The organism is Mycobacteroides saopaulense, assembly GCF_001456355.1.
In the GTDB taxonomy this organism is placed as follows: domain Bacteria; phylum Actinomycetota; class Actinomycetes; order Mycobacteriales; family Mycobacteriaceae; genus Mycobacterium; species Mycobacterium saopaulense.
Map to the genome: position 1 here is coordinate 3175319 of NZ_CP010271.1, position 229265 is coordinate 3404583.

Below are 229265 nucleotides of genomic sequence, written 5' to 3' on the forward strand. Positions count from 1 at the left end.
GATGTCCACGATGCTGTACTCGATGCCCTGCTTGTCGAGGGCCTTGTACGTCGCGTTGCACTGTACGCAGGCGGGCTTGGTGTAGACGGTGATGCTCATGCGTAGCTCCTCAGCGAATCGATCGTAGACATCTCAACAAAGTTTTCAGCAGCCCAGCACCCGGGAAAATTCCACGCCGCCCGTGGTGGCTGAGCGCCGGGATCTACCAGAAGATCTGGCGAAAATCCGGGCCGGGCGGCCCGGAGTGGTTCCCGGCCTTTCGGTGTTCCAGACACTACACCTAGTGTCCGACAATCGGAACCCATACAAGATGTTCTGAACAACATTCGTGAAATTCCCTGGTCGTGAGACCTGACATCCTTGAAATTCCGGCGTGTCGTTATCACGGCGTGTTCGGGCCTGCGGTGATGGCTGGAACATATGGGGTGTCTACCACCGGGCACCGACACCGGCTAGCAGACCGTCTACCGTCGGGCAAACGTTTTCGCCCGGCGAGTCTGTGGAAACTGTGAAGTTCTGTGGACGAATCTGGGGACAGATCCGGATCTAGCGGAAGAGTCCCACGTTGTCGGCCACCCACTGCGCGAAAGTGGTACCCGGGTACCCGGTCAGTTCAAGCACCAAGGTGTTCGCCGGCTGCTCGAATTCAGGATCGGTCAACGTGTCGATGTACCACTGGGCCCGGTCCCCCATCGTCGGCCGCAGCTCACGCACGGCCGCCTCGGCCGAACTGATCACGTAGCGCACATCGACACCGGCCACCTCGGCGATGGTCTGTACCAGCTGCCGCCGCGTCACCGCTTCCGGGCCGGTGATCGGATACTTCTTATCTAAGTGCTCGTCCCCCGCATGCAGGACGGCCGCGGCCACCCTTGCGATGTCATCCATCGCGATCGGCGACTGGGCTACCTGGCGCTCGGGCTCGTGCACCGCACCGGTGCGTTTGATCTGTTCGACCCACATGGCGTAGTTCTCCATGAACTCTCCGGGGCCGAGCTGAGTCCACCCCAGACCGCTGTTTTCGACGGCGCTCGCCTGTTCGGCCCACCACGACGCATCCCCCGTCAGCGCCACCACATGGCGCACCCCGGCGGCGCGCGCCATCTCCAGCACCGCCGCAGCCGTGGACGACAGCGGCGCCAGGTACATCCGCTCGACACCGTCGAACGCACCCTCAAGACCCTCGGGCTTGCCGAGGTATCCGACGATGGGCGTCACCCCGGCCGGCAGCGCCGCCTTGTCCGGCGAGGTGGTCAAGGCCCGAATATCACTGACACCCAAACGAACCAGATGGTCGACGACCTTCCGGCCGATGTTTCCGGTAGCGCCAGTGACGAGGACGGTCATGCCCGGCACGGTACCGGGCATGACCGACGATCAGTCGCTACGAATTAGCTGCCGGAAGCTGAAACCAATGCGTCCAGTGTCTTGGTCAGCTCAGCGACCGTCTCGGCATGCTCACGCGGGTGCTTGCCGTCGAAGGCCGAGGAAGGCACAGCAAGTTTGACGTCCTCGAGCACGTTGGCGGTCGCGATCCCGGCAGCCTTACGGGTCTCGTCGATCGCCCAGATGCCGCCGTAGCGGCCCGCCGAGGTCCCGATCACGACAGTCGGCTTGCCCTTGAACACGCTGGAGCCAAAGGGCCGCGACAGCCAATCGATCGCATTCTTGAGCGAGCTGGAAATGGTGCCGTTGTTCTCCGGGCTGACCAGCAGCACCGCGTCGGCATCGGCGACGGCCGCGCGCAGGGCTTCGGCGGCAGCCGGCGCACCGTCGCCGTCGATGTCCTCGTTGTAGTGCGGAAGATCGGCCAGCCCCTCGTAGATACGCACGCTCACGCCGTCCGGCGTGTTCTCCGCGGCCGCCTCCACGAGCTGGCGATTGAGCGATGCCTTGCGCAGGCTTCCGACGATCGCCAGCACGTTCTTCTCTGCCACTTCCTCGGCCATGGGGAACACCTTTCATCAGAGCGGCACGTTTGTCGCACCTACATCCTGCTTCTTTGTCACGTTCTACAATACGGACTGTGGTCCGTTTGATTCCCTGCGGCTATCATCAAGCTGTTATGCCTGGTCAAGAAATCCCCCTGCTTTCTGTCGACCTTGCGCAGAATCCGGTCCGCGAACGGGCCATTGCCACCCGCAACCGTGCCCTACTCCTGGACGCCGCCCGTCAGCTTCTCGACGAGGTGGGCCCGGACGGGATGTCGATGGATGCGGTCGCCAATGCCGCCGGCGTGGGCAAGGGGACGCTCTTTCGCCGTTTCGGCAGCCGCACTGGACTGCTGCTCGCGCTCCTTGACCACGAAGAGCACATCGAGCAAGAAGCGTTCATGTTCGGGCCACCGCCGCTGGGCCCCGACGCGCCGCCACTGACCCGGCTCATCGCGTTCGGACGAGCCCGGCTCGCCTTCCTGGAACGCCATCTCGACCTTGCCCGCGCCACCACCGCCGATGCCGATGCCTGGCACAAGGCACCGCCGACCATGCTGGTCCGCGCGCACATCCGGTCACTGCTGACCCAACTCGAATGCACCGGCGACCTGGACGCGCAGACCCACGCCCTGATGTCGATCATCGAGCCCGGATACGTGCACTTCGCCACCGTCTCCAACGGCCAGTCGGTGACTCAGCTCGGCGACGCGTGGGACGACCTGGTGTGCAAGCTGTGCGCACGCTGACCGCGCGTTCTACAGTCGGGCAATGAGCAGCCTTCGCGAAGAGATCCGGTCAGCCCTCGACGTCTCCCCCACGATCGATCCGGCCGACGAGGTATCGCGAAGAGTCGGATTCCTCAAGGACTATCTAAGAGCCAGCGGGACAAAGGGATTCGTACTGGGGATCTCCGGCGGACAGGACAGCGCCCTGACCGGGCGGCTATGCCAGCTGGCCGCGCAGGAGTCACGACTGGAAGGGATCGAGGCCGAGTTCATCGCGGTGCGCCTGCCCTATGGCGTTCAGGCCGACGAGGACGATGCCCAAGTGGCCCTTAGGTTTATCGACCCCGACCGCACCATCGTCATCAATATCAAGGATGCCTCCGATGCCGCGACCCAAGCGGTCGCCGACGCACTCGGCGAGACGCCCACGGATTTCGTGCGGGGCAACGTCAAGGCCCGGGAGCGGATGGTGGTCCAGTACGCGGCCGCGGGCCAGCACCGGCTGTTGGTTGTCGGCACCGATCACGCCGCCGAGGCGGTCACAGGGTTCTTCACCAAGTTCGGCGACGGCGGGGTCGACGTGACCCCACTCACGGGACTCACCAAACGTCAAGGTGCACAAATACTTTCCCACCTGGGCGCCCCGGAGAGCATCTCACGCAAGGTGCCCACGGCCGATCTGGAGGACCACCGCCCCGCACTGCCAGACGAGGTCGCCCTGGGCGTCACCTACGCGCAGATCGACGATTACCTGGAAGGCAAGGCCGTCACCGTCGAGGCTGCCGACCGCATCGAACAGTGGTACCTGCGGACCCGGCACAAGCGGGCCCTGCCGGTCACCCCGTTCGACGGCTGGTGGCGCTAGGAATCCGTCGACTGCGAATTCGAGCCCGACTTCTGAAATCCGGGCCGCAGCGCGTTCGTGAACGCATGATTGGCCAGGCGCATTGCGACGCTATAGGGCCACCACAGCGTGCGTTTGAACAGATACAGCGCACGGATATCGACCCCGGTGTAGACGAGGTATCGGTTGCGGCTGATGCCATGCAGGATTCGCTCGGCCACCTTCTCCGGTGAGGTGGCGTGCCCGACGAATCGGTTCACCCACTTACTGACGTCAGGGTTGTCGCGATCCACCCCGGCGATGTCGACGGTGCGTACCAGCGGCGTGTTGACCGCACCGGGAACCACCACGGTGACGCCGATCTTGTAGCGGGCCAGATCGAAGCGCAGTACCTCCGACACGCCCCGCAGGCCGTACTTGCTGGCGCTGTAGGCGGCATGCCACGGCAGGGCCACCAGGCCGGCCGCCGAGGAGACGTTCACGATCTGGCCGCCGTTACGGGCCTTGATCATCGCGGGCACAAAGCTCTCGATGACGTGGATGGGCCCCATCAGGTTGATATCGACCACTGAACGCCACTGCTGGTGGCTCAGCCTGTCGACAGACCCCCACACGGATATGCCCGCGATGTTGAGCAGGACGTCCATGCTCGGATGCGTCGTCAGGATGTCGGCCGCGAAGGCGGACACCGACTCGTAGTCGGAGATATCGAGCGCCCGGTAGGCGCTGACCTTTCCTCCGGCGGCCTTGATCTCCTCGACGACGGACTCAAGCCCGTCGGCGGCGCGATCGGTCAAAAACAGCTCGGCACCCTCGCGCCCCAGAAGCAGCGCGGTGGCCCGTCCGATACCGCTGGCGGCTCCCGTGACGAAGCAGCGCTTACCGGTGAATTCGTACGCCATCACTGAACCGTACCGGCCGTCATCCGGGAATTTATGCGCGGTCCAATAGCAAACGGTACCTTCGAAAGATGCCAATAGATAGCATGCAATCTCGCCGCCGGTGGTTACCTTGGGCAACTACAGTTGCAGTAGCACTCATGGCAGCGGTGGCGTGCTCGGGCGGCTCGCACTCCCGCACTGAGGCAACCCAGGAAGGCGGCTACCCGGCCACCGCGGCGCCCACGTACACCCAGCTCCCGGCGGCACCGCTGCGCGACTCGATACAGCAGCAGGCCCCTCGGCACGGGCCGCCGACCGAGTCCAAACGGGACATCGTCAAGACCGGAACCATGACGATCTCCGTCCCCAACCCCTCGGAGGCTGCCGACAAGGCGGCAGGGCTCGCCGAGTCGGCCAACGGCAGGGTGGAGAGCCGCTCCGAGGACGCCGGATCCGGATCCGGCCGTGCACGCACATCGATCGTGCTGCGAATCCCGGCCGCCAAGCTCGACGGCGTGCTGCGCGATCTCAAGGAACTGGGCAAGGTCAAATCCGCCGACACCAACAGCGATGACGTGACCTCGCAGCGGGTGGACCTGGATGCCAGGATCGCGGCGCTACAGACCTCCGTCGACCGGCTGCTCGGGATCATGCGCGATTCCAAGGACACCGATGCCTTGATCAAGGCCGAAAGCGAACTGTCCAAGCGCCAGGCCGATCTGGACAGTCTGCGCGCGCAACGCAACCAGCTCGGCGATCAGATCGCCTACAGCTCGGTCACCGTCACGTTCCTAGCCGACGAGGTTGGCCTCCCGCCGACACCGCCCAAGTACCAGGGGTTCCTCGGGCAGATCGAGCGCGGCTGGGATGGACTCGTGGCCGCTGCAAACAGCGTGCTGCTGCTGTTCGGACTGCTACTGCCCTGGCTCGGCGCGTTGGCTGTTCTCGGCGCAGCGGGCTACGGCATCCGACGCACGGTGCTGCAGCGCCGATCCGACACGACGCCGTCAGCGCCCCAAAAGGCTGACACGCCATAGCGTTTCGACGGTTGCCAGCGCCCGGGCGGGATCGGTGTCGCGTCCGACGAAGGAGCTGTCGCCTGACACGGTGGACGCGGTAAGTGCCACCAGGGACCGCACCAACGCGGGCAGATCGTCCGAAATGGGTTGCGCGCCGCGTTCGTTGACCTCGATCTCGGCGATCTTGAGAATCTTGCCGATGACGACGTCGGTGAGGTCGTCGAGCAGCCCGGCGATGGTCGGATCGGTGATCCGCGCCTCTTGGCATGCCTTCATGAGCGGGTCGTTGTGCGCGAACGACGCGGCCGCACTACCCACCATGCGGTTGGCGAACTGCTCGGGGGTCTCGTCTTCGCCGCGCGGAGCGAAGTAGTGGGTGAGCTCGTCGAGTTCCGCGAATGCGTCGCCGACCATTTGCGCGAGCACCGAATACTTGCTGTCGAAGTAGAAGTAGAACCCCGACCTGCCGACCCCTGCTCGCTCACTGATCGCGCTGACCGAGAGGTCGGCGAAGCTGTGGTTTTCCGCGATCAGCTCGGCGACAGCCGTCATGATCGCGTCCCGCTGACGATCGCCGCGGGTCTGCGTGCCACTGCGCGCTGGACTGACCACTTGCACAGTTTGCACCGAAACACCGTATGAACAGAACTTGACACCCGTCAAGTCCTGTGGCGAAGATGAGCTAGAGCACATTGACGTGCTTGCCGCGAGCGAAGGAGCGACGCCCCATGGCGACGATCAACAGCACCGATTACCTCATCGACCAGGCCAAACGCCGCCTCCCCACGATGAACACCCTTCCGGGGTTGGGATACGTCGAGAATTACCTCAACAACCGCGAATGGCCGATGGCCGAACTGGCGACGCCACCGGCAGGCAGCGGTCTGAAGCCGGTGATGGGTGACCAGGGGCTGCCGATGCTCGGGCACATGGTCGAGATGTTCCGCGGGGGCATCGACTGGGTGCTCAACATGTACCAGGAGCGCGGTCCGGTCAGCTGGACCCAAACGCCTATCGGCAAGATCGTCGCGGCACTGGGCCCCGACGCCACCCAGGCGGTATTCAGCAATGCCAACAAGGACTTCTCCCAGCAAGGCTGGGTTCCCGTCATCGGTCCCTTCTTCAGCCGCGGGCTGATGCTGCTGGACTTCCAGGAGCACCGCGAGCACCGGCTGATCATGCAGCAGGCGTTCCTGCGCAGCCGGCTGGCGGGCTACGTGGAGCAGATCGACTCGGTGGCCAGCGAGATCGTCGCCGAGTGGCCGACCAACGACAGCCGGTTCCTCTTCTACCCGGCTATCAAGGAACTGACCCTGGACGTCGCCTCGGTGGTGTTCATGGGTAATGAGCCCCATGCCCAGCACGACCGGCTAGACAAGGTCAACAAGGCATTCGTCGCGACCACCCGCGCCGGTGGCGCCATCTTCCGGTTCGGCTTGCCTCCCTTCAAGTGGTGGCAGGGATTGCAGGGACGCAAGCTCCTGGAGGAATACTTCATCGAGCGGGTCGGCATTGCCCGCCAAAAGGATTCGGGTGCCGACATGCTGACGGCGCTATGCCACGCCGAGACCGACGAGGGTGACGCCTTCTCCGACACCGACATCGTCAACCACATGATCTTCTTGATGATGGCCGCCCATGACACCACCACGTCGACCACGACGACGATGGCCTACTACCTGGCCGCCAATCCCGAATGGCAAGAACGGGTTCGGGAGGAGTCGGACCGTCTTGGCGACGGCCCGCTGGACATCGACTCGTTGGAGAAGCTGGAAAGCCTCGACCTGGTGATGAACGAGGCATTGCGCCTCGTGACCCCACTGCCCTTCAACATCCGCTCAACGGTGCGCGATACCGATCTTCTCGGATTCCATATCCCGGCCAACACCATGATCAACATCTGGCCGGGCATGAACCACCGCCTGCCCGAATTGTGGACCGACCCGGAGAAGTTCGATCCGGACCGCTTCTCCGAACCACGCAACGAGCACAAGCGTCACCGGTATGCGTTCTCGCCCTTCGGCGGGGGTGCGCACAAGTGCATCGGCATGGTGTTCGGCCAGCTGGAGATCAAAGCCGTCATGCACCGTCTGCTGCGGCGTTACCGGTTCGAGCTGGCCCACCCCAATTACCAGGCCAAGTGGGACTACGCCGGTATGCCGCTGCCAATCGACGGCATGCCAATCGTCCTGCGCCCCTTGCACTGAGCGGAGGCGTCAGCAGGCCAGCCGATTGGCGCAGGCGGTGACCGCCTTGAGCGATGACCTGGTGGCGTCCCGGGCGCGGCCCATCGCCCAGGCGGTGCCCATGCCATTGGTGCCGCACACGAAGGTGACCGTCTGATCGCCGTCGTGCATCTGATGGAAGCGCAGCGTTTCCATCCGTATCCCCCGCTCGGACAGCATGGCGGTCAGCGCCGCCATCGGCCCACAGGCACTGACCGTTGACGATTCGATGCGCTCACCGATCGCCAGTGTCGCCTGATAAGTGCCGTTGGCCTCGGACCACTGACCCAGTCTCAGCGCGCCCGTGCTGCGCTCGTAGGTCTGGCAGAACGAGGCCCAGGACATGTCGCGAGCTTCTTCGCGCAGTCCACGCGGCAGCGGGACACCGAAGCGATCCGCGAACAGGTCGTTGCGCGGGGAGATTGTTGTCGAGGAGTGCATGTGCCGGTCTTTCATCCGAATGGGAAGGTGACCGACAGGTAGTAGCTTCGACCCACAGCGAGGGGTCGGTCTGGATCAGACCCCGCTGCGGGTTGCTACTACGAGTTGACCGGAGAAGTACAGCACGAGAAGCAACAGTAGACGCGGCGTCTGATTAGCGCAAATACTTTCCCAGGACCAGCATCGACCGTTCCGGATCGGGGTCGGGCGGATCGTCGACAAGGGCATGCAGGCGCTCGGTGATGGTGTCGCCGTCCAGGTGCGTGCCGATGAGCACAAGACTGGCCCCCGCCGCGAGGTTCACCCCCTTGACCGTCTTCTCGACGCTGATGTGGTCCCCCACGGTGTGCACGGCCAGTGTCTTGTCGCCGAGCCGCACCACGCCCTTGATGCGGTACACGCCCGCGGGCTGACTGTCGAGGAACTCCACGAGCCGTCGCGGATGCAGTGAGCGTTCCGTGCTGAACTCCACCGTTTCGTAGTGGTGGTGGGCGTGGTGCTCGTGATTGTGGTCCTCGCGGATGAGGTCTTCCAGGGAGAGCTGACCGAACGTCTCGGGGCGCTCCTTCTTGTCGAACAGCAGCCGCGGGTCGACGTCGGCCCCGGTGGTCTCCACGATGGAGGCACGGGGGTTGCGCTCCTTGACCACGGCACGCAGGTGGGTGCGGTCTCCCGCGTCGGCCAGGTCAATCTTGTTGAGAACCACCAGATCTGCCAGGGCCAGGTGCTGGGCGATCTCGGGGTGCCGGGCCGCGACGTCTTCGTACTGGGCGGTGTCGACGACGGTGACCAGTCCCCCGTAACCGATCCGGCGGTCGTCGGCCGTCGCCGCCAGCACCATGCGCACCAGGGGCAGTGGCTCGGCCAGCCCGCTGGCTTCGATCACGATCGCGTCGATGTCCCGGCCGGCCAGAGCGGTCAGCATGCCGGCCAGCTCGTCGTCATCGGCGGTGCAGCACAGACATCCATTGGACATGGTCATGGTCGAATCGACTTGACCGGCGACCAGCATGGCGTCGATATTGATGGCGCCGAAGTCGTTGACCACCACGCCGATTCGCACACCCAAGGTGTTGCGCAGCAGGTTGTTCAGCAGCGTGGTCTTACCCGCGCCCAGGAACCCGGAGACGATCGTGACCGGTATCAAGCGATCTTCTCGACACTTCTCTGCACGGTGCCAGTGTAGGCAAGGTTGGCGACTAGTTGACGGTGGAGATGATGCCGCCGTTGACGAAGATGGTCTGCGCGGTGGTCCACCCCGATTCGGGAAGAACCAGCAGCCGGGCCACGGGCAGGATGTCGTCGCCGCGCCCGATCTTGCCGTTGATGCTCATCGACTCCAGCCAGGCGATGTTGTCATCGGATTCGGCCGGGTAGAAGAAGCTCGTCTGCAGCGGTCCGGGTGCTATGCAGTTGACGGTGATCCCGCGCCCACCAACCTCTTTGGCCAGTGCCTTGGTGAAATGCTCGACGGGGGCCTTGGATCCGGCGTAGGCACTGTAGGTAGGTGCCAGCGCACCGACCATCGTGGTGACGAAGCTCAGGATCCGGCCGTCGTCGGCCATGCGGCGTGCCGCCTCGCGCATCATGAAGAACACCGTCTTGGCATTGGTGTTGAAAACCCCGTCGTACTCCTCCTCGGTGATGTCCGCCAAGGGTTTGCGCACGATCATTCCCGCGGTGTTGATCAGGATGTCCCACCGGCCGAATGCCTCGAAGGCAGCGTCGGCGAGCTTGGTGCAGTTCTCCGGAATCGTGAGGTCGGCCTGGAAGCTGACCGCCTCGCCACCGGACTCCTGAATCTGGCGAACGACCTGCGCGGCCTGCTCTGCCTTGTGGTTACTTCGGTAATGCACCACGATGCGGGCGCCATCGTGAGCCAGCGTCTGCGCAAGTGCCGCACCCATATTCGCCGAAGCCCCGGTGATCACCGCCACCTTGCCCGCCAACGGCCGCTCCTGCGGCCGATAGGGCTGAACCGGATCGATTGTCCCCGGGATGTCGACCATATCCACTCCTCAATAGAAGTCAGCCGACGTTGCTCGGCAAGCCTCAACGCTACGAGGTCCGCCTAGCCACGGCCAACAAAAGATTGTTGACAGCTAACAAGCGCGCCTTGTGAATCTGCGCGGCCCGGGAATGCCCGACCTCCCGTCGAAGTTGTCGGTCGTGGACTCACGAAAGGAACACCATGCCCCAGAAAGTCGTCATCGCAGGTGGTCACGGGCAGATCGCCGCACATCTGATCCGACTACTCGCGGGGCGCGGCGATACTGCTATCGCGCTGATCCGCAATCCCGACCACGCAGCCGATGTCCGGGCGTGGGGCGGGCAACCACTGATCCTGGACCTGGAATCGGCCGACGTGGGATCGGTCGCCGATGCCCTCGCCGGGGCCGATGCCGCAGTATTTGCCGCGGGCGCCGGGCCCGGCAGCGGCCCGGCACGCAAGGACACCGTGGACCGTGCCGCGGCGGTTCTGCTGGCCGAGGCCGCCGAACAGGCGCAGGTGCGCCGGTTCATCCAGATCAGCGCCTTCGGCGCCGGCGAGCCCGCGCCGACCACAGGTGACGAGTCCTGGATCGCCTACGTGATCGCGAAGACGGCCGCCGAGGAAGATCTGCGCACCCGCGACAGCCTGGACTGGACGATCCTGCGCCCGGGGCTGCTCACCGATGCGGCGCCCACCGGTTCAGTCACCTTGTCGGCCAGCAAGATCGCACGTGGATCTGTGCCCCGCGCCGATGTCGCGGCGGTGGTCACCGAGTTGCTGAACGCGCCGAACACCCGGCACGAGGTTCTGTTCCTCACCGCGGGCGCCACCCCGATCACCGGCGCGGTGTCTGCGCTTTAGAGCAAGGCGAGCAGTCGATCGAGTGCTCGGAGCTGCTCCTCGTAAGGGGTGTCGAGTTTGACCAGCAGGGTCGAGATGCCCGACGCGCGATAGCGTTCCAGCCGCTGTCCGATCATCTCGTCGGTGCCGACGAGGTTTGTGAGGCGGCCCAGATCCTCAGGAACCGCATCACGCGCGCCGTCCCGATCTCCGGTACGCCAGAGGGATTCGACGATACGCACACCGTCGCCGTATCCGAGCCGGGTGAATGCCTCGTTGTAGAAGTTCCGCCCGGAACCACCCATGGCACCGATGGTGAACGCGTATCCGGCCGCATGGCGCTTGACGGCGGCGGCGGCATCGCTTGCGGTGTCGGCGAATTCGAGCGCCACCGGCGCCACCAGATCGATATCGCCGAGCTGCCGCCCGGCTGCCACCGCCGCGTCGCGAATGGGGTCCAAAAACACCTCGGCCAACTCCGGGATGAAAGAGTTGCCAAGCCATCCGTCTGCCAACTCACCGGTGAGCGCCAGATTGGCCGGGCCCATAGCCGCGATGTAGATGGGCACCTGCTGCGGTGCCACCAGGGGCCGCAACGCCTTTCCGGCACTGTCCGGCAGCGGCAACGTGTACACCTGGCCGTCGTACCGGAGCCGCTCCCCGCGCCCCACCATCCGGACTATGTCGATGGTCTCCCGTGTGGTCTGCACCGGCTTGGTGAAGCGCACGCCATGCCAGCCCTCCATCACCTGCGGCCCGGAGGCCCCGACGCCCAGCCTGAAGCGCCCACCGGAGAGCTGTTGAAGGCTCAACGCCGAGGTCGCCAACATCGCCGGCGAGCGCGATCCGAGCTGAACCACAAATGTGCCCAGCCCTATCGTCTCGGTGCAGGCCGCCAGGTAGGCGAGCCCGGTGAGGGCGTCGTATCCCCACACCTCCGGCACCCAGAGCGAGTCGACGCCCAGCTGTTCCGCGCGCCGCGCGAAGTCGGCGGCACCCGGCAACCGCGGCTCGATCGTCACACCAATACGCATCCGGCCCTCCATCGCCAACGTAGGATCAGCCTATGCGATACCGCGACTGCCCCACTATCGAAGTGTCCCAACGGATGTCGGGCACAGTTGCCGAAGCATGGGCTCTGGTCACCGACATCGCCTTTCCCACCTACTGCACCGGCGAGCTCGTCAACGTCCAGTGGCTCGACGGCGCCGACAAGGTTGCGGTCGGCGCGCGGTTCAAGGGCACCAACGGCGGAGACGGCTCCGAGTGGGAAACGGTATCGGTGATCACCGAGGTTGAGCCCGAGTCCCGCTGGGTGTGGAACGTGCTCTCCGAGGGCGATACCTACGCGGCGAGTTGGGGCTTCGAAGTGGAACCGGCCAGCGACGGCGTGATCGTCCGGCAATGGGGACGCCTGGGCCCCGGCCCGTCGGGATTGACGCCCGCGATCGAGGCCATGCCCGACAAGGAGGCCCGCATTGTGTCGCGCCGCCTGCAGGACTGGCGGGTGGGAATGGAGGCCAACCTCCGGGAGATCGCCGAGCGCTTGTCGCGCTAGCCGGTCATATTCTCGGGCTCGGACCAACCGATCAGCTCGTCGCGGGCACGGGCCACGCGCGAGCGGATGGTGCCGATGGCACAGCCGCAGACGTCCGCGGTCTCGGCATAGGACAGACCGACGACCTGCGTCAGCACCAATGCCTCGCGCCGATCTTCGTCCAGCGCCGCGAGAAGCGACTTGAGCTCCACCAACTCCTCGAACCGATGTGTGGGGCGACGCAGCGAGGCTTCCTCAAGGTCTGCACCGTGCGCGATGCGCGGCCGGGACTTCAAATGGCGGATGTGGTCGGCCACCACGCGGCGCGCGATCGACAGTAGCCAGGTGCGCACCGTCGAGCGTCCGGCGAATCGTGGCAACGCCACGATGGCCCGCAGATACGTCTCCTGGGTGAGGTCGTCGGCGACACCGGTATCGGCCAGGTAGGCGACGAATCGCCACACGTCGGCCTGGGTCGCCTTCACCAAGGATTCGAGAGCGGATTGGTCGCCACGGCCAGCGGACAGCGCAATCTCAAGCAGCTGCTCGTCATCGGTGCCGGTGGCCACGAGTCCTACTCTATGTCGTAGATGTTCGGCAGAGAACAGCGGGAACTCTTTAGCCGGTTCGTCCGACCAATATCCCGTGACATATACCGAGGACCGCCCCGAAGCTCGCGAGTCGCAGACCGACACCGTGTGGGGACGATTTGCACCGATCGTACTGCGTCTGCACTTCTATGCGGGGCTCCTCGTCGGCCCGTTCCTCCTGGTCGCGGCGCTGACCGGGTTGGCATACGCGCTGGTGGGGCAGGTCGACGCCGTGGTGTACCGCCACGAACTCAAGGTCGATTCCCTCGGGTCCCAGCAGCTGCCGCTCTCCGAGCAGGTGGCGGTCGCGACCGCCGCGCAGCCCGGCGGCACGGTGACATCCATCCGCCTGCCGGCCCTACCCGACGACACGACCCGGATTGTCTTCGCGACAGAAGACGTTCCCGCCGACTACTCGCGCACGGTGTTCGTCGATCCCTACAGCGGGCAGATTCGCGGCACGCTGACCACGTACGGCGAGTGGCTGCCCGTGCGCGCCTGGTTCGACGAGCTGCACCGGAATCTGCACCTGGGTGCGTTTGGGCGCAACTACAGCGAGCTCGCGGCCAGCTGGCTGTGGGTGGTGGCCCTCGGCGGCCTGTTCCTGTGGATCGGATATCGCCGCCGCACCGGGCAGCTACGCAGAATCGCCCTCCCCGATCGCGACGCCACCCCGCGCCGGCGCAGATTGACCTGGCATGGCGCCGTCGGGGTCTGGATAGTCCTTGGGCTGCTGGCGCTTTCGGTTACCGGGCTTACCTGGTCGCGGTATGCCGGCACCAACATCGGCGACATAACCCAGGCCATTCGGCCCGCGCTGTCCACCGAGCTCGATCCGGCGGCAGCCAAACCGATGACCGGGCATGAACATCACGGTGCCGCCCCCACATCAACCGGCAATCCGCTAGGTGGCGTCAACACGGTGATGGAGACGGTGCGCGACGCCGGGCTGCGCGGCCCGCTGTGGATGACGCCACCACCGGAGGCCAATACCGCATGGCTGGTCTCCGAGCGCAAACGCGATATCCCGACACACCTGGATGCCATCACCGTGAACCCGTCCAACGGTGAGATCACTGGACGCAGCAATTTCTCGGACTGGTCGCTGCTACAGAAATCGACCGAATGGGCCATCGACGGACACATGGGCATCCTGTTCGGAATCCCCAATCAAATACTGGTGGCGCTCATCGTGATTGGGCTCATCACCGTCATCACCCGCGGCTACCTGATGTGGTGGCGCAGGCGCCCGACCAAGAGCGGTCGCTGGCCCGTGCCGCCGCGGCGGGGCGGTCTGCTTGCCCTCAAGCCGCTGGAGCTGGCGCTTCTGGCCGTCGTGGTCATCGCGATCGGATGGTTCACGCCGCTGCTGGGAATCTCACTGGCGCTGTTCCTGGCCATCGACCTGGTGTGGGGATTCGTGGCGGCCCGCCGGGCCGGGACGTCAGGCAGCTGAGTTGTCGGTGGAGCGCAGATGCCGCTCCCCCGAGGCCACTTCATCCAGGAACACGGCACGGTGCTGGTTGGGTGGTGTGCGTCCCGCGCGGTAGTCGCGCAGGACCAGCAGGGCGAAAATCAGCCCGAGCAGCACCGGTGAGTGACTGACGATGCGCGCCAACGTCACCTGGCCATTGACGGCGTCGTTGATGACGTACCCGGTGAGCACGAGCGCGAATGCACCCAGCACCGTTGCCATTCCGGCCGCGGCAGCGGGGCGCACGCCGGCGATCACCATGGCCACGCCCAGCGCCACCACCCAGGCCGTGGATTCGTTCATCAGGTGCGCACCGGTCATCGCGCCGTGGTGATGTGAAGACACCATCCCGAAGTCGATTCCGGCGACCTGCATCCCGGCCACGCCCAACTGGAGCAGTCCGATCAGCACCAGCGCGCACCGGTTGACGTTCTGGCGTGCCCAGTGCATGTACCGGGCCATGGGTGTGAGGGGTTCGACGGCGGCTGCCGCCAGGATCTGTCCGGTCAGATCGCGGGTCGGCGTCGAACGCGCGTAGGCGAACTGACGGTCCAGCCCGCGTGCCCGGCCGAGCCAGTCCCGGCAGGAGGCGCAGGACAGCACATGCTCGTCCAGACGCTTGCGCGCGACGCTCGCCTGCTCACCGTCGACCCACGCCGACAGCTGCTCGCGCACTTCCTGACAGTTCACCCCTCCATCGTCGCCTATCGCGTGAACTCAGGCGTGAAGACCCCCGGATCTCAGCATGTTCACAGCGCGGCGAGCAGCTGATTCGAGTCCGCAACCGCGCCGAACACCCCGCCCTGCATCGTCACCATCTTGAGTGCGGCCGCGTGGTTATCAGGATCGGTCGCACCGGTGCAGTCCGACAGGATGAGGCATTCGAAGCCGCGGTCGTTGGCCTCACGCATGGTGGTGTGCACGCAGACATCGGTCGTGATGCCCGTCAGCACGATGTACCGAATACCGCGGGTGCGCAGCACCAAATCGAGATCGGTCGCGTAGAAGGCGCCCTTACCGGGCTTGTCGACAATGGGTTCGCCCGGCAGCGGCGCAACCTCCGGCACGATCTGCCAGCCCGGCTCCCCGTGCACCAGGATTCGCCCACAAGGTCCCGCCACGCCGATCTCGGCACCGATGCGGGCAGAGCGCCACCGTTTGTTCGCCGGAAGATCGGACAGGTCCGGCCGGTGGCCCTCACGGGTGTGGATGACGGTCATCCCCGCCGCGCGCGCCGCAGCAAGCACACGGGCCGTGGGCTCCAGACCCGCACGCGTCAGGGACAGGTCATATCCCATGGTGTCGACATATCCACCGGGGCCGCAGAAGTCGACCTGCCAGTCGATGCACAGCACGGCGGTCTGTTCGGGGTTCACGGGACCGTCGAACGGCCACGGGTAGGGCTGCGCGTCGACTTGGTCCGTCATACCCTTTCGCCCTTCCTCGCGACGCGGCGTGCCGCGAGGAAGACAAGCGCGGCCGCCACCATTGCCACCAAGGCATCAGAGAGCTGCGGCGCCCACAGGTGTGCGGCCAGTGCCGCGGCTGCTCCTGCCGCCCACGCTCCGAAGGCTTCCCAACGGATCGCCGATTCGCGGGCGACGAATCCGAATCGCGGCAGCACCAACTGGTCCAGGATGAGCACCGTCCCGATCGGCGGGACGACGACGCCCAGCAGGGTCAGCCATTGTTCGAACTGCGACCACACCCCCAGCACGGCCAACAGCACCCCCACCGAACCCAGCAGAACGGCCAGTGGCCGCATCTTGTGACCGGTGAGCTGGCTCCACCCGACCGCGCCGTTGTACAGGCAGTGTGTGCAAACCGATCCCAGGTTGACGAAGACGAATGCGATGGCCACCGGCACCAGCCAGCCGCCGGTGTCGATCAGCGCACCCAGGAAATTGCCGCCGTCCGTGGCAGGCGAACGTGCGGCACCCAGCGCAACAATCACCCCGCCGATGACCATGGCAACACTGTTTCCGAGCGGAAAGGCCGCGCCTGACGCCCAAAATCCTTGTCGCCCAGAGCGAGACCATCGAGTGAAGTCGGCGGTCATGGTCCCGGAATCGATGAAGCAGGCAACTACCAGCGTCACCGCGGCGCCCATGCTCATCGCCGTCACTCCCGCTCCTCCGCTGTATTCGAGGGCGTCGGACAGCGTCGAATGACGGAGGGCCAGAACGATTGCCACCGAGCCCAACAGCAGGTACAGCGGAGCGGCGACGAGACCGATCACCGACAGTGCCCTGATGCCGATCAGTGTCACCGCCACGTAGCAGATGCCGGCGCCCAGGGCTGTCCACCGTGCGTCCCAGCCGGCGCTGCCGGCCAACACCGAGCCGGTCAGACCCGTCTGGAACGCGAACCATCCGATGACCACGGTGGCCAGGAAGGCGGAGACCGCACGGTATCCCTGCCACCCGAATGTCCCGATCGCGGTGAGCGCGAAGTTCTTTCCCGTCTTACCGGCCAGGTAGCTCAGTGCCCCGACGTAGCCGGTGAGGACGGCATTACCCAAGGCGATCGCCAGCATGCCGCGCCAGAAACCCAGTGAGTAAACGACGAGCCCGCCGAACACAGCGCAGGTGAGGATCATCGGGAACCCGAGCCACACCGCCGCGACAGACGTCAGGCTTCGTCGGGCATGCGCTGGAACCGGCTCATTCTCGTACTCGGCGGTCCCGGATTCCGGGGCACCTGCGGTGACTGCGTCGACATCCGATGAGGCAGCGACTTCTGTGGTCATCGACGCACAGAATCGCGGCGCGATATTGCGGACGCGATCCGTACCGGTTACGTGTGCGTGACGGCGGCCCCGGTCTGATGCGGCCCGGTCTAGACGTGCGCTCCCCAGCCAAAGACGCGTGAGGTCAGCAGAACCAGGCCCAGAGATACCGCCGCCACCACCACAAGACCGATCACCGCGACCACGAGAGGACGCCAGCCGCTGCGGGCGATCTCCCGGAAATTGGTGTTCAGTCCCACGCCTGCGAAGGTCAGCAGAAACGCCCACTTGGACACGTTGACGAGGTTGTTGACCTGACCCTTGGTCAGCCATCCGAGGGTGACCACGGTGGACACGGCGAGGAAGCCGAGCACGAACTTGGGGAACTTGTCCCACACGAACGCGGCCTTGGCCTTGATCCCCGGCGCGAGTGTGTCGGCCTCGCCACGGGCCGCCCAGTACAGCGCGAAGCCGAGCACCACGAAACCGATCAGCGCGTTGCGGGTGGACTTGACGACCGTCGCGACGTCACCAGCGTGCTCGGAATACAGCCGTCCCGTGGCCACCGTCTCCGCGGTGTTGTCGACGGCCAGGCCCGCCCATAGTCCGAATTCATAGTCGGTCAGTCCGAGCCCGTGCCCGATCGCCGGCAGCGTGAACAGCGCCACCGCGCCGAGCGCGAGGATTGATGCGATGGCATAGCTGACATCCGAGTTACGTGCCCGGATGGCGCCCTTGGCCGCGATGATGGCCGACACCCCGCAGATCGAGGTGCCTATCGCCAAGAGTGAACCCAGCTTTCCGCTCAGTCCAAACCACCTGGCCGCCAACAGAATTATGGTGCCCGCCACTGTCATGTCGATGACGATCTGCACCAGGCTGGTGCCACCGAGCTTGAGGACGTCGCCCAGCACGAAGCGGGCCCCGAGCGCCACGATGCCGATCTTGAGCCAGAACTCGTACGTCTGGACCCCGGGTCGGAAGATACGGTGCAGCCCAACGGTATTGGTGATCAGTAGGCCGATCACGATGGCCCACAACACGTATTCGATATCGGGCACCGTCCAGTGCTGCGCCTTGGCCAGATCCTTCCACCAGATCTGGGCGTACTTGCCTAACAAACCCACGCCGATCAGCAGCAGGATGCCGGGCACATAGTCGAGCGGGCGATGGGAGGTAAAGCTCGCCTCCGGGTTTTGGTACGCCTCGTCGGCGGTCTGCGTCTGGGCCTTTGACGTCATGAGATCACCACGGAATCTTCGGCAGCACGTTGGCCACGGCCAGCAGGGCGATCACTCCGGCGATAATGGTTGCCCACCAGTCCACGCCGATGCGCGCGATGAGAGATGTTGCGGGCTCGCCCCCGGCAGGTGCCGAAGCGCCGGACTGTTCGTCGGTCACGGTGCAGAATCTTGGCGGGGCGCCACCCCGCTCACAAGACATCCGCTCGTATTGAGTCGAGGCGCATCCCCGATTCAAACTTGACACACTGTCAAGTACAGTCGACACCGCCCGCAGACAACGCCGTCGGAAGGTCCTCGTCCGTGTATCCAGGTACCCACGCCGCCCAATTCCCCGACAAGCCCGCCGTGGTGATGGCCGACTCGGGAGCCACGCTCACCTACGGGCAGTTGGACGAGCAGTCCCGCCGGCTGGCGCACTTCTTCCAAGATTCGGGACTGCGCAAGGGCGATCACATCGCCATGCTGAGCGACAACGTTCCGGAGGTCTTCGTCGTCTACTGGGCGGCGCTGCGTTCGGGGCTGTACATCACCATGGTCAACCATCACCTGGCCCCGGCGGAGATCAGTTACATCATCAACGACTCTGGATCCACGGCGCTCGTCGCCGCCGCCGGTGTGCGTGAACAGGCCGAGGCGGTTCTCGACGACATCCCCGCGGTCAAGGTCCGCCTCGCCCTGCGCGGCGACATCCCCGGCTTCGATTCCTACGAGGACGCCCTGGCCGGCACGTCGGCCGAACCCCTCCCCTCTCAACCGGCCGGATCGGACATGCTCTATTCGTCCGGAACCACCGGCCGCCCCAAGGGAATCAAGATTCCGCTACCGGACCGGCAGGTAGATGAACCGGGTAGCCCGTTGATGCTGTTCGCCCACTTGTACGGCTTCGATGCCGACACGGTGTATCTGTCGCCGGCGCCGACGTATCACGCGGCGCCGCTGCGATTCTCCGGTGTGGTCCAGTCGATGGGCGGCACGGTCGTGGTCATGGATCGCTTTGACGCCGAGGGAGCGTTGGCCGCGATCGAGAAGCACCGCATCACCCATAGCCAGTGGGTGCCGACCATGTTCGTACGGATGCTCAAGCTACCCAAAGAAATACGGTCGCGTTACGACGTGTCTACGCTGAAGGTGGCGATCCATGCGGCCGCTCCCTGCGCTATCGAGGTCAAACAATCGATGATCGATTGGTGGGGCCCGATCCTGTACGAGTACTACTCCTCCACCGAGGGAAACGGCGTCACGTTCATCGACAGCGCGACCTGGCTCACGCGTCCGGGGTCGGTCGGCAGTCCCGCGCTCGGGGTGCTGCACATCTGCGACGAGGAAGGCTCCGAGCTTCCCACGGGCCAGGCCGGGCTGGTGTACTTCGAACGCGACGAACTGCCGTTCTCGTACCACAACGATGCCGAAAAGACCCGCAGCGCTTTGCATCCCGCCTATCCGACGTGGACGACAACCGGAGACATCGGATACGTCGACGACGACGGTTACCTGTTTCTCACCGATCGCAAGGCGTTCATGATCATCTCCGGCGGCGTGAACATCTACCCCCAGGAAATCGAGAACGCCCTGGCGCTGCACCCCGCGGTGTTGGATGTCGCCGTCATCGGTGTACCCGATGCCGAGATGGGCGAATCGGTGAAGGCGGTGGTTCAGCCGGCGGATCCGTCGGCCGATCAGGAAGCACTGGCCACCGAGCTCACCGCGTTCCTGCGCGAGCGCATTGCCCGGTACAAGGTGCCCCGCAGCTTTGACTTCACCGACGCCCTTCCGCGCACTCCCACCGGTAAGCTGGCCAAAGGACTGGTGCGCCAGAAATATTGGGAGGGGGCTCGATGAGAACGGTGACCGCGATCTGTATTGCCGCGGGTGTGCTGGCGGGATGCTCGACTCCCGCCGCGCAGGAAGGGACGTCAAGCCCGCCGAGCACCACCACCCGAACGGTCCAGCCGGGTGTGATGCCCGACTTGGTGGGGCTGGCCTGGGCTGAAGCGAATCCCTTGCTGCGCAAGCTCGGCCGGGTCAGCGTCGCGACCAAGGATGTCCCCGTGGACGACCCGAGCAAGAAGGCGCGCATCGTGACGCAGGATCCCGCCGCCGGGGCCCATCTCGATCCGGGCGCGAAGATCACACTGACCTTCGGAGCCTAAGCGCGGTAATACTATTCGAGTACCGCCGGCGGCAGGCTTTTCTTGAGTAGATCGATGATCCAGTCGGGCGACACCTCGTCGTCGACCAATCCCTCGATCGCCACCCCCTTGGCGAGTGCGAGTATGGCGCGAGCCAGGGTGTCCGGTGGCACCGGCAACGGGTTTCCGCTTTCGGCCTCCAGATGCCCGAGCAGGGCGGACAAAGCCTGCCTGGCCATCTGGTCTCGGGCTGCCAGCTGCTGACGCAATTCCGGATTGGCCCGGCCCGATAGCGCGACCTCAGACTTGAGCAACGCCCACCGGCGATCCCCCATCGACTTCGTCAACCAGGTCTCGAAACGTGTGAAGCGCTCGGATGGCGCGTCTGTGGCCACCACCATAATTTCTTGGAACTGGTCCTGCGTGTGCCTGTCAAGAACGGCGAGCGCCAAGTCCTCCTTGCTCTTGAAGTTCGAGTACAGAGCGCCGCGGCTGAACCCCGCCGCCTCGGCCACCTGATCGGTGGACGTCGCCGCATAGCCGTTCTCCAGATACAGCTGGGTCGCCGAATCGATCAGCTTGGCGCGCGTCAGCTCCTGCGACTCCGTGCGACTGAGGCGTTTCGACACGAGCTCAATGTACCGACCACCACCACGCCAGCAGGGGTGATACCCGGCCCTTGACACGAGCCTCCGGGCTTGAAATGCTCACCGCATTCAAATACTGATTGTATTTGGATGCATAGAGTTCACTCAATGAGGAGGGTCATGAGCGCGTATTCAGATCGCCCCGTCGCCGGTTCACGAATCGTTATCACCGGCGCCACCAACGGCATTGGGAAGGAAATCGCCCGAGCGCTGGTTCGGCGCGGAGCGCTGCTGACGCTGGTTCGGCGCGGAGCGCTGCTGACGCTGCTGGCGCGCGATCCCGTCAAGGCGTCCGAGACCGTCCGCGAACTGGCGGCCGAGAACGGAGCGGCATCCGAACCCGAGTTCATCCAGGCCGATCTGGCCGATCTCGATTCGGTACGTGCGGCCGCCCACGAGATCGCCGAGACGCACCCCCGCATCGACACGCTGGTGAACAACGCCGGCATTCACTCCCTGTCCAGCAAGCCCAGCACCGATGGATACGACCTGATGATGGCGACCAACCACCTGGGGCCGTTCCTGTTGACCAATCTGCTGCTCCCGGCGATCACCGCAGCCGAGCGGGCACGGATCGTCATCACGGCGTCCGAGGCGCACAGATCGTGGCCGCGCATCGAAGTGGACCGATTCGCAGAGCCCCGCCGCTACCACGCGATCGGCTCCGAAATCCGGTACGGACAGTCAAAACTGATGAACATCCTGTTCACCCAGGAACTGGCGCGGCGCCTGGAGGGCACCGGGGTGACGGTCAACTGCTTCTGCCCCGGCATGGTTTCGACCGGGCTGGTTCGGGACAGTCGCATTCTCACCACCGCGGCCGGTCTGGCCTCGCGGACGCCTTTCGTGCGGCGCCCCGATCAGGGGGCCCGGATGGGTATCCGATTGGTGCTCGACGAGGATCTCGTCACCACTACCGGACAGTTCTTCACCTCGACCCCCGGTTTGGGCCTGCTGCCCGCCGTCCGGATCCGCTCGAATCAGCAGACGCAGGAGGATCTGTGGCGACGATCGGGCGAGTTGGTGAATCTGTAGGGCCGTGTCCGCTTGGCCACCGCCGCCGTCTTCGGGTACAGAGAAGGCATGCGACTGTGGTCTTTGCATCCGTGCAACCTCGATGCCAAGGGCCTGGTCGCCTGCTGGCGAGAAACCCTGTTGGCGCAAAAAGTATTGCAGGGTCGCACCCGTGGATACCGCAACCATCCGCAGCTGGACCGGTTCAAAACCTTGGAGCAGCCACTCGCCGGGATCGGCGCGTACCTGGTCGGCCTCGTCGATGAGGCCAACCGGCGCGGGTATCGATTCAACCGCGAACTCATCGATGTGCCGGCGACCGTTTCCGAGCCTTTGATCGATGTTCATGGCAAGCAGCTGGACTACGAGCGATGGCTATTGGATACCAAACTGGTGCAACGTGATCCGTCACTTCTCGTGGCCGACAACCCGCTGAGGCTACGCCCGCATCCCGTCTTTCGTCCGGTACGCGGCGAGATCGAAATCTGGGAAAAGGTGCTGCCCTCCTACCCCTCGTGAGGTGTTACCGGCCGGCCAACGTGGCCGCGTACAGCGTGAGCTCGTCGCTTACGTTGTCGATGGTCGCGGCGCGGTCGGTCTCCATCGCTGCCGCGAATCGGTCACGCACCTCTTCGACGGTGAGCCGCGACGAGGTCACTCCCTGTGTCTCACCGAGGAAGACCCGCGCGAATCGCCCGCCGCCGGCGCTGAAACTGACGCCGGAGCACGGCACGTCCTCAGACACCAGGAACGCCGCAACCGGCGCCACCGCAGCAACCGGGAACGTCTCGCGAAGCCAGCTGAGCGTCGGCTCGGGCATGTTTTCCACCATGCGCGTGAATCCGACCGGCAGCAGTGCGTTCACCTTGATGCCGTAGGCCGGTCCCGCAAGCCCCAGATTGGTGGTCATGCCGATCATCCCGGCCTTCGCTGTCGGGTAGGTGCAGGCCTCTCCCTGCCCAAACATGCTGCCGGAGGAGATGTTCAGGATGCGCCCGTATCCCTGGTCGACCATCGCCTTCCACGCCGGGCGCAACACGTTGAAGGGCCCGAGCAGCTGAACGCCGAGAACGGTGTCCACATCCTCGTCGGTGAGTTCGCCAAATGTCTTGATGGGCCCCACGATTCCCGCGTTGTTGATGACGACGTCCACCCGTCCCCAGGCCTCCAGCGCGGCGGCAACGATGGCGCGCCCGCCGTCTCCGGTGGCGACGGTGTTGGTGTCGGCGACGGCTTCACCGCCGAGCGCCCGGATTTCGGCGACGACAGAATTGGCCGGGTTGTCGGAGTTCCCGGTGCCCAAAAGCTCGTCGGGCGATCCGATGTCGTTGACGACGACCTTGGCGCCGCGACTGGCCAACAGCAGGGCGTACTCACGCCCGAGCCCGCCGCCCGCACCGGTGACGATTGCCACCCGCCCGTCGAATCGAATGTCATTCATGCGCTCTCCCGGGTAAACACGCACGCCTCCATCCGGATTCATCTCGACGCTGAGCTGAATCCCCGCCTCGGTAGATACGTTATCGGAAATAACGAATTAAGCGCAAGGGTTATCTCCGATGGAGTGCCGATCGTGTCACGGCCGCGCGAGATCACTCGCCAGTGCCCGACTCTGAGCGACAAATGGCCCCGTCGGCGGGGGCTGTCGCGCATAGCCGGGCACCTCCGGGTGCGCTCTCAGGCCCCGCGAATGGCCCGTGCCACGGCGTCGAGCGCCATCAGCCGCACCACGTCAACGTGAGCAGGAACCTGCCCCGTTGCGGCGGCAACAAACGCGTCACCATCGAATCGCGTGTGCGGCGGCGAGATAGACCGCGACAACCCGTCGTGTGCACCCTGGCTGACGATGTGACAGCCGACCTTGTCCAACTGCGCGTTGGTGATGATGACGCCGATTGTCGTGTGCTGGCGCGAATCACCGAATCCGAATACCTCCGACAGCGCTGCCACCGCGCCCAGCGACACCTCCTCGCCGCCATGGTCGATATCGCCATAGGCATTGACGGCTACCAGGGCTCCGACGATCACCCCTTGGGCAACCACCTCGGCGTATCGCATGCCGCCGTGTTGCCGTCCGGCCGGTCCGCGCCAATGCGAGGTATAGGCGCCGGTGCCTGCGCCGACTCGGCCGATCTCGAAGTGTGGCCCGCCGACGGACGCCCGCGCAGCGCTATACCCTTCACTTGCACCGGGCCGAACGGATGCCTCTCCCACCGCCAAATCGAAGAGCGCGAGCGTCGGGATCACCGGGACGAGCCCGCCAGACGTGGGGACTCCCCTACCCACCTCCTCGAAGAACCGCATGGCGCCGTCTGCGGCCGCCAGCCCGAATGCGGAGCCACCCGTCAGTACCACCGCGTCGATCGCGAGGACAGATTTGTCGGGGGCCAGCGCGGCGAGCTCTCGTGATGCCGGCGCACCACCACGAACCTCACAGGATGCGCACGTGCCCGGCGGCAGGGAAACAACAGTGCAGCCGGTCTCCGCCGCTTCGTTGGTCCAATGGCCCACGCCGACCCGTGGGATGCCGATAGTTCGCGTGTTTCCCATACGGGCCGACGCTACTCAGGCCGCCCCTAGAGTGACAGCGCATCGACGAGCGCGGGCAGCGCGGTGGCCGCGGTAGCGCGCCAGACCAGATCGGCGCGATCGGACAGATCGGTCTCCTGCGGGTTGATCTCGACGACGGTCGCGCCGCGACTCAACGCCAGCTGCGGCAGTCCCGCCGCCGGATACACGATGCCGGAGGTACCGATGAGCAGCATCAGATCACAGTTCTGCGAGTGCGCGACGGCGTCACCGAATTCGACCTCGGGAAGCATCTCCCCGAACCACACGATGCTCGGCCGGACCTTTCCGCCACAGTCACATTCGGGCGGCGCGACCCGCTCCGATTCCGGGGCGGCCACTGCCACGTCGTAACCGGTCCGACACGCGTCGCAATGTGATTTGAGCAGGCTGCCGTGAACATGCGTGACGTTCGTACTGCCGGCGCGTTCGTGAAGGTCGTCGACATTCTGGGTGACAATCCGAACATCGCGGTGAGATCCCCACTGCGCCAACGCACGGTGTCCGTCATTGGGCTGCACGGCCAGTAGCTGAATGCGCCGATTCTGGTACCACGCCCACACCAGCCCCGAGTCCTCCTGCCACGACTCGGGCGTCGCGAGCGTCATCGGGTCGTACTTCGACCACAATCCGGTCTGAGCATCACGGAACGTGGGCAGTCCGCTCTCGGCGGACATACCGGCGCCGGTGAGCACCGTGACAGTACGCGCCGTCGACGCGGCGGCAACCAGTTCCTCGGGGACCTGCGTCTGCTTCATCGGATGAATTCTCACCCAAAGTGACCACCCACGACGAAAATGGGCGTTCCCCAATTATCGAAGCGCGAAATCGGCGTGGGTGATCTTGATTGGGCGTATGGTGCGCTCATCAAGATCGCAAGGGGGCCGATATGGCTGCACCAGGTTGGTATATCGGTCCGCCGGGCAGATTTGCCGCGAACCACGCGCGTTAGTTGACGAGGCCCGGGCTGGCACAGCGGGCGCAAAACTTCACGGCATTGTCGGTGGCGCCACCTTTCGGGTGAGCACCCCAATCTTCACGGGGGGTCACATGACTCTCGGGCAGGCATTCGATCCTCGGCGAAACGCGCTCAACGCCTGGCGACTTGCATTGGCAACAACTGTCATTCTGTGGCACTCCTGGCCGCTCACCGGTCATCGACTGCCGTTTCCAGCCTACGAAGGGTTGCTTGCACAGGTAGGAGTCGACGGATTCTTCGCGCTCTCCGGCTTCCTCATCACCGCCAGCTGGATGCGCAACCCCAATCTGCGTGACTACTTCATCGCCCGGGCGTTGCGCATCTTCCCTGGATTGTGGATATGCCTGGCCATCACCGCATTCGTCATCGCGCCGGTCAGCGTCGCGATCCAGGGCGGCTCGGCGGCAGCCCTGATGGGTTCCCTCAAGCCACTGGAGTACTTCCTCAACAACGCCGTGCTGAATGTGTTCTACGCGGGGATCGACGGAACGCCACGCGACATCCCGTGGCCGGGCATCTGGAATGGGTCGATCTGGACACTCATCTTCGAGTTCGTCTGTTACATCGCGGTGGCCGCCTTAGGCGTGCTGGGAATGCTGAAGCGGCGATGGGTCATTCCGGCCGCCTTCGTGTTGTTCCTTTGTGCCGCAGCATATTTGTCGTACCCGGTGTTCGCGATGGAGACCATTCCTCAGATGGTGGCGCGGTTTGCGCTGATGTTCGCAGCCGGAGCATTGCTGTATCAGTATCGCGACGTGCTTCCCGCGCGCTGGTCACTCGTCGCGATATGCGTTGGCGTTCTGACACTCTCCGGACTGACCTCCAACTATCGAGTCATTGGCGCCTTGCCGCTCGCATATGTCGTCATCATCTCCGGCGCCCTCATCCACGATGAACGACTCACCCTGCGCAACGACCTGTCTTACGGGGTGTACATCTACGCGTTCCCCATCCAGCAGTTGTTGGCCGTTGCCGGGCTCGCCGACCTGAAACCGTTCGTGTTCTTCTTGATTGCTACTGCCGTAACTCTGCCGCTGGCCGCACTGAGCTGGTTCGTCGTGGAGAAACACGCGATGTCGCTCAAGGCCAGGTTCAGGCGCACCCCTGCGCCCTGACGTAAACAGTTGTCGTCTGACGCGTCGGTGCACCGGGCCCGCCGCGGACTACGGACTTCCAAGGGTTCGCATCGCTGAATGGGCGGCCACGCTGATCTTGATCCGCAATACAGCCCACACAGCCAGCAGGAGAAAATCATGACCTTGGACCACACCACCCACCTCGGCGGCCTTGGCGTCGACGAGTTGGTTCCGTCGCGCTACGCGGTGGATGTCGGCGACATCGAGGTGCTGGTGATCAGCGACGGGGTGCTGCCGATCACCGCCTCGACCTTGGCCACCAATGTCGAGGCGGCCGAGCTGGCCTGCTGGCTCGACGGGATGTTCCTGCCGCCCGAGGTGGTCGACTGGCCTCTGAATGTGGTCGTGGTCCGCAGCGCAGAGCAGACCATTCTCGTCGACGCCGGGCTGGGGCTGGAGTTCCCTGACTTCCCCAGGGCCGGGCAGACGGTGATGCGACTGGAGGCCGCGGGTGTGGATCTCGCCTCGGTGACCGACGTAGTGCTCACCCACATGCACATGGACCATGTCGGCGGACTGCTCTCTGCAGGATTGAAGGACCGGCTGCGTCCGGACCTGCGGGTCCATGCGGCGGCCGCGGAGGCCGAGTTCTGGGAGGCACCGGACTTCTCCCACGCCGTCATGCCGGAGCCGATTCCGGACGTGCTGCGCAGGGTCGCCACCCAGTTCCTGGCTGACTACCGCGGCCAGCTGCGGACGTTCGAGACGGAGTACGAGGTTGCGCCCGGCGTGCTGATCTCGCGCACGGGCGGTCATACCCCCGGTCACAGCGTGGTCCGCCTGGAGTCGCGCGGAGAAAAATTGACGTTCGCCGGCGACGCGGTATTCGCTCCCGGGTTCGACAACCCCGAGTGGCAGAACGGTTTTGAACACGATCCGGAAGAAGCGGCCCGCGTGCGCGTTCGTCTCCTGCGGGAGCTGGCGTCGACCGGTGAGGCGCTGGTGGCCACTCACCTACCGTTCCCGTCCGTCTGCCATGTGGCGACAGCTGGCAACGCCTTCCGGTGTGTACCGGCCACCTGGGACTACTGATCGCCCGCCGCTGAAGTGGCGCGTGTGACGGCGAGGTCTCGCGCGCCCTCCAGCGGCGGCACGATGGCCCGGTTGAGGAAGCGCATGAGCGGCGGTGCCAGTGGCCGATACAGCGGGGCGACGTCGGCGCCCATCCCATCCGGTACACGATGCGGCAATTGTTGTCGTCGACCGTCTCGAAGCGCACACGCTCCACGAATGCGGTGAAAACATTGAGGCAGAGTGCACATATCCCCTTACGCATCGGCCGCGGTTGTGGTCCTCTTGCAGTGGCAGTCATGCGCCAACCCGAACGAGGAGCGACGATGATCGAAACACTGACGGACATGCCGAAGGGAGTCGTCGGATTCCGCGTATCCGGCCGCTTGGCGGGCGAGGAGTTGCGCGAGTTCGCACCGAGCATCGAACAGTCCCTGAAGACCGACGAACTGCGCATCGTCGAGGTCATTGCGAGCGACTACGAGGGCTTCGGCCCGGGCGGGCTGGCCCAAGACCTGAAGCTGGGCTTCGGGATGCTCTTCCAACACCATTCGGCCTTCACGAAGATCGCGGTGGTGACCGACAAGGAATGGGTGGCGCACACCCTGCACGCGTTCGCATGGATGATTCCCGGTGAACTCGCCCTGTTCGGGCTCGACGAGCTGGACCGCGCGAAGGCCTGGGCCGCGAGCTGAGCGCGCAGGCAGAAGTCGGGTAGTGCACTACTCGCGCCCACGCCCTCCGATGACCCATACCGTCGCTTCACCAACGTTGGCCGAGCAATAGTCAATGGTCCTGCGCTGGAACGGTATTCATCCGGCTGCGAAAGGCGCGTGCACCATGGTCCTCATTCCGAATTTCGAAAGTCAGTCACACTTCTTCACCCCGGTGGCATTGGCGGTCAACGAGCAACCGCCTGCCTCTATCGCCGATCAGCGCTTCGTTTTCCAGACGAACGGCGTCGCTGTCGTCAACATGCCCGGACAGACCACCGTGGACTGGTCACGGGATCAAGCGTTGATCTCGCCGAACATGAGCGACGCGTTCAAGGCGATCACGACGCGGCACAACATCCCGATACCGGCCGGAACCTTTCCGTGGTTCCAGGTGGACAGCGCCATCCCCTTCGCCACCTTGAGCTCCATATTCGATCGGCACGAGGCGATCGATGCCGGATTCGCCGTCGACCGTTGGCGTTTCCGGACTCGGACCGGCACCGGGCCGCAGCCCGGTCAGAGGTTCCAAAGCCTGTTCGATGGACTACTCGTCGATCTGGCCGTGCGCGACAGCGACGCAGTGTTGCACCGAATCAGTTACAACATCACGGTGCAGGGCCGAATCCGGTTCGTCACCGGCCTGACCTAATCGATCCGTGGCGACCCGAGATCAACGCGGCCGCAGAGCGACAATCCCTGGAACGGTGCCGAGATACTCCCTCAGTGGCGTATCGACGACCTGGTTGTTCGCCCGCAATGACGAGGCGTTGCGCAGCACCGGCCCGGCCGGCGTGTGCAGGAAGATTCCCACATGCGTGACGTCGAGCCCGCCGGCCGTGGCGTAGGCACCGAGATAGTCGCCATCACGAAGATTCGCGATGACACCATCCGAGACGCGAGCACTCGGTATGTAGACCACCGTGCGTGACCGTGGCGGAAGTCCGGGCAGATAACTGTCGCCAGAGTCCTTCAGGTTGAGCATCTTGGCGACCTGCTCCGTGGGTGCCCCGAGGCTCGCCGTCACATCGGTGGCATTGATTGGTGCATCGGCGGCCCAATCCGTGAAGAAGTGCCGGCGCTGCGTGAAGCTGACGTCCCCTCCGCGATAACGGATCTGGGCAAGCTGGGCGAGGAAACTGGCGCGATCACCGGACCGCTTCAGCGCCTCCACGTAATCGGCATACGTGAAGCAGTCCACGCGTGTGAGTTCTACGACCAACTGTTCGGGGACCGAGGCCGATCCGATCAAGGTATTAGCGCCGTAGGGCACATGCAGAAAGAGGCCCGAGACCGCGGCACTGAGCTGCCCGGGATTGTCGGAACCAAGGCGATTTCGCTCGGCCAACAGCTCTTGCAGTCGGCGTTCATTAGCCGGACTGATCTGCGCGGCATCGGCTGAAGCAACAGGAGATACACACAGCGCACACATCAGCGCGAGTAATCCGAACAGGTCCAGAGCTCGGCGCATCGTCCGTGTCACAGCCCACATCATCACACAATCAACCGCCGGTCAGGCGAGCTAGGTCTTGCACCGCAGGAGCATTCGTCCGGTAGATGAGCAAACGCCGAGAAGACCCGTGTGGGCATCACCTGATGTGCGTTGTGCTGCAGTTTATGCACGGGTTGTGCACTTTTCGGCGTCGGCGAGGCGAACGGACACGGACGGAAGGTTGATTTCATTGGCGCAACAACTAATTCACACCAAGGCAACCAACCCGTGTGAGGTTTCCGTCAAACAACACTCACGGTGGCGGACATATCGGGAAGGATCTGCGTGGAGGATGTTCGGGTAGCCGAAGCAACGGCTCTTAGCGCGGGGTTCACATGGCAGCTGCGGGGTGCGTGTCGGAACGTCAACCATGATCTGTTCTACTCCGACGACGACGAACGCCCCATCGAACGAAGGCTCCGGGAACAGCACGCCCGCGAGGTATGCCGAAGCTGCCCCGTGACGACGCTCTGCCTTGAGTACGCCCTGGAGATCGAAGAACCGCACGGGATGTGGGGCGGGATGTCGGAGGCCGAACGTCAACGGATCCGCCTTCGTATCGCCGCGAGAAAGTCCGTGTTCCGCTGACCGATTGACAGTGGCCACAATCCGCACCATTGCCTACCTCTAAAACGCAGGTAGCCAACTACTCACGCCGCGCGTCCTCCTGCGGCTGAAACTTGCAGGGTCCATTGGGAATTGCGCACGGCGCAACCCCTGCAGATGCCATCAAGCAATGGAGGAAAAATGACTACCAGCGAGAAAGTTTCCGAGACGGAGGCCGAGGCCTCGGAGATTGCGGGAGAAAGCAACGGCCAGGAGGCAGACGCCCAGGCGATCGTGAAACGGTTTGTTGTCACGTCGCACGGCGGGTATCGAACTCGTCTCGCCATTCCGGGAGTGGGTCCGTTCAGCGTGGTCATGGTGTCGACCTCAGAGATAACCGCGCAGGATGTGCCATTCCAGGGCAATGCCGTCTGCCAGGTCCACAATGTCGTACCCGAGAACGGCGGCGTCCGAGTTCGCGGATTCATCGACTTCGGAGCCGACATTCGGGTGCAACTCGCCGTCTTCGTGGCGTAGGCGACAACGCGGCTCCGATTGGTCCTCCGCGCGGGAATCCACGCGGAGGGCCCGCCGGTCCTTGCGCGACCAGGGACATCAGACCATGGTGTCGGCTGGAGGGAGGCCAAATTCATTGTCACCGAAAATCAGGTAGGCGCGCTCGGGGTCGTTCGCGGCATGTACACGGCCAGCGTGCGCATCACGCCAAAAACGCTGCACTGGTGTGTCATTCGACAGTGCAGCGGCACCCGAAGCATCGAATATCCTGTCGATCGAAGCAACGGCACGGCCGGTGGCCCGCACCTGATCGCGCCGGGCGCGGGCGCGCAAGTCATAGGGAATCTGCTTACCGGCCAACAGCAGCGCGTACTCCTCGGCAACATTACCCGTCAGCTGACGCCACGCGGCGTCGATATCGCTGGCAGCCTCGGCGATTCGGACCTTGGCGAACGGATCATCCCTGACCTTCTCGCCGGCATAGGCCGCTCGAATTCGCTTACCCTGGTGTTCCACATGGGCGTCGTAGGCGCCATAGGCCATGCCGACAATGGGTGTCGAGATGGTAGTCGGATGTATTGTTCCCCAAGGCATTTTGTACACGGGTGCAGTATTGGTCCGATAGCCGCCAGCGGTACCGTCGTTCATCGCCTTGTAAGACAGGAACCGATGACCGGGCACGAACACTTCCTTGACCACAAGAGTGTTACTGCCGGTGCCGCGCAAACCGACTACATTCCACACGTCGTCGACCTCGTAGTCGGTGCACGGGATGAGAAAGCTGCCGAAGTCTACGGCCTTCTCCCCTTTGAGTACCGGACCTCCGACGAAAGCCCAGGTGGCGTGCGCACAACCGGACGACCACTGCCACGAGCCGGTTACAAGGTAGCCTCCGTCGACGACCCTGGCAGTGCCCATCGGAGCGTACGACGACGACACACGCGCAGACATGTCCTCACCCCAGACGTCCTCCTGCGCCTGCTGATCGAAAAGCGCCAAGTGCCAGTTGTGTACCGCGAGGACACCCGCCACCCATCCGGTGGAACCGCAGGCACTGGCCAACCGCCGGACTGCCTCGCAGTAGACGACGGGATCGCACTGCAGACCGCCCCACTGCTCGGGCTGCAACAGTTTGAAGAAGTCGATGTCTTCAAGCGCTGCAATCGTTTCGTGCGGGATGGTACGCAAATCCTCGGCAGCCTGAGCACGTCCGCGTATCTGGGGTAATAGATCGCTGATGTCCTCGAGAATCGTGTGAGTATCGCGAATCGACCGGGTAATACCGTGCTGAATAGAAGTCATGAGACTGCCTCCCAACGCTGGGCTGATTGAGACTGAGGTCCATTGCGGCCTAAGTCGGTAGTTGTCGGGGTAACTCTTTCTGCGGAGCCGTCATTCGGTTCCGGCAGCACTCGCCGTGGTGCGTTGTTGCAGATTCTCCGCGACTTCGTTGCGCCAATATTCGTTGGCAGCGTTGGTGTCTACCTCGTATTCGAAACGATCGGTCATTTCCGGTGTGACGTCCGCGGCGTCGACGTAGAACTGCTCGTACCACCTGCGCAACTGGTAGACAGGCCCGTCCTCCTCGACCAGAAGCGGATTATCGATGCGGGTCTTGTTCTTCCAGATCTCCACATCCTGCAGGAACCCGCGACTGACCCCGTCGGTGAACGCGTGCAGGAGCATCTCAGTCGCGTTGGCGTCCAAACCCACGGGCCGACGTACCATGATGCCCCACTGCAGCACAAAGGAATCCGATGTGACGGGATAATGGCAGTTGACCAGGATCGCTTCGACCTGGTAGCCACCGTAGCTGTTGTGCAACCGGTTGATCATGAATGACGGACCGAAGTAAGACGCTTCAGAATCGAGGATCTGTTCGCCCGCATAGTGCGAGCCACCCAAGTTGACGTCGGGCCTGCCGATGGTCCGGAGGTACTGCGAGGCGATTTGACCTTCAAACACGTTCTTGAAGTGTGTGGGAAAGCCGAAATGGATGTAGTAAAAGTGAGCCATATCCACAATGTTGTCGACGATCTCCCGGCAATTCGAGGCGATGAACTCTGTGCGCCAAGACCATTCCGTCCAACCCGGGTCGCGCACCTCCGGAATGTCGGGGATATCAAGGTCAGGCGACGGTGAACTCCCCTCGGGATCATGCCAAACGAACAACAAGCCCGAACGGACATCTGATATCCACACACGTGTGCGCGCAAGTCGCGGAGCACGTTTGGCATATGAGACATGGGTGCAACGGCCATTGCCCGCCCATCTCCAGTCATGGAACGGGCACGCAACGGCATCACCCTTGACCGTCCCCTGCGACAGGTCGCCGCCGAGATGGCGACAGTATGCGTCCAGAACGTGCACCGCACCGCGACTGTCCGCGAAGACGACCAGTTTCGTCCCGAAAGCGCTGATCGAGTGCGGCTGTCCGTCCAGAAAATCCGACACCATTCCCAGGCAGTGCCATCCACGGGCAAAACGAGTCGGCGGCGTACCCACATCGATCTCCCGGACGGCGGCGCTCGTCGAATCGTTACTCAAACCTGTCATCTCCATCCACTTCGCACTCAACTAGAACACGTTTCATAATTGGATTGACTGGCACAGTATGCGCAGTTGAAAGTCGATAAATAGGGACTAATGCCCCTTTTTCATTGTCGAGGGCACAGCCAAGGTGGTGGTGCGTTGCCGCATCACCGCCCACCGAAAGCCGAGGAGCACTGTTCATGGATTGTCCCCACCTATCCAAGGGCTTCGATCCTCTGGACGCCGAACTGAACGTCGTGCGCCTGCCAGTTGCAGAGCTTGCCGAGTTGCGAAGGACAGAACCCGTGCATTGGGTCGAGGTCCCCGGCGGCACTGGCGGATTCGGCGACAAGGGCTACTGGTTGGTGACCCGGCACGAGGATGTCAAGGACGTCTCGCTGCGCAGCGACGTGTTCTCCAGTGCGATGAACGGTGCGATCCCGGTATGGCCGAAGGGAATGACCCGCGAAGTGGCGGTCGACTTGCAGAGTGTGGTCTTGCTGAACATGGACGACCCGCAACACGCGCGTCTACGCAAGATCATCTCGCGTGGTTTCACCCCGCGTGCGCTCTCGCGGCTTCAGGACGAGCTGAGGTCGCGGGCACAGCAGATCGCAATAAATGCCTCGGCATTCAATACAGGCGACTTCGTCGAGGACGTGTCATGCGAGCTGCCGCTGCAGGCTATCGCCGAACTGCTCGGCGTACCTCAATGCGACCGCGACAAGTTGTTCCGCTGGTCGAACGAGATGACCGCCGGCGACGATCCCGAGTACGCGGATGTCGATCCCGCCGCATCCTCCTTCGAGCTGATCTCGTATGCGACGAAGATGGCCGAGGAACGAGGCCTGAATCCGACCGATGACATCGTCACCAAGCTGATCCAGGCCGATATCGGTGGCGACAAGCTCAGTGAAGACGAGTTCGGCTTCTTCATGATCATGCTGGCGGTGGCTGGCAATGAGACCAGCCGTAACTCGATCACCCACGGCATGATCGCGTTCTCGCAACATCCGGACCAGTGGAGGCTGTTCAGACAGGAGCGGCCGAAGACCGCTGTAGACGAGATCATCCGGTGGGCCACCCCTGTATCGGCCTTCCAGCGCACCGCCAAGACGGACACACAGATCTCCGGGGTCACGATCAAGGCAGGCCAACGGGTGGTGATGTCATACCGCTCTGCCAACTTCGATGAAACGGTGTTCGACGATCCGTACAGCTTCGACATCCTCCGCGACCCCAACCCACACCTCAGCTTCGGCGGCACCGGCGCCCATTACTGCATCGGCGCAAACCTGGCGCGGATGACCGTCGATCTGATCTTCAATGCGATCGCCGATCACATCCCCGATCTTCAGCCCGTCGGCGAGCCCGAACGACTGAAGTCCGGTTGGCTCAACGGAATCAAGCACTGGCAGGTCGAGTACGGACAGAAGTGTGTTGGCGAGGCGAATGCCGGCTGAGCACTTGAACCGTCGTGGTTGGATCGGATGCAGGAGTCCGCGCGGAGGGCGGGCCATTGAGTAACCGGGCCTGGAAGGTCAGGGCTTCAGCTGATACCGAATCCACTGTTTGGCCGCGTGCCAAGCAGACGAGGACGGGTCGATCAGATCGAAGTGGTCCAGCTCCGAGAACTCGAAATAGTCGGCAGGGGTCCCTGCTGCTCTCGCGGTGGACACATAGTGCTGGGAATGTTCGACGGGGATGTTGATATCGCGCACGCCATGTATGAGGACATGGCGCCGATGGTGGCCAAGCTTGCCAATCGGCGATGCGTCCTCAACATCGTTCGGCGAAAACCTCACGGCCCCAAGAAATTCTGCCGCAGCGCCCTCTCCGAGATTCTCCCGCAATGCGCGGTCGATATCGCTGGCGGGAGCCAAGGCGACGGCGAAGTCGGCCGATCCCGCGGCGAGGGCCAGAAGCGCGAGATGTCCGCCGGCGGAGTGGCCGACGACAAACGACTGACCAGAATCCGGATAGGCGTGGCGGACCGCTTCTGCCGCCGCCTTCACGTCGTCGAACGTTTCGGGCCAGCCCCCGCCACCGCCGACTCTGCGGTATTCGATGTTCGCGACGAGAAAGCCCTCAGCGCGCAGATCCTCGGCTATCGGGGCGGTGAGGTCGGCACCCAGCCCTTCTCTCCAGAAGCCGCCGTGGATGACAAACACAAGCGCCGGGGCAACCGTGTCGGGTTCGAGGACATCGACGTATTGACTGGGGTGATCCCCGTAGGTCAGGCGCCTTTGTTGTGGCATAGCTTCGCTCCCGATCAGGTTCATGCGTGCAGACATCGACCAGCGTATCGGGGCTGGACGGACTCACATCGGGGCGTTCGACGGCAGCCTCCGGGCCCAGTGCCTGCGCTTTCCCGCTACATTCCCACGGCCTTCGTCGGGTCACAAAATTGGATCCTGACCCCGCAAACAAAAATCCCAGGTCGTCTGACCTGGGATTATGGTGGAGCTAAGGGGACTCGAACCCCTGACCCCCACACTGCCAGTGTGGTGCGCTACCAGCTGCGCCATAGCCCCTTGTTTAGTTGTGTGCTCGGACGAAGTTACACCACGGCGACGGGCTCTCAAAATCTCAACGCTCAGGGCCGCCGACATCCTCTGCTACTTCCTGCATACTCCTAACCTGCGGTGACGCAAGTCTCCCCAGCGTCTCGGGTGCGAACACCCACGCCACCGCCGCGATCAGCGGCATCGCACCGCCCACCACGAAGGCCCATCCGTAGGACGTGTGCTCGGCGATCAACCCGGCCACCACGGGCCCGATCACCAGCCCGATGTCGGAGGTCATCTGGAAGGTCGCCAGCGCGGTTCCCGCCCGGCCCCGGCTGCCCACCACATCGGCCACGGCGGCCTGCTGCGGAGACGCATACAACCCCGCGCCGATGCCGCCGATGAGCGAGAGCACGACGAGCACCGGCAGCGAGGACGCAAAGCCCATGGCCACCACGGTCGACCCGCACACCATCAGCCCCGCAACCACCAGCGGTTTACGCCCGATGTCGTCGGACCACGAGCCGGCCAGGAAGGCGGTGGACACGTCTCCGGCCGCGAATGCCGCGAACACCAGCCCGGCCGCACCCGGCCGCTGATGCAGGGCCTCGATGACCAACAGCGGCAGCAGCGCACCGCGAATCCCGAAGATCGCCCAGCCCGCACTGAAATTCGACATCAACGCGGCCAGGTACGTCCGATGGTGCAGCGCGGAGATCAACGCCACCGGGGTGCCGTGGTGCTCGTCGGCGACTTCCAACAGCGTCGAGCGCCGCAGCCCGAAGTAGACGAGCACGACAACGATTACCAGCGCCGCGGAGTAGATGATGAACGGCGCCGAAAGGCTCAGTCCCACAACGGCGCTGCCCAAGGCGGGCCCGGCCACCATACCCAGCAGAAAGCTCGACCCGTACAGTCCCTGGGCGCGTCCCCTGATCTCCTCGGGCGCGATCCGTACCAGTAGTGCCGCCGCCGACACCGTGAACATGGTCGAACCGACACCACCGAGCGACCGGAACACCAACAGCTGCCAATAGCTGTGTACGAAGGCGCAGATGCCGGTGGACACCGCGACGATCAGCAGTCCGGTCATGTAGACCCAACGCTCCCCCAGCCGCTGCACCAGCGCGCCGGCGGCCGGCGCGAACACCAGCCGGAACGCCGCGAACGAGCTCACCACCGCGGTCGCCGCGGTCACACTCACCCCGAAGCTACGGGCGTACTGCGGCAGCGCCGGCGCGACGACACCAAACCCCAGCGCGATCACCAGACTCGCGACGACAAGAACCCAGATCTCCCACGGCAGGCGCGGTTTTACGTCCGTGTCGTAGTCGGGACAGCCACTCAACCGATGACCGCCGACACCACCTCACGGGCAGCGTCCTGGACCTGGCTCAAGTGCTCGGCACCCTTGAATGATTCTGCATAGATCTTGTATACATCCTCGGTTCCCGACGGCCGCGCCGCGAACCAGGCGTTTTCGGTGACAACCTTGAGCCCGCCGATGGGCGCCCCATTACCCGGCGCATTGGTCAACTTGGCGACGATGGGTTCTCCGGCCAGCTCGGTGGCACTCACCTGCTCGGGTGACAGCTTGCTCAGCACGGCCTTCTGCTCGCGGCTCGCGGGTGCGTCAACGCGCGCATAGGTTGGGGCGCCGTACTTCTCGGTCAGTTCCCGGTACCGCTGCGACGGCGTATCCCCGGTGATCGCCAGGATCTCCGAGGCCAACAGAGCAGCGATGATGCCGTCCTTGTCGGTGGTCCATGCCGATCCGTCGCGACGCAGGAAGGATGCCCCGGCGCTCTCCTCACCACCGAAACCGATTGTCCCGCCGATCAACCCGTCGACAAACCACTTGAAGCCGACGGGTACCTCGATCAGGGTCCGGCCCAGGCCCGCCACCACCCGATCGATGATCGACGAGCTCACCAGCGTCTTGCCCACCGCCGTCCCTGCGGCCCAGCCACTGCGATGGCTGAATAGATACTCGATGGCTACCGCCAGGTAGTGGTTGGGGTTCATCAGCCCCGCGTCGGGGGTCACGATGCCGTGCCGGTCGGAGTCGGCGTCGTTGCCGGTCGCGATCTGATACTTGTCTCGCGAGGCCACCAGTGAGGCCATCGCATCCGGCGATGAGCAGTCCATGCGGATCTTGCCGTCGTGGTCAAGGGTCATGAACCGCCACGTCGCATCGACCAGCGGGTTCACCACGGTCAGCTCCAGCGACCACCGCTCGGCGATGGCGGCCCAGTAGTCGACGCTGGCCCCGCCGAGTGGGTCGGCGCCGATCCGGATCCCCGCGTTCTTGATGACGTCGAGGTCGATGACGTTGACGAGATCATCCACATAGGTCTGCTGGAAGTCGTACCACTGCACCGATTTCAGTGCCTGCGAGAGAGGGACACGTTTCACCGAGCGCCAGCCCGTGCGCAGAATCTCGTTGGCGCGCGCAGCGATCGCCCCCGTGGCGTCGGTGTCTGCGGGGCCACCGTGCGGCGGGTTGTACTTGAACCCGCCGTCGCGGGGCGGATTGTGCGAGGGGGTGACGACGATCCCGTCGGCACGATCGGCCGGGTTGCCGTGATTGTGCCGCAGGATCGCGTGGCTGACGGCCGGAGTCGGCGTGTATCGATCACGCGAATCCACCGCGACCACAACGTCGTTGGCGACCAAGACCTCCAGCGCACTGGTCCAGGCCGGCTCGGAAAGCGCATGGGTGTCGCGGCCGATGAACAGCGGCCCGGTAATGCCCTGCGAAGAACGGTATTCGACGATCGCCGCGGTGGTCGCCACGATATGCGCCTCGTTGAAGGCGCCGTCGAGACTCGACCCGCGGTGCCCCGAGGTGCCGAAGGCCACCTGCTGCGCCACGTTCCCCGGATCGGGCTCGATCGCGTAGTACGCAGTCACCACGTGGGCGATGTCGATGAGGTCTTCCGGCTGGGCCGGCTGTCCGGCGCGCGCGTTGCTCACCCGCTTGATTCTGCCCGGATCAGGTGAACCGTGTCTTACCGAACGGCCGCTATTGAAGGGGCTGGATGCCGACGGCGGTCCCGTACGCGCACACCTCGACGCCCGTATTGGCGTACTCGGTGGTCTCGAAACGGAACGCGACCACGGCATTGGCGCCGCGCGCCTCCGCCTCGGCCGCCAGCCGCGACAGCGCTTCGCGGCGGCTCTCGTGCAGCAACTGGGTGATGCCCTTGAGCTCGCCACCGGCGATGGACTTGAACGAGGCGGCCAGGTTGGAGCCGATGTGCCGCGACCGCACGGTCAGGCCGAAGACCTCTCCGAAAACCGCGGCGATCTTGTAGCCGGGGATGTCGTTGCTCGTCACGATGATCATGAGCCCAACGTACCGCCGCGCACGGGTCAGGCGATGGAGGTGACGTCCTGCCACAACGGACGCCGGTCGGCGTCGGGATCGGACTCCAACCGCGACGGATTGTCGATGATCAACACCTGACGATCGGGCACCGTGTGGGCAGGCCAACCATCGCCAGGCACCCCGGTGCGCGCGAACGCCAGCCACCGCCTCTGCATCTCGTCGCTGACGGCACGCGCGGCAGCGCGATCCTTGCGTCCGGCAAGGAAAGGCGCGGCAACCGTCCGATAGGTGCCGAAGACCGCGAGCAGTTCGATGGCGTGGGTGGGGCCCAGCCCGTACCGGCGCAACGCACGCGTGGCGTAGTCGTACCGGTAGAAGTACGTCGGCGCGTTGCGGCCGTGCGCCTCGGCGACTCGCCACGCCGCCGAACCGAAGGCCAGATCTCCCGCCAGCCGCAGAATCGCCTTCTCCGCGGGATAGCCGTTATAGCCGCCGACGATCCGCTGGACGTATTCGGGTCCGCCCTTGGACAACGAGTGCTCGATGGCCTCCGGCGTGATCGGCAGGATCTTGAGCACCTTGGTGAACAGCGTCGCCTCTTCGGCGTTGTACCCGATGATCAGCGGAACACGATGCGACTCACCGCGTTCCATCGCCTCGACAGGGTCCAGCGGCAGCACGTCACCGTCGACGCTGGGCCCGATGCGCAGCGAGAGCCCCGGCACATGTTTGGCCGACCCGATGAGCCGGAACAAAGCCTTCACCAGATCCTTCGGCTTGGCCGAGAGCACGGTTTCGGCTGCGTTCGAGTCGGTGGCACCCAGGTACTTCGCGAACTGGCGCGCGTTCACCGCCGCATCCTCGGCGCTGACCACCAGACCGCTCGCCGTGCTCTGACAGATGGCCCGATGGAACAGACCCGCGGCCGACGGGACCGCGAGCAGGGTGTTCACCGCGTGCGACCCGGCACTCTCGCCGAAGATCGTGACGTTGTTGGGGTCACCGCCGAACGCGCCGATGTTGTCGCGCACCCACTGCAGCGCCATCACCAGGTCGCGCAGATACAGGTTGCTGTCGATGGTGTGCTTCTCGTCCGACAAGGACGAAAGATCCACGCATCCAAGCCCACCCAGGCGGTAGTTGACCGAGACGTACACACAGCCCTGCCGCGCCAGGCTCGCCCCGTCATACAGCGGGGTGGCCGAGCTGCCCAGGAAGTACCCGCCGCCGTGAATGAACAACATGACCGGCAGCGGACCGCTGATCGGCCCCTCGGGGGCGACGACGTTGAGGGTCAGGCAGTCCTCGCTGAGCTTCTGCGGCTTGCCGGGCAGGATGATGGCGTAACGGTGCTGCTGGATGGAGGCCGCACCCCAGGTGCGGCACGTGCGCACCCCCGTCCACGGCCTGGCCGGGCGGGGCGCCCGCAGGCGCAACGCCCCCACCGGCGGCTCGGCGTAGGGAATCCCACGAAAGCGGTGCACGCCGCCACGGGTAAACCCCTCGATGGTGCCGTTGACGGTGTTGATGCGGATGGGCTTCTTTGCCATCGGCACATCCTAAGTAACCAACCGGTTGGCCCACAATGGTGGATTTCCTCGCGGGTCAGAGGGTGAGGCTGAACCCCTCCCACGCCGCGCGCCGAGTAGCCTCCGGGTCCAGCTCCACCCGGGTGGCATGGTCGAACACCATCACCGGGCGATCGGGCGGCTCGTAGGTGGGCCAGCCATCGCCGGGAATTCCACTGCGCGCGAAGGCAAGCCATCGCCGTTGCACGTCATTGCTGACCCGGACGGCATCGCGGCGGCCGAGCGCGCCCGCCATCACCGTGCCCATCGCGCCGCGATAACTATCGAACACCGCGAGCAGTTCTGTGGCATGGGTGGCCCCCATGCCGGCCATCCGCAGCGCCCCGGGCGCGTAGTCGTAGCGGTAGAAGTACACCGGCGCATACCTGTGATGGGCCTCCGCCATTTGCCAGGCCGCCGTGGAAAAGTTCATGTCGCCGGCCAGCTTCACACGCGCCGAACGCTGCGGGTATCCCGGATACGCGGCCACGATGCGATCACGATGTCCCGGTCCACCCCGCACCAGCATGCCCTCCAACGCCTCCTCGGACAGCGGCATCATCTTCAGGACCCGGGTGAACAGCTTGGCCTCGTCGGCGTTGTGGCCGACGATCAACGGAACACGATGTGCCTCACCGCGTTCCATCGCCTCAATGGGATGCATGGGCAGATAGTGGCCATCGATGCACGGGCCGATCGCGAACGAACCGCCCGGCATATTGGTCACGATGTCGGCGATCAGCGCGTTGAGCGCGGCACCGAGTTCGGCGGGGGTCGCCCGCAGCACCGTGTCCGCGGCCGATTCCGGTGTGGCACCCAGACACTTCGCGAACTTCTGCGCGTACAGGGCGGCGGACTCGGCGGGTACCGCCATGCCACTGGCGGTGCTCTGACAGATCGCGCGGTGAAACAGGCCCCCGGCCGCGGGCGTGGCCATCAAGGTCTCGACGCAATGCGCCCCGGCGCTTTCCCCGAAGATCGTCACGTTCTCCGGATCGCCACCGAAGGCCCTGATGTTGTCGTGCACCCACTGCAGTGCCAGCACCACATCGCGCAGAAACAGGTTGCCGTCGATGGTGTGGTCGCGATCCGACAGCGACGACAGGTCCAGCGCGCCCAGCGCACCCACCCGGTAGTTCACCGAGACGTAGACGCACCCGCGGCGGGCCAGTGAGCCGCCGTCGTACAGCGGGGTCGCCGAGCTGCCCAGCAGATAGCCGCCGCCGTAGATGAAGAACATGACGGGAAGTGGTTCGTTGGACGGACGATCGGGCGCCACGACGTTGACCGTCAGGCAGTCCTCGCTGGCCCGCTGGACGCGCCCCGGCCCCAGCACCCGGTAGCGGCGCTGCTGGGGAGCCGCCGCGCCGAACTCGGTGCAGTCGCGCACACCGTCCCACGGCAACGCCGGTTGCGGTGCACGCAGACGCAGCAATCCAATCGGCGGACGGGCGTAGGGAATGGACCGGAAGCGCCGCACACCTCCCCGCACGAACCCTTCGACGATGCCGTTGGGGGTGCTCACCCGGACAGCGGGCGTCTTCGACCCTGAAGCCATGGGAGTCAAGATAGCTGTCCGTGGCGTCCGCAGCGGAGCTAGCGGGCTAAATCCAGGCAATTCGTGTGCAGCAACACCACCTGCCACAGATAACTGATCACCACTTCCAGAAATCGGCGAGGCCCGATCCGCTCGGTTTCGGCACGGTCACGGGAACGTACCTATCGATGCACCAATAGCCACATTGGCCCCACCGGCCACTATCGTCACGGGAGTCAATTGCTGACGTCGGTGTGACGTCCTCCCCGGAAGGTCTGACATGTCGACGCGTCGCCGAATCTCCGTGGTCTTGATGACCTCGGCCGTTATCGGATCAAGCGTCGCGGTCGACATCGCCCCTCTGGCCTACGCCGACCCATGTGCCGGTCCCGCCGCGGGCCTACAACCACCCACCCCCGTTCCCGACGACGGCATGCCCGGTCAGGCTCCCCCGATCGGCCGCAGACCCGTCAACGCCAACGACAAGGCACCCCTGCCGGAACTGGGCAAGCTGCCGCTGGCGATCCTCAAGCAGGTCCTGCCCCAGCAGAGCGCCAAGAAGAAGTCAGGGTGGGCCCAGGAGATGACGCGGCCGGCCCTGCCCAATCCACCGGAGCCCGGTTCGCCCAACAACCTGCAAGACCAGCAGGCCGCCGCCGTTGCGCCCGCGCCCCCGGCCCCCGCCGTCGGTCCGGCCGCGGAGGCCGCCGTTTCACCCACGACATCGGTCGTCGGCTGGGTCACCGGTGTGGACACCGGCGCCAACACGCTTCAAAAGTTCAGCATCTCCGGCACCGACCTCGGAATCATGTGGGACAACGGCGATAACGCCGGTCGCCAGGTGCTGATGGCCTTTGGCGATACCTACGGGTACTGCGGAATGAAGAGCCAGCAGTGGCGCTACAACACGCTGCTGCGCACTCAGGACAAGTCGCTGTCGCGCGGTCTCGCGGTGGCGGAGGGATCGACCTCCAACCCGTACGCCGGTTCCCCGCAGTCACGTCCGGGTTACTCCAAGCAGATCATCCCGCCCATCAAGTGGGCGGCCCAGGAGCGAGGCATCATCCCCACGGCCGCCATCTCGGTCGGGCGCACGCAGTACATGAACTACATGTCCATCAAGAGCTGGGACAGCGCCGGCGAGTGGACCACCAACTACTCGGCCACCGCCGTGTCCAACGACAACGGTCAGAACTGGAAGACGTTCCCGCAGAGCATCCGTCCGGCCTCCCCCGACGCCATCAGCCAGGTCCCCTTCACTCCTGGAAACGAGAACTTCCAGCAGGCCGCGTACGTCAAGGGCAACGACGGCTACATCTACATCTTCGGAACCCCTTCCGGCCGAAGCGGATCCGCATTCGTCTCGCGTGCGCTGCCCGGGAACCTGCCCGATGCCGGCAAGCACGAGTTCTGGAACACCGACAGGGGCTCCTGGGTACCCGGCGACCCCAACGCAGCGACTCCGATCCTCTCGGGCCCGGTGGGCGAGATGTCAGCGCAGTACAACACCTACCTCAAGAAGTACCTGGTGATGTACGGCGACAAGCAAGGCGACGTTCTGCTCTCTACCTCCCCGGCGCCGCAAGGCCCGTGGAGCCCGCCACAGGTGATCGTCACCGAGGCCCAGATGCCGGGCGGCCCCTACGCGCCGTACCTGCACCCCTGGACCACCGGCAAGGAGCTGTACTTCAACTTGTCACTGTGGTCGGCGTACAACGTGATGTTGATGCGCACGACCCTTCCGTGATCGTTGCAGGGCCTTCCTAGAGCCGTTCGATGATGGTCGCGTTGGCCAAACCGCCCGCCTCACACATCGTTTGCAGTCCGTAACGCCCGCCGGTCTGCTCCAGCACCGATACCAGGGTGGTCATGAGCCGGCCACCGCTGGCCCCCAGAGGGTGACCGATCGCAATGGCCCCACCGTTGACGTTGACCTTCGCCACATCGGCCCCCGTCTCGGCCTGCCAAGCCAGGACCACCGATGCGAATGCCTCGTTGACCTCGAAGGCGTCGATGTCGGCCAGGGACAACCCCGCGCGGTCAAGGACTTTCGCGGTGGCGGGGATGACCCCGGTGAGCATGTACAACGGATCGTCGCCCACGACTGCGACCGAATGCACTCGCGCCCGCGGCGTCAGGCCGAGACGTCGGGCGGTCTCGCTGGAAGTGATGAGCACCGCCGAGGCGCCGTCGTTGATCGGCGAGGAGTTGCCCGCGGTGACCTTCCAATCGGTCTGCGGGAAGCGCTGCTCCCACAGCTCGTTACGGAAGGCAGGCTTGAGCCCCGCCAGTACCTCGATGGTGGTCGACGGCCGCACGGATTCGTCCATACTCACCTCGACCAGATCACCATCGACATTGGGCGCCTTGATCGGCACCACATCACGCGTGAATCTGCCCTCCGCCCACGCCTGCGCAGCGCGGCGATGACTCTCGGCAGAGAAGGCGTCCAGCTGCGCGCGCGAGAGGTTCCACTTCCCGGCGATCAGCTCGGCACTGATGCCCTGCGGAACAAGACCTTCCGGATAGCGTTGGGCAACTTCGGAACCGAAGAAATCCTTGCCCAGGCTTTGACTGCCCATCGGTACCCGGCTCATCGATTCGATCCCGGAGGCGATCACCACGTCATAGGCGCCGGCGATGACCCCTTGTGCGGCAAAGTGGATGGCCTGCTGACTGCTGCCACACTGACGGTCCACGGTCACCGCCGGGACCGTCTCCGGCAACCCGGCGGCCAGTGCGGCCCAGCGTGCCGTGTTGGAGCTCTGCTCCCCCACCTGTCCGACGGCACCGCTGATCACATCGTCGACAAGGGCCGGGTCGATGCCGGTGCGCTCGACGAGTGCACGGATGGCGTGCGCGTGCAGATCGACCGGGTGCACCCCTGAGAGCGACCCACCGGGCTTCCCCTTGCCGACGGGGGTGCGTACCGCATCGACGATCACTGCATCTCTCATGGTGTGCCTCCTGAATTCGGCGTTGAACTCCTCTTCTGCCGGTATACGCCTGGTTAGTTGGAAAACACAACTAAGTGTGATCGAGTGCATAACATGCTAAGTTGGATTTTACGACTATGAGAGAGTGCTCAATATCCCATGCCCTCGACGTGATCGGGGAACGCTGGACCCTGGTGGCCCTGCGCGAGATCATGCTGGGCAATCGGCGGTTCGACGAGATCGTCCGGAACACCGGTGCCAGTCGCGACATCCTGGCCACGCGGCTGCGCAAGCTCGTGGACGCAGGCGTCGTGGAGAAGCGGCAGTACGAGCAGCGCCCTCCCCGATACGAGTACCTGCTGACCGAATCGGGACGTGCACTGCGACCGGTACTGTTCGCGTTGATGGAGTGGGGTGACACATTCGTCACGCAGGGTCCACCACCGACCGTCTGGGAACACGAATGCGGATCGGTACTACACGTCCAGCCGTCGTGCGAGAGTTGCGGAGAGGTAGTGACATTCGACGATCTCACCCCGCGCCGCCTGGGGCAGGTGCGATGAGTTCCACGTCATTGACGTACCAACCCGCGGGCGCCACCTACCCGGGCGAGGCCACCTGGCCTACCACGCCGCCGGAGCTGCGACGGTTCGAGCGAACCGTCGCTATCGGACGTGGCGATGAGGTGTGGCGAGAGTCCGCACGAGCCGTACTCAACTGGGGAGTCAAGCGGCGCAGCGGGTTCCGAGTGAGCCCTGAAGCGACCGTGAGCCAGGGCGCCGAATTCCGGATCAGCGTGGGATGGGGCCCGCTCTCCGTTCACGAGCCGGTCCGCATCGTTGCCGTGGCCGATACCGACACCCGATGCGGATTCGCCTACGGGACGTTGCCTGGGCATCCGGTGTCCGGCGAGGAAGCGTTCGTCGTCCACAGGAACGCCGACGGCACCGTGTTTCTCACGCTGCGCTCACTAACGCAGCCGGCGCGAGTCGGGTTCTGGCGGCCAATGTTTCCCGCCCTACTGGTGGCACAGCGGATCTTCCGCCGTCGCTATCTGCGCTCGCTATTGCCTTAGACGACGGATGCTGCGATGTCCACCAATGTCCGGGCCGGTCCGGTCGGCGGAGAACCCGGTCGCCACACCGCGCGGAACTGGCGCGTGAAGCCGGCCCCGTCCGCGGGCAACACCTCCACCAGCGTTCCCGCCGACAATTCGGGTGCTGCGATCAGGCGGCTGATCACCGCGGGCGCCAATCCTGTTGCCGCCGCGGCCTTGATCGCTGCTGCAGAACCGAGTTCGGCCGCGGGGGCCGCGGGCTGGCAGACCTGACTCAATACTTCCCAGACGGTGTCGCGTGTTCCCGAGCCAGGCTCTCGCATGAGCAGTGGCGTCGTGGCCAGTTCGCGCAGCGTCACCGGTTTACGACGACGCGCCCACTTGTGTGCCGGCCCCACCACGATCACCAGCTCGTCAGCTCCCAGCACCTCCCCACCCAGACCGGGCGGCGCGTGCGGGCCCTCGATGAATCCCAGTGTCGCGCTTCCTCCGCGCACCAACTCGCACACTTGCTGCGTGTTGCCGACCTCGAGCGATACCGTGACATCGGCATGCCGTGCACGAAGGGCAGTGAGCCACAAAGGTATCCGATGATCGGCGATGGTGCGCGAGGCCGCGACGATCAGGCGCGGTGTTTGACCGGAGTGTAGAGCCGCGACACCGGTGACGAATTCTCGCGCCGCGGCCAGCACCGGCGTCGCATAGCCCACCACTGCGAGTCCGGCATCGGTAAGCCGCGATCCCGTCGGGCCGCGTTCCAAGAGCACCAGGCGCAGCCGGCGTTCCAGCGCCCGGATTCGCATGCTGGCGGCGGGCTGCGAAATTCCGTGCTGGCGTGCCGCCGCACCCAGGCTGCCCGTCTCGGCGACGGACACCAACAGGTCCAGTACGCCGAGGTCGGGAGTACCCGGAGGAAGAGGCATAAGAACAGTTTATGGGACTTAGGCGCCACCCCGGCAACATCTCTGGGGCTACCATGGGAACGCCATGGACGACAACGACATCCAACATCTGCGCCGCTGCGTGGAGCTTGCCGCCGAGGCGCTCGACGCCGGCGACGAGCCCTTCGGATCACTGCTCACCGGGCCGGACGGCACCGTTCTGATGGAGGAACGCAACCGCGTCGGCGGAGGCGACTCGACGCGTCACCCCGAGTTCGAACTGGCTCGGTGGGCCGCCGAGAACCAGTCGGCCACAGATCGTTCGTCCTCAACGGTGTACACCTCCGGAGAGCATTGCCCGATGTGCTCGGCAGCCCACGCATGGGTTGGCCTGGGCCGCATTGTGTACGCCGCCTCGTCGGCCCAACTGACACAATGGCTCACCGAGCTCGGCGTGCCACCGAGTCCGGTTGCCGCGCTCTCCATCAACGAGGTGGCACCCGGCATCGAGACCGACGGCCCCGCACCGAGTCTCGCCGGAGACGTGCACGCCCTGCACGTCCAGTTTCGCTCGGGTGGCTGATCAGCTCATTTGACACACGGGACGCCGTCGGCGCCCATCTGGCTCAGGTCCGTAGGCGCGGGGGCTTGGACGCCTGTTCCGGTCGCGGCAACCGCCGTCATCACGTCCGAGGGTGCTGCGTCTCCAGACGAGTCGCCCTTCTTGCCGGCACTGTGGTGGGCGATGTAGGCGTCCACGGGAAGTTGCGAGCCCACCGTCAGCTGGACGGTTCCCGGTGCGACCGCGCCGGATTCCGTGATGGGCAGGTGCAGCTGATCGGCGAGCGCCTGCGCGCCCTCCTGGGCGCCGGCGCCGTACACAATCGAGCTCTCGGTCGACATGGTCTCGGCCGTCGACGCGCGACCCCGCGTGAATCCCCGAGCGGTAAAGGCATCTTCGATCGCCGCCGCCAGCCCGTCGCGCCCCGTCGCGTTCACCACGTTGAGCACCACCGGCGCCGAAAGCGCAGCCGCAGGAGCCTCCACGTCCGAGGCCGGCGGTACGGGCGCGGCATCTGCCGAGAAACGGTCGCGGACAATCTGCCGGATGGTGGGCAGGTCGACGATGTTGACGTCCGAGCCGTTGGAATCCTGCCCGAAGTCGGAAATGGGCAGTGTATAGAAGGACGTCGGCCTCTTGGTCAGTTGCGTAGCGCGCGCGGCGAAGTCGACGATATTGAGCCCGGAGTCGATTGCGACGTTCTCATGCGCGACGTTCAGGATGTTGCGCAGCGCAGCGGGATTCGACATCGCCCCGCCCTTGCGCACCGCGGTCAACAACGACACCAGGAATGCTTGCTGGCGCCGGGTGCGATCCATATCGGTGAACGACCCGTCGTTTTCGTCCCGGCGTTGCCTGACAAAGGCCATCGCCTGGGCCGCATCGATCTGCTGAACGCCTTCATGGAAGTTGGCACCGGAAAACTCATCGACCGTGTCATGGTTCAGGCACACCGTGATGGGTTGCACCGTCTTGGCGATCTGGAAGAACGCGGCAAGAGTCACCTCGATGAAGTGATCGATCGGCACATCCAAGAAGTTGCGCACCGTGTCGATTTGAGCCTTGCGCCCCGCCTCCCGGGCGGCCTGTTCACGAGCGGTGAGATCGTTGGCGCCCGCCGCGCCGGAGCCGCTGGATGCCTGCTCGTCCAACGCCTGCTGGTAGGCGAATCCGTATGCCTGTTTGACCTTGCCCTTGCAGACCGACCCGGGGCACCCCGCCAGGTCCACATAGTCGTCGCGCGGTATCGACACGGCGGAGATGGGTCCGCCGCCACCCGGAATGTGCACCACGATCAACACATTCGCGTTGTACCCACCGGAGGTCTCGTCACCGGCATGCAGCGCGTCGTACATCTCCTGTGGCAACGGTTGTCCGTTTTGATCGAGCCGGCTGTCCAGCCCCATCAGCAGGATGTTCTGATCCTGACCGGCCGGGGTCAGCACTCCAGGCAAAACGTGTGACGTGATGATCTGCCCCACGGCGGTGTTGTATCCGGCCCAACCAAATCCCGTGATGGACATGACAAAAGCCGCCGTGGCACCCGCAAGCAGGCGTCCCTTTTCCAGCACCCAGCGCTGCGCTTGGCCAGACTCTAGTTCGCCCATAACGATTCACCATTGTTCTGGATGACCCGTCCAAAATGCGTCAGGTGCGCATCGGGCGCCCCGGCGAGTCCTGCGGCTGTGAGGTGGGTGTGGATCCGCTACGGCCGCCTGCTAATCCGCACGGGTGAGCCCCAGCACCGGGATCACCCGTGCGGTTTTGCGTTCATATTCGGCGAAGTTCTCGAACTTCTCGGCCTGACGGGCATAGATACGATCCCGCTCCTGCCCCACCACATCGCGCACCGTCACCGGGTAGTGGTCGCCGCCGATCTCCACCGATACCTGCCCCGGGTTGGCCAGCGCGTTGTAGTACCACGCGGAACTGCGCTCGCGCCCGTTATTGGAGGCGAAGACGTAGATCTCACCACCATCGCCGCCGGGCTGGTACGCCATCGGATTTTGTCGCGCTTCGCCCGACTTGGCACCCACGGTGTGCAGGATCAACATGTCGAACTGCGCAAAGAATCCACCAGCACCGCCTGTTTCGCGGATCTCGGTCATCACATTGGCATGGAAGTCATCAGGGTTTGTCTCGGTCATGCCACATGCAATGTCAACCGCACTGACATTATTCCAGGCGGCGTAGAAAGTCGTCGATGATTCCGCCGAGGAAGGCGTCGTCGACCGCCTCACCCGTCACGATGACCCGGTAGTACAGCGGTGCCACCAACTGTTCGGCCAGTCGCGCAGCATCCACGTCGGCGGGCAGTTCTCCACGCTGCACCGCACGCGCGATCGGAATCTGGTCGCGCGCCTGCTGTTCACGCAGATAACGAGCGCGGAACGCATCCGCGAGCTGCGGGTCATGCTGCGATTGGCCGATGAGCGCCCGGAACACCGCCCCGGCATCGTCGGTGGTGAGGAATCGGGCGGTGGCACCCAGGTGGTGCCGCAGGTCGGCCTCAAGCCCGCCGAGGTCCGGCGGATCTAACTGGAAGGCAGCATCTTCGAGGAAGACGTCCATCAGCACGTCGGCCTTGGAACTCCACCATCGGTAGACGGTCTGCTTGGCCACTCCGGCGGCCTTGGCGATGCCCTCCATGGTGACGCCGGCATACCCCTTGGCCACCAACAGGTCGTCCGCGGCGTGGATCACGGCCTCGCGCGCAGTCTCGCTGCGGCCATGCCGGTTTCCGAAATGACGGCGCGAGTCATCAACCTCGCGGGGCTTGGCCGTCTCGTTCACAACGTTCATCGAATCATCACCCTAGACTAGACGAGACGTTGCGTCTATTCTAAATTCCATGACCACAACACTTCATGAACCCGAATTCGCCACGATCGTGGACCGGCTCTTCCAGAACGCCTCTCGTGATGCGATTCCCGTCGACCGGGACACCTTTCACCAGAAATCCGTCGAGGAACGCGTCGAGCTGTTCCAGAACGTCTACGTTCCGGTCGCCCCCGATGGCGGACGGCTGCTCTACAGCCTGATCCGCGCCGTCAAGCCGAAGACCGTCGTCGAGTACGGACTGTCGTACGGGATCTCAACCCTGCATTCGGCCGCGGCGGTTCGCGACAACGGCGTGGGCCGCATCATCACCACCGAGCTGAACAAGGCGAAGATCGCCGCCTCGCGCGCCACCTTCGCCGAGGCCGGCGTGTCCGACCTCATCACCATCCTGGAAGGCGACGCCCGCGAGACGCTCACGACGATCGACGGCCCGATCGAGTTTCTGCTGCTGGACGGCTGGCCCGATCTCGACCTGCCGATCCTGAAGATCCTGGAGGACAAACTGGCTCCGGGCGCACTCGTCATCGCCGACAACGTCGGATTCGAAAGCAGCAAGCCATATTTGGAGTACGTCCGTAACCCAGAAAATGGCTATGTGAGCCTGGCTTCCCCCATCGGGGAATGCATGGAGCTCAGCACTCGTTGCGCTTAGTGACCTGTATCTCCCCACTATGAACACAAGCGCTGGCGGCGGTCGTCTCGCCAAAGTCTCCCGCCGCCAGCACCTTCAGAACCACTCCGAGGAAGGTGTGGCATGTTCAAATCTACTCTCGGTCTGTCGGCTGCGGCGTGGACTTCGGCAGCGTTGCTGTGCGCAGCGCCCGCAGCGGCGGGCCCCAAATCACCCCAAACTCCCAGCGAGCTCGGGGCCGAGCTCCAGTCACAGGGCTATAAGGTTCAGTACGAGCGAATTGGTAACTGCGCCTTGGACGCCGGATCGGTTGTCGGCACCCGGATAGGCCCGGCGGTGTGGGCGGACACCACCACCCAGACCAAGGCCGGCGGCGGTGTCGGCGATGGGGCCGGAACCCGCGGGGGCGTCACCTGGAGCCATGACGTCGACCACCAAATCGCCTACATCACGGTGGCCTGCAAGCGCGCCGCGAAGTAATCCCCCGAGTGCATACCGCACGCACACGTTTCGGGCCGATCGTGTGCATGCGGTATGCACTCGGCGCTGAGCAGCGCTACGGGCGCCGGGCATAGATGACCCACGCCGGCACGTAAACCGGCTCACCATCGGGAATCAGCGGCAATATCGCGCGCAGTCTCCGAACGGAATCGGGGAAATCTGTCTCGTCAGGCTGCCCGGCCCACATGGCTATCGGGGCGTACGTGTCGAAGTCGAACTCGTAAGTGCCGGACCCGAAGTACTCGATGGTCCAGCCGGCCTCGGCCAGCAGTTCACGAATCTCGTCCTGGTCCACACCCAGGTTGGAGGGCACTCCGTTGACCGTATGGGTGGAGAAGCAGTAGATGAACCAGCGCGCACCGCTGCGTGCCGCACGATAGACCGCACGGGCATAGTCACGACGCGCAGCAGCGTCGAGTGAGTGCATGAGGCCGGTCTCCAGCACCGTGTCGAAAGCACCTTCGTATTCGGCCAATTCGGTCGCATCGGCCACGGCGAACGTGACGTCGGCCCCGGCCGCCTCCGCCCGCTGAGCTGCCTGCTGAATTGCGGCCGGCGAAGCGTCCAGGCCCGTCACCGAGTACCCGCGGCACCCGAGGTAGATGGCACTGCTTCCCAAACCGCACCCGATGTCCGCAATGTCGCCGCGCAGTACGCCGAGAGCCGCTAGTTCTTTGATGCGGGGCTGCGCGTCGTCGAGATGCCATGGAGGCGCCTGGCCGGGTTTTCCGCCGGGGAACTGGCCGCGATAAGCACCGTCATATGACTCCTTGGAGTGCGGGTCCCAACCCATCGAACCTCTCAGCGCCACTCAAATGCCTTTGGACGCAGCCTAACAGCCATCGGCATGGCCGGCGAGCCGCGCCGCCGTCGGCACCGAAGCCTCTGCCTACTTCATGTCCCAGGTTTCACCGTAGGTCGTGACGCTGTCACCGGCGGAACTAATCAACCGGGCGTAGGGACGCAGCAGGACGCCTCCGGCCGCGCCGGTCACGGTGCCATGCGCGTTACTCACCGCAACCGCGCCCTTGGGCCCCGCGATCGCCACCGAAAAGGTGGCCACCTCCTGAATACCCGGGCCGTTGCCCAGATCCACGTTGATACCAGCACTCGGCAGCAGGTTGGTGGTCTGGAGGTACGAGTCCTCGACACCTCCGCCGAAGGCATTCGGAATACCGTAGAGAATCGAGGTATTCGGTGTCGTGTAATTGAAGTTCAAACCCACGCCCAATGACCACGGGTATCCCACCTGATAGCCCAGCTCCAGCGTTCCCTCGAAAGCATCGGCGCCCGCACCGACCACCTCGTATGCCGCACGACCCGAATGGAACCACTCGCGGGTGAGCCGGTTGCGGTCCAACGGAAACACACCATTGAGGAAGGTGTCCCACTGCTGAATCCTGAGCGTCCGCCCCTTGCCATCGACCAACGTCAATTCGTCGTCCAGCGCGGCGTGCGAGGCGCGCGGCGCCGATAGTGCCGCCGCACTGAGTGCCACGCCCACAGCGATAGCCATTCCGCTTCGGATAATACGCAACCTAATTCGACCAATCAAGAACATGACCTTTCCGCTCCTCATCCCCGCCGAGGACTACCTTCCTCGGTCCGATAAACTCGAAAAGGATCATCTATAGCTTCTTAGCTAATGGTTATAGTTATCCTCCGTCAGATCTGATATGCGGCATTTGTCCAGACATGGCAACTACACAGGTGACCGTATCTAGCAACTTGACAGAGTCATATCCAGAATCCAGCTATCAGCAACACGGATATGTCGATCTGACCAAATCTGCGATCGGAACCCGGAAGGCAAATTCAAATTGATGCCGGTACGAGCACGCGTAAGCCGACAATGAATGCCTCAGACTGCTAACGGCGCAGTTCGGCGAGCAGCCGTGACCGCAATTTGCGGTCCTCCTCCGTCTCGGTAAGAGCGACCACCTGAGCGATGTCGATCCCGGCGCGACGGTACCCCTCTATGTGCTCCGCGATCCTCTCCACCGACCCCACGATCAAGCCGTCGAAGGTGGCATCGAGATGTCGAAGCGCCGCGTCACGCGTGTCGACGACGTGGCGCAGATCGCGCTCACGGTTGCGCGCCAATTGCGCGGACGATCCCAAGACCTCATCCGAACGCCGGGAGAGCAGTTCGGCACCGCGCGCACGGAATGCCCGGGCAGCATCGCGGGCCTCGTGATCTGTGTCCCCCACGATGACAAAGAACTGCTTCCAATAGTGCAGTTGGCGGCCGTACCCGGCCGCCAACGCATCCACCTCCGACTTGATGGCACCTGCGGCGTCCAACGACGGGAAGGTACCCGCGTAAGCATAGCCAAATCGAGCGGCCAGTACCTTCGCCTCTTGAGATGACCCGCCGATCGAGATCGGTGGGACAGGCTGCTGCACCGGGCGAAATCCGGCCCAGGCATCCTCTACCTGGTACCACTTTCCCTGGTAGTCAAACGGTTCCGTTGCGGTCAGTGTCTGTGCAAAAAGCTCCAGATACTCGCGGGCGCGGTCATACCGCTGCGTCTTGCTCAAGAAGTCGCCGTCGCGACGGACGTCCACATCACTGGAACCGACGACGATATGAACTGCCGCCCGCCCGCCGCTCAGGTTGTCCAAGGTGGCGAAGGAACGCGCCGCCGCCGTGGGGGCGACCACTCCGGGCCGGTGGGCGACCGTCAGTCCCGTGCGCGATGTCGCCGTCGCGGCATGGGCCGCGATAAGCCATGGGTCTCCCCACGCACTGTAGATGTGAATGAGCGACCGGTCGTACCCAGCCTCTTCGTCAAAGCCCGCCTGCCGATGGATATGCTCCGGATCGACATCACGGGCGCGCGGGTCAGCGAGGAAATGCGCTGTACGCCTGTCGAATTCATTTTCTCCCGGCGGAGGCGCCGACAGAATCCCACCGATGATCTCACTCATGTCAGCGACATCTCCTGTCCTGTTTGTTTGCTGTTGACCAATCGATCGCCCCACGCCGCCGCTAGCAGTTCACGGGTGTACCGGTGTTCCGGAAATGCCCAGATCTCTTCCGTAGGGCCTTCCTCCACCACCCGGCCGTTCTCCATCACCGCCAGACGCGAGCACAGTGAACGCACCACCTCGACGTCATGCGAGACGAACAGTAGGCCCGCGCCGCTGCGCCGCAGCCCGTCCAGTACCTCGAGGATTCCGACTTGACTCACCGGATCGAGGGCCGAAACCACTTCATCGCACACCAGCACATCGGGTTCCATTGCCAATGCTCGAGCGATAGCGACACGTTGACGCTGGCCGCCGCTGAGGGTTCGCGTACGGCGGTCGGCCAGAGCAGGGCTCAACCCAACCTTGACGAGCAGTGCGACGATTCGTCCGGCCTGTTCCTGGGTATCACGAATCCCCTTGATGTACAGCGCTTCCGCCAGAATCTTCCGTACCCGGAACCGTGGGTCGAAAGCCTCGGTCGTGTCCTGGTCGATCAGCTGGATGCGATGCCGCAGAGGTCGACGCCGGCGTTCGGGCACGCCACTCCAGCGCTCCCCGCATATCTCGACGACACCACTGTCGGGCTCGGTGAACGCCAGGGCCAGAGTCGCGGTTGTCGATTTTCCCGAGCCCGACCCACCCACCAGACCTACGGCCTCGCCCGAATGGACCGTCAACGACACCGAATCCACACCCAGCGCGCCATCGCGGTATCGCTTGCCGACGTCCCGCAAGATCAGGAGTGGGTTGCCGTCGACAACCGCTTGGGCGGGTGCACGCAGTGATGCGACCGCACTTACCAGCCTGCTGGACACGGGATGCCGTGGCTCGCTGAGCACCGTCTGCGGGGTCCCCGTCTCCACCGGCACCCCCTTGTCGAGCACCAGGACCCGGTCCGCAAGGCCTGCCACAAGATCCAGGTCGTGACTGACCAGCAGAATGCCCAGGCCCTCATCTCGCAATTGCGCCAACAAGTCCCGGATACCCGCACGTGTGATCGCGTCCAACGCGGTCACCGGCTCGTCCACCACCAGCAGCGCCGGGTCCGCGGCAAGTGCCGATGCAATGAGAACGCGTTGCCGCTCACCTCCCGAGAGCTGATGGGAGTACGCGTCGAGTCGTCCGGCGAGGTGTTCAGCCCCTACCCGCGACAGCAAGGCGACGGCCTGCTCTCGCCGTTCCGACGACGAAACAGAGCGGTTCAGCCCGATGGCTTCGGTCAGCTCATGTGCGATGGTGCGCAGGGGGTCCAGTGAGACCAAGGCATCTTGTAAGACCAGCCCTACCTTGCCTCCTCGCAATCGGTTCCACTGCCGTTCGGTGAATCCACGCACGTCGGTGCCGTCGATCTCCAACCGTGTCGCATCTACCGCTGCGGCACTGTCGAGCAGCCCGGTGACCGCCTTCACGACTGTGCTCTTCCCGGTACCGGAACTTCCTATGACCGCTAGGCATTCACGGCGGCTGATCGACAAATCGACACCCGACACTGCCGCCTCGCGCCCATACCTCACCGTCAGGTCTTCTACGGTCAACAGTGGCACACTCATCGTCCGGCACTCTTTCGTTCGACGGCGCTGCCCAGCACGGTGATAGCGATGACCACCAGGGTGATGGCCACCCCCGGAAACATCGACATCCACCAGGACCCAGCCAGGACGGAGCGCCCGTCGGCGAGAATCTGACCCCATTCCGGCGCGGGCGCTGCCGCACCGAAACCCAGGAAACTCAAACCAGCGGCAACGATGATATTCGTCCCGGCACTGACCGTAGCCAACACCAGCGCGGGCCCGAAGGCGTTGGGCAGGATGTGTGTTCGCAGAATCCGCACCGGGCGGACTCCTAATCCGATGGCGCTGCGCACGTAGTTCGAGGCCCGGACCCGTTGTGCTTCCGCACGGATCAACCGTGCATACCCGGGAACCGAACTGATAGCGATCGCCGTCAGCACATTGAGCGCGCCCGGTCCCAGCACCGCCAGGACCAGTAGCGACAACAACACCGATGGAAAGGCAAGGCCGATATCGACAATCCTCATGACGGCGAAATCGACTCCACGCCATCCGAATGCAGCGATCAGTCCGATGACCGCTCCGACCGCCAGCCCCAGCACCGTCGAGCCGAATCCGATCACGATCGAGGCGCGAGTCCCGTGCACGACACGGGTGTAGACGTCGCGCCCGAGCTGGTCGGTGCCGAAGGGATGTTCGCGCCCGGGCGGCTGCAGCACCAATGTGTAGTCCGTGGCGGTGGGGTCTGCGGGCGCGAACAACCACGGGAAAGCCGCGGCCAGAAGAACAAACAAGAGGATCACAGCCGCCGTCAGCAGCGACACCCGAGGCAGATTGGGTACGGCGCGCACTCGAGGGCTCACGAGGGCCAACACCTTGCCCGCCATCAGCGCAGCCTCGGATCGATGCGCCGGTTGACGAGGTCGATCGCCCAGTTGAGCGCCCCGAACAACAGCGCGCACAGGACAGTGATCGACGTGACGACGGGCATGTCTCTCGTTGACACCGCGTCTACCAGTGTGCGCCCGAAACCCGAACGTGCGAAGACGACTTCGATGATCACGGCGCCGCCGAGGAAACTCGCCAATGTCCAGCCGCCCAGGGTGAGCACCGAGGCCGCGGCGTGTCGCAGATGATGACGTAGCGTCACCCCGAGCCGGGAAACACCGCGCGCCCGCACGGTAAGCGTGAACGGTGCGGCGGCCGACCGCGCGAACGAGTCCTGCACGACCCGTGCCATCACACAGCCGATCGGCAACGCCAGCGCGATAGCGGGCAGGATCACCGCGTCAACTGTTCCGCTGCCTGCGGCGGGCAGCCATCGCAATCGGAACGAGAACAGACCGATCGCGACGATTCCCAGCCAATAGCTGGGCAGCGAGCTTCCTATCAACTCGGCCAACGCAATGACTCCGCGCGTGCCCCGTCCCCCGAGTGCCCACGACAGGGCCAACGCCAGGGCGAGAAACGTGGTGAATACGAGCGCGGCGACGGCCAGTTGCACTGTAGGCCAGAGACTCTCTGCCAAGACATCAGAGACAGGACGGCCAAGGCGATAGCTTTGCCCGAAGTCACCGACCGCGAGGCGCCCAAGGAATGAGAGGTAGCGCTCACCCAACGGGCGATCCAACTGCAGTGCACCGACGATCTCCTGCCTGAGTTCTGGAGTGGCCGCGACATTCGGGCCCAACAAGGCATCGACGGTATCGCCCGGCATCAGTTGCAGTGCCGCGAAGGACAATGTCGCCGCTCCCCATACGACGACGGCTATCCCCGCAAGACGTTCGGCCGTCTCACGCACCCATGGCGGCGCGCTACTCGCGATGCTCATCAGCTCTGTATCCATGTGTCGTACAGGACCGGCAAGACGCTGTCGGACCAGTAGCCCAGTCCTCGCACACGCGTGCGGTATGCGGTCACGACGGGCACTGCGTAAGCCGGCATTCCATATGCCGCTTCGCTGATCCTGTCCTGGGCACGCGCATAGATCTGCGCGCGCTCGACCGGATCGATGGTGCGCAGCCCGTCGCGCAGAAGCGCGTCGAGTGCGGGATCCCGCACCCGTGCACCGTTGGCGCCACCGTCCGTGAACTGCTGACCGGATCCGTAGATGGTACGCAGAATATCCGGATCGTCACCGCTCCAACCGAATCCGACAAGGTCGTACTCGCCGGCATTACGCACCTGGATATAGCTGCCGTTACCAATCGCGATCAATTCCAGGTGCACGCCCAGCTTCCGGAGCGCATCTTGCAGCGCGGTATCGAAAACAACCCGCTCCGGTCGTTGATAGGTGGGGTCGTAGATGAGTGAAAGGCTCAACCGATCACCGTTCTTGGTGCGGTAGCCCTCACCGTCACGCCCGGCATAGCCCAGCTGGTCGAGAATCCGCCCGGCACCGTCCGGGTCGTAGGAACGCGTGCGCAGACCATTCGCGCCGCGCGCCGTGGCCGCGTTGAGAGGCGACTGCGCGGGCCGATACTTGCCCTGAAAGACACTGTTAGTCAGGGTGTTCAGGTCGACAGCTTGCTCAACGGCCGTGCGTGCCCGGACATCGGTGAACGGCGCACGCGTGGTGTTGAAGAAGTATGTGTATGGAACCCCGGTGGGTTCCGCTCGGTGCACTGCCACCCCGCGAATGGTCTCCAGGGTGTCGATATCGGTCGTCGCCACCTGGTCAATGACGTCGACGTCGGTACTTATCAAAGACCCCAGTCGAACCGAACTTTCAGGAAGTACCCGGTACTCCACCGAATCCAGATAGGCGGGCCCGCGGCGCTTCCCTGCCGGCGCCCAGTCGTACGCGGGATTGCGTGCCAGCCGAAAGCCCTCGGCGGTAGCCCTTCCCGCGAAGACAAACGGCCCTGTCCCGACCTGTTGCGGTCCACCCGCGCACAAACTGTCCCGTCCCGCGAAAGAAGCAGGTGAGTGAAATCCCAGGTTGGCCGTCGAAACCGCCTGCAAAAAGGGGCTATACGGCTCGGTGAGATGTACCACCGCCACGTCCGGACCGATCACGTCGGTGAAGCGGTACGGGCCAATCAGGGTGCGCGCATACTGTGATGCCGTCTGCGACGCGACGATCCTGTCGAAGTTCTGTTTGACCGCCTGCGCGTCGAACGGAGTCCCGTCGTGGAACCGGACACCGGACCGAAGCCGGAATGTGTATGTCGTCCCGTCCGGCGAAATCGACCACGATGACGCCAACCAGGGTGTGAACGAGCCATCCGGCTCGGCCCTGACCAGCGAGTCGTATACGTTGCGCATGATCGCGGGCGTCTCATCGGAGGGGCTTACCTGCGGGTCAAAGCAATCAATCGCCGCTCCGATGCCGATCGTGAGACTGCCCCCGTAACGCGGCGGGCCTTCGGATACCCGGTCTTCCACTGGCGCACATGCCGACAAACCCACCCACAGCACCGCGACTGCTGCAGTCACACGGCTAGGCCTGCGACGTCGCGACACATAGCTCCGGGCATCCTGCACAGCGCCCAGTCTCACGGGCATCGCTTACCTCTCGCTTACTGCCCGTGCGCCCCCGACTCGGCGATCGACATCCACCGCAGTGCGCACTGTCTTTCGAGCTCTTGCCCGGTGTCGTCATGTATTTCCACCGCGGCGCGGATGAGCGCACGCGAGCGGCGGGGACTGCCTGCGAAGAGGTGATTGACCGCGTGCACGCCCAGCGCACGCCCCTCCAACACCCGCAGTCCGGCTTGCGACGCACGTTGTGTGGATTCGGCGCCATGTGCCAACGCGCGTTTCGGGTCGTTCAGATAGCGGTAGGTCAGGGCGAGCCCGATCATGGCTTCTACCTCGATCCGCACATCCGACAGATCTTCCGCGATGTCCAAGGCGTGCTTGTGCTGCGCCTCCGACTCTTCCAGGAGCCGCGTCGCGCGTAGCACATCGCCCAGCGCAACCGATGCGCGCGCCTCTCCAGCCGGTTCGTCGAGTTCGTGGAACATCCCCACCGCCGTGGCCGCGTGCTGCCGTGAGGTGACGAACTCCTCCTCCAAAAGCAACACCGTGGACAAGTTGAGATGCGCCATGGCCAGGGCATAGGGATTGTGGTTTTCCTTGGCGACCCGCAACGCGCGGTGGTGGACCACGGATGCCTCATTCAGCCGGTTCAAACCCACGAGTGCATGCCCGATGCGAGCCAGGTTGTCTGATTGGTACGCATATAAATTCGCAATGCGGTCGGAGTTCTCCACCTCCTCTGCCAGGTGAAGAGCACGCTGCAAGTGGCCCTCGAGCGCCTCACGATCGGCGTCCGCGCGTGCGGCCGCCGAGTCTTGATTCGGTAACCACAGTGCCCCCGCCGTGGGAGCGCCACCACGCAACCGCCGCGTCACATCGGCGAACCGAGTGAATTGAATATGGTCGCCAAGCTCGCGCGCCGCCGATGCCCCGTGCGCAGCAACGGCATGCAGGTCAGGGTCTCCACCCGCTATATCGAACTTGCTGAGCGCGAAGGCCGACAACGCGAGACGCCGCCGCGCGTTCAACCCCGACCCCGGATGTACCAGTGCCAGCATCGTGAGCCTGTGGCGCAAGCTGAAGGAACGCGAGGGGTAATCGGGACCCTCCAGATACCAACCGGCGAGCCGGTCCAGCGCCCGCTCGTATCCGGCCGCCAGCGGGCGAGCCGCCAATTGTGTGGCGATTCCGCGTGACAACGCCATCGTGCCGTCTTCGAATTCGGTGATCATGTGAGAATGCGTGAGTTCGTCGAGCGACCGCGCGGTCTCGGATGCCGTGAATCCGACAAGGGCTGCAACGGATTCGCGTACAAAGTGGCCTCCGGCTACCAGGCTCATCGCGTACACAATCTCACGGGCCGCTTCACTGAGCCGCCCCAGCTCGAGCTCACCAACTCCCGGGACACGGCCGTCGCGCAGCTCCGCGACAACGGCGGCACGATGCCGGGCCGGGCGACCTCTGATACCCGCGGCAACGGCATGCAACGAGGCTGGGTTGTAGCCACACAGCTCCGCGATCTCATCAAGTTCACCGGCGCCTGGGGTGGAATCAGAATCTGAAAGTGCCTCGGCAAGTATCTTGCTTGCAGCCTGCGGGGCGAGAGAGCCCAATCTGACCAGGTTTACCTCGTGCTCCGCCGACAGCTCCGGCAGCGCGGATCTGCTCGTAAGGACCACCGCCGAATTTCCGGATCCTGGCAGCAACGACGCCACGTCACCCAATGCGGTGACATCGTCAATGACAAGCAAGATCGTCTTGCGTGCCAAGATACGCCGCACCAGTGCGCACCGCGCGGACTGCTCGTCTGGAATTGCGTTGGGCCCCAAGCCCGCATGCACAAGCAGTTCGCGCGCCAGTGCTCCGGGGCCGCCATCGCGGGCCTGTATGAACCATTGACCGTCGGGATATCTGTCCACACTCGCCAACGCCGCAGACACGGCCAACGCGGTCTTCCCGCTGCCCGGCGGTCCAGTCACCACCGTGACATCGGGGCGCTCGACCGCGAGATAGCCAGCCAGGGCTACGAACTCGTCGTCACGACCGAAAAGCCGCGCCCGGGAGCGCGGCAGCGTGCAATAGGCATCCGCCACCCCATCGTGCGACGGGTCGCTCTGATCGCGTACCGCGATCAGGTCCAATGCGGGGTCCTGAGCCAGGATCTGTGCGAACAACTGTTGTGCCCGCTCACCGGGATCGATGCCCAGGTCTTCGGACAACCGTCGTACGAGCCCCTGATACACCTCGAGGGCCTCGGCCTGTCTACCGCAGCGATACGAGGCAAGCATCAGCTGTTCGGCAAGGCGTTCACGCAAGGGATGCGCACGATGTTCCGCGCGCAACTCGCCGATCACGGCGGCGTGTCCGCCGAGATCCAGAGCCACTCCGAACGCCCGCTCCACCAGCGTGGTCCGGTATTCGTCGTATCTGATCGCCTCCGCATGGGCGATAGCGTCCGACTCCACATCCTGAAACGGCACACCACGCCACAGTGCGAGCGCGGCAGCCAAGTGCTCGCTCTCCTGACGCACATCCGATTGCAGACGTGCCGAATCTGCGCGGGCGACAAGTTTCCGAACCTGCCCGATATCGATGTCATCTTCGGCCACGTCCAGGCGGTAGCCATGAGTGGCGGAAACAATGACCGCTCCGGCACCATGTGCGGCGGTGTCCAGCACGCGGCGCAACCGTGCCACGTGCACATGGATGGCCGAACGCGCGTTCCGCGGCGGCTCATCCCCCCAGAGGTGCTCGGCGATCGCCGCGAATGAGGCGGCCCGTCCTTTGGCCGTCACCAGTGCCGCCAGCAATGACCGGTGCTTGGCGGCCGTGATCGGCACCGTGACCAGCCCACTCGGGCCGTGCACGGTGACGGCCAACGGCCCCAGCACCGAAACACCCACCCGCACTGTGTGCCGTCCTTCGTTCATGCCGATGCCTTCTGTCGACACGGGCACCGTGGTCTTTGCGCAAGACTACGGGCGCCCTAGACCCGAGCGAACTGTTGCGATCCACCTGATCAAATCGGCGTTAGACGGCGGTAAGCAATCGGTAGGCGTTGTCGCGCAAGCTCATCTGCGTGGCACACATCAGCGCGCCGATTCTTCTTCGTACAGACCATGGCAACGTGCCTGTCGATCAGGAGGACGGGTTCCGCCTGGCCGCGCGCTGCCTTGCGAGCAGCGTCGCGGTGGTCTCCGTGACCGACGGCGGCAAGGTACTGGCGAAAACGGTGTCGTCGTTCACCACCGTCTCCCTGCTACCGCAGCTCGTCTCGGTCTGGGTGGGTAGCCGGTCGCCCATCGCTCACGCGGCCGCGATGGCCGACACATTCACCGTCAGCATCCTCGAGGCAGGCCAGGAAGACATCTCGGTCGCCCTGTCGCGGCCGGGATCCGGCGCACGTGGCACCGAAGCCATGGGCATCGCCACCACCGCGGTGCCGTCGGGAGCCGTGGCCATCACCGGCTGTCTGAGCTGGTTCGACTGCCGCGTACACGATCTCGTGGAAGGCGGAGACCACACGATGCTCATCGGACAGGTGACCGCCACCGGCAGACGTGAGGGAAATCCGCTCCTGTACCACGACGGCCGCTACCGGACGTTGGGCACATCCACACCAGAGCGCCGAATCTGAGGAGAACCATGACAGCGAGTATCGAAGCAACCCGTCACCGGGCCGGACCGACCAGCCCCGTCACCGGGACAACACCCCGTGGCCTACAGACGTCCACGCGCTACCTGAGCGAGCTGGACGACGGGCGCGCCGTGTGGCTCAACGGGGAGAGGATCGCCAACGTCGCCGAACATCCTGCGTTCGCCGAGGCAGCGCAGGAATTGGGCCGCCTCTTCGACCTACAGCATTCACCGGAACTGAGCGACCTGCTCACCGTCGAAGAGCAAGGTAGGCGCATTCCGACCGCCTACCAGTTGCCGACCACGATCGAGCACCTGCGGGCCAAGCGTCGGAACGCCGATGTGTGGATGCACGAAAGCTGGGGTCTACACGGTAGGTCGCCGGCCTTCATGTCGACCATCGGTGTGGGTCTGTACGACTTCCGGAATCGGCTGGCGACGAACAGACCGGAATTCGGGGTCAATGCCGAGAACTACTACCGGCATCTGGCGGACAACGACCTGGTCCTGGCACACGCGCTGGGCGATCCACAGATCGACCGCAGCGCCACCCCGCTAGACGACGAGGATCTTGCGTTGCACGTCGTATCGGAGAACTCGGACGGGATCGTGGTGCGCGGCGCCAAGCAGCTCACCACGTTGGCCCCGTACGCACACGAAGTCCTTGTATATCTATCGGCTTCCTTTGCCAACAGAGGAGCCGAACGGTTCGTCGTCTGGTTCGGAATCCCGGTGGCCACCGAGGGGTTGACGGTTCTCAGTCGAGAGCCGTTGGGCCATGGGGATTTCGGACACGCTCACCCATTCGGCAAGCGATTCGACGAACAAGACTCCATGCTGTTCTTCGACGACGTGTTCGTGCCTTGGGAGCGCGTGCTGCTGCTGCGGGACGGACAACTCGCCAGGGAAGGGCTCGGGCGTATCAACGCCTGGAGCCAATACGTCGGCCAGGTCAGATTTCGCGAGCGGCTGCAGTCTCTGCTGTCGGTGGGCATCGTCCTCGCCGAATCGATTGGTGTGGAAGGATTTCGCAACATCCAGGAAGACCTCGGCGAACTGGCCAGCTATGTCGAGATCCTCGAACATTTCATCGATGCGGGCGAGGCCACCGCGCACCCGACCGACGGCGGGCTACTAGCGCCCGGGGCGACACCGGCCGCTGCGATCTGGGCCGCGCAGATCGCGCCGCGATGCACCGAAATCGTACGGCGGATCGGTTCGGCGGGAATCCTGATGCAACCCACCGAAGCCGATCTTTCCTCTCCGCTGCGGCCGTTCCTAGACCGTTACATGCGCGGCAAGACCCTTCCCGTCGAGGACAAGTCCCGACTGTTCCGACTGGCATGGGACCTGACGGCTGACAGCTTCGGCTCGCGCCAGGACCTCTACGAGTTCGTACACCGTGGCGACATCACCAGAAATCGCATCAACCTCCTTCGGCGCCACCAGGATTCGCGTCATGTTCAGCGAGTGCGGGACGTCATCAAGAACCCGTTGGAGCCCTCCATCACGACACGGGGCCAGCGCCGGGACGAGACGAAAGGTACTCCATGATCATCGAGCTTGCGCCAGGCACTGACGAAGCATCGGCGGCGCGGATCGCCGACGCACTGCACAATGCCGGCTTTCACCCTTGGCGCGGCGGTGCACAGGGCAGCATCGTGTTGCATCCCGCTCCGAAGGCCGACCGCGTGCACGATCTGCTGGCGTTCGACGGGGTCACCGGGGTGATCGCCACACCGGGGAAACTTCGCCGGACCGACCGGCGGTACCGCCCTCAAGGCACGGTGGTACCCGTTGCCGACCAAACCTTCATCGGCGGAACGAATTTCGTCATCGCTGCGGGGCCGTGCGCCGTCGAATCCTGCCAGCAAGTGGGCAAAACCGCCGAAGCCGTCCGCCTCGGCGGAGCCAACATCTTGCGCGGCGGCGCCTACAAGCCGCGGACCTCGCCGTTCAGTTTCCAAGGCCTGGGGCGGGAAGGTCTACGGCTCCTGGAGATCGCTCGGGCACAGACCGGGCTACCTGTAGTCACCGAGGTTGTCGACGCCGCCGACGTTGATGCCGTAGCGGCAAGCGCCGACATCGCACAGGTCGGCGCACGAAACATGCAGAACTTCGAACTACTCAAGGCTCTGGGGCGCACTCAGGTGCCCGTGCTCCTCAAACGGGGCATGTCCGCGACGATCGAGGAATGGCTATTGGCAGCCGAGTATCTGCTGGACGGAGGCAATCCGAATGTTGTTCTGTGCGAACGCGGTATCCGCACCTTCGAACCCTCAACCAGGTTCACACTAGATGTCAGTGCGGTAGCTGTGGTCAAACAGCTCAGCCATCTACCCGTCATCGTGGATCCAAGCCACGCGGCGGGCCGAGTGGACTTGGTCTCTCCCCTGGCAAAGGCAGCAGCAGCGGCCGGCGCCGACGGCATCATCGTGGATGTCCATGTCGATCCGCAATCGGCCTCGTGCGACGCGGATCAAGCACTGTTGCCCGCCCAATTCGCGGAACTGGTAACCGAACTCGCCCCTGTCCTGGAGGCATTGGGCCGTCCACTGGCCACCGCGCACCCCGATGAGCCGTCTCTGGTGGAGGCCGGTGCCCGGCACGGGCGCTTCACCGTTCCCGAAGAGGCGGCGTCATGAGCACACCGAGCACCACCAGCACACCCGCACCGTCACACCGCAGCAAGCTGTGGCGCCAGCGGCTCTTCGAGGCTGAATCGGGCCTGACCCGCTTCTTCGTCGAGGAAAACGCTCCAGAACTCCTGGATGAGTGGATACGGGTCAAGGCGGGGATTTTCGAGAACCTTCCCAGCGGGGACGCCGAATCCGATTGGCAACGAGCCTTCTTCCAGGCCCAAGCCCTGATGGAACGATTTCTCGTGGCGCATTTCGGACACGACCGCATGTCGGATTGGGCCACGTCGAACGCTTACGTGTACGCGACCACCACCACCGACTCCACGTGCGCTCAATCCGTGGCGGATCGCTTTGTCCGTCAGCTCGCCAACTACGACTCCGAAACCGAAGTCACCGCCGATCTTTCCGCGGCGATGATCTCGGTCAAGCGATGCGGAATCTGGCAGTACCGCGAAAGGGCGCGCGCACGGGGTGTGCCCATCACATTGGCGTCTCCCTGCGAGTACTGCACCAAGGCCACCGCGGCGAACTTCTCTGCCAAGGGATACGCCAGTACCTACGAGCTGACCAGCGAACCGGCACGCGGGTGCCGGTGGACTCTGCGAACCGGAGCCCAGGCCAGCACCGCCGTGCAGCCCTGAAAGCCAACACGATCCGACTATCGAGAGGAGCCGCTATGTGCGGCATTACCGGCTGGGTGGACTGGCAACGCGACCTGGCCCTCGAATCCCCGACGACGACGGCGATGACGGAAACCATGCGACTGCGTGGTCCCGACGCCGGCGGCTCGTGGACGTGCGCCCATGCGTTCCTGGGTCATCGCCGATTGGCGATCATCGATATCGACGGTGGCGCACAGCCGATGGCTGACGGACATGAACCCGAGGACACACAGGTGGTCATCACGTACAGCGGCGAGGTGTACAACTTCCGGGAGCTGCGGGCCGAGCTCATACGCGCCGGTCACACATTTCGCACCCGCTCCGACACCGAAGTCGTGCTGGAGGGCTACAAGCGCTGGGGACCTGCCGTGGCAGAGCGCCTCAACGGCATGTTCGCCTTCGCGGTGTGGGATGCCCGGGCGCAGCGACTGGTCCTGGTACGCGACCGGCTGGGGATCAAACCGCTGTACTACCACCACTACGACGGTGGGCTGCTGTTCGGATCGGAACCCAAAGCAATACTTGCCAATCCGCTGTTCCCGGCCGAACTCGACACCACCGGCATCGCCGAGCTTTTCGTGGTGGCCACCGCACCGACGCCGGGCAACGGCGTGTTCCGTGGGCTCAGCCAGGTGGAGCCGGGACATGTGGTGGCCTTCGACCGGCAAGGGCTACGGAGCACTGCGTACTGGAGCCTCAGCGCCGTCGAGCATCACGACGACGCCGATACCGCGGCTGGAAAGGTTCGTGAGCTCCTGACCGATATCGTGGAACGCCAGCTGGTTGCCGACGTGTCGATAGGCACTCTGCTCTCCGGCGGCCTCGATTCGAGCGCCATCACGGCCATCGCCGCGCACCTGCGCCGGGACCAGGGGCACGACAAAATCGCCAGCTACTCAGTGGATTTCCCGGGCTCTTCGCAGTCATTTCAGAGCACCACCTGGCATCCGACTCGTGACCAGCCCTATGCGACGGCCGTCAGCGCACACGTGGGAACACAACACACCACCGTCCTGGTCGAACCCACGGACGTCCTCACCCACGAGGCCAAGGTGCTGCGCGCCCGCGACCTACCGGGGTGGGGCGAGATGGATGTCTCCTTGTATCTCCTGTTCGACCAGGTGAAGAACTTTTCCACGGTCGCCCTGTCCGGGGAATCCGCCGACGAGATCTTTGGCGGATATCCGTACTTCACCTCGCCGCAGGCTCGCGAATTCGATGGTTTCCCTTGGCTTGCAGGGAAAACCGGTCCTTCTGTGCTCCTGCGTGAGGAGATCAGGGAAGCGGTTGATCCTGTCGGTTACGCCCGGGCCCGATACGAGGCCGCCGTGGCCGCCGCTCCCCGGCTCGATGGCGAAAGCACCGAGGACGCCGTGTCGCGCCGAATCTCGTATCTCGCGCTGACCCGATGGATCGGCGCCCTCCTGGATCGCAAGGATCGCATCAGCATGGCAACCGGACTCGAGGTGCGAGTGCCGTTCTGCGATCACCGGTTGATCGAGTATGTCTGGAATGTCCCCTGGGAGATCAAGACCGTGGGCGGTCAGGAGAAAGGACTGCTCCGGCGTGCGGTCGCCGATCTGCTGCCGCAAGAAGTCCTCGAACGGCGCAAGAGCGGATTCCCTCCCAATCCCGATCCGAACTATCTTGCGGCAGTACAAAACCGGGTGGCAGGGCTATTGAGTACGCCCGACGCACGGGTCTTCGACGTCATCGACCGAGACAAGGTCTCGGCGTGGCTGGCGGAGAACGGCACCCTGCCGAGTCCCCGTGCTGCCTCCACCACCACCGCAGGATTGAGCTTCCTGCTGAATCTCGATTCCTGGCTTACCGACTACGGGGTGCGCGTCCGTTGACGGTGCCTGCGCGCGGAAGCCGGCCACCAAGGAAAGGAAAGACACATGTGCGGGATCACTGGATGGGTCGATTACCAGGGACTCGGGCCTGACGCCGACGCGGTGTTGACCCGGATGACCGACACCATGGCGCTGCGCGGGCCGGACGGCGCCGGCACCTGGCGATCCGATATCGCCGGGCTCGGGCACCGCCGTCTGGCCATCATCGACCTCGCCGGTGGCGCGCAGCCGATGACCTACTCCCCTGTCGCCGAAGACCGGCCTCGGCTGGTGATCACCTACAGCGGTGAGGTGTACAACTTCCGAGAGCTGCGCGATGAACTGCGACGGCGGGGCCACAACTTCCACACGGCCAGCGATACCGAAGTCGTGCTGCGCTCCTGGGCCGAATGGGGGCCTGCCGCAGCCGAAAGACTCAACGGCATATATGCGTTCGCGATCTGGGACACCAACGTCCGCACCCTGACTCTGGTACGCGACCGGCTGGGCGTCAAACCGCTCTACTTCCGCCAGCTGGGCTCCGCACTGACATTCGGATCCGAGCCCAAAGCGATATTGGCGCAGGACAACCGCCGCCCCGAGGTGGACGAAGAGGGAATCGTCCAGCTCATGCTGCCACTTCTCAAGGTGCCCGGCCGCACTCCCTACTCCGACATCGGAGAGGTGCTTCCCGGCGAGGTCGTGACCTTCTCCACCAACGGCCTGGTACGCCAGCGCTATTGGTCCCTTGAGAAAGCTCTCGCCGCTCCTCCCCGTACGGGCGACCTCGCGGAGGCGGCCGCGGCAGTGCGCGAGATCCTCGACGACACCGTCGGGCGCCAGCTGGTGGCCGACGTGCCACTGTGCACACTGCTGTCCGGAGGACTCGACTCGACCGCGATCACGGCTCTGGCGAACGCGCAGCTGGGCGAGACATCGGTGCGCTCATTCTCCATCGATTTCTCCGCACCGTTCAACCGTTCCGAGGTAACCCCCAATGCCGACTCGGAGTTCGCGATCGACGCCGCGCAGTTCATCGGGTCCGAACACACCAGCATCGTGCTCGACGGGGCGGGCCTCGCCGACCCGCAAGTCCGCGCAGAATGCGTGCGGTCCCGCGACTTGCCTTTCGGCATTGGGGATCTCGACATGAGCCTGTACATGTTATGCACCGCCATCAAAGAGCACTCGACCGTCGCACTGTCCGGCGAGTCGGCCGACGAGGTCTTCGGCGGGTACCTGTGGTTCCATCGCCGCGATGCGGTGCACGCGGACACTTTCCCCTGGATGTCGGACAGCCCCGCACACGGACGGCTCCACGGGCGGATCGCGGAACTGTTCCGGCCCGATCTGCGTGCCAAACTCGGGCTCGAGGACTACGTGCGCGACCAGTACCGCACAGCGATCAACGAGCTCCCTCCCGCCGGTTCCTCACCGCAGGAGGAACGCATGCGCTCGTTGACCTATTTGGGCCTCAGCCGATTCTTGCCCACGCTCCTAGACCGCAAGGACCGCCTGAGTATGGCGGCAGGACTGGAGGTACGCGTGCCCTTCTGCGATCACCGTCTCGTGGAATACGTTGCACCACTGGCGTGGTCACTTCGAACGGCCGACGGACGCGAGAAGAGCGTGCTGCGCGGCGCCACCAGCGATGTGATACCACGCGCCGTGGCGCAACGGCGGAAGTCACCGTATCCATCGGTGCCCGATCCCTCCTATTCCGCAGAAGTCGCCCGTCAGCTCGGTGAACGCCTTGCCGACCCAACCAGCCGGCTGCACGAGCTACTCAGCCCGGAGGCGTTGCGTGTGGCCATCGAACCCGTCTCGGCGCCTGGGGTTCTGATCAGCAACGTCGAAGCCGAGATCGCCCTCAATTTCGACGACTGGCTGCGTCACTACGACCCGGTACTGGCACTGTGAGCGCAGAAGCCGCCGTGACGCAGCAACGTTCGGTATCGGCCGAAATCGCTCGCCGCTACGGCCTGCTCTACGCGCTGCTCTTTGTGTTTGGCGCCGAAATGTACCTGGTGGCTCCGCTCCTGCCGACGCTGGGACAGCAGTACGGCGTCACCACCAGCACCGCGGCTGCCCTGGTCACCGTATACGTAGCGGTCCAGGCTATTGCCGGACCGTTCCAGGGCCTGGCCTACCCCATATTGGGCGCGCGGACGTTGATCGTGGCCGGAGCCTTGGTCTTTACGATCGGAAATCTCGCCGCAGCCTTTACCCCCAGCTTCGGGATACTCCTGGTGTCTCGTGCGGTGGCGGGCCTCGGGGTATCGCTGGCGGGCCCGGCGATCTGGTCGTGGATCGCGCAGACGGCACCAGACACTTACCGCAGCACGGCAATAGGCGCCGGTATGGGCGGCTTCGCCGTAGGGCAAGTGTGCGGTGTACCGCTGGGCGCACTGGTCGCCAGCCAATTCGGATGGCGATGGTCGTTCGGTGTCATGGCCATCGTGGCCGCGGCCGCAGCCGCCGTGCTCTGGCGCGCGTTGCGCCACGCCCATCGGCATGGCGAACCCGCTGAACCTCGAGGCAGCCAGCTGGCACACCTCTTCCGGGTGTGGCGGCCGGGGCCGGTGCCATGGACTCTGCTGATTACTTTCGGCTTCCACGCCGCGAATCTTGGCGCCTACACCTATCTTTCCGCGGTCTTGGCGGCCCGGTACCACCTCGACGTGGCTCAGCTGGGCTATATCGGCGCTCTCAGCGGCGGCGGCATGTTCCTCGGATCACTTGCCGGAGGACGCATCCTGGACCGGGTCCGCGCGCGCGGCGGCAATGAGTACCTGGTGCTGCCGATTTGGCTTGCCGTCGCGGCGATCACGATCGCGGCCGTATTCACCAGCCACACCCTGTGGGTCAGCCTGATCCTGATACCGGTCTGGTTCTTCGCGGCGGGCGCATTCGACACCAATCAGCAGACACTGATCGCAGGATCGTCACCCGGGTTTACCGCCGTGGCGTTGTCCTGGAACTTGTCGGTACTCTATGCCGCCACCGCGTTTGGCGTATGGATCATGGGCCTTGGTACCTCGCGACCATCATCCGTGGTCACCGCCTCTGGCGGTCTTCTTGTCGCCTCGCTCATCGTGGCCGTCGTCCTGGGAGTAGCCGGCGGACGTCGCGCCGGGGCAAGCGCCGCCCGCAAGGACATCCCGGCAGTGTCCGCCGAACCGGCCACCACGACCAAGCCTGCCGCTGTCGAACCCCGCGGCTAGGTCCCGAGCGCATACCGCACGCATGTGTTTTGGACCGATCATGTGCGTGCGGTATGCACTCGGCGACAAGACCCGAGGTATTCGAGCTGTGAGTTTTCTCCGAACTTATTCGGGTCGCTCCAACGCTGCTTCTGTTTCTATGCTGGCGCGGTGAGCATCACCGAGACCACGCCCACCATCCGGGTCAGCGCGGTGGTATTGCGCGATGACCGTGGAGCGGTTCTCACCGTCCGAAAACGCGGCAGCAGCCGGTTCATGTTGCCTGGCGGGAAGCCCGAGGTGGGCGAAAGCGCCGCAGAGACCGCCGTGCGGGAGGTTCGTGAAGAGCTGTCGATAGACCTGGAACCCGCTGCCCTGCAACCGATCGGAGTGTTCAGGGCTGCGGCGGCGAACGAGCCGGGATTCGCAGTCGAGTCAACGGTCTTCGTGCATCCCCCGGTTCCTGTCAGTCAGCCCTCCGCCGAAATCGAAGAGCTGCGCTGGCAGTCGCTCGACGAGCCGTATCCCACGGATCTGGCGCCGCTGCTGGCCGAGCACGTGCTCCCCGTCCTGTCCGGACGCCAACCGGGTGCATAACTAAACAGAAGACCCCCCGAAACATTCGGGGGGTCTTCTTCTGTGGAGCTGCCGGGAATTGAACCCGGGTCCAACGGCCGTTCATTAAGGCTTCTCCGTGCGCAGTTCGCTGTGTCTCTACTCGGATCTCTCAGTCACGCGAACAAGCCGAGATGACGATCCCAGCCGCTGTTTGATGTCCCGGTGGCTTCCGCGGCCGAAGCCACCGGTTGATCCCGCTAGCTGATGCCAGGGTCCGGGCCGCGGGAGGTCCCGGTCTGACAGACACGCAGTCGCTTAGGCAGCGAGTGCGTAGTCGCGCTGATGAGAATCGGCGCTTAATTGGTTGCAATGACGCTTACGGTGGTCTCTTGCCTGCACCGGCACGCTTCCCTTAAGTCGAGACTCGCTGTCGAAACCTTTCAGCCCCGTCACCCCACCGACCTTCGGTGGGACACTCCATCGTACCGCCGCAGATCCACGAAGCCACCGAATAACCGGCCCGCGCCACGGTAGCGTCAGCCGGAAGTCGCCGATTTCGGGAGTAATCACATGCGCATGCTGCTGAGCACCTCTGTCGCCGTTGTGGTCGGCGCGGCCATATTCGCTGGTCAAGCCGCTGCCGAACCCGCGGTACCCAACCTGGACGGCTACACATCGGTCGAGCCGACGGCATTCGAGACCTACTCCGCCTACGCGACCTCGGGTGTGCAGTTTCTCACCCCGGACGGCCTGCACTGCCGCATCACCGCGAACTCCCGCGCCACCGGCGTCGACGGAGCCTGCTGGGGCAAGCTCCCCGGAGTGCCCGGTGACGAGAACATCGCCAGCGTGTCACTCAACGCCCCGACCGCCAGCTTGACCCACATGCCCGACCTGGGCCAGCAAGAGATCGTGGCGCGGCCCGACGCGTCACCGGCCGGCCCGGCGGCCATCGAGCCCGGCGCCTACCGCCCACTGACTGCGGGCCAGAAGATCACCTATGGACTCAAGGCGACCGACAAGGTGATCACGTGCGGCGTGAGCGAGCAGCGCGAGACGATATGCATACTGCCCAACAATTTCACGGGCGACGGCCCACACGGATTCGTGCTGTCGCCCACCGGCAGCCGTACCTTCTAGCGAGCGTCCGCCAACACCTCCAGTGCGGCGTTGTACCCCGGGATGAAGGAAATCGCCGGGCCTCCGTGACATCCCGCGCTTCCGAGGTACAAGCCGTCGACGGGCAAGGGGTGACCCCGGTATCCGCGTGGCCCCGGCCTGTTGATCCCGATTTGGTCGGCGTGCACCAACCCGAAGCAATAGTCACCGCCCGGCGCACCGAACATCGTGCCCATATGCCGCGGCGTAAACGTGGTGTGCCGCTGCACTACGTCTCGGAAATTGGGGGCCAACCGCGAGATCTTGTCCATCACCCGCTCCCCCATCTCGACCTTCATCTCGCCGTAGCGGGCATGGCCGGTCTCGACGGGGAACCACAGCGCGAACGCGGAGGCCGCGTACTTACCCTCCGGCGCCAGCTGCCGGTCATGTAGGGACGGAATCTGAAACACCACCGCGGGGTCGGCAGGCACAATCCCGCGTCGACAGTCTTCCCACTGCGCCTGTAGCTCTTCGGGCGTGCTGTACATGCCGACCGTCGACTGCATCTCCGGATCGTTCAGGCTCTCGTAGGGCGCCACGAATTCCGGCAGTGCGTCGAGGGCAAAGTGCATCTGCAGATAACTGCCGCGGTGATCGACCCGAGCGAATCGCTCACGCTGATCCGGTGGAACCACCGAGGTATCCAACATCTCCATGACGGTCAGATCCGGTGCGACGCAGGAAATGACCACCGGCGCGGTGATCGTCGATCCATCCTCCAGCCGCACACCCAACACGCGGCCGTCGGCGGTGAGTATCTCGATCACCCTGCTGCGCAACCGCACCTCGCCGCCGCGCGCGACGAATTGATCCCGCAGATGCGATGTCAGTGCACCGATGCCACCGCGCAATTTCTTCATCTGCAACGCGGTCGAATCCGGCATCGCCAACCCGAACGCCAACGCGGCGGCACTGCCAGGAGTTTCCGGACCGCGGTAGGTCATGTTCAACGCCAGGAACGCCAGCATCCCGCGCAGCGCACCGTGCTTCTCCTTGTCGGGGAAGTACCGGTCCAGCACGTCGGTCACCGATCCGAACAGCATCTCGTCGATGCTCGACCGCTCGAATTCATTTGTCGCGCAGGCATACATCTCGTCAAACGTCTTGGGCGGTTGCCCCACCTCGAAACGCCCCAACGCCCGCGTGGGCGCCTGGCTCCACGCCATGATTCCCGCCATGCCGTTGACCGCCTCGGCTCCGTGCGCCTCATTGAGATGGGTCAGCAGCCTCATCGGGTCGCTGTAGTAGACCAGCGGTTCGTCGCCAATCCCCCTGAGCGCCACCGATACCACGTCGAGGTCCACCGTCGGCAGTGCATCGAGGCCCAGATCACGGCTCAGGACCGCGGACGTGGGGAACTGGACCGATCCGGCGATCTCGAACCGATACCCGTCGAACAGTTCCACCGTCGAGGCCATGCCGCCGGCGTACAACTTGGCATCGAGGCAGAGCGTATGCAGCCCCGACTGTTGCAGTTTCGCGGCGGCGGTAAGCCCGTTGTGCCCCGCGCCGATCACGATCGCCTCGAAGTCCGCCATCACCCCACGCTGACACGGCTTACCAAGTTTTGTCAATAGTGACAAAACTTGGGTCAGGACACCTCGCCGATTCCCGCCTTCAGCGAGTCCAGCGCGGTGCGACTCAACCGCGCCAGCTCATCCGGCGTCCGATCCTCCCCGAGCATCCATGCGTCCATCGCCCCGAAAACAGCCGCCGCAATACAGCGAGCCGTCACGGTATTGCGCAGGCGCACATCAGGATTGACGTTGTCACCACCGTCACGAACCAGATGCTCCTCGATCGCCTCGGCGAACTCGGCCTCCACCTGCCGGATGTGGCGCACGATGCGCGCCCGATCGAGCTCCTGGTTGCGCAGTGTCGCAATCTTGACCACCGCGTCGACGTCATATGGCGCACTGAAGATCGCCGACTCCACCGAATCCAGGATCGGCTCGCCAGGGCTCCGCGCATCCAGGGCATTGCGAAACCACTCCAAACCCAGGTCGTAGTCCAAGAACAGCAGATCATGCTTGGACTCGAAGTGGCGGTAGAAGGTGCGCAGCGAGACGCCCGCGTCCGCGGCAATCTGCTCCACCGAGGTGTCCTCGACACCCTGCCCGAGGAAGCGCACTATCGCCGCCTGCCGCAGCGCCGCGCGAGTCCGCTCGCTACGCACCGTCTGGGCAGGCCTGACCATCCTCGAAAGGTACCGCACGGACAGCCCCGGGCGAGTTATGTCACTATTGACAAAACTTGCCGCCGCTGCCAGGCTCCGGGCATGGTGTCGCTCATCGTGCATGCGGTCCTGGGTATCGCGGTCATCGTGGTCATCGTCGCGTCGAACCGAGCGATATTCGCCCGCCCCGCAACGGGTCCCGCGCTGTCGATGCTTGAGATCGTGTACTACGTCGTGGGCATCGCCTCGATCGCGCTGGGCTGGTACTTCAACATCCGGTACGTCGCCGAGTACCACGTGTCCAATCCCGTGACCGGCTGGGTCGACTACATCCGGTTGATGTTCGCCAACCCCGCCGCCGGCTCGGCCGGGCAGGACTACACGATCGGCAATGTCATCCTGCTGCCGCTGATGACGATGGTCGACGGGTATCGCCGCGGCATCCGGCGCCCCTGGCTCTACTTCGTCTCCAGCCTCTTCACGAGTTTCGCGTTCGCGTGGGCGTTCTATCTGGTCACCGTCGAACGGCAGCGCAGACACGAGTCGACGCAGCCTCTGGCCGCGTAATCCGCTTGAATTACATGCCCTTGGCGCGCCGCCCCAGCTCGCGGGTGATCTCGCGCGAAGCATCCCGCTTAGCGATGTCCTGACGTTTGTCGTGCGCCTGCTTACCGCGCGCCAACGCCAACTCCACCTTCACCTTGCCGTCCAGGAAGTACAGCGACAGCGGGACCAGCGTGAGGTTGCCATCTCGGGTCTTGCCGACCAGCATGTCGATCTGCGCCCTGTGCAACAATAGCTTCCGGTTCCGTAGCGGCGCGTGGTTGGTCCAGGTGCCGTGGTCGTACTGCGGGATATGCACCCCACGCAGCCACACCTCGCCGTCATCGACGGTGGCGAACGAATCCACCAGGGAGGCCTTGCCCTCGCGCAGGGTCTTGACCTCGGTGCCTACCAGCTGCACACCGGCCTCGTACACATCGAGAATCGAATAGTTGTGCCGCGCCTTGCGATTGGTCGCGATGACCTTTCGTCCGTCGGTTGGTTTCTTACTCATGGGCAGGGCCTATCTACGTACGTACAGACGCAGCGTCACGTAGGCGGTCACGCCGGCCAACAAGATGCCCAGCGCCGCCATCTGAATGGCCGCCAGGAACACGTCGCCATAGGTGATCGGTGCGATCAGGTTGGCCTGAATGAACTGCTGCAGCGCGCCGTTGAGGATGGTCACCCGCGCCACGATCAGACCGATCACCGCCAGCGCCACACCGACGAGCGCGGCGATCACCGCCTCCAGCAGGAACGGCAGCTGGGTATACCAGCGGGTGGCGCCCACCAACCGCATGATGCCGACCTCGGTACGCCGCGTGTAGGCGGCGACCTGAACCATGTTGGCAATCAACAGGACTGCGCCGACGGCCTGGATCAGCGCGATCATGAACGCCGCGTCGCGCAGGCTGTTCAGCACCGCGAACAGGCGGTCGATCAGGTCCTTCTGGTTGAGCACGCCCTTCACACCGGGCTTGCCGACGAACGAGTCGTCGAATTCGGCGTGCGCCTCCGGGTCCTTGAGCTTGACGATGAACGAGGCGGGGAACGCGTCCTTGCTCACGTCCTTCATGAGATCGCGGAACTGCGGCAGCCGCTTCTCGGCGTCGGCGTACGCGTCCTCGCGGTTCACGAAGCGCACCGACTTGATGTCGGACCGCTTTTCGATCTCGTCGCGGATGCCCTTGCAGATGTCGCTGCTGCAGTCCGTGTCACTGGCCGACAGATCCTCGGTGAGGAAGATCTGCGTCTCGACACGGTCCAGGTAGATGGCCTTCGAGTTCTTGGCCAGCGATATCACCAGCAGACCACCACCGAACAACCCGATCGCGATGGCGGTGGTGATGATCATCGCCACCGTCATCGTCACATTGCGGCGCAGGCCCGTGACGACCTCGTTGAACAGAAATCCAAAACGCATGTTCTATTCCACTTACCTATCTACCCCGTAGACACCGCGCTGCTCGTCGCGGATCAGCTTGCCCAGTTCCAGCTCGATCACGCGCTGGCGCATCGAGTCGACGATGTGATGGTCGTGTGTCGCCATCAGCACGGTGGTGCCGGTGCGGTTGATCCGCTCCAGCAGCGCCATGATGTCTTCACTGGTCTCGGGGTCCAGGTTTCCGGTCGGCTCGTCGGCCAACAGCACCAGCGGACGGTTGACGAAGGCGCGCGCGATACCGACACGCTGCTGCTCTCCACCGGAGAGTTCTGAGGGCAGGCGGCTGGCCTTACCGGTCAGGTTGACCATCTCCAGTACCTCGGGGACCACCCGGTTGATGATGTCAGTCTGTTTACCGATCACCTCCAGCGCGAAGGCGACGTTCTCGTAGACCGTCTTCTGCTGCAGTAGTCGAAAGTCCTGGAAAACGCAGCCGATCGTCTGCCGAAGGTGCGGGATCTCGCGGCCCCGCAGCTTGTTGACGTGGAACTTGGAGACCTGGATCTCCCCCTTGGTCGGCAGCTCCTCACCCAGCAGCAGCCGCATGAATGTCGACTTACCCGAACCCGACGGCCCGATGAGGAACACAAACTCACCCTTGTCGATCTCGAGGCTCACGTTGTCCAACGCGGGCCGAGCCGACGATTTATAGAGCTTGGTTACCTTGTCGAGGCTGATCACGGCACGCCAGTCTAGCCGGGAAAACCGTGATGACCGTGAGGGCGCACTAGGGCGCGGGGTTCGGAGCCGGCGGCGGAGGTGCTCCCGGCAGTTGCGGCAGCTGCGGCGGGACCAGCCAGGGCGGCAATATGCCCGGCGGCGGAGGTGGCGTCGTCGTCGGGGGTGTCGGGGCCGTACCGCTGGGCGTCAACGTCGGAAACGTCGTGACGATGGTGTTGGTCGGCTCCGTCGTCGTCGTGGTCGTAGGCGGCGTGGTGGTCGTCGGGCGTCGTGTGGTGGTCTGCACCGGCCGCGGCGTGGTGGTCGTGACGCTGGGCTTGGGCACCCAGGTATAGCCGGGGGGCGGCTGCGGCGGCGCGGGCTCGGGCCGGGTGACGTCGTAAAGCCAGCTCGTCGCGATGAACGCAAGCACAAGCACGACGGTGGAGGTCCGAACGCGGACCTTCTTTCGAAGCTTCTGAGCCTGGGACAGCACCTTTTCCCAGAACGGTTCCTGGCGCGATTCACTCATGTGAGCTCCTCCGCCTGCACGATCGGTTGCGGCTTGGTGTCAACACCTTCTTCTTCGCGCTTGGCTTCTTCGCGCTTGCCTTCACGTTTGAGCTCACCGGAGCTCGACGACGACATCGTCCGCACCACCGGGCGGCTGTCCCCGACCAGCGCGATACCCGACTTGGCCAGCGCGGCGATCACCTTGGCGCGCAGACGGCGTCCCACCTCGAACTGCTTACCGGGCAAGGTCCGCGCGACCATGCGCACGTTGACCCGCTCCATCTCGATGCTCTCCACGCCCATGAGCGACGGGGCATCCAGAAGCAGCTGAGACAGATCGCGGTCGACCAGCGCCTGCTGGCAGACGTCGTACAACACGTCGTTGACGCGGGCCAGGTCGACGCTCGTCGGCACCGGAATGTCGACGACCGCGCGGGCCCAGTCCTTGGACAGGTTGACCGATTTCACGATCAACCCATTGGGAATGGTGATCACCTCGCCATCGCCCGAGCGCAGCTTGGTAACCCGCAACGTGACTTCCTCGACGGTGCCGCGCGACGCCGCCGTCGCGTACTGAACTTCGAGCTCCACCAGATCGCCGAAGCCGTACTGCTTTTCGGTGATGAGAAAGAAGCCGCTCAAAAGGTCCTGGACCACGCGCTGCGCACCGAAGCCGAGCGCACCACCGAGCACGGCGGCCGGGCCCGCCAGCCCGCCGATCGAAATCCCCAGCACGCCAACGACATGGACGGTGGTGACCACGACGATCAACACGACCACGATCCACGACACCACCGAGGCAAGGGCCTGCCGGTGCTTGCTGGCTTCCGAACGCACCAGCGCGTCGCTCTGCGTGAACGAGCGATCCAGCCGTCGGGTGATCTTCTGCGCGCCCCAGTTGATGAAGCGCACCAGGATCATCGCACCCAGGACCGCGATGACGATACGCAGGCCATTGTCGAGCAGCCAGCGCCCAACCTGGCTGGACCAGAAGGAGTTCCAGCGTTCTGCTAGGCGAAGACTCGCCGCACTGAATTCCGCGGCTCTAATCATCGCGCCTGTTGCGCCACCGGATTCCCGCCTCGATGAATCCGTCGATGTCCCCGTCGAGCACCGCCGCGGGATTGCCCACCTCGTATTCGGTACGCAGGTCCTTGACCATTTGGTAGGGCTGCAACACATAGGAACGCATCTGGGTACCCCATGAGCTGCCGCCGTCGCCCTTGAGCGCGTCCATCTCGGCACGCTCCTCCTGGCGCTTGCGCTCCAGCAGCCTCGCCTGCAAAACGCGCATCGCGGCGACCTTGTTCTGCAGCTGCGACTTCTCGTTCTGGCAGGTGACGACTATCCCGGTGGGAATGTGCGTGAGGCGCACCGCGGAGTCGGTGGTGTTCACCGACTGACCACCAGGGCCGCTCGATCGGTAAACGTCAACGCGCAGGTCCCCTTCGGGAATGTCGATGTGATCGGTGGTCTCCACCACCGGGAGCACCTCGACATCGGCGAACGAGGTCTGCCTACGGCTCTGGTTGTCGAACGGACTGATCCGCACCAACCGGTGCGTGCCCTGCTCCACCGACAACGTGCCGTAGGCGAAGGGCGCGTGCACGGCGAAGGTCGCGCTCTTGATCCCCGCTTCTTCGGCGTAGGAGGTGTCGAACACCTCGACCGGATACTTGTGCGCCTCGGCCCAGCGGATGTACATACGCATGAGCATTTCGGCCCAGTCCGCGGCGTCCACACCGCCGGCGCCAGACCGGATGGTGACCACGGCCTCGCGCTCGTCGTACTCGCCGGACAGCAGTGTCCGGACCTCCATGGCCTCGATGTCTTCGCGCAGCTTGGCCCGGTCGGCATCGGCTTCCGCGACCACCGAGGCGTCGTCGCCCTCCTCGGCAAGCTCATAGAGAACCGGAAGGTCGTCGAGGCGCTGGCGAAGCTCCTCGACGCGTCGCAGCTCACCCTGGGCGTGTGAGAGCTGGCTTGTCACCTGCTGGGCACGCGCCTGGTCATCCCACAGGTTGGGGTCAGCGGCGGCTTCTTCGAGCGTCTTGATCCGGGCACGCAGGCCGTCGACGTCGAGCACCCGCTCCACCGTGGTGAGAGTCGTGTCGAGGTCGGCGATGTCGGCTTGGCAGTCCAGATCCACAACAGTTCAGGTTACCGGGCACATCGCGTGGTCCATTCCCACCCGATGTCTACGGGCCGGCGCCCTGCCTGCCGTGGGTGACGGAGGTGATGTGATCGGCGCAGAATCGCAGTCGATTGCCCGCGTCGATCGCCTCGGCTTCGGTGAGGCGCTCGGGTGTTCCCAACACGCTGAGCATCACCGCGACCTCGCCATCGGCGCCGAAGACGGGCGCGCCGAGAAAGCCGATGCGCCGCGGCTCGCTGAAATCGATCGGCTCGCCCATGCGGGCCAGCAGTGAGCTGAGCATGGACTCGATGGTGTCGAGCCGCTCGCCGACGGTGCCCTGGACGGCCGTGTCGCCCCACTGCATATAGAACTTGTCCACGCGATCGCTTTGCACGGACGCGAAGTAACCCTGCTGCCGAATCCCGGCCAACATTCGCTGCATGCCGTCCCAGAGCTCGTCGGTGACTACCGGCGCCGCCCGCAGCAGCCAACGCCGCACATCGCATTCCGGAGCCCACGCCATGAACACCAGGCCGGCCGGCGCGCTGAACCGGATTCTTTGTCCCACCTGATAGCTGCCGCCCGTCGGCGACCGTCCGTGTGAGGAGATGACCGCCACGTCCTCGCCCGCGATCATCGACGCCGTGCACGCCGTCCCGAACTGGGCCGCCAAGCGCTTCACCTCCGCGTCCACCACGTCGGCAACCTCGAATCGCATCCGCGCGGCGTGCCCGGTGATCAGCATGGACGGGCCGATCGAGTACGTCTTGTGGCGAGGGTGGCGAACGATGTAGCCGGCCTCGGTGAGTGCCTGAAGTATTGCGAGCGTGGACGCCGGATTGACTCCGACAGCCTCGGCGACCTCGGTCATCGACATCGGGCGAGTGGGTCGCCCCGCCAGATAGTCGAGGATCTGCGCAGCCCGGACGACGGCGGGTGCGGGCTTGGTCATTTGCACCCCAATCCGGCTACCCGACTGCTAATATCCCGTCGAATTTGATATATCGAATTTCAACAAGAAATACAATACTTAACTACTTAGCTAGCTGGGGGTCCCGGTCGACATGTACTCCTTCGGAAAACAGCTGGCCGCGCTACCAAGATCACAGTACGGCCCGTGGGCGGTTATCGCGGCCGGAGAGACCGAAACCGCCACCGCTTTCGCACGCCACATCGCGGCGAACGGCATCAATGTCGTCCTCGCGGCACATGGCGGGCGCGCCGACGCGTACACGCTGACCATGACCGCGGGTGTGAGCGTCCGAACCGCGTCACCCGACGTCTTCACCGGCGAGCTCGCCGCGGCCACCGACGATATCGACGTGGGCCTGTTGGTGTGCATCACCGACGAAGATGCCGCGGGCGGCCGTTCCGCCGAATCCGACCTCAACAGGATGCGGACGCTCTACCTCACCCACCGATTCGGCCAGCGCATCGCCAACCGCGGCCAAGGCGGCGTCATCATGGTGAGATCACTCGCAGCACAGGGCCTTTCACACCACACTCAGCCGCGCAGCGCCGATTCGACCTTCACGACCGGCATCCGCGACGGTCTGCACCAACAGGGTGTCGAGGTGGCCCTACTGGACGACTACGTGCCACACCGGCCCGCGATGGATGCCGACGATCTCGCGTTGATGGCGCTCGCCCGGCTCGGCAGGCGCCGACACCGCCACTGCCTGCATGACGGCGACCAACCCGACCGCGGGACCGAGCGCCGCGTCAACTGACGCGTACCCAGGGTTCACCGCACGTTGTGCACGCGGTGTTCAAATCCCCGTCCCTCCCTATCCAAACTGACGCGGTGGTAGGTTCCTGACCGTGAGTCAGGATACGAACGCCGCCCCCAAGACCGAATTGCTTCACCCCACCCAGGACGACTTCGCCGAATTCGACGGCGAAACACGTCGCCTGCTCAAGGCAACCGTCGATTGGTTCGAGGAGCGCGGGAAAACCCGGCTGCTCCAGGATTACGTCGATAAGGTCTTCTACCAGGACTTCCTGGACTTCGCGGCACGCGAAAAGCTGTTCGCGACCTTCCTGACCCCCGCCGCCGACGGCGCCGGGCATGCCGACAAGCGCTGGGACACCGCGCGCGTGGCCAAGCTCTCGGAAATCCTCGGCTTCTACGGCCTCAACTATTGGTACCCGTGGCAGGTCACCGTGCTGGGCCTGGGCCCGGTGTGGCAGAGCGCCAACGCTGATCCGCGCAAGCGCGCCGCCGACCTGCTCGACGGCGGAGCGGTCGCCGCGTTCGGTCTTTCCGAGCAGGCGCACGGCGCCGACATCTACTCCAGCGACATGGTGCTCACCCCTGTCGAGGGTGGCGGCTACAAGGCCTCGGGCCGCAAGTACTACATCGGCAACGGCAACTGCGCCCGCATCGTCTCGGTGTTCGGCCGAGTACAGGGGCGTGACGGCCTGGACCAGTACGTCTTCTTCCTCGCCGACAGCGAGCACCCCAACTACACGGTGATCAAGAACGTCGTGCCGTCCCAGATGTACGTGGCCGAGTTCGAGCTCAACGAATATCCGGTCAGCGAAGACGACATCCTGCACGTCGGAGCCGACGCGTTCAGCGCGGCGCTCAACACCGTCAACATCGGCAAGTTCAACCTGTGCTTCGGCGGCATCGGTTTGTCCACGCACGCGTTCTACGAATCGATCACCCACGCCCACAACAGGATTCTGTACGGCAGCCCGGTGACCAAGTTCGACCATGTGCGCCGCGAGTTCGTCGACGCCTACGCCCGCCTGCTGGCGATGAAGCTCTTCAGCGAGCGTGCGGTGGACTACTTCCGCACTGCCAGCGCCGAGGATCGTCGCTACCTGCTGTTCAACCCGGTGACCAAGATGAAAGCCACCACCGAGGCCGAGAAGGTGCTGGCGTTGCTCGCGGACGTCATGTCGGCCAAGGCCTTCGAGGCCGAGAGCTACACGACCGCCGCCCGGATCGACGTGGCCGGCCTGCCCAAGCTCGAGGGCACCGTCGCGGTCAACCTGGCACTGATCCTCAAGTTCATGCCCGCCTATCTGCACGACGCGCAGGACCTGCCGGTTCCCGGCGTTCAGCTGCAGGCCGGCGACGACGAGTTCCTGTTCCAGCAGGGACCGGCCAGCGGCCTGGGCAAGATCCGGTTCCACGATTGGCGTAAGCCCTTCGCGGCCAATGCCGACATCCCGAATGTCGCGGCCTTCACCCAGCGCGCGGAGGCACTGGCCACCCTGGTCTCAAGCGAGCGGGATGCCATCAAGAACGCCGGGCTGGATCTGCAGCTGAGCATCGGCGAGCTGTTCACCCTGGTGGTCTACGGCGGTCTGATCCTGGAGCAGGCTCAGCTGCGCGGCACGGACTCCGTGTTGATCGACCAGATCTTCGAGTTCCTCAACCGGGATTTCTCGACATACGCGGTGGACCTGCTGGGTAAGCGCGAGGCCACGGCCACCCAGCGCCAGTGGGCCAAGGACGTGATTTCAGAACCGGTATTCAATTCCGAACGCTTCGACGAGATTTGGAACCGGGTCGAGGCGCTCTCCGGCACATACGAAATGCAGGCCTAGTCCGCAGGTCTCCCCGCGCACCCTCGAATCCGTCGCTAGCATCGGTGGGGTAACCCGTCCGGACAGGACCGCGGCCAGCCCCCTGTCGGCCAGCCCATAGCCGACGACAGCCGCTGCCCTGGCGGGCAGATAAGGATGGACGAGGGTGCGCGCCGTTCACGTCGCCATCGTCGGTGCGGGGCCCTCGGGCTTCTTCGCCGCCGGATCGCTGCTCAAACACACCGATTTCGACGTGCATGTGGACATGCTCGAAATGCTGCCCACCCCTTGGGGTTTGGTTCGGTCAGGAGTGGCACCGGATCACCCCAAGATCAAGTCGGTCAGTGCCGTGTTCGAGAAGACGGCAACGCACCCACGCTTCCGATTCTTCGGAAACATCGAAGTGGGAGCACAGATAACCGCCGAGGAATTGGCGTCTCGCTACGACGCGGTGATCTACGCCGTCGGCGCCCAATCCGACAAGCCCCTGGGCATCCCGGGCGATCAGCTGCCCGGCTGCATCGCCGCCGTCGACGTCGTGGGCTGGTACAACGCCAACCCCACCTATCAGAGCGTCTCGGTAGACCTCTCCGGTGAGCGCGCCGTGGTCGTGGGCAACGGCAATGTGGCGCTGGACGTGGCACGCATCCTCGGCATGGATCCGGAGTCGCTGCACACCACCGACATCGCCGATCGGGCGCTGGATTCGTTGGACCACAACGCGATCCGTGAAGTGGTGATCATCGGACGGCGGGGGCCGTTGCAGGCCACCTTCACCCCGCTGGAACTGCGCGAGATGGGTGATCTGCCCGGTGTCGACGTCGTGGTGGACCCGCAAGACCTGGCAGGCATCACCGACGAACAACTGGCGGCCGCGCCCAAACCGACCCGCACCAACATCGATACCCTTCGCAAGTTCTCGGAGCGACCACACACCGAGGGACATCGTCGGGTGGTGTTCCAGTTCCGCACGTCCCCCATCGAGCTGCACGGTGACAACGGGGTCGAATCAATCACTGTGGGCCGCAACGAATTAGTCGAAGAAGACGGCTACGTGGTGGCGCGTGATACCGGTGAGCGCGAAACACTGCCCACCCATCTGGTGGTGCGTGCCATCGGGTACCGCGGAGTGCCCGTGCCCGGATTGCCCTTCGATTCCCGGCGCGGGGTGATCCTCAACAACGCGGGGCGCATCGAGGGACGCGAGAACGAGTACGTGGTCGGCTGGATCAAGCGCGGCCCGGTCGGCGTCATCGGAACCAACAAGAGCGATTCACAGGAGACGGTGGATACCTTGCTCGCGGATCTGGCGACCGCCGACCTCGGGGCCGCCCCCGACGTCGCGGCCCTGGAGGAATGGCTCCTGGGCCACGAACCTCACATCGTGTCGCAGTCCGACTGGCTGACCATCGATTCGCACGAACGGGCCACCGGCGAGCCGCAGGGACGTCCCCGCGTGAAGCTGGAGACGGTGCCCGAGCTGCTGGCCGCGACCGGGCGGCACGGCGAGCCATGATGTCGGCCCTCACACAAGCGGCTCATCCATGACCGTCCACATCGTGGTGTCGCAGGTGATGCCGGCCAGCTGTGAGCGGACATTCGACCTGATCCACGATTACGGCCGACGGCTCGAGTGGGACACCCTGCTGCGCCGCGCGTATGTCGAGGGTGGCTCCGACATAGGCGTCGGCACGGTCGCTGTGTGCACCGCGCGCCGGATCCTGGGCGGATACTCGTTTCGCACCCGATACGTCACGTTCAAACCGCCGCATCTGGCCGCGATCAAACTCGAATCCAAACCACCGTTCTTCACCAAGTGGGCTGCCTCGCTGCGCCACGAACCGATCGACAGCGATGACACCGACGCTTCGGCGGACCACCGGGAGGACATGTCGCTGGCGACGTACACAATGACCTTCACCTGTAGACCGGCGGTCATCGAGCCCATCGCGGAGCGAATGTTCAAGCGCGAGAACGAGAAACGGCTGGCCGCGTTGGCGAACCACCTACAGCGGGACAAGGAGCGCTGACCCGCACGACCCGGCCTTAATGTTTCCTTATAATTCTCTTATTTTACTTATTTTTCGGGTAGCTTCGTCTTCATGACCGAACACGCGGTGGTAATTGCCGGCGGCGGACCGACGGGATTGATGCTGGCCGGTGAGCTGGCCCTGGCGGGAGCCGATGTCGCAATCGTCGAGCGGCGCAGCACCCACGAGCTGGAAGGCTCGCGCGCCGGCGGCATGAACTCACGCACCCTGGAAGTGCTTGATCAACGGGGCATCGTCGACCGCTTCCTGCCCCAAGGATTCTCGGCGCCGGTCGCGCATTTCTCCGCACTCCTACTGGACACGACCGACCAGCCCACTCGGCATACCTTCGGGCTAGCGCTATTGCAGTACCGCATTGAACGAACCCTGTGCGAGTGGCTCGGCGAGTACGGCGTGCCCATCTACCGTGGGCGCGAGGTCACCGGATTCATCTCATCCGATGACACGGTTGATATCGACCTTTCCGATGGTTCGACGCTGCGCGCGCAGTACCTGGTCGGTTGCGACGGTGGCCGCAGCCTGGTGCGCAAGACGGCCGGAATCGAGTTTCCCGGTTGGGATCCCTCGACCAGCTGCCTGGTCGCCGATGTCCAGGTCACCGAGGAACCGGAGTGGGGCATCCACCGGCAGGGCGCGCTGCATTCCTTCTTCAAATTCGAAGAGGACGGACCGATCCGGGTTTTGGTGACCGAGCCCCAACTCGGGCGAACCGATACGCCGACGCTGCACGATCTGCGCGAAGCATTGTTATCCGTCCGCGGCACTGACTACGGAATACACAGTCCCACATGGATTTCCCGATTCACCGACGTAACCCGACAGGCCGAGGCATACCGCAAGGGCCGGGTGCTGCTGGCCGGCGATGCCGCCCACGTGCACTTCCCCATCGGCGGACAGGGCCTCAATACCGGAATCCAGGACGCGGTCAATCTGGGCTGGAAGCTGGCACAGGTTGTCAACGGCACATCAGCGGAAAGCCTGCTGGACACCTACCACGCCGAGCGCCATCCGGTCGCGGCGCGAGTGCTGCACAACACCCTGGCACAAACAGCACTGAGCCGCCCCGGTGAACGGGTTGATGCGTTGCGCGACATCATGTCTGATCTGTTGACCCTGGAGAAGCCGCGACGCCAGATCGCGGCGATGATGAACGGCCTGGACATCCACTACGACCTCGCTCCCGAGGCCGGCCCCGGCCATCCCCTGCTCGGGCGGCGGATGCCGGACCTGGAGGTGCATACCGCACGGGGAACGGTGCGCGTGTGCACGCTGCTGCACGAGGGCCGTGGCGTGCTGCTCAACCTGGGCACCGCTATCACCGGCACCTCGGGATGGTCACATCGAGTCGATGTCGTCGAGGCCCGATACCTGGAAGCAGACTGCACTTTCGAGCTGCCGGTGATCGGAACGGTCGAGGCTCCGCACGCCATACTGATCCGGCCGGACGGCTACGTCGCCTGGGTGGGCGACAGCACCACGACCGGGCTCAACGGCGCACTGCAGAACTGGTTCGGGCCGCCCCGTTACAGCGGTGGCGGTTCGTAGTACCGCGGCGGTGGCTCGTGCTTCTTGGCGGGATCGTCGGTGGAGAACGGTCCCTCGACAGGTCCGGGAGGTGGCGCGGCGGGAGGCACCGGATCGATGTTCTCGATGGGCGGAGGACCACTCGGGTATCCGGGCCCACCCGGATACTGCTGCGGCGTGGGGCCGGGCAGCGGCGCCAGCAGTATGTTCCAGCGATCGGGGTTCTTCGGTGGGTACAGGACGGGGATCAGATCACCGAGACGTGGCCAGTCGTTGACGTCGCGCACGATCTGCCGATAGGTGATGTATTCGGCCACCGTTGGACCATTGAGCGCACCGGTGATTGTGACCAGCTGCTCGCCCGTCACCCCCTCCGGCCGGGGGCTGACCCCCGTCACCAACAGGGTCCCTTCCACGGCATTCATGCCGGGTTGAGCTTGCCGACCGCGTCTCATCTGCGTGATGACGAAGACGAGCGAGCCGCCGATCAGCAGTAGCACCAAGAATTCCCACACACTGACATGGTAGGACTGCAGGCATGACGCCCACCGTGTCCTTGCGCGAAGACCGTCGGCTGGCACTCGAATTGGCCGATGCCGCCGACGAAATCACCACGTCGCGCTTCGGAGCGCTGGATCTGCGAGTGGACACCAAGCCCGATCTGACCCCGGTGACCGACGCGGACACCTCGGTGGAATCGGTCCTGCGCTCACTGCTGCACCGCTCGCGTCCGGCGGACTCGGTGCTCGGCGAAGAGTACGGCGGCGAAGCCACGTTCACCGGCAGGCAATGGGTCATCGATCCCATCGACGGCACCAAGAATTTCGCACGCGGCGTCCCAGTCTGGGCCACACTCATCGCGCTGCTTGAGGACGGCGTGCCCGTCGTCGGCGTCATCAGCGCCCCCGCACTCTCCCGCCGGTGGTGGGCGGCGGCTGGGCTCGGCGCGCACAGCCGTGTCGGCTCCGGCGAGGATCGGCCGATACACGTCTCCGGCGTGGACCGGCTGGGAGCATCGAGCCTGTCGTTCTCCAGCATCTCGGGCTGGGCCGACCGCGGGATACGCGACCGATTCCTCGACCTGACCGACACGGTGTGGCGTGTGCGGGGGTTCGGCGACTTCTTCTCCTACTGCCTGCTGGCCGAGGGCGCGGTCGATATCGCCGCCGAGCCCGAGGTCTCGCTGTGGGATCTGGCGCCGCTGGACATCCTGGTGCGTGAGGCCGGTGGCCGGTTCACGAATCTGGCCGGTGAGCTCGGCCCACATGGCGGCAGCGCAGTAGCCACCAATGGATTGCTGCACGACGAGGTGCTCAAGGCCCTCGCCTAACGCGCCCCGACACCACCTGCTTCGCGCTCCCTCGCGCGAGGCAGACGTCAAAGCGCGCGCGTCTTGCCGGCGTGTCGAGGACATTTTCGTCTGCTCGTGGGCATTACCGGGGGTGTGACATGTACCTCGTTTTGTAAGGATCTTACCGCTTAGTAAGATACGGTTCTTACTTCGGAGTAAGGTAACGACCAGATACTCCGGCAGAACCCCTTTGACCCCAGAAACGGCTGGTGACATGACCAACACGTTGACTCCGCGCGACGAGAAAAAGGCCGCCAAGAGCAAGAGCCTGGCGAAGCACGAGACCGGCGTCGGCCTCCAGAAGCACAAGCGTGGCGCGATCGACATCCTCATCGCGGTGCTGACCCCGATCGCGGGCTCGGAGCTGCTGGACAAGTACAACCTGCGCGGAGCCTTCAACAAGGGCATCTTCGAGACCACGAAGGGTCTGTTCACCACCCTCGGCGTTGCCAACCGCACCTTCAAGAAGGTGACCGGCAGCAAGGGCGGACCCAAGCGCCTCGACAAGGCGAACGCCGACTACTTCGACCTCAACCCCGAGGACGAGCAGAAGATGATCGCCGACACGGTGAAGGAATTCGCCGTCGAGGTCATCCGCCCGGCCGCCTACGAGTCGGACAAGAACAAGACCTACCCCGCCGACCTGCTGAGCAAGGTGGCCGAGCTGGGCGTCACCGCCATCAACATCCCCGAGGATTTCGACGGCATCGCCTCACAGCGCTCCACTGTCACCAATTCACTTGTCGCCGAGGCGCTTTCGTACGGCGACATGGGCCTGGCCCTGCCGATCCTGGCCCCCTCGGGTGTGGCCAGCGCGCTGACCAACTGGGGCAGCGCCGACCAGCAGGCCACCTACCTCAAGGAGTTCGCGGGCGAGAACGTGCCGCAGGCCTCGGTCGTGATCGCCGAGCCGCAGGCCCTCTTCGATCCCTTCAGCCTCAAGACCACGGCCACCCGCACCCCCAGCGGATTCCGCCTCAACGGCACCAAGTCGCTGGTCCCGGCCGCCGCGCAGGCCGAGCTGTTCATCGTGGCCGCCAACTACAACGGCCGCCCGACGCTGTTCATCGTCGAGTCCGGCACCGAGGGCATCACCGTCGAGGAGGACCCGAGCATGGGCATCCGCGGCGCGGCGCTGGGCCGGTTGAACCTCAACAACGTCGCAGTTCCCGCCGCCAACATCCTCGGCGAGGACGGCGCGGGCGAGTCGGACTACTCCGAGGCCGTCGCCCTCGCCCGTCTGGGTTGGGCGTCGCTCGCGGTCGGCACCGGCCAGGCCGTGCTCGATTACGTCATCCCCTACGTGAAGCAGCGTGAGGCGTTCGGCGAACCCATCGCCCGCCGCCAGGCCGTTGCCTTCATGTGCGCCAACATCGCGATCGAGCTCGACGGCCTGCGGCTGGTCACCCTCCGCGGCGCCTCGCGTGCCGAGCAGGGCCTGCCGTTCATCCGTGAGGCAGCGCTGGCCCGCAAGCTCGCCACCGACAAGGGCATGCAGATCGGCCTCGACGGCGTGCAGTTGCTTGGCGGCCACGGCTTCACCAAGGAGCACCCGGTGGAGCGGTGGTACCGCAACCTGCGCGCCATCGGTGTCGCCGAAGGTGTCGTCGTCCTCTAGCCCCTGGCCTACCTACTAACCGAAAGTCTTTCCATGGCAATCAATTTGGAACTCCCCAAGAAGTTGCAGGCCGTTCAGGAGAAGGGGCACCAGGGCGCTGCCGAGCTGGTGCGGCCGATCTCTCGCAAGTACGACCTGGCCGAGCACACCTACCCCGTCGAACTGGACACCCTGGAGACGCTGTTCGCCGGCGTCACCGCAGCCGGGACGTTTGCCTTCGCCGGCGCCGAGGCCTTCCGCGCCGAGGAGAACACCGAGAAGCAGAACGTCAACGGCGCCAACATGTCCGCGCTGCTCAACGCCCTCGAAATGAGCTGGGGCGACTGCGGCCTGCTGCTGACCATCCCCTTCCAGGGCCTGGGCAACGCCGCCGTATCGAGCGTGACGACCAAGGAAGACGCCGACAAGTTCGGCAAGGTGTGGGCCGCCATGGCCATCACCGAGCCCGGTTTCGGGTCGGACTCCGCCGCGGTCACCACCACCGCAAAGCTCGACGGTGACGAGTACGTGATCAACGGCGAAAAGATCTTCGTCACCGCGGGTTCACGCGCCACCCACATCGTGGTGTGGGCCACGCTGGACAAAACCAAGGGCCGTCCCGCCATCAAGTCCTTCCTGGTGCCGCGCGAGCACCCCGGAGTGACGATCGAGCGTCTCGAGGAGAAGCTCGGCATCAAGGCATCCGACACCGCGGTCATCCGCTTCGACAATGCCCGGATCCCCAAGGACTACATCCTGTCCGACCCGGAGATCAACACCGAAAAGGGCTTCGGCGGTGTGATGAGCACCTTCGACAACACCCGTCCGATCGTGGCGGCCATGGCCGTGGGCGTGTCGCGGGCCTCGCTGGAGGAACTGCGCAAGATCCTCGAAGACGCGGGCATCGAGATCTCCTACGACCGGCCGGCGCACGCTCAGCACGCGGCCGCCGCCGAGTTCCTGCGCATGGAAGCCGACTGGGAGTCGTCGTACCTGCTGACCCTGCGCAGCGCATGGCAGGCCGACAACAACATCCCCAACTCGATGGAAGCGTCGATGGCCAAGGCCAAGGCCGGCCGCGTCGGCAGCGACGTCACCCTCAAGGCCGTCGAGATGGCCGGTACCACCGGCTATTCCGAGCGCACCCTATTGGAGAAGTGGGGCCGCGATTCGAAGATCCTGGACATCTTCGAGGGCACCCAGCAGATTCAGCAGTTGGTGGTCGCCCGCCGTCTGCTGGGGCTGAGCTCCGCAGAACTCAAGTGATGCACTGATCAAGATCCATTGCGGCCCTTCCGGGATTCATCCGGAGGGGCCGCAGTGGATTTCTACGAGCCAGCTGAGCGAAGCCTGGCAAAGCCAGCTAAGCTCCCGTTTCTATCGACGTGATACTTCATCTTGTGGAGGACATATGTGGGTTCGGTCAGGTCTGCTTGCCACGGCGAGCTGTTCTCTCATCGCATTCGGCGCCGGCGTGCCGGCCGCCAACGCCGATGAGTCGACCTGCGCTGCCATCGACCAGATGTCGAAGGCAGTCGACGATCCAGCCAACAACGGCCCGATCGTCACCGAGGCCCTGATGTATCTGCGCGCCGACAATCCCGCCTACTCCGGCCTGGACCGTCAGGTCGAGGCCGTCGGCCAAGCCCGCGACATGTGGGGACGCGTCAACGACGGCGTCCGCGCCAACCTAGACGGTGTCACCGAGCCGGGTGCGCGCCAACAGCTCACCGCTTACGCCGACGGGCTTACCGGCGCCTACGACCTCTCCGGGACCTGGCTGGCCGCCACCCCCGAGGTGCGCTCCTCCCCCGAGATCGTCGATCGCGGCGCCGCGGTCGGCGGACTGTTGTTCGACGGCGTCAACAACTTCCACGTGCTGGCCAACATCTGCAACGGAGGCGCGCGCTAGGCGTGCGACTCGACCCCGCCGACGCACGCGGCCGCTTCCACGAGGCGGCAGTGGCACGGCTGGCAACGGTCAACGAATCCGGTGCGCCGCACCTGGTTCCAGTGACCTTCGCCATCGCCGACGACGTCATCTGCTGGGCGGTTGATCACAAACCGAAGTCACACAACGACTTACAACGCCTACGGAACATCACCACGAATCCCGCGGTGAGTTTCCTGGCAGATCACTACGACGAGGACTGGGCCACGCTGTGGTGGGCGCGCGCCGACGGCATCGCGCGCGTGCTCCATGCACCCGACCCCACATGGATCACCCTGCTGGCCAACAAATATCGGCAGTATCGCCAGACGCCGCCGACGGGACCCATGGTGCTGACCGACGTGTCCCGCTGGAGCGGATGGGCGGCCTCGCCTACTCGGGCCTGATCCCGTCACGCTCGCAGTCGGCGAGCAGTAGCCGCTTGATGACCTTACCGGTCGACGTACGCGGCAGCGCCTTGACGAAGTACACGTCGCGCGGCACATGGAACTTGCTGAGCCGGTTCTTGATGAAGGCGCGCACCATGTCGCCGTCCAGACCAGCGTCCTTGTGCCGCACCACGAATGCCGACAGTCGCTGGCCAAAGTTGTCATCGGAGGTTCCCACGACAGCCACGTCGGCCACCTGCGGCAGGAAGGACAACGCGTCCTCTACCGGCCGGGGAAACACATTTTCGCCACCGGAGATGATCATCTCGTCATCGCGACCGTCGATGTACAGGCGTCCGTCGGCATCCAGGTGACCCAGATCGCCGGTGTCCAACAGACCGTTCACCGACGCCGGTGACGGGTCCGCGACATATCCCTCGAACAGCATCTCGTTACCGACGAAGATCCGGCCGGTGACACCGCGCGGCACCGGCCGCCGGTCGACGTCCAAAATCGCGATCGTGGTGCCCAACGGCGGCCGCCCCACCGTGGTGGGGGCAATCGCCAGGTCCTCGGGATCGGCGATGGTGGCCCAGGACACCTCGGTAGAGCCGTAGAAGTTGTAGAGCACCTCACCGAACGCCTCGGTAAACCGCTGTACCAGTGAGGCATTCAGCGGCGATCCACTGCAAGCGACCAGCCTCAGGCTCGATGTGTCGTATTTCTGGCGCACCTTGGCCGGCAGGTCGACGATGCGCTGCAACATGATGGGAACGGCGATCATCGTGGTCACCTTGCGGGTGGCGATGGCGCGCAGACATTCCTCTGGATCGAACTTCTCCTGCAGGATGACCGTCGCCCGCAGCGGTGTGCTGATCTGCAGGCAGCCCAGCCCCCAGGCATGGAAGATGGGCGCCGAGATGAGCATGGTCTCGTTCATCTTCATGGGCATCCGCGAAAGCATCGCCGCGATGACGGCGAACCCGCGCGGTGTCGGCCGCAACGCCCCCTTGGGCGTTCCGGAGGTTCCCGAGGTTTGCACCACCTGGTGGCCGGGCCGGGTGGGCGGCAACACTCCCGGCTTGTCGGCTACCACGAAGTCATCCAGCCCACGGCGCCCCTGGATGGCGCTGCGCCGGCCGGTGCTGACGAGTTCGACCTCCCACGGCACGTACCTGACGAGTTCGTCGAGCTCGTCGTCCACGAACACCTTGGTGAGGTTGTTACGCGCCACAGCAATCTGAATCTGGGTTGCTGCAAGCGCGTTGTTGAGCAACATCACGTCGACGCCGAGCATCCCGAAGGCAATCAGGCACTCAACCATGGCAATGTTGTTGCGAGCCAGCAGGCCAATCTTGGATGTCTCGTTGATGCCGTCGCGCATCAGACCCGTGGCCAGCCCCTCGGCGCGACGGTCAAGTTGCTCGAAGGTCAACTGTCCGGCGTCGTCGGCGATCGCGAGCTGTTTGGGAGCGCGCGCCGCCGCGGCCGCGTACCCACCCTGCAGGGTGAATCCCCACCGCGCCAAGGAACCCAGCTGGCGAAGACCACGGTCGGGCCGCGGGATGCGCACCACGCCCACACCGACCATCAGCCGGGCGATGCTGACTTGAAGATTTCCGCTATCACCCGAATTGGAGACGGTAGAAGTAGGCGCGCCGGACAGATAGTCATCGATTTTGTCCAACCCGTCCATCAACCATTGATTGACGGCCACGCTCGGCTTCTTGATACCGGCAGGCAGGACCGAGGCTGCCCGCAACACCGTGACGCGGACCCGGGTCTGTGCAGAACGCTCCTCGAACAATCGGACCGAGATCAACCCGTCGTTGTCGACACCCTCGATCGCGAGGCTCTCCTTGGTGTTGCTGAGAATCAGCCGAACACGAGCTTTGGTCTTGGCGGCCAGCACCAGGTATTCGGGATCGGGGCCCGCCTCAGTGCTCTCGATCAAGGTCTCACAGGAACCGACCCCGGTAAAGAACATGGGGTACATGTCGGGTGAGCTGATGAGCTCCCACACAAGCCCGCGCGGGTGCCTGAGCAACTTGTCGCAACTAATTACATCAGCGACCATAACAATAGTCCTACCTGGGGTTTTCGGTCATGCACCGCGCGAGCGTACCCGATGACACGCATCACTGCCCGGGAACCGTTGTGGTTCTTGTCACTGGCGTAATCAGATTGCCGAGCACAGGCTCGGGCGAATTGTCCGCAGCTCCGGCGGGGTACCCACGCCCCGGCAAATGGCCGACCGCGCACCCCTCGGTGACGCCGATCGGTTCGCTGACCAGATCCCCATGGGATCGCTGGCCGCTCCCTAGATGTGCGGAGCCTCGCGGATCTTGCTGCTGTCGTTCCCGAGCGTCTTGCAGTACATCGTGACGGAGGTGCGCGTGGCAGAGATCTCCAGATTCGACGCGTCACGGCCGCGCTGATCCTTGAGCATCTTGCTCACCGCATCGTTCTGCTTCTGCTCCTCGGCGGCGATGAAGTCCTTGCACTTGGTGTCGCCGCCCTGGTTGATGACGCCAGAGCATCCCGCCAACAGGGCAACTGCCGCGAAACCGGTTCCTGCCAACACCTTCAGAGCGCTCATGCCGTGACAGTAGCTCATCACCGCACCCGGCTCCGGCAAGATGTACGTTGAGGCGGAGATAGGGAGGGTCATGTTCCATCTGTTCAACGAGCGCTCACGGCAGGTCATCGTGATCGCGCAGGAGGAAGGGCGCGAACTCCAGCACAACTACCTCGGAGCAGAACACCTCCTGTTGGGTCTGGTCGGCGAGGGCACGGGCCTGGGTGCCCGACTGCTCGCGACGGCCGGGGTCCGTTACGAGAACGGGACACGGGTCGTGCAGCAGATCGCCCCGCCGAGCCAGGAAGCACCGACCGAGAAAATATCGTTCACCCCCGGAGCCCAACGGACCCTCGAACTGGCGGAGACCGCGTCAACAAGCAGGCGTCACACCGAGATCTGCACTGGGCATCTACTTCTCGGACTCGTCGATGCAGCAGACCCCGTCATCATCCAGATCTGGGAGCGGCTCAACGTGGATGTTCTCGACCTCTGGGACAACGTGCGCGCACATCTGGACGAGAACCTCGGCGACTAGGCGCGGCTAGGCGTAGGCGGGCCGTGACTGCGCGGCGATACTCTTCTCCCCCGCGCTGGCGGCCCGCCGCAGGGCCCCGTACTCACCGATGTATCCGGCCAGACTGCCTACCGCAGGCAGCATTCCCAGATAACGGAAAATCGGCTTGGGCTGTGGCCGCTTCTCCAACTCATCCCCGATGGCCCGCAAGATGCCCGCGAGGTGCCAGAGCGTGCGGGCCAATGCGAACGGCGACCAGCTCCGCGGCGTCTCCGGCTCCTGATCGTCGGCGCCGGCCAGCGCCTCGTCACCGAGGGTGCGGTTGCACAGCACCTTCGCCAGCAGGCGCACCTGCTCGGGATGACTATCGATTCCGAGCTCGCGTGCGATGGCGACCAACACGATGGCCTGATTGGAAAAACCGAGCAGATCCTGCACCGGCAAGCGCGCCGCGAGCACACCGAAAATACCTGGGAATGCGACGAATACGGTGTTGACGGCGCCCACGCGCTGCACCCACCAATGCGCCTTCCCGCGGGTGTCCAGCTTGTCCCATGCCTTGGTGCCGGGGGTGGTAGCCGTGTTCAGGGCGCACGCCAGAGCATCCAGCGCCTTGTCGACCACGCCGTCGCCCGCGCCCAGCTCATAGGTGCGTTCCTTGAGGCCGAACGGATCGGACTCCGAGAGCACGGTGAGTACGGGGTTGATCACCCGGACCGCACGGCTCAGCGCGTCGGCGATATCGGCATCGGAAAGCACGGCGTTAGGCAATGCGATGAGACCCATATGCCCATCATCTCGCGACGGATGCCGATGCGCGCGACGGGGATCGATTCCCGCGAACTCAGATCGTCAAATGGCCACGGCGTGAACGTGATCGAGCGTACTGTTCCCTCAGCACAACAAGTTACAACAAGATAAGGATGGGCAATGAAGCTCACGGCCTCGATCCCTCAGAACCAGGAGGGCTGACTCGTGGCACTCGCAGCAACCGTGATCACCGCCTGCACCGCGGCGGTCGGCGCGACGGCATTCGGCGCTTCCCTCGCCATCACCCCGCAGCCTCCGGACACCGTCCTCTACGTCATCAGCTCCGATCGCCCGATCACGGCCATCACCTGGAGAGACAGCCTCGGGCACATGCGTGATCAGCCCGTCGACGGCATCCAGCACACCTGGGCCTGGACCTTCACCAGCGATATCTCCGATCCGCCGTACTTCGTCAGCGCCGAATCCGCCGGGGCTCCGGTGACGTGCCGCTTGATCGTCAACGGCAAGGTCAAGGTCGAGGACACCGCCGACGGCCAGCACCCCACCGCCACCTGCCACGGGTAAGGCGAATACCCGCCAACCGGCTCAGCGACGCTTCGCGACGGTGAGCAGGACCGCCGAATCGGCTAATGCCCGCAGTGAGTGCCGGGAATCCGGGATCTCGATGAGGTCACCGGCACGGCCGTCCCAATGCTCGTCTCCGGCCACCAGACGGACCGAGCCCTGGATGACGTAGATGGTGGCCTCACCCGGGCTCTCGTGCTCGCCGAGTTCTGAACCTTCGCGTAGTGCGATCACCGTTTGACGCAACACCCGTTCGTGGCCGCCGACAACGGTCTCTGCGGCATTGTGGCTGTTGTTGGTGCGCTCGAACAGCTGCCGTATCAATGCTTCGATCGAGCGCTTCTGCATACCTGTCATTCCATGCCTCGGCGGCAGGCGCGTCAAGTGGCGGACCGGGAAATGAAGACGGCCCCCGGAGTCAGACTCCGGGGGCCGTCTTACCTAGTAGCGGGGACAGGATTTGAACCTGCGACCTCTGGGTTATGAGCCCAGCGAGCTACCGAGCTGCTCCACCCCGCGGCGGTGAACACGAGGTTACCGGTCGCAGTGCGCTGGCGCCAAATCGTTTACCTGGCCTGCACGTTCTCGGCGCTCGGCAGTGGCTTTGGCCCTGCCACTTGTGCTTTCACGCGGTGGCAGGGACCAGCCCGTCCTACTTGGCCTGTGTGAACTTCGTCATCGCGTCGTCCAAGCTCTTGAGGGCCTGTCCGTACCGCGCGAAGTCGCCACTCTTCTGAGCGTCCTTCACCTCACCGATGGCCCGCTGAACCTCCTGCAGCGCGGCGGCCTTCGCCGAGGACAGCTCCGAGGAGCCCGCAGGCGGCACGACCACCGGCGGGACGATCGGCACGTTCTGGCCGCTCGGCGGCGGCGGGTTGACCCCGCCGGGTTCGGCGGCCGGAGCGGTCGCCGTCGCACCGGCACCCGGCCCGAACACCATGTCCAGCGCATCCCTGACCGTGGTGGCGTAGCCGACCTTGCCGTTGTAGAACATGCCCACACGGATCAGGCGCGGATACGACGACTGATCACCCTGGCCCGGCGAGGCGTACAGCGGCTCGACGAACAACAGTCCACCGTTGGCCACCGGCAGGGTCAGCAGGTTGCCCCATTTGAGGATGTTCTGGTTCTTGATGATGCCGACGTGCGAGGACACCTGGTTGTCGGTGGTGATCGCGTTGTTCACCAGCTTGGGGCCCTGCACGGTGCCGGGAACCGTCAAAACGGTTATCTTCCCGTAGGTTTCGGGGTCGGAGCTGGCACTGACGTAGGCCGCCAGGAAATCACGCTGGAAACGGTTCAGCGCGCTGGTCAATTGGAATGACGCCGAATTGTCGTTCTTCGTAATGTCTTTCGCGACGATGTAGTACGGCGGCTGCGATCCGGTGGGCGCGTTCGGGTCATCGGGCACCTGCCAGAAATCACTGGTGGAGAAGAAGGTCACCGGATCATTGACGTGGTACCGCGCCAGCAGCGTCCGCTGCACCTTGAACAGATCTTCCGGGTAGCGCAGATGCCGCGCGAGGTCCGAGGAGATGTCGCTCTTCGGCTTCACCGTTCCCGGGAAGATCTTCATCCACGCCTTGAGCACGGGGTCCTTCTCGTCCTGCTGGTACAGGGTCACCGTGCCGTCATAGGCATCGACCGTCGCCTTGACGGAGTTGCGGATGTAGGAGACCTGCTGATTGGGCAGCGCTCCCCCGGTCCGGCCCACCTGGCTGTCAAAGGTGGCCTCCGACAACGACGTCTGCTGCGAGTACGGGTAGTTGTCCAGGGTGGTGTAGCCGTCCACGATCCAGACCATGCGCTTGTCGACGATCGCCGGGTAGGTACCGCTGTCGACCGTCAGCCATGGCGCCACAGCCTCCACACGCCGACTCGGATCCCGGTTGAACAGAATCTTGCTGTTGTCACCGATCACATTGGAGAACAGGAAGTTGCGCTCGGCGTACTTAAGCCCGAAGACCGTCCGCGCCAGTGCACCGCCGACGGGAACCCCGCCGGTACCGGTGTAGGTGCTGTTCTTGGTTCCGGAATTGTTCTCGTAGTCGTACTCACGGTCGTCACCGTTCTTGCCGACGATCGCGTAGTCGTTGGTATCGCTGGCGATGATGGGGCCGTAGTAGACGCGCGGCTGCGCCAATTGCGCCGGGCCGTCGGAGAGCACCTTGCCGTTGTCGTCGACGGCGTTCACCAGAAACTCCGGGTACCCGCCGTTCTCGTCGGGCTTGTCGGCAACCCCTCTGACGGTGTTGGCCGGGGCCGCGATGAATCCGTTGCCGTGGGTATACACGGTGTGCCGGTTGATCCAGTCGCGCTGGTTGTCACGAAGTTTGGCCGGATCGAGCTCGCGCGCGGCGACCACATAGTCACGCAGCGAGCCGCTCTTGTCCTGATACCGGTCGATCGACAACGAATCCGGGAAGGCATAGAAGTTCTTGCCCTGCTGCAACTGTGTGAAGGCCGGGCTCACGATGTTGGGGTCGAGTACACGGATGTTGGCGATGGTGGATCGATCGGCGGCGACCTGCTTGGCCAACTGCTCGCTACCGGTGGGAGCCGATGCGGTGCCGCTGTAGTCGCGATAGGTGACCACGTCATCGGTCAGACCGTAGGCATCGCGCGTCGCCTTGATGCTGCGCGCGATGTACTCGCTCTCCTTCTGCGCCGCATTGGGTTTGACACTGAACTGCTCGACGATGAGCGGCCAGCCCGCACCGACCACCAACGAGGACAGCAGCAGCAGCGCCAGGCCGATCGCGGGAATCCGCAGATCCTTGAGCACCAGCGCCGAGAACACCGCGACCGCGCAGATGACCGCGATGGCCAGCAGGATGAGCTTGGCCGGCAGCACCGCGTTGATGTCGGTGTACCCGGCACCGGTGAACGGCTTACCGGCCCGCGTGTGCGAGAGGAGCTCGTACCGATCGAGCCAATAGGCGGCGACCTTCAGCAGCACCAGGATTCCGGCGAGCGTCACCAGCTGGATGCGGGCGGGCCGCGACAGCGTCCCGGAGCGGCCGGACAACCGGATACCGCCAAAGATGTAGTGCACCAAGGCGTTGACGAACAGCGCGATGAACACCGCGATGAACAGGTAAGTCAGTACGAATCGGTAGAAAGGCAGCTCGAAGGCGAAGAAGCCGAGGTCCAGGCCGAACTGCGGGTCCTTGATGCCGAAATCGCCGCCCTCCAGGAACAGCTGCACCGGCATCCAATAGCTTTGGGCCACAACACCGGCCAGCACTCCGATGAGCACCGGAACACCGATGACGAACAGGCGCACCCGCGACAGGATCAGCGCCCGGTACTGCGCCAGCGCGTCACCGGGCCCCTTGGCGGGCACGAACACCGGCCGCGCCCGGTACGCCAATCCGAAGCCCGCGAAAACCACAGCACCGACCAAGGTCCCGACGATCAGGAACAACGCGAGGCGGGTCAGCAGCACGGTAGTGAAAACACCACGGAATCCGAGCTCGCCGAACCACAGCCAGTTGATGTAGGTGTCGACCAGGCGTGGGCCGATCAACAACAACACCACGATCACCAACGCCGCGGCGACCAGGCGCCGGCTCCGTCGGGTCAGTCGTGGCAGAGCCCCATTTGGCCGCATTCCCACGTCGCTACGCTCCTCGTCGAGTGTTTCTGAGAGTGTCGAACCGCTCAATATTCGCTAGAAACCCAGTCCCACTGTAGCCGCAGAACAGCGGGGTCAGTCCTGCATCGATAGTGGTGAGGCTCGCTAACAACTGGGCGCTTGATCGCCACGATTGAGGGCATTGAGTCCGTCGACGGCTTCGGTCAGGGTGCCCGCCTTGACCAGGGTGAGCCCCTGCCCGCCATCCGTCTTCGCCTCGGCGCAATTGGCCGCGGGTACCAGAAACACCGTCGCTCCAGCGTCTTTGGCGGCAAGCATCTTGTGCGTGATCCCCCCGATGGGGCCCACCTTTCCGTCGGCGTCGATGGTCCCCGTGCCGGCGACGAACTTCCCGCCGTCGAGCTCGCCCGGCGTCAGCTTGTCGATCACCGCGAGACTGAACATCAAACCGGCCGACGGCCCACCGATGTTGGCCAGATTGAAATCGATGGTGAAGGGCGCCCAGGGCGCCTGGACCACGCCGACCCCCAGGAATCCATAGTCACGATCCGCGTTCTTGCCGAGCGTGATCTTCACCGGTTCCGTCTTGTCGCTGCCCTGCGTGTTCTTGCGCTTGTAGTCCAGCGTCACCTCGTCGCCCGGCTTGGTTGCCTTGAGCTGCCCGGTGAACTCCTCAAGCGTCGCGACCGGGTGCCCGTTCACGGCGGTGATGGCGTCGTTCTCCTGCAACTTGCCTTTGGACGGTCCCTCATCGCTGATGGTCAGCACGGTCACCGCCGACGGGTACTTGAGGTATCCGAGCGCCGCGAACTCCGCGCTCTCCTCCGACTTCTTGAACTCAAGGTCGTTCTCCTTGTCCACCTGGTCCTTGGACCGATCAGGTGGATACACCACGTCGCGGGGAACCAACTGCTCACGACCGCTCGCCCACAACCGCAGCGCATCGGCCAGGGTCAGCGCATCGCGCTGGGAGACCGTCGTCATGTTGAGGTGACCGGACACCGGGTCGACCTTGGTGCCCTTGATGTCGACGACTTCCTTGCCCTCGACCGTTCCGAGGGTGTTGAACGTCGGGCCCGGGCCCAGCGACACGAACGGCACGGTGATCACCGACATCAACAACCCGAAGGCGATGATCGGGACGAGCGCGACCAGCAACGTCGCAACGCGGCGATTCATGCCTGCACCCTATGGCAACGACCGATCAGCACCCCGCCGGTAGTCTCCAAGGTGGAGGTTCGATGAGCGAGCATGCCCCCGTCCTGCTGTACGACGGCGTGTGCGCACTGTGCAACGGTGCGGTGAAGAAGATCCTGCGCGACGACGAGGTCGGCACAATGCGGTTCGCCGCGCTCGACAGCGAGTACGCCAGGCAGGTGATCGGTCGGCATCCCGAACTCGCGGGCGTCGACTCCTTCGTGATCGTCGACAACCCGGGCGAGCCCACCGAGGGAATTCACATCCGCTCCGACGCCGTGCTCCGCGTCATCGACTACCTGGGCGGCACCCGGCGGGCCCGGCTCATCGGGCTCCTGGTCCCCCGACCCCTCCGCGATGCCGCATACCGCCTGGTGGCGCGTATCCGGTACCGGATGTTCGGCAAGTACGACACCTGCCCGGTTCCACCACCCGAGGTCCGCGCACGGTTTCTGGCCTGATCCCACCCAAAGGCGGCACGTTCACTGACAGCGTGATCGGGCCGCCTCTACCGGCGGTACCGTGGAGATATGGCTGACCTCCCCTTTGGATTCGCTGCCGGCGACGACCCCGATCGTGAACCGGGCGACGCCGGACGCGGCTCCTCGGGCTCGGGCCCATCGGGAGCGGACCCCTTCGGCTTCGGATCCGGTGGATTCAATCCCGCCGATCTGGGCCAGATCTTCACGCAGTTGGGCCAGATGTTCAGCGGTGCGGCCGCCAGCGCGACCAGCGGCCAGCCCGCGGGTCCGGTCAACTACGACATCGCCCGGCAACTGGCCTCAAGCTCAATCGGTTTCGTCGCGCCCATCACCGAGAGCACCACATCGGCCATCACCGACGCGGTACATCTGGCCGATACCTGGCTCGACGGTGCCACCGCCCTGCCCGCCGGTACCACCCGGACCACGGCATGGACCGCGACGGACTGGGTAGACAACACCCTGGAGAACTGGAAGCGGCTGGTCGACCCTGTGGCCGAACAGATTTCGGGCATGTGGGCGGCGAGCCTGCCCGAAGAGGCGCAGAGCATGGCCGGCCCGCTGTTGGGCATGATGACCCAGATGGGCGGCATGGCCTTCGGATCTCAGCTCGGCCAGGCCCTCGGCCAGCTGTCCCGAGAGGTGTTGACCTCCACGGACATCGGACTGCCGTTGGGACCGCGCGGAACTGCTGCGCTATTGCCGGAGGCCATCGAATCGTTCTCGGAGGGCCTCGAGCAGTCCAAAGGCGAGATCATGACCTTCCTGGCGGCCCGAGAAGCCGCGCACCATCGCCTGTTCAGCGGGGTGGGCTGGCTGACCATCCGGCTGATGGACACCGTCGAGCAGTACGCCAAGGGCATCTCGATCGACATGAGCGCCATCGAGGAAGCCGCACGCGGCTTCAACCCCGCCTCGCTGGGCGATCCGTCCGATATGGAACAGCTGCTATCCCAAGGCATTTTCGAGCCGAAGACCACACCGCAGCAGGAGCAGGCCCTGGAGCGGCTGGAGACACTGCTGGCCCTGGTCGAGGGCTGGGTGCAGACGGTGGTGACCGACGCGCTCGGCGACCGCATCCCCGCCACCGCGGCCCTCAGCGAGACCCTGCGGCGCCGCCGCGCCACCGGTGGCCCGGCCGAACAGACCTTCGGAACCCTGGTGGGCCTGGAGCTGCGCCCACGCAAGCTGCGTGAGGCGGCGGATCTGTGGCGCAGACTCACCGACGCCGTCGGCGTGGACAAGCGTGACGCGGTCTGGGCGCACCCCGATCTGATGCCCGATTCCAGCGACCTGGACAGTCCTGCCGCATTCATCGATCGGATCGTCGCGGGCGACACCGACGCCGTCGACGATCCGATCGCGCAGATCGAGAAGCTCGATCCGGGGCCCCCCGGGGAGAACCGAGAAGACTGAGAAATCGGCGCGTGACCGCTCCGCGCTGGTCAGCGGCCGAATCGGGCTGTGGATAAACGGCTTTAGATCAGCTTTGGCGCGGGCCGGATATGCCACTGTGGGTCATGTCCAGCGAGCCGACGTTCACCCTCGATCCGGCCCGTCCCGTGCTGCCACGCCCGGACGACGGTGTTCAGATCGGTTGGATGCCGCGCCACGCGGTGATCGTGCGCCCCTCGACGGCCGCTCCGGCCCAGGCAGTGCGACGACTACTGAACTCGCTGACCGATGAACTGACCTGGGGGCAGATTCTCAACCTCCAATGTGTCAAGGACTTTCACGATGCCGAGGACATCCGGAAACTGCTGGATGAGTTGGTCGACGCCGGCGCGGTCATTCGCAGGACCCCAACCGATGCGGTCGCATCGCCGGTGATCCGGATCGTCGGTCGCGGCCCGATTTCCGACGCCCTGTCCGAGGCACTGCGACATACCTCGGCACGCCTCCAGCGCTCAACGCAGTCGGCGCATGGAAAATCTTGGCAATACGTGCATTTGGCGATACTCGCGGACGATCTGATTGTCGACACCCGATTACTGCGCACGCTGACCGAGGCCGAGGTTCCGCACCTATCCGTGCGGGCACGCGACGGTACCGGGCTGATCGGGCCGATGGTCCTACCGGGTATCACCAGCTGCCTGGAATGCGCCGACCGGCATCGCAGTGACCGCGACGAGCAGTGGCCCGCGCTCGCGGCTCAGCTCACCGGAACCGTCGGCATCGCCGCACCGGCCACCGTGCTGGGCACCGTCGCGGTGGCGCTCGCACAGATCGATCGCGTGTTGTCGGCATTCCGAGGCCAAGCGCCCGGACCGTTGGTGACGCTCAACGCGACACTCGAACTCGACCTGGCGACCCACGCGCTGACCGCCCGGCATTGGACTGCTCATCCGCTGTGCCCCTGCGGGGCCTTCCCTGGAAATTGACGAAGACCCACTTTTTGTTAACTTCATCACGACCGGGCATGATGTGCACATGGCAGAGATTCGTCGTGGCCGCGCCGCACGCGCCGCAAAACTCGCATCGCTTCCGGCCGGAATCGCGGGCCGCGCCGCGCTCGGTGTGGGCAAGCGGCTGGCCGGTAAATCCAAGGACGAAGTCAACGCCGAGCTCGTAGAGAAGGCCGCCGAACAACTGTTCCAGGTGCTGGGCGAGCTCAAGGGCGCGGCCATGAAGATCGGCCAGATGCTCTCGGTGATGGAGGCCGCCATCCCGCCGGAGTTCGGTGAGCCCTACCGGGAGGCGCTGACCAAGCTGCAAAGTGATGCGCCGCCGCTGCCCGCCGACAAGGTCCACCGTGTCCTCGATGCCCAGCTGGGCACGAAGTGGCGCGAAAGGTTCCAGTCCTTCGACGACAAACCCGTCGCCTCGGCGAGCATCGGCCAGGTACACAAAGCCATCTGGAAGGACGGCCGCGCGGTCGCGGTCAAGGTGCAATACCCGGGCGCCGACGAGGCCGTCCGCTCGGACCTGAAAACCATTCAGCGACTCTCCTCGTTGTTCAAACAAGTGGCCCCGGGTGCCGATATCAAGGGCATCGTCGACGAGCTGATCGAGCGCACCGAAGAAGAACTCGACTACCGCATCGAAGCCACCAACCAGCGCACCTTCGCCAAGGCCTTCAAGGGCGACCCCGAGTTCTACGTGCCATCGGTCGTCGCTTCCTCCCCCAAGGTGATCATCACCGAGTGGATGCAGGGCCGGAAGCTCTCGGAGATCATCGCCAAGGGAACCGAAGAAGAGCGCAGCAGGTGCGCGCACCTGCTGCTGGAGTTCAGCATCAGCTCGCCCTACCGGTGCGGCTTGCTGCACGCCGATACCCACCCCGGAAATTTCATGCTGCTGGAAGACGGCCGGTTCGGCGTCATGGACTTCGGCGCGTGTGCCTCCCACGAGGGCGGCCTGCCCGCCGGCTTCGGACCGATCCTGCGTCTGGCCCGCGACGAGAAGTGGGAGGAGCTGACCGAGGTGTTGCGTTCGGAGGGCTTCATCCCGCCGAGCGCGACATCCGTCTCTCACGAGGAGGTCAACTCCTACCTTGAGCCGTATATCGAGCCGCTGAATCACGAGACCTTTCACTTCAGCCGCAAGTGGCTGCAACGACTCACCGCCAAGGCCACCGATTTCCGCAGCGAAGAGTTCCTGGAGTCGTTCAAGACCAGTCGCCAGATGAACCTGCCGCCGAACTACCTGATGTTCTTCCGCGTCCTCGGTGGCCTCATCGGCATTGCCGCACAGCTGGACGCCCCGGTAGATTACGCGGCCATCATCGACAAATGGGTCCCGGGTTTCCACGAGGACAGCAAGACTCCGGCCACCACGTAGACCACAGGAAAACCCGCGTTGTCAGAATCGCGCCGCCCCCGGCATGATGTAACGCATGGCTGAGATCCGCCGCGGCCGCGCCGCACGCGCCGCAAAACTGGCATCCCTGCCGGCAGGCATCGCCGGACGCGCCGCACTCGGCATGGGGAAACGTCTGACCGGTAAGTCCAAGGACGAGGTCAACGCCGAGATGATGGAGAAGGCGGCCGAGCAGCTGTTCCAGGTGCTCGGCGAACTCAAGGGCGCGGCCATGAAGCTCGGGCAGGCGTTGTCGGTGTTCGAAGCCGCCATTCCCCCCGCCTTCGCCGAACCCTTCCGGGAAGCCTTGACGAAGCTGCAAAGCGACGCACCCCCGCTGCCCGCCGACAAGGTCCACCGCGTCCTCGATGCCCAGCTCGGCACCAAATGGCGCGAACGCTTCCAGTCCTTCGACGACAAACCCGTCGCCTCGGCCAGCATCGGCCAGGTACACCGCGCCGTCTGGAGCGACGGGCGCACGGTCGCAGTCAAGGTGCAGTACCCGGGCGCCGACGAGGCGGTGCGCTCGGATCTGAAAACCATGCAGCGGCTGGCATCGTTGTTCAAGCAGATCGTGCCCGGCGCGGACGTCAAGAGCATCATCGACGAACTGATCGAGCGCACCGAAGAAGAACTCGACTACCGCATCGAGGCCACCAACCAACGGGCCTTCGCCAAGGCGTTCAGAAACGATCCCGAGTTCTACGTCCCGGCAGTCGTGGCCTCGGCACCCAAGGTCGTCATCAGTGAATGGATGCAGGGGCGCAAGCTCTCCGAAATCATCAGCAGCGGAACCGAAGACGAACGCAACGAGTGCGGGCGCCTGCTGTTGAAGTTCACCGTCAGCTCGCCGTACCGGTGCGGGTTGCTGCACGCCGACACCCATCCCGGAAACTTCATGCTGCTGCCCGACGGGCGTCTGGGCGTCATGGACTTCGGTGCCGTCGCCACCCACGAGGGCGGATTTCCCCCCAACCTCGGACCCATCTGGCGCCTGGAGCGTGACGGCGTGTGGGACGAGCTCATCCCTCTGATGCGCGAGGAAGGATTCATCCCACCGCGCACCGAGGTGTCCCCCGATGAGATCGACGAGTACCTCAAGCCGTTCATCGATCCGCTGAGGTCCGACGAGTTCCACTTCACCCGGAAATGGATGCAGCGCGTGGCCGCCAAATCCAGCGATGTGCGCGGTGCCCAGTTCCAGACCGGCCGGCACCTGGACCTACCACCGGTTTACCTCATGATGTTCCGGGTTCTCGGAAGCCTCTCGGGCATCCTGGCCCAGCTCGATGCGACGGTCCCCTATGCCCGAATCATCGGCGACTGGGTTCCCGGCTTTCGCGAGGACGAGCCCGTCGCCGCCAGCTAGCAACAGCTAGCATTCCGTGAAGACGTGGGGCAACGACGCCGCACTGAACGATATGAGGTGACATGGCAGATATTCGCCGCGGTGGACTGAGCCGGATGACCAAACTGGCAAGCCTGCCGGCAGGCATGGCCGGGCGCGCGGTCCTCGGAGTGGGCAAACGCCTGACCGGCACCTCTGCCGACGAGGTCAACGCCGAACTCTTGGAGAAGGCCGCCGACGAGCTGTTCAACGTGCTCGGCGAGCTCAAGGGTGGCGCCATGAAGGTCGGCCAGGCCCTGTCCGTGATGGAGGCGGCGATACCGCCGCAGTTCGCCGACCCGTTCCGCGAGGCCCTGGTCAAGCTGCAGAGCGAGGCGCCTCCGCTGCCTGCGGCCAAGGTTCATCGCGTCCTCGACGCGCAGCTCGGCACCAAATGGCGCGAACGGTTCCAGTCCTTCGACGACACTCCGGTCGCCTCGGCCAGCATCGGCCAGGTGCACAAGGGCATATGGAAGGACGGCCGCGAGGTGGCCGTCAAAATCCAGTACCCCGGCGCCGACGACGCGCTGCGCGCCGATCTCAAGCTCATCCAGCGGATGACGCCGCTGGCCAAACAGATTGCGCCCAAAGCAGATATCGACAGGCTGGTGGCCGAGATCAGCGACCGCATCGAGGCTGAACTCGACTATCGGCAGGAGGCGTCCAATCAGCGCGCATTCGCGAAGGCCTTCGCCGACGATCCTAAGTTCTTTGTACCGGCGGTGGTGGCCAGTGCACCCAAGGTGATCATCGCCGAGTGGATGGAGGGCCGGCGGCTCTCCAAGATCATCGCCGAAGGCACTCGGGAGGAACGAGACTCAGCCGGCGCCCTGATGCTCGAATTCACGGTGAAGTCACCGGAGAAGGTGGGGCTGGTGCATGCCGACCCGCACCCGGGAAACTTCATGCTGCTCTCCGACGGACGCTTCGGCATCATCGACTTCGGCGCCGTCTCCGAGCATCCCGGTGGCGTTCCGCCCGAGTTCGGCGAGGTACTGTGCTGGGCGCGTGATGAGCAGTGGGAGCAGGTGATTCGGCTCATCAAGCAGCTTGGGTTCATGCCGCCGGAGGTTCAACTGTCCGGGGATCAGGTGATGGACTACATCAGGCCGCTGTGGCCCTATGTCGATCCGCTGCGCTCAGGCGAATTCCATTTCACCCGTGAGTGGTTCCAGCAGGCCGCGGTGGCATCCACCGATCTGTTGGACGAGGGATTCGCCGATCGGTTCAAGCTGGCGCGCCAGATGACGGTGCCGCCGGGCTACGTGATGCTGCTGCGCACACTCGGCGGGATGATCGGCGTACTGGTACAGCTGGACGCGCACGTGAACTACGCGGCGATCGCCGAGGAATGGATGGCGGGGTTCTTCCCGCCGAATGCGAAACCGGCCTAAACGCAATGCTCCCCACCGCCTGATGGCGATGGGGAGCATTGGTTGTCGAGACGTTCGACGGGCCGCGTCATGCCGCGGCGGGATCTGCGTCAGGCAGCGGGTTCTTGCGCGGGCGTCCACGCGGCCGCTTACGCGCCACGATGGCTCCCTGCTCCAAGATCTCCCCACCCCAGACGCCCCACGGCTCCGCGCGATCCAGCGCAGCGGCCAGGCACTGCGACCGGATCGGGCAGTCCGCGCACAGCGCCTTGGCCCGCTCCAGGTCAGCGGGGCTTTCGGCGAACCACAGGTCCGCATCCGCTACATGGCACGGCAGGGCACGTCTTCGGGCCTCCACTTCGACGGTCATCATGTGTCCGTTCACCTGCTTCCTCATCGGTTCTCGTAACTGCTGGTCTCGTATCGGTGTCTTGTCGATCGAGATCCGTCAGCCACGTCTGAGGTTGAGGCTCAAACAAATGTGGCCACGGATCCCGGTGGTGTCGGGTCCGTGGCCTGGGAGGCGGTTGAGGGGCTACCTAGATGTATCCCCTATTCACGGACGCGACATTCGCGGCTTCGGCGGCGACGGCGCGGTGCTTAATCGCGGAAGCCGAGCCGGCCGGCACCATGCCAGCCACCGCCGGCTTGGCAGCGGCGGCACGCGTCTGGAGCGACGGCGGAGCGATCGGCGATACGACAAAGGCACCATGGGCATCACGCCACAAGGTGTCTCCGTAATTGGTGGGTGTATTCATCGCTCCTCCTTCCGTCTACTCGCTCGTGAACAGGTCTGGTTCGGAATCCTCACGAATTCCTGTAGCCAAGAGTAAAAGGTCGTCTATCGGTTGACAAGTTATTTTTGACCTGCGGCGATACTTCAAAACCAGTTTGTTCGAACTGGCATCTTTTCAGCCGAAATCGACGGACTCCTCTACACAGAGGTCAGCAGCCGGGCGCGGAACAAATCCAGTACCTGATCGAGCGCCGCACGCGTCGGTTGGCCGGGTTCATCGATGAGGTGTTCGGTGACCACCGAATGCGGGGGCATCGGCGAGCCGGGACGAGCTGCCTCGCCGGGCAATTCGATGGCGATGAACCCATCGCCCAGTTCTTCTCTGAGGAACTGGAAACGCTCGGCGGGCACCAGCTTGTCGGTGGTGAAACGCATGCCGATCACCTTGAGCCCGTCATGCTGGCAGCGATGCTTGACCTTCTGCAGGTCCGCCGGCGAGATATCGATGTTGCGCCGCGCCTTCTTGGTGAGCCCGAACGGCAACGAGGGCTGCGACAGCACGGGTGCCAGCAGCCGGTCGTCGGCCGCCATGGCCAGTGCGTAACCACCGGTGAAGCACATACCGATGGCACCCACCCCGGGGCCGCCATTGCGCTCATGCTCGTTCTGAGCCAAGGCGCGCAGCCACGCCACCACGGGAGAACTCTTTCCTGTGGCCAGCACCGTGAACTCGCGGCTCACACAACCGCGGAACATCGACGACGCCATGTAAGTGCCGGTGCGCAACCAGCCATCGGCCTTGGGATCCACGCTCTGACCCGGATTGCCGAACAGGTGCGGCATCACGGCGGTGCACCCGATGTCGGCCACCTTGCGCGCGAAGTCGGCGACCTTGGGGCTGATTCCTGGCATCTCGGCGATGACGATCACCGCAGGTCCACTGCCCTTTCTCAACACGATCTTGGTATCGCCCTCGTGAGTGAAGGTGCCTGCTTCGAAATCGCGGAGGTCATCGTCGGCCATGGGGCGAGCCTAGGACGAGTTGACGCTCGGCGCTAGACACGTGTTGAACAAGGAATCTACGAGGATCGGGCGCGCACCAACCGCAGCACCTCGGGGCCGTACTGCTCCAGCTTGCGGGCTCCTATCCCCGGGATGGCCACGAGTGCGGCGTCGTCACCGGGAAGCAGTTCGGCGATGGCGATCAGTGTGTTGTCGGTGAAGACCACGAACGCCGGCACCTTCATCTCCTTGGCCGTCTTGAGACGCCAATCCTTCAGTGCGACAAGAAGTTCCTCGTCGATATCGGAGGGGCAGCTCTCACAGCGCCGCAGCAGTACCGCCGCCGGTGTGCTCAGCGCCGCGTTACAGATCCGGCACCGCGCACCGCCGCCCCGGCGCCTCGGCGTGGACGCCGCGGGAAGTTGCGCAGTAGGAGCAATTCCGTTGAGGAATCGCGAATGCTTGCGCGACCTGCGGCCACCGGCCGCCCGGGCGAGTGCCCAACTCAGATTCAGATGCACACGCGCGCGGGTGATCCCGACATAGAGCAGGCGGCGCTCCTCCTCGACCGGCTCGATATCTCCGGCGCGCGACAAGGCATGCGAGATGGGCAGGGTGCCGTCGGCCAGGCCCACCAGGAACACCGCATCCCACTCGAGACCCTTTGCCGCGTGCAGTGAGGCCAGGGTCACGCCCTGCACGGTCGGTGGGTGTCGCGCCTCGGCCCGTACCCGTAGTTCACGAACGAGCCCCGGCAGGTCCAGCTCCGGCTGACGAGCACACTCTTCCTCGGCGAGTTCGACGAGGGCGCGCAGCGATTCCCACCGCTCACGCGCCTGGGTGCCGTGCGGCTCTTCTTCAGACAATCCCAACGGTTCCAGGATCTCCCGAACCTGTTGCGGCACCGGTATCTCTGCACTCTCCCGGTCCGCACCGCGCTGCAGAGCCACCAGCGCCTGACGCACCTCCTGGCGCGTGAAGAACCCTTCACCGCCGCGCACCTGGAACGGTATGCCGGCCTCGGTGAGCGCCTCCTCATACACCTCCGATTGCGCGTTGATCCGGTACAGCACCGCGACCTCGGATGCCGGAGTTCCGGATTCAATCAGTGCCGCAATCGATTTTGCGACCGATTTGGCCTCTGCGGCCTCGTCGTCGTGTTCGGAGAACCTGGGGGCCGGCCCCTGCGGCCGCTGGCCGATGAGTTGCAGCTTGCTGCCGGCCACCCTGCCCTGCGCGGCCGCGATCAGCCGGTTGGCCAGCGAAACAACTTGCGGGGTCGAGCGATAGTCGCGTTCCAGGCGGACCACTGTGGCGTCCGGGAATCGACGAGAGAACCCGAGCAGATATTGCGGGGTGGCTCCGGTGAACGAGTAGATGGTCTGGTTGGCATCACCGACGACCGTCAGGTCGTCGCGGGGACCGAGCCAGGCGTCGAGCACCCGCTGCTGCAGTGGGGTGACGTCCTGATACTCGTCGACGACGAAACAGCGATAGCGGTCCCGGAATTCGTCGGCGACGGCCGTGGAATTCTCGATGGCGGCCGCGGTGTGCAACAGCAAGTCGTCGAAATCGAGCAGGGTCGACCCGTCGGGTCTCGCCTTCAGCTTCTCGTAGCTCGCGTAGACCTTGGCGACCTGTTCGGCCGGAACCGGCGTGTCCCGCGTGAACTGGGCGGCGGCCACCGGGTAGGCCTCCGGACTGATCAAAGACGCCTTGGCCCATTCGATTTCACCGGCGAGATCGCGCACGGTATCGGTGGTGGTGCTCAGCTTCGCGCGGTTCGCAGCCTGGGCGACCAGCGTGAACTTGCTGTCGATCAGCTCCCAACGGGTATCGCCGACGAGCTGTGGCCAGAAGTACCGCAGCTGACGCATGCCGGCGGCGTGGAAAGTGACGGCCTGCGCCGATCCGACACCGAGGTCGCGCAGCCGCCCCCGCATCTCCCCTGCCGCCCGCTGAGTGAAGGTGACCGCCAGGATCTGGCCGGCGGCGACGTGACCCGATTCGACCAAATGCGCGATGCGATGGGTGATGGTGCGCGTCTTGCCGGTCCCGGCCCCCGCGAGCACGCAGACTGGGCCGCGTGGCGCGGTGACGGCGGCGCGCTGCTCGTCGTCGAGACCATCAAGCAGGGAGCGCGCCACCCGGTCATCTTCGCAGCAACTGCCGACAAGGCCCCGCCCCCACCCCGCTGTTGACAGATCTCACACCCCCGAAGGAACACCCCTGCGGGGTATGACGTTGAATGCCGATGTGACTACAGCGAGCGATTCCGGCCTGATCATGTACTCCACCACCTGGTGCGGCTACTGCCGTCGACTGGAGACGCAGCTGAAGGCCGCCGACATCGACTACACCAAGGTCGACATCGAGCAGGATCCGGCCGCGGCCGACTACGTCGCGAACGTCAACGGAGGCAACCAGACGGTGCCGACCGTGAAGTTCCCGGACGGCAGCGCGCTGACCAATCCGTCGCTGGCCCAGGTGAAGGCCAAACTCGGCGTCTAGTCCTGTGGCGTCTAGTCCTTGGCGTAGGCCCAGGATTCGACGATCTCCCGGGCGATCGAGATCGAGCCCGGGAGCATCAGCCGCGAGTCGGAGGCCGTGGTCCAATCCCCCAGTTCCAGGGCCGCGCGCACCTCGTCGCGGGTGAACCAGTCCGCCTCGGCGATCTCGCCGTCATTGAACGAGAAGGGCTGCGACGGGTCACCGATCGCGTGGAAACCCAGCATGATCGACCGCGGGAACGGCCACGGCTGGCTGCCCAGATATTGCACGTCGGTCACCGTGAGGCCGACTTCCTCGGCGATCTCGCGGGCCACGCATGCCTCGAGTGATTCGCCCGCCTCGACGAATCCGGCCAGCAGCGAGAACATCCGCTCCGGCCAGAACTTCTGACGACCGAGCACCGCACGGTCACCGCCGTCGTGCACCAGACAGATGACGGCCGGATCGGTGCGCGGGAACTCTTCCTGCCCGGTCGCCGAGTTCACCCGAACCCAGCCGCCCTTGGCGGGCGTGGTGGGCGATCCGTCGACAGGGCTATAGCCGGCGCTGTCATGCCAGGCGAGCATCGCCATCGCGGTGGCCAGCAGCGCCGCACTGGTGTCATCGAACAACTCACCGGAGCGGCGCAGGTCCAGCAGCGGTGCGCTGTCGTCGTCGAGCTCGGCACGCACGGCCCACACATGGCGACCGCCCTGGATGCGCCCCAGGAACACGGCGTGCGCGGGCGGTCGATCGCCGGTGCGCACCGCATCCTCCAGAACCACCTGGCCGTCGACGATGTTCACCCGGCCGCGCACGTCCAGGGTGATCAGCCCGGCCTCGGCCCAACCCTTGATCAGTTCGTCGGGGTTGGAGCGCAGTTCGTCGGCACGATCCAGCCCGACGCGCGAGAGCAGCGGGACATTGCGAAGACGAAAAGTCATGTCAAGCCCCGGCGTTGCGAACGTAGAGCAGACGGTCGGTGGCCTCGATGGAATCGACCTCGGGAGCGTCCACACGGTGCAACGTGCCGTCGCGCACCACACCCAGGACGATGTCCGAGAGATGCCGCGGTGAGCCACCGACCTCGCTGCGCTCCACCTCGCGTTCGGCGATCGCGAACCCGGCCTCCGGAGTCAACAGATCCTCGATCATCTCGACGACCCGCGGAGTCGAGGTGGCGATGCCCAGGAGTCGTCCGGCCGTCTCCGAGGAGACCACCACCGAATCGGCGCCCGACTGACGCAGCAGGTGCACGTTCTCGGCCTCACGGATCGCGGCAACGATCTTGGCGGTGGGGGCCAGCTCGCGGGCGGTGAGCGTCACCAGCACCGAGGTGTCGTCCCGGTTGGCGGCCACGATGATCGACTTGGCGTTCTGGACGCCCGCGAGCCGCAACACGTCCGATTTGGTGGCGCTGCCTCGCACCGTCACCAGGTCTGAGGCGGCCGCGGCATCCAGGGCCATCTGGTCTTCATCGACGACCACGATTTCTGCCGGGGCGGCACCGTCGGAAAGCATCGCCTGAACAGCGGTCTTCCCTTTGGTTCCGTATCCGACGACAACGGTGTGGTTGCGCACGCGGGCCCTCCATCGCTGGATCTTCAGTGCTTGACGCGAACGTTCGGTGAGTGCTTCGACTGTGGTGCCGACCAGAACAATCAGGAACAACAGCCGCAGCGGGGTGATCACCAGGATGTTCACCAGCCGCGCGCCTTCGGTGTACGGGGTGATGTCTCCGTATCCGGTCGTCGAGAGCGAGACGGTGGCGTAGTAGAAGCAATCCAGGAAGCTGAGCGGATCGCTCTCCTCCGGGGTGGACGCGACATCGCGGTAACCGCCGCGGTCGAGGTACACCACGATGACGGCGGCGAACAGTGTTCCCACCGCGATGAGGATGCGTTTGCCGATGGCCCGCCACGGGCTGGCCGCGTTTTCGGGGATACGCAGAACACCGACCAATGCGTGATCTGGCTGTGCGGTCAACGCCTGGTCAATGCCACGAAACCGCTGGCGGAGCTTACCTGCCATATGCCGATCGCGTCCGAGTCACCGGTTGCACGGGTGTCAATCTACTCACATGGCGCCCATGATTCGCGTTGGCTGGTGCGATAGCCGAAATGTCGGGCCGATCTCAGTCGCGGGTCAACTGCCCGAGCTCGGTCGCCTGCGGCAGCTCGGGCAGTTCGGCGGGGGCGACCGTGCGGCCCGTGCGCACGTAGTGGAACACCGCATTTACCCGGGCAGGATCGATCCCCTGCAGCGCGGCCCAGGCGTGCCGGTAGGCGGACAGCTGTAGCGCGGCGGCGTCCATGTCGGGGCCCGACGGCTCGTGACCGGTCTTCCAGTCGACGACAGTCCAGGTGCCGTCGCCGGATGCGAACACGGCATCGATTCGGCCACGCACGACGGTCCCGGCGACGGAAATCTCGAACGGCACCTCGATCTCTGCGGGGGTTCGATCCGCCCACTCGGAGTCCAGGAACGCCGATTGCAGGGCAGCCAGATCCTCGGCGTCCTCGTAATCCCCGTAACCATCTCCGGGCAGATCTTCGAAATCGATGAGCCGCACCGACCCGTAGTGGCGTTGCACCCAGGAGTGGAAGGCCGTGCCGCGACGCGCTTCCAGGTCCGGGCGAGTGGGGCGCGGGCGCATCAGGCGACGCACGAGCGCCTGCGGGTCGTGTCGCAGCTCAACCAGGCTGGTCACCGAAAGATGCTGAGGTAAGACCAGTTCCGGTTGACGATGGGCTTGCTCACGTTCTCGCAGCAGCGCATCGACATCGGCTGCCCACCCCTCGGGATCGTCCTCGTGCTCGCCGGGCGGGGCCGCCGCACCGGCAAGCGCCTCGCGCACCATGAGCGCGCCCGCCTCGACATCGTCGCGTCTGCCCGCGAGCGGGTCGGCGGGCCATTGCGCTTCCACGGTGTGGTCGAGCATGGGGTTGCGTTCACCGGCCGCGGGCGCGGGAGCCCACAGCTCGACAGTCCCACACGCAATGCCTTCGGTAGCCGCGGCCTCGATGACATCGCGCAGCTCGATCAGAAAGTCGGATGGCCCCTTGGGTTTGAGACCGGTCTGGCCCCAATGGTGGCCCGAAACGAAAAGCTTTTCGGCCGAGCGGGTTACCGCCACATACAGCAGACGGCGTTCCTCATCGATGCGGCGGGTGGCCAGGCTGTCCTTGTGCCGCGCGATGGCATCGGAGAGCTGCTTGCGGTTCGTGATGCCCTCAGTGTTCAGCTGCGGAACCCCGAAATGATCGCCCTGGGTCGCGCGATCGCCACGCACCAGCGGCGGCAGCTCGGTGGCGCTGGTCAGCCACGTCGGCGCGGCCACACCCGACGGAAACACCCCGGCGCTCAGATGAGGCACGGCGACCACATCCCATTCCAGCCCCTTGGCCGAGTGCACGGTCAAGATCTGCACCCGCCCCGGACTTGTCGCCACTTCCACAGGCGCAAGGCCTTTTTCGATCTCCCACGCCGCATCCAGGTACTGCAGAAACGCCGAGACCACCCCCACCGGGTCGCTCTGGTCGGCAGCGTCCGCGAATCCGGCGGCCACATCGGTGAAGGCCCGCAACTGGTCCAGGCCGTCCGTGCGCCGTCCGGCGACAAGCTCGACGTCAAGTGCCAACACTCGCTGCACCTCGGCGATCAGATCGGTGAGCGGCATACCGAGCCGACCACGCAATGCGGACAGCTCCCGGCGCAGTGCAGACAGGCGTGTCCAGCCCTGCGGCGAATACTCGTCGGGTGCACCGGGATCGCTGATGGCATCGGCCAGGCACGGAATGTCGGCTTCTTCCCCCAAGCCCTCGTCGATAGCCGCGGAGCCGCCGCGACCGAATGCCGTCGCGCGCCGCCACAGCACCGCCAGATCATGCGCGCCCAGGCGCCACCGCGGCCCGGTCAATACCCGCAACGCGGCGGGACCTGCCGTCGGGTCCGCGACGAGGCGCAGCATCGCCACGGTATCGGCGACCTCCGGCAAGCCCAGCAGGCCCGTCAGTCCGACCACTTCGACCGGAACACCGCGCGCGGCAAGAGCCTCCGCCATGGGGGCCGCATCGCTGTTGCGCCTGACCAGCACCGCAGAAGACGCTGGGCGATTTCCGTCACGGCGCGCGTCTTCGTATACCGAAGCCAATTGCGCTGCGACCCATTCGCGTTCGGCAGCGATGTCACCGAGCAATGCACAGGCGATGTGCCCCGGCACAGCATCCGGCCTGGGGCGCAGGGGCCGCACCGCCACCGAACGCCGGCGGGCCTCCTCCGACACGGCGTTGGCCAGGTGCAGGGCCTCGGGTGGGTTACGCCAGCTGGTACGCAGTTCCCTTGTCGGCGCCGGTGATCCGTCCGGGAGCGGAAAGTCGGTGGTGAACCGGGGCAGATTGGTCGCCGATGCACCGCGCCAACCGTAGATGGATTGGATGGGGTCGCCGACCGCGGTCAAGGCCAGCTCGGGATCGATGCCTCGCCCGAACAACGATGACAACAAGATGCGTTGGGCGTGACCGGTGTCCTGGTACTCGTCGAGCAGCACCACCCGATAGCGATCGCGCTGCGTCTGCCCGACAACGGGGTGGTCGGCGGCCAGGCGCGCCGACAGCGACATCTGCGCTCCGAAATCGAGGACGCCGCGAGCGCGCATCAGTCGAATCAACTGCTCCACGATCACCACGAGCTGTGTTCGCTCCCTCTGCGTTTCGACCAGCCGTAACAGCCAGGCGCTGGGCTGGCCCCCGCGCTGATGGGGACCGGGAGGCAGGGTGTGAATCAGCTGCTCCAACTCACCGTGCGAGGACAGCAGGTCGGCGGTGTCCACCAGGTGTTCGGACAGCTGGCCGGCCAGTGCCAATACCTGAGCGGTGACGGCCCCGGGTGTCTTCTCGGTGTCCAGATCACCGTCAAAATCACAGACCAGCCGGAAAGCCATCTGCCACAGCTGCGTTTCGGTCAGCAGCCGTGCGTTGGGTTCGATGGGCAACAGCAGGCCGTGCTCGCGCAGCAATGTTCCGGCGTAAGCGTGATAAGTCGCAATGACGGGATCGGGCTCATCGGCACCAACGGGGCCCAAGATCCCACTTCCGGCGAGGCGCGCCAGCCGCGACCGGACACGGCGCAACAACTGGCTCGCGGCCTTGCGGGTGAAGGTCAGTCCGAGCACCTGGCCGGGCGTGGCATATCCGTTGGCCACCAGCCACACCACCCGGGCGGCCATGGTCTCGGTCTTACCCGCACCGGCACCAGCGATCACCACCATCGGCCCCGGCGGCGCACCGATGACGGCAGCCTGCTCATCGGTGGGCTCGAAAAGCCCTAACACCCTAGATAATTCGGCCGGAGAGTAAGTACTCATGATCGGCACACCGCCTGGCCATCGGCCTGCGCGGGGCAGCACGCCCGCAGCGGGCAGTGCCCGCACCCCTCGTTGACTCGGGCGACGAACATCGGCCCTTGAGTGCTCACCGCGGCGGCATGGATGCTCTGGCGCCAGGCGTCCTGCGCGGCCGGGGTCAACGGATCCTGGTGGCGTTGCGTGGCGCCGTCATCGAGATTGGGCTTGGCGATGTACACCAGACGGCCGCCACCGGGTTCCCCCGCCGGTTGCCCCTCGACAAGCCCCTCGGCGGCCGCGATCTGGTAGGTGGCGAGCTGAGCATGCTGTTGCGCATCGTCTTTGGTGGCAGGGCTTTTCCCGGTCTTGATGTCGACGACAACGGGACGCCCCTCGGCATCGCGTTCCAGGCGGTCGATCCGACCCACCAGCCGCACCTGCGGATACTCCGCATGAGTGAGGACCCCGTCGACACCGATCTCACGGCCGACCTCGGTGAGTTCACCGCGGGTGGCCACGCGCCAGGTGGTGAAGGCCTCCAACAGTTCCCGATGCCGACGCAGCTCGTTACGCGCATACCACCGCGACTCGAACGGCATTGATTCCCATGCCTTGTCGAGTTCGCGGTACATCGCATCCGGATCCGCCGCATGCACACCGACAAGCTCATGCACCAGCGTGCCGAGCGCTCTGCGCGGATCGGTGAGATCGGTGCCGCCGTGCCGCTCCAGCAGCCAGCGCAGCGGGCAAGCCATGAGCGTCTCGACATTGGACGGTGACAGACGGACAGGGCCGTCCCCGGCCTGCCACAGCGCATGCTCGCTGCTCACATCGGCAAGCCCGTACCAAGACTCCGGATCGGCGCCGGGGACACCGGCGGCGGCCAGCCGGGCCAACTGCCGGGCCGCGACACTGCGACGGGCTTCGCTCACCGTGCCGTCCGCAGCGGTGACGACGGCCCGCAGCTCTCCGACGAGGTTCGCGGCGGTCAGCGTCCGAGCCTGCGATGTGCCCGAGCGGTATTCGGGCATCACCCATTCCGGGTGGGCGACCATGAGTTCGGTGAGGAAACGGGAGGGCATCGCCGGGCCGCCACCCATCTCGGCATTCTCGTTGTCGACTGCGGTGATCAGCACCCGGCGAGCCGCCCTGCCCACCGCGAGCAGCAGGAGCCGGCGTTCCTCGGCAAGTGCCACCGCAGAGCCGTCGACGTGGGCGGCGTGCTCGATCCCGGCCAGCACGTCCATCAGCTCTTGGGTGCGCAGTACGCCGCCCCGCACCGCGGTGTTCGGCCACAGCCCTTCCTGCACGCCGGGGATCGCGACGACGTCCCACTGACGGCCCACCGCCGCGTGCGCACTGACGATGGAAACCGCATCGGGCTCACGCCGCCTCGCGCGCTGACCCGCGAGCGCGAGCGAGCGAATGTGGTCGATCAGACCGGCCACGCCGATACCCGGTGTGCGCGCTAGGTGTTCGGAAGCGAGATCGAACAGCGCGGACACCGCGTCCAGATCCCGGTCAGCCTGAGCACCCAGCGGGCCCCCGCGTTGAGACAGTCCATCCCAGCGTCGCTGCAGACCCGAGCGAGTCCACGCGGACCACAGCACGTCGAGGACGCCGGCTCCCGATGCGATGGCCTCGCGAGCGGCAGCGATTACCGCGCGTACCCGCCGCAGTGGAGCTGCCTGGATGTCGGTGAGTGCCGCCAGAGGCGTCTCCGCGGCACCGACGAGCACGGCACGCAGCAGCTCTGCGCTGCCGCCAGCCCCACCCCGAGCCTCCTCGGCACGCAGCAATTGGCGGCGTAACCGCCTGAGTGCCACCGGGTCCACCCGACCGAGCGGTCCCGTCACCAAGGTCACGGCATCCTCGTCGCTCAAACCGCCCTGGGCGGCAGAGACCGCCAGCAGCAGGGCGTGCACCGCCGGGACGGAGGCGACGGGCCCGTCGTACGACTCAGCGTGCACAGGAACACCCGCCGACTGCAGGGCACGGCGCAGGGCTGCACCACTGCGCCGCACCGACCGGACGATGACCGCCATCTGCGACCACGGCACGTCATCGATCAAATGAGAGCGACGCAAGAGATCCACGACCAGCGACGCTTCGGCGGTTTCCGTGGGCACCGCGGCCAGACGAACGGCGGCCGCAGCGTTGTCGACTCCGGAGATCGTGCGCGCCGGCGAACTCCCGGGCAGCCGCGCCGCCACCGCGTTCGCGAGTTCGGCAATCGGCGCCGCGCAGCGGTGCGAACCGCCGAGCTCGATTGTCGTGACTCCACTGTCGGCGCTGGGCGTCAGTAGCTGTGTGTCGGCACCGCGGAAACCGAACACACTTTGGTTGGGGTCACCGTTGAACACCGACAGCGAGGCACCCACCGCCAGCAGCCGTACCAACAGCGCCGCCTGCGGGTCAAGATGCTGGGAATCGTCGACGAGAAGCAGATCGATTCGGTCGCGTTCCGCCGCAAGAATTCCCGGCTCAACAGCGAAGGTTTCCAGCACAGAACCGACCAGCTCCGCAGCGCCCAGTGCAGGCACTGTGGCCTGCGGAGCGGCCATTCCGACCGCCGAGCGCAGCAGCATGACCTCCTCGTATTGCCGGGCCAGGTCGGCGACTGCAACCCATTCCGGACGATTGTGGCGTCGCCCGATGGCACGCAGCTCCTTGGGATCGACGCCACGCTCGGTGCAGCGCGCCATCAGATCGCGGACGCCGGTGGCGAAACCGGCCGTCGTCAACGCCGGCCGCAACGACGCCGGCCACGAACCGCCATTGTCTTCGGCATCGCCGCACAACAGTTCCCGCACAATGCTGTCCTGCTCGGCAGCGGTAATGAGGCGCGGCGGCGGATTACCCTGACGCGCCGCGTGGGCCGCGAGCACGGAGAAGGCGTACGAATGCACGGTGCGAACCATGGGTTCGCGGATGGCGACGGCAGCGCGCCGCTCGAACACCGCGGCCGAAATCCGGCTGCGCAGATCGGCGCTCGCCCGGTTCGAGCCCGTGAGCACAAGAATCGACTCCGGGCTCGCACCGGTAGCCGTACGGGCCGCCACGATATCGACCAGCAGACTCGTCTTACCGGTTCCGCTACCGCCCAGCACCACGAATCTGCCCTGGCGGGTCGGATCCAGTAGTTCTGCCGCGGCGCCGTCCCAGGAGCGGGTCGAAGCGGTCGGCGTCGGCATGTGCAGATCACAGCATGAAGGTCCGACAAGCGGATCTGACCTGGGTCTCCATCCCAGATGCGGCCGGGATCGTGGCAGGATTCCTCGGGTGACACCGACGCTGAAGACGCACCGATACGGCCCCGATCAACCCGCACGTCTGTTGGCGTTGCACGGTCTTACCGGACACGGCAGGCGCTGGGCGCCGTTGTTGGACGAACACCTTGCCGACGTCTCTGTCCTGGCACCGGACTTGCTGGGGCACGGGCACTCCCCCGCGACCGCGCCGTGGTCGTTGGAAGCGCACGCCGATGCGGTGGCGGCTGTGCTCGACGAGGCACAAACGGGCCCCATCGTGGTGGTGGCGCACTCGTTCGGCGGCGCCACCGCGCTGCGCCTGGCGGCGCGCAGACCCGACCTCGTCAAGTCGCTCGTACTCCTGGATCCGGCGATCGGACTGGACGGCGACTGGATGCGGCAGATCGCCGATCAGATGGTGGCCTATCCGGACTACACCGACCGCGCAGAGGCCAAATCGGACAAGGTGGCCGGGGCGTGGTCGGACGTCCCGGATGGCGTCATCGAGACCGAACTCGACGAGCACCTGATCTTGCTGCCCAACGGCCGGTGGGGCTGGCGGATGAATCTGCCCGCGGTGGTCACCGCGTGGAGCGAACTGGCGCGTGATATCGCTTTACCGACCAACATCATCCGCGTCACGTTGCTGCGCGCCACCAGAACCACGCCGCCCTACGTGACGCCCGAACTCCTCGACGCACTCCGGGAGGCGCTGGGAGACCGGTTCGAGCTGGTCGACATCGACTGCGATCACATGGTGTCCCAGTCGCGGCCCGTCGAGACCGCCGCCGCGATACGGTCACACCTGGAGTGATCATGGCCTCCGTCACCGAGGAACAGGTCGAGCAGGTGCGCTCACTGGTCGCGTCCATACCTGCCGGACGGGTGGCCACGTACGGCGATATCGCCGAAGCGGCAGGTCTTTCCAGCGCACGGATCGTCGGATGGATCATGCGCACCGACTCTGCCGACCTGCCCTGGCACCGCGTTATCGGCGCCAGTGGGCGGCCCGCACCGCACATCCGGACCCGTCAGCTCGAGCTGCTCCGGGCCGAAGGCGTGCTGGCCGTGGACGGGAGAATCGCGCTACGCGAAGTCCGCCACTGCTTCTAGATCGCCCGCCACCACCGCGGCCGAGGCGAAGCGCCGCACCAGCAGATTCACGATCTCCGGGTGCACGCCCAGCGGTTGCGCCACGCCGTCGGCGCCGCACTCGGCAAGGCGCTGCTGAAACAGCCCTTGCGCCAATAGATATGACGCTATGAAGACGCGCCGACCCGCCGCCCGCGATTGGCTGACCACGTCGGCTACCCGAGGTTCCCCTGTCGCGATGTAGCCCACCTTCACCGGACCGGTGTGGCGTGCCAGCATGCTGGCCGCGGTATGAACCTCCTGGCGGGCACGAGAATCCGAGGATCCCGCCGCGGCGAGTACCACCGCATCACCACGGCGCCAGCCCGCCTCGCGCAGACGTTCCGCCATGACCGTGGCCAGTACCGGATCTGGTCCCAATGCTTGCGTAACGGCAACCTCCGGATGCCCGCTCACCTCGACGTGATGCGGAATATCGTGGTGCACATGGTATCCCGATGCCAGGAAGGCCGGAAGCAGCACCGCGGGACCATCGATCGTCGCCAGCACCTCAGAGGGGGTCGGCCCCAGCACGTCGACGAACGCGGTGCGCACCGAACCGACACACCGGGACACCGCTTCGGCGAGCGCCGCGATGTTCTCGACACCGGCCGCCGAACGGGTTCCATGGGCCACCAATACCAGCTCAGCCATGACATTCCCCAATCGTGGTCGGATCGATCGCCAACCGGTAGCCCCGCTTGACCACTGTCTGAATCACTTTCGGCGCGCCGAGCGCCGCACGCAGCCGGGTCATCGCCGTCTCGACGGCATGTGTGTCGTCCCCACCGCCCGGCAACGCTGCCAATAGGTCCTCGCGCGACACCACCTGACCGGGGCGCACCATCATCCGCTTCATCAAAGCCATTCCCGCCGGGGAGATCTGCCGCGTCTCCCCGTCGACGGCAATTCCACAGCTACGCACGCTGACGATATGACCACCGGCGTGGAAACGCGGTGCCCGCCTTGTCAGTTCGTCGGCAATGTGCCTGGCCAGCGCTCCGAGCCGGGCCCTTTCGGGCTGCGTTGTCGGAACGCCCAGCACCTCCAGCGGCGCGGCCGTCACCGGCCCGACGCACAGCGGCGCCACCCTGGCCCGGAAGGCCGCCAGCAGCTCGTCCAATCGACCGGTTGCCTTGGCGCGACCCAGCATCGAGGCGACCGCGGGTGCACTCGTGAAGCTTATGCCGTCGAGCTCCGCGTTGATGGCCATGGAGATCATGCGGTCCATCGGCCGCTGATCCTCGGGCGGTTCCCAGCGGTACACTGGCACCCGGATCACCTGCGCGCCAGCGATTGTCAGCGCCTCACACAGATCGGCGATGGGTTCCCACTCGGTGGCGGCACCGTGCAGTTGCACGGCGATGCGCCGGCTCTCGACACCCTCTTCGAGCAGGCGATCCAGAACTTCCGCAGACGACTCCGATGCGGGCGACCACTCTTCGCGCAGCCCCGCTTGGCGGATTGCCCCGGTGGCCTTTGGCCCTCGAGCCACCAGACGCCCGGATTCCAATGCGGACTTGAGACTGTCGGCCACACCCCATTCGTCGGCGGCCTCGATCCAGCCGCGGAAGCCTATACCGGTGGTGGCCACCGTCAGATCCGGCGGGCTGGCGATGACGAGTTCAGTTGCCTGCCGCAACTCGGCGTCATCGGCCAACGGGATGATCCGGATTGCCGCGGCATGCACGACGGCAGCCCCTCGGCGCTCCAAGAGCGCGATCAATTCCTCCGCCCGGCGCGCAGCCGTGACACCGATGGTGAACCCGTCGAGCCGACGTTCTTGCTCGCTACGCGGCAACCGCGTTGCGGTGTCGGCTTCTGAGCATTCCGATTTCGACGTTTCCATTGATCACCCGCACCTCGAAGACTGGTAACCGGCGCGACGCATCATCGAGGCAACGCCCGTCAATAAGCGAGAAGACCTGCTTGAGCAGCGGCGACGCCACCGTCGGCTCTCCGCCACGGTCACCGGTCAAACCGCGCGACATGACGGCGGCCTGGCCGTATGGATCGATGTTACCGACCGCGAACAGCTCCCCATTGGGCAGCAGGAACAGCGCGGCCTGCACGTCGTCCGGGAGAAGCACCGCAACACCCCGGCCCGGGGTGAGCGAATCCACCGCACAGACCGTTGACCACACGTACTGGTACCGCCTCATTCGGGGGCGAGCGTCCAGGATTGTCATCTCCGGCCTTTCTTCTCGTTGTGTTGTGTCATGTCTACCGGGGTTGTGTTACCCCGGTATTACCGCCGCCTGTGCCTCATGTTGCGGGCTCGGTGGCGGACCGGAATCCCGGTGTGCCCAGCAGCACGGGCACCTTCCGCGGTCCGCTCTCGTCGAACGCGATGGTCGAGTCGAGCTCGTCGGGCGCGTTCACAAACGACACGAACCGGCGCAGCTTGTCCTGATCCGCCAGAACAGCCGCCCACTCGTCCTGGTATCCCTCGACATGACGCGCCATCGCCGCTTCCAGCTCGTCGGCAATGCCCAGCGAGTCCTCGCACACCACCGCACGGATGTGATCCAGGCCGCCCTCAATGGCTTCCTGCCAGGGCGCGGTGCGCTGCAGCCGGTCCGCGGTACGGATGTAGAACATCAAGTACCGGTCGATGTACTTGATCAGCGTCTCCGAGTCCAAGTCACCGGCAAGCAGTTTGGCGTGCGCGGGAGTCGCGCCACCGTTGCCTCCCACGTACAGGTTCCAGCCGTTCTCGGTGGCGATGACGCCGACGTCCTTGCCCCGGGCTTCGGCGCACTCTCGCGCACAACCGGACACACCCATTTTGAGCTTGTGCGGGGAACGTAGTCCGCGGTAACGCAATTCAAGCTCGACAGCCATTCCCACCGAGTCCTGAACCCCGTACCGGCACCAGGTCGATCCCACGCAGCTCTTCACGGTGCGCAGCGACTTGCCGTAGGCCTGACCGGATTCCATGCCGGCATCGATGAGTCGCTTCCAGATCAGCGGGAGCTGTTCGACGCGGGCACCGAACAAGTCGATGCGCTGACCACCGGTGATCTTGGTGTACAGCCCGAATTCCTTGGCCACTTCCCCGATCACGATGAGCTTCTCCGGGGTCACCTCGCCGCCCGGGAGCCGCGGCACCACCGAATAGGTGCCGTTCTTCTGCATGTTGGCCAGGAAGTGGTCGTTGGTGTCCTGTAGGGCGGCCTGCTCCCCTTCCAGGATGTGGTCGCTGGATGTCGAGGCCAGAATGGACGCGACGGTGGGCTTGCAGATATCGCAGCCGGTTCCGCTGCCGTGCTTGGCGATCAGCTCGGAGAAGGTCCGGATGCCGGTCACCTGAACCACCTGGAACAGTTCGGCACGCGATTGGGTGAAATGCTCACACAGGGCCTTGGACTGCTCGACGCCCTGGGCGGCGAGAATCTGCTTGAGCATGGGAATGCAGCTACCGCAGGATGTTCCGGCGCAGGTAGCCGCCTTGAGGGCGGGCACGTCGGTGGCGCCGTCACAGATGGCACTGCAGATGGCGCCCTTGGTGACCGCGTTGCACGAGCAAATCTGCGCGTCATCGGGCAGCGCACCCACTCCGATTTCCGCACCGGCAGGCGTGATCAGCGAGGCCGGATCCGCGGGCAGCTCCCGGCCGAGCATGGGCCGCAAGGTGCCGTAGGCACTGGCATCGCCGACGAGGATGCCGCCCAACAAGGTTCGCGCATCGTCGGAGACCACGAGTTTGGCGTAGGTGCCCTTGGTGGCATCGTTGAAAACGACCTCCAGGGCGCCCTCGGCGGTGGCGTGTGCGTCACCGAAGCTGGCGACATCCACACCGAGCAGCTTGAGCTTGGTGGACAGATCGGCACCAGGGAATTCGGCACTGCCACCGAGCAGCCGGTCCGCGACGATCTCGGCGGTGGTGTACCCGGGTGCGACAAGCCCGTAGCAGCGACCCTCGATGGCGGCCACTTCGCCGATCGCATAGATGTGCAGATCGCTGGTCTGGCAGCCGATATCGGTGAAGATGCCACCACGCTCGGCCAGTTCCAGTCCACATTCACGGGCCAGTTCATCGCGCGGCCGGATACCCGCCGAGAACACCAGCACCGAAGCGTCGATCGTCGACCCGTCCGACAGTTCGATGGAGAGCGTCCCGTCCTCGGTCGTCTCGATGGCCTTCGTGGAGACGCTGGTGTGCACCGTCAGCCCGAGATCGGTCACCAGGCGATTCAGCAGAGCGCCACCGCCCTCGTCGACCTGCAGGTGCATGAGCCGCGGGTTGAGCTCCACGACGTGCGGTGCCAACCCCATGAGGCGCAACGCATTCGCGGCCTCCAGCCCGAGTAACCCGCCACCGATGACGACGCCCGCGCTGCCGGGCGACTTGTCCGCGGCGGCCTTGATGGCGTCGAGGTCGTCCATGGTGCGGTAGACGAAGCAGCCCTCGGCGTCGCCTCCGGGTACCGGCGGCACGAACGGATACGAGCCGGTGGCCATGACGAGCGCGTCATAGTCCAGCACGATGCCGGCCTCGGTGGTGACCGTCTGAGCCGCCCGGTCGACGCCGACCACCCGGTCCCCGAGATGAAGGGTCACCATCGGGTCGTCGGCGTAGTCGTTTCCGGTGAGCGCCAACGTGTCCCGGTCCCAGCTGTCGATGTATGACGACAGTGCCACCCTGTCGTACGCGGCGTCGACTTCCTCACCGAGAACGGTGATCTGCCACTGATCGGTGGCATCGCGCTCGCGCAGCACCTGGACGAATCGGTGACCGACCATCCCGTGGCCGATGACGACAACCTTCTTGTTCATGAGTTTTACACCGCCACTTCGTTTTTAGAGCTGGAGACGGCCGGAACGGATATGCCCACCGGGCGCCGCACGTACGCGTACCAGGTGACGGCGGCGCACACGACGTAGAAGGCCAGGAAGACCCAGAACGCCATGGTGGCCGACTTGGCGGCGCTGAGGTAGGAGGCGCGGAGCACCAGGTTGATGGCGACGCCGCCCAGCGCACCGATGGCCCCGGCCACACCGATCAGGGCACCCGACATGGTGCGCGACCAGCTCTCATCGTGTCCGGCACTGCGCGCCTTGGCCGCGAAGATCGACGGAATCATCTTGTACACCGAGCCATTGCCGATTCCGGAGACCACGAACAAGATGATGAATCCGATGACATACGCGCTCATGATGGCGCCGGAGGGCGCACCGGTCGCACGGTCGTCGATGGTGCCCGCGGTCACCAGGATCCCCGCACCGAAGATCATCGCGATGAAGGCGTACAGGGAGATCTCGCCGCCGCCGGTACGGTCCGACAGCCAGCCGCCGATAGGCCGCGCGAGCGAGCCCAACAGCGGTCCGATGAATGCGATCTGCGCGGCGTGCAGCGAGGCCTGTGCCGCCGCCTGCGCCGGAGTCAGGCCGCTGTTGGCCAGCCCGGCAAGGAAGTTCAGCTGCAGCACCTGACCGAACGCGAAGCTGAATCCGATAAAGGAACCGAAGGTGCCGATATACAGGAAGGCGATGATCCACGAGTCGCGGTACTTCATCACGTCGATGAGCGAGCGTCCGTCGGTCTTCTGGTTCGCCAGGTTGTCCATGAACAGCGCCGCACCCACGGCCGCGAAGGCGATCAGCACCAGGTAGATGGCGGCCACCCAGTGCGGTGAGCGGTTTCCGGCGGTGGCTATGACCAGCAGGCCGATGACCTGGATCACCGGGACACCGATGTTTCCGCCCCCCGCGTTGAGACCGAGCGCCCAGCCCTTGAACCGTTGCGGGTAAAAGGCATTGATATTGGTCATCGAGGACGCGAAGTTTCCGCCACCGAACCCGGCGACCGCGGCCACGATCATGAACGTCGTGTAGGAGGTCTCGGGGTGCCCCATGAAGTACAGCGTCAGCGCGGTGGGTACGGCCAACACCAGCGCACTGAAGATGGTCCAGTTGCGACCGCCGAACCATGCGGTGGCGAAGGTGTAGGGCAAGCGCAGCACCGCGCCCACCAGGGTCGGCATGGCCACCAGGAAGAATTTTCCGGCAGCGTCGATGTGATAGACGTTCTGCGGCATGAACAGAACCATCACCGACCAGATGGACCACACCGAGAACCCGACGTGTTCGGCCACGACGGACCAGATCAGGTTGCGCCGCGCGACTTTCGCGCCACCGTTCTCCCAGGCGGCGACGTCCTCGGGATCCCAGTTCTCAATCCAGCGTCCGCGCCGTGCAATTGGGGCTGCTGCCGTGTTATTCGCCATGACAGCAAGGTAGAAAATTCTTGTTGCAGCGGCGCTGCTGGCGATGACCGAGCCATCACATCTCGCTCACACGAGTCTGTCATGTGACGGTGAGAATCGGGTCGCGTCACATTCGGACAGAAAAGTGACGCGCGTTACAACGTGAGTCGCACCAGGGCCGCGGTCCGCGCCAATCCCGGGAAAGACTGTGCCGAGGAACGCGGATGCAGGGCATGTACAGCGAGTCGGAAGATCAACGCCCGCAACAACATCTGGGGCCACTCCGGCAGGGTTGCCCACCGCTCGATGAGGCCGTCGTCCGCATCGCCCCACGACAGCGCATCCACCACGGCGACGCCGGCCGCCCAGGACGCGGGCCGCCAATACGGCGTGATGTCGGTGATGCCGGGCGCGGCGGCACCCGCGAAAAGCACAGTGCCGTACAAGTCGCCGTGCACCAGCTGCGGCGGGCTCTTGGTGGGCCTGCGCAGGCTCGCCAATTGGTTGATCAGGTCGATGGAGCGCTGGCCGTCCGGAGAGCCGGGTGATACCCGCGCCGCCGAGGGCCAGGACTGCAGCGGCCGGTCTTCCCATGCTGCACGGTCGGCCGCGATGAACACGTCGACGTCCGCCCAGGGCGCCACCGGCGGCTGGGTGAGGAAACGGGGACGTTCCAGCTTCGAGGTCGCCTCGTGCAGGCGCACCGACAGCGAGACCACTTCGTCGTGCCGGGGCTCGGGCGCACCGGCGACGAATGTGTCCGCGCGCCAACCCGATACGACATAACGCCCGTCGGTGGAGCGCACCGGCCGGGCCAGCCGCACCCCGTCGACGAACAAGGTATCGCGCACCTTGGCCGACCATGCGGCGCGCGCATGGTCCGCTACCAGGGACAACACCACTTCACCGCAGCGCCAGCCGCCCTCCCACGTGGGGCCGAGCTGGACTGGCTTGACGCCGCTGAGCCCGTAAGTCGCGAGCACGTGCTCGGGTGGGCGGTCCACAGTCACGCGGGATACGTTACCGCCTGCAATGAACTGGGTTGTGTTCGCTCGGCGTTCGTGTCGGCGGTCACAGGTGGCACGTCCGTCACATCTGGCTGTTGCTGGTGCCCAGTCGGTCAGTACATGACCATGTCGGGGTCGACCTGTTTGGCCCAGGCCGCGATGCCACCCTGCAGGTGCACCGCATCGGCGAAACCCGCCTTCTTCACGGCCACAAGCGCCTCTGCCGACCGAATACCCGTCTTGCAGTACAGCACCGCCTGACGGTCCTGCGGCAGCTTGGCGAGCCCGTCTCCGGACTCCAGTGTCGACTTGGGCACCAGCTCGGCACCGTCGATGTGAACGATGTCCCATTCGACGGGTTCACGCACGTCGATGAGGGCCACCTTCTTATCCGCGTCCAGCAGTTCCCGCAGTTCACGCGGGGTAATGGTGGAATCAGCGACCGCGGCGGAGGCCTCGTCGCTGATCACCCCGCAGAATGCGTCGTAGTCGATCAGCTCGGTGATCTTGGGCGTGGCCGGGTCCTTGCGGATCTTGATGGTCCGGTACGTCATGTCGAGCGCGTCGTACACCATGAGCCGCCCGAGCAGCGTCTCGCCGATGCCGGTGATCAGCTTGATCGCCTCGGTACCCATCACCGAGGCGATGGAGGCGCACAGGATGCCGAGCACGCCACCCTCGGCGCAGGACGGCACCATGCCTGGAGGCGGCGGCTCGGGGTACAGATCGCGGTAATTCAGGCCTAGCCCGTCGGGCGCGTCTTCCCAGAAGACGGAGACCTGCCCCTCGAAGCGGTAGATGGAGCCCCACACATAGGGCTTGTGCGCCAGCACCGCGGCATCGTTCACCAGATAGCGCGTGGCGAAGTTGTCGGTGCCGTCCAGGATCAGGTCGTACTGCGCGAACAGGTTGACCGCGTTGTCGGGCTCCAGCCGCAGCTCATGCAGCCGCACCTCGATGAGCGGGTTGATCTCCAGCACCGAATCGCGGGCGCTCTGCGCCTTCGACCTGCCGATATCGGACTGACCGTGAATGATTTGGCGCTGCAGGTTGGACTCGTCGACGACGTCGAACTCGACGATGCCGATGGTGCCGACGCCCGCGGCCGCCAGATATAGCAGTGTCGGGGAACCCAAGCCACCGGCGCCGATGACGAGCACCTTGGCGTTTTTCAGGCGTTTCTGCCCGTCCACACCCAGGTCGGGAATGATCAGATGCCGGCTGTACCGGGCGACTTCTTCGCGAGTCAGATCCGCGGCGGGGCTGACCAACGGCGGCAATGTGGGCACCGTGACTCCTGTAATTCGGGTTCCTCAGGGCTGCCTGAGAGGGCTACAGCTACATCAACAGTATCGGGATGCCAACCCTTCCCGGAGTCAGACCGGTGCCTACGGAATCGGATACGGCCAGGGGTTGGTCCGGCACGTCTTGCCGTCGGGCTTGATCGAGTCGGGATCGAACTTCGCCGCGACGTCATTGCTGACGCTGAACGTCTGCTGCATCATCACCGGCGCCAGCTGCTGGTCCTGCTCGCAGGGCTCGTGGCTCCGGTACCCGATGGCGTGTCCCACTTCGTGGTTGATCACGTATTGGCGGTAAGACGTGATATCACCCTGGAACGGGACGGCTCCCCGCACCCAGCGTGCCTCGTTGATGAAGACGCGTTGCTCGCCGTTCTCCCCGTATCTGGGGTTGTAGCAGGAGGATTCGAGCTGAATCTCGTATCCACATCCCTCGCGCACCGTGTCCGGCGAAGTCAGGGAGATACGGAAATCGGGTGTACCGGAGTCGATCCGGATGAATCCGAATTGTGGATTGTGCGTCCAGCTTTTGGGGCTGGCCAGGGTTTGAGTCACCAAGCGCGCGAAGGCCTCATCACCCCCGAAACCCATGGTGTCGACGCCGTCCTCCACCTCGATGGTGTAGGAGAAGACCTTCGCAGCGCCCTGCCCCACCTGGGCGGTCGCTCCGGGCACCACATGCCACGTCCGGGCGCCCTGGGCGGTGAAGGGCTCCCCTTCCGGCAGCACGCCATCGGGCAGGCTCGCATCGAATTGCGTGAGGCCCTTGGGCGGGGCGCCGATGATCGCGTCCCCGAGCGCCCCGATCGACGGCGGGTCGGCGACGGGTTCGTTGGGGCCGGTACCTGCGTGCGAGTGTTCGCGCTGCGTGACGGTCTGATATCCGACGAAAACGGTCAACCCCACCAGCAACGGAATGGCATAGGCACGCCATCCATAGGTGGAGATGAAGCGGCCGAGCCACGTCTGCTTGCGCCAACGGTCGCGATCGCGCCGATCGGAGCGGATACGTCCGCTCCCCTCGGCGAGCGGATCACGCTGGGCGCGCAGTGGCTCGTAACGTTCGGAGGACTCCTGCACAGGGAGTCGACTCATGGATGAGCCGCTTGCGCGAAGACCTTCGGTAATTGTTTCTGGCATGGACCTACGATTATGCGCCCATTGGTGCCGGTCGTAGGTCACCGAGCAAGAATGGCATAGCAACAAGCCATCACGCCTCGGGCACGCCGCCGGGTGCCAGGAGTACTGTCTGTAGTTCGGGTTCAAGCGGATTGAATGCCCGCTTGAGTGAGATGGCGTAGGCGACTATCGAGTTGTGTGCGCGCAGAGGATAAGGACATGCGTGATCTTGCGAATCTGGCCGGGCGTCGAGGCACGGTGAACTCGACGGTGGCGACGCAGGATTCAACTCAGGGAAACACCCGCCGCGGCGGGCGGCTGCCGCGCGATGAGCGGCGCGGGCAGCTGGTCGGCTCTGCCAGTGAGATATTCGTCGACCGCGGCTATCACGCCGCCGGCATGGACGAAATCGCCGAACGCGCGGGCGTAAGCAAGCCCGTTCTGTACCAACACTTTCCAAGCAAGCTGGAGCTGTACCTGGCGGTGCTGCACAAGCACGCCGACAACCTGGTCTCCAGCGTGCGGCAAGCGCTGCGCACCACCACCGACAACCGTCAGCGGCTGCGTGCCGCGGTGATGGCGTTCTTCGACTTCGTCGAGCACGACAGCCAGGGCTACCGGCTGATCTTCGAGAACGACCTAGTGGGCGTCCCGCAGGTGACCGAACGCGTCGAGGGTGCCATCAGCGCTTGTACCGACGCGGTGTTCGACCTCGTCAGCCACGATTCCGGGCTCGACCCGCACCACGCCCGCATGGTCGCCGTCGGCCTCGTCGGGATCAGCCAAGTCAGCGCGCGCTACTGGCTGGACAACGAGAAGCCCATCTCCAAGGACGACGCGGTCAACGCCACCGTCGGATTCGCCTGGGGCGGGCTCTCACACGTTCCGTTGCAGTCGCACGGCTAGCTGCCGACGGGGTCGAGCGAAGCCACCAGGGGCTTAGCTTGAGAAGCCGACGCGACGCGCGTCGGCGACACCGATCTCCACGTAGGCGATCCGGGCGGCGGAGATCAGATACTTGCGACCCTTCTGGTCGGTGAGGTTGAGCACATCCGACTCCTTGGACAGCGCCGCCGACACGACCTTTTCGACGTCAGCCGGGGTCTGATCGCTAGAAATGACCAGCTCGCGCGGGCTATCTGTGACACCGATCTTGATCTCCACCAGGACACCTTTCCAGTCGCTGAGCGTCAGTGCGCTCGTATCGATGAGGTTAGCCGACGCCGTTTCAGCCGACACACCTCGCATGATCGCGGCGCCCCGCTAATCACAGCAGTAACATCAGCACCAGGTTTCACATTGATTTGGGGCTGAGAGGAAGCGCTGATCATGGTCGGTTATCGCGGAGATTCTCGGTATTCGAGCGGCTACGAGCCCCACGACGATCCGTACAACTCTGAGACGACCCCGCAGTACGCCGAGTACTCGGGACTTGACGAGGATTACGAGTACAGGCCGCCTGGTGCCAACGACAACTGGAAATGGGTCGCGTCTATTGCCGGGGCGGTGTTCGCGATCGCCGTGATCGCGACGGCTGTCGTGCTCAGCGGTGGCGAAGACAAGCCGCCTGCGGCCGCGGTCACCACACCGGTGCCCTCGCTGACACCGGTGACCACCACTGCACCTCCGCCACCATCGGCAACGTCGTCGGCGAAGCCGTCGACGACGACCGTCACTTCCACTCCCGCCGCCGAGACGCCCAGCACGGCCCCGTCCACCGAGGCACCGACGCCCGAGCCGCCGCCGTCCAACCCGATGCTGCCGCCGGAAGGCCAGCGCCCGATCACGCCTGCGGCGTTCGCCTACTACGTGACCGGTAACCAGACACCGGGCGATCTACTCACGATCACCTACACCGATGGCAACGGCATGACGCGCACCGTGCTCGGCGCCTCGCTGCCATGGACGATGATCGTGACCCCGAGTCCGGGAATCGTCGGCGGCTCGATCACGGCGACAAGCTTCGCGAGCCAGGTCAACTGCTCGATCTCCAACAGCGAGAACCAGATGCTGGCAGTGCAGAACAACAACAGCATCATCGCCCGCTGCGCCAAGTAAGTCGCTAGCTGCGCGTTCCACAGGTAGCCGGCTAGCCACCCAGGCCCAGGACAGCCATCCGCTCTGCGTGCGCACCCTGGAGCCGCTCGAAGAACTCGTTGAGGTTGCCCAGCCCGGCATCTCCGGACATCACCAGCTCGGCGAGTTCATCGTGCCGGGCCAGCACATGCTGCGCCTGGGTGATGGCCTCACCGAGCAGCCGTCGGCCCCACAGCGTGAGCCGGTTGCGCTGTTGTGCGTTGTCCTTGACCGCCTCACGCACCTGCGCGATGACGAACTCCGAGTGCCCCGTGGTGCCCAGCACAGACTTGAGCACTGTCGCCGATTCACCCGGTAGCGAGGCGACGACCTCGCCGTAGAAGTCGGCGGCCAGCGAGTCGCCGATGTACGCCTTGACCATGGCCTCCAACCAGGTGCGCGGCAGCGTCAGCGAGTGATAGTTCTCGAGCGTCTTGACGTACGGCTCCATGGCCGCCAGGACGTCAACACCCTTGGCCTCCATCGCATCCCGCAGCGCCTCGTAATGGCGCATCTGCGAGGCGGCCATGCTGGCGATGGCGATCTTGCTCGCCAAATCAGGTGCCATCTTGGACTCGTCGGTCAACCGGTAGAACGCCGCAATCTCGCCGTACGCGATCACCGCGAACAGCTGATTGACACCGGGAGGATCGAGGTCCGCAGTCATGTCTGGAACTCTAGCCGGGCGCTCGCGGCAGAACACCGATCCGCGCGGCAAACCACGGCGAATCGGAAAATCGCAGCTCACCCGCTACCATGGACGCGGGACGAACGCCCTGAAGGGAGTTCTCCCACAGGAAATGTGCGTGCACGTGCCGCCCTCGCCACAAGATGCGAGCCCGGCCCCCTGGAATCTTAGGAATCCGGCCTACCGATCGTGCGCGCTGAGCGAAACACGAAAGGCACGTACCCAAACAATGAGTCATATCGAGCACACCTTCGCCCAGCTCGGCGTCCGCGACGAGATCGTCCGGGCTCTGCGCGAGGTCGGAATCGAGCATCCCTTCGCCATTCAGGAGCTCACCCTCCCCCTCGCCCTGGGCGGATCGGACCTCATCGGTCAGGCCCGCACCGGTATGGGCAAGACCTACGCATTCGGTGTCCCGCTGCTGCACCGCATCGCCACCGGCGTCGAAGACCGGCCGCTCAACGGCACCCCCCGCGCCCTGGTCGTGGTGCCCACTCGCGAGCTGTGCATCCAGGTCTACGAAGACCTCACCAAGGCCTCCAAGTACCTCTCTGCGGGCGACCGCAACTTCACCGTCGTGTCCATCTACGGTGGACGTCCCTACGAGCCCCAGATCGAGGCGCTGCGCGCCGGAGCCGACGTGGTCGTCGGGACACCCGGGCGTCTGCTGGACCTGGCCCAGCAGGGCCACTTGCAGCTCGGCGGTTTGGCCATGCTGGTGCTCGACGAGGCCGACGAAATGCTGGACCTGGGCTTCCTGCCCGACATCGAGCGCATCCTGGCGCTAGCGCCGTCCGCCGACGCGGGCCGTCAGTCGATGCTGTTCTCGGCCACCATGCCGGACCCGATCATCACCCTGGCCCGCACCTTCATGAACCGTCCGACCCATATTCGTGCCGAGGACCCGCACGCCTCGTCGGTGCACGACTCCACCGAGCAGTTCGTATACCGCGCACACGCCCTGGACAAGATCGAGCTGGTCAGCCGCATCCTGCAGGCCGAGGGCCGCGGCGCCACCATGATCTTCACCCGCACCAAGCGGACCGCACAGAAGGTCTCCGACGAGCTGGCCGAGCGCGGCTTCGCCGTCGGCGCCGTGCACGGCGACCTCGGACAGATCGCCCGTGAGAAGGCTCTGACTGCCTTCCGGTCCGGTGAAATCAGCGTGCTGGTCGCTACCGACGTGGCCGCGCGCGGCATCGATATCGACGACGTCACCCACGTCATCAACTACCAGTGCCCCGAGGACGACAAGACCTACGTGCACCGCATCGGCCGCACCGGTCGCGCCGGGCGCACCGGTATCGCGGTCACCCTTGTGGACTGGGACGACATCGCACGCTGGCAGCTGATCGACAAGGCGCTCGGCCTCGGTGTGCCCGATCCGGACGAAACCTATTCCACTTCACCGCATTTGTTCACCGAGCTGAACATCCCGGCCGACGTCACCGGCTCCATCGGGGAGAAGTTCTCCGGCGGGCCCAAGCGCCGCGAGCCCCGGGCCGAGCGCACTGAGGACGACAAGCCCAAGCGCACCCGGGCCCGTCGCCGTACCAGGGCCGGCCAGCCTGCGGACGGTTCGGCCGCCGAGGCCCCCGCGGCTGAGGCCAGCACCGAGGGTGATCAGACCGCTCCCGCGCGCCGTCGCCGACGTCGGCGGCGTCCCAACGCAACCGCTGCGACCACCGCCACGGCGTGATCGCACCGGAGCGCCGCACCCGGGCCGACATCATTGCTGCGGCGGTGATCGCCGTCGTGGTCGCCGTCACCGGCACCACAATCTGGTGGACCAGCGACGCCCGCGCCACCGTCAGCCACCCCGCCGCCGGGGACATCAAACGCCCGATGAGCGCTACCCGGGTGCCCGACTCGGTGCGCGAACTGTGGTCCGCCGCCAGCGGGGCCACCAAGGGACCGGTGATCGCCAGCGGTGCGATCGTCAGCGCCGACGGACACGATGTCGTGGGACACGACCCGATCACCGGAGCGCAGCTGTGGTCCTATGCACGCCGCAACCTCGAACTGTGCGGCGCGATCGGCTTCATCGACGACGCCGTCGCGGTGTACCGCGACGCGCGCGGATGTGGCCAGGTCACGATGATCGACGGCCAGACCGGCCGACGAGGCCCGCTGCGCAGCAGCGCCAACGACCCGAAGGTCTCGCTGTCGACGGACGGCACCTACGTGCTGGCGCTGGGCAGCACCCGCCTGGAGCTGTGGCGTTCGGACATGGTGCGCACCCTGGAGTACGGACGAGTCGTCGCTCCCTTGAATCCGAACGGTCAGCCTCGTGTGGACTGCACGCTGAAGTCCGGCGCCGTCGGGGCCAGCGTGCTCGCCGTCCTGGAAACCTGCCCCCAAGACCCCACCTTGCGGCTGACGCTGCAGAAGCCGACGCCCAAGGACAACGACAAGCCCGAAGAGCTGTACTCGGCCGCGCTGCCCGGGGTGGAACGCGGTTCCGCCGCCAAGGTGCTCGCGGTGGCCGACACCCGCTCGGCCGTATACCTACCGGGCACTCGCAACGAGCTCGTGGTCTTTGACGACCACGGGATGCGGGTCGGCGCGACGGCCCTGCCGGGTGAGGTGAGCCCGACGAACACCGCCGCTCAGGCCGGCGACGTGGTCACCTGGTGGACCGGTGATCAGGTGCTGGTGCTCGGCGGCTTCGATCTCGCCTACCGATTCGTGCTGCCCACCACCACAAGGCCCCTGGGGCCGGGCACCTCAATGGCCGGTGAGTTACTGATCCCCGTCGAGGGCGGCATCGACGTCTTCAACACGACTACCGGGGAGTTCCGGAAGTTCATTGCGGTGCAACGTGATCCAGCCGACGAGAAGAGTCCCGTCATCAGTGCCGTCGTCGGCAACACCGTGGTAGAGCAGCGCGGAGCACGAATCTTCGCGCTGGGATGAGTGGTTGCAAGTAGGGGGAACGATGGACTTGGTCGACCACACAGGTCTTCGTAGGGCGGTTGCGGCATTCGCCGCTCAGCCAGGCGAGCAACAGGTCTACGACGTACTACGCGCATGCATGTACGGCCAACTTCTTTTGGACACAACAGGCTCAGACGAACCCGTCGCCGGCCCCTCCCCCTTCCCCACCGGCGCCCGACTTCAGATCCGAGGTGGCACCGGCCCTGATGGTGGGCGAGCGTTGTTCGCATACACACGGCAAGAGGAGATCGCTCGGCACCACCCACCCGGTACCCAGACGCAATCGTTAGTTCAGTCCGCTCCTTCGGTGCTGGAATACATACGCAGCCAAGGCGATCCGTGGCTTTACATCGATCCCGCAGGCCCAACGTGTGCGGTAGCCGGAAACGAAATCGACTTCGCATTGCGCAATCCACGCAATGAACCCGTCCGAGAGGCAATTGAGCGTGTCACGCAAGGACAGGCCGACCGCCAATCGGTGCTACAGCTGTTGCGTGGAGACGGTCCGATGCTGCTGGGTGCCGACGATCGCACAGTTCCGGGACAGGTAGCGATCCGACGGACACAGCTGCCCAACGGTTCACTCGCACTGGTGGCCTTCACCAGCGCACCCGAGGTCATCGGCTACGTATCGTCAGATGCCGTTGTCGCGGTAACCGCACGGAAGGTCATGGACACCGTCATCCGCGACGGATACGCCGGGCTGGTGATCAATCCGGCCGGGCCGTCGGTCTTTCTCCCGACGGCAGAAATTGCGGGCAACTGACGGAGCTCGCGGCAAGACTCAGTCGACGGGCGGGGTGAAGGTCGGCATGGCCTTGCCGCTCTTCCAGTGCTTCACCAGGCTCTGGGCCAGCTCTCGATAGGCCAGCGCACCCTTGTTCTTGCGACCCGCCAGCACCGACGCACCCGAGGCACTCGCCTCCGCGAACCGCACGGTCCTGGGAATCGGTGGCGCGAGCACCGGCAGCTCATAGCGATCGGCCACGTCCAGCAGCACATCGCGGCTGTGGGTGGTCCGCGAGTCATACAGCGTGGGCAGCGCGCCGAGCAGCGTCAGCTTGGGGTTGGTGATCTGTTGGACATCGGTCACCGTCCGAAGGAACTGACCGACACCGCGATGCGCCAGGGTCTCGCACTGCAGCGGCACCATCACCGAGTCGGCGGCGGTCAGGCCGTTCAGAGTCAGCACGCCCAACGACGGCGGGCAGTCGATGATCACGACGTCGAACTGGTCCCCCAGCGATTCGAGCGCCCGCTTCAGCGCGTATTCACGTCCTGCGCGCATGAGCAGCATTGCCTCGGCACCGGCCAGGTCGATGTTCGCAGGCAGCAGCGTCAGATCCTCGGTGGTCGTGACCAGCGCCTCTTTGATATCGGCCTGCCCCAGCAGCACCTCGTGCACCGAGATACCCAACCGGTCCGGATCCTGCCCCAATGAGAAGGTCAGGCAGCCCTGCGGGTCCAGGTCGACCAGCAGCACCTTCTTGCCGGCCTGCGCCAGCGCCGCACCAAGCGATGCGACCGTCGTGGTTTTTGCCACCCCACCCTTTTGATTGGCTACCGCCAGCACCCGAGTCACGCCCACATACTGACATGCCTCACACATTCACGAGGAGAGTCGGTACGGCACAATCAAGTGCGTGTCCGCCCCCCAACACCGAATGTTGTTGCTACGCCACGGCGAAACCGAGTGGTCGAAAATCGGCAGACATACCGGGCGCACCGATCTTGATCTCACCGAAATCGGGCGCGCCCAAGCTGTCGCGGCACGCGAAGTGCTCAACAATCTTGATCTGCATGATCCGTTGGTCCTGAGCAGCCCGCGCCGTCGCGCGATCCAGACGGCCGAGCTGGCGGGTCTCACGGTCAGCGGGATCGACGAAGACCTCGCCGAATGGGACTACGGCGACTACGAGGGTCTGACCACACCGCAGATCCGGGAGAACGATCCGGGCTGGTTGGTGTGGACACATGGCTGCCCCGGCGGTGAGTCTGTGGCCCAGGTTCAGGCCCGGGCCGACAAGGTGATCGCCCACATCGCCCCTGACCTGGCTCAACGCGATGTGCTGTTAGTGGGGCACGGCCACTTTTCACGCGCGCTCATGACCCGGTGGGTCGATCTGCCGCTCGAGGAGGGCACCCGGCTCGGCATGGCCACGGCGTCGGTCGCCGTGGGCGGGCATGAGCATGGCCAGCGCCAAGTGGCCGCACTTGGCCTGACCGGGTACCGGCACCCGGTACCGTCAAGCTGACATGACGGCCATCGACTCCCCCGCACAACCACATTTCGTGATGTCGCGGGCCACCGATGCGCTGTACGCATACGGCCGCCAGAGCTCCTATGACGATGTCGCCGCTGCCGCGGACGCCCTGCGCGCCGGACGCCACCCCATGTTGGTGGGTGCCCTGCCTTTTGACACCTCCGGGCCCGCCGCCCTGACGGTTCCGGTGACGGTACACCGCGGACAGCCTCAAGAGTTCTACGGAACCATGCCGACAATTCATGTGGCACAACAGATACCGGAGCCATCCGAACATCTGCGACGCGTCACCGAGGCCGTCGAGGTACTGCGGGGCGACGACGGCGGACTGTCCAAGGTGGTCCTCGCGCGCGTTTTGGAACTGCAGGCGGACGCCCCCGTAGACCCGTTGGTATTGACCCATCGCCTGATCCGAAACGATCCCGACGCCAACAGTTTTTGTGTTGACCTGTCCCCCGCCGGGGACCGATTCCGCGGACACACCATGGTGGGGTGCAGCCCCGAACTATTGGTGGAGCGCCGCGGCGACATGGTGATCTGCCATCCCTTCGCCGGTTCCGCCCCACGGTCCAGCGATCCCTCACTGGACCGGCGCACGGGCGAAGATCTTGCGGGCTCCCACAAGAACCGTCACGAGCACTCCGTGGTGATCGACCAGTTACGTGAGGACCTAGCGTCGTTGTGCGTCGACGTCCAGGTTCCCCCGGAACCGACGCTGAGCCGCACCGCCGCACTCTGGCACCTCAGCACCTCCATCAGCGCTCGATTGCGTCAAAGCTCAACCACAGCACTTGATTTGGCGTTGGCACTGCATCCCACCCCGGCGGTGTGCGGCACTCCCACCCAGGCCGCCGCTGACCTGATTGCCCGCATCGAGGGTGACCGTGGGTTCTACGCGGGCGCGGTCGGCTGGTGCGACAGCAGTGGAGACGGGCGCTGGGCCGTCTCGATCCGCTGCGCCGAGCTGTCGGCCGACGGCACCTCGATCCGCGCCTACGCCGGCGGTGGACTCGTCGCCGAATCTGACCCGCAGGACGAACTATCGGAGACCACGGTCAAATTCCGAACCGTGTTGGCAGGGCTAGGAGCCGAGATTGAGTAACACCCAGATTCGCCGCGCCGCCGAGGCAGATGTCCCCGCCATCGTCGGGCTCATCGAGGATCTGGCGGAGTACGAGAAGTTACGCGACGAATGCCAGATCACCGAAGACCAGCTCCGCACGGCGTTATTCGGTTCGGCTCCGGCGCTTTTCGCGCATGTCGCGGAGTCGGATGGCGTGGTCTGCGGCACCGCCGTCTGGTTTCTGAATTTCTCGACGTGGACCGGACGGCACGGCATCTATCTGGAAGACCTCTACGTCAAACCCGAGCAGCGCGGCACCGGCCTGGGCAAGGCACTGTTGTCGGCGCTGGCCGCCGAATGCGTGGCCAACGGCTATACCCGGCTGGAATGGGCCGTACTGGACTGGAATACGCCGTCGATCAAGTTCTACGACTCGCTGGGCGCCAACCCCCAGTCGGATTGGATCACCTACCGACTACAGGGCACCGGGCTGGCAGAACTGGCCGCGGACCGCTGACGCTAGTCCGATTCGTCGGCACCGATCTCGTCACCACTGGCCCACATCTGGGCGGTGGGGCTGAAGAGCAACACCAGTGCCGCCACCGCGACAATCGCGATGGGCACACCCAGCGCGGGTTGATGCGACCCCACGGCCGCGTACCACGCGACGGGCAGGAGTAGCAGCTGCATCATCACGGCGATCCCTCTGCCCCAACGCTTCCCCGTGACGAGCGCAAGACCGGCGGCAAGCACCGCGGCACCGAATGTCGCGAACCAGGCGGCGGTGCCATACCCGTTGACCAGATGCTGGTCGGCGCCGCCGGCCGCACGCACCACCAGGATCACCGCGATCACCAACCCCACGGCACCCTCACCGGCAACAATCATCCCGGCGCGGCGAACGGTGTTCGGAACGGCTGTGGTCACCCGACAAGCCTATGTGGACCCATCGCGGCAGCGATGAGCAGCTTGCGCGAAGAACATCCGACTAGGCTCATGCCCCGTGCGTGCGGTCCTCATCGTGAATCCCAATGCCACCTCGACTACAGCAGCCGGGCGTGACCTGCTGGCCCACGCACTGGAAAGCCGTGTGCACCTACAAGTTCTGCACACCGACCACCGCGGCCATGCCAGTGAGCTGGCCCGGCGCGCCGCCGACGAAGGGGCCGCGGTCATCGTGGTGCACGGCGGAGACGGCACGGTCAGCGAGGTGGTGAACGGGCTGCTCGGACAGCCGGGGCACCCGGCACCAGGCCCACTGCCCGCCATCGCGGTGGTGCCAGGCGGATCGGCCAACGTGTTCGCCCGCACCCTGGGCATGTCCGCCGACCCTGTTCAGGCCACCAATCAAGTCGTCGATCTGCTGGACGAACACCGCCGCGACCAGCGGCGCTGGCGCCGTATCGGCCTGGGGCACTGCGGCGAGCGCTGGTTCATCTTCAATGCCGGCATGGGACTGGACGGCGAGGTGGTCGCTGCGATGGAGGCGCACCGAAACAAGGGCAAGCAGGTCACGGCGGGGCGCTACGTCACGCGCGCGATCGTGAGCTTCTTTCGCGCCGCGCGCCACCAGCCGACGCTCACCGTCGAGCTGCCCGGACACGAGCCGCAGACGGGCGTGCACTTCGCGTTCATCTGCAACTCCAACCCGTGGACCTACGCCAACGAGCGCGCCATCTGGACCAATCCAGGTACCGGTTTCGAGAGCGGCCTGGGAGTCTTCGCCTCCAAGAGCATGAAGGTGATGGCCAACCTCCGTCTGGTCCGCCACATGGTGGGGGCGCCGCACCCCGACCGTCCGGCGGCCAAGCACCTCCTGCGTGAGGACGACGTCGCGTGGGTGCGGGTGCGCGCATCGGCACCTATCGCCACCCAGGTCGACGGGGATTTCCTGGGAATGCGCAGCGACCTCACCTTCACCGCGGTTCCCGACGTTCTCGACGTGTTAGCCCCGGCAAAACCCGCCGACGCATCGTCCTGAGCCTTGCCGGAAGCGCAATAGTGTTGAGCGCCAGTCCGTTCCGGACACAGCCGACCCACAGGCGCAGCGCGGCGTACATCACATTGCGGTCAGATTGGATGTACTACTTCACGTAGTCGAGCCTCTCCACGCCGTGATGTTACTCACGAGTAGCACCATGCCACCTGGGAAAATAGGGGGATATCGCCAGATTCAAGGCGCAGATCGGTTAAGTGTAGTACAAACGAATGTGGCGTCTGCAGACACCACCCCCGAGTGAGATTGACCACGTGTTAACTCACGCTATTGACTTCTGCTGAGCTTGTGAAACGATCGGAAGCAACAGTGCAGAAACATTTGGTACGCACGCGTTAACAGCCGAAAAACATTAATCTCGTGCGCTTGTGGCGCGCACGATGAAAAAGGAGTGCACAACTATGGATTGGCGCCATAAGGCGGTCTGTCGCGACGAGGATCCCGAGCTGTTCTTCCCCGTTGGGAACAGCGGACCGGCCCTTGCCCAGATCGCTGACGCGAAGCTCGTTTGTAACCGCTGTCCGGTGACGACCGAATGCCTTACCTGGGCGCTCGAGTCGGGCCAGGACGCCGGTGTGTGGGGTGGCCTCAGCGAGGATGAGCGCCGTGCCCTCAAGCGTCGCAACGCCCGCGCTCGCGCCCGCAGCGCCGTCTAACGCCGCAGCAACCAGAACCCGGCACAATTTGGTGCCGGGTTCTTTGCTGCCCGAGGGCTTTCGTCAGGGTGTCGAGCTAGGCCATCAGCCGGGCACGTCGGCCCAACGGAACTCGCAAGACCGCGTTCGTGCCGCCGTCGGGATCGCTCCGCATATCCAGCGATCCGTCGATCTCCGCCGACACCAGCGTCCTGACGATCTGCAATCCCAGCCGATCCGATGTCTCCACGCTGAATCCGTCGGGCAATCCCCGTCCGTCGTCGTGTACGACGACGTCGAGCCACCGTGCTGACCGCTCTGCCTTGATCACCACCTGACCCTGAGCGCCTTCATCGAAGGCGTGCTCGATGGCGTTTTGCACCAGCTCGGTGATCACCATGATCAGCGGTGTCGCACGGTCGGAGTCGAGCACCCCGAGTGCACCCTCACGCGAGACGCGCACCTTGGTGTCCACGGTGGCGACGTCGGTCATGATCGGCATGATCCGGTCGATCACCTCGTCGAGGTTGACTTCCTCATCCACCGACATCGACAACGCATCGTGAACCAGCGCGATCGACGACACTCGGCGCACGGATTCGAAAAGCGCTTCGCGGGCTTCGTCATTGGGCGTGCGACGGGCTTGCAGACGCAGCAGTGCCGCCACCGTCTGCAGGTTGTTCTTCACCCGATGGTGGATCTCACGAATGGTGGCGTCCTTGGACAGCAGCGCCCGGTCGCGACGCTTCACCTCGGTCACATCGCGGGTCAGCAGCAGCGCCCCTTCCGAGGCACCGCGCGCGACGAGCGGCAAGGTGCGGATCAGCACCGCAGCGCCGCCCGCGTCGACCTCCATGCGCATGCTGGGGCCGCCGGCGAGCACATCGCGGATGTGCGCCGCCAGCTCCTGCCCCTCGAAGGGGTCGGAAATCAGGGGTTTGGTGACGTCCATGAGGTTGTGGCCCTGCAAATCGCTGGCCAAGCCCATGCGGTGGTATGCCGACAGAGCGTTGGGGCTGGCATATCTGACCCCACCGGAGACATCGAGCCGGATAAAGCCGTCGCCCACGCGGGGGCTGGACCGTGACATCGCCTGGTCAGCCACATTTGGGAAGGTTCCCTCGGTGAGCATCAGCAGCAGATCACCGGCACACTCCAGATAGGCCCGCTCCAGCGTGCCCTTCTTGAGCCGGGAGGCCAGCGCGGTTTGGTGAGTCAGCACCGCGACCGTACGGTCGCCGCAGCGCACCGGAACAGCTTCCACGTTCAGCTCGGAAGCATGTTCGGTCAGGTCCGAATCGCTCTCGCGCTCAATGGCACCCGAAGTGAACGCCGCCTCTACCAGCGGAACGTCGGCGATCTTGGCGACCGTGCCGACGGCGTCGTTGTCGATGATGGTCGGCGCGGTATTGGGTCGGCACTGGGCGACGCAGACGAAGGCGTCGTCGTCCCGGGGCACCCACATGAGGTAGTCCGCGAAGGAAAGGTCGGCAAGCAACTGCCATTCGGCCACCACGGCGTGCAGATGATCGACCGCGTCACCGGGCAGCATGGTGTGCTCGGCAAGCAGATCACCGAGAGTCGACATGCGGTGGCGATCTAGTTGTCGATGACGGCGATCAAATCGCCGGCCTGGATCACGTCGCCCACTGAGACGCTCACGTCACCGATGGTGCCCGCAACCTCAGCCAGCACCGGGATCTCCATCTTCATGGATTCCAGCAGGACGATGGTGTCGCCTTCGGCGATCGCGTCACCCGTCTTGACGAGCACTTCCAGCACGCTGGCCACGATCTCGGCGTGTACTTCCTCGGCCACCTGCGCGCCACCTCGCTCTCGTCAACATCCGGTTACCGGTCCTCAGTATCGAACCACACGTGGGGCATCCACGCGCTCAAGCACCCTCACCGGCATGAGAGACTGGGTGTACACACCGGCGCGCACCATGCGCGGCTGGCTTGTCAGCCGGGTTAGCACCCGGAACCCATTTGATCGCTAAGGAGATTCCCATGGCCAAGCGTGGTCGCAAGAAGCGCAGCCGTAAGCACAACGCCGCCAACCACGGCAAGCGTCCCAACAGCTAGCGCTAGGAGTTCTCAGCCCGCCGCTCGATGACGGTGGTCTGGCTGATCTTCAACTTAAGACGCTCACGTAGCCCGTCAGGTGCCTTTTCTCCACCGCACTTGCGGGCTACGAGTGTTTTGATCTGCTCTTCGATACCGTAATGCTGCAGGCAGCCCGGGCATTCTTCGAGATGGTGGCGCAGCCGCGCACTGTTCTCCGGGCTGCATTCACCGTCGAGGAGGGTCCACACCTCCGCGATCACCTCGGCGCAACCCGATACCTCGCAGTTGCCACCCTTGTCGACACTCTTCTTGAGTTCACCCTCGGTCATGCCCGGCCCTCCGCCAACTCATTGTTGCGCAGGAAGCCGCGGTCTTTGGCCACTTCGGCCAGCAATTCACGCAACTGGCGACGGCCGCGGTGCAACCGCGACATGACCGTGCCGATCGGGGTGTCCATGATCTCGGCGATCTCCTTGTAGGGGAAGCCTTCGACGTCCGCGTAGTACACGGCCATCCGGAATTCTTCCGGCAGCATATTCAACGCTTCTTTGATTTCGTCGTCAGGCAGTCCATCGAGCGCTTCGATCTCCGCCGACCGCAGACCCGTGGAGGTGTGTTCGGCGTTCGCGGCGAGCTGCCAATCGGTGATTTCCTCAGTCGGATATTCCGCTGGCTGACGCTGCTTCTTGCGGTAGATGTTGATGTACGTATTGGTCAGAATCCGGTAGAGCCACGCCTTGAGATTGGTGCCTTCTTTGAAGGTGCCGAAGCCGGCATAGGCCTTGACCATCGTCTCTTGCACCAGGTCTTCGGCATCCGCGGGATTTCTCGTCATCCTCAGGGCCGCACCGTAAAGCTGATCCAGCAGCGGTAGCGCGTCACGCTCAAAGCGTGCGGCCCGCTCAGCCTCAGTCTCGACCTGAACCAGACCCGGGAGTTCTGCGGCGCTGTCCATGCTTGTCACGGCGGTCCTTTCGGTAGCGACACCGACCATACGGATCGGCACCGACATCGGACGTTCGAGGCACGCCATTGTCACCTGCAATACCCCTTCCGTGTTGAGGACCATAGTCCGCTCGTTGCGGACAGCCTCTTCAACACCGACGCATGCCGGGGTATTTCCCAAACTATCCCGACTGTCAACTGGAAATTCACTGGACCCGGGGCGCTACTGTCCCAGTCGTGGGTTCCAAGGCCGCCAAAGCTGCAACTCCAGCCGTCGCCGCTCTGATCGCGGACGGGGCCGAATACGAACTGCTGCCCTATGAACACCGTCCTGGCGAGCACGCCTTCGGCGACGAAGCCGTACGCGCATTGGCGGGCTCCGGATTGGTTCCGGAGCAGATCTTCAAGACCCTGCTGATCTCACTGGACCGGGGACCGGACCTGGCTGTGGCCGTCATCCCGGTGCCCGCGACGCTCTCACTCAAGGCCGCCGCCGCAGCCCTCGGACGGGCGAAAGCCACGATGGCCGACCCGGCGGCGGCCGAGCGTAGTTCCGGATATGTGGTCGGCGGGATCTCTCCGCTCGGACAGCGCAAGGCGTTGCCCACCGTGATCGATGCGTCGGCCCTGACGTGGGACCGCATTCTGTGCAGCGCGGGCAAGCGCGGGCTGCAGATGGCACTGGCACCCCATGACCTGGCCCGGCTTACCAACGCGGTGACCGCGTCCGTCACAGCAGGGTGATCTGCTCCCCCACCCGCTGAGATCCGTCGTCGGGCGCGAGTAGTTCCGGACCATTGTTCGCAACGCTGTTGACCAGCGAGGAGACCTGCCGGGTTTCGATTCCGGTTGCCTCCCCCGTCCCCTGCAGAAGGCTCTGATCCAGATCGCGGTCGGGGTCCAGCCAGCGATCCCACGATTGAGCACTCAGCATCAACGGCATCCGGTCGTGAATCTCCTGCAACGGACCGACCGCATCGGTGGTGACGATCGTGCAGCTCAGCAGCGGCGCCGCGTTCCGACCTTGCTGACCGGCGGGCTTCCATACCGACCACAGGCCGGCCGCGAACAATCGCTTCCCGTCGCTCGCATTCATATAGAAGGCCGTCTTGGCGCCTTCTTGCTTGCGCCACTCGTACCAGCCATCCATCGGCACCAGACACCGCTTGGACTGTGCCGCGATACGGAATGTCGCGGCCGTGGTGAGGGTTTCCGCACGGGCGTTGATCAGCGGCGCGCCCTTGGTCTCCGGGCGGCCGTCCTCACGCGCCTTGGCCCAGTTCGGCACCAGCCCCCAGCGCATGGCGCGAATACGACGGGTAGGAAGGTCGCCGGGTTCGCGATGTCGTGCCACCACCGTGAGCACCGGGTCGGTGGGTGCGACGTTGTAGTTCGGGATGGCGGGGAGCTGCTGGTGGGCTCCCCCGTCCTGGCTCACCGTGCTGATCTCGTCGAGCGCGTCGATCTCGGTGGCGAGTAGCGCCGGGTCGATCGTCACCGCGTACCGTCCGCACATATCGCCATGGTGCCACCCGGGGCCGACACCGCAGGTAGTCGTCCGGGACAATAGGGCGGTGACGAGCGGACTCTGGCAAGCACCGACGATCGACGGTTCCGTCAACGCGACCATCACCATGCCCGGCTCCAAGTCTCAGACCAATCGGGCGTTCGTACTCGCGGCGCTGTCCGCACGCGAGGGCGGCACCTCGACAGTCTCCGGCGCGTTACGCAGCCGCGATACCGATCTGATGATCGGCGCGCTGCGGGCCCTGGGGTTCGATGTCACCGGCGATGGCACCGACCTGACCATCTCCCCCCGGCCCGGAGACGCCGAGCCGTCGACGGTGGACTGCGGACTCGCCGGAACCGTGCTGCGCTTCTTGCCTCCCGTGGCCGCACTTCGCCACGCCCCCACCGTCTTTGACGGTGACGAGCAGGCACGTGCCCGGCCGATCGCTCCGCTGTTGGATGCGCTGCGTTCGACAGGAGTGGGCATCGACGGACAACACCTGCCCTTCACGGTCGCCGGCACCGGCCAGGTTCGCGGCGGCGAGGTCGGCGTGGACGCATCGGGATCGTCGCAATTCGTTTCCGGTCTCCTGCTTTCCGGTGCCGCGTTCACCAACGGCCTGATCGCGGTGAACACCGCCGATGTGCTGCCATCGGGTCCACACGTGGTCATGACGGTGACGATGCTGCGCGAGGCCGGGATCGCGGTGGACGATTCCACCCCGGGACGCTGGCATATCGAACCGCAACCAATTCCCGCTCACGACTGGACAATCGAGCCAGACCTGTCCAACGCGCTGGCGTTTATCGCACCGGCGTTGGCGACGGGCGGCACCGTGCGGATCACCGGCTGGCCGCGACAATCCACCCAGCCCGCACGCCAGATCGAGGACGTGGTGCGCCGGTTCGCGCAGTCCGTCTCGCTGACCGACGCACACCTGGAGGTCACCGGCCAAACCGGTTATGGCGGTGTCGATCTGGATCTGAGTGAGGTCGGTGAGCTGACCCCCACCGTCGCGGCGCTGGCCGCAATCGCCGAGCCCGGAAGCGTGTCGATACTGCGGGGAGTCGCGCATCTGCGCGGCCACGAGACCGACCGGCTGAAGGCATTGGCTCACGAGATCAATGCTCTCGGTGGGCAATGCGAGGAGACCGAGGACGGGCTGCGCATCGTCGCCACCGGTCTGCACGGAGGGGTGTGGGCCTCCTACGCCGATCACCGGATGGCCACGGCGGGTGCGCTTGTCGGCCTGAAGGTGCCCGACGTGTCCGTGGAAGACATCGCCACCACCAGCAAGACGCTGCCCGACTTCCCCGGAATGTGGACCGACATGCTGACCCAATCTGGCGGTCGCACCTCTTGAGCCCACGCGAGTACGACGAGTCCGACGCCCGCATTCGTCCGGGGCGACGCTCGCGGCCTCGCACCAAGAACCGTCCCGAGCACGCCGACGCGATACCCGCGATGGTGGTCACCGTCGACCGTGGCCGCTGGGGCTGCGTACTCAACGATGACCCCGCCGAGCAGGTCACCGCGATGCGCGCCCGCGAGCTCGGTCGCACCCCGATCGTGGTGGGCGACACCGTCAGTCTGGTGGGTGATCTGTCCGGGCGCCCCGACACCCTGGCGCGCATCGTGCGGCTGGAAGAACGCCGAACGGTGTTGCGCCGCACAGCCGATGACACTGACCCCTTCGAGCGGGTCTTCGTCGCCAACGCCGACCAGCTGCTCATCGTGGTGGCGGTCGCCGACCCGCCGCCCCGCACCGGACTGGTGGAGCGTGCGCTCATCGCCGCCTATGCGGGCGGCCTCACTCCCATCCTGGCGCTCACCAAAACCGATCTCGCCGATCCGGATTCGTTCGCGGCACAGTTCGCGGACCTCGACATACAGGTCATCGGCGCCGGACGCGATGAGCCACTCGAACCCGTCATGGACGTGCTCTCGGGCCGGCTCACCGCACTGCTGGGACATTCCGGGGTGGGCAAGTCGACCTTGGTCAATCGGCTTGTACCCGAAGCAGATCGCGCGACCGGCGAGGTCACGGGTGTCGGCAAGGGGCGCCACACGTCCACCCAATCGGTCGCACTGCCGCTACAACCCTCAGGTTGGGTCATCGATACCCCGGGTATCAGATCGTTCGGCCTGGCCCACATCGAGCCCGCCGACGTGCTGGCCGCGTTCAGCGACCTGTCCGAGGCCATCGAGGACTGCCCGCGCGGCTGCCAGCACCTCGGCCCACCCGCAGACCCCGAATGCGCCCTCGACGAGTTGACCGGCGCCTCCGCTAAACGAGTCACGGCAGTTCGCCAGTTGCTTTCCGTGTTAACAACGTCCTAACTCTTGGTTGCGGGGGCCTTCTCGAATCGCGATATCAGCACACGCCGATTAGCGTTTCCATTAGTGGCTGCGACGGAGACAGCCAACGAGGGTCAGGGGTTAACAGATGACGAGCTACGTTCGTAGAATCGCCAGTGTGGCAGCCGTTTTCGCCTGTGGTGTCGCCGCCTGGGCCACCATGTGGATCTCCGTGTCCGGCCTGGGATAATTCCCGGCCGCCACCGAACGTTAAAAGGTGCCCCGCCGAATTCGGCGGGGCACCTTTTACGTTTCTCGTCACACCTTGGCGCTGCGGCGAGCCTTTCTGCGCGCACGCACCGCGGCGAACGCGGACTTCAGCCCACCCCGTTCGCGCGGCTCCAACTCGTCGAACATCTTGACGCTGCGCGTCTCCGGCGCATTGTCGGCAGTGTAGGTCAGATACTTGTCCGGCAGCGACAGCTTGGCGATGGTCCGCCAGGCCTTCGCGTACTGCAGCAGGAACGGCCCGGAAGTGTAGGGCAGATCGTACTTGTCACACAGCTCGCGCACTCGCACCGATACCGCAGCCAGCCGGTTGCTCGGCAAGTCCGGGAACAGGTGATGCTCGATCTGGTGGCACAGGTTGCCGCTCATGAAGGCCATCGCGGGGCCCGCGTTGAAGTTGGCGCTGCCCAGCATCTGCCGCAGGTACCACTGCCCCTGCGTCTCGTTCTCGAGATCCTGCTTGGTGAACTTCTCGGCGCCATCGGGGAAGTGGCCGCAGAAGATGACCGCGTTGGACCAGATATTGCGGATCACGTTGGCCAACAGGTTGGCAGTGACGGTCTTGCGATAGCTTCCGGCCGGCGACAGCGCACTCAGCGCCGGGAACGCCACATAATCCTTGGCGACCTGCTTGCCCATCTTGGCCAGTGCCTCGTCACGCTTAGCGCGGAACTCGGCCTTGTCGGCCCGCCCCTGCGCCACCTTGCCGAGCTCCAGATGCTGTGTGCCAACACCCCATTCGAAAAGCAGCATCAACAGCGTGTTGTAGACGAGGTTGCCCAAGTTGAAAGGCGTCCACTTCTTGTCACGGGTGATGCGCAGCAGCCCGTAGCCCACGTCGTCGTCCATACCAAGCACATTCGTGTACTTGTGGTGGATGTAGTTGTGGGTCTGTTTCCAGTGCGAGGCCGGGTCCACCATGTCCCACTCCCAGCTCGAGGAGTGGATCTCGGGATCGTTCATCCAATCCCACTGGCCGTGCATGACGTTGTGGCCGATCTCCATGTTCTCGACGATCTTGGCCACCCCGAGCGTCACCGCCCCGGCCCACCAGGCCGACCGCTTCTTGCTTGCGGCGAGCAGTACGCGTCCGCCCAGTTCGAGGGTCCGCTGCGCGGCGATGGTGCGACGGATATACCGGGCGTCGGCGGCTCCGAGTGACTCCTCGACATCCCTGCGGATCGCGTCCAACTCGTGCCCGAGAGCCTCGACATCGGCCTCGCTGAGGTGCGCGAATTCCTGGATATCCGAAATCGCCATCCGTGAGCTCCCTTCGCGGTTCGTGCGCCTACGATAGCGTAACCTACGGCACCGTAGGTTACTAGACCGTTAACCTCACACGTCCAGTACGCAATCCCCCGATGCCGCAGAGACACAGGTCTGAATGCGAGTTCCCGGCTCGTACTCGGCCCCCGTGCGCAGGTCACGGGCGTGCCCTTCCACCAGCGACACCACACAGGTCTGGCAGATCCCCATCCGGCAGCCGAAGGGCATCTGCACCCCGGCCTCCTCCCCCGCCTCCATCAGCGAGGTCGCCGCGTCCGCCGCACGCTGCTTGTCGCTGCGCGCGAACGTCACCAAACCGCCCTGCCCGTGCGGCGCGGCGCGTGAGACCGCAAACCTCTCCAGGTGCAGCAGTTCGGCCAGACCGGCATCGGCCCACGTCCGCTGCGCGTCGTCGAGCATGCCTTCCGGCCCGCACGCCCAGGTCTGGCGCTGCGCCCAGTCCGGCACCTCGGCGCCCAGCGACGAAAGATCCAGACGCCCTTGAGTTTTCGTTGTCCGCAGGCGGTAGTGATACGACGGGTGCGCCTCGGAGAATGCCGCCAGTTCGCCGGCGAACATCACGTCGCCTTCGGTGGGCGCCGAGTGCAGGTGCACCACGTCGGGCAGCGGTAGGCCCGCCGCCGCCGAGCGCCGCACCAGGGTCCGCAGCATCGACATGATCGGAGTGATGCCACTGCCCGCGGTCAGGAACAAGATCGCCGGTGGCGCAGGGTCGTCGAGCACGAAGTTGCCCTGGGGCGCGGCCAGCCGCACGATGGTGCCGGGTTCCAGGCCGTTGACCAGGTGAGTCGAGAGGAATCCCTCCGGCATCGCCTTGACGGTGATGGTGATCGTGCGCCCCGAACCGCCGGCGTGCACGGGTGCCGATGTCAGCGAGTAGGACCGCCACCGCCACCGGCCGTCGATCAGCACGCCGATGCCCACGTACTGGCCGGGGTGATAGTCGAAGTGGAAACCCCAGCCCGGCTTGATCTCCAGGGTGGCGGAGTCACTCGTCTCCTTGCGTACGCTGACCACTCGGCCACGCAGCTCCCGGGCCGACCACAACGGGTTGGCCAGGCTCAGGTAATCATCCGGCAGCAGCGGTGTGGTGATGCGAGAAGCCAAGCCACGCAGAATGTTTACCGTCGCATGGCGCGACTTGGGTGCGCCCGAAGCGGACGCGTCGAGCCAGGAACCCAGTTTCACAGCCGATGACCTTCCCTTGACGAAGGAGATGCCCACTCAGACGTAACCTACGCTACCGTAGGTTACTGGCCGGAAACAGGCCAATCGCGGAGCCGAAGTGGGCTCCGCATCCGCGCGCCGAGATGACATTCATGCGGGTGTTTTCCGAGTGCACACCCGCATGAATGTCATCTCGGCGTGGATTTCAGCGGGCCTCACAGCAGGTCGAGCAGGAACGGCAGTTCCTGCGTCGCGTACCAGGCCAGATCGTGGTCCTGCGCATCCCCGACCACCAGTTCGGCGTCCTCGTCGCCAAGATCGGCGGCATCGATCACCTGGGCCGCCCGCACCACATCCGGCTCGGCCTGCGCCAGGTCGACGTGTGCGGCCACCACCGCGGACATCGGCACCACACCCGCCAGCCGCACCACCGCATCGTCCAGATCGGGCCGCAGCTTCGCATCCTCGGTATCGGCGACCAGCACCGCCCGCCGCGCCGGCAGCCCGTCGTCCCCGTCCTCATTGGCCAGCAGCCGCAGCGATGCCAGCGCCGCCTCACGCATCGCCACCTCGGACAGCTCGTCCTCGTCACCCGCGGAGTAGGCCTCACGCAGCGCCGGCGTCACGGCGAACGCAGTGCCGTTCACCGGCCGCAGCTCGCCGTCGGCCACCAGTCCACGCAGCATCGACAACGTCACCGGGATGTAGACCTGCATAGGCATTACTGGGCCGCCTCCAACAATTCGTCGAGCGCCTCGGTGATCAGCACCGGGAGCATGTCAGCATCGGGCATCGCTTCACGGTCGGCGTTGATTCCGTAATACACGACACCGTTATATGAGGTCAGTCCGATGGACAACACCTGATTACGCAACAGCGGAGGCACCGGGTAGATCTCTGCCAGCCTCGCCCCGCCCAGATACATCGGCGCCTGTGGCCCTGGCACATTCGTGACCAAAAGATTGAACAGCCGGTTCGGCAGCGTCGTCGCGACCCGGGCCGCCAACGCGTGCAGGGTCGGCGGAACAAACCCCGAGAGCGCCGCCATGTTCGGCACGTCTACCAAACTGAATGCCGCGGAATGCGATTCGGTGGCATGGGCGATCTGCGACAGCCGCACAACGGTGTTGCCCTCACCGACGGGAAGGTCGACGAGGAACGGCGACACCTCGGTGGTGGCCGCCCCCTCGACACCCACTTCCAGGTCGCCGTCCCGGTAGACGGACATCGGCACCATCGCCCGAATGGTGGAAGCCGTGGTCACCGGCTCTCCCCTGCTCATCAACCAATTGCGCAGTGCCCCAGCGATCACCGCCAACACCACATCGTTGACATCGCAGTCGTACTTGGCGCGCACCCGCCGATAATCGGCCAGCTTCGTGGTCACCACACCGAATCGCCTGCTGCGCGACACACGTTGGTTCAACGGCCCGCGCGGAGCCGCGCCGCGGGCCGCCGTGCGCACCACCTTGACCATGCGCTCACCCAGCTCGCCGATCTCGCCCGTCAGCGACGCGACATCGGCGACCGCGCCGCGCACGGCCTCCAGGCGAGCACCGGGACGTGCCAGCCATTCCGAGACCGCGCCGGCGATGAGCTCGTTGGTGCTCGGCTCATGTTCCGGAACCCAGATGTCCTCTCCGAAGTCCGGGGTACGGGCTGTTCTGTCGAACAAAACCTGCCCGAGCTCAAGGGCGGATTGACCGTCCACCAGAGCCTGATGCGTCTTGGTGTAGATGGCCAGACGGTTCTTGGACAACCCCTCCACCAAATACATCTCCCAGAGCGGCCGCGACCGATCCAGGGGCCGAGATGTCAAGCGGGCCACCAGATCTTGCAACTGCCCCTCGCTACCCGGAGACGGAAGCGCCGAGCGTCGAATGTGGTAGGTGATGTCGAAGTCGACGTCGTCGAGCCAGACCGGGCGGGCCAGCCCGAAACCGATCTCCTTGACCTTCTGCCTGTAGCGGGGAACCTGTGGGAGACGACTCTCCACCAACGCGAGCAGCTCCTCATAGCTGAAGCCACCGCGAGGCTTGCGAATGATCGCCAGCGAGCCGACGTGCATCGGCGTCGAGCTGTCCTCGCTGGAGTAGAACGATGCGTCGAGCGCGGACAACCTGCTGACCACTATCCGCGCCGCCTTCCCCTAGAAGAATCTCGCCACTTGCACCCAGCGGCGCCGCTGGGCCAAACACTACCCTGGCGCCCAGGACACCGGCTGTGCGATCATGAACGGCATTGATCTGCGTCTCTCCAGCAGAGCAAATGAGGGGGCTCATTCACTGGAGGGGAAAATGTCTCATCGCTATGTCACTCGGGTAGCCGACTACGAACCGGCGCCGGTGCTGGCCAGCCTGCCGGCGGCCTGTCATGCGCCGCGGCCAGCGAGGTTGCACCAATCACGGGCCCGGCCAGCGGGTATCGAACGTCAAGCACATCTACGCGAACCATCTCCGCCACCTCAGGCCGTTGCGTTCGCCGATGCGGCAATGCGCCGCGTGCTGGAAGTCATGGACCGGCGCCGGCCCATCGCGCAGCTGCGCCCGTTGCTTGCCGACGGGCCGCTGAGCGCGGTGATGGCCCGGTCTTCTCGCACACCGGCCACCACTGCCGCGCGGCTCAGCAAGATCAGGGTGCGCCGTTGCGGCGACGCCGCCGCGGAGATCTTCGGGACGTTCCAGCGCGGCGGACGCGTCAAGGCATTCGCCGGCCGGATTCAATCCGTCAAGGGCACCTGGCAGGTGGTCGCCTTGCAGCTCGGCTGACGCCAACCGCTAGCGCTTGCGGCGCGACCGCGTGGGCTTGGAGGTGCGGCCCGCGTTGCGGGCCGCTTCCCGGCGCTCACGCCGTGTGCCGCCGCCCGAGGTGGTGGCCCCGCCGCCCTCATGCCGGGACTGCGCCGAACCGTCCTCGGCCGGGCCCGAGTAGGTCAGCTCCGGAGTCGACTCCTCGAGTCCCTTGGCCCGCAGTTCTCCCTGCGCGGCCTGTGCTGCGGCAGAAGCGAATTCGGCCAGGCCCTCGGGTGCGGCCTGCGGAGCGACGGTGCCCGCTGTGTCTTCCGCGGGCGACGTTACCTCGACGTTGATGTTGAACAGGAAGCCGACCGACTCCTCCTTGAGTCCGTCGAGCATCGCGGTGAACATGTCGTAGCCCTCGCGCTGGTACTCCACCAGCGGGTCGCGCTGCGCCATGGCGCGCAAGCCGATGCCCTCCTTGAGGTAGTCCATCTCGTACAGATGCTCGCGCCACTTGCGATCGATCACGCTGAGCAAGATGTTGCGCTCCAGCTGGCGCATCGAGCCCTCACCGGCAAGCTGGTCGATCTCGGCTTCCCTTGCCTTGTAGGCGTTCTTGGCGTCATCGAGCAGGGCGGCCTTGAGATCTGCGGGGCTCAGCTCGTCGGCCTCGCCGTACTTGTCGGACGCGATGAGCTCCTCGGGCTTCACACTCACCGGGTATAGCGTCTTGAGCGCGGTCCACAACGCGTCGAAGTCCCAGTCCTCGTGGTAGCCATCGGCCGTCGCGCCGTCGACGTAGGCGGCGATGGTGTCGGTGATCATCTCCTCGATCTGGGGCTGCAGATCCTCACCCTCAAGGATGCGGCGGCGCTCGGCATAGATGACCTTGCGCTGCTGGTTCATCACCTCGTCGTACTTGAGGACGTTCTTGCGGACCTCGAAGTTCTGCTGCTCGACCTGAGTCTGCGCACTCTTGATGGCGCTGGTCACCATCTTGGCTTCGATCGGTACATCGTCGGGGACGTTCATGCGCGTCAAAATCGTTTCCAGCGCAGCACCATTGAAGCGACGCATCAACTCATCACCCAGCGACAGGTAGAAGCGGGACTCACCGGGGTCACCCTGACGTCCGGAACGCCCACGCAGCTGGTTGTCGATACGCCGCGACTCGTGACGCTCGGTGCCCAGCACGTACAGGCCGCCGGCCTCCTGGACCTCCTTGGCCTCGGTCTCCGCGGCGTCCTTGAACTTCTGCAGGGTCTCGTCCCAGGCCTCTTGGTACTCCTCCGGCGTTTCCACCGGGTCCAGACCCTGGTCCCGAAGATGCTTGTCCGCCAAGAAGTCCGGGTTACCACCGAGCACGATGTCGGTACCGCGACCGGCCATGTTGGTGGCGACCGTGATGGCACCGCGGCGCCCGGCCTCGGCGATGATGCCGGCTTCCTGCTCGTGGTACTTAGCGTTGAGCACGTTGTGCGGAATGCGCCGCTTGGTGAACTGCCGCGAAAGGTATTCGGAGCGTTCCACACTGGTGGTTCCGATGAGGACGGGCTGCCCCTGCTCGTACCGTTCCACCACGTCGTCGACGACGGCGATGTACTTGGCTTCCTCGGTCTTGTAGATGAGGTCGGACTGGTCCTTGCGGACCATCGGCCGGTTGGTGGGGATCGACACGACACCCAGTTTGTAGATCTCGTGGAGCTCGGCCGCCTCGGTCTGAGCGGTACCGGTCATTCCGGAGAGCTTGTCGTAGAGACGGAAGTAGTTCTGCAGGGTGATGGTGGCCAGCGTCTGGTTCTCGGCCTTGATCTCCACCCGTTCCTTGGCCTCGATGGCCTGGTGCATGCCCTCGTTGTAGCGGCGGCCCAGCAGCACGCGACCGGTGAACTCGTCGACGATCAGCACCTCGCCGTCGCGCACGATGTAGTCCTTGTCGCGGGTGAACAGTTCCTTGGCCTTGATCGCGTTGTTGAGGTAGCTCACCAAGGGTGAGTTGGCCGCCTCGTACAGGTTGTCGATGCCCAGCTGATCCTCCACGAACTCGACACCCAGCTCGTGCACGCCGATGGTGCGCTTGCGGATGTCCACCTCGTAGTGGGTGTCCTTGTCCATCAGCGGCACGATCCGGGCGAACTCGGTGTACCAGTTGGATGCGCCGTCGGCCGGGCCCGAGATGATCAGTGGGGTCCGGGCCTCGTCGATCAGGATCGAGTCGACCTCGTCGACGATGGCGAAGGCATGCCCGCGCTGCACCAACTCGTCGAGCGAATGGGTCATGTTGTCGCGCAGATAGTCGAAGCCGAACTCGTTGTTGGTGCCGTAGGTGATGTCGGCGTTGTAGGCGTCGCGTCGCTCTGCCGGGGTCATCTGCGAGAGGATCACGCCCACCTCAAGACCCAGGAAGCGGTGCACGCGGCCCATCCACTCCGAGTCGCGCTTGGCCAGGTAGTCGTTGACGGTGACGACGTGCACACCCTTACCGGCCAGGGCGTTGAGGTATGCGGGAAGCACACAGGTAAGGGTCTTGCCTTCACCGGTTTTCATCTCGGCGACATTGCCCGCATGCAATGCGGCGCCACCCATGATCTGCACGTCGAAGTGCCGCTGGCTCAGCACCCGCCAGGACGCCTCGCGGGCGACCGCGAATGCCTCGGGCATCAGGTCGTCGAGGGTTTCGCCCTTTTCGAGGCGTTTCTTGAACTCGTCGGTCTTGGCCTGCAGCTCGGCATCGGAGAGCTTTTCGACGTCATCGGACAGGGTGTTGACGTAATCGGCCACGCCCTTGAGACGCTTGACCATGCGACCTTCACCAAGGCGCAGCAACTTCGACAGCACGTCAATAACCCCTGTACTCGTTAGGACTTGCACAAACGTTCGATGCTCGCGCAAGCGGCTCATCCGTCAACAGCCGAGTCCCATCGTAGGCGCACGCCCCACCGAGCCGTTTCGGGTACGACCTCGACTATCGGCCAGCCGCCCGGTCACCGCGCAGCGTCATGACGGTGCTGGTCACCGTGGCCACCGTCTTACCGTCGCCTCTGGTCACGTCGCAGGCGTAGTGGGTGATGGTCCTGCCCGAATGCGTGGGGCGGGCGGTGGCGATCAAGGTGTCGGCCCACACCGGCCGCAGGAACGCGGCGCGGATATCGATGCTGGTAAACGTCTCTCCGGGGGCCATCAACGTGGAATGGGCCGTTCCGATGGCGGCATCGGCCAACTCCACCAGGAACCCGCCATGCACGGTGCCCTGCTGATTCCCATGTCGGGAGGGATCGACATCCACCCGCACCACCGCGGCGCCCGCCTCGACGGCAACGATCCCGAAATCGAGAAATTTCGAGATGGCGGTCGGATACCGCATATGGGTGGTGTCGCCGGGTGTCGAGGTACCGGCCAGCTGTCGCCGCAGAAATTCCAGTACCGGGAGGTCCGTCATCGTCACGGCTCGACGGTAGGCACGTAGATTGATGCAATCAACAAATTGTCCTAACCACGATCGGGAGGCCGGGTGCGCGTTCGACGTCACGCCACCGTCGCCGATGAGCTGGCTGTGCAGATCCGGGCCGGCGCGATGCCCGCAGGTACTCGGCTACCCACCCATCGCGCGCTGGCGCGTCGATACGGCATCGCGGTCGCCACGGCCAGCAGGGTGTACCGCGACCTGACGGCCGCCGGACTTGTCGTCGGGGAGCCCGGACGCGGCACCTTCGTGCGGGACCTCAGCGGTTTCACGGGACCAGAGCCCATCCGACTGACGACGGGACAGCGCGTCGCGGACCTGTCCTTCAACCAGCCGCTATCCGCGGGACAGGACGACGACCTGCGACAGGCCCTACGCGGATTGGCCGGCGAGGGCGACCTGACCAGCCTGCTGCACCAGCAGCCGCCGGGTGGGCGCGACCGCGATTGCGCGGCGATCGCCACCTACCTACTTGATCGCGGGATCGACGTTGCTCCGCGCGGCGTCCTGATATCCGGCGGCGCCCAACAGGGTTTGGATACCGTGCTGACGGCTATCGCCGAGCCGCGCACGGTCGTCGCCGTCGACGCGCTCACGTACCCGGGCATCAAGCTGCTGGCCAGCGCCGGGCGGCTGGATCTTGCCCCGGTACAGAACCACGCGGCCGGGATGGACCTCGACCACCTCGAATGGCTATGCGGCCGGCGGCCGATCTCCGTGCTGTATCTCATTCCCACGCTGCACAACCCGTTGGGATACATCCTCACCGCGAGTGCCCGCGAACGCATTGCGGCCTTGGCTGACCGGCACGACTTCCTCATCGTCGAGGACGCCACATACGCGTTCCTGGAGCCCGAGGCTCCACCGCCCGTGCAGACCTTCGCGCCCGAGCGGACCTTCTATGTGGGCAGCATGTCGAAGAACCTGGCCTCCGGGCTTCGGATCGGATACATCGTCACACCGCTCGCCCACCGCCCGGCGCTGATCCGGTCGCTGCGGGCCACCAGCTGGGGCGCCTCGACCATCGCCAGCGCCCTGACCACGCGCTGGTTGACCGACGGCACCGCGGCACGGCTGGAGACACTGCGCCGCGACGATGCCCGCCAGCGCCAGTCCGTCGCGCGCACCGAGCTGATGGGCCTGGACTATCAGGCTCATCCCGGTGCGTACTCGGGTTGGCTCGTGCTTCCCGACCAGGTGCGCAACGACCTGGTTGCCCGTGAGCTCGCCGAACTGGGGATCATGGTGTCGACAGCGGCCGCCTTCGCGACCACACCGCACGCGCCGAACGCATTACGGCTCGCGTTGGCCACCCCGAACCTGCCGGATCTCACCGCCGCACTGCGCCAAATCCGAACGGTGGCAGCGGAATCGATCCCGATATGAGAAATCCCCGCCCCGGTCGCGAAACCGGTGCGGGGATTCTCTGCGCGGATGACCGCGCGCCCTACTCCCCGAGGCGTATCAGGCCATAGTCGTACCCGTGCCTGCGGTATACCACAGACGGGCGACCTGAGGACTCGTCATGAAACAGGAAGAAGTCGTGCCCGACCAGTTCCATCTCGTAGAGCGCGTCGTCCACCGTCATCGGCTTGGCCGGGTGTTCCTTGGTCCGCACGATGTGTCCCGGGCCCTGCCCGTCATCGACCTCGGCACCGTTATGACTATGTGCACCGTTCACCTCGGCGGGCGGCGTGAAGGCGTCGGCCGGGAGCACCTTGGTGGCCTCGGCAAGCGATACCGGCGTCTTGTCTCCATAGTGGACCTTGCGGCGATCACGACCTCGGCGCAGTCGGCTTTCGAGCTTGGCGACGGCGGCTTCGAGTGCGCTGTGGAATGTGTCGGCACATGCCTCGCCCCGGACAACCGGCCCCCGGCCCCGCGCGGTGATCTCCACGCGCTGACAGCTCTTTTTCTGGCGACGATTGCGTTCGTGTTCGAGTTCTACATCAAAGAGGTAAAGGGTCTTGTCGTAACGTTCCAGACGGGTCAGTTTGTCGTTCACAAAGATTCGGAAGTGATCGGGGATCTCAACGTTACGGCCCTTGACCACGACATCGGCTTGGGCCGTCCGCTCCCCGTCCTCGAGTGCAACGGATGCCTTTGATGTGCTTGACAACTCATACCTCCGTACTGAGAGTGCGCTTACGCTCAATCCATCCGCTAGGGACTAAAGATATTGGCGGCGCGCATGTTTGATATTTGAAGTACGCCGGAGTCGCCTGAAACGCTGAGACGGCAGCCCGCCGGCGCTGGGGTGGGCAATCACCTCCTCCGCCGTATGGGACGCAGGCGTTCCACGTCGGTGGGCGGTCAGACCGCCCGAACGCGAAACGTTCATAGCTTGTTGGCCCCGACGGTAGTCCGTGTTCACGCGCCTTGCCACCGATTCGTCAGAGTCGTTTCGAGATCGTCATCCGATTTTTAGGAGTACGTCAGCGTCAGCACGGCGGCGACTGGAAATCCTGCCGATTTCAATACTCTGACCGATTCGGCAACGGTAGACCCGGTGGTCACGACATCGTCGATCACCACCAATTCGGTATCCGGCCGTGGCGTTCTGCGCAGCGCGACCCGTCCGGCCACGTTGTGCTGCCGGTCGGAAATGGACAGTCCGACCGAATCTCGCGCACCCAGCCTCATGCGCAGTAAGGATGCGACACGCACCCCCGGAATCTGTGTGGCAACCGTGGCCACCGCGGCCACCGGATCTCCACCACGGCCCCGCGCCGACATCCAGCGAGTAGGAGCCGGGACCAGCGTCACCGGTCGCTCCACCAGCTGCCAGCGCAGCAGCTGATCCACTCCCCGCGCGAGCGCCATCCCCAGCGGAACAGTGAGATCGCGGCGGCCGCGGTCCTTCATCGTCACGATCGCCCGCCGCCGCACACCCGCGTATCGGCCGAGTGACAGCACGGGCACACCGGGGTCGACCCGCGTGGTCACCACCACCGGCTCCCCGGTGAACGCGCACGCGCAGTCCTGGCACCAGCGGGTCGACGGCGCCCCGCAACCACCGCAGGCCAACGGCAACACCAGATCGAGCATGCGATCACTGTGCGCGCGAGGTCCGACAGGCCGACGCTAGAGCGCCGCGACCAGCGCCTCGATTTGCCCCCGGTCCAGCACTTCGACCGTCCCGTCGGGCAGTCCGAGGATTCGGTCGGTGGCAATGCCATACAGCCGCTGACGCATCACCGCGGCGTCGATCGCCTCCGTTCGCGCTCGCGCATCCGGTGCTGCGGTGATCCGTTGCACGGTGACACCCATGTTGGCTGCGAAGCCCTGAATCATGTCGCCGACGCCTTCGGGATCGAAGGTCTGGAACACTCCCTCGGCGACTCCAGTCGCGATCACCTCGGTGAGCACGGGCCGAAACTTGTCCTCCCAGATCGCCGAGATCCTGCGCAGCAGCGCCTGATTCTCCGGCCGCAACATGGACGCCATCGCCGCGATGCTCTCGGGCGCACCGAGCGCCATCTTGACCTCGTAGCCGGCACGCAGTCCGGCGTTCAGCCGCTCCAGCGCACCCTTTTCCACTTCGGTGAAGACCGGGCTCAACGACTCGAATGCCTGATGCGCGCTGCGTTCGGATAGCGCGTCGACCAGCGCCTCCTTCGAGGAAAAGTAGTGGTAGAAAGCACCTTTGGATATCCCGGAGGTCGCGATCAGATCATTGAGGCTGACCTTGTCGTAGCCGCGTTCGAGGAACAGCGCCATCGCCAGGTCGAGCAGCTCGGTCCGGCGCACCTCCGGATGCTTCACCACACGCGGCATAGTCGGTATTGAATCAGTCGCCGATCGTGGGCTTCTTGATCCAGCCGACGTACGTCAGGTACAGACCGACGACGGCCATGAACAAGAAGAACACACGGACGGGCCCGACCGCGGGCACCGAGGCGTCCACCCCCTTGTGCATCAGCTGAGGAAACGCCAGTAGGACGAATCCTCGCAGCGCCAGGAACCAACCGAACAACGAGACGATCACCGGCGCGAGCCCTTTCCAGAACTGATGGAACGCGATGATCATCAACCCGCAGAAGAACAGCAGGGCACCGAATAGCCATGACCACATCGGGTCCGTGAAGAAGCTGTCACCCAGAAAGCTCAGGTCCGCCGCACGCACCGCGATGATCGTGGTGACCGTGGCGACAAATGGGCCGATGACCCGCGCGAAAGCACGCGTGCGCTGGACCGGATCGACCGTGGTGTGCGCCGTCGACATGTCGCGGTCTCCTTTCACGAGTCTGAATAGACCATTGGTCGGTATGTTAGACCACTGGTCGGTAAATGCAAGTGGCATGCCGCAGAACGCCGAGCGGCCGGGCCGATCTGACTAGGCTCGGAATCATGGAGACCCGGACAGCACCCGCCGATCCCGAAGTTCTCACCTCAAATCTGCGCGTCGCGCTCGACGGACGATTCGGTCCGATCCGTGACGCCGCACGCGAATACCTGAACCGCGCCGACCTGCTACCCGAGCCGTCGCTGACCCTTGAGGAGGCACGGGCGCGATCGCTGCGCATCATGCGTGAGCTGGTTCCACATGGCTTGCCGCACGCGGGATTCCGCAAGGAACACGGCGGTACCGGCGATGTCGGGGCGGCCATCGTCGGCATCGAAATGCTCGGCTACGCAGACCTGTCGCTGATGGTCAAGGCGGGTGTGCAGTGGGGCCTCTTCGGTGGCGCGATCGAAAACCTGGGTACCGCGGCACACCATGAGCAGTATGTGGTCCCGCTGATCAACCTCGATGTGCTCGGCTGCTTCGGAATGACCGAGACCGGCCATGGCTCCAATGTGCAGGCCCTGCAGACGATCGCCACCTACGACAGCCAGACCGGCGACTTCGTTCTCAACTCCGTGGGCTCGCTGGCACGCAAGGACTACATCGGCGGCGCCGCCGAGCATGCGACTGTGGCAGCGGTTTTCGCGCAACTCGTCACCGGAGGCCCCGGCGAGGAAGCCACCGGCCGCGGTGTGCATTGCTTCGTGGTACCGATACGCAGCGCCGACGGCAAGGACCTGCCGGGCATCACCACCAGCGACTGCGGCTACAAGGGCGGGCTCGCCGGTGTCGACAACGGGCGCATCGTGTTCGACAACGTGCGGGTGCCGAGGGCCAATCTGCTCAACCGATATGCCGACGTCGCGCAGGACGGCTCCTACAGCTCGCCCATCGAGAACGAGAACAAGCGATTCTTCACCATGCTGGGCACCCTCATCCGCGGCCGGGTGAGCGTCGCCGCGACCTCGGGCGCGGCCGCCCGCAAGGCGCTGACCATCGCGTCGCGCTATGCCTTGGTGCGTAAGCAGTTCGACACCCCCGACAGTGACGACGAGGTGATCATCGCCGACTACCTGGTGCATCAACGCAAGCTGCTGCCCTTGATCGCACGGTCGTACGCGCTCGCGTTCGCACAGAACGAACTGACCGAAGAGCTGCACGAAGTGCAGACCGCCGACGAGGTTGATGCGGACCGACAACGTCAGTTGGAAAGCGCAGCAGCGGGTTTGAAGGCGATGACCAGCTGGCATGCCCAGCACGCCATCACCGTGTGCCGGGAGGCGTGTGGCGGTGCGGGGTACCTCGACGCCAACCAGCTCACCATTCTGCGGCGCGATATCGACGTCTTCACCACCTTCGAGGGCGACAACACCGTGCTCACCCAGCTGGTGGCCAAGGAGCTGCTATCGGCGTACGCAGAAGATGTACGCGGCCTCAATGCCGTTGGGTGGACCCGGTTTATCGCGGGCATGGCCCGCGACGTCATCCTGGAACGCTCCGCGGCGCGACAGGTCATCCAGACCATTCTGGATTCCTCCGACGAGGACGTCGAAGAATCCGATCTCAGCAATCGCGGTACTCAACTTCGCCTGCTGCGCAATCGCGAGGATCATCTGCTGCGTACCGCGGCGACCCGAATGCAACGTGCCCAGTCTGACGACGAGGATCCCTTCGAGGTCTTCAATTCCGCGCAGGACCACATCCTCAAGGTCGGCTCGGCGCACACCGAACGGGTGGTATTGGAAGCGTTCATCGAGGCCATCGACAGCTGCGACAGCAAGTCCGCGCAGGAGCTGCTGGAAAAGCTGTGCGACCTGTTCGTCTACAGCGCGCTCGAAGCCGATCTGTCATGGTTCTTGATGCACCGGCATGTCTCGACAGAACGGGCCAAGGCAATCCGGCGCGGTGTCAACCAGTTGTGCGAGGAGCTGCGTCCACATCTTCGGACCTTGGTGGATGCGTTCGGAATTCCCGAGGCACTGCTGGCCACGGAGATGATCCCCGACAACTAACCCGTCAGCACCGGAATCGCCTGGGGCACCATGAGCGGCCGCACCTCGACCCATCGCTCCTCCGGTGTCCCCAATCCGGTCAGCTGCAGCACGCCGCGCGCGTCGGCGATGTAGATCGCCGCCGGCGAGGCGGCCACAGTCGACACCGGCGTCAGGAGATTCTGGTCGTTCAGATCTGAGTTCACTCCGTCGAGGTTCACATTCGCCACCGGATGCGACCCGTCGTTGCGGGCCACCGCGATATCGTCACCGGTCCGCCAGGCCAGCGACACCGCCGAGTTGCCGAGGCCATAGCCCAACCGGCGCGGATGCGCCAAGGCGTAGTCGCCGCTATCGGTCTGCACAACCGTCGCCAAGATCACCTGGCCCTCGATGATCATCGCGGCGCGAGTGCCGTCCCGGGACAACGCCAATTCGGTGATCGGGCCCTTGTACTTCTCCGCCACCGCCGACGGTTCGACGGGCAACACCGCCACCATGGATGTGGTGGCCTCCTGGATTATCCGAACCACGCGGCCGCCGTCGATAACCGTCCACACCGCATCGTCGAGCGCCCAGCTGGGACGGGTCAGCGTCTTGCCCCCGACCGCCTCACTGCCGTTCGCGCCGTTGGCACCGACCCAGAGCGACATCTGCGGATCGTCCCCGGCCTGCACCCGAACCACCGACGCCACCTGACGCCCACTGCGCGACAGCGCCGCCGAAACCTGGTTTCCCACTTGGCCAAAAGATCCACGCACGGGCACCGCGGCATCGCGGTCCACCGTCACCATGGACCCGTTCAACAATCCGTAGAGACCCACCCCCGCGCCCTCCGACGCGCCGGGGTCCGTCGACGCGACATTCTGTGTGCTCCAGCCCTGCGCGAACTGCTCGTCGAGGGGCGCACCGTTGACCTGCAGGACATACGGCCCCGCGATACCCGCCCGCGAGAGCGTCCAAATCACCTGCGCCGCAAGGAATTGCCGGGTCCGCTGATCGGGCGTCAGGTCGCCCTCCAGCTCCACACGCACGCCGCCGTATCCGCGGCCCACATCGACCCTGCTGCCGTCGACACGGGTCACCGGGCCGCGCAACCGCAGGCCGTTCAGATGGTTGCGCACCGCCCCCGCGAGCTCGGGACGCGGACCGGACAAGAGTTTGTACACGAGTTCGGTGGCCAACAGATCAGGATCGTTGACCGCCACATACCGCGGATCGGGCACCACCGTGCGACCGGCCGGGTCGGCGAAATAGACGGTGTACCGACGATAGGTGGACTGAAACTGCCCCCAGTCGAGCAGTACCCCATTGGGCAGCGAATCGATCCGCCATTCGCCGTTGGCCTTCACCAGCGTGAACTGTGGGTCTTGGACGTCACCCTGAGCGGTCTCGAAGACCCCGATGTCGGACAGGGTGCCCAACTTGTTGGCGCGCACATTGATCGTCCAGCGATCGACACCACGCTGGTCGGCAAACACCGGCGACTCGATCAACACCGCAGCCCCCGCGTCATCCCAAGTCCGCGAGCCGGATTCGGTCAGGAACTGGCGGGCCGCGCGATGCCTGTTCGACGGGTCCGCGGTCGCCTTCAAGAATTCGCGCAGCACCGTTTCGGGCTCCATACCCGGTGTGGGCGCAGGCATTCCCGGCGGTGCCGGGCGTTGCACCGTACCGATCGCCTGTGGCGACGACGAGGACGGCACACCGGCGCAGCCGGTGATCCCGAGCACCACCACGGCCAAAACGATGGCCATCTTGCGGCGCATCAGGACGACTCCCGCACGCGGTCAGCCTTGGCACTCGAGGTGCGCATGGGTGTGGTCTCCTGCTCCCCCGGGTGAACTCCCCGCGAAGTCGACCGGCGCACAGCAGGACTCGGGCGGCTATTCGGGTTCAGCGGCAACGGGCTGGTGGTCACCTTGTGCCCGCGGACCAGGGGCACCGTCAGACGGAACAACGCCCCATTGCCCGGTTCGCCCCAGGCCTCCAGCCGCCCCTGATGCAACCGGGCATCCTCGACGCTGATCGCCAGCCCCAGGCCGGTGCCCCCGGAATGACGCTTGCGCGACGGATCGGCACGCCAGAACCGGTTGAACACCAGCTTTTCCTCACCCGGCCGCAAACCGACCCCGCGGTCTCGCACCGTGACGGCCACACTGTCGATATCGGCGGCCATCCGGATGGTGACGGGCTTGCGCTCGCTGTGGTCGATCGCGTTGGCCACCAGGTTGCGCAGGATTCGTTCCACGCGACGGGGATCCACCTCGGCGATGATCTCGCTGTCCGGCATGTCGAGCTCGACAGTGGTGTCCAATTCGTCGGCCAGATGCTGCACCGACGCCACGACGGTCTTGACGGTGTCGCGCAGATCCACCTGCTCCACCGCCAGCTCGGCGACACCGGCGTCGTGTCGCGAGATTTCCAGCAGATCGGCCAGCAGCGTCTCGAAACGATCAAGCTCGTTGACCATCAACTCGGCGGAACGCTGTAGCGCCGGATCGAGCTCTTCGCGGTTGTCGTAGATGAGGTCGGCCGCCATCCGCACCGTGGTCAGCGGTGTACGCAGTTCGTGGCTCACGTCAGAGGTGAAGCGGCGCTGCAGGTTTCCGAACTCTTCCAGCTGGGTGATCTCGCGCGACAGACTCTCCGCCATGTCGTTGAACGACACCGCGAGCCGGGCCATGTCGTCCACACCGCGCACGGGCATGCGTTCGGATAGATGCCCCTCGGCGAACCGCTCGGCGATGCGTGAAGCCGAGCGCACGGGCAGCACCACCTGACGGGCGACCAGCAGGGCCGCCGCGGCCAGCAGCACCAGTAGCACCACACCACCGGTGACGATGGTGCCCCGCACCAGGGAAATGGTGCTTTCCTCGTTCGACAACGGGAACACCAGATACAGCTCGAGCGCGGTGACCTTGGACGTCGTCGGCGAGCCGATGACCAGTGCCTTTCCCGAGAAATTCTCGGTATGGACGGTCGAGTACTGGTAACTGACCTGGCCGGCCTTCACGAATTCGCGCAGTGGACCCGGAATCTGGGTCGCCGGCCCTGCCGACGTCGCCTCCCGCGGACCGTCACCGGGCACCAGCAGTACCGCGTCGAACGCCCCGGCGCCGCCGCCTTCGGAACCCTTGCTGCCGTTCAGCAGTTGGTTTCGAGCCAGCTCCAGACTGCTCTGTAGTGAACGGGTTTCCTCGCCGCCGACATCGTCACTGACGATGACCCGCGCACGTTCCATCTCCTCGGTCGCCACCCGGATCTTGGATTCCAGGATGCGATCGGTCACCTGGCCAGTGAGCACGAATCCCAGAACCAGGATGACCAGGGAGGACAGTGCCAAATTGGACACCACCACCCGCACCTGCAGGGAACGGCGCCAGGTGAACCCGACCGCTCGACTCAGTGCCTTCAGTCCGCGTACCAGTGGTGCCGATCGCCGCTGAATGCGCCGCTTCGAGCTGAAGATCACGGGGGTCCGGCCTTATATCCCACTCCTCGAACGGTCAACACCACGGTCGGATTCTCGGGGTCCTTCTCGACCTTCGCCCGCAGACGCTGCACGTGGACGTTCACCAGCCGGGTGTCGGCCGGGTGACGGTAACCCCACACCTGTTCGAGCAGCACATCACGAGTAAACACCTGGCGCGGTTTCCGTGCCAGCGCCACCAGCAGGTCGAACTCCAGCGGGGTCAGCGAGATCTGCTCGCCCTCGCGCGTCACCTTGTGCGCGGGCACGTCGATCTCGATACCCGCGATGTTCAGCAGCTCAGCGGGCTCGTCGTCGTTGCGCCGCAGCCGGGCCCGGATGCGGGCGACGAGTTCCTTGGGCTTGAACGGCTTCATGATGTAGTCGTCAGCGCCGGACTCCAGGCCCAGCACCACATCGACAGTGTCCGTCTTGGCGGTGAGCATGACGATCGGGACGCCGGAGTCGGAGCGCAACACCCGGCACACGTCGATGCCGTTCATCCCGGGCAGCATCAGGTCCAGCAGCACCAGGTCGGGACGCAACTCCCTGACTGCGGTGAGCGCCTGGGTACCGTCGCTCACGACTGCCGTCTCGAAGCCCTCCCCGCGCAACACGATGGTGAGCATCTCTGCCAATGACGCGTCATCGTCGACAACAAGGATCCTTTGCCTCATAGATCCCATCGTGTCACTAGATCGTGACAAAACCGGGGTACCAAAGGGGCGAGTTGCGAACTAGTCTCGCGCGAGCTGCTCTCGGAGCTTGAACTTCTGGACCTTCCCGGTGGCAGTTCTGGGCAGGGAGTCGACGAACTCCACGCGCTTGGGGCACTTGTACCCGGCCAGACTTTCCCGGCAGTGCGCGACAAGATCCGGGCCCGTGGGTGAATCCGTCTCGGCAACCACCACGACGGCGGTGACCAGCTCACCCCATTTCTCGTCCGGCACCCCGACCACGGCGGCCTCCCGCACACCAGGGTGCGATACCAGCGCGTCTTCCACCTCGATGGAAGACACATTCTCGCCGCCGGTGATGATGACGTCCTTCTTCCGGTCCGAGATGCTGAGGTACCCATCGAAGATCGATCCCCGGTCACCGGTATGAAACCAATTGCCTGCCAATGCCTCCGTGGTGGCCTCCGGCTGCTCCCAGTACCCATCGAGATTCGTGTTCGACTGGGTGAGCACCTCACCATCCTCGGCAATGGATACCCGGACGCCGATCGCCGGGACACCCGCGCGGCCCAACATGCGGGCCTGCTGCTGCTCATCGAGATCGGCCCATTCGGAACGAAAGCGATTCATGGTGATCAGCGGTGCCGTCTCGGTGAGCCCGTAGATCTGGATGAACTCCCAGCCCAGTTCGGCGCGTACCCGCGCGATGGTGCGCGTCGGCGGCGGCGCTCCCGCGACGATGATTCGGACCCGGTCCCGCCCCGGGATGGGCCCTTGCCAGCGCGCGGCGGCGTCCAGTACGGCGTCGACGACCGTTGGCGCCGCACACATCACCGTGACGCCGTGCTCTGCGACACGTCGCAGAATCTCGTCACCGTCGACCTTGCGCAGCACGATGTGCCGCGCGCCCATTCCGGTCGCCGCGTATGGCCAGCCCCATCCGTTGCAATGGAACATCGGCAGTGTGTGCAGCAGCACATCGTCATCGCGCAGGGTGGCGTGCAGACCGAAGACCACACCATTGATCCAGATGTTGCGATGCGTGAGCTGCACCCCCTTGGGCCTGCTCGTCGTGCCCGAGGTGTAATTCAGTGTGGCGGTGGCTGATTCAGCACACGACCAGGGGGTGGGGTCAGCGGAGTCTGCTCCACCGAATATCGCCGCATCGTCCTCACCCAGCACGAAGTTGTGGGTGGCCCGCACGGTGTCCAACAGACCGCGCACCTCCGGATCGACCATCAGCACCGATGCGCCCGAATGCCGGACGATGTAGTCGATCTCGGTGGGAGCCAACCGAAAGTTGACGGGCACCAGGACGCGTCCCCAGCCGGACACTCCGAAGAACGAGGTGAGCAGCCGCGCGCTGTTCTGCGACACGATCGCCACCCGCTCCCCCGGACCCACACCCAGACCGTCCAGCGCCGCGGCCTGTCCGCGTGCCCGCGCCGCGAGCCGCCGGTAGGTCACAGAACCCCAGGACGGCGCCGGTTGCGTCGGCTCGTCGACGACACCGACGCGGTCGGGGTACACCAGCTCGGCACGGTCCAGGAAATCTCGCACGCTCAGGTCGAAGAACACGCACCAATCCTGCCGTCCCGCTCCCGTTGTGGCGTGGATATCCACGAAGCAAAGGGGCATCTTGCCGCTCACCGGTCGACAGGTGTTTAATGATGGCGCTTTGTTCAGCAGTGGTTCATGTGCGCTTTGCGCCAGCGCTTAGGAGGTGACGCGACTATGTCCGATAGTCAACCTCCGAGTATCCACAGCGCCTTCTAACGCAGACCCGGGTCGCGCTCGAAGGCGCTCTTGTTGCACCACACATCTGTGTGCACCTCGAAGCCACTGCGAGAGAACAGGACCCGTCATGAGTCATTGGGATGTAGTCATCCGCATCGCCCTGGGTTTTGGCCTGGGGTGCGCCATCGGCATCGAGCGGCAGTGGCGCGCCAAGAACGCCGGCCTGCGCACCAACGCGCTGGTATGCCTGGGCGCGACACTATTCGTCATCATGGGCGCCTACAGCTTCCATGGACCCGGTGCCGACCCCACTCGGGTTGCGGCACAGATTGTTTCGGGCATCGGCTTCCTCGGTGCCGGTGTGATCATGAAGCAGGGCGCCACCATCACCGGCCTGAACACCGCCGCCACCATGTGGGCAACCGCCGCCGTGGGAGCACTGGCCGGCGGCGGGATGTACGAGGTGGCGATCCTCGGTGCGGCAGCCATCGTGGTGGCCAACCTGCTCCTACGCCCACTGGGCCACCTGCTTGACCGCCAGCCGGCCACTGGCCGCGAGTCCGAGCCCGCCGCCTATCTCTTCGAGGTCACCACCACCGACGAGACCGAGGCGCATATTCGGGCACTCACCGTGCAGGCGGTCAGCAGGCCGGAATTCGCGCTGCAATCGGTGCGGTCCTATGACGTCGAGGACGGTAAGCATGTGCGGGTCGTCGCCAAGCTGAGTGCCGAGCAGCGCAACGACTCACTGCTGGAGTCCGCGGTGAGCAGGCTGTCGATGGAACCCGCGGTCTCGTCGGTGCGCTGGCATGTGGATCGCGAAGAAGAGGTCGAAGCCAGCGAATGGTAAGGGGTGAAAGGAGATCGGTGTGATCACGCTACGCAGGGGCGCCCTCAAACCCATGCCATCACCCGAAGAATTCATGGCGGTGCATCGAGATCACGATCCGCAGCCGAATTGTTCGGTGGAGGACAGCATCGTCAACAGCGCGGTGTACCGCGATGGGCTCAGGATCAGCACCACCAAGTCACTGTCCGACGCACTCGACAGCCTGCCCGACGACTCCTCGATGGCATGGATCGGCCTATACCGCCCGAACGACGACCAACTGCACGCGGCGGCAGAAGAATTCGGGCTGCATCCGCTGGCGGTCGAAGACGCGATCGACGCACATCAACGCCCGAAGCTGGAGCGTTACGGCAACACCCTTTTCGTGGTGCTGCGCGCGGCACGTTATGTCGACCGCACCGAACGGGTGGACTTCGGTGAGCTGCACGTGTTCTGCGGCAGGAACTTCATCCTCACCGTGCGCCATGCTGAGTCTCCGGATCTGTCGGCAGTGCGTGCCCGCATGGAAAACCACCCCGAGCTACTCAGACTGGGGCCCGAGGCGGTGCTGTACGCCATCTGCGACGCCGTGGTGGACGGATACGCACCCGTCATCGCCGGTCTGCAGAACGACATCGACGAGATCGAGACCGAGGTGTTCAGTGGCGATCCCAATGTGTCACAACGCATCTACAACCTGTCTCGCGAGGTCATCGAATTCCAGCGAGCCACCAAGCCACTGCTGGCGATGCTCAACAATCTCTCGACGGGCTTCTCCAAGTACCACTCGAACGAGGAACTGCGCAGCTACCTGCGCGACGTCACCGACCACGCCACCATCGTGGTGGAGCGGGCCGACGGGTTCCGGCAACTGCTGGACAACATCCTTACGGTGCATTCCACACTGGTGACACAGGAACAGAATGTGGCGATGCGCAAGCTCGCCGAGACGGCGTATCAGCAGAACGAGGAGATCAAGAAGGTGTCGGCCTGGGCGGCGATCCTGTTCGCTCCCACGCTGATCGGCACTGTATACGGCATGAACTTCAACCACATGCCGGAGCTGTCGTGGGCCTTCGGCTATCCGTTCGCGCTGGGGCTGATGCTGTTGACCTGCGTTGGGCTCTACACCGTGTTCAAGGGGCGCAACTGGCTCTGAGCCTTACCCGCCAAGCAGTGAGGCCGCCAATGCATCCGGCTCCCCGCCGTCGGTGACCACCCACCGCCCGCCCCAACTTCGTTGCGCCAGATCCGCATACGCCGCAGAGACCCTCGACTGCAGATCCGCATCGCGCTCGTAGGTGTCGCGGGTGCGATCCGCATCCTGCTGCTCACGGTTCCGTGCCCGCTGGGCCGCGAGCGCCGGGGAAACATTCAGGAACACCTGCCAATCGGGTTGCGGCAGACCGAAGCGCCCGTATTCGAGCTCATACACCCAACGGGCCATATCGCCACCGCCGTCCTGGTGTAGCCGCGCCGCACCGTATGCGGCGTTGGAGGCCACCCACCGATCCAGGATCACCAGATCGTTGACGCGTGCCAGCCCCGTCAACTCGTCGAGAGCATCGCGCCGGTCCAGCGCGAACAGCAACCCCATCGCATATGCGGAGGACACCACATCACCGTGCCCGCCTTTGAGCGACTCGGCGGCGAGGTCGGCGTGCACCGAGCGGCCGTAGCGCGGGAAGTCCAGCGTCGCAACGGATAACCCCTGGGAGTTGCCACGCGCTATCAACTTCTCGGTCAGCGTGCGCTTGCCCGCGCCGTCGACACCCTCGATCGCAATCAGCTGGCCCACGGCTGGTCAGCCTACGCAAAGGCCCCCGGCACCGGGGTGCAAGGGGCCTCTACGCGAATTAGCGGCGATCAGTAGCGGTAGTGCTCCGGCTTGTACGGGCCCTCCACGTCCACGCCGATGTACTCTGCCTGGTCCTTGGTGAGCTTGGTCAGCGTGCCGCCGAGAGCCTCGACGTGGATGCGCGCGACCTTCTCGTCGAGGTGCTTGGCCAGCCGGTACACCTCGTTGTCGTATTCGTCGTTCTTGGTCCACAGCTCGATCTGAGCGATCACCTGGTTGGAGAAGCTGTTGCTCATCACGAACGACGGGTGACCGGTGGCGTTACCCAGGTTGAGCAAGCGGCCCTCGGACAGCACGATGATCGACTTACCCGAGTCGGCGAACGTCCACTGATCGACCTGCGGCTTGATGTTGAGCCGAACCGCGCCCGACTTCTCCAGCGCGGCCATGTCGATCTCGTTGTCGAAGTGGCCGATGTTGCCCAGGATCGCCTGATCCTTCATGGCCTTCATGTGGTCGAGCAGGATGATGTCGAAGTTTCCGGTGGCGGTCACCACGATGTCGGCATTGCCGATGGCCTCCTCGACGGTCACCACGTCGAAGCCGTCCATGAGCGCCTGCAGCGCGTTGATCGGGTCGATCTCGGTGACCTGCACACGGGCACCCTGCCCGGCGAGGGACTCGGCGCAGCCCTTGCCGACGTCGCCGTAACCGCAGATCAGCACCTTCTTGCCACCGATGAGCACGTCGGTGCCGCGGTTGATGCCGTCCACCAGCGAGTGCCGGGTGCCGTACTTGTTGTCGAACTTGCTCTTGGTCACCGAGTCGTTGACGTTGATGGCCGGGAAGGCCAGCTCGCCCGCTGCGGCGAACTGGTACAGACGCAGCACGCCGGTGGTGGTCTCCTCGGTGACGCCCTGGACCGATTCGGCGATCTTGGTCCACTTGTCCTTGTCGGTCTCGAACCGCTCGCGCAGCAGGTTCAGGAAGACCTTGTATTCGGCGGAGTCGTTGTCGTCCGCCGGCGGCACCACACCGGCCTGCTCGAACTGCGCACCCCGCAGCACCAGCATGGTGGCGTCGCCGCCGTCGTCGAGGATCATGTTGGCCGGCTCGTTGGGCCAGGTGAGCATCTGCTCGGCCGCCCACCAGTACTCCTCCAGCGTCTCGCCCTTCCAGGCGAAGACCGGGGTGCCCTTGGGCTCCTCCGGGGTTCCGTGGGGCCCGACGACGACCGCAGCTGCCGCATGGTCCTGCGTCGAGAAGATGTTGCACGACGCCCAGCGCACCTCGGCACCGAGAGCCACCAGGGTCTCGATCAGCACGGCGGTCTGAATCGTCATGTGCAGCGAACCGGAGATGCGAGCGCCCTTGAGCGGCAACACTTCCGCGTACTCCCGGCGCAGTGCCATCAGGCCCGGCATCTCGTGCTCGGCAAGGCGGATCTCCTTGCGGCCGAACTCGGCCTCGGAAAGATCGGCCACCTTGTAATCAATGCCGTTGCGTACGTCGGCCACCAGCTCGGTCATCGCCACCTCAATCGAGTCTCTTGAATATGTCGTATATGTCAATTTAACTGACACACACGGGTCCGCCACCAGGTTAGCGCGTGGGAGCGACGGATAGTTAGATCAGGTAGCGAGATTTTTCGACATGCAGGTCATTGGGGGAACCCCCCGCTTGCGGGGGCCTTGTCGGCGAGCGCGTTGGCCTCCACGAACGGAGACAACAGCCGCGCCATGTCCAGCGCCACGTCATGGTCGGATTCCGGCGGCATCGACACGTAACTGATCGCCAGCCGCACAATCGACCGCGCCAGGATCGCCGCGTCCTCCTCGCTGGCGGCCACCCAACTGTTCATGAACGATTCGGTCAGCCGCGCCGAGGCCGGCACCACGATCAGCGCGCTGTCCACGGTGACGATGCGCATCAGTTCGGGCTTGGCCTCACCGGTGATCAGCGAGATGACCATGGGATCGGCGGCACTCTCGGCGAAGAAGTCCGAGAAGCCCGAATGCAGGGCACCGTGGATATCGCCGACATGGGAGTAGATCGCGTCGCCGACGGCATCCACCAGGCGATGTGCCAGCCTCAGTGCGTACCCCTGGGCCAGACCCTGCCGGGATCCGAACTCGTTGTACAGCGTCTGACGGCTCACCCCGGCCCGACGGGACACATCGGACATGGTGACCGCCGACCAGTCGCGCTGGCGCAGCAGGTCACCGAGTGCATCGAGGACCGATTCGCGAAGCAGCGCCCGCGCGGCCTCGGCATACGGCACTCGTGGCGTCACACCGGGGAGCCTGGCAGGGGCGCCGGCAGACGTCAATGCGTCCCCGCCTGGCAGCACGTTGCTCGCGGATGAGCCGCTAGCGCGAAGACCAGCCGTCATGGCCGCGCGATCTCCACCATCACGAAGTCGGCCTTGGCCGCCCCGCAGTCCGGACAGCTCCAGTCCTCGGGAATGTCATCCCAGCGGGTGCCCGGCTCGATTCCGTCCTCCGGCCAACCGATTGCTTCGTCGTACTGGAATCCGCACTGCATGCATTCGTACAGCTTGTAGTCGGTGTCGTCGCTCATGAGTCCGCTCCTACTACTTCCTCGAAATCAAGCTTCTCGCGTACACCGCAGTCGGGGCAGCACCAGTCGTCGGGAATCTCCGACCACGCCGTCCCGGCCGGGAACCCCTCGCGAGGGGCACCCGAGCTCTCGTCGTACACGTACTGACATATGGGGCAACGGTACTGGGATATCTTGGCGGACATTTTATGCCGCCTCGTCCGTCACGCCGTACTTAGCCAGAATCTTTGTGCGCTTGCTCGGCTGGATGTTCACCCGGGTGATATCGCCGTCGTAGTGATCGAGCACCCGGTGATCCATGACCTTGCGCCATAGCGGCGGGAAGTAGGCCAGCGTCAGCATGGTGGCGTACCCGCTGGGCAGGTTGGGTGCGCCATCCATGCTGCGCAGGGTCTGGTAGCGCCGCGTCGGGTTGGCGTGGTGATCGCTGTGCCGCTGCAGGTGGTACAGGAAGATGTTGGTCACCAGGTGATCGGAGTTCCAGCTGTGCTTGGGGGTGCAGCGCTCGTACCGCTCCCCGTTCTTCTGACGCAGCAGCCCGTAGTGCTCCAGGTAGTTCACCGTCTCAAGGAAGGTGAAGCCGTAGATGGCCTGGATGATGAGGTACGGGATGACCGCGGTGCCGAAGATGGCGATGGTGACCCCGAACAACACCACCGTCATCAGCCAAGCGTTCACCACGTCGTTGCTCGGGTGCAGCACAAAGCGATTCAGCCGCTTCATGCGCGTGGCCTCCAGATTCCAGGAGGACTTCAGCGAGCCCCACACGCTGCGCGGCCAGAAGCCCCAGAACGTCTCGCCGAATCGCGAGCTGGCCGGATCCTCGGGGGTGGCGACACGCACGTGGTGTCCCCGGTTGTGCTCGATGTAGAAGTGGCCGTAGAAGGTCTGCGCCAGCGTGATTTTCGAGAGCCAGCGCTCCAACTCGTCCTTCTTGTGCCCCATTTCGTGGGCGGTGTTGATACCGACCCCGCCGAGCACGCCGATCGAGAGCGCGATGCCCAGCTTGGAGATCCAGCTGATGCCGTGGTCGAAGCCGATCCAGCTCAGGTCGGTGGCGGTGAAGTAGTAGGCGCCCAGGAAGAAGCTCGCGTACTGGAACGGGATGAAGATGTAGGTGCAGTACCGGTAGTACTTGTCGTTCTCCAACGCCTCCATCACCTCATCGGGCGGGTTTTCACCGTCGGCGCCGAAGTTCAGATCCAGCAGCGGCAGGATCACGTAGACCAGCAGCGGGCCGATCCAGAAGAAGACGGGTGAGACCTGCTGCCAGCCGAGCTGGTTCATCGCATAGACCAGCGCTGTCGCGATGAAGATCGCGGTGGGCGGGATCATGCCGTACAGCCACATGTAGCGCTTGCGGTCGCGCCACTGGACGGGCAATTCCGGGGCTGCATCAAGGTTTGACGTCATCGTCACTCCTCCTCGTCGATATCTGCGTGAGGTACGTCACCGAACAGACTTGACGATATGGCATGTTTCGTCGCTTGTCTAGACAAATCATCATGTTTTGTAAAGTGCCTGGTGGCGCGCGTCACCCCATCAGGACGCCGAAAGTAACCGCACGCAGATGATTCGGTCTGAATTCCTGCGTGCGGTTACTTTCGGCGCGCTGACGCGCCTGGTGAATGGGGAGTTACCGGTCGACGGCTACGCGCAGCCCGAGTACCGAGTGCCGCCGGCTGTAGACGAAATAGACGACGACGCCGACAACCATCCAGGCCAGCGCGAACATCCAGGTGCGCACCGCCAGGTTGAGCATCAACCATCCGCACGCCACGATCGCCACGACCGGCAGCCACGGCACACCCGGCGTGCGGAAACTCCGGGGCAGATCGGGCCGGGACCGTCGCAGCACGATGACCCCCGCCGAGACCAACACGAACGCGAAGAGCGTGCCGACGTTGACGATCTCCTCCAAGCCCTCGATCGGGGTGAGGGAGGCGGCTATCGCGACGAGGAAGCCCACGATCAAGGTGATGCGTATCGGGGTGCCGTGCGATCCGGTCCGCGCGAGCTCTCGCGGCAGCAGTCCGTCGCGGCACATCGCGAAAATGACCCGGATCTGCCCCAGCATCAACACCATGACCACGGTGGTCAGCCCGGCCAGCGCACCGATGGCGATCACCTTGGCGGCCCAGTCGACGCCGTTGAGATGGAACGCCGTGGACAGGTTCGGGTGCGAGTCGGCGGCCCGCAGATCGCTGTACTTGACCATCCCGGAGAGCACCACCGTGACCGCGACATACAGGACGGTGACGATCACCAGCGAGGCGATGATGCCGCGCGGCACGTCCTTCTGCGGGTTCCGGGTTTCCTCGGCGGTCGTGGCGACGACGTCGAAACCGATGAAGGCGAAGAACACGATCGACGCCCCCGCCAGCACACCGAACCACCCGTACTGGCTTCCGCTGCCCCCGGCGATGAAGGAGAACAGCGACTGATCCAGTCCCGTCCTGCTGGAACTACCGGCCTCGGCCGGAGGAACGAACGGTGTGTAGTTGGCCGTCTTGATGAAGAACGCGCCGACGATGATCACCAACAGCACCACCAGAACCTTGATGGTCGTGATGACGAGGGACACGCGCGAGGAAAGCTTGGTACCGACGGCCAGCAGCACCGTCAACACCGAAACAATGAGCAACGCACCCCAGTCGACCTTCACCGATCCGAGATGCACTGTGCCACTCGATAACCCGAACACGGTGCTCAGGTAACTCGACCAGCCCTTCGCGACGGTGGCCGCGCCCACCGAGAACTCGAGGATGAGATCCCATCCCAGAATCCACGCGGCGAACTCACCGAACGTCGCGTAGGAGAACGTATACGCGCTACCGGCAACCGGGATGGTAGACGCGAATTCGGCATAACACATCGCCGCCAGGCCGCATCCGATCGCGGCCATGATGAAGGAGAGGGAGATCGCCGGCCCGGTGACATTGGCGGCCGTCGAGGCGGTGACGGTGAAGATACCGGCTCCGATGACCACCGAGACCCCGAAAACGGTGAGATCCCACCACGTTAGGTCCCTACGAAGCTTGGTCTCCGGCTCGTCTGTATCCGCGATCGACTGCTCGACAGACTTTGTTCGCCACAATCCGCTACCTGGCATTACGGCAGTCTCGCACAACCCCCATGCTCACGACGGTTGATCACACCGGCTGGCTAAGAATTCGCTGTCGTACGATCCAAATCCGGCTCAAGGTAAATCACCCGCGCGATCGGAACCGCCTCGCGAACCCGCTGCTCGGCGGCGTCGATCGTGGCAGCGATCCGAGGCAGGTCGGCGTCGGGCGAGAGCGCGATCTTGGCCGCGACCAAGAGTTCCTCCGGGCCCAGATACTGGGTCCGGCAATGGATTACCCGCTCGACGGAATCGGTGGCGGCCAGCGCATCCAGAATCTGCTGCTCCTGTACCGCGGTCGCACCCTCCCCGATCAGCAGGCTCTTCATCTCGACCATGAGAACGATGGCGATGATGCCCAGCAGCACACCGATCGCCATGGTGCCGATCCCGTCCCACACCGGATCGCCTGTCGCGATGGTCATGCCGACGCCGAAGAGCGCGAAGAGTAATCCCAGCAGTGCTCCGGTGTCCTCCAGCAGCACGACCGGGAGCTCGGGGTTACGCGAGTTGCGGATGAACTGCCACCAGCTGGCCGTGCCCTTCAGGGGCTTGGACTCCACGAAAGCGGTGCGAAAGCTGTAACCCTCCAGCCCAACCGCCACCACCAGGATGACGATCGCGACGATCGGAGACGACAGATGCTCGGGAGCGTGGATCTTGTGATAGCCCTCATACAGGGCGAAGACCGAACCGAGCGTGAACAGCACCAGCGCGACCACAAAGGAGTAGAAGAATCGGCTACGCCCATATCCGAACGGATGCAGGCGATCTGCTTCCTTGCTCGCCGCGCGCTGTCCGTAGAGCAGCAGTCCCTGGTTCGAGGTGTCCGCCACCGAGTGCACCGACTCGGCGAGCATCGACGAACTTCCGGTGATCAGGAAGCCGACGAACTTGGCCGCCGCTATACCGGCGTTGGCCGCCAGCGCCGCGATGATCGCCCTCTTACTGCCGCCTGCCGACATCGACTCTCCTTCTGTTCCCGAATCGCCTTGCCCCCGCGGCCGCTTATGCGTCCGCGTCGACCGTTGCCATGAACACCCGGGCGTCCGATTGCCCGATCAGCGTCACAGTTCCACCGTCGGCCGGTACCCACACCGACTGTCCGGCATGCACCGTGAGGTCCGCCCCCGAACCCTCCAGCTGCACCCCGCCCTGAGTGCACAGCAGTATCCGCGGCCCCTTGACCCCGACGGAGGTGGGCTCGCCGTCCACCAAATCGAAGCGCGACAGCGCGAACTCCTTGGCGGGCGTTCGATATCGGGTCTGTGCGCCGTCGCTGACCGTCTCGACGTGCAGATGCTTCTCGGCGGCAGGTGAAAAATCCAGTACCCGAAGCAATTCGGGTACGTCGACGTGTTTCGGGGTCAATCCGCCACGCAGCACGTTGTCGGAGTTGGCCATGATCTCCACTGCCAGGCCGCGCAGGTACGCGTGCAGGTTTCCGGCAGGCAGGTAGATCCCCTCCCCCGGTTCGAGGGTAAGACGATTCAACAACAACGAGGCGAGCACGCCCGCGTCGGCGGGATATCGCTCACCCAATTCCAGAAGAGTGCGCGCCTCACCCACGAAGCGCTCGCTGCCGGACGAGAGGTACCGCACGGCGCCCTCGAGCACCGCCGGCACCAACAGGTCCAGGCTCGGCTGGGGAAGAGTTATCCAGGTGGTGAACAAGGCCCGCAACCCGTCGGCGTCGGACTGGCCGGCCAACAGATTCACATACGGTGTCAGCTCGTCGACATCCAGCGCACGGAACAATTCCACCGTGTCGCCGGGATCGCGAAAGCCCGCCAACGCCTCGAAACGGTCCAGGGCGACAACGAGTTCCGGCTTGTGGTTGCGGTCGCGATAGTTGCGCACCGGCGAGTTGAGCGGCACACCGGCCGCCTCTTCGCGCGCATACCCGTCGGCCGCTTGCTGCGCGCTGGGATGGGCCTGCAGGGAAAGCGGCTCATCGGCCGCCAGCACCTTGAGCAGGAAGGGCAGCTGATCGCCGAACTCCGCCACCGAGGCCGAACCCAGCTGCCCGGCCGGATCCGCGGCCACCACATCGAGCAATGACTGTGCACCGCTGCTGGTTTCCAGATAGGCAGGGTCGGCAGGATGCGCACCCAGCCATAGCTCGGCTTCCGGATGCGGTGTGGGCGTGGGGCGTCCGGTGAACTCGGCGATGGCCGTCCGCGAACCCCAGGCGTACGTCCTGATCGCCCCCCTGAGCAGATTCACAGCCCGGATCTCCCCCCACCGAGCCGGGCGTACACCGAGGCCATTTCGAGCCGCGTCGAGAGCATCATCAACTGTGCGAACTCCGACGGCCTGGCCGCGGTTTCGCCGAGGTCGGTGGTGCTCACCACCTCGGCGTCATCGATGCCCTCGATTCTCGCTGCGACCGAGGGAAAGTCGGCATCGGTTGCGAGTGCCAGTATTCGCGGCGGACCGTCGCCGCGAGGACCGTCGATGAATTCATCGTGGAACAGCGAACTCTCACCAGCGCTCGTGCCTGACAAAGCATCCCGGAGCGCGGCCAATGCCTGCGAGAGTCCACACGCGGTCGCGGTGCGCTGAGTCATTCGCAGCAGCGTCGCCGCCGCGTGTCCCGCCAACGCCAGCGTGGCCGGGCGGTCCCCGCAGAGCACCGCGGGGCCACCGGTCACGCGCGCGGCGATTGCCTTGGCCGCGTTGGTGAACACCTCTCGGTCCACCGTGTTCCGGGACACCTCTCCGTCCACTTCGTCGGCAATCGTCATGACGTCGGGCGTCACGGACCTGTCCAGCACGCCGAGGACGGCGGCACCCACCGCGAGGTTGTGGGCAAGGCCGAAGGTATCCGGTATGCGCAATCGGGGCGCCAGCGAAATCGCCCGACCGGCACCAGAATCGGCCAGGGGCCCCTCATCGGGAGCGGCGATCACCACGCGTGCCCCGCGACGGGTACCGACCGACACCGCGGCGCTGAGGGCCGGATCACCGGCGTCATCACCGGCGACCACCATCACGTCCAACGGGCCCACCCAGACCGGCGCCCGGGTGGCAGTCACGAACGGAATGCTCACCGTATCCGACAGCGCGCCAGCCAGAATCGCTCCCGCGGTGGCGGCGGCACCCCGTCCGGAGACCCATACGACGGCACGAGAGCGATCCTCCGAGCGCAGCGGCTCCAGAGCGCCCTCGGCGACGGCGGTGCCCACCGCGCGCACCTGCGCACCGGCCATGGACGCGGCCTGCAGCGAACCATCGCGGTCCGCCGCCAACAGAGCCCCGGCGTCGTCCAGGTCGATGGTGGCGTTCATCAGGTCGCGGCCTCGGAGCGGTCGACCAATTCGGTGACGCGGGCAACCACCGCGTCCACGTCTTCATCGGTGCGCGCCTCCACGTTGAGCCGCAGCAACGGCTCGGTGTTGGACGTGCGCAGGTTGAACCAGGTGCCTGCACCGATGTCGACGGTGACACCATCGAGATGGTCGATCGAAACTATCTGTGTGCCAAAAGACTTCAGCACCTCGTCGATGCAGGCCTTGGCATTCGAGACGCGGAAATTGATCTCACCGGAGGACGCGTACCGCTCGTAATCCGACATGAGATCCGAGAGCGGCCGGTCTTGCTCGCTCAGGGCCGCCAGTACGTGCAGGGCCGCAAGCATGCCGGAGTCGGCCCCCCAGAAGTCCCGGAAGTAGTAGTGCGCGGAGTGCTCTCCACCGAAGATCGCACCCGTCTCGGCCATCAGCGCTTTGATGAACGAGTGCCCAACCCGGGACCGCACCGGGGTGCCGCCATGCTCGACGACGAGTTCGGGGACGGCGCGCGAGGTGATCAGGTTGTGAATGACGGTGCCGCCGATTTCCCGCTCCAGCTCCCGGCGCGCCACCAAAGCGGTTACCGCGGAAGGCGATACGGCGCGTCCGCGTTCGTCGACCACGAAACACCGGTCGGCATCACCGTCGAAGGCAAGTCCGATATCGGCGCCTTCGGCGGAAACGAATGCCTGTAGATCGCGCAGATTCTCGGGATCGAGCGGGTTGGCCTCGTGGTTGGGGAAGTTTCCGTCCAATTCGAAATACAGGGGCGCGAGCGTGATCGACGAAATCTCGCCCAGCACCGCGGGTGTGGTGTGTCCCGCCATGCCGTTTCCGGCATCCACCGCCACCCGGAGCGGCCGCGCCCCGCTCAACTGAACCAGCGACCGCAGGAAATCGCCGTACTCGGCGAGCACATCGCGTTCGGTGACGGTACCCGCGGGGCCGTCGTAGGCCGGCACGCCATTGATCAGCTCATCGCTGATGAACGACAGGCCGGTGTCCTTGCCCACCGGCTTGGCACCGGCACGGCACAGCTTGATCCCGTTGTACGCGGCCGGATTGTGGCTGGCGGTGAACATGGCGCCCGGGCAGTCCAACAATCCGGAAGCGAAGTACAGCTGATCGGTGGATGCGAGTCCGATCTGCACGACGTCGACGCCCTGGGCGGTGGCACCGTCGGTGAACGCCTGCGCCAAACCGGGTGACGAGTCCCGCATATCGCGCCCCACGACGATCCGCAACGGCGCAGAGGGGTCGGCCTGCTCGGACTTGACCAGGCGCGCGAACGAGGAACCCACGTCGAATACGAAGGACTCGTCGATCTGCTCACCCAGTAGGCCACGGACGTCGTACGCCTTGATGACAGCGTGGACAGCGTCGGCGGACCGGGCCATGAGGAAGTCGCTCCTATTGATCTGTGGAGAAAGGGACGTTAGGTGTCGCTGGCCAGCCTAGTGGTCGGCGAGTGTCCAACGTGAACGTCCGGCGAGAGGGTACATAATGTCGTCAGAACGCGTCGAAAGTACCTGATCAGCGCTACTCGGCCGGATCAGGCAGTACCCGCAGGTGTCCCCGGCGCCGCCCAACCGGAGCCGGATGAACCGGGCGTGGCGCGGCATTGGGGGCAGGAGTGCCGACATCAAGCACCGGCTCGCTGAATCCGGCTGCGGCCACTCGGACACCAGTGGGTTCGCGTACCGCATCGGCCAGGGCTACCAGGTCGTCGTCCTCTGGATTCGACGGCATGGGCCCGCTGTAGCGGACCAGCTCCCATCCGCGGGGCGCGGTGATCCGGCTCGCGTGCTGCGCGCACAGATCCCACGAATGCGGCTCGCTGGACGTGGCCAGCGGCCCGACCACGGCCGTCGAATCCGCATAGACGAACGTCAACGTCGCCACGGCGGAACTCGGGCACCCGGGTCGACAGCAGCGACGGGGGGCTCTCACAAACGTTGAGGCTAGCGTGCGCAAACACGTTCCGACCCGCAGACACGCGCTGTGAGCCCACCGAGACCCTCCGGTGATCGGCTCGTTGTGATTCGTCAACCACACGAGTCACACCGTTACCATCTCTCGTATGTCACGTGACGGACGGCGCGGCGGGGCCTCTGGAGGACCCGGCTCGCAGGGCTCTCGCAGGGGACGCGATTTCCGCGGACCTCTGCTGCCACCGACCGTTCCCGGCTGGCGTTCCCGCGCCGAGCGTTTCGACATGGCGGTGCTGGAGGCCTACGAACCGATTGAACGGGCATGGCAGTCACGGCTGGAGGGCTTGGATGTCGCAGTCGACGAGATCCCGCGCATTCAGCCCAAAGATCCGGATTCGGTGCAGTGGCCGCCGGAGGTGATCGCAGACGGGCCGATACCGCTGGCAAGACTGATTCCCGCGGGCGTCGACACCCGGGGTAACACCACCCGAGCGCGGATTGTCCTGTTTCGCAAGCCGATCGAACTACGCGCGAAGAAATCTGGGGATTTGTCGGATCTGCTGCACGACCTGTTGGTCGCACAGGTTGCCACCCACCTGGGGGTGGAGCCATCGGTGATCGACCCGACCATCACCGATGAGGGCGACTAACGGCGCCCTGCCGAGCGCGGAGTCAGATGATGCCCCGCTTCAGGCGGCGGCGCTCACGCTCCGACAGCCCGCCCCAAATACCGAACCGCTCGTCGTTGGCCAGCGCGTACTCAAGGCACTCGTCCTTGACTTCGCAACCCTGGCAGATGCGCTTGGCTTCACGAGTCGACCCACCCTTCTCAGGGAAGAACGCCTCGGGATCGGTCTGTGCGCACAGCGCCTTTTCCTGCCACTGATCGTCAGCGACGGCAGCAAGCGCGTCAAAATCGTTCTGCACCAACGTCAGATGCGGACGTGCGGGCGGTAAGCCCGTCGCACCCGTGCCAACGCCGGAACTCAGCTCGTCGTGTACGCCGAATTCATTGCGCCCGAACAGCATCGTCCCGCCTCCTCACTGTTTCCTCTTGCATCCCAATACAGCTCGTATTGCCCGGTTTCGTGCCCACATCTTCGTTTCCCGGCCATTCCATTCGAACATTTGATCGAATCCCGGTCTGCGCCTGAGACTTACAAACTCAGCCCGAGGAATGACACTGGTGTGATTACACACGTGTTCGCTGCCGGGGTCAAGCGAAGGACGAAAATTCATACCATCTGCGACCGACAAAACCGGCGTGGCGCCCTCGTGGCGTGTCGCATCATTGCCGGCGCACTAGTCTCGGTCAGCGTGAAAGTCACCGTCCTCGTCGGCGGCGTCGGCGGAGCACGCTTCCTGCTCGGCGTCCAGCGCTTGCTCGGATCAGATCCCAGCAAGCATCAGATAAATGCCATCGTGAACATTGGCGACGATGCCTGGATGCACGGTGTCAGGATCTGCCCTGACCTGGACACCTGCATGTACACCCTGGGCGGAGGCGTCGATCCGGAGCGGGGCTGGGGGCATCGCGGCGAGACCTGGAATGCCATGGAGGAGCTGGCGGCCTACGGCGCTCAGCCCGACTGGTTCTCCCTCGGCGACAGGGACCTGGCCACCCACCTGATACGCAGCCAAATGCTGCGGGCCGGCTATCCGCTATCGGCGGTCACCGAAGCGTTATGCAATCGATGGCAGCCCGGAGTCCGGCTGTTACCCGCCAGCGACGACCGCTGCGAGACCCACGTGGTGATCACCGACCCCGCGGACGGAGAGCAGCGTGCCATCCACTTCCAACAGTGGTGGGTGCAACACCGCGCGCAGGTTCCGACCCACAGCTTCGCGTTCGTCGGAGCCGACGAAGCAAAGTCGGGTCCGGGCGTTGCCGAGGCCATCGGCGAGGCCGATGTGGTCTTGCTGGCGCCGTCCAATCCGGTGGTCAGCATCGGGGCCGTACTGGCGGTCGGCGGAGTTCGCGGGGCGCTCCGCACAACGTCCGCTCCGGTCATCGGATACTCGCCGATCGTGTCCGGCAAGCCGCTGCGCGGAATGGCCGACGAATGTTTGCGCGTGATCGGTGTCGAGGTGAGCTCACAAGGTGTGGGAGAACACTTCGGCGCCCGCTCACAGACCGGCATCCTGGACGGCTGGCTGGTGGACGAGGGTGACGCGGCTCACATTGCGGGAGTTCAGGTACGGTCGGTTCCGCTGCTCATGACCGATCCGGACACGACGGCGGAGATGGTACGTGCGGGACTTGACCTGGCCGGAGTTACTCTATGACCTCACCTGCGGATTCCCCTGCACCGGAACATGGTTCGGCGGCACCGGTCGAGATTCTACCCGTGCCGGGGCTCCCTGAATTCCGCCCCGGTGACGACGTGGCCGCGGCCATCGCGACGGCGGCACCCTGGGTGCGCGACGGCGATGTGATCGTGATCACCAGCAAGATCGTTTCCAAGGCGGAGGGCAGGATCGTCGCCGCGCCTACCGATCCCGAGGCCCGAGACAACTTGCGACGCAAGCTGATCGACTCCGAGTCGGTCCGAGTGCTAGCCCGCAAGGGCAAGACACTGATCACCGAGAACTTCATCGGCATCGTGCAGGCCGCCGCCGGAATCGACGCATCCAACGTCGACACCGCTGAACTCGTGCTGCTGCCCGTAGACCCCGATGCCAGCGCGGCCGAAGTCCGCGCCGCACTCTCGCGACGCCTGGGCGTGAACGTTGCGGTGGTGGTAACCGACACCATGGGGCGAGCCTGGCGCAATGGCCAGACCGATGCTGCCATCGGTTCCTCCGGCATCCCCGTCCTGTACGGCTACGCCGGCGCAAAAGATAAGCACGGCAATGAGCTTCAAGTCACCGAGGTGGCCATCGCCGACGAGGTCGCCGCCGCGGCCGACCTGGTCAAGGGCAAGCTCACCGATGTGCCGGTCGCGGTGGTGCGAGGCCTGGCGGTACCCGACGACGGCAGCACCGCTCGTGGTCTCCTCCGTTCGGGGCCGGACGACCTGTTCTGGCTCGGCACCGCCGAAGCCCTAGCACAGGGTCGCCGCGAAGCGGTGCTCGTGCGCCGGTCCATCCGGCAATTCGCCGACACCGCAATCGATCCCGACTTGTTACGGGAAGCCATCGGCGAAGCGCTGACGGCCCCGGCGCCGCATCACACCCATCCGGTTCGATTCGTATGGGTCCGGGATGCGACGACGCGACGCGCGCTCCTGGACGCCATGAAGCAGGCGTGGACCGTCGACCTCACCGGAGACGGACGCACCCCCGAGTCCGTCGAGAAGCGAGTGGCGCGCGGACAGATCCTCTATGACGCACCAGAGATCGTCATCCCGTTCCTCGTGCCTGACGGCGCACACGACTATCCGGACGAACGCAGGAACGCTGCCGAGCGCACCATGTTCACCGTCGCCGTCGGAGCCGCGGTGCAGGCCCTGCTGGTGACGTTGGCCGCACGGGGCGTGGGAAGCTGCTGGATCGGGTCCACCATCTTCGCAGGCGATGTCGTACGCAAGCAGCTGGAGTTGGATGCCTCGTGGGAACCGATGGGTGCCATCGCGATTGGCTATCCCCACGGTTACCCGGAAGAGGGACTGCAACCCCGCACTCCCCTGCCGCCCGGCCAGATGCTGGTCGAGCTGTGACCGGGCTACGCGAGTCTGCCGTCGAGCTGCTGTCCGCGTGGGAGGCGCCCGATGCCGAGCAGGACAGCCTGCGGCACTCCGTGCTGGCGTTCCTCGACGCCAACCCGGACGCCTGCCGTCGGCGCAGCGCTGCCGGCCACATCACCGCCTCGGCTCTCGTGGTCAATCACGACCGATCGCAGGCGCTGCTGACTCTGCATCCACGGGTGGGTAAGTGGTTGCAGCTCGGTGGCCACTGCGAGGAAGAGGACCCCACCATCGCGTCCGCCGCCCTGCGGGAGGCCACCGAGGAGTCGGGGATAGCGAATCTCACGCTGGCCCCGAACCTGCTCAGAATCCACGTACACCCGATCACCTGCTCGCTGGGCGTACCCACGCGCCATCTCGATCTCCAGTTCCTGGCGTGCGCACCGGAGGGCGCCCAGATCGCGGTCAGCGAGGAATCACTCGACCTGCGCTGGTGGCCCATCGACCAGATTCCGGACGAAGATCCATCGGTGGTCGTGCTGGCCGCGAGGGCGAGGGCCCGCCTGCGCTGAAAGTCGGGTAGTGCATTACTCGCGTCCAGCCTCGCCAACCGTCGTATCGTCGCCCCATCAGCGACGATTCGGTGAGGGGCAGACATGGAAATCAAGATTCAGACCCCGTTCGGCAGCACCGCGAGCATCGCCAAGAGCGAACCGGATCCCTCGCCTGGCGAGGACGAGCCCCCGCCTCCGTTCACACTCGGCGACTTGGGATGGCGGATCCGCACCCTCTTGGTGTCATGTGTGGCCGTCGACAGCGCGGTGGTGTTGTGGCTGGCCGCCTGGAACGCCACGTTGACCCAGACCGTGTGGGACTTGGTCGGAACAGCATTGCTCCTCGCCATCGGCATCACCTGCGCGCTGGCGATCGGCGCGATCGTCAAGAACTTACCCAGTTCGGTACTCACCGCGCTTGCCAGCCAGGTCTTCGTGGTGTGCCTGGCCACCTATGTCTGGCTGCTCGACCTGCGCAGCCCGACGAGCCAGGTGTGGGGCATCACCGGAATCGCCTTGGCGTTGGGTGCGATTGCCTTGTGCTGGGTGCTGTACCTGAGCAGGTACGCGGCCGGCGCGCTCACCCGGACCGGAATCGTCGTGGTCGCACTGTTCCCCCTGATCGGTTTGGGGCAGTTCTGGATTCAGAACGAGTACATGCCGCACAGTTCCCTTCCGCTCATCGACGTGCAGGCCGAGCTGACTCCGGTGGGTTCGACCGGCCCCATCATCCACGTCCTCGCGAAGACCACGCTGCACAACCGCGGATCGTTCCGCGTCGATCTGCCGGCAGCGCTCACTCGCGTCGTGGTCTACCCGAAGGACACACTGATCGAGCCTCCCACGCCCGAAAACGTTGCCTCACATCTGAACGCGCTCGGAAGTCAGTTCGGCGACTACCGCGAGACTCCGGCGATGGCCGGAAACGCACGACTGATCTACGCGGGTTCATCCGGGGCGGCGGGCGGAGCCTTCCTGGCCCCCGGATCGACGAGCCAGAGCACCACCATTGTCGATATAGATTCCCGCAGAGACCGATTGGCCATCATGAAGGTCTCCACGATCGCCGTCACCCATCGATCGGTCAAGGAGACACGCACCTGCTACTCCCCGCAGAAGGCCCTCGGACAGGACGTGGTGGGTTTCCTCCTGGAATCGGCCGTCGTCCATGACTTCCTGGGCGGCAAGGCACTGTGCACCGAGACGCAGTTCGCATCCCGGGGCGCTGTCGAGGAATTGGTCTCAGACCACCCCTTGCTGCGGATCTACACGATGGTGCAGGCCCAGGGAGCGACCACACCGGTGTTGATTCCGTTCTTCGGCACCCAAAAGTCGCTGGCAGATCCGCTGTCGGCCACCAAAGAAGCCACCGCCATCGAAAATGGCAATCCCTCAGGCATATTCGGCTCCGCCGCCGAGTACGCGACGTCCGACGCCGACGTGCGGCCGGGCGCCTAGACGTCCGAGGAGTACCTGATGCCGCCGTCGGGAATGGTGATTCCCGGCCATACTCGGGCACCGCGTAACAGCTCACAGCGCGCACCGATATCGGCGCCGTCGCCGATCACCCCGTCACGCACCAGTGCGCGCGGTCCGATCCGCGCACCGAATCCGATGATGGAACGTTCCACCACGGCACCCGCCTCGATGCGCGCTCCATCGAAGATGACCGCGCCGTCCAGCCGTGCCCCCGGTCCGATTTCGGCACCCCGACCCACCACGGTGCCACCGATCACCAGCGCGCCCGGCGCCACCGAGGCACCGTCGTGTACCAGTGCCTCGCCCGGATGCTCGGGGATCGCCGGTGACGGCGCGATACCGCGAACCAGATCGGCCGACCCGCGCACGAAGTCCTCCGGCGTACCCATGTCGCGCCAGTAGCTGGTGTCGACGTATCCGCACACCTTGGCGCCGCTGCTGAGCAGACCCGGGAAGACTTCCCGCTCAACCGAAACCGGGCGACCCGACGGGATCTGTTCGATCAACTCGCGCCGGAAGACGTAACACCCGGCGTTGATCTGATCCGTGGGCGGGTCTTCGGTCTTCTCCAGGAACGCGGTCACACGCCCGTCGGAATCGGTAGGCACACAACCGAATGCGCGCGGATCGCCCACGCGCACCAAGTGCAAGGTCAGGTCGGCCTGAGTCTGTTCATGCTGCGCGAGAAGATCTTTCAGATCCAGACCGGACAGCACATCACCGTTGAAGATCAGTGCGGTGTCGTGGCGCAGGTGGTCCAGCACATTCCGGATGGCCCCGCCGGTACCCAGCGGCTCCTCTTCGTACACATAGGTGATCTGCAGCCCCAGCTTGGATCCGTCGCCGAACTCCGACTCGAAGACCTCGGCCTTGTAGGACGTCCCGAGCACCACGTGATCGATCCCGGCCGCCGCGACCCGCGACAGCACGTGGGTCAGAAACGGGAAGCCCGCGATCGGCAGCATCGGCTTGGGCGCCGACAGCGTGAGCGGACGCAACCGGGTGCCCTGCCCACCCACCAAGATGACGGCATCGGCTTTCACATGGTCAGACATATCACCCTCCTTGCTTGTCCCGGCGCCGATTGGCGCGGATGGCCGCTCGCACCACGATCGCGGATCGCGCCGCCAGCGCGCCCCGAATGCTCCAGCGCAGCGGCGCCTGCCACCAGTGCGGATGCCGGTCCGATTGAAAAATGTAGACGCTGTCGTGGTGCGCGGTGAGGCTGCGCGCCGGATCACGCCCGGCCGCATGGCCTTTCGCATGCACAACTTCCGAGCTGGGGGCGTACACGTTCTGCCAACCGGCACGTGCCAGCCGGTCCCCGAGATCGACGTCTTCCATGTACATGAAGTACCGCGCGTCGAACCCGCCGATGGAATCGAACGCCTTGCGCCGAAGCAACAGGCAAGAGCCCGAGAGCCATCCCACGACGCGTTCGGACGGTTCCATCCGGTCCTGGCGGTAGGCCGCGGTCCACGGGTTGGTGGGCCACACCGTGCCCAGCAGTGCGTGGAGTCCGCCCCCGGTCAGGGTCGGCATCACCCGCGCCGAGGGATACACGGTGCCGTCCGGCTCACGAATCAGCGGACCCAGCGCACCCGCGGCGGGCCAGCGCTGTGCGACCTCCAGCAGCGCATCGATGCTTCCCGGCCCCCACTGCACATCGGGGTTCGCGACCACGATCCATTCGGCGTCGGGGTCGATCTGCGCGACTCCCAAGTTGGCGGCCTTGCCATAGCCGACATTGCCTCCGGTGCGGAGCAGCTCGACATCGGGTTCCTCGGCAGCGGCCTCGGGGGCGCCATCCGTCGAACCGTTGTCGGCAAGGATCACCCGCAGCGGCAGCTCCGTGGCATGCCGCAGCGTCCGCAGGAAACGGTGCAAGTGCTCGCCGGGCGAGTACGTCACCGTCACCACGGCGACCTGCTCGGTCGCCGAAGGGCCGCTTGCGCGATGAGGATCCAGCACGGTGCTAGAGGGTACCTACCCTTGGTGTGTGGCCAACGCCTCAGCCAGCGCCGCATGCCACGGGCGCAGCGGCGGCAAGCCCGCGGCGGCCCATTGGCTGCCATCGAGGGCCGAGTAGGGCGGGCGCGGGGCCGGCCTCGGCATGTCGGCGGAAAGGCAGGGCTGGACTCGCAAACTATCGGCACCGACCAGGTCGAACACGGCCTTGGCCCAATCGAAGCGGTTCACCACGCCGCCCCCGGTGGCATGCAGGATCGGGGCATCGACGTCGGCCGCCGCCAAGTCCAACAGCGCCTCGGCGAGATCTGCGGCGTATGTAGGGGATCCGGTCTGGTCGGTCACCACCCGCACTGGCCCGTCGCCGGCGGCAAGCCTTCGCATGATTCCGACAAAATCGCCACCCACCCCCGTGTACACCCAGGCCGTACGCACCACATGCGCAGACGGCAGCGCCTCGTGCACTGCCTGCTCCCCGGCAAGCTTGGTCCGGCCGTACACCCCCTGCGGGTCCGTGGCGGCATCGGGCCGATACGGCGTAGGCGCGATGTCCCCGAAATCACCGTTGAAGACGTAGTCGGTGGATATATGGATCAGCTTGGCGCCAACATCTCGGCACACCCGCGCGACGTTGGCAGCGCCGGTGGCGTTGACCGCATAGGCCCTGGCTTCGTCTGATTCCGCGGCATCGACGGCGGTGTAGGCCGCGCAGTTGATGACGGTGTCCCCGTTGGCTACCACGCCGCTAGGTGCATCACCGGCGGTAACATCCCAATCAGACGACTTCAGCGCCCTGATGGGGATGCCACGACGGGCCGCGCGAGCAATGAGATGGGTGCCCAGCTGGCCACCCGCTCCGGTGATAACAAGCACACCGAGAGTCTGGCACGCCGACTTCGCTTGCGAAGGATGGGCGCCACCGCGACGTAGCCTTGACAAGGCTTGAGACACGTTGCCCGGCGAATGCCGGCCCGGAGAGGAAATGGACCCACATCGTGACTGACCCTCACGCTCCACGCGCGGGGGCCTCATCGCAGGCGGAGGCGCCGCGCCCGCTGTGGCGTGGCATCGCGATGGTGGCCGCGGTCGCCGTCATGGTGGTCACGGGCGCCGCGTGGGGGAAGATCGGCAACATCGATCCGAACATTGCCCGGTTCGATCTTCCCGGCCTGTTCGGCAATGCCGGGAAGCCCAACGACGGCGCGATCGACATTCTGATGGTGGGTGTCGACAGCCGCAGCGATGCTCACGGCAATCCCCTCTCGCAGGACGAACTCTCGATGCTGCGAGCCGGCGACGAGACGGCCACCAATACCGACACCATCATCCTCATCCGCATCCCCAACAACGGGAAGTCGGCCACCGCGATCTCGATCCCACGCGACTCCTATGTCTCGATCCCGGACGGCACCAAGGGAAAGATCAACGGCGTCTACGGCGAAGCCAAGGAGAACGACCGTCAAAAACGCGTCGAGTCCGGTGAGACGTTGGAGGCCGCCGAGCGCGAGTCGGTGGACGCCGGACGTTCCGCGCTCATCCAGACCGTCGCCAAGCTGACCGGTGTCACCGTGGATCGCTACGCCGAGGTCAGCATGCTCGGATTCGTGCTGATGACCAATGCACTCGGTGGCGTGAACGTCTGCCTCAACGAGGCGGTCTACGAACCGATGTCGGGCGCCGACTTCCCGGCCGGCCCGCAGACACTCGACGGCCCGAACGCGCTCAGCTTCGTGCGCCAGCGCCACGACCTGCCGCGCGGCGACCTCGATCGGGTGGTCCGCCAGCAGGTGGTGATGTCGTCGCTGGCCCATTCGGCGCTCTCCGGGGGAACGCTGACGAATCCCAGCACGTTGGGTGCGCTCCGCGATGCGATCACCCGCACGGTCGTACTCAGCCAGGGCTGGGACGTCATGGACTTCATTCAACAGCTGCAGAAGCTCTCCGGGGGCAACGTGGCATTCGCGACCATCCCCATCCTGCGTGAGGACGGCTGGACCGAGGACGGCACGCAGAGTGTCGTGAAGGTCGATCCCGACCAGGTACGCAGCTGGGTGGGCAGCCTGCTGGATCAGCAGGAGCAGGGCAAGACCGACGAGGCCACCTACTCCAAGGACCAGACGACCGCCGACGTCGTCAACGAGACACAGATCAACGGTCTGGCCGCCGCGGTGTCGGAGCTGTTGGTGGGCAAGGGTTTCACGGCCGGGAAGGTCGGCAACAACGAGGCCGACCACGCGGGCAGCAGTCAGGTCCAAGCCGCGCAGGAGGACGACATGGGCGCCAAGGCGGTGGCCGAGGCCTTGGGGTTGCCCGTGGTGCAGAAGCAGGGTCTGCCCGAACGCACCGTCCGCGTGGTGTTGTCGAACGATTACCACGGTCCGGGGTCCGGCCGCGAGACCACGCCGGCCGCCTCGGAGACCGGTTCCACCATGGAGGAAGACGCGCCCCCGCCACCCCAGTCGCCCATCTTCACCGCGGCCAACGGACCTCGCTGCGTCAACTGATGAACCTGACGTCTCTGCTACTGGGCGACGTGAACAGTCCGGCCCCACGGATCACCTACTACGACGACGCCACCGGCGAACGCATCGAGCTCTCGACCGTGACGCTGGCCAACTGGGCCGCCAAGACCGCGAACATGTTGCGCGACGAGTTCGGCGCGGGTCCGGGTTCGACGGTCGCGGTGCGACTGCCCGCACACTGGCAGACCGCGGGTGTGCTGCTCGGAATCTGGTGGGCCGGAGCGGAAGTGGTGTTCGCTGACGACGGCGCCGACGTGGCCTTCTGCACGCTCGGTGACGAGCCGGACGCCGATGAGGTGTGCGTGCTGTCTCTCGACGCGTTCGGGCGCCCGGTGCCCGACCTACCGCTCGGGTTGACCGATTATTCGACGGCGGTCCGGGTACACGGCGATCGCTTCTCCCCCGGCGGCGCCGGACCCGCGCTGGACGGTCAAGGCGTTGACGAGATCGCCGCCGCCGCACGTGAAAGTGCCGCCGAACAAGGAATCACCGCCGAGGATCGAGTGCTGAGCGCGGGCTCCTGGGGTACCCCGCAGTCGCTGATCGCCAACCTGCTGGCGGTGCTCATCGCCGGGGCATCGCTGGTGCAGGTGGCCAATCCCGATGCCGCCGCGCAAGAACGACGGGTGGCAACCGAGAAGGTCACAAAGCGTCTCCCCTAACGCGAGATGACGTTGGCGCTGGTGTTTAGTCGAAAACACCAGCGCCAATGTCATCTCGACATCACGGTGTTAGGAAGTCAGCAGCGCGCGACTCATGACGACGCGCTGAATCTGGTTGGTGCCCTCGTAGATCTGGGTGATCTTGGCATCGCGCATCATGCGCTCCACCGGGAAGTCCGTGGTGTACCCCGCGCCACCGAACAACTGCACGGCGTCGGTGGTGACCTCCATGGCCACATCGGACGCGAAGCACTTCGAGGCCGACGAGATGAAGCCCAGCCCCTTCTCGCCACGCTCGGCGCGGGCCGCGGCCGTGTAGACCATCAACCGGGCGGCTTCCACCTTCATCGCCATGTCGGCGAGCATGAACTGCACACCCTGGAAGTCACTGATGGACCGGCCAAACTGCTTGCGGTCCTTGGTGTATGCGATGGCCTGGTCCAGCGCACCCTGCGCGATGCCGAGGGCCTGCGCGCCGATGGTCGGACGGGTGTGGTCCAGCGTCTCGAGGGCGGTCTTGAAGCCGGTACCCGGCTGCCCGATGATTCGGTCACCCGGGATGCGGCAGTTCTCGAAGTACAGCTCGGCCGTCGGCGAACCCTTGATGCCGAGCTTGTGCTCCAGCGGACCGACGGTGAATCCCTCGTCGTCCTTGTGCACCATGAACGCGGAGATTCCATGCGCCTTCTTCTCCGGGTCGGTCACTGCCATCACGGTGTACCAGGAGGACTTCCCGCCGTTGGTGATCCAACACTTGGAGCCGTTGATGACCCAGTCATCACCATCGGCCTTGGCGCGGGTGCGCATGCCGGCCGCGTCGCTGCCGGCCTCTCGCTCGGAGAGCGCGTAGGAGGCCATTGCCTCGCCACTGGCAATCGAGGGCAAGACCTGCTTCTTCAGCTCTTCCGAACCGCTGAGGATCAGGCCCATGGTGCCGAGCTTGTTGACGGCGGGGATCAGTGACGACGACGCGCAGACCCGGGCCACCTCTTCGATGACGATGCAGGCGGCCACGCTGTCGGCGCCCTGACCGTCGTACTCCTCCGGGACGTGCACGGCATTGAAGCCGGAGGCAACCAGTGCGCTGAGCGCTTCCTCGGGGAAACGCGCCTTCTCGTCGACGTCCTTGGCGTAGGGAGCGATCTCTTTCTCGGCCAGACCACGGATGGCAGCACGCAACTCGTCGTGCTCCTCAGCCAGCTTGAACAGGTCAAACGACGGGTTTCCTGCCATCATGCCTCCAGCGTCCATCAGAGTTAGTCGGCATTAACTGTACGTCACGGTCAAATCTCTTCGCCCATCAGTCTGCGCCGCAGGGCCTCGTCTTTCTCCAAAACGGTGGCTTCCATGCTCGCCTGGAAGGCGACGACCTTGTCCCGCAGCGCGGCGTCGGAGACGCCGAGGATTCGTGCGGCAAGCAGTCCGGCGTTGCGGGCTCCACCGATGGACACCGTCGCGACCGGAACGCCGGCGGGCATCTGCACGATGGACAGCAGGGAATCCAGGCCGTCCAGCCGGGCCAGCGGTACCGGCACACCGATCACCGGCAGCGGGGTCGCCGAGGCCACCATGCCCGGCAGGTGCGCGGCACCACCGGCGCCGGCGATGATCACTTCAATGCCCCGCTCAGCGGCTGTCTGTGCGTACTCCAGCATGCGCCCGGGGGTGCGGTGCGCCGAGACGACACCCACCTCGAACGGAATCTCAAACTCCGCCAAGGCATTCGCGGCATCCGACATCACCGACCAGTCGCTGTCGCTGCCCATGATCAAGCCGACCCGTGCGCTCACTTGTGCCATCCCTTCTTCGCGTTAGCGCTCATCAGCATGTGCCCGCCAACCATCCGTCCATATCCCGTGTGACAACCAGTGCGCCGCGCGCTCGGCGCGCTCGCGGACCTCCGCGACATAGTGCGGGTCGGCCAGCGAACCATCCACGCGGCCTTGAATATTCACATGCCCGAGCTTGCGGCCCGGGCGCTCGCCCTTGCCGTACAGATGCACCTTCGCCTCCGGGATGCGGCCCATCAGGTGGTGCATGCGCTCGTCGAGCGACATCGCCGGCGTCTCCGGCGCACCCAGCACGTTCGCCATCACGGTGACGGGGGCCAGCGGCGCGGTGGAGCCGAGCGGGTAATCCAGCACGGCACGCAGGTGCTGCTCGAACTGCCCGGTCCGCGCGCCGTCCATGCTCCAATGCCCGGAATTGTGCGGTCGCATCGCCAACTCGTTGACCAGCAGCCGACCGTCGTTGGTTTCGAACAGCTCCACCGCCAGACACCCGGTCACACCGAGTTCGTCGGCGATCCGCAACGCCAGCTGCTCAGCTTCCAGCGCCAGGTTCTCGGGCAATTCGGGCGCCGGAGCGATCACCACGGCGCAAATCCCGTTCCGCTGAACGGTTTCCACCACCGGCCAGGCGGCACCCTGCCCAAAGGGAGAGCGGGCCACCATGGCCGACAGTTCGCGCCGCATGTCCACGCGCTCCTCGGCAAGCAGCTCCACTCCGGCGGCCAGTTGCTCGGCGGCCACCGCACGCGCCTCGTCGAGATCATCGGTGATCCACACCCCGCGACCGTCGTATCCGCCACGCACCGCCTTCAGCACGACCCGGCTACCCGTCTCCGCGGCGAATCGCTCGACATCGGCGACGGTTCGGACGTCGGCGAAACCAGGCACCGGCGCGCCGATGTCCCGCAGCTTGCGCCGCATGAACGTCTTGTCCTGCGCGTAGATGAGGGCGGACGGCGGCGGCTGCACGTTGACGCCCTCGTTCTGCAGGGTTTCCAGGAACGCGGTGGGAACATGCTCGTGATCGAAGGTGACCACGGTGGCGTCCTTGGCGGCACGACGCAGGTCGTCCAGGTCGGTATGCGAACCAAGGACGACATCGGGGGTTACTTGAGCCGCCGGTTCATCGGCGGCATGGGCCAGCACCCGCAGGGTCTGACCGAGAGCGATCGACGCCTGATGGGTCATCCGGGCCAGCTGACCGCCACCGATCATGGTGACCACGGGAGTCGCGGACACAGCTGAGCCGCTTGCGCGAAGACCATCAGACACAGACATATGTTGTCATGCTGGCCGCATCACCCGTCACAGTGAGAAGACGGACTGCCCGACCGTGACACCGGACTCCAGATCGCGATGCGCCTGCACGGCCTCGTCGAGCGCGTAGCGGCGCCCGATGTCGACGCGTATCCGGTGCGCGGCGATATGCCCGAACAACTCCCCGGCAAGCTCTGCCCGCTCGGCCGGGTCGGCGATGTAGTCGGCCAGCGCCGGTCTGGTGACGTATAGCGACCCCTTGGCCGCCAACTGCATCGCATCGATCGGCGGCACCGGCCCCGATGCGGTGCCGAAACACACCAGCAGCCCCCGCCGCGCCAGCGAGTCCAGTGAGGATTGATGGGTCGTCTGGCCGATTCCGTCGTAGACGACGGAAACTCCCGCTCCATCGGTGAGCTCGCGTACCCGTCGGGCAACATCCTCCCGCGGGTAGATGAGCACGTGCGCGCAACCGTTGGCCCGGGCAATCTCGGCCTTTTGCTCGGTAGAGACGGTGCCAATGACGTTGACGCCCAGCAGCTTCGCCCACTGCAGGAACATCAGCCCGACGCCGCCCGCGGCGGCGTGCAGCAGCACGGTGTCTCCAGGCCGCAGCGGATGAATCCGCCGCAGCAGGTATGCGGTGGTCAGTCCCCGCATGGTGACAGCCGATGCGGTATCGAAGGAAACGTCGTCGGGCAGAGCGATGAGATGCGCGGCGGACATGACGCGTTCGGTGCTGTAGGCACCCAACGGGCTGCCCGTGTACGTGACCCGCTCACCCACGGTGAACTCGCGCACCCCGGGCCCGGTCGCCTCGATGACACCCGACGCCTCCACCCCCATACCCGCGGGCAGCGCTACGGGGTACACACCGGTCCGGAAATAGGTGTCCGCGAAGTTCAAACCCACCGCGTGATGCCGAATCCTCACTTCGCCGGGTCCCGGGTCACCGACTCGAACGTTCGCCCCGCGCAGAACCTCCGGTCCGCCGGTCTCGTGAATCCGTACCGCGTAGGCCATGGCCCGCCCTTTCGTCCGAGGTGGTATGCCTCTCCGACGCTAAGCCGATGACCACGTACATACTTATCTTTAGGAGACTCTTTTCTATTCTTTTGGGGACAACATGGACGTCCGACTTGTGCGATTCGCGGCCTTGAGCGGATACGTCGAGGTGGCGAAGGCGGCCGGCCTGGACCCGGCGCGCATGCTGTTGGACCAGGGGCTCGACCCGGTGGGGCTGATGCAACCCGACCGTTGGGTGGCCGTCGGTGCGGTCGCGGCGCTCTTGGAGGCGTCCGCCGACGCCAGCGGGCTGGATGACTTCGGCCTCCGACTGGCCGAACGGCGTCGGCTGTCGAGCCTCGGGCCGCTTAGCTTGGTGTTACGGGAACAATCCACGGTGCGCGACGTGGTCACGCTGTTGTGCCGACACGAATCGATGTACAACGAGTCCCTGCGGATCCGGGTCGCCGAGCGCGGGGGAATCGCCGCCATCCGGCTGGTTCTCGATCTGGAGGAAACCGGTGAGAGCACCCAATCCACCGATTTGGCGATGGCGGCGCTCGCCGGCGTGCTCCGCACCTTCCTGGGCAACATGTGGCAGCCGCTGAAGGTCAACCTCCGGCGTGCGACCTCTTCTGATCCACGAATGCATCACCGCGCCTTCGGGCCACACATCGAGTTCGCACAACCGCTCGACGAGATCCTGGTGTACGCCACCGATCTTGACCGCCGGAACGACAGCTTCGACCCCCTGCTGCGTGAATACAGCCAAACAATTCTCGAGTCGCCGGACCGGCCTCGGGACACGACGATGGTCGATCGTGTCCGAGATCTCATCGAGCTGCTGTTGCCACTGGGGCGCTGCTCGGTGGAGCACGTCGCCCGAAGCCTGGGAGCCGACCGCCGAACCATCCATCGTCATCTGGCCAGTGAAGGCACGAGTTTCAGCGCCCTGTTGGACGCCACCCGGCTCGAATTGGCCGACCACCTCGTCACGAGCGACCGCCATAGCCTGACCGAGGTCTCCGAAATGCTGGGGTTTTCGTCTCCCAGTAACTTCAGCCGCTGGTTCCGCACCCATCGCGGGACGAGCCCGCGAGCATGGCGCAATGTGCACGCCGACTCCGGTCCTGGCGGCAACTGAACGAACGGCCCATACCCTGCGACGTCAGCCGACCGCTTCGCACTGCCATGCCATCTTCCGTACACTCGCCATTTGTGTCTTTCGCCGATGCCACCATCGCCCGGCTGCCCCGGTTCATCCGGCCTGTCGCCGAGCGGCACCACGAGCTGATCAAGTTCGGAATTGTCGGCGCCACCACGTTCATCATCGACTCGGGCATCTTCTACGCGCTCAAGCTGACGATCCTGGAGCCCAAGCCCCTCACCGCCAAGATCATCTCCGGCATCATCGCCGTCATCGCCTCCTACATCCTCAACAGGGAGTGGAGTTTCCGGGACCGGGGCGGCCGGGAGCGCCACCACGAGGCGCTGCTGTTCTTCGCGGTCAGCGGCATGGGCGTGATCATCGCGATGATTCCGCTGTGGGTGTCGAGCTACATCTTCGAGCTGCGCGTACCGAATGTCAGCCTGACGGTGGAGAACATCGCCGACTTCATCAGCGCGTACATCATCGGCAACCTGCTGCAGATGGCGTTCCGTTTCTGGGCCTTCCGCCGCTGGGTGTTCCCCGACGAGTTCGGGCGCCATCCGGAGCAGCCCGTGGCCTTGGTGACCACCGAGCCCTCCGACGAGGACGAGCCCGAGAACGTCACGCCGCTGCACCCGCATTCGGGGCTGCCCAACAGCGCCACCGTGCATCACGGCACCGAGGTCGGACGCGGCCTATACGGCTCGGCGCATCACGTGGCGGGCGGCCGTTCCCGGCCGCGCCCGGTGGAGCGGCTGTCGCCCTCTTCGGAACCGAGGGTGTCGAAGACCTCGTGATACAGCAGCGAGTGGACGTATTCCACTCGCGGTATCTCATGAAATTCCAGCGGGTCCTGTGACGCCGATTCGATGATCAGCGTGCCGGTGCGCAGAATCCTGTCGACCAGGCCGTGCCGGAACTCGACACTGTTGACCCGTGCCAGCGGGATATCGATCCCCGAACGGCTCAGCAATCCGTGACGGAACATCACCCGCCGGTCGGTGATGACGAAGTGGGTGGTCAACCAGTTCAGGAACGGCCACACACTCAGCCAACCGACCAGCACCAGCCAGACCACACCGATGGCGATCATCACCACGTTCTTCGCGGTGGGCTGCCAGTCCGTGTTGTCGACCATCGCGGCCACGAAGGCGGCGGCACCGGTCGACAGAATCAACACCAGCGCGGGCCCGATCAGCCGCTTCCAATGTGGATGGCGATGCAACACCACCTGCTCGTCGTCGGCGAGCACGTTTTCCGGATACCCCACGTGCAGCGACTTTACTGCCCGGTCAGCGGCCGCAGATGCGTAATGTCGCCGGCCGTGACCGCGGTGACGGTGCCATCGGCATCCTCGATACGCAGCTGTCCGTCATCGCCGAGCCCGACCGCGACGCCGATCAGTTCGCGCTCGCCCGGAAGTTCCGCGCGCACCCGCGAACCCAGGGTGACACTGCGCTGCCGGTAGTCCTCCAACAGTCTCTCGTCGACACCCCGGGCGCTCCGCCAGTGCTCGATGCGGCCACTCAGTTCTCGCAGTACCGCGCGTGCCAGCGCGTTGCGGTCCGGGTTGGCCCAGCCGAGGATCGTCAGGGACGTTGCGTTGGGGTCGGGCAACTCATGTTCGGTGAAGGTGGCGTTGAGCCCGAGCCCAAGCACGATGGCCGACTGGGGCGTCGCGACCTCGGCGAGGATCCCGCAGAGCTTGCGCCCCTCCACCAGCACGTCATTCGGCCATTTGAGTCCGGCCTGGATTCCGCTGACCTCGGCGACGGCGTCGACGATCGCCACCCCGGCCAACAGCGGTATCAGTCCCCACCGGTCCGGAGGCACCTCTCCCACCCCGATGCCCACCGACATCGACAGTTGGGTGTGCGCCGGGGCGCCCCAGCTGCGGCCGTGGCGGCCGCGTCCGGCGCTCTGGTGCTCAGCGAGCAGCACGACGCCGTCGATGTCCTCCCCTGCCGATGCTCGTGCCACCAGATCGGCGTTGGTGGATCCGGTTTCGTCGACGACGTCGATGCGACGCCATAGTCCGCCGGGGCTGTCGGTAAGGGTGAGTCTGTCCGAAGTCACGGACCCAGCCTAGGGCTGTCAGGAAGTTGCCGCGGCCGCTCGCTCGGCGAGATTCTCTTCGACCTCGTGCACCCACACGTCGTGGGCGTGCGTGGTGTCCACCTCGATCTCGAACCGCTCGGTCATATCCGGGGTGACGTCGGCCTGGTTCACATAGAACTGCTCATACCAGCGGCGGTGCTGATAGACCGCGCCGTCCTCCTGCGTGAGCAACGGATTATCGATCCGCGTCTTGTTCTTCCAGATCTCGACATCCTCCAAGAATCCATCGCCAAACGATCTGGCCATCGCGGCGGCGAGCTTGCGCGCATTCTCCGGCGGCAGGTCGGGCATCTCCTGGATGGCGACACCCCACTGCAGCACAAAGGAGTCATGCGTCACCGGGTAGTGGCAGTTGATGAGCGCTACCTCCACGGTGAATCCCGGACCGAGGTCGTTGTGAATCCAGTCGATCATGTACGCGGGCCCGAAATACGTCGCCTCCGAGCGCACACCCGTTCCTTCCCAAAGCTTTTCAGGGTTCGGAACATAGTCGGGCCGCGGCTTGGACTCCATGAACTGGCTTGCCGTCTGCCCCTCGATGACATTCTTGAAATACGTGGGATAGGCGTGGTGGATGTAGAAGAAGTGCGCCATGTCCACGTTGTTGTCGACGATCTCGCGACAGTGCGACCCCTCGATGAGGATCGAATTCCATTGCCACGACGACCATTTCCCTTCCTCGAAGCCTTCGATCGTCGGCGGAGCCAGCTCCGGGGGCGGCGTGGACCCTTCCGGGTCGTGCCACACCAGCAGCTGACCGTTCACCTCAAGAGTGGGCCAGCTGCGGGTGCGGGCCAGCTTGGGGGTGCGCTTGGCGTAGGGCACCAGCTTGCACTTGCCGTCACCGCCCCAGCGCCAATCGTGGAACGGGCAGGCCACGTTGTCGTCCTTGATCGTGCCCTGTGACAGGTCGCCGCCCATGTGGCGGCAATATCCGTCCAACACCTTGATATCGCCGTGCGAGTCGGCGAACACCACCAGCTTGGTACCGAACGCCTCGATGCCGTGCGGCTGTCCGTCCTGGAACGACTCGGCCAAGCCCAGACAGTGCCATCCCCGGGCAAACCTCGTCATCGCTGTGCCGCTGTCGATTTCGCGAATCGCCTCGTCAGTCATCGGGGGCTGTCCTTTCGCTGACTTGCCTTCAATAGTGCGCTCTACAGCAGCCGTTGTCGTCCATATGCCGTGAATTGAGCGTCGAGTTCGGTTTTGTCATCCGAACTCATGCGCCGGAACAGCGGGGCGCCTCGGCCCGCCCAACGGAACACGGGCTCGTCGGTATGCCAGCGCTGCTCCTGCAGTTCGCGTTTGAGCACCTTGTTGGAGCCCGTAACGGGCAGGCGGGCCGAAACCCGGAGAAAGCGCGGAATTCCCTTGCTTCCCAAATCCTCCTGTGTCGACAGATAGTCGGTGAACCCGTCCACGTCGAAGGTGTCCGGGTCGACCACTTCGATGGAGGCCATCACCTGATCGCCCGAACGCGGGTCGGGTACCGCGTAGACACCGGCAGCGATCACCGCGGGGTGACGTCGCAGCACCCGCTCGATGGTCAGCGCCGAGATGTTCTCGCCGTCCACCCGGATCCAGTCGCCGCGACGGCCCGCGAAGTACATGAACCCTGCGCCGTCGAGGTACCCGAGATCGCCGGTCCAGTACCACCCGTTGCGGACGCGATCGGCGTCGGCATCGTCGTTCTTGTAGTAGCCCTCGAAGCCGCGCCGGCCCTGTTTGTCCACGATCTCGCCGACCGCCTCATCCGGGTTGAGCACGCGTCCATGCTCGTCGAGAACGGCTGCACCACAGTCCCGTAGCGTCTGCGGGTCGACGATCGCGACACCGTCGTGGGCGGGACGCCCCAACGCACCGGACGGCGCCTCGGGGTCCCGTACCACCGCTCCCCCGCCCTCGCTGGATCCGTAGCCCTCGAGCAGCTCCGCGCCGAACCGCCGCCGGAACTCAGCCTGATCCTCGGGTGAGGCCTCGGTACCGAATCCGCGCACCAGCGGGTTGTCGGCGTCGTCGGATCGCTCCGGGGTGGCCAACAGATATCCGAGCGCCTTGCCGACGTAGGTGAAGAAGGTCGCACCGAAGTACCGCACGTCGGGCAGAAATCGCGACGCGGAGAAGGCTGGGGTCAAACAGACCGTCGCTCCGTTGGCCAGCGCAGGTGCCCATAACGCCATCAGCGCGTTCCCGTGGAACAACGGCATGCAGCAATAGTCGACATCGGAGCGGACGTGCCCGAATTTCTCGGTGGCCAGGTGCGCGATCTGAGCCAGTCGACCCTGACTGCATTTCACCGCCTTGGAGGCGCCGGTCGTGCCAGAGGTGAACAGCAGCAGAAACAACGAATCGGCACTCACCCCGTCGGAAATCGCTGCCGGAGTGCGGTTCTCGTGGATCTGTGCGAGATACTCGGGGCTGTCGACCACCAGCAGCCGGTCGGCCGTCACACCGAGATCGAGACCCCGTAGCCGGTCGAGATGCTGAGTGTCGGTGACAATCAGCTGACAGTCGGTGTGACGGATCTCGGCGGCCATCTCCGCCGGTCCGCGCGTCGGGTTGATGCCGACGATGGTCGCCCCGCTCAGCGCGGCGCCGCCCAACCAGAAGATGAAATCGGGGACGTTCTCCAGCAGCACACCGATGTGAAAAGGCCCATCGGTTCGCAGCTTTCGCGCAAGCGTCGCCCGCGCGGCGGACTCACCGATCACCTGATCCCACGTCCAGTCGCGGTCGCGGGTACGCAATCCCGGATGGCTGTCGCCGACGCGCTCCAGGAGCATGGCCGCGATACCGGGTCGGGGAATGGACTCAGCGGTCATGTCCCCGATGATCCACCCGTGAGATCGCGGTACTCCTGAGGCAGCTCCTCGGCCGTCAGCTTGGTGATGCTGACCGGGCCGGAGTGATAGGAGTCTTCACCTCCGATGAAGCCGTCGGCATCCGGCGAGCTGCGCTGCCGAGCGCACCGCAGCCTCGGTATATCGGCGGCATCGAGCCGGTCGAAATGGGACACGATCGCGAACACCAGGTCGGCGTCCAGTCCAGGCTGTTTGTCCATCTCCTTCTATCTACCGCGATTGATGTGAATCATTCGACAAAATTTCTGAGAACTCTCTAAGGCCCATGCGCATTCTCCCGGGTAGGTCGCGATAGCATCGGGACCCATGACGACCACCGAGCCCGATATCCACACCACTGCGGGCAAGCTCGCCGATCTGCGCCGGCGCAGCGAGGAAACGCTGCACCCGGTCGGTGAGGCCGCCGTCGAGAAGATCCACGCCAAGGGCAAGCTGACCGCCCGCGAGCGCATCTACGCGCTGCTGGACGAGGGCTCGTTCGTGGAACTGGACGCGCTGGCCAAGCACCGCAGCTCCAACTTCGGCATGGAGGCCAAGCGACCGCTCGGCGACGGCGTGGTTACGGGTTTCGGCACCATCGACGGCCGTGACGTCTGCATCTTCAGCCAGGATGTCTCTGTCTTCGGCGGCAGCCTCGGCGAGGTCTACGGCGAGAAGATCGTCAAGGTGCAGCAGCTGGCCATCAAGACCGGCCGCCCGCTGATCGGCATCAACGAAGGTGCCGGCGCCCGCATCCAGGAGGGTGTGGTGTCGCTGGGCCTATACAGCCAGATCTTCCACAACAACATCATCGCCTCGGGCGTCATCCCGCAGATCTCGCTGATCATGGGCCCGGCCGCTGGTGGGCACGTGTACTCCCCCGCGTTGACCGACTTCATCATCATGGTCGACCAGACCAGCCAGATGTTCATCACCGGTCCCGACGTCATCAAGACCGTCACCGGCGAGGACGTCACCATGGAAGAGCTGGGTGGTGCGCACACCCACGAAGCCAAGTCCGGCACCGCGCACTATGTCGCCTCCGGCGAACAGGACGCGTTCGACTACGTCCGCGATGTCCTGAGCTACCTGCCGTCCAACAATGCCTCCGAGCCCCCGCGCTACCCGGGCCCCGAGCCCACCGACGGCGCGATCGCGGACCACCTCACCGACGAAGACGTCGAGCTGGACACCCTGATCCCGGATTCTCCGAACCAGCCGTACGACATGCACGAGGTCATCACCCGCATCCTCGATGACGACGAGTTCCTCGAAGTGCAGGCCGGCTACGCGCAGAACATCATCGTCGGCTTCGGCCGGGTCGACGGCCGCAGCGTCGGCATCGTGGCCAACCAGCCCACCCAGTTCGCCGGCTGCCTGGACATCAACGCCTCGGAGAAGGCCGCGCGGTTCATCCGCACCTGCGACTGCTTCGGCGTCCCGATCATCACTCTGGTGGATGTGCCCGGCTTCCTGCCCGGCACCGAGCAGGAGTACAACGGCATCATCCGTCGCGGCGCCAAGCTGCTCTACGCGTACGGCGAGGCCACCGTCCCGAAGATCACGGTCATCACACGCAAGGCCTACGGCGGCGCGTACTGCGTCATGGGTTCCAAGGACATGGGTGCCGACGTCAACGTCGCCTGGCCCACCGCACAGATCGCCGTCATGGGCGCCTCCGGCGCGGTCGGGTTCGTGTATCGCTCGCAACTGGCCGAGGCTTCCAAGAGCGGTGAAGACGTCGACGCGCTTCGTCTGCAGTTGCAGGCCGAGTACGAGGACACCCTGGTGAACCCGTACATGGCTGCCGAGCGCGGATACGTGGATGCGGTCATCCCCCCGTCGCACACTCGCGGCTACATCGCCACCTCGCTGCGCTTGCTCGATCGCAAGATCGTGCGGCTCCCACCGAAGAAGCACGGAAACATTCCGCTGTGACGAATGAAGAAGGTGCGTCCGTGACCGACGAGACCAGCGAGACCGTAACCACCGAAGCCGATTCCGGGAAGGTCAAGGCTGCCGACGTGCAGGTGCTCAGCGGCAACCCAACCGATGAGGAGATCGCGGCGCTGGTCGCGGCGCTCAGCGCGCTGGCCTCCAAGTCCGAGGCCGCCGACCTCAAACCCCGGAACCTCTGGGCCGAGCCGATCGACATGCTGCGCTACAGCCCACAGAGCTGGCAGCGGGTCACGCTCTTCGAGCGCGCCAAGCTGGCTCGCCCGCAGGGTTCTTACTAACTGTCACGTAGAGACGGGCGGACAGTAGAGTTCCGCGCGTGACTCCTGGTCTTCGCGCAAGCGGTTCGTCCGCCTTTGTCCTGGCTTCCGCGTCACCGGCTCGCGAGCGGATCCTGGAGCAGGCCGGTCTCAATCCGGTCGTCATCGTGTCGCATGTCGACGAACATCTCGTCATGGCGACGCAGCCCTCGGGCACCACCCCGGCACGTGCCGTAGAGGTGCTGGCCTGTGCCAAGGCCTTTGACGTCGCCACGACCCTCGCCGGTGAGGTGGCTGCCGACGCGGTGGTGCTGGGTTGCGATTCGCTGCTCCTGCTCGACGGCTCGTTGCAGGGCAAGCCGGGAACCGTCGAGGAGGCGCGGCGCCGCTGGGCCCTGATGGCCGGACGCTCAGCCGAGCTGCTCACCGGACACTGTCTGGTACGGGTCATCGACGGCAAGCCTGTCGCGCGCGTGAGTGAAACACGCTCGACCACTGTGCGTTTCGGTTCGCCTTCGGCCGAGGATCTCGAGGCGTACCTGGCCACGGGCGAGCCGCTCCAGGTGGCCGGGGCATTCACGCTCGACGGCCTGGGAAGCTGGTTCGTCGACGGCATCGACGGCGATCCGTCGAACGTGATCGGGGTCAGCGTGCCGCTGGTCGGTCGGCTGCTGGACAAGCTCGGCCTGTCCGCCTCGTCGCTGTGGGTTCGCCACGAAAAGCATGTGCCACCAAAGCCGTTCCATCCGGACACGCCCACCGTGACCCCGCTGCCGCCACACATGGTGGCACTGGTCGACTCCCTGCTGATGGTCGGACCCACTCAGCAGCAGGAGTTCAAGGATGCCCAGGGCAACCCGATTCCGCACATGGCGTCGGTCAATGCCAGCTTCCAAGCCGCCTGCCGCGACGATTCCTTCGACCTCGGTGTGCACACCAACCGTGGTGCCTGTCTGTGGACCGGCGACTACCTCAACACCGGCGACGGCATTCAGTTGATACCCGTCGATCCCGCGAGCCCGTCGGTTGCACTGGGCGGGCGTTCCAAACCCCTTGTGCTGCCCGCGGACGCACAAGACGGCGCCCGGCTGCTGCCCACCGGGTCGGCGGAGTTGGCACACCGGTCGCTGTTGTTCGCCTCCTGCATTCCCTCGCCCGGGTGCAGCACCTTCGTGTCTGCCGACACGACCGTGTACGACGTCAGTGAGCCGGGCAAGTCGTCCTACCGGCCGATGGGCGTCATGGCTGGCATCTCCCAACCGAGTGGGGTTGCCGCGCCGGGCCGACGGATGCTGGTGGCGGGAAACGTCGGAACCGGCCCCTGGGCACCACGTTTCGCGTGGCTCACCCCTCCGATCGACGATCCGGCATTTCTGGACTCGTCGGCATGGGAGAAGGTCGGAGAGATCAAGGGCGGCGGAGATCGGGAGAACCAGTTGTTCGCCCTGCCCGCAGGCGGTTTCGGACTGCTCGATGCGAACGGTTCGGGCGATGCGCATATCGGTCTCAAGCTCTTCCGGACTCCACAGGAACTGGTCAGCGAGCCCATGACCGTCCTCATCCGCAACGATCCGTCCGACCCGCGGCCGGACGACCCATTCATCTCCCGCGACCCACACAAGCTGCTGCAACCATACGGACCGCAGGTCGTCAAGATCACCATGAACAGCGACGGCACTCAAACGCTGTATTTCCTGGTGAGCCAATGGGTTACCGATCCGACGCGCGCCTACCGGACAATCCTGTACTCCATTGTGTTGGCGCCGCAATACCTGAGCATCTAGCCCTCGTCGAACAGGTCGGGGCGCTCGGCAACGTCGCGCCAGTCCTGCGGCGTACCCACCAGCGCCAGCGCGCTGCGCAGCATCGCGGCACGCACCGCCGGACGACCGGCCTCGGGTGTGGACAGGTACCGATAGCAGCCCGCCTGCATGCTGGCCATCAACACGGCCGACGTCTCCGCGGTGGGTGCGGGCCTTCCGCTCGCGACCAGGGCCTGCCGCATGACCTCGATGAGGCGCTTCTCGTACGCGGTCCGCAACCGGCGCGCCGGCGAGGAGGGATCGTTTTGTTCGACATGGAAGACGAGCCATGAGTCGCGGCCGCGTTCGGCGGTCTGCAGGTATGTATCCAGACCCGCACTGACCTGCTCGACCAAGTCGCCGCCGACGTTGGCCACCGGCTCCCATTGCGCCAGCATCTGCTGTTGGCTCTCCGTGACCAGCGCCGTGATCGCTTCGGCCACACCGTCGAAGAACGTGTAGAAGGTGGGTTTCGACAGCTCCGCGCGCTCGGCGATACGCGCGACGGTGGTGCCCCGGTAGCCGTACTCGGCGTAGACCGCGCCCGCAGCCGCCAGGATGCGGGCGCGTGTGGTGGCGCGCTGCTCGTCGGTTTGGGGCGGGCGCCCCCTGGACCGCCGGGCATTGACAGACATCGCGCCGCAGCCTACCTTTCATTTAATTTGACGTCAGCGTTAAGCAATTATGTCACGGAGGCCAGGCAGGCATGACCGACATCCGCATACCCACGCCCAGCGGCGAGATCGACGCGATCCTGGAGAAGCCCGGGGGCGACGGGCCCTGGCCCTCGATCGTCGTACTGCACGACATCAACGGGTCGACCCCCGATCTGCGCCGCATCACCAAGAACGTGGCGGCCAACGGCTACGTGGCCCTGGCCCCCGACCTGTACTCCCGTGGCCGGATCCGTTGCATAGCCAGGGTCTTGACCAATCTCGCGACCCGGCGTGGCCGCGCTGTCGAGGAGGTACTGGCCGCGCGCGAGTACGCCGAAGCCTTGCCCTACACCACATCCTCGGTCGGAGTGGCCGGCTTCTGCATGGGCGGTGGTTTCGTGCTGATCACCGCCACCAAGGGGTTCGACGCCGCCGCTCCCTTCTACGGCGCGATGCCCGGCCCCTACGGGGACCACTTCGAAGAGTCATGTCCCGTCGTCGCGAGTCTGGCGAGGCGCGACCCCTTCGTGATTCGCGGCGAGCCGCGGTTGCGTAAGGCGCTGGATGCCCATGGCGTCGAGCACGACATCAAGACCTATGACGCGGGGCACAGCTTCGCCAATCAGCTGCCGATGCAACCGCTGATGCGCATCGCCGGATTCGGGTACTCCGCCGAGGCCGAAACCCATGCATGGCAACGGGTCTACGCCTTCTTCGCCCAGCATCTTCGCGACGACGACCGCGTCCGGCAGGCCCAATGACGACGACGGCGGCATTGGATCGGCTCCGCGAGATCGTCCGTCCCCAAGCACTCAGTGGTGGCGTGCATTGCTCGGCCGGGTACCTCGATCTGTTGCCACCGCCATCGGATCAGCCCCAGCGCAGCGCCCAACGCGCCATGAACAATCCGCTGGTGGCCGCGGTCTACGAAGGGCCGTGGCGCTGGGGGCAGACCGTCGCCTACACCGGCATCACCCCGTCCGCCGAACGACGCCGCGCAGCGACCGCACTGCGCCTCACCGGTACCGGTCGGCTCCTGGATGTCGCATGCGGGCCCGGAAACTTCACCAAATACCTGGGACGGCAATTGAATCCGGATGCCCTTGCGGTCGGACTCGATTTCTCCGAACCCATGCTGCGCCGGGCGGTCCGGGTCAATGCCGCCGACGGCGTGGCCTACCTGCGTGCGGATGCCCGGACGCTACCGTTCGATGACGGGAGCTTTGATGCGGTGTGCTGCTTTGCCGCGCTGTACTTGGTGCCCGAACCCTTCAAGGTTCTCGACGAGATGATCCGGGTGTTGGCGCCGGGGGGCCGTATCGCGGTGATGACCAGTTGCACCCGTGGCCCCGCAGCATTGCGGTCGGCCTCGGTCACGCTGGCGGCCCGCGGTGGCCTGCACGGTTTCGACCGATCCGACATCACCTCGGTGCTGCGCGACAAGGGTTTTCAGGAGATCGAACAGGAAATCCGCGGCCTGTCACAGTTCATCAGCGCGACGAAGAGCTAGACGACGGCGCTGAGCAGCAGCACCATCGCGAATCCGACCACCGAGATCAGCGTTTCCATCACCGACCACGATTTGAGGGTCTGCCCCACCGTCATCCCGAAATACTCTTTCACCAACCAGAATCCGGCATCGTTGACGTGGGAGAAGAACAGAGACCCCGCACCTATCGCCAACACCAGCAGCGCCACATGTGCCGAGGGCATGTCGGCCGCGAGCGGGGAGACAATGCCGGCCGCGGTAATGGTGGCCACCGTCGCCGAGCCGGTGGCCAGCCGGATGAGCACGGCGATCAGCCAACCCAGCACCAGCGCAGGGATCTGCCATTTCTCCGACCAGGTGCTTACCGCGTCACCCACGCCCACGTCGATCAGGGTCTGCTTGAATCCGCCTCCCGCACCGACGATGAACACGATTCCCGCGATGGGGCCCAGCGATTTCTCGATGACGCCCGAGACACCGATACGGTCAAGACCCGAGGCTCGACCCAATGTCACCATCGCCACCAGCGTCGCTGCCAGCAGCGCCACCAGCGGTGCGCCGAATGCGTCGAAAATCCTCTGCACCAAGGATTTCGGATTGTCGATCACCACATCCGAAAGCGCCTTCGCCAGCATCAGTGTCACCGGTAGCAAGATCGTCGCCAGCACTGCGACGACGCTCGGAGCGGGCCCCTTGCGCTCGACCTCGGGCGCCGTCGCAGTGGGAATCTCCAACGGCCCCACCCAGCGTTCGGCGACCCGGGCATAGAGAGGCCCCGCGACGATCAAGGTGGGCACCGCCGCCAGGAGCCCCAGCGCCAGGGTGATACCCAAGTCCGCTTTCAGCGCGTCCACCGCCACCAGCGGACCCGGATGCGGGGGAACCAATCCATGCAATACCGACAGGCCGGCCAGCGCAGGGATCCCCACCCTCAGTAGCGGCACATTTCCCCGGCGCGCCACCAACAGCACGATCGGAATCAGCAGCACCACACCTACTTCGAAGAACAGCGGTAGGCCCAGCACCGCCGCTATCAACGCCACTGCCCACGGCAGCATGCGTGAACTGGACCGGGCGAGCACCGCATCGGCCACGATATTGGCACCGCCGGAGTCGGCCAACAGGCGTCCGAGCATCGCCCCCAAACCGATGAGCAGTCCCACACCGGCGATGGTCGAGCCGAAGCCCGCCACAAAGGATCCGAGTAGTTTGTCGAAGGGAACACTCGCGACGGCGGCGAGCGTTCCCGACCCCAACAACAGTGCCAGGAACGGATGCAGTTTGAGCCGGGTGATCAGCAGGATGATCACTCCGATGCTCAGCACCACGGCGGCCAGCAGCCGAGCATCGCTGGTGGTGTGCGGAACCTTCGCCGGGTCGGCCAACAACAGCACGCAGGCGTTCATGCGCCGAGCTGCCTCAACGCCTCTGCCACCAGTTCATCCGGCCCGGCGCTGACGTCCAGCACCGCACCTCGCTCATCGGGCTGCAACGGTTCGAGAATGTCGTACTGCGAATCGAGCAACGATGTCGGCATGAAATGTCCTGCGCGATGGGACATTCGGTCGCCGATGAGAACACGGTCCCCGGACAGATGGACGAAGAAGGCGTCCGGGTACCCCGCACGCAGCACGTCGCGGTAGCGACGTTTGAGCGCCGAGCAGGTGATGACCCCACCGGCGCCCTCGCGCCCACGCTCGGACATCCATTCGGCAATCTGCCGCAGCCATGGCCATCGATCATCGTCGTCCAGCGGGATTCCTGCCGACATCTTGGCGATGTTCGCCTCCGGGTGGAAGTCGTCGGCCTCGGCGTACGGGGCACCCAACCGCTGTGCGAGCAGGCGCGCCACCGTGGTCTTTCCCACTCCAGCAACGCCCATGACCACGACAACCGGCGGTGGCGACGCCTCTACCACTAGACCCCCTTGGGTGCCTTCTGACTCATGAAGCCGAACATGTACCCGGCCACCCTACGCATCTGGATCTCCTCGGCGCCCTCGGTGATCCGGTAACGCCGATGGTGGCGGTAGATGTGCTCGAACGGCATGTGGCGCGAATATCCCATCCCACCGTGCACCTGCATGGCACGGTCTGCGGCTTCACAACACAACCGGTTGGCTACGTAGTTGCACATCGACACCTGCTCGGAGACCGAGAAGGGGCCATAGGTGTCCATGGACCAGGCCGTCTTGTGGATCAGCGCGCGCAGCATCTCGCACTGCGTCTGCAGCTCGACGAGTGGGAATTGGATCGCCTGGTTGGATGCCAGCGGCTTTCCAAAGGGTTTGCGCTCCTTGGCGTATTCGACAGACCGGTCGATGCAGAACTGTGCCGCACCCAGGCTGGAGGCGGCCTGTCTGATCCGGTTCTCGTTGAAGAAGTGCTGCACGACACCCAGCCCGCGTCCCTCTCCGCCGAAGATCGCCGAGTCGGGCACCCGCACGTCGGTCAGGGATATATGAGCATGATCGGTCGGCATGTTGAAGGTCCACAGGTACTCCTCGACCCTGAATCCGGGCGCGTCCGCGGGCACCAGGAACGCGGTGATGCCGCGACCATCACCGGGACCACCGGAGGTACGGGCGAAGATCAGGTCGGCGTCGGCGATGTGCACACCGGTGTTCCAGGTCTTTTCTCCGTTGATGACCCAGCCGTCGCCGTCGCGCACGGCCCGCGTCTCCATATGGGTGGCATCGGAGCCGTGCTCCGGCTCGGTGATGCCGAACGCGAAGAACTTGGTTCCGTTGGCCAGTCCCTCCACCCACTCGGACTTCTGCTCTGCCGAACCGTATTCCAGCATGAGGAGCAGTCCCACGTTGTTGCCGACGATGGCGTGCTCGTTTTGCAGGTCGCAATGCAGCCCGAGGCCGCGACGCGCCAGGTGCTCACGGATGACCGCCATGCCCAGATTTGACCCGTCCCGCCCGCCGAACTCCCGGGGGAACGGGTACCGAAAGTGGCCCGCCGCATCGGCACGCCGACGCGCCTCCCCGAGTAACTCCTCCCACTGTCCGTTGGGCAGACCGCCACGTTCCCAGTCGGTTCGGGCGTCTTCTCGCCGGTGATCGAAGAATCTGATGTTGTCATCGGCTTGTTCGAGCGGAACGATCTCACGCTCGATGAAATCGTCGAGTTCGGCCAGATAGTCGACAAGCTCGGAGGGTAGTTCGAAATTCATCTGGTTCCTTCCGGTACCTACGGCTTCGTCAACATCAACAGGTCCCACTCGATCTCGGGAATCCGGCGCCCACTGGCCGCCATCACGATGTCGCGCACGCTCCCGTCCAGGTACGACTTGGCTTGTGCGGCAAGGCCCACGCCCCACCACAGGGTGCCCAGCACCTTCCACCACTGGAACCGATCGAGATCGAAGGTTCCACCGGCCTCTTCGTACGCGCGCACGAAGACCTCACGACCCGCGAACCCGCCGAACTCACGGTCGTCGAGACCGAACCGCCACATGCGCAGCGCAGTCCATCCGACGTCGCGCATGGGGTCGCCGAATCGGGTGGTTCCCTCCCAATCCAGTACAGCGCGCAACCCGTTCTCGCCGACGATGACGTTTCCGTTGCGAATATCGGTGTGCACAAGGCATCGCCGAGGCGGAGGCCCTGGCATGCGCTCGGTCAACCAGGACAGAGTGCGCTGAAACACCGGCCGATCCGGGAGCAGCGCCGCCACTCCCTCCCGCATCTGCTCCAACAGGACAACCGCGGGCTCTGCCTCAGGATCGCCCGGCAGGTCGGGAGGCGCCTTCGCCGGATCGATCCCGTGCAACCTGCCCATGGCCGCGCCGAGCTGGCTTGCCACCAGATCGTCGATGCCCTGGGACTGCACCAATCGAAGCACCTTGCGCGGCACCGTCTCCCCCGCAATTCGTTCGGAAATCATGAAGGGCGAGCCCAAATAAGTCGACTCGGCACAGACGCCGCGCACCCGCGGCACCGGAACACCGTTGCTGCGCGCCAGCTCACGCACTCCGGCCTCACTGCTCACCGGCACCTGTTGCACGACCGCCGGCACGATGGTCGCCACCAGCTCAAGCGTCTCACCGCCGGAGGTGGCATCCAGCAGCACATTCCTCCGGCGCGCACCCGCAGACACCCCGACCACACCCGACACCTCGAACTGCTTGCCGAATTCGTCGTACAGATAACGGGCGAAACCCTCGGCCAGGTCGGTCATCGCCCCTCCCAGGCGTCATATCCGGGTTTGACCACCGCGAGCTCAGCGCGCACCGAACGGACCAGTTCCTCCCAGGAGAGATCCTCGGCAGGTGGTGTGGCGCTCGCGGTCAGTTCTCGCTGCAGAATCCTCGCGATGTTGGCACCGACGCGCGCGCGATGCACCGAGGAGGAGGGCAGCTCCGATTGGAGGTCGTCGAGCAGTTCGGCGAGAGCACCCGCCAGTTCCGCTGCGGTCGGAGTGAAGGGCACCACCCGTTTGTACCTTCTATGGTGCGTCCCTCGGGGGAATAGCGAAGAAACACCGCGAGTTGCTCTAGTTCGTGGCAAGACCTCTATCGATACTGGATCTGGCGCGGGTAGGGCCCCACGAGACGGTGGCCGAGAGCTTCGCAGCCAGTGTCGAGATTGCCCGGCATGCCGAAGCGCTGGGATTTCACCGCGTCTGGTACGCCGAGCACCACAACATGCGGTCCATCGCCTCCTCGGCGACAAGCGTCCTGATCGGCCACGTTGCCACCCAGACGTCGACCATCCGGCTCGGCGCCGGCGGCATCATGCTGCCCAACCACTCCCCACTGCAGATCGCCGAGCAGTTCGGCACGCTGGAAACCCTGCACCCGGGCCGCATCGACCTCGGACTCGGCCGTGCACCCGGGACAGATCAGGTGACACTGCGCGCGCTGCGGCATGACCCGAGCGCTGCCGAGCACTTCCCGCAGGACGTTCTGGAACTCCAGGCATACTTGGGCGAGCAGAGCCGCGTTCCGGGCGTGACTGCGACTCCCGGGCACGGGACGCAGGTACCGCTCTACATCCTGGGGTCTTCGCTGTTCGGCGCGAAGCTGGCGGCGGTATTGGGCCTGCCCTATGGCTTCGCCTCGCATTTCGCGCCTCCGGCACTGCAGGACGCCGTGGCGCTGTATCGCCGGGAGTTCCAGCCGTCCGAACAACTCGACGCGCCGTATGTCATCGCGGGGGTCAACGTGATCGCCGCGGACGACGAGGCCACCGCACGGGATCAGCACCGGGCGGCACTGATCGAGCGCGCCAAACTGTTCCTCCATCGCAGCGGCGGCCCGCGCCTGACCGACGAGGAGGCACTCGCCGCGCTGGAGTCACCGGCCGGACGACAGATTCAGTCGATGACCAAGTACTTCGCCGTAGGGACCCCCGATGAAGTGCGTGCGTACCTGGATGATTTTGCGCAATTGGCCGATGCCGACGAGCTGATCGTGGTGCCCAATGCGCCCGACCGGAAGTTGCAGCTGCGGTCACTGGAGATCGTCGCCGAGGTCGGCGAACTAACGCCGCCCGACTGACTCCACTTGTCCGTCAACAACATCGACATCTTCACCTGCGGGCCACACCGCATCTGCTAACAGTTTCGGCCGAACAGTTCGGTGCGGTTCTTGTCGCCCCACCGCTCGAGCGGCTCCAAGGCCACGCTCAGTTCCTTGCCGAGCGCCGTCAACGAGTATTCGACCCGCGGGGGAATCTCCGGATAGAGCTCGCGATGCACGATGCCGCTGGTCTCCATCTGACGGAGATTCTCCGACAACACCTTCTCGCTCACCCCGTCAAGCTTGCGGCGGATCTCACCGAAACGCACCGGCCCCTCGACCAGCACCCACATCAGGTGCAACTTCCACTTGCCGCCGACGGCGTCGATGGCAAGAGACATGCCACACACATGATCTGAGTCACCACTGGCGGTCACGGCGGCCTCCTGACGATATTTCCAACCTCGCGGTAAGTGACCCACCACAAAGTGCGTTCTAGCGCGATCCTACCGATCCCGCCACCATTGGCTTCGACACAGCCAATGTGAAAGGGACACAATATGTCTGATGCGAAAAAGGTCACCGTGATCGGGCTGGGGCCCATGGGACAGTCCACCGTCAAGTCACTCGTGGAGGCGGGGTACGAGGTCACTGTATGGAATCGCAGCCCGGGTAAGGCCGATGCCATGGTGGAACTCGGCGCACGGAAGGCCTCCACCGTGGCCGACGCACTCAACGCGGGTGCCGTCACGCTGATCAGCCTTACCCACTATTCCGCGATGTACGACGTACTGGGACAAGCCGTCTCCGAACTCACCGGCAAGACGATCGTCAACCTGTCCTCCGACTCCCCAGAGAAGGCACGGGCGGGAGCCGCCTGGGTGACCGACCGCGGCGCAGCGTTTCTATCCGCCGGATACATGTCGCAGGGCGACGACATCTCCCATCCGCTCTCGTATCTCATCGTCAGTGGTCCGCAGGGCCTCGTCACCGAATACGATGGCCTGCTCAACACGTTGAGCCCCGTGCACTACGTGGGCCCCGACTACGGCTTCTCGCAGGTCTATTACCAAGCGGGCCTTACCCTGTTCCACCCACTCCTACTCTCCTTCCAGCAGGCGCTGGCCATGGTGCAGCGCGCCGGCGGAGATCCGGACCGGTACACCGGCTACGCCGTGAAATTCATGGACTCGATGAAGGACTTCATCGTGCAATTCGCGGCGGCCGCCAAGGCAACGGGCGGCTGGGAGGATGTCGCAGCGCTCAAGATGATGGACGCCGGCGCCCAGCACATCATCGATGCCAGCGAGGAGGTCGGTGTCGATGCCACGTTGTCTCATGCCGCCCAGTCGATGTGGCGTCGTGCTCTGGATGCCAGCGACGAGCGCGGCGAGGTGGTCACCACCTACCGATTGATGCGCGGCGACTGACCGGGAGCGGCGGTGAGGTACGCCCTCGACAACGCAAGGGCGGCCACCGTCACGACCACGAGGACGTACACCGGCAGCAGGTGCTCGAAATGCGTGTACCCGATGGCGAAATGGATCGCCAGGACCGGCGCCGTGCCGAACGCACATCCGGCCAGTAGGGACCACCACACCCAGCGCTCGCCACGGCGCCAGCCCCACAGGCTGATCAGAAGCACCGCCAACCCGGCACCCATCAGTGCACCGCCGAACCCCGCGCGGTCGTGCGCGATGAAAGACGGCAGGTGCTCATCGGCGGCATGCAGCGCCTCGAAGCTGGTGCCGAGGAAGTCCAGATCGGTGGGGACGAACACCGATGTCAGGCCCACCGTCGAAATCACCGCACCGGCAACGAAGAGTCCCCCGCCGACACCGATCATGAGCAGCTGCCCCCACAAAGCCCGCCGCCGCTGCGATTCCGGCCCCTCGACGATCGGCGGCCAATGTACAACGGACGGAGCGCGCCACACCGCCAGCAGCAGCATGGGGAACAGCACGACCATCACCAGCGTGTGCAGCGGTTCGAGGAACCCTGTGACCACGAAGTAGAAGTACGTCAGGAACGCGATCAGCCCGGACATCAGCAAGGCGTTGCGTGCCCACCGGTGCCCTTCCCTGATCCCGCCCGAGGCCAGCCCGAGGTACAGAGTACCTATACCAATCATGTTGCCCGCCATGGTTATACGGTCGTGCTGCAAAAACCCCACCAGATGGTGGTTGATCCCGTTCAGGTCGCCCACGGACAAGCCCAGGTAGTCGCGGTCGTACCACAACAGCACCGGCCCCAATGCGATGGCGGCCGCACCGACGCCCGCGACGATCAGGCCCAGGCCGACCAGCACGCCCCATACCCATGCGGGCCAACCGCGTGGGTCGAACCCGATATCCCGCAACGTCTTCGGTGGCTCGGTCGCGGTGCCGGCCTCGATCACCCGGTTGAACCAGCCCGGCCCGGCGGCGATCAGAACCTGCGGGGTGGCAAGCACCATCGCCGCCGGGTCGGACAGCGCGCGGACCGCCGTGTCGATTGAGGACTCGGTGAGCCTGACGACTGCGGTGTCGCCGGACAGTGACACCGCATCCACGTAGGGCGCCACCGCCTCGGCCACCTGAGGTGTGGAGGCGACCGCGGTGACCCGGCATCTGCGATCGGCACTCGCCCGACGCACCGCCTCCACATCGTCGGCGTCGACGGGACCGATCTCCACGACGCTCGCACCCTGTACCGGCAACACCGCCACGGCCTCGCGCGCGATCGAAGGCGGGACCGTCGCACCGAACCGGCCCTCCCATCGCGGCGGAATCGGCGGATGATCGAACACCCGTGGAATCCAGCGCCTGCCCCCGGCGCGCGTCACCAGCACCGCCAGCACCTTCATCGCCCACACCCGCGTCCTGCGCTCACCGAAAACCGACGACGCGATCGGGCTCAGCGGATGGTAGGTCCAGTCGGGCATTGGCGAATTCTCGCACCGCGACCAGCAACGCACCGCGGATCGGAAGCCTGCGCGCGGCTCGATGAGCCGACTGCCCACGAACGCGACTAGTCTCAAAGGGTGACCCTCCCGGCCGACCCCAGCCCCGAATTCGCCGCCTACGCCCACCCCGAACGCCTCGTTTCCGCCGACTGGCTCTCGGGGCACCTGGGCACCCCCGGTCTGTCCATCGTGGAGTCCGACGAGGACGTCCTTCTCTACGACATCGGGCACGTTCCCGGCGCGGTGAAGATCGACTGGCATGTCGACCTGAACGACGGCACGGTCCGGGACTACATCGACGGCGTCCAGTTCGCAGAGCTGATGAACCGCAAGGGAATTCGCCGCGAGGACACCGTGGTCATCTATGGCGACAAGTCCAACTGGTGGGCCGCATACGCCCTCTGGGTATTCACCCTGTTCGGCCACCCCGACGTCCGGCTCCTCGACGGCGGACGTGATCTGTGGATCTCCGAGGGACGCGACACCACGCTTGACGTCCCGTCCAAATACACCGAGGGCTATCCGGTGGTGGAACGCAACGACGCCCCGATCCGCGCATACGCCGAGGACGTGCTGGCACACCTCGGCCACGGCCCGCTGGTCGATGTGCGTTCCCCCGCGGAGTACACCGGCGAACGCACCCACATGCCCGACTACCCGGAAGAGGGCGCGCTACGCGGCGGGCACATCCCTACCGCCGTCTCGATCCCGTGGGCCAAGGCCGCCGCGGAAGACAGCCGGTTCCGCCGCCGCGGCGAGCTCGATGAGATCTACGGCGATGTCATCGCCTCCGACGGCGACATCGTCGCGTATTGCCGCATCGGCGAGCGTTCCAGCCACACCTGGTTTGTCCTCACCCACCTGCTGGGCGTCGAGGGCGTCCGCAATTACGACGGGTCCTGGACCGAGTGGGGTAACCGGGTCCGCACCCCGATCGTCAAGGGTGACAAGCCCGGTGCCGTGCCCGCCCCGCAAGCACAGTGACCCTCCCCGCCGCACTCGCCGAGATCGTCGCCGACTTCAAGGCCGTCGACGGGCAGGACAAGCTGCAGCTGCTGCTGGAGTTCTCTGGTGAATTACCGGACTTGCCACCGCATTTGGAGCAGGCCGCGATGGAGCCCGTGCCGGAGTGCCAGTCACCGCTGTTCCTGGACGTCGACGCCAGTGACCGCGACGAGGTACGGCTGTACTTCAGTGCGCCGGCGGAGGCACCGACAACGCGCGGCTTCGCCTCAATCCTGCATCAGGGGCTGGACGGTCAAACGGCCGACGCGATTCTCGCGGTGCCCGACGACTTCTATGCCGACCTCGGCCTGGCCGCGCTGATCAGCCCGCTGCGACTGCGGGGAATGTCGGCGATGCTGGCCCGAATCAAGCGCCGACTGTCCTAGACCTACTCGTCAGTAGGTAAAAACAGGGGCGGCACACCCCATCCCGGATGTGTGTTTGATGCCACGGATGCATAAACTCACTGCCGAGACTTTAAGAAATCGGTAAAGATAAGCACTAACGATCCAGGAGGCCCCGGTGCCCAATCACGCCAGCTCGAAGATCAGCAAGGTACTCGTCGCCAACCGCGGTGAGATTGCGGTTCGAGTGATCCGCGCGGCCAAGGACGCTGGCCTGGGTAGCGTCGCGATCTACGCCGAGCCCGATGCCGACGCTCCCCACGTGCACCTGGCCGACGAGGCCTTCGGCATCGGCGGCAACACCGCCGCCGAGTCCTACCTGGACTTCGGCAAGATCCTGCAGGCCGCCGAGAAGTCCGGCGCCAACGCCATCCACCCCGGTTACGGCTTCCTGTCGGAAAACGCCGACTTCGCCCAGGCCGTCCTCGACGCCGGGCTGATCTGGATCGGGCCCAGCCCGCAGTCCATCCGCGACCTCGGCGACAAGGTCACGGCCCGCCACATCGCCGCGCGCGCGCAGGCCCCGCTGGTGCCGGGCACCCCGGACCCCGTCAAGGACGCCGACGAGGTCGTGGCCTTCGCCAAGGAGCACGGACTGCCGATCGCCATCAAGGCAGCCTTCGGCGGCGGTGGTCGCGGCATGAAGGTGGCCCGCACCCTGGAAGAGGTTCCCGAGCTGTTCGAGTCGGCCACCCGTGAGGCCGTCGCCGCCTTCGGCCGCGGCGAGTGCTTCGTGGAGCGCTACCTGGACAAGCCGCGCCACGTCGAGGCCCAGGTCATCGCCGATCAGCACGGCAATGTCATTGTGGCCGGTACCCGCGACTGCTCGCTGCAGCGCCGCTTCCAGAAGCTGGTGGAAGAGGCCCCCGCGCCGTTCCTGACCGACGCTCAGCGCAAGGAAATCCACGAGTCCGCCAAGCGAATCTGCAAGGAGGCCGGTTACTACGGTGCCGGCACCGTCGAGTACCTGGTGGGACAGGACGGCCTGATCTCGTTCCTCGAGGTCAACACCCGGCTGCAGGTGGAACACCCGGTCACCGAGGAGACCGCGGGCGTCGACCTGGTACTGGAGCAGTTCAAGATCGCCAACGGCGAGGCGCTTCAGTTCACCGAGGACCCCGAGCCGCGCGGCCACTCGATCGAGTTCCGCATCAACGGCGAGGACGCCGGCCGCAACTTCCTGCCCGCCCCCGGCCCGGTCAAGGTGTACGACACCCCCACCGGCCCCGGCGTGCGCCTGGACTCCGGTGTGCAGGCCGGTTCGGTGATCGGCGGCCAGTTCGACTCGATGCTGGCCAAGCTGATCGTCACCGGTCGCGACCGCAACGAGGCGTTGGCACGTTCGCGCCGCGCGCTGGCCGAGTTCAATGTCGAGGGCCTGGCCACCGTCATCCCGTTCCACCGCGCGGTGGTCTCCGATCCCGCCTTCATCGGCGACGAGGACGGCTTCACCGTCCACACCCGCTGGATCGAGACCGAGTGGGACAACACCGTCGAGCCGTTCACCGCTGACGGTGAAGCAGCCGAAGAGGACGAGGCCCTGCCCCGCCAGAAGCTGGTCGTCGAGGTCGGCGGCCGTCGCCTCGAAGTATCGTTGCCCGGCGACATCTCGCTCGGTGGCGGAGGCGGAGGCGCCGCCAACGGTGTGGTGCGCAAGAAGCCCAAGGCCCGTAAGCGCGGCGGCCACGGCGGCGGTGCCGCCACCGGCGACTCGGTGACCGCGCCGATGCAGGGCACCGTCGTCAAGGTCGCCGTCGAGGAAGGCCAGGAGGTCGAGGCCGGCGAGCTGATCGTGGTGCTGGAGGCCATGAAGATGGAGAACCCCGTCACCGCGCACAAGGCCGGCACCATCACCGGGCTGAGCGTCGAGGCCGGCGCCGCCATCACCCAGGGCACGGTCATCGCCGAGATCAAGTAACACGTCGTCACGAAGAACGCCGAGTGTGAGCACCTGTGCCCACACTCGGCGTTTTTCGTTGAGTGCGTGCACCCTCGCGACAGGAGCAGCCATGGAACCCATCGAGATCAACGCCGGCGCGTGGTACCTGCGCGCCCTGCGCGCCGACGAACGCATGGACGACCGTCCGGCTTTGACGTCGCTTGGTGTCGACGACGCCGAGTACGTGACCGCCCGCACCACGGACTGGGAACGCGATCGCCGGTACAGCTGGGCCGTCTGCGAGCCCACCACCGCCGAGATGGTCGCCGAGGTGCTGCTCGACCCTGCCACCGGGACAATCGAGTCGCGGGCTCGCGCCGACTACCCCGGATCGGACGGCGCTGAACAGGAGGCGATCGCCGCGGTGCGGCGCTTCGCCGACGCGATGCTCGCGTGACGGAAAGAAGCCGCTTGACCTCGAGTGCACTTTAGGTACGACGATGGGCGCGTGAACACGTCAACCACCCCGTTGCGCCTCGCCGTGATCTGCGCCAGCACTCGTGACGGTCGGTTCGGCCCCACGGTGGCGAATTGGATCGCAGAGAAGGCCCGGCATCATCCGTCGTTCCACGCCGGTTACATCGACCTCGCGGATTACCCTCTGCCTCTTCACCTTTCCAGAAGGACTCAAGCCGAGGACACCGCCCAGCTCGCCAAGGTGACCGCACGGTTGCGCATTGCCGACGCGTTCCTCGTGGTCACGCCGGAGTACAACCACAGCTTCCCCGCCCCGCTGAAGAACCTGATCGACTGGCATCACAGCGAGTGGCAGGCCAAACCCGTCGGATTCACCTCGTATGGCGGGATGTCCGGTGGATTGCGCGCCATCGAGCAGCTGCGGCTCGTGTTCGCCGAACTCCACGCCGTAACCACCCGGGACGTGGTGAGCTTCCACGGCGTGTGGAGTCAGTTCGACGATGCGGGCCAGCTCATCGACAGCCGCGACGCAGAGACCGCGGCCAAAACCATGCTCGACGAACTGGCATGGTGGGCCGCGGCGCTACGGACCGCGCGGGAAGAATCCCCTTACGCCTGGTGAGACAACACCCTCGACACCGCGGCCACCGCGGCATCGATTTCCTCTGCGCTGACGATCAGCGGCGGACGGAACCGGACACTGTTCTTGCCGCTGGGCAGCAGGATGACCCGCTCCTGGTCCCACAGGCGCTGCACCAGACGATCGCGTTCCTGCGCGGTCGGCAGGCTGAACGCACACATCAATCCGCGGCCTCGGACATCACCGATCTCGTCATGGCGCAACGCGAGGGTCTGCAGACGGTCGAGCAGGTACTCACCCATCCGCGTCGCGTTCTCGAAAAGTCGCTGTGACTCAATAACTTCCAAGATTCGGCGCGAGCGCACCATGTCGACCAGATTTCCACCCCAGGTCGAGTTGATCCGCGAGCTGACGGCGAAGACATTGTCGGCCACCTCGTCGACACGTCCACCCGCCATGACCCCGCATACCTGTGTCTTCTTCCCGAAGGCCACGATGTCGGGAGTCACACCCAGCTGCTGGAATGCCCAGGCCGTTCCGGTGAGCCCACACCCGGTCTGCACCTCGTCGAAGACGAACAGCGCGTCGTTCTCGTGACACAGCGCGCGCATCGCATGGAAGAACTGAGGACGGAAGTGATGATCCCCGCCCTCCCCCTGGATCGGCTCGGCAATGAAACATGCTATGTCGTGCGGATTTTCGGCAAAAACCTGACGCGCCTGTGCCAGCGCCGCGGCCTCCAGCTCCCCGATATCGGCACCCGGGCGCAGGTAGGGAGCATCGATCCGCGGCCAGTCGAACTTGGGGAAGCGTGCCACCTTGTTGGGGTCGGTGTTGGTCAGCGACATCGTGTAACCACTGCGACCATGGAAGGCCTCTCGCAGGTGTAACACCTTGGTACCCAACGCCTGATCGATTCCGTGCGCCTCGTTCCAGCGGCTCTTCCAGTCGAAGGCCACCTTCAGCGCGTTCTCCACGGCCAGCGCGCCACCGTCCACGAAGAACAGATGCGGAAGCGCCGGGTCACCGAGCACGCGCGCGAATGTCCGGACGAACCGGGCCATCTCGACGGTGTAGATATCGGAATTGCTCGGTTTGTTGATGGCGGCTCTGGTCAGCTCGGCACGGAACTCGCCGTCTTGGGCGAGCATCGGGTGATTCATACCCAGCGCCGACGAGGCGAAGAACGTGAACATGTCGAGATAAGTGGTCCCGTCCCGGGCATCGACCAGATGCGCCCCACGGGAGCGCTCCAGGTCGAGCACGAGGTCCATCCCGTCGGCCAAAATGCTGCGTTGCAGCACCTCATGCACCCGATCCGGCGTCACCGGGTCCGGGCACGTCGCCTCGTCATCGGTCGTGGAGCCAGCCTGGAACCCCGGAAAGATTAGTGCGGTCATACGGCCACACTAACGCAGTATTTACGACTTCTCTACATCAAGACAAGAATATTTACGGAACGAGCTGGCGACCGTCGTAAAAAGTTTGTAAGATGATGGTGCTTCGCGTGCGAACGTTGGCTGTGGTGCGGATCAGCTGCAGCAGCTCTTCGAGCGCACGCGGCGAGGGCACCCGCACCAGGAGGATGTAGCTCTCCTCGCCTGCCACCGAGTAGCACGACTCGATGGCATCGATGTGCTCGAGCCGCGCCGGAGCATCGTCGGGTTGAGAAGGATCGAGAGGGGTGATGGCCACGAACGCCGACAACAGCTGGCCTACCGACTCTGGATTGACCCTCGCCGCGTATCCGGCGAGAACTCCGCGAGATTCCAGCCGCCGCACGCGGGTCTGCACCGCCGAGATCGACAAACCGGCCTTGGCAGCCAAATGGGCGAGAGTCGCCCGGCCATCGCGAGCCAACTCGCGCACCAGAATTCGATCGACATCATCGAGCGGGCGCTCCGGCGACCTTTCGGAATCCACAGTCACGGGGGCAGAGTACCGCGACCAGGCACGACAGGGAACGGACTTGCGCAGGCCGATCACGTCAACTCCCGGACGAATCCGATGACCGCCCTCATCCAGTGCTGGGAACTCCGAGCGCGTTTCGCAGCAGCACTCTCACGCATGTATGGGACGGAGGTTCCCGCATACAACACCTTGGTCGATGTCAGTACCGAGGTGAACCAGACTTACGCCACAACACATCCGGATGCCGAACGGCTCGGATCAGTCCAGCGGGTGACCGCCGAACGCCACGGCGCGATCCGGGTGGGCGGACCGCGAGAACTCGCCGCCGTCGCCGACCTGTTCGAGGCATTCGGGATGTATCCCGTCGATTTCTACGATCTTCGTGATGCGGCGTCCCCCGTGCCCGTGGTGTCCACCGCGTTCCGCCCTATCGACGAGGAAGAGCTGGCGCTCAACCCATTCCGAGTATTCACGTCGATGTTGGCGACCGGCGATCGCCGGTTCTTCGACGCAGGCTTGCGCACGCGTGTGGAGAACTTCGTGGCGCAGCGAGAGCTTTTCGACCCGGCCCTGCTGGCGCACGCGCGACTGATCAGCGCCGCAGGCGGCTCCACCCCGGCACAGGCCGATCACTTCATCAACGAGGCGGTCAACGCCTTCGCGCTGTCCACCACGCCCATCGACCGTGCTTGGTATGACGAACTTTCCGCGGTTTCGCCCGTCGCCGCCGATATCGCCGGTGTGGCCCGCACACACATCAACCACCTCACCCCACGCGTACTCGACATCGACGACCTCTACCGGCGGATGACGGCACGCGGCATCACCATG

At 65.1% G+C, this 229265-nt stretch carries 226 protein-coding genes, 2 tRNA genes, 1 other RNA gene and 3 pseudogenes (2 of these 232 running past the window's edge); 97 read left to right on the forward strand and 135 right to left on the reverse strand.

Annotation, left to right across the window (positions count from 1 at the left end; all coding sequences use genetic code 11):
* The 3 genes from MYCSP_RS15920 to MYCSP_RS15930 form a co-directional block, all read right to left on the reverse strand.
* Window positions 1–99, reverse strand: the beginning of a protein-coding gene (locus MYCSP_RS15920) for a redoxin NrdH (RefSeq protein WP_070909795.1). 144 nt of this gene lie to the left of the window's left edge; only the first 99 of its 243 coding nucleotides appear in the window; it begins with the start codon at window positions 97–99; its stop codon lies beyond the left edge, outside the window.
* Between the two features lie 447 nt (window positions 100–546).
* Window positions 547–1347 carry an SDR family oxidoreductase gene (locus tag MYCSP_RS15925; RefSeq protein WP_070910087.1) on the reverse strand — a complete coding sequence of 267 codons (801 nt, stop codon included), beginning with the start codon at window positions 1345–1347 and terminating at the stop codon, window positions 547–549.
* A gap of 44 nt (window positions 1348–1391) precedes the next feature.
* Entirely contained in the window at window positions 1392–1949 is a 558-nt protein-coding gene (locus MYCSP_RS15930; protein WP_083013541.1) for an NAD(P)H-dependent oxidoreductase, read from the reverse strand.
* Between the two features lie 116 nt (window positions 1950–2065).
* Between MYCSP_RS15930 and MYCSP_RS15935 the strand changes: the two genes are divergently transcribed.
* Both MYCSP_RS15935 and nadE read left to right on the forward strand, forming a co-directional pair.
* Window positions 2066–2680, forward strand: a complete 615-nt coding sequence (locus MYCSP_RS15935) for a TetR/AcrR family transcriptional regulator (protein WP_083013542.1) — start codon at window positions 2066–2068, stop codon at window positions 2678–2680.
* A 22-nt stretch (window positions 2681–2702) separates the two neighbouring features.
* On the forward strand, window positions 2703–3524 hold the full coding sequence (nadE, locus tag MYCSP_RS15940; protein ID WP_083013543.1) for an ammonia-dependent NAD(+) synthetase: 822 nt from the start codon (window positions 2703–2705) through the stop codon (window positions 3522–3524).
* Here nadE and MYCSP_RS15945 read toward each other — a convergent pair.
* Window positions 3521–4405 (reverse strand): SDR family oxidoreductase, encoded by an 885-nt coding sequence (locus MYCSP_RS15945; protein WP_083013659.1) that lies wholly within the window; start codon window positions 4403–4405, stop codon window positions 3521–3523. The two genes, nadE and MYCSP_RS15945, sit on opposite strands and share 4 nt — an antisense overlap.
* A 137-nt stretch (window positions 4406–4542) precedes the next feature.
* Here MYCSP_RS15945 and MYCSP_RS15950 point away from each other — a divergent pair, with 137 nt between their 5' ends.
* Window positions 4543–5421, forward strand: coding sequence for a DUF4349 domain-containing protein (locus MYCSP_RS15950; protein WP_088414307.1), 879 nt, complete (start codon window positions 4543–4545; stop codon window positions 5419–5421).
* Here the strand turns inward: MYCSP_RS15950 and MYCSP_RS15955 are convergent.
* The gene (locus MYCSP_RS15955; RefSeq protein ID WP_070909789.1) at window positions 5392–6015 is read right to left on the reverse strand and encodes a TetR/AcrR family transcriptional regulator; all 624 of its coding nucleotides are present in this window, start codon (window positions 6013–6015) and stop codon (window positions 5392–5394) included. The two genes, MYCSP_RS15950 and MYCSP_RS15955, sit on opposite strands and share 30 nt — an antisense overlap.
* Window positions 6016–6131: 116 nt before the next feature.
* On the opposite strand from MYCSP_RS15955, the gene MYCSP_RS15960 reads away from it, so the two are divergent.
* Complete coding sequence (locus MYCSP_RS15960; protein ID WP_088414309.1) at window positions 6132–7610, forward strand: cytochrome P450; 1479 nt, start codon at window positions 6132–6134, stop codon at window positions 7608–7610.
* A 9-nt stretch (window positions 7611–7619) separates the two neighbouring features.
* Here MYCSP_RS15960 and MYCSP_RS15965 read toward each other — a convergent pair whose 3' ends face one another.
* The 3 genes from MYCSP_RS15965 to MYCSP_RS15975 form a co-directional block, all read right to left on the reverse strand.
* Complete coding sequence (locus MYCSP_RS15965) at window positions 7620–8069, reverse strand: 2-isopropylmalate synthase (protein ID WP_083013660.1); 450 nt, start codon at window positions 8067–8069, stop codon at window positions 7620–7622.
* Between the two features lie 154 nt (window positions 8070–8223).
* Window positions 8224–9216, reverse strand: a complete 993-nt coding sequence (locus MYCSP_RS15970) for a CobW family GTP-binding protein (RefSeq protein WP_083013545.1) — start codon at window positions 9214–9216, stop codon at window positions 8224–8226.
* A 52-nt stretch (window positions 9217–9268) separates the two neighbouring features.
* Entirely contained in the window at window positions 9269–10078 is an 810-nt protein-coding gene (locus MYCSP_RS15975) for an SDR family oxidoreductase (RefSeq protein ID WP_088414311.1), read from the reverse strand.
* Window positions 10079–10260: 182 nt separating this feature from the next.
* Between MYCSP_RS15975 and MYCSP_RS15980 the strand changes: the two genes are divergently transcribed.
* A complete protein-coding gene (locus MYCSP_RS15980) occupies window positions 10261–10923 on the forward strand; it encodes an NAD(P)H-binding protein (protein ID WP_083013546.1) in 663 nt (220 codons plus the stop codon).
* On the opposite strand, the gene MYCSP_RS15985 is transcribed toward MYCSP_RS15980, so the two are convergent.
* Entirely contained in the window at window positions 10920–11936 is a 1017-nt protein-coding gene (locus tag MYCSP_RS15985) for an LLM class flavin-dependent oxidoreductase (protein ID WP_083013662.1), read from the reverse strand. The two genes, MYCSP_RS15980 and MYCSP_RS15985, sit on opposite strands and share 4 nt — an antisense overlap.
* Window positions 11937–11968: 32 nt before the next feature.
* Between MYCSP_RS15985 and MYCSP_RS15990 the strand changes: the two genes are divergently transcribed.
* Window positions 11969–12460 (forward strand): SRPBCC family protein, encoded by a 492-nt coding sequence (locus tag MYCSP_RS15990; RefSeq protein ID WP_088414313.1) that lies wholly within the window; start codon window positions 11969–11971, stop codon window positions 12458–12460.
* On the opposite strand, the gene sigC is transcribed toward MYCSP_RS15990, so the two are convergent.
* On the reverse strand, window positions 12457–13008 hold the full coding sequence (gene sigC / locus MYCSP_RS15995; protein WP_088414315.1) for an RNA polymerase sigma factor SigC: 552 nt from the start codon (window positions 13006–13008) through the stop codon (window positions 12457–12459). The genes MYCSP_RS15990 and sigC overlap by 4 nt on opposite strands.
* A 76-nt stretch (window positions 13009–13084) precedes the next feature.
* Between sigC and MYCSP_RS16000 the strand changes: the two genes are divergently transcribed.
* Entirely contained in the window at window positions 13085–14485 is a 1401-nt protein-coding gene (locus tag MYCSP_RS16000) for a PepSY-associated TM helix domain-containing protein (RefSeq protein ID WP_083013549.1), read from the forward strand.
* Here the strand turns inward: MYCSP_RS16000 and MYCSP_RS16005 are convergent.
* The 5 genes from MYCSP_RS16005 to MYCSP_RS23345 all read right to left on the reverse strand — a co-directional run bounded on the left by MYCSP_RS16005 (window position 14474) and on the right by MYCSP_RS23345 (window position 18632).
* Window positions 14474–15193: a DUF2275 domain-containing protein gene (locus tag MYCSP_RS16005; RefSeq protein ID WP_083013550.1), complete on the reverse strand. Its 720-nt coding sequence runs from the start codon at window positions 15191–15193 to the stop codon at window positions 14474–14476. The two genes, MYCSP_RS16000 and MYCSP_RS16005, sit on opposite strands and share 12 nt — an antisense overlap.
* 59 nt (window positions 15194–15252) lie before the next feature.
* Entirely contained in the window at window positions 15253–15930 is a 678-nt protein-coding gene (gene biuH / locus MYCSP_RS16010) for a biuret amidohydrolase (protein WP_070909781.1), read from the reverse strand.
* Window positions 15927–17252 (reverse strand): cytosine permease, encoded by a 1326-nt coding sequence (locus MYCSP_RS16015; protein WP_083013551.1) that lies wholly within the window; start codon window positions 17250–17252, stop codon window positions 15927–15929. The genes biuH and MYCSP_RS16015 overlap by 4 nt, the downstream gene beginning before the upstream one ends.
* 89 nt (window positions 17253–17341) lie before the next feature.
* The gene (locus MYCSP_RS16020; RefSeq protein WP_070909779.1) at window positions 17342–18472 is read right to left on the reverse strand and encodes a YeiH family protein; all 1131 of its coding nucleotides are present in this window, start codon (window positions 18470–18472) and stop codon (window positions 17342–17344) included.
* Between the two features lie 4 nt (window positions 18473–18476).
* Window positions 18477–18632 carry a hypothetical protein gene (locus tag MYCSP_RS23345; RefSeq protein WP_070909778.1) on the reverse strand — a complete coding sequence of 52 codons (156 nt, stop codon included), beginning with the start codon at window positions 18630–18632 and terminating at the stop codon, window positions 18477–18479.
* Window positions 18633–18775: 143 nt separating this feature from the next.
* Between MYCSP_RS23345 and MYCSP_RS16030 the strand changes: the two genes are divergently transcribed.
* The gene (locus MYCSP_RS16030) at window positions 18776–20314 is read left to right on the forward strand and encodes an acyl-CoA synthetase (RefSeq protein ID WP_083013552.1); all 1539 of its coding nucleotides are present in this window, start codon (window positions 18776–18778) and stop codon (window positions 20312–20314) included.
* Between the two features lie 119 nt (window positions 20315–20433).
* Window positions 20434–20625, forward strand: coding sequence for a PASTA domain-containing protein (locus MYCSP_RS16035; RefSeq protein WP_070910083.1), 192 nt, complete (start codon window positions 20434–20436; stop codon window positions 20623–20625).
* Between the two features lie 11 nt (window positions 20626–20636).
* Here the strand turns inward: MYCSP_RS16035 and MYCSP_RS16040 are convergent, their stop codons facing one another.
* A complete protein-coding gene (locus MYCSP_RS16040) occupies window positions 20637–21233 on the reverse strand; it encodes a TetR/AcrR family transcriptional regulator (RefSeq protein ID WP_070909776.1) in 597 nt (198 codons plus the stop codon).
* Between the two features lie 138 nt (window positions 21234–21371).
* Here MYCSP_RS16040 and MYCSP_RS16045 point away from each other — a divergent pair, with 138 nt between their 5' ends.
* Together MYCSP_RS16045 and MYCSP_RS16050 are read left to right on the forward strand one after the other, a co-directional pair.
* A complete protein-coding gene (locus MYCSP_RS16045) occupies window positions 21372–22286 on the forward strand; it encodes an SDR family NAD(P)-dependent oxidoreductase (RefSeq protein ID WP_088414317.1) in 915 nt (304 codons plus the stop codon).
* Window positions 22287–22334: 48 nt separating this feature from the next.
* On the forward strand, window positions 22335–22784 hold the full coding sequence (locus tag MYCSP_RS16050; RefSeq protein WP_083013663.1) for a pyrimidine dimer DNA glycosylase/endonuclease V: 450 nt from the start codon (window positions 22335–22337) through the stop codon (window positions 22782–22784).
* 4 nt (window positions 22785–22788) lie between these two features.
* Here MYCSP_RS16050 and MYCSP_RS16055 read toward each other — a convergent pair whose 3' ends face one another.
* The 3 genes from MYCSP_RS16055 to MYCSP_RS16065 form a co-directional block, all read right to left on the reverse strand.
* Complete coding sequence (locus MYCSP_RS16055) at window positions 22789–23706, reverse strand: SDR family NAD(P)-dependent oxidoreductase (protein ID WP_083013664.1); 918 nt, start codon at window positions 23704–23706, stop codon at window positions 22789–22791.
* Window positions 23707–23942: 236 nt separating this feature from the next.
* Window positions 23943–24815, reverse strand: coding sequence for a P1 family peptidase (locus MYCSP_RS16060; RefSeq protein WP_088414319.1), 873 nt, complete (start codon window positions 24813–24815; stop codon window positions 23943–23945).
* Window positions 24816–24841: 26 nt separating this feature from the next.
* On the reverse strand, window positions 24842–25591 hold the full coding sequence (locus MYCSP_RS16065) for an SIR2 family NAD-dependent protein deacylase (RefSeq protein ID WP_083013554.1): 750 nt from the start codon (window positions 25589–25591) through the stop codon (window positions 24842–24844).
* Between the two features lie 292 nt (window positions 25592–25883).
* Here MYCSP_RS16065 and MYCSP_RS16070 point away from each other — a divergent pair, with 292 nt between their 5' ends.
* Together MYCSP_RS16070 and MYCSP_RS16075 are read left to right on the forward strand one after the other, a co-directional pair.
* A complete protein-coding gene (locus MYCSP_RS16070; RefSeq protein ID WP_083013555.1) occupies window positions 25884–26927 on the forward strand; it encodes an acyltransferase family protein in 1044 nt (347 codons plus the stop codon).
* Window positions 26928–27065: 138 nt separating this feature from the next.
* The gene (locus tag MYCSP_RS16075; RefSeq protein WP_083013665.1) at window positions 27066–27980 is read left to right on the forward strand and encodes an MBL fold metallo-hydrolase; all 915 of its coding nucleotides are present in this window, start codon (window positions 27066–27068) and stop codon (window positions 27978–27980) included.
* Here MYCSP_RS16075 and MYCSP_RS23160 read toward each other — a convergent pair.
* On the reverse strand, window positions 27974–28138 hold the full coding sequence (locus MYCSP_RS23160) for a hypothetical protein (protein WP_157886193.1): 165 nt from the start codon (window positions 28136–28138) through the stop codon (window positions 27974–27976). The two genes, MYCSP_RS16075 and MYCSP_RS23160, sit on opposite strands and share 7 nt — an antisense overlap.
* 147 nt (window positions 28139–28285) lie before the next feature.
* Here MYCSP_RS23160 and MYCSP_RS16080 point away from each other — a divergent pair, with 147 nt between their 5' ends.
* Together MYCSP_RS16080 and MYCSP_RS16085 are read left to right on the forward strand one after the other, a co-directional pair.
* Window positions 28286–28654 carry a SpoIIAA family protein gene (locus MYCSP_RS16080; protein ID WP_083013556.1) on the forward strand — a complete coding sequence of 123 codons (369 nt, stop codon included), beginning with the start codon at window positions 28286–28288 and terminating at the stop codon, window positions 28652–28654.
* 145 nt (window positions 28655–28799) lie between these two features.
* Window positions 28800–29324, forward strand: a complete 525-nt coding sequence (locus tag MYCSP_RS16085; RefSeq protein ID WP_083013666.1) for a hypothetical protein — start codon at window positions 28800–28802, stop codon at window positions 29322–29324.
* A 21-nt stretch (window positions 29325–29345) separates the two neighbouring features.
* Here the strand turns inward: MYCSP_RS16085 and MYCSP_RS16090 are convergent, their stop codons facing one another.
* Window positions 29346–30164: an N-acetylmuramoyl-L-alanine amidase-like domain-containing protein gene (locus MYCSP_RS16090; protein WP_234809088.1), complete on the reverse strand. Its 819-nt coding sequence runs from the start codon at window positions 30162–30164 to the stop codon at window positions 29346–29348.
* Between the two features lie 285 nt (window positions 30165–30449).
* Between MYCSP_RS16090 and MYCSP_RS16095 the strand changes: the two genes are divergently transcribed.
* On the forward strand, window positions 30450–30752 hold the full coding sequence (locus MYCSP_RS16095) for a WhiB family transcriptional regulator (RefSeq protein ID WP_083013667.1): 303 nt from the start codon (window positions 30450–30452) through the stop codon (window positions 30750–30752).
* Between the two features lie 159 nt (window positions 30753–30911).
* Window positions 30912–31247 carry a hypothetical protein gene (locus MYCSP_RS16100; RefSeq protein ID WP_083013558.1) on the forward strand — a complete coding sequence of 112 codons (336 nt, stop codon included), beginning with the start codon at window positions 30912–30914 and terminating at the stop codon, window positions 31245–31247.
* 78 nt (window positions 31248–31325) lie between these two features.
* Here the strand turns inward: MYCSP_RS16100 and hsaA are convergent, their stop codons facing one another.
* Together hsaA and MYCSP_RS16110 are read right to left on the reverse strand one after the other, a co-directional pair.
* Window positions 31326–32528 carry a 3-hydroxy-9,10-secoandrosta-1,3,5(10)-triene-9,17-dione monooxygenase oxygenase subunit gene (hsaA, locus tag MYCSP_RS16105; protein WP_088414321.1) on the reverse strand — a complete coding sequence of 401 codons (1203 nt, stop codon included), beginning with the start codon at window positions 32526–32528 and terminating at the stop codon, window positions 31326–31328.
* 90 nt (window positions 32529–32618) lie between these two features.
* A complete protein-coding gene (locus MYCSP_RS16110; RefSeq protein WP_088415645.1) occupies window positions 32619–33782 on the reverse strand; it encodes a Rieske 2Fe-2S domain-containing protein in 1164 nt (387 codons plus the stop codon).
* Window positions 33783–33958: 176 nt separating this feature from the next.
* Here MYCSP_RS16110 and MYCSP_RS16115 point away from each other — a divergent pair, with 176 nt between their 5' ends.
* Complete coding sequence (locus tag MYCSP_RS16115; protein WP_088414323.1) at window positions 33959–35221, forward strand: cytochrome P450; 1263 nt, start codon at window positions 33959–33961, stop codon at window positions 35219–35221.
* A 78-nt stretch (window positions 35222–35299) separates the two neighbouring features.
* Here the strand turns inward: MYCSP_RS16115 and MYCSP_RS16120 are convergent, their stop codons facing one another.
* The 7 genes from MYCSP_RS16120 to MYCSP_RS16150 form a co-directional block, all read right to left on the reverse strand.
* Window positions 35300–36016, reverse strand: a complete 717-nt coding sequence (locus MYCSP_RS16120; RefSeq protein WP_162266248.1) for an alpha/beta hydrolase family protein — start codon at window positions 36014–36016, stop codon at window positions 35300–35302.
* Window positions 36017–36216: 200 nt separating this feature from the next.
* Window positions 36217–36292 (reverse strand) — tRNA-Ala (locus MYCSP_RS16125).
* A 55-nt stretch (window positions 36293–36347) separates the two neighbouring features.
* A complete protein-coding gene (locus MYCSP_RS16130) occupies window positions 36348–37613 on the reverse strand; it encodes an MFS transporter (protein ID WP_088414327.1) in 1266 nt (421 codons plus the stop codon).
* Window positions 37610–39241, reverse strand: a complete 1632-nt coding sequence (gene pgm, locus MYCSP_RS16135; RefSeq protein WP_088414329.1) for a phosphoglucomutase (alpha-D-glucose-1,6-bisphosphate-dependent) — start codon at window positions 39239–39241, stop codon at window positions 37610–37612. Before pgm ends, MYCSP_RS16130 begins: the two co-directional genes overlap by 4 nt.
* Window positions 39242–39290: 49 nt before the next feature.
* Window positions 39291–39614: a YbjQ family protein gene (locus MYCSP_RS16140; protein WP_088414331.1), complete on the reverse strand. Its 324-nt coding sequence runs from the start codon at window positions 39612–39614 to the stop codon at window positions 39291–39293.
* Between the two features lie 26 nt (window positions 39615–39640).
* Window positions 39641–41146, reverse strand: a complete 1506-nt coding sequence (locus tag MYCSP_RS16145) for a carboxylesterase/lipase family protein (RefSeq protein WP_083013564.1) — start codon at window positions 41144–41146, stop codon at window positions 39641–39643.
* Window positions 41147–41201: 55 nt separating this feature from the next.
* Window positions 41202–42722, reverse strand: coding sequence for a carboxylesterase/lipase family protein (locus MYCSP_RS16150; protein ID WP_088414333.1), 1521 nt, complete (start codon window positions 42720–42722; stop codon window positions 41202–41204).
* Window positions 42723–42981: 259 nt separating this feature from the next.
* On the opposite strand from MYCSP_RS16150, the gene MYCSP_RS16155 reads away from it, so the two are divergent.
* The gene (locus MYCSP_RS16155; RefSeq protein WP_088414335.1) at window positions 42982–44448 is read left to right on the forward strand and encodes a DUF4185 domain-containing protein; all 1467 of its coding nucleotides are present in this window, start codon (window positions 42982–42984) and stop codon (window positions 44446–44448) included.
* A gap of 16 nt (window positions 44449–44464) precedes the next feature.
* Here the strand turns inward: MYCSP_RS16155 and MYCSP_RS16160 are convergent, their stop codons facing one another.
* Complete coding sequence (locus MYCSP_RS16160; protein WP_088414337.1) at window positions 44465–45658, reverse strand: thiolase family protein; 1194 nt, start codon at window positions 45656–45658, stop codon at window positions 44465–44467.
* Between the two features lie 116 nt (window positions 45659–45774).
* On the opposite strand from MYCSP_RS16160, the gene MYCSP_RS16165 reads away from it, so the two are divergent.
* Window positions 45775–46200, forward strand: a complete 426-nt coding sequence (locus MYCSP_RS16165; protein WP_162266249.1) for a winged helix-turn-helix transcriptional regulator — start codon at window positions 45775–45777, stop codon at window positions 46198–46200.
* Window positions 46197–46712, forward strand: coding sequence for a DUF1990 family protein (locus tag MYCSP_RS16170; protein ID WP_088414341.1), 516 nt, complete (start codon window positions 46197–46199; stop codon window positions 46710–46712). The genes MYCSP_RS16165 and MYCSP_RS16170 overlap by 4 nt, the downstream gene beginning before the upstream one ends.
* Here MYCSP_RS16170 and MYCSP_RS16175 read toward each other — a convergent pair.
* Entirely contained in the window at window positions 46709–47617 is a 909-nt protein-coding gene (locus MYCSP_RS16175; RefSeq protein ID WP_088414343.1) for a LysR family transcriptional regulator, read from the reverse strand. The genes MYCSP_RS16170 and MYCSP_RS16175 overlap by 4 nt on opposite strands.
* Window positions 47618–47681: 64 nt before the next feature.
* Between MYCSP_RS16175 and MYCSP_RS16180 the strand changes: the two genes are divergently transcribed.
* The gene (locus tag MYCSP_RS16180; protein WP_088414345.1) at window positions 47682–48158 is read left to right on the forward strand and encodes a nucleoside deaminase; all 477 of its coding nucleotides are present in this window, start codon (window positions 47682–47684) and stop codon (window positions 48156–48158) included.
* A gap of 5 nt (window positions 48159–48163) precedes the next feature.
* Here the strand turns inward: MYCSP_RS16180 and MYCSP_RS16185 are convergent, their stop codons facing one another.
* The 3 genes from MYCSP_RS16185 to MYCSP_RS16195 form a co-directional block, all read right to left on the reverse strand.
* Entirely contained in the window at window positions 48164–49744 is a 1581-nt protein-coding gene (locus MYCSP_RS16185; protein WP_162266250.1) for an LCP family protein, read from the reverse strand.
* Between the two features lie 111 nt (window positions 49745–49855).
* The gene (locus tag MYCSP_RS16190) at window positions 49856–50284 is read right to left on the reverse strand and encodes a nitroreductase family deazaflavin-dependent oxidoreductase (RefSeq protein ID WP_083013571.1); all 429 of its coding nucleotides are present in this window, start codon (window positions 50282–50284) and stop codon (window positions 49856–49858) included.
* Window positions 50285–50312: 28 nt separating this feature from the next.
* Window positions 50313–50930, reverse strand: coding sequence for a TetR/AcrR family transcriptional regulator (locus tag MYCSP_RS16195; RefSeq protein WP_083013572.1), 618 nt, complete (start codon window positions 50928–50930; stop codon window positions 50313–50315).
* 58 nt (window positions 50931–50988) lie between these two features.
* Between MYCSP_RS16195 and MYCSP_RS16200 the strand changes: the two genes are divergently transcribed.
* Entirely contained in the window at window positions 50989–51630 is a 642-nt protein-coding gene (locus tag MYCSP_RS16200) for an O-methyltransferase (RefSeq protein ID WP_088414347.1), read from the forward strand.
* 102 nt (window positions 51631–51732) lie between these two features.
* Window positions 51733–52089, forward strand: a complete 357-nt coding sequence (locus tag MYCSP_RS16205) for a hypothetical protein (RefSeq protein WP_088414349.1) — start codon at window positions 51733–51735, stop codon at window positions 52087–52089.
* A gap of 76 nt (window positions 52090–52165) precedes the next feature.
* Here MYCSP_RS16205 and MYCSP_RS16210 read toward each other — a convergent pair whose 3' ends face one another.
* From MYCSP_RS16210 to MYCSP_RS16245, 8 genes are all read right to left on the reverse strand, one after another.
* A complete protein-coding gene (locus MYCSP_RS16210) occupies window positions 52166–52903 on the reverse strand; it encodes a class I SAM-dependent methyltransferase (RefSeq protein WP_088414351.1) in 738 nt (245 codons plus the stop codon).
* Between the two features lie 96 nt (window positions 52904–52999).
* Window positions 53000–53626, reverse strand: coding sequence for an MspA family porin (locus tag MYCSP_RS16215; protein ID WP_235629490.1), 627 nt, complete (start codon window positions 53624–53626; stop codon window positions 53000–53002).
* A 353-nt stretch (window positions 53627–53979) separates the two neighbouring features.
* Window positions 53980–55041 (reverse strand): LLM class flavin-dependent oxidoreductase, encoded by a 1062-nt coding sequence (locus MYCSP_RS16220; RefSeq protein WP_088414353.1) that lies wholly within the window; start codon window positions 55039–55041, stop codon window positions 53980–53982.
* On the reverse strand, window positions 55038–56633 hold the full coding sequence (locus tag MYCSP_RS16225) for an ABC transporter ATP-binding protein (protein ID WP_088414355.1): 1596 nt from the start codon (window positions 56631–56633) through the stop codon (window positions 55038–55040). The genes MYCSP_RS16220 and MYCSP_RS16225 overlap by 4 nt, the downstream gene beginning before the upstream one ends.
* Entirely contained in the window at window positions 56630–57457 is an 828-nt protein-coding gene (locus tag MYCSP_RS16230) for an ABC transporter permease (RefSeq protein WP_235629491.1), read from the reverse strand. The genes MYCSP_RS16225 and MYCSP_RS16230 overlap by 4 nt, the downstream gene beginning before the upstream one ends.
* A 23-nt stretch (window positions 57458–57480) precedes the next feature.
* Entirely contained in the window at window positions 57481–58425 is a 945-nt protein-coding gene (locus tag MYCSP_RS16235) for an ABC transporter permease (RefSeq protein WP_157886194.1), read from the reverse strand.
* Window positions 58425–60032 carry an ABC transporter substrate-binding protein gene (locus MYCSP_RS16240; RefSeq protein WP_157886195.1) on the reverse strand — a complete coding sequence of 536 codons (1608 nt, stop codon included), beginning with the start codon at window positions 60030–60032 and terminating at the stop codon, window positions 58425–58427. Before MYCSP_RS16240 ends, MYCSP_RS16235 begins: the two co-directional genes overlap by 1 nt.
* 83 nt (window positions 60033–60115) lie before the next feature.
* A complete protein-coding gene (locus MYCSP_RS16245) occupies window positions 60116–63028 on the reverse strand; it encodes an AfsR/SARP family transcriptional regulator (protein ID WP_157886196.1) in 2913 nt (970 codons plus the stop codon).
* A 176-nt stretch (window positions 63029–63204) separates the two neighbouring features.
* Here MYCSP_RS16245 and MYCSP_RS16250 point away from each other — a divergent pair, with 176 nt between their 5' ends.
* The 8 genes from MYCSP_RS16250 (at window position 63205) to MYCSP_RS16285 (ending at window position 72652) form a co-directional block, all read left to right on the forward strand.
* The gene (locus MYCSP_RS16250; RefSeq protein WP_157886197.1) at window positions 63205–63714 is read left to right on the forward strand and encodes a flavin reductase family protein; all 510 of its coding nucleotides are present in this window, start codon (window positions 63205–63207) and stop codon (window positions 63712–63714) included.
* 8 nt (window positions 63715–63722) lie between these two features.
* Window positions 63723–65267, forward strand: a complete 1545-nt coding sequence (locus MYCSP_RS16255) for a 4-hydroxyphenylacetate 3-hydroxylase family protein (protein WP_088414367.1) — start codon at window positions 63723–63725, stop codon at window positions 65265–65267.
* A complete protein-coding gene (aroF, locus tag MYCSP_RS16260; RefSeq protein ID WP_088414369.1) occupies window positions 65264–66358 on the forward strand; it encodes a 3-deoxy-7-phosphoheptulonate synthase in 1095 nt (364 codons plus the stop codon). The genes MYCSP_RS16255 and aroF overlap by 4 nt, the downstream gene beginning before the upstream one ends.
* Window positions 66355–66996, forward strand: a complete 642-nt coding sequence (locus MYCSP_RS16265; RefSeq protein WP_070909684.1) for a hypothetical protein — start codon at window positions 66355–66357, stop codon at window positions 66994–66996. Before aroF ends, MYCSP_RS16265 begins: the two co-directional genes overlap by 4 nt.
* Window positions 66997–67031: 35 nt before the next feature.
* Window positions 67032–68873: an asparagine synthase (glutamine-hydrolyzing) gene (gene asnB / locus MYCSP_RS16270; protein ID WP_088414371.1), complete on the forward strand. Its 1842-nt coding sequence runs from the start codon at window positions 67032–67034 to the stop codon at window positions 68871–68873.
* 45 nt (window positions 68874–68918) lie between these two features.
* Window positions 68919–70772: an asparagine synthase (glutamine-hydrolyzing) gene (asnB, locus tag MYCSP_RS16275; RefSeq protein WP_088414373.1), complete on the forward strand. Its 1854-nt coding sequence runs from the start codon at window positions 68919–68921 to the stop codon at window positions 70770–70772.
* 14 nt (window positions 70773–70786) lie between these two features.
* A complete protein-coding gene (locus MYCSP_RS16280) occupies window positions 70787–72076 on the forward strand; it encodes an MFS transporter (RefSeq protein WP_157886198.1) in 1290 nt (429 codons plus the stop codon).
* A 192-nt stretch (window positions 72077–72268) separates the two neighbouring features.
* The gene (locus tag MYCSP_RS16285; protein ID WP_235629492.1) at window positions 72269–72652 is read left to right on the forward strand and encodes an NUDIX hydrolase; all 384 of its coding nucleotides are present in this window, start codon (window positions 72269–72271) and stop codon (window positions 72650–72652) included.
* Between the two features lie 40 nt (window positions 72653–72692).
* Here MYCSP_RS16285 and ssrA read toward each other — a convergent pair.
* Window positions 72693–73061, reverse strand: a transfer-messenger RNA (tmRNA) gene (gene ssrA, locus MYCSP_RS16290).
* Between the two features lie 122 nt (window positions 73062–73183).
* On the opposite strand from ssrA, the gene MYCSP_RS16295 reads away from it, so the two are divergent.
* Window positions 73184–73753 (forward strand): hypothetical protein, encoded by a 570-nt coding sequence (locus tag MYCSP_RS16295; protein WP_070909678.1) that lies wholly within the window; start codon window positions 73184–73186, stop codon window positions 73751–73753.
* On the opposite strand, the gene MYCSP_RS16300 is transcribed toward MYCSP_RS16295, so the two are convergent.
* Together MYCSP_RS16300 and MYCSP_RS16305 are read right to left on the reverse strand one after the other, a co-directional pair.
* Window positions 73750–75312, reverse strand: a complete 1563-nt coding sequence (locus MYCSP_RS16300) for a phytoene desaturase family protein (RefSeq protein ID WP_088414379.1) — start codon at window positions 75310–75312, stop codon at window positions 73750–73752. The two genes, MYCSP_RS16295 and MYCSP_RS16300, sit on opposite strands and share 4 nt — an antisense overlap.
* 53 nt (window positions 75313–75365) lie before the next feature.
* Window positions 75366–75971, reverse strand: a complete 606-nt coding sequence (locus MYCSP_RS16305; RefSeq protein WP_088414381.1) for a TetR/AcrR family transcriptional regulator — start codon at window positions 75969–75971, stop codon at window positions 75366–75368.
* Window positions 75972–76052: 81 nt separating this feature from the next.
* Between MYCSP_RS16305 and MYCSP_RS16310 the strand changes: the two genes are divergently transcribed.
* Window positions 76053–76517, forward strand: coding sequence for a DUF2834 domain-containing protein (locus MYCSP_RS16310; RefSeq protein WP_088414383.1), 465 nt, complete (start codon window positions 76053–76055; stop codon window positions 76515–76517).
* 10 nt (window positions 76518–76527) lie between these two features.
* Here the strand turns inward: MYCSP_RS16310 and smpB are convergent, their stop codons facing one another.
* The 3 genes from smpB to ftsE are packed head-to-tail and all read right to left on the reverse strand — an operon-like array spanning window position 76528 to window position 78621.
* Window positions 76528–77007, reverse strand: coding sequence for an SsrA-binding protein SmpB (smpB, locus tag MYCSP_RS16315; protein WP_070909668.1), 480 nt, complete (start codon window positions 77005–77007; stop codon window positions 76528–76530).
* Between the two features lie 9 nt (window positions 77008–77016).
* On the reverse strand, window positions 77017–77919 hold the full coding sequence (ftsX, locus tag MYCSP_RS16320; protein WP_070909666.1) for a permease-like cell division protein FtsX: 903 nt from the start codon (window positions 77917–77919) through the stop codon (window positions 77017–77019).
* Between the two features lie 12 nt (window positions 77920–77931).
* Window positions 77932–78621 carry a cell division ATP-binding protein FtsE gene (gene ftsE, locus MYCSP_RS16325; protein ID WP_070909664.1) on the reverse strand — a complete coding sequence of 230 codons (690 nt, stop codon included), beginning with the start codon at window positions 78619–78621 and terminating at the stop codon, window positions 77932–77934.
* A 128-nt stretch (window positions 78622–78749) separates the two neighbouring features.
* Here ftsE and MYCSP_RS23650 point away from each other — a divergent pair, with 128 nt between their 5' ends.
* Window positions 78750–78956, forward strand: a complete 207-nt coding sequence (locus MYCSP_RS23650) for a hypothetical protein (protein ID WP_083013580.1) — start codon at window positions 78750–78752, stop codon at window positions 78954–78956.
* Between the two features lie 172 nt (window positions 78957–79128).
* On the opposite strand, the gene MYCSP_RS16335 is transcribed toward MYCSP_RS23650, so the two are convergent.
* The 3 genes from MYCSP_RS16335 to MYCSP_RS16345 are packed head-to-tail and all read right to left on the reverse strand — an operon-like array spanning window position 79129 to window position 82202.
* Window positions 79129–80166, reverse strand: a complete 1038-nt coding sequence (locus MYCSP_RS16335; protein WP_083013581.1) for a mechanosensitive ion channel family protein — start codon at window positions 80164–80166, stop codon at window positions 79129–79131.
* Window positions 80159–81262, reverse strand: a complete 1104-nt coding sequence (gene prfB, locus MYCSP_RS16340; protein WP_083013582.1) for a peptide chain release factor 2 — start codon at window positions 81260–81262, stop codon at window positions 80159–80161. Before prfB ends, MYCSP_RS16335 begins: the two co-directional genes overlap by 8 nt.
* A 49-nt stretch (window positions 81263–81311) precedes the next feature.
* The gene (locus MYCSP_RS16345) at window positions 81312–82202 is read right to left on the reverse strand and encodes an IclR family transcriptional regulator (RefSeq protein ID WP_083013670.1); all 891 of its coding nucleotides are present in this window, start codon (window positions 82200–82202) and stop codon (window positions 81312–81314) included.
* Between the two features lie 112 nt (window positions 82203–82314).
* On the opposite strand from MYCSP_RS16345, the gene MYCSP_RS16350 reads away from it, so the two are divergent.
* The 5 genes from MYCSP_RS16350 (at window position 82315) to MYCSP_RS16370 (ending at window position 88386) form a co-directional block, all read left to right on the forward strand.
* A complete protein-coding gene (locus MYCSP_RS16350; protein ID WP_083013583.1) occupies window positions 82315–82980 on the forward strand; it encodes a Rossmann-fold NAD(P)-binding domain-containing protein in 666 nt (221 codons plus the stop codon).
* 91 nt (window positions 82981–83071) lie between these two features.
* Complete coding sequence (locus MYCSP_RS16355) at window positions 83072–84811, forward strand: acyl-CoA dehydrogenase (protein ID WP_070909653.1); 1740 nt, start codon at window positions 83072–83074, stop codon at window positions 84809–84811.
* A gap of 145 nt (window positions 84812–84956) precedes the next feature.
* On the forward strand, window positions 84957–86306 hold the full coding sequence (locus MYCSP_RS16360; RefSeq protein ID WP_088414387.1) for an FAD-dependent oxidoreductase: 1350 nt from the start codon (window positions 84957–84959) through the stop codon (window positions 86304–86306).
* A gap of 28 nt (window positions 86307–86334) precedes the next feature.
* On the forward strand, window positions 86335–86820 hold the full coding sequence (locus MYCSP_RS16365; protein WP_088414389.1) for an SRPBCC family protein: 486 nt from the start codon (window positions 86335–86337) through the stop codon (window positions 86818–86820).
* A 72-nt stretch (window positions 86821–86892) separates the two neighbouring features.
* Window positions 86893–88386, forward strand: a complete 1494-nt coding sequence (locus MYCSP_RS16370; RefSeq protein ID WP_088414391.1) for an FAD-dependent monooxygenase — start codon at window positions 86893–86895, stop codon at window positions 88384–88386.
* On the opposite strand, the gene MYCSP_RS16375 is transcribed toward MYCSP_RS16370, so the two are convergent.
* Window positions 88365–88880: a hypothetical protein gene (locus MYCSP_RS16375; protein WP_088414393.1), complete on the reverse strand. Its 516-nt coding sequence runs from the start codon at window positions 88878–88880 to the stop codon at window positions 88365–88367. The two genes, MYCSP_RS16370 and MYCSP_RS16375, sit on opposite strands and share 22 nt — an antisense overlap.
* Before the next feature lie 23 nt (window positions 88881–88903).
* Between MYCSP_RS16375 and hisN the strand changes: the two genes are divergently transcribed.
* The 5 genes from hisN to MYCSP_RS16400 all read left to right on the forward strand — a co-directional run bounded on the left by hisN (window position 88904) and on the right by MYCSP_RS16400 (window position 93650).
* Window positions 88904–89695 carry a histidinol-phosphatase gene (hisN, locus tag MYCSP_RS16380; protein ID WP_070909647.1) on the forward strand — a complete coding sequence of 264 codons (792 nt, stop codon included), beginning with the start codon at window positions 88904–88906 and terminating at the stop codon, window positions 89693–89695.
* 235 nt (window positions 89696–89930) lie between these two features.
* Complete coding sequence (locus MYCSP_RS16385; protein WP_088414395.1) at window positions 89931–91334, forward strand: acyl-CoA dehydrogenase family protein; 1404 nt, start codon at window positions 89931–89933, stop codon at window positions 91332–91334.
* Window positions 91335–91367: 33 nt separating this feature from the next.
* Window positions 91368–92579, forward strand: coding sequence for an acyl-CoA dehydrogenase family protein (locus MYCSP_RS16390; RefSeq protein WP_030096980.1), 1212 nt, complete (start codon window positions 91368–91370; stop codon window positions 92577–92579).
* Window positions 92580–92724: 145 nt separating this feature from the next.
* Window positions 92725–93225, forward strand: coding sequence for a hypothetical protein (locus tag MYCSP_RS16395; RefSeq protein ID WP_070909643.1), 501 nt, complete (start codon window positions 92725–92727; stop codon window positions 93223–93225).
* 2 nt (window positions 93226–93227) lie between these two features.
* Complete coding sequence (locus MYCSP_RS16400; RefSeq protein ID WP_083013585.1) at window positions 93228–93650, forward strand: TIGR03668 family PPOX class F420-dependent oxidoreductase; 423 nt, start codon at window positions 93228–93230, stop codon at window positions 93648–93650.
* On the opposite strand, the gene MYCSP_RS16405 is transcribed toward MYCSP_RS16400, so the two are convergent.
* Window positions 93637–95709: an acyl-CoA synthetase gene (locus tag MYCSP_RS16405; protein WP_162266252.1), complete on the reverse strand. Its 2073-nt coding sequence runs from the start codon at window positions 95707–95709 to the stop codon at window positions 93637–93639. The genes MYCSP_RS16400 and MYCSP_RS16405 overlap by 14 nt on opposite strands.
* 243 nt (window positions 95710–95952) lie before the next feature.
* The gene (locus MYCSP_RS16410) at window positions 95953–96249 is read right to left on the reverse strand and encodes a hypothetical protein (RefSeq protein ID WP_083013672.1); all 297 of its coding nucleotides are present in this window, start codon (window positions 96247–96249) and stop codon (window positions 95953–95955) included.
* A 52-nt stretch (window positions 96250–96301) separates the two neighbouring features.
* On the opposite strand from MYCSP_RS16410, the gene MYCSP_RS16415 reads away from it, so the two are divergent.
* Entirely contained in the window at window positions 96302–96748 is a 447-nt protein-coding gene (locus MYCSP_RS16415; protein ID WP_083335722.1) for a Clp protease N-terminal domain-containing protein, read from the forward strand.
* A 6-nt stretch (window positions 96749–96754) separates the two neighbouring features.
* On the opposite strand, the gene MYCSP_RS16420 is transcribed toward MYCSP_RS16415, so the two are convergent.
* A complete protein-coding gene (locus MYCSP_RS16420) occupies window positions 96755–97561 on the reverse strand; it encodes a hypothetical protein (RefSeq protein WP_083013587.1) in 807 nt (268 codons plus the stop codon).
* Window positions 97562–97702: 141 nt separating this feature from the next.
* Here MYCSP_RS16420 and MYCSP_RS16425 point away from each other — a divergent pair, with 141 nt between their 5' ends.
* A complete protein-coding gene (locus MYCSP_RS16425) occupies window positions 97703–98062 on the forward strand; it encodes an MmpS family transport accessory protein (protein WP_088414399.1) in 360 nt (119 codons plus the stop codon).
* Window positions 98063–98083: 21 nt separating this feature from the next.
* Here MYCSP_RS16425 and MYCSP_RS16430 read toward each other — a convergent pair whose 3' ends face one another.
* From MYCSP_RS16430 to MYCSP_RS16445, 4 genes are all read right to left on the reverse strand, one after another.
* Window positions 98084–98410, reverse strand: coding sequence for a cupin domain-containing protein (locus tag MYCSP_RS16430; protein ID WP_083013588.1), 327 nt, complete (start codon window positions 98408–98410; stop codon window positions 98084–98086).
* A gap of 97 nt (window positions 98411–98507) precedes the next feature.
* Window positions 98508–98581, reverse strand: a tRNA-Met gene (locus MYCSP_RS16435).
* Between the two features lie 133 nt (window positions 98582–98714).
* Window positions 98715–101681, reverse strand: a complete 2967-nt coding sequence (locus tag MYCSP_RS16440; protein ID WP_070909629.1) for a UPF0182 family protein — start codon at window positions 101679–101681, stop codon at window positions 98715–98717.
* 123 nt (window positions 101682–101804) lie between these two features.
* A complete protein-coding gene (locus tag MYCSP_RS16445) occupies window positions 101805–102839 on the reverse strand; it encodes a YlbL family protein (RefSeq protein ID WP_070909626.1) in 1035 nt (344 codons plus the stop codon).
* Between the two features lie 62 nt (window positions 102840–102901).
* Here MYCSP_RS16445 and MYCSP_RS16450 point away from each other — a divergent pair, with 62 nt between their 5' ends.
* From MYCSP_RS16450 to MYCSP_RS16475, 6 genes are all read left to right on the forward strand, one after another.
* Window positions 102902–103318, forward strand: coding sequence for a thiol-disulfide oxidoreductase DCC family protein (locus MYCSP_RS16450; RefSeq protein WP_070909624.1), 417 nt, complete (start codon window positions 102902–102904; stop codon window positions 103316–103318).
* 69 nt (window positions 103319–103387) lie between these two features.
* On the forward strand, window positions 103388–104755 hold the full coding sequence (locus MYCSP_RS16455) for a zinc-dependent metalloprotease (RefSeq protein ID WP_088414401.1): 1368 nt from the start codon (window positions 103388–103390) through the stop codon (window positions 104753–104755).
* An 89-nt stretch (window positions 104756–104844) separates the two neighbouring features.
* A complete protein-coding gene (locus MYCSP_RS16460; RefSeq protein WP_088414403.1) occupies window positions 104845–105720 on the forward strand; it encodes a hypothetical protein in 876 nt (291 codons plus the stop codon).
* Window positions 105721–105769: 49 nt separating this feature from the next.
* Window positions 105770–107119, forward strand: coding sequence for an ABC1 kinase family protein (locus tag MYCSP_RS16465; RefSeq protein WP_070909617.1), 1350 nt, complete (start codon window positions 105770–105772; stop codon window positions 107117–107119).
* A 55-nt stretch (window positions 107120–107174) separates the two neighbouring features.
* Window positions 107175–108506, forward strand: a complete 1332-nt coding sequence (locus tag MYCSP_RS16470; protein ID WP_083013594.1) for an ABC1 kinase family protein — start codon at window positions 107175–107177, stop codon at window positions 108504–108506.
* 62 nt (window positions 108507–108568) lie between these two features.
* Window positions 108569–109918 (forward strand): ABC1 kinase family protein, encoded by a 1350-nt coding sequence (locus MYCSP_RS16475; protein WP_083013595.1) that lies wholly within the window; start codon window positions 108569–108571, stop codon window positions 109916–109918.
* Between the two features lie 67 nt (window positions 109919–109985).
* Here the strand turns inward: MYCSP_RS16475 and MYCSP_RS16480 are convergent, their stop codons facing one another.
* From MYCSP_RS16480 to MYCSP_RS16495, 4 genes are all read right to left on the reverse strand, one after another.
* Window positions 109986–110270: a WhiB family transcriptional regulator gene (locus tag MYCSP_RS16480; protein WP_083335787.1), complete on the reverse strand. Its 285-nt coding sequence runs from the start codon at window positions 110268–110270 to the stop codon at window positions 109986–109988.
* Between the two features lie 166 nt (window positions 110271–110436).
* Window positions 110437–110655, reverse strand: coding sequence for a hypothetical protein (locus tag MYCSP_RS16485; protein ID WP_083013596.1), 219 nt, complete (start codon window positions 110653–110655; stop codon window positions 110437–110439).
* 176 nt (window positions 110656–110831) lie between these two features.
* Window positions 110832–111656: a dienelactone hydrolase family protein gene (locus tag MYCSP_RS16490; protein WP_070909606.1), complete on the reverse strand. Its 825-nt coding sequence runs from the start codon at window positions 111654–111656 to the stop codon at window positions 110832–110834.
* Between the two features lie 56 nt (window positions 111657–111712).
* Entirely contained in the window at window positions 111713–113782 is a 2070-nt protein-coding gene (locus MYCSP_RS16495) for an ATP-dependent DNA helicase UvrD2 (RefSeq protein WP_083013597.1), read from the reverse strand.
* Between the two features lie 91 nt (window positions 113783–113873).
* On the opposite strand from MYCSP_RS16495, the gene MYCSP_RS16500 reads away from it, so the two are divergent.
* Window positions 113874–114146 carry a mycoredoxin gene (locus tag MYCSP_RS16500; protein WP_083013598.1) on the forward strand — a complete coding sequence of 91 codons (273 nt, stop codon included), beginning with the start codon at window positions 113874–113876 and terminating at the stop codon, window positions 114144–114146.
* A gap of 11 nt (window positions 114147–114157) precedes the next feature.
* On the opposite strand, the gene nudC is transcribed toward MYCSP_RS16500, so the two are convergent.
* From nudC to MYCSP_RS16520, 4 genes are all read right to left on the reverse strand, one after another.
* On the reverse strand, window positions 114158–115069 hold the full coding sequence (gene nudC / locus MYCSP_RS16505) for an NAD(+) diphosphatase (RefSeq protein WP_083013599.1): 912 nt from the start codon (window positions 115067–115069) through the stop codon (window positions 114158–114160).
* 1 nt (window position 115070) lies between these two features.
* The gene (locus tag MYCSP_RS16510; protein WP_070909602.1) at window positions 115071–116156 is read right to left on the reverse strand and encodes a potassium channel family protein; all 1086 of its coding nucleotides are present in this window, start codon (window positions 116154–116156) and stop codon (window positions 115071–115073) included.
* A 103-nt stretch (window positions 116157–116259) separates the two neighbouring features.
* The gene (locus MYCSP_RS16515) at window positions 116260–119490 is read right to left on the reverse strand and encodes an ATP-dependent helicase (protein WP_088415649.1); all 3231 of its coding nucleotides are present in this window, start codon (window positions 119488–119490) and stop codon (window positions 116260–116262) included.
* Complete coding sequence (locus MYCSP_RS16520; RefSeq protein WP_083013600.1) at window positions 119487–122663, reverse strand: ATP-dependent helicase; 3177 nt, start codon at window positions 122661–122663, stop codon at window positions 119487–119489. The genes MYCSP_RS16515 and MYCSP_RS16520 overlap by 4 nt, the downstream gene beginning before the upstream one ends.
* Before the next feature lie 88 nt (window positions 122664–122751).
* Here MYCSP_RS16520 and MYCSP_RS16525 point away from each other — a divergent pair, with 88 nt between their 5' ends.
* Window positions 122752–123534, forward strand: a complete 783-nt coding sequence (locus tag MYCSP_RS16525; protein WP_088414407.1) for an alpha/beta fold hydrolase — start codon at window positions 122752–122754, stop codon at window positions 123532–123534.
* A gap of 2 nt (window positions 123535–123536) precedes the next feature.
* Window positions 123537–123833, forward strand: coding sequence for an MGMT family protein (locus MYCSP_RS16530; RefSeq protein ID WP_083013675.1), 297 nt, complete (start codon window positions 123537–123539; stop codon window positions 123831–123833).
* Here MYCSP_RS16530 and MYCSP_RS16535 read toward each other — a convergent pair.
* From MYCSP_RS16535 to MYCSP_RS16570, 8 genes are all read right to left on the reverse strand, one after another.
* Window positions 123807–124505, reverse strand: a complete 699-nt coding sequence (locus MYCSP_RS16535) for a sirohydrochlorin chelatase (protein ID WP_083013602.1) — start codon at window positions 124503–124505, stop codon at window positions 123807–123809. The genes MYCSP_RS16530 and MYCSP_RS16535 overlap by 27 nt on opposite strands.
* Window positions 124498–125652, reverse strand: coding sequence for a uroporphyrinogen-III synthase (locus tag MYCSP_RS16540; protein ID WP_083013603.1), 1155 nt, complete (start codon window positions 125650–125652; stop codon window positions 124498–124500). The genes MYCSP_RS16535 and MYCSP_RS16540 overlap by 8 nt, the downstream gene beginning before the upstream one ends.
* A complete protein-coding gene (nirD, locus tag MYCSP_RS16545; protein ID WP_083013676.1) occupies window positions 125642–125995 on the reverse strand; it encodes a nitrite reductase small subunit NirD in 354 nt (117 codons plus the stop codon). The genes MYCSP_RS16540 and nirD overlap by 11 nt, the downstream gene beginning before the upstream one ends.
* Before the next feature lie 121 nt (window positions 125996–126116).
* Entirely contained in the window at window positions 126117–128630 is a 2514-nt protein-coding gene (gene nirB / locus MYCSP_RS16550) for a nitrite reductase large subunit NirB (protein WP_083013604.1), read from the reverse strand.
* 5 nt (window positions 128631–128635) lie between these two features.
* Window positions 128636–130081: a nitrate/nitrite transporter gene (locus MYCSP_RS16555; protein ID WP_070909595.1), complete on the reverse strand. Its 1446-nt coding sequence runs from the start codon at window positions 130079–130081 to the stop codon at window positions 128636–128638.
* 134 nt (window positions 130082–130215) lie between these two features.
* Entirely contained in the window at window positions 130216–131070 is an 855-nt protein-coding gene (locus MYCSP_RS16560; protein ID WP_005056363.1) for a TIGR02569 family protein, read from the reverse strand.
* Window positions 131071–131180: 110 nt separating this feature from the next.
* On the reverse strand, window positions 131181–132347 hold the full coding sequence (gene moeZ / locus MYCSP_RS16565) for an adenylyltransferase/sulfurtransferase MoeZ (protein ID WP_207565747.1): 1167 nt from the start codon (window positions 132345–132347) through the stop codon (window positions 131181–131183).
* A 108-nt stretch (window positions 132348–132455) separates the two neighbouring features.
* Window positions 132456–133496: a DUF3152 domain-containing protein gene (locus MYCSP_RS16570; protein WP_083013677.1), complete on the reverse strand. Its 1041-nt coding sequence runs from the start codon at window positions 133494–133496 to the stop codon at window positions 132456–132458.
* 210 nt (window positions 133497–133706) lie between these two features.
* Here MYCSP_RS16570 and MYCSP_RS16575 point away from each other — a divergent pair, with 210 nt between their 5' ends.
* On the forward strand, window positions 133707–134393 hold the full coding sequence (locus MYCSP_RS16575; RefSeq protein WP_070909592.1) for a TetR/AcrR family transcriptional regulator: 687 nt from the start codon (window positions 133707–133709) through the stop codon (window positions 134391–134393).
* Window positions 134394–134426: 33 nt separating this feature from the next.
* Here MYCSP_RS16575 and MYCSP_RS16580 read toward each other — a convergent pair whose 3' ends face one another.
* Window positions 134427–134651 (reverse strand): DUF3107 domain-containing protein, encoded by a 225-nt coding sequence (locus MYCSP_RS16580; protein ID WP_070910064.1) that lies wholly within the window; start codon window positions 134649–134651, stop codon window positions 134427–134429.
* 165 nt (window positions 134652–134816) lie between these two features.
* On the opposite strand from MYCSP_RS16580, the gene MYCSP_RS16585 reads away from it, so the two are divergent.
* Entirely contained in the window at window positions 134817–135545 is a 729-nt protein-coding gene (locus MYCSP_RS16585; protein WP_083013607.1) for an MmpS family transport accessory protein, read from the forward strand.
* 31 nt (window positions 135546–135576) lie between these two features.
* Here MYCSP_RS16585 and MYCSP_RS16590 read toward each other — a convergent pair whose 3' ends face one another.
* Complete coding sequence (locus MYCSP_RS16590) at window positions 135577–136230, reverse strand: ferritin-like fold-containing protein (RefSeq protein WP_083013608.1); 654 nt, start codon at window positions 136228–136230, stop codon at window positions 135577–135579.
* Between the two features lie 250 nt (window positions 136231–136480).
* Between MYCSP_RS16590 and MYCSP_RS16595 the strand changes: the two genes are divergently transcribed.
* From MYCSP_RS16595 to MYCSP_RS16605, 3 genes are read left to right on the forward strand one after another with little or no spacing between them, the layout of a single operon-like run.
* Window positions 136481–137950, forward strand: a complete 1470-nt coding sequence (locus tag MYCSP_RS16595; RefSeq protein ID WP_070909589.1) for a DEAD/DEAH box helicase — start codon at window positions 136481–136483, stop codon at window positions 137948–137950.
* Complete coding sequence (locus tag MYCSP_RS16600) at window positions 137947–139167, forward strand: Rv3212 family protein (RefSeq protein ID WP_088414413.1); 1221 nt, start codon at window positions 137947–137949, stop codon at window positions 139165–139167. Before MYCSP_RS16595 ends, MYCSP_RS16600 begins: the two co-directional genes overlap by 4 nt.
* A 22-nt stretch (window positions 139168–139189) precedes the next feature.
* The gene (locus MYCSP_RS16605) at window positions 139190–139954 is read left to right on the forward strand and encodes an SseB family protein (protein ID WP_088414415.1); all 765 of its coding nucleotides are present in this window, start codon (window positions 139190–139192) and stop codon (window positions 139952–139954) included.
* An 18-nt stretch (window positions 139955–139972) separates the two neighbouring features.
* Here MYCSP_RS16605 and MYCSP_RS16610 read toward each other — a convergent pair whose 3' ends face one another.
* Window positions 139973–140770 carry a ParA family protein gene (locus MYCSP_RS16610; RefSeq protein ID WP_070910063.1) on the reverse strand — a complete coding sequence of 266 codons (798 nt, stop codon included), beginning with the start codon at window positions 140768–140770 and terminating at the stop codon, window positions 139973–139975.
* 61 nt (window positions 140771–140831) lie between these two features.
* Between MYCSP_RS16610 and MYCSP_RS16615 the strand changes: the two genes are divergently transcribed.
* Genes MYCSP_RS16615 through MYCSP_RS16625 form a run of 3 tightly spaced genes read left to right on the forward strand, consistent with a single transcriptional unit; the run spans window position 140832 to window position 143032 of the window.
* Entirely contained in the window at window positions 140832–141443 is a 612-nt protein-coding gene (locus MYCSP_RS16615; RefSeq protein WP_083013611.1) for an acid phosphatase, read from the forward strand.
* A 1-nt stretch (window position 141444) separates the two neighbouring features.
* On the forward strand, window positions 141445–142554 hold the full coding sequence (locus MYCSP_RS16620; RefSeq protein ID WP_083013612.1) for an isochorismate synthase: 1110 nt from the start codon (window positions 141445–141447) through the stop codon (window positions 142552–142554).
* A complete protein-coding gene (locus MYCSP_RS16625; protein ID WP_083013613.1) occupies window positions 142547–143032 on the forward strand; it encodes a GNAT family N-acetyltransferase in 486 nt (161 codons plus the stop codon). The genes MYCSP_RS16620 and MYCSP_RS16625 overlap by 8 nt, the downstream gene beginning before the upstream one ends.
* 2 nt (window positions 143033–143034) lie before the next feature.
* Here MYCSP_RS16625 and MYCSP_RS16630 read toward each other — a convergent pair whose 3' ends face one another.
* Complete coding sequence (locus tag MYCSP_RS16630; protein WP_083013614.1) at window positions 143035–143442, reverse strand: hypothetical protein; 408 nt, start codon at window positions 143440–143442, stop codon at window positions 143035–143037.
* A 76-nt stretch (window positions 143443–143518) separates the two neighbouring features.
* Between MYCSP_RS16630 and MYCSP_RS16635 the strand changes: the two genes are divergently transcribed.
* Both MYCSP_RS16635 and MYCSP_RS16640 read left to right on the forward strand, forming a co-directional pair.
* A complete protein-coding gene (locus MYCSP_RS16635; RefSeq protein WP_088414417.1) occupies window positions 143519–144496 on the forward strand; it encodes a diacylglycerol/lipid kinase family protein in 978 nt (325 codons plus the stop codon).
* Window positions 144497–144912: 416 nt separating this feature from the next.
* On the forward strand, window positions 144913–145167 hold the full coding sequence (locus tag MYCSP_RS16640; protein ID WP_005056343.1) for a WhiB family transcriptional regulator: 255 nt from the start codon (window positions 144913–144915) through the stop codon (window positions 145165–145167).
* 76 nt (window positions 145168–145243) lie between these two features.
* Here MYCSP_RS16640 and MYCSP_RS16645 read toward each other — a convergent pair whose 3' ends face one another.
* Both MYCSP_RS16645 and MYCSP_RS16650 read right to left on the reverse strand, forming a co-directional pair.
* A complete protein-coding gene (locus tag MYCSP_RS16645; protein WP_070909582.1) occupies window positions 145244–146734 on the reverse strand; it encodes a sensor histidine kinase in 1491 nt (496 codons plus the stop codon).
* A gap of 11 nt (window positions 146735–146745) precedes the next feature.
* The gene (locus tag MYCSP_RS16650) at window positions 146746–146964 is read right to left on the reverse strand and encodes a biotin/lipoyl-binding carrier protein (RefSeq protein WP_070909581.1); all 219 of its coding nucleotides are present in this window, start codon (window positions 146962–146964) and stop codon (window positions 146746–146748) included.
* A 191-nt stretch (window positions 146965–147155) separates the two neighbouring features.
* On the opposite strand from MYCSP_RS16650, the gene MYCSP_RS23710 reads away from it, so the two are divergent.
* Entirely contained in the window at window positions 147156–147230 is a 75-nt protein-coding gene (locus MYCSP_RS23710) for a 50S ribosomal protein bL37 (RefSeq protein ID WP_085988129.1), read from the forward strand.
* 2 nt (window positions 147231–147232) lie between these two features.
* Here MYCSP_RS23710 and rsrA read toward each other — a convergent pair.
* Both rsrA and MYCSP_RS16660 read right to left on the reverse strand, forming a co-directional pair.
* Window positions 147233–147484, reverse strand: a pseudogene (gene rsrA, locus MYCSP_RS16655) (mycothiol system anti-sigma-R factor); the annotation flags it as partial.
* 53 nt (window positions 147485–147537) lie between these two features.
* Window positions 147538–148245, reverse strand: a complete 708-nt coding sequence (locus MYCSP_RS16660; RefSeq protein ID WP_088415650.1) for a sigma-70 family RNA polymerase sigma factor — start codon at window positions 148243–148245, stop codon at window positions 147538–147540.
* 149 nt (window positions 148246–148394) lie between these two features.
* Here MYCSP_RS16660 and MYCSP_RS16665 point away from each other — a divergent pair, with 149 nt between their 5' ends.
* Window positions 148395–148901: an aminoacyl-tRNA deacylase gene (locus MYCSP_RS16665; RefSeq protein ID WP_070909579.1), complete on the forward strand. Its 507-nt coding sequence runs from the start codon at window positions 148395–148397 to the stop codon at window positions 148899–148901.
* Here MYCSP_RS16665 and MYCSP_RS16670 read toward each other — a convergent pair.
* Window positions 148888–149673 (reverse strand): SOS response-associated peptidase, encoded by a 786-nt coding sequence (locus MYCSP_RS16670; protein WP_088414419.1) that lies wholly within the window; start codon window positions 149671–149673, stop codon window positions 148888–148890. The genes MYCSP_RS16665 and MYCSP_RS16670 overlap by 14 nt on opposite strands.
* Window positions 149674–149731: 58 nt before the next feature.
* Between MYCSP_RS16670 and aroA the strand changes: the two genes are divergently transcribed.
* On the forward strand, window positions 149732–151030 hold the full coding sequence (aroA, locus tag MYCSP_RS16675) for a 3-phosphoshikimate 1-carboxyvinyltransferase (protein ID WP_088414421.1): 1299 nt from the start codon (window positions 149732–149734) through the stop codon (window positions 151028–151030).
* A complete protein-coding gene (gene rsgA / locus MYCSP_RS16680) occupies window positions 151027–152007 on the forward strand; it encodes a ribosome small subunit-dependent GTPase A (protein WP_083013618.1) in 981 nt (326 codons plus the stop codon). The genes aroA and rsgA overlap by 4 nt, the downstream gene beginning before the upstream one ends.
* A 276-nt stretch (window positions 152008–152283) precedes the next feature.
* On the opposite strand, the gene MYCSP_RS16685 is transcribed toward rsgA, so the two are convergent.
* The 4 genes from MYCSP_RS16685 to MYCSP_RS16700 all read right to left on the reverse strand — a co-directional run bounded on the left by MYCSP_RS16685 (window position 152284) and on the right by MYCSP_RS16700 (window position 156838).
* A complete protein-coding gene (locus tag MYCSP_RS16685) occupies window positions 152284–153513 on the reverse strand; it encodes a fatty acid desaturase family protein (protein ID WP_083013619.1) in 1230 nt (409 codons plus the stop codon).
* A gap of 75 nt (window positions 153514–153588) precedes the next feature.
* Window positions 153589–154764 (reverse strand): ferredoxin reductase, encoded by a 1176-nt coding sequence (locus tag MYCSP_RS16690; RefSeq protein WP_407661557.1) that lies wholly within the window; start codon window positions 154762–154764, stop codon window positions 153589–153591.
* 158 nt (window positions 154765–154922) lie between these two features.
* Window positions 154923–155423, reverse strand: coding sequence for a DUF6912 family protein (locus MYCSP_RS16695; protein WP_083013621.1), 501 nt, complete (start codon window positions 155421–155423; stop codon window positions 154923–154925).
* Window positions 155424–155428: 5 nt separating this feature from the next.
* Window positions 155429–156838, reverse strand: a complete 1410-nt coding sequence (locus MYCSP_RS16700) for a WS/DGAT/MGAT family O-acyltransferase (protein ID WP_070909573.1) — start codon at window positions 156836–156838, stop codon at window positions 155429–155431.
* Window positions 156839–157004: 166 nt separating this feature from the next.
* On the opposite strand from MYCSP_RS16700, the gene MYCSP_RS16705 reads away from it, so the two are divergent.
* Window positions 157005–157475 carry an Rv3235 family protein gene (locus MYCSP_RS16705; RefSeq protein ID WP_070909572.1) on the forward strand — a complete coding sequence of 157 codons (471 nt, stop codon included), beginning with the start codon at window positions 157005–157007 and terminating at the stop codon, window positions 157473–157475.
* Between the two features lie 9 nt (window positions 157476–157484).
* On the opposite strand, the gene secA is transcribed toward MYCSP_RS16705, so the two are convergent.
* Entirely contained in the window at window positions 157485–160283 is a 2799-nt protein-coding gene (secA, locus tag MYCSP_RS16710) for a preprotein translocase subunit SecA (protein ID WP_088414425.1), read from the reverse strand.
* Between the two features lie 127 nt (window positions 160284–160410).
* Window positions 160411–160809: a PaaI family thioesterase gene (locus tag MYCSP_RS16715; RefSeq protein WP_070910059.1), complete on the reverse strand. Its 399-nt coding sequence runs from the start codon at window positions 160807–160809 to the stop codon at window positions 160411–160413.
* 147 nt (window positions 160810–160956) lie between these two features.
* Between MYCSP_RS16715 and MYCSP_RS16720 the strand changes: the two genes are divergently transcribed.
* Complete coding sequence (locus MYCSP_RS16720) at window positions 160957–162294, forward strand: aminotransferase-like domain-containing protein (protein WP_088414427.1); 1338 nt, start codon at window positions 160957–160959, stop codon at window positions 162292–162294.
* 61 nt (window positions 162295–162355) lie between these two features.
* Here the strand turns inward: MYCSP_RS16720 and hpf are convergent, their stop codons facing one another.
* From hpf to MYCSP_RS16740, 4 genes are all read right to left on the reverse strand, one after another.
* Window positions 162356–162961: a ribosome hibernation-promoting factor, HPF/YfiA family gene (gene hpf / locus MYCSP_RS16725; RefSeq protein ID WP_407661706.1), complete on the reverse strand. Its 606-nt coding sequence runs from the start codon at window positions 162959–162961 to the stop codon at window positions 162356–162358.
* Between the two features lie 371 nt (window positions 162962–163332).
* Entirely contained in the window at window positions 163333–163956 is a 624-nt protein-coding gene (locus MYCSP_RS16730) for a ComF family protein (RefSeq protein ID WP_088414429.1), read from the reverse strand.
* A gap of 36 nt (window positions 163957–163992) precedes the next feature.
* The gene (locus MYCSP_RS16735; protein ID WP_083013625.1) at window positions 163993–164685 is read right to left on the reverse strand and encodes a TetR/AcrR family transcriptional regulator; all 693 of its coding nucleotides are present in this window, start codon (window positions 164683–164685) and stop codon (window positions 163993–163995) included.
* A gap of 13 nt (window positions 164686–164698) precedes the next feature.
* On the reverse strand, window positions 164699–165133 hold the full coding sequence (locus MYCSP_RS16740; protein WP_083013680.1) for a hypothetical protein: 435 nt from the start codon (window positions 165131–165133) through the stop codon (window positions 164699–164701).
* A 125-nt stretch (window positions 165134–165258) separates the two neighbouring features.
* On the opposite strand from MYCSP_RS16740, the gene MYCSP_RS16745 reads away from it, so the two are divergent.
* The gene (locus tag MYCSP_RS16745; RefSeq protein WP_083013626.1) at window positions 165259–167208 is read left to right on the forward strand and encodes an acyl-CoA dehydrogenase family protein; all 1950 of its coding nucleotides are present in this window, start codon (window positions 165259–165261) and stop codon (window positions 167206–167208) included.
* On the opposite strand, the gene lpqB is transcribed toward MYCSP_RS16745, so the two are convergent.
* From lpqB to MYCSP_RS16765, 4 genes are read right to left on the reverse strand one after another with little or no spacing between them, the layout of a single operon-like run.
* Window positions 167205–168956 (reverse strand): MtrAB system accessory lipoprotein LpqB, encoded by a 1752-nt coding sequence (lpqB, locus tag MYCSP_RS16750; protein WP_167346518.1) that lies wholly within the window; start codon window positions 168954–168956, stop codon window positions 167205–167207. The genes MYCSP_RS16745 and lpqB overlap by 4 nt on opposite strands.
* Window positions 168956–170662 (reverse strand): MtrAB system histidine kinase MtrB, encoded by a 1707-nt coding sequence (gene mtrB / locus MYCSP_RS16755; protein WP_088414433.1) that lies wholly within the window; start codon window positions 170660–170662, stop codon window positions 168956–168958. Before mtrB ends, lpqB begins: the two co-directional genes overlap by 1 nt.
* Window positions 170659–171345, reverse strand: coding sequence for a two-component system response regulator MtrA (gene mtrA / locus MYCSP_RS16760; RefSeq protein WP_070909563.1), 687 nt, complete (start codon window positions 171343–171345; stop codon window positions 170659–170661). Before mtrA ends, mtrB begins: the two co-directional genes overlap by 4 nt.
* A gap of 51 nt (window positions 171346–171396) precedes the next feature.
* The gene (locus tag MYCSP_RS16765) at window positions 171397–172914 is read right to left on the reverse strand and encodes an AMP-binding protein (protein WP_088414435.1); all 1518 of its coding nucleotides are present in this window, start codon (window positions 172912–172914) and stop codon (window positions 171397–171399) included.
* 286 nt (window positions 172915–173200) lie between these two features.
* Here MYCSP_RS16765 and MYCSP_RS16770 point away from each other — a divergent pair, with 286 nt between their 5' ends.
* Together MYCSP_RS16770 and MYCSP_RS16775 are read left to right on the forward strand one after the other, a co-directional pair.
* Window positions 173201–173923, forward strand: coding sequence for an MgtC/SapB family protein (locus MYCSP_RS16770; protein ID WP_083013630.1), 723 nt, complete (start codon window positions 173201–173203; stop codon window positions 173921–173923).
* A gap of 73 nt (window positions 173924–173996) precedes the next feature.
* Window positions 173997–175061: a magnesium and cobalt transport protein CorA gene (locus MYCSP_RS16775; RefSeq protein WP_235629569.1), complete on the forward strand. Its 1065-nt coding sequence runs from the start codon at window positions 173997–173999 to the stop codon at window positions 175059–175061.
* A 3-nt stretch (window positions 175062–175064) separates the two neighbouring features.
* Here MYCSP_RS16775 and MYCSP_RS16780 read toward each other — a convergent pair whose 3' ends face one another.
* The 12 genes from MYCSP_RS16780 to MYCSP_RS16835 form a co-directional block, all read right to left on the reverse strand.
* Entirely contained in the window at window positions 175065–175700 is a 636-nt protein-coding gene (locus MYCSP_RS16780; protein ID WP_083013631.1) for a dTMP kinase, read from the reverse strand.
* A gap of 68 nt (window positions 175701–175768) precedes the next feature.
* Window positions 175769–177229, reverse strand: coding sequence for an adenosylhomocysteinase (gene ahcY / locus MYCSP_RS16785; protein WP_070910055.1), 1461 nt, complete (start codon window positions 177227–177229; stop codon window positions 175769–175771).
* 131 nt (window positions 177230–177360) lie between these two features.
* Window positions 177361–177981: a TetR/AcrR family transcriptional regulator gene (locus MYCSP_RS16790; protein WP_083013681.1), complete on the reverse strand. Its 621-nt coding sequence runs from the start codon at window positions 177979–177981 to the stop codon at window positions 177361–177363.
* Window positions 177982–178088: 107 nt separating this feature from the next.
* A complete protein-coding gene (locus tag MYCSP_RS16795; protein WP_070909560.1) occupies window positions 178089–178280 on the reverse strand; it encodes a rubredoxin in 192 nt (63 codons plus the stop codon).
* The gene (locus MYCSP_RS16800; RefSeq protein ID WP_207547358.1) at window positions 178277–178465 is read right to left on the reverse strand and encodes a rubredoxin; all 189 of its coding nucleotides are present in this window, start codon (window positions 178463–178465) and stop codon (window positions 178277–178279) included. Before MYCSP_RS16800 ends, MYCSP_RS16795 begins: the two co-directional genes overlap by 4 nt.
* A gap of 1 nt (window position 178466) precedes the next feature.
* Window positions 178467–179693: an alkane 1-monooxygenase gene (locus tag MYCSP_RS16805; RefSeq protein WP_083013632.1), complete on the reverse strand. Its 1227-nt coding sequence runs from the start codon at window positions 179691–179693 to the stop codon at window positions 178467–178469.
* 223 nt (window positions 179694–179916) lie between these two features.
* Complete coding sequence (locus tag MYCSP_RS16810; protein ID WP_083013633.1) at window positions 179917–181392, reverse strand: amino acid permease; 1476 nt, start codon at window positions 181390–181392, stop codon at window positions 179917–179919.
* A gap of 53 nt (window positions 181393–181445) precedes the next feature.
* Complete coding sequence (locus MYCSP_RS16815; RefSeq protein ID WP_083013634.1) at window positions 181446–182369, reverse strand: cation diffusion facilitator family transporter; 924 nt, start codon at window positions 182367–182369, stop codon at window positions 181446–181448.
* Between the two features lie 43 nt (window positions 182370–182412).
* Complete coding sequence (gene manA, locus MYCSP_RS16820) at window positions 182413–183630, reverse strand: mannose-6-phosphate isomerase, class I (RefSeq protein ID WP_083013635.1); 1218 nt, start codon at window positions 183628–183630, stop codon at window positions 182413–182415.
* Window positions 183627–184694, reverse strand: coding sequence for a TobH protein (locus tag MYCSP_RS16825; protein ID WP_083013636.1), 1068 nt, complete (start codon window positions 184692–184694; stop codon window positions 183627–183629). Before MYCSP_RS16825 ends, manA begins: the two co-directional genes overlap by 4 nt.
* Complete coding sequence (locus MYCSP_RS16830; RefSeq protein ID WP_083013637.1) at window positions 184694–186094, reverse strand: phosphomannomutase/phosphoglucomutase; 1401 nt, start codon at window positions 186092–186094, stop codon at window positions 184694–184696. Before MYCSP_RS16830 ends, MYCSP_RS16825 begins: the two co-directional genes overlap by 1 nt.
* Window positions 186095–186236: 142 nt before the next feature.
* Window positions 186237–186647: a DUF3499 domain-containing protein gene (locus tag MYCSP_RS16835; protein WP_083013638.1), complete on the reverse strand. Its 411-nt coding sequence runs from the start codon at window positions 186645–186647 to the stop codon at window positions 186237–186239.
* Window positions 186648–186777: 130 nt separating this feature from the next.
* Between MYCSP_RS16835 and MYCSP_RS16840 the strand changes: the two genes are divergently transcribed.
* Complete coding sequence (locus tag MYCSP_RS16840) at window positions 186778–187278, forward strand: metallopeptidase family protein (RefSeq protein WP_083013639.1); 501 nt, start codon at window positions 186778–186780, stop codon at window positions 187276–187278.
* A 22-nt stretch (window positions 187279–187300) separates the two neighbouring features.
* On the opposite strand, the gene MYCSP_RS16845 is transcribed toward MYCSP_RS16840, so the two are convergent.
* Entirely contained in the window at window positions 187301–187555 is a 255-nt protein-coding gene (locus MYCSP_RS16845) for a WhiB family transcriptional regulator (protein ID WP_005094330.1), read from the reverse strand.
* A gap of 390 nt (window positions 187556–187945) precedes the next feature.
* On the opposite strand from MYCSP_RS16845, the gene cofD reads away from it, so the two are divergent.
* The 4 genes from cofD to MYCSP_RS16865 all read left to right on the forward strand — a co-directional run bounded on the left by cofD (window position 187946) and on the right by MYCSP_RS16865 (window position 192266).
* Entirely contained in the window at window positions 187946–188914 is a 969-nt protein-coding gene (gene cofD, locus MYCSP_RS16850; protein WP_083013682.1) for a 2-phospho-L-lactate transferase, read from the forward strand.
* The gene (locus MYCSP_RS16855) at window positions 188911–190287 is read left to right on the forward strand and encodes a coenzyme F420-0:L-glutamate ligase (RefSeq protein ID WP_088414445.1); all 1377 of its coding nucleotides are present in this window, start codon (window positions 188911–188913) and stop codon (window positions 190285–190287) included. Before cofD ends, MYCSP_RS16855 begins: the two co-directional genes overlap by 4 nt.
* Window positions 190284–190826, forward strand: a complete 543-nt coding sequence (locus MYCSP_RS16860; protein WP_083013641.1) for an NUDIX hydrolase — start codon at window positions 190284–190286, stop codon at window positions 190824–190826. Before MYCSP_RS16855 ends, MYCSP_RS16860 begins: the two co-directional genes overlap by 4 nt.
* 84 nt (window positions 190827–190910) lie before the next feature.
* A complete protein-coding gene (locus MYCSP_RS16865; protein WP_083013642.1) occupies window positions 190911–192266 on the forward strand; it encodes a hypothetical protein in 1356 nt (451 codons plus the stop codon).
* Here MYCSP_RS16865 and manB read toward each other — a convergent pair.
* Genes manB through rfbD form a run of 3 tightly spaced genes read right to left on the reverse strand, consistent with a single transcriptional unit; the run spans window position 192263 to window position 195128 of the window.
* The gene (gene manB, locus MYCSP_RS16870; RefSeq protein ID WP_070909549.1) at window positions 192263–193342 is read right to left on the reverse strand and encodes a mannose-1-phosphate guanylyltransferase; all 1080 of its coding nucleotides are present in this window, start codon (window positions 193340–193342) and stop codon (window positions 192263–192265) included. The two genes, MYCSP_RS16865 and manB, sit on opposite strands and share 4 nt — an antisense overlap.
* 1 nt (window position 193343) lies before the next feature.
* Window positions 193344–194258 (reverse strand): glycosyltransferase family 2 protein, encoded by a 915-nt coding sequence (locus MYCSP_RS16875; RefSeq protein ID WP_088414447.1) that lies wholly within the window; start codon window positions 194256–194258, stop codon window positions 193344–193346.
* A 15-nt stretch (window positions 194259–194273) separates the two neighbouring features.
* Window positions 194274–195128, reverse strand: coding sequence for a dTDP-4-dehydrorhamnose reductase (rfbD, locus tag MYCSP_RS16880; protein ID WP_083013643.1), 855 nt, complete (start codon window positions 195126–195128; stop codon window positions 194274–194276).
* Window positions 195129–195250: 122 nt separating this feature from the next.
* Between rfbD and MYCSP_RS16885 the strand changes: the two genes are divergently transcribed.
* Together MYCSP_RS16885 and MYCSP_RS16890 are read left to right on the forward strand one after the other, a co-directional pair.
* Window positions 195251–196759 (forward strand): LCP family protein, encoded by a 1509-nt coding sequence (locus MYCSP_RS16885; protein WP_083013644.1) that lies wholly within the window; start codon window positions 195251–195253, stop codon window positions 196757–196759.
* Window positions 196756–197439 carry a TIGR03089 family protein gene (locus MYCSP_RS16890; RefSeq protein WP_088414449.1) on the forward strand — a complete coding sequence of 228 codons (684 nt, stop codon included), beginning with the start codon at window positions 196756–196758 and terminating at the stop codon, window positions 197437–197439. The genes MYCSP_RS16885 and MYCSP_RS16890 overlap by 4 nt, the downstream gene beginning before the upstream one ends.
* A gap of 69 nt (window positions 197440–197508) precedes the next feature.
* On the opposite strand, the gene MYCSP_RS16895 is transcribed toward MYCSP_RS16890, so the two are convergent.
* The 4 genes from MYCSP_RS16895 to MYCSP_RS16910 form a co-directional block, all read right to left on the reverse strand.
* Window positions 197509–198672: an acyl-CoA dehydrogenase gene (locus tag MYCSP_RS16895; protein ID WP_070910049.1), complete on the reverse strand. Its 1164-nt coding sequence runs from the start codon at window positions 198670–198672 to the stop codon at window positions 197509–197511.
* Window positions 198673–198722: 50 nt separating this feature from the next.
* On the reverse strand, window positions 198723–199229 hold the full coding sequence (gene purE / locus MYCSP_RS16900) for a 5-(carboxyamino)imidazole ribonucleotide mutase (protein ID WP_083335786.1): 507 nt from the start codon (window positions 199227–199229) through the stop codon (window positions 198723–198725).
* Window positions 199230–199250: 21 nt separating this feature from the next.
* Entirely contained in the window at window positions 199251–200468 is a 1218-nt protein-coding gene (locus MYCSP_RS16905) for a 5-(carboxyamino)imidazole ribonucleotide synthase (protein ID WP_083335712.1), read from the reverse strand.
* Between the two features lie 66 nt (window positions 200469–200534).
* Window positions 200535–201509 carry a quinone oxidoreductase family protein gene (locus tag MYCSP_RS16910; RefSeq protein WP_088414451.1) on the reverse strand — a complete coding sequence of 325 codons (975 nt, stop codon included), beginning with the start codon at window positions 201507–201509 and terminating at the stop codon, window positions 200535–200537.
* 103 nt (window positions 201510–201612) lie between these two features.
* Between MYCSP_RS16910 and MYCSP_RS16915 the strand changes: the two genes are divergently transcribed.
* Together MYCSP_RS16915 and MYCSP_RS16920 are read left to right on the forward strand one after the other, a co-directional pair.
* Window positions 201613–202635, forward strand: coding sequence for an AraC family transcriptional regulator (locus MYCSP_RS16915; RefSeq protein WP_083013648.1), 1023 nt, complete (start codon window positions 201613–201615; stop codon window positions 202633–202635).
* A 74-nt stretch (window positions 202636–202709) separates the two neighbouring features.
* Window positions 202710–203438 (forward strand): GtrA family protein, encoded by a 729-nt coding sequence (locus MYCSP_RS16920; protein ID WP_070909542.1) that lies wholly within the window; start codon window positions 202710–202712, stop codon window positions 203436–203438.
* On the opposite strand, the gene MYCSP_RS16925 is transcribed toward MYCSP_RS16920, so the two are convergent.
* From MYCSP_RS16925 to MYCSP_RS23170, 6 genes and pseudogenes are all read right to left on the reverse strand, one after another.
* Entirely contained in the window at window positions 203354–203911 is a 558-nt protein-coding gene (locus MYCSP_RS16925; protein WP_083013649.1) for a PH domain-containing protein, read from the reverse strand. The two genes, MYCSP_RS16920 and MYCSP_RS16925, sit on opposite strands and share 85 nt — an antisense overlap.
* An 11-nt stretch (window positions 203912–203922) precedes the next feature.
* Entirely contained in the window at window positions 203923–204717 is a 795-nt protein-coding gene (locus MYCSP_RS16930) for a biotin--[acetyl-CoA-carboxylase] ligase (protein ID WP_070909539.1), read from the reverse strand.
* Window positions 204718–204735: 18 nt separating this feature from the next.
* Window positions 204736–205875 (reverse strand): Rieske 2Fe-2S domain-containing protein, encoded by a 1140-nt coding sequence (locus tag MYCSP_RS16935; protein WP_083013650.1) that lies wholly within the window; start codon window positions 205873–205875, stop codon window positions 204736–204738.
* 41 nt (window positions 205876–205916) lie between these two features.
* Window positions 205917–207584, reverse strand: coding sequence for an AMP-binding protein (locus tag MYCSP_RS16940; protein ID WP_083013651.1), 1668 nt, complete (start codon window positions 207582–207584; stop codon window positions 205917–205919).
* Window positions 207581–207706: pseudogene (locus tag MYCSP_RS16945) on the reverse strand (nuclear transport factor 2 family protein); the annotation flags it as partial. The gene MYCSP_RS16940 and the pseudogene MYCSP_RS16945, both read right to left, overlap by 4 nt.
* A pseudogene (locus MYCSP_RS23170) lies at window positions 207699–207823 on the reverse strand (PucR family transcriptional regulator); the annotation flags it as partial. The pseudogenes MYCSP_RS16945 and MYCSP_RS23170, both read right to left, overlap by 8 nt.
* Window positions 207824–207929: 106 nt before the next feature.
* Between MYCSP_RS23170 and MYCSP_RS16950 the strand changes: the two are divergent.
* Genes MYCSP_RS16950 through MYCSP_RS16960 form a run of 3 tightly spaced genes read left to right on the forward strand, consistent with a single transcriptional unit; the run spans window position 207930 to window position 211602 of the window.
* Window positions 207930–209540, forward strand: a complete 1611-nt coding sequence (locus MYCSP_RS16950) for an acyl-CoA carboxylase subunit beta (protein ID WP_083013652.1) — start codon at window positions 207930–207932, stop codon at window positions 209538–209540.
* Window positions 209537–209839 carry an acyl-CoA carboxylase epsilon subunit gene (locus tag MYCSP_RS16955; protein ID WP_407661558.1) on the forward strand — a complete coding sequence of 101 codons (303 nt, stop codon included), beginning with the start codon at window positions 209537–209539 and terminating at the stop codon, window positions 209837–209839. Before MYCSP_RS16950 ends, MYCSP_RS16955 begins: the two co-directional genes overlap by 4 nt.
* A 38-nt stretch (window positions 209840–209877) precedes the next feature.
* Window positions 209878–211602: a Maf family protein gene (locus tag MYCSP_RS16960; RefSeq protein WP_088414453.1), complete on the forward strand. Its 1725-nt coding sequence runs from the start codon at window positions 209878–209880 to the stop codon at window positions 211600–211602.
* Here the strand turns inward: MYCSP_RS16960 and MYCSP_RS16965 are convergent.
* On the reverse strand, window positions 211599–212255 hold the full coding sequence (locus MYCSP_RS16965) for a TetR/AcrR family transcriptional regulator (RefSeq protein WP_088414455.1): 657 nt from the start codon (window positions 212253–212255) through the stop codon (window positions 211599–211601). The genes MYCSP_RS16960 and MYCSP_RS16965 overlap by 4 nt on opposite strands.
* Window positions 212256–212326: 71 nt before the next feature.
* On the opposite strand from MYCSP_RS16965, the gene MYCSP_RS16970 reads away from it, so the two are divergent.
* Together MYCSP_RS16970 and MYCSP_RS16975 are read left to right on the forward strand one after the other, a co-directional pair.
* Window positions 212327–213037 (forward strand): dienelactone hydrolase family protein, encoded by a 711-nt coding sequence (locus MYCSP_RS16970; RefSeq protein WP_088414457.1) that lies wholly within the window; start codon window positions 212327–212329, stop codon window positions 213035–213037.
* Window positions 213034–213786, forward strand: a complete 753-nt coding sequence (locus tag MYCSP_RS16975) for a class I SAM-dependent methyltransferase (RefSeq protein ID WP_088414459.1) — start codon at window positions 213034–213036, stop codon at window positions 213784–213786. The genes MYCSP_RS16970 and MYCSP_RS16975 overlap by 4 nt, the downstream gene beginning before the upstream one ends.
* Here the strand turns inward: MYCSP_RS16975 and MYCSP_RS16980 are convergent.
* From MYCSP_RS16980 to MYCSP_RS17000, 5 genes are read right to left on the reverse strand one after another with little or no spacing between them, the layout of a single operon-like run.
* Window positions 213783–215171 (reverse strand): GntP family permease, encoded by a 1389-nt coding sequence (locus MYCSP_RS16980; RefSeq protein ID WP_088414461.1) that lies wholly within the window; start codon window positions 215169–215171, stop codon window positions 213783–213785. The genes MYCSP_RS16975 and MYCSP_RS16980 overlap by 4 nt on opposite strands.
* On the reverse strand, window positions 215168–215647 hold the full coding sequence (locus MYCSP_RS16985; RefSeq protein WP_165757444.1) for a gluconokinase: 480 nt from the start codon (window positions 215645–215647) through the stop codon (window positions 215168–215170). The genes MYCSP_RS16980 and MYCSP_RS16985 overlap by 4 nt, the downstream gene beginning before the upstream one ends.
* A 35-nt stretch (window positions 215648–215682) precedes the next feature.
* The gene (locus MYCSP_RS16990; protein ID WP_083013656.1) at window positions 215683–216945 is read right to left on the reverse strand and encodes an acyl-CoA dehydrogenase family protein; all 1263 of its coding nucleotides are present in this window, start codon (window positions 216943–216945) and stop codon (window positions 215683–215685) included.
* Between the two features lie 17 nt (window positions 216946–216962).
* Window positions 216963–217952, reverse strand: coding sequence for a phosphotransferase family protein (locus tag MYCSP_RS16995; RefSeq protein WP_070909528.1), 990 nt, complete (start codon window positions 217950–217952; stop codon window positions 216963–216965).
* Entirely contained in the window at window positions 217949–218203 is a 255-nt protein-coding gene (locus MYCSP_RS17000) for a hypothetical protein (protein WP_070910046.1), read from the reverse strand. The genes MYCSP_RS16995 and MYCSP_RS17000 overlap by 4 nt, the downstream gene beginning before the upstream one ends.
* Before the next feature lie 71 nt (window positions 218204–218274).
* Between MYCSP_RS17000 and MYCSP_RS17005 the strand changes: the two genes are divergently transcribed.
* Complete coding sequence (locus MYCSP_RS17005) at window positions 218275–219273, forward strand: LLM class flavin-dependent oxidoreductase (protein WP_070909527.1); 999 nt, start codon at window positions 218275–218277, stop codon at window positions 219271–219273.
* A gap of 56 nt (window positions 219274–219329) precedes the next feature.
* Here MYCSP_RS17005 and MYCSP_RS17010 read toward each other — a convergent pair whose 3' ends face one another.
* Window positions 219330–219671 (reverse strand): winged helix-turn-helix transcriptional regulator, encoded by a 342-nt coding sequence (locus tag MYCSP_RS17010; protein ID WP_070909526.1) that lies wholly within the window; start codon window positions 219669–219671, stop codon window positions 219330–219332.
* Window positions 219672–219794: 123 nt separating this feature from the next.
* Between MYCSP_RS17010 and MYCSP_RS17015 the strand changes: the two genes are divergently transcribed.
* Window positions 219795–220664, forward strand: coding sequence for an NAD(P)-dependent oxidoreductase (locus MYCSP_RS17015; protein ID WP_070909525.1), 870 nt, complete (start codon window positions 219795–219797; stop codon window positions 220662–220664).
* On the opposite strand, the gene MYCSP_RS17020 is transcribed toward MYCSP_RS17015, so the two are convergent.
* The gene (locus tag MYCSP_RS17020; RefSeq protein ID WP_088414463.1) at window positions 220640–222157 is read right to left on the reverse strand and encodes a hypothetical protein; all 1518 of its coding nucleotides are present in this window, start codon (window positions 222155–222157) and stop codon (window positions 220640–220642) included. The two genes, MYCSP_RS17015 and MYCSP_RS17020, sit on opposite strands and share 25 nt — an antisense overlap.
* 99 nt (window positions 222158–222256) lie before the next feature.
* Between MYCSP_RS17020 and MYCSP_RS17025 the strand changes: the two genes are divergently transcribed.
* The 5 genes from MYCSP_RS17025 to MYCSP_RS17045 all read left to right on the forward strand — a co-directional run bounded on the left by MYCSP_RS17025 (window position 222257) and on the right by MYCSP_RS17045 (window position 226565).
* Window positions 222257–223162 carry a sulfurtransferase gene (locus tag MYCSP_RS17025; RefSeq protein WP_070909523.1) on the forward strand — a complete coding sequence of 302 codons (906 nt, stop codon included), beginning with the start codon at window positions 222257–222259 and terminating at the stop codon, window positions 223160–223162.
* Complete coding sequence (locus MYCSP_RS17030) at window positions 223159–223569, forward strand: SufE family protein (RefSeq protein ID WP_070909522.1); 411 nt, start codon at window positions 223159–223161, stop codon at window positions 223567–223569. Before MYCSP_RS17025 ends, MYCSP_RS17030 begins: the two co-directional genes overlap by 4 nt.
* A 136-nt stretch (window positions 223570–223705) precedes the next feature.
* Entirely contained in the window at window positions 223706–225505 is a 1800-nt protein-coding gene (locus tag MYCSP_RS17035; RefSeq protein ID WP_070909521.1) for an acetyl/propionyl/methylcrotonyl-CoA carboxylase subunit alpha, read from the forward strand.
* Between the two features lie 91 nt (window positions 225506–225596).
* Window positions 225597–225923: a hypothetical protein gene (locus MYCSP_RS17040; protein ID WP_088414465.1), complete on the forward strand. Its 327-nt coding sequence runs from the start codon at window positions 225597–225599 to the stop codon at window positions 225921–225923.
* A 51-nt stretch (window positions 225924–225974) separates the two neighbouring features.
* A complete protein-coding gene (locus MYCSP_RS17045; protein ID WP_083016235.1) occupies window positions 225975–226565 on the forward strand; it encodes an NADPH-dependent FMN reductase in 591 nt (196 codons plus the stop codon).
* Here the strand turns inward: MYCSP_RS17045 and lat are convergent.
* Window positions 226553–227851 carry an L-lysine 6-transaminase gene (gene lat, locus MYCSP_RS17050; protein WP_209435443.1) on the reverse strand — a complete coding sequence of 433 codons (1299 nt, stop codon included), beginning with the start codon at window positions 227849–227851 and terminating at the stop codon, window positions 226553–226555. The genes MYCSP_RS17045 and lat overlap by 13 nt on opposite strands.
* Before the next feature lie 124 nt (window positions 227852–227975).
* Window positions 227976–228452 (reverse strand): Lrp/AsnC family transcriptional regulator, encoded by a 477-nt coding sequence (locus tag MYCSP_RS17055; protein ID WP_070910044.1) that lies wholly within the window; start codon window positions 228450–228452, stop codon window positions 227976–227978.
* Window positions 228453–228530: 78 nt separating this feature from the next.
* Between MYCSP_RS17055 and hglS the strand changes: the two genes are divergently transcribed.
* Window positions 228531–229265, forward strand: partial view of a 2-oxoadipate dioxygenase/decarboxylase gene (gene hglS / locus MYCSP_RS17060; RefSeq protein WP_088414467.1) — the 5' portion only. Its footprint extends 573 nt past the window's final position; 735 of the gene's 1308 nt are visible here — the first part of the coding sequence; the start codon lies at window positions 228531–228533; the stop codon falls past the right edge of the window.

Coding starts and splice junctions, on each gene's coding strand:
- MYCSP_RS16480 (WP_083335787.1), bottom strand. CDS start 110,270: ATGATGACCGTCGAAGTGGAGGCCCGAAGACGTGCCCTGCCGTGCCAT.
- MYCSP_RS16205 (WP_088414349.1), top strand. CDS start 51,733: ATGTTCAAATCTACTCTCGGTCTGTCGGCTGCGGCGTGGACTTCGGCA.
- MYCSP_RS16200 (WP_088414347.1), top strand. CDS start 50,989: ATGACCACAACACTTCATGAACCCGAATTCGCCACGATCGTGGACCGG.
- MYCSP_RS16100 (WP_083013558.1), top strand. CDS start 30,912: ATGACTACCAGCGAGAAAGTTTCCGAGACGGAGGCCGAGGCCTCGGAG.
- MYCSP_RS16705 (WP_070909572.1), top strand. CDS start 157,005: ATGTCTCATCGCTATGTCACTCGGGTAGCCGACTACGAACCGGCGCCG.
- MYCSP_RS16975 (WP_088414459.1), top strand. CDS start 213,034: ATGACGACGACGGCGGCATTGGATCGGCTCCGCGAGATCGTCCGTCCC.
- MYCSP_RS16940 (WP_083013651.1), bottom strand. CDS start 207,584: ATGACCGCTGAGTCCATTCCCCGACCCGGTATCGCGGCCATGCTCCTG.
- MYCSP_RS16485 (WP_083013596.1), bottom strand. CDS start 110,655: ATGAATACACCCACCAATTACGGAGACACCTTGTGGCGTGATGCCCAT.
- nudC (WP_083013599.1), bottom strand. CDS start 115,069: ATGACTTTTCGTCTTCGCAATGTCCCGCTGCTCTCGCGCGTCGGGCTG.
- MYCSP_RS16140 (WP_088414331.1), bottom strand. CDS start 39,614: ATGATCATCGTGACGAGCAACGACATCCCCGGCTACAAGATCGCCGCG.
- MYCSP_RS16090 (WP_234809088.1), bottom strand. CDS start 30,164: ATGTGGGCTGTGACACGGACGATGCGCCGAGCTCTGGACCTGTTCGGA.
- MYCSP_RS16190 (WP_083013571.1), bottom strand. CDS start 50,284: ATGACCGAGACAAACCCTGATGACTTCCATGCCAATGTGATGACCGAG.
- nirB (WP_083013604.1), bottom strand. CDS start 128,630: ATGAACAAGAAGGTTGTCGTCATCGGCCACGGGATGGTCGGTCACCGA.
- MYCSP_RS16160 (WP_088414337.1), bottom strand. CDS start 45,658: ATGAGAGATGCAGTGATCGTCGATGCGGTACGCACCCCCGTCGGCAAG.
- hisN (WP_070909647.1), top strand. CDS start 88,904: ATGACGCCCACCGTGTCCTTGCGCGAAGACCGTCGGCTGGCACTCGAA.
- MYCSP_RS16965 (WP_088414455.1), bottom strand. CDS start 212,255: ATGTCTGTCAATGCCCGGCGGTCCAGGGGGCGCCCGCCCCAAACCGAC.
- MYCSP_RS16745 (WP_083013626.1), top strand. CDS start 165,259: ATGGAGACCCGGACAGCACCCGCCGATCCCGAAGTTCTCACCTCAAAT.
- MYCSP_RS16810 (WP_083013633.1), bottom strand. CDS start 181,392: ATGCCAGGTAGCGGATTGTGGCGAACAAAGTCTGTCGAGCAGTCGATC.
- MYCSP_RS16830 (WP_083013637.1), bottom strand. CDS start 186,094: ATGGCCCGGTCCGCCGACGCTGTCCACGCTGTCATCAAGGCGTACGAC.
- MYCSP_RS16695 (WP_083013621.1), bottom strand. CDS start 155,423: ATGCAGGTCTACATCCCGGTGACGTTGTCGATGCTGCGTGGACTGGTG.
- MYCSP_RS16255 (WP_088414367.1), top strand. CDS start 63,723: ATGACAGCGAGTATCGAAGCAACCCGTCACCGGGCCGGACCGACCAGC.
- manB (WP_070909549.1), bottom strand. CDS start 193,342: ATGTCTGACCATGTGAAAGCCGATGCCGTCATCTTGGTGGGTGGGCAG.
- MYCSP_RS16405 (WP_162266252.1), bottom strand. CDS start 95,709: ATGGTCGCTGATGTAATTAGTTGCGACAAGTTGCTCAGGCACCCGCGC.
- MYCSP_RS16670 (WP_088414419.1), bottom strand. CDS start 149,673: ATGTGCGGACGGTACGCGGTGACGATCGACCCGGCGCTACTCGCCACC.
- MYCSP_RS16085 (WP_083013666.1), top strand. CDS start 28,800: ATGGTCCTCATTCCGAATTTCGAAAGTCAGTCACACTTCTTCACCCCG.
- MYCSP_RS16235 (WP_157886194.1), bottom strand. CDS start 58,425: ATGAGCATCGCGAGTAGCGCGCCGCCATGGGTGCGTGAGACGGCCGAA.
- MYCSP_RS16805 (WP_083013632.1), bottom strand. CDS start 179,693: ATGACGTCAAACCTTGATGCAGCCCCGGAATTGCCCGTCCAGTGGCGC.
- MYCSP_RS16500 (WP_083013598.1), top strand. CDS start 113,874: ATGACGTTGAATGCCGATGTGACTACAGCGAGCGATTCCGGCCTGATC.
- MYCSP_RS17015 (WP_070909525.1), top strand. CDS start 219,795: ATGTCTGATGCGAAAAAGGTCACCGTGATCGGGCTGGGGCCCATGGGA.
- MYCSP_RS15935 (WP_083013542.1), top strand. CDS start 2,066: ATGCCTGGTCAAGAAATCCCCCTGCTTTCTGTCGACCTTGCGCAGAAT.
- MYCSP_RS16220 (WP_088414353.1), bottom strand. CDS start 55,041: ATGAGTGAGATCATCGGTGGGATTCTGTCGGCGCCTCCGCCGGGAGAA.
- MYCSP_RS16450 (WP_070909624.1), top strand. CDS start 102,902: ATGAGCGAGCATGCCCCCGTCCTGCTGTACGACGGCGTGTGCGCACTG.
- MYCSP_RS16895 (WP_070910049.1), bottom strand. CDS start 198,672: ATGGCAGGAAACCCGTCGTTTGACCTGTTCAAGCTGGCTGAGGAGCAC.
- MYCSP_RS16530 (WP_083013675.1), top strand. CDS start 123,537: ATGGCCTCCGTCACCGAGGAACAGGTCGAGCAGGTGCGCTCACTGGTC.
- mtrA (WP_070909563.1), bottom strand. CDS start 171,345: ATGGGATCTATGAGGCAAAGGATCCTTGTTGTCGACGATGACGCGTCA.
- MYCSP_RS16060 (WP_088414319.1), bottom strand. CDS start 24,815: ATGGGAAACACGCGAACTATCGGCATCCCACGGGTCGGCGTGGGCCAT.
- MYCSP_RS16370 (WP_088414391.1), top strand. CDS start 86,893: ATGACCGAACACGCGGTGGTAATTGCCGGCGGCGGACCGACGGGATTG.
- MYCSP_RS16310 (WP_088414383.1), top strand. CDS start 76,053: ATGGTGTCGCTCATCGTGCATGCGGTCCTGGGTATCGCGGTCATCGTG.
- MYCSP_RS16950 (WP_083013652.1), top strand. CDS start 207,930: ATGACGACCACCGAGCCCGATATCCACACCACTGCGGGCAAGCTCGCC.
- MYCSP_RS16685 (WP_083013619.1), bottom strand. CDS start 153,513: ATGGCGATTTCGGATATCCAGGAATTCGCGCACCTCAGCGAGGCCGAT.
- MYCSP_RS16840 (WP_083013639.1), top strand. CDS start 186,778: ATGTCACGTGACGGACGGCGCGGCGGGGCCTCTGGAGGACCCGGCTCG.
- MYCSP_RS17020 (WP_088414463.1), bottom strand. CDS start 222,157: ATGCCCGACTGGACCTACCATCCGCTGAGCCCGATCGCGTCGTCGGTT.
- MYCSP_RS16775 (WP_235629569.1), top strand. CDS start 173,997: ATGGCGGTGCATCGAGATCACGATCCGCAGCCGAATTGTTCGGTGGAG.
- MYCSP_RS16715 (WP_070910059.1), bottom strand. CDS start 160,809: ATGCGGTATCCGACCGCCATCTCGAAATTTCTCGATTTCGGGATCGTT.
- MYCSP_RS15985 (WP_083013662.1), bottom strand. CDS start 11,936: ATGCGTATTGGTGTGACGATCGAGCCGCGGTTGCCGGGTGCCGCCGAC.
- MYCSP_RS16430 (WP_083013588.1), bottom strand. CDS start 98,410: ATGCAGAAGCGCTCGATCGAAGCATTGATACGGCAGCTGTTCGAGCGC.
- MYCSP_RS16605 (WP_088414415.1), top strand. CDS start 139,190: ATGGACTTGGTCGACCACACAGGTCTTCGTAGGGCGGTTGCGGCATTC.
- MYCSP_RS16165 (WP_162266249.1), top strand. CDS start 45,775: ATGAGAGAGTGCTCAATATCCCATGCCCTCGACGTGATCGGGGAACGC.
- MYCSP_RS16575 (WP_070909592.1), top strand. CDS start 133,707: ATGCGTGATCTTGCGAATCTGGCCGGGCGTCGAGGCACGGTGAACTCG.
- MYCSP_RS16645 (WP_070909582.1), bottom strand. CDS start 146,734: ATGTCGACTCTCGGTGATCTGCTTGCCGAGCACACCATGCTGCCCGGT.
- MYCSP_RS16045 (WP_088414317.1), top strand. CDS start 21,372: ATGAGCGCGTATTCAGATCGCCCCGTCGCCGGTTCACGAATCGTTATC.
- MYCSP_RS16335 (WP_083013581.1), bottom strand. CDS start 80,166: ATGATTAGAGCCGCGGAATTCAGTGCGGCGAGTCTTCGCCTAGCAGAA.
- MYCSP_RS16455 (WP_088414401.1), top strand. CDS start 103,388: ATGGCTGACCTCCCCTTTGGATTCGCTGCCGGCGACGACCCCGATCGT.
- MYCSP_RS15925 (WP_070910087.1), bottom strand. CDS start 1,347: ATGACCGTCCTCGTCACTGGCGCTACCGGAAACATCGGCCGGAAGGTC.
- MYCSP_RS16075 (WP_083013665.1), top strand. CDS start 27,066: ATGACCTTGGACCACACCACCCACCTCGGCGGCCTTGGCGTCGACGAG.
- MYCSP_RS16585 (WP_083013607.1), top strand. CDS start 134,817: ATGGTCGGTTATCGCGGAGATTCTCGGTATTCGAGCGGCTACGAGCCC.
- smpB (WP_070909668.1), bottom strand. CDS start 77,007: ATGAGTAAGAAACCAACCGACGGACGAAAGGTCATCGCGACCAATCGC.
- MYCSP_RS16795 (WP_070909560.1), bottom strand. CDS start 178,280: ATGAGCGACGACACCGACTACAAGCTGTACGAATGCATGCAGTGCGGA.
- MYCSP_RS16050 (WP_083013663.1), top strand. CDS start 22,335: ATGCGACTGTGGTCTTTGCATCCGTGCAACCTCGATGCCAAGGGCCTG.
- MYCSP_RS16015 (WP_083013551.1), bottom strand. CDS start 17,252: ATGACCACAGAAGTCGCTGCCTCATCGGATGTCGACGCAGTCACCGCA.
- MYCSP_RS16385 (WP_088414395.1), top strand. CDS start 89,931: ATGACCAACACGTTGACTCCGCGCGACGAGAAAAAGGCCGCCAAGAGC.
- biuH (WP_070909781.1), bottom strand. CDS start 15,930: ATGACGGACCAAGTCGACGCGCAGCCCTACCCGTGGCCGTTCGACGGT.
- MYCSP_RS16915 (WP_083013648.1), top strand. CDS start 201,613: ATGGACGTCCGACTTGTGCGATTCGCGGCCTTGAGCGGATACGTCGAG.
- MYCSP_RS23650 (WP_083013580.1), top strand. CDS start 78,750: ATGCCCGGCGGCGGAGGTGGCGTCGTCGTCGGGGGTGTCGGGGCCGTA.
- MYCSP_RS15980 (WP_083013546.1), top strand. CDS start 10,261: ATGCCCCAGAAAGTCGTCATCGCAGGTGGTCACGGGCAGATCGCCGCA.
- MYCSP_RS16265 (WP_070909684.1), top strand. CDS start 66,355: ATGAGCACACCGAGCACCACCAGCACACCCGCACCGTCACACCGCAGC.
- MYCSP_RS16215 (WP_235629490.1), bottom strand. CDS start 53,626: ATGGCTATCGCTGTGGGCGTGGCACTCAGTGCGGCGGCACTATCGGCG.
- MYCSP_RS16660 (WP_088415650.1), bottom strand. CDS start 148,245: ATGGCGTGCCTCGAACGTCCGATGTCGGTGCCGATCCGTATGGTCGGT.
- MYCSP_RS16865 (WP_083013642.1), top strand. CDS start 190,911: ATGGAAATCAAGATTCAGACCCCGTTCGGCAGCACCGCGAGCATCGCC.
- MYCSP_RS16590 (WP_083013608.1), bottom strand. CDS start 136,230: ATGACTGCGGACCTCGATCCTCCCGGTGTCAATCAGCTGTTCGCGGTG.
- MYCSP_RS16460 (WP_088414403.1), top strand. CDS start 104,845: ATGCCACTGTGGGTCATGTCCAGCGAGCCGACGTTCACCCTCGATCCG.
- MYCSP_RS16345 (WP_083013670.1), bottom strand. CDS start 82,202: ATGACCAAGCCCGCACCCGCCGTCGTCCGGGCTGCGCAGATCCTCGAC.
- MYCSP_RS16735 (WP_083013625.1), bottom strand. CDS start 164,685: ATGCCGCGTGTGGTGAAGCATCCGGAGGTGCGCCGGACCGAGCTGCTC.
- MYCSP_RS16350 (WP_083013583.1), top strand. CDS start 82,315: ATGTACTCCTTCGGAAAACAGCTGGCCGCGCTACCAAGATCACAGTAC.
- MYCSP_RS16115 (WP_088414323.1), top strand. CDS start 33,959: ATGGATTGTCCCCACCTATCCAAGGGCTTCGATCCTCTGGACGCCGAA.
- MYCSP_RS16410 (WP_083013672.1), bottom strand. CDS start 96,249: ATGAGCTACTGTCACGGCATGAGCGCTCTGAAGGTGTTGGCAGGAACC.
- MYCSP_RS15945 (WP_083013659.1), bottom strand. CDS start 4,405: ATGGCGTACGAATTCACCGGTAAGCGCTGCTTCGTCACGGGAGCCGCC.
- MYCSP_RS16910 (WP_088414451.1), bottom strand. CDS start 201,509: ATGGCCTACGCGGTACGGATTCACGAGACCGGCGGACCGGAGGTTCTG.
- MYCSP_RS16210 (WP_088414351.1), bottom strand. CDS start 52,903: ATGGGTTGGGACCCGCACTCCAAGGAGTCATATGACGGTGCTTATCGC.
- MYCSP_RS16515 (WP_088415649.1), bottom strand. CDS start 119,490: ATGAGTACTTACTCTCCGGCCGAATTATCTAGGGTGTTAGGGCTTTTC.
- MYCSP_RS16490 (WP_070909606.1), bottom strand. CDS start 111,656: ATGGCCGACGATGACCTCCGCGATTTCGAAGCAGGCACCTTCACTCAC.
- asnB (WP_088414373.1), top strand. CDS start 68,919: ATGTGCGGGATCACTGGATGGGTCGATTACCAGGGACTCGGGCCTGAC.
- MYCSP_RS16415 (WP_083335722.1), top strand. CDS start 96,302: ATGTTCCATCTGTTCAACGAGCGCTCACGGCAGGTCATCGTGATCGCG.
- MYCSP_RS16740 (WP_083013680.1), bottom strand. CDS start 165,133: ATGTCGACGGCGCACACCACGGTCGATCCGGTCCAGCGCACGCGTGCT.
- MYCSP_RS16985 (WP_165757444.1), bottom strand. CDS start 215,647: ATGGGCGTTGCTGGAGTGGGAAAGACCACGGTGGCGCGCCTGCTCGCA.
- MYCSP_RS16640 (WP_005056343.1), top strand. CDS start 144,913: ATGGATTGGCGCCATAAGGCGGTCTGTCGCGACGAGGATCCCGAGCTG.
- lpqB (WP_167346518.1), bottom strand. CDS start 168,956: ATGCGCCGCAAGATGGCCATCGTTTTGGCCGTGGTGGTGCTCGGGATC.
- MYCSP_RS16155 (WP_088414335.1), top strand. CDS start 42,982: ATGTCGACGCGTCGCCGAATCTCCGTGGTCTTGATGACCTCGGCCGTT.
- MYCSP_RS16990 (WP_083013656.1), bottom strand. CDS start 216,945: ATGAATTTCGAACTACCCTCCGAGCTTGTCGACTATCTGGCCGAACTC.
- MYCSP_RS16935 (WP_083013650.1), bottom strand. CDS start 205,875: ATGACTGACGAGGCGATTCGCGAAATCGACAGCGGCACAGCGATGACG.
- MYCSP_RS16110 (WP_088415645.1), bottom strand. CDS start 33,782: ATGACAGGTTTGAGTAACGATTCGACGAGCGCCGCCGTCCGGGAGATC.
- MYCSP_RS16510 (WP_070909602.1), bottom strand. CDS start 116,156: ATGGCAGGTAAGCTCCGCCAGCGGTTTCGTGGCATTGACCAGGCGTTG.
- MYCSP_RS16055 (WP_083013664.1), bottom strand. CDS start 23,706: ATGAATGACATTCGATTCGACGGGCGGGTGGCAATCGTCACCGGTGCG.
- MYCSP_RS16825 (WP_083013636.1), bottom strand. CDS start 184,694: ATGAACGCCACCATCGACCTGGACGACGCCGGGGCTCTGTTGGCGGCG.
- MYCSP_RS16470 (WP_083013594.1), top strand. CDS start 107,175: ATGGCTGAGATCCGCCGCGGCCGCGCCGCACGCGCCGCAAAACTGGCA.
- MYCSP_RS16070 (WP_083013555.1), top strand. CDS start 25,884: ATGACTCTCGGGCAGGCATTCGATCCTCGGCGAAACGCGCTCAACGCC.
- MYCSP_RS16730 (WP_088414429.1), bottom strand. CDS start 163,956: ATGCTCGATCTGGTGTTGCCGTTGGCCTGCGGTGGTTGCGGGGCGCCG.
- MYCSP_RS16770 (WP_083013630.1), top strand. CDS start 173,201: ATGAGTCATTGGGATGTAGTCATCCGCATCGCCCTGGGTTTTGGCCTG.
- MYCSP_RS15930 (WP_083013541.1), bottom strand. CDS start 1,949: ATGGCCGAGGAAGTGGCAGAGAAGAACGTGCTGGCGATCGTCGGAAGC.
- MYCSP_RS16395 (WP_070909643.1), top strand. CDS start 92,725: ATGTGGGTTCGGTCAGGTCTGCTTGCCACGGCGAGCTGTTCTCTCATC.
- ahcY (WP_070910055.1), bottom strand. CDS start 177,229: ATGACCGAGCTGGTGGCCGACGTACGCAACGGCATTGATTACAAGGTG.
- MYCSP_RS16365 (WP_088414389.1), top strand. CDS start 86,335: ATGACCGTCCACATCGTGGTGTCGCAGGTGATGCCGGCCAGCTGTGAG.
- MYCSP_RS16390 (WP_030096980.1), top strand. CDS start 91,368: ATGGCAATCAATTTGGAACTCCCCAAGAAGTTGCAGGCCGTTCAGGAG.
- asnB (WP_088414371.1), top strand. CDS start 67,032: ATGTGCGGCATTACCGGCTGGGTGGACTGGCAACGCGACCTGGCCCTC.
- MYCSP_RS16145 (WP_083013564.1), bottom strand. CDS start 41,146: ATGGCAAAGAAGCCCATCCGCATCAACACCGTCAACGGCACCATCGAG.
- MYCSP_RS16980 (WP_088414461.1), bottom strand. CDS start 215,171: ATGAACGCCTGCGTGCTGTTGTTGGCCGACCCGGCGAAGGTTCCGCAC.
- MYCSP_RS16620 (WP_083013612.1), top strand. CDS start 141,445: ATGACGGCCATCGACTCCCCCGCACAACCACATTTCGTGATGTCGCGG.
- MYCSP_RS16035 (WP_070910083.1), top strand. CDS start 20,434: ATGCCCGACTTGGTGGGGCTGGCCTGGGCTGAAGCGAATCCCTTGCTG.
- MYCSP_RS16465 (WP_070909617.1), top strand. CDS start 105,770: ATGGCAGAGATTCGTCGTGGCCGCGCCGCACGCGCCGCAAAACTCGCA.
- hsaA (WP_088414321.1), bottom strand. CDS start 32,528: ATGACTTCTATTCAGCACGGTATTACCCGGTCGATTCGCGATACTCAC.
- MYCSP_RS16065 (WP_083013554.1), bottom strand. CDS start 25,591: ATGAAGCAGACGCAGGTCCCCGAGGAACTGGTTGCCGCCGCGTCGACG.
- MYCSP_RS16555 (WP_070909595.1), bottom strand. CDS start 130,081: ATGGCGAATAACACGGCAGCAGCCCCAATTGCACGGCGCGGACGCTGG.
- MYCSP_RS15990 (WP_088414313.1), top strand. CDS start 11,969: ATGCGATACCGCGACTGCCCCACTATCGAAGTGTCCCAACGGATGTCG.
- MYCSP_RS16305 (WP_088414381.1), bottom strand. CDS start 75,971: ATGGTCAGGCCTGCCCAGACGGTGCGTAGCGAGCGGACTCGCGCGGCG.
- MYCSP_RS16475 (WP_083013595.1), top strand. CDS start 108,569: ATGGCAGATATTCGCCGCGGTGGACTGAGCCGGATGACCAAACTGGCA.
- MYCSP_RS16995 (WP_070909528.1), bottom strand. CDS start 217,952: ATGACCGACCTGGCCGAGGGTTTCGCCCGTTATCTGTACGACGAATTC.
- MYCSP_RS16815 (WP_083013634.1), bottom strand. CDS start 182,369: ATGTCGGCAGGCGGCAGTAAGAGGGCGATCATCGCGGCGCTGGCGGCC.
- ftsX (WP_070909666.1), bottom strand. CDS start 77,919: ATGCGTTTTGGATTTCTGTTCAACGAGGTCGTCACGGGCCTGCGCCGC.
- MYCSP_RS16020 (WP_070909779.1), bottom strand. CDS start 18,472: ATGACGTCAAAGGCCCAGACGCAGACCGCCGACGAGGCGTACCAAAAC.
- MYCSP_RS17040 (WP_088414465.1), top strand. CDS start 225,597: ATGGAACCCATCGAGATCAACGCCGGCGCGTGGTACCTGCGCGCCCTG.
- MYCSP_RS16800 (WP_207547358.1), bottom strand. CDS start 178,465: ATGTCCGCCAAGATATCCCAGTACCGTTGCCCCATATGTCAGTACGTG.
- MYCSP_RS16445 (WP_070909626.1), bottom strand. CDS start 102,839: ATGAATCGCCGCGTTGCGACGTTGCTGGTCGCGCTCGTCCCGATCATC.
- MYCSP_RS16520 (WP_083013600.1), bottom strand. CDS start 122,663: ATGCCGACGCCGACCGCTTCGACCCGCTCCTGGGACGGCGCCGCGGCA.
- MYCSP_RS15975 (WP_088414311.1), bottom strand. CDS start 10,078: ATGGTCGACATCCCGGGGACAATCGATCCGGTTCAGCCCTATCGGCCG.
- MYCSP_RS15965 (WP_083013660.1), bottom strand. CDS start 8,069: ATGCACTCCTCGACAACAATCTCCCCGCGCAACGACCTGTTCGCGGAT.
- MYCSP_RS15950 (WP_088414307.1), top strand. CDS start 4,543: ATGGCAGCGGTGGCGTGCTCGGGCGGCTCGCACTCCCGCACTGAGGCA.
- MYCSP_RS16535 (WP_083013602.1), bottom strand. CDS start 124,505: ATGGCTGAGCTGGTATTGGTGGCCCATGGAACCCGTTCGGCGGCCGGT.
- MYCSP_RS16855 (WP_088414445.1), top strand. CDS start 188,911: ATGACCTCACCTGCGGATTCCCCTGCACCGGAACATGGTTCGGCGGCA.
- MYCSP_RS16185 (WP_162266250.1), bottom strand. CDS start 49,744: ATGGGCGAACTAGAGTCTGGCCAAGCGCAGCGCTGGGTGCTGGAAAAG.
- MYCSP_RS16300 (WP_088414379.1), bottom strand. CDS start 75,312: ATGGCGGACTTCGAGGCGATCGTGATCGGCGCGGGGCACAACGGGCTT.
- aroF (WP_088414369.1), top strand. CDS start 65,264: ATGATCATCGAGCTTGCGCCAGGCACTGACGAAGCATCGGCGGCGCGG.
- MYCSP_RS16970 (WP_088414457.1), top strand. CDS start 212,327: ATGACCGACATCCGCATACCCACGCCCAGCGGCGAGATCGACGCGATC.
- nadE (WP_083013543.1), top strand. CDS start 2,703: ATGAGCAGCCTTCGCGAAGAGATCCGGTCAGCCCTCGACGTCTCCCCC.
- MYCSP_RS16595 (WP_070909589.1), top strand. CDS start 136,481: ATGAGTCATATCGAGCACACCTTCGCCCAGCTCGGCGTCCGCGACGAG.
- MYCSP_RS16120 (WP_162266248.1), bottom strand. CDS start 36,016: ATGCCACAACAAAGGCGCCTGACCTACGGGGATCACCCCAGTCAATAC.
- MYCSP_RS16150 (WP_088414333.1), bottom strand. CDS start 42,722: ATGGCTTCAGGGTCGAAGACGCCCGCTGTCCGGGTGAGCACCCCCAAC.
- MYCSP_RS15960 (WP_088414309.1), top strand. CDS start 6,132: ATGGCGACGATCAACAGCACCGATTACCTCATCGACCAGGCCAAACGC.
- MYCSP_RS16180 (WP_088414345.1), top strand. CDS start 47,682: ATGGACGACAACGACATCCAACATCTGCGCCGCTGCGTGGAGCTTGCC.
- MYCSP_RS16080 (WP_083013556.1), top strand. CDS start 28,286: ATGATCGAAACACTGACGGACATGCCGAAGGGAGTCGTCGGATTCCGC.
- MYCSP_RS16170 (WP_088414341.1), top strand. CDS start 46,197: ATGAGTTCCACGTCATTGACGTACCAACCCGCGGGCGCCACCTACCCG.
- MYCSP_RS16225 (WP_088414355.1), bottom strand. CDS start 56,633: ATGAGTGTGCCACTGTTGACCGTAGAAGACCTGACGGTGAGGTATGGG.
- MYCSP_RS16175 (WP_088414343.1), bottom strand. CDS start 47,617: ATGCCTCTTCCTCCGGGTACTCCCGACCTCGGCGTACTGGACCTGTTG.
- MYCSP_RS16295 (WP_070909678.1), top strand. CDS start 73,184: ATGCGCATGCTGCTGAGCACCTCTGTCGCCGTTGTGGTCGGCGCGGCC.